188 protein-coding genes, 2 tRNA genes and 1 pseudogene (1 of these 191 only partly in view) are annotated in these 184,138 nt (G+C 69.7%); 96 read left to right on the top strand and 95 right to left on the bottom strand.

Features of this window, described 5'->3' with window-relative positions; genetic code table 11:
• The first annotated feature begins 557 nt into the window (after nt 1–557).
• The 3 genes from V3W47_RS07940 to V3W47_RS07930 are packed head-to-tail and all read left to right on the top strand — an operon-like array spanning nt 558 to nt 1,376.
• The gene (locus tag V3W47_RS07940) at nt 558–929 is read left to right on the top strand and encodes a DUF3208 domain-containing protein (RefSeq protein WP_331824660.1); all 372 of its coding nucleotides are present in this window, start codon (nt 558–560) and stop codon (nt 927–929) included.
• A gap of 16 nt (nt 930–945) precedes the next feature.
• Nucleotides 946–1,149: a hypothetical protein gene (locus tag V3W47_RS07935; protein ID WP_331824659.1), complete on the top strand. Its 204-nt coding sequence runs from the start codon at nt 946–948 to the stop codon at nt 1,147–1,149.
• Nucleotides 1,146–1,376, top strand: a complete 231-nt coding sequence (locus V3W47_RS07930) for a hypothetical protein (protein WP_331824658.1) — start codon at nt 1,146–1,148, stop codon at nt 1,374–1,376. Before V3W47_RS07935 ends, V3W47_RS07930 begins: the two co-directional genes overlap by 4 nt.
• A 13-nt stretch (nt 1,377–1,389) precedes the next feature.
• On the opposite strand, the gene V3W47_RS07925 is transcribed toward V3W47_RS07930, so the two are convergent.
• Complete coding sequence (locus V3W47_RS07925) at nt 1,390–2,184, bottom strand: metallophosphoesterase (RefSeq protein WP_331824657.1); 795 nt, start codon at nt 2,182–2,184, stop codon at nt 1,390–1,392.
• 104 nt (nt 2,185–2,288) lie between these two features.
• On the opposite strand from V3W47_RS07925, the gene hemB reads away from it, so the two are divergent.
• The 3 genes from hemB (at nt 2,289) to V3W47_RS07910 (ending at nt 4,736) form a co-directional block, all read left to right on the top strand.
• Nucleotides 2,289–3,272 (top strand): porphobilinogen synthase, encoded by a 984-nt coding sequence (hemB, locus tag V3W47_RS07920; protein WP_331824656.1) that lies wholly within the window; start codon nt 2,289–2,291, stop codon nt 3,270–3,272.
• A gap of 1 nt (nt 3,273) precedes the next feature.
• Nucleotides 3,274–3,816: a cyclin-dependent kinase inhibitor 3 family protein gene (locus V3W47_RS07915; protein WP_331824655.1), complete on the top strand. Its 543-nt coding sequence runs from the start codon at nt 3,274–3,276 to the stop codon at nt 3,814–3,816.
• Nucleotides 3,817–4,241: 425 nt separating this feature from the next.
• A complete protein-coding gene (locus tag V3W47_RS07910; protein WP_331824654.1) occupies nt 4,242–4,736 on the top strand; it encodes a hypothetical protein in 495 nt (164 codons plus the stop codon).
• A gap of 59 nt (nt 4,737–4,795) precedes the next feature.
• Here V3W47_RS07910 and V3W47_RS07905 read toward each other — a convergent pair whose 3' ends face one another.
• The 7 genes from V3W47_RS07905 to tsaB form a co-directional block, all read right to left on the bottom strand.
• Nucleotides 4,796–5,302 (bottom strand): DUF2243 domain-containing protein, encoded by a 507-nt coding sequence (locus tag V3W47_RS07905; protein WP_331824653.1) that lies wholly within the window; start codon nt 5,300–5,302, stop codon nt 4,796–4,798.
• 159 nt (nt 5,303–5,461) lie between these two features.
• Nucleotides 5,462–6,595, bottom strand: coding sequence for an LLM class flavin-dependent oxidoreductase (locus V3W47_RS07900; protein ID WP_331824652.1), 1,134 nt, complete (start codon nt 6,593–6,595; stop codon nt 5,462–5,464).
• 220 nt (nt 6,596–6,815) lie between these two features.
• Entirely contained in the window at nt 6,816–7,283 is a 468-nt protein-coding gene (locus V3W47_RS07895; protein WP_331824651.1) for a GNAT family N-acetyltransferase, read from the bottom strand.
• 87 nt (nt 7,284–7,370) lie between these two features.
• A complete protein-coding gene (locus tag V3W47_RS07890) occupies nt 7,371–8,216 on the bottom strand; it encodes a carbohydrate ABC transporter permease (protein ID WP_331824650.1) in 846 nt (281 codons plus the stop codon).
• A 1-nt stretch (nt 8,217) separates the two neighbouring features.
• Nucleotides 8,218–9,108 (bottom strand): carbohydrate ABC transporter permease, encoded by an 891-nt coding sequence (locus V3W47_RS07885; protein WP_331824649.1) that lies wholly within the window; start codon nt 9,106–9,108, stop codon nt 8,218–8,220.
• A 51-nt stretch (nt 9,109–9,159) separates the two neighbouring features.
• Nucleotides 9,160–10,392, bottom strand: a complete 1,233-nt coding sequence (locus V3W47_RS07880) for an ABC transporter substrate-binding protein (RefSeq protein WP_331824648.1) — start codon at nt 10,390–10,392, stop codon at nt 9,160–9,162.
• A gap of 389 nt (nt 10,393–10,781) precedes the next feature.
• A complete protein-coding gene (gene tsaB, locus V3W47_RS07875) occupies nt 10,782–11,348 on the bottom strand; it encodes a tRNA (adenosine(37)-N6)-threonylcarbamoyltransferase complex dimerization subunit type 1 TsaB (RefSeq protein WP_331824647.1) in 567 nt (188 codons plus the stop codon).
• A gap of 138 nt (nt 11,349–11,486) precedes the next feature.
• On the opposite strand from tsaB, the gene V3W47_RS07870 reads away from it, so the two are divergent.
• Complete coding sequence (locus tag V3W47_RS07870) at nt 11,487–12,644, top strand: citrate/2-methylcitrate synthase (RefSeq protein WP_331824646.1); 1,158 nt, start codon at nt 11,487–11,489, stop codon at nt 12,642–12,644.
• A gap of 90 nt (nt 12,645–12,734) precedes the next feature.
• Nucleotides 12,735–14,297, top strand: a complete 1,563-nt coding sequence (locus tag V3W47_RS07865; protein WP_331824645.1) for an acyl-CoA carboxylase subunit beta — start codon at nt 12,735–12,737, stop codon at nt 14,295–14,297.
• A 445-nt stretch (nt 14,298–14,742) separates the two neighbouring features.
• Here the strand turns inward: V3W47_RS07865 and V3W47_RS07860 are convergent, their stop codons facing one another.
• The 10 genes from V3W47_RS07860 to V3W47_RS07815 all read right to left on the bottom strand — a co-directional run bounded on the left by V3W47_RS07860 (nt 14,743) and on the right by V3W47_RS07815 (nt 22,880).
• On the bottom strand, nt 14,743–15,195 hold the full coding sequence (locus V3W47_RS07860; protein ID WP_331824644.1) for a MarR family winged helix-turn-helix transcriptional regulator: 453 nt from the start codon (nt 15,193–15,195) through the stop codon (nt 14,743–14,745).
• A 218-nt stretch (nt 15,196–15,413) separates the two neighbouring features.
• Nucleotides 15,414–16,217, bottom strand: a complete 804-nt coding sequence (locus tag V3W47_RS07855; protein ID WP_331824643.1) for a CAP domain-containing protein — start codon at nt 16,215–16,217, stop codon at nt 15,414–15,416.
• Between the two features lie 219 nt (nt 16,218–16,436).
• Nucleotides 16,437–17,618 carry an MFS transporter gene (locus tag V3W47_RS07850; protein WP_331824642.1) on the bottom strand — a complete coding sequence of 394 codons (1,182 nt, stop codon included), beginning with the start codon at nt 17,616–17,618 and terminating at the stop codon, nt 16,437–16,439.
• A gap of 123 nt (nt 17,619–17,741) precedes the next feature.
• Complete coding sequence (locus tag V3W47_RS07845) at nt 17,742–18,413, bottom strand: hypothetical protein (RefSeq protein ID WP_331824641.1); 672 nt, start codon at nt 18,411–18,413, stop codon at nt 17,742–17,744.
• Between the two features lie 62 nt (nt 18,414–18,475).
• Nucleotides 18,476–18,550: transfer RNA gene (locus tag V3W47_RS07840), tRNA-Glu, on the bottom strand.
• A 101-nt stretch (nt 18,551–18,651) separates the two neighbouring features.
• A complete protein-coding gene (locus V3W47_RS07835) occupies nt 18,652–18,993 on the bottom strand; it encodes a hydrogenase maturation nickel metallochaperone HypA/HybF (protein ID WP_331824640.1) in 342 nt (113 codons plus the stop codon).
• Nucleotides 18,994–19,051: 58 nt separating this feature from the next.
• Nucleotides 19,052–20,776 (bottom strand): urease subunit alpha, encoded by a 1,725-nt coding sequence (ureC, locus tag V3W47_RS07830; RefSeq protein ID WP_331824639.1) that lies wholly within the window; start codon nt 20,774–20,776, stop codon nt 19,052–19,054.
• Nucleotides 20,777–20,783: 7 nt separating this feature from the next.
• Entirely contained in the window at nt 20,784–21,170 is a 387-nt protein-coding gene (locus tag V3W47_RS07825; RefSeq protein ID WP_331824638.1) for an urease subunit beta, read from the bottom strand.
• A gap of 5 nt (nt 21,171–21,175) precedes the next feature.
• Complete coding sequence (locus V3W47_RS07820) at nt 21,176–21,478, bottom strand: urease subunit gamma (protein ID WP_331824637.1); 303 nt, start codon at nt 21,476–21,478, stop codon at nt 21,176–21,178.
• Between the two features lie 313 nt (nt 21,479–21,791).
• A complete protein-coding gene (locus tag V3W47_RS07815) occupies nt 21,792–22,880 on the bottom strand; it encodes an HD domain-containing phosphohydrolase (RefSeq protein ID WP_331824636.1) in 1,089 nt (362 codons plus the stop codon).
• Between the two features lie 295 nt (nt 22,881–23,175).
• On the opposite strand from V3W47_RS07815, the gene V3W47_RS07810 reads away from it, so the two are divergent.
• The 3 genes from V3W47_RS07810 to V3W47_RS07800 all read left to right on the top strand — a co-directional run bounded on the left by V3W47_RS07810 (nt 23,176) and on the right by V3W47_RS07800 (nt 25,803).
• A complete protein-coding gene (locus V3W47_RS07810) occupies nt 23,176–24,027 on the top strand; it encodes a VOC family protein (RefSeq protein ID WP_331824635.1) in 852 nt (283 codons plus the stop codon).
• A gap of 242 nt (nt 24,028–24,269) precedes the next feature.
• Complete coding sequence (locus V3W47_RS07805) at nt 24,270–25,052, top strand: transporter substrate-binding domain-containing protein (RefSeq protein WP_331824634.1); 783 nt, start codon at nt 24,270–24,272, stop codon at nt 25,050–25,052.
• 76 nt (nt 25,053–25,128) lie between these two features.
• Nucleotides 25,129–25,803: an amino acid ABC transporter permease gene (locus V3W47_RS07800; RefSeq protein ID WP_331824633.1), complete on the top strand. Its 675-nt coding sequence runs from the start codon at nt 25,129–25,131 to the stop codon at nt 25,801–25,803.
• 3 nt (nt 25,804–25,806) lie between these two features.
• On the opposite strand, the gene V3W47_RS07795 is transcribed toward V3W47_RS07800, so the two are convergent.
• The 4 genes from V3W47_RS07795 to V3W47_RS07780 all read right to left on the bottom strand — a co-directional run bounded on the left by V3W47_RS07795 (nt 25,807) and on the right by V3W47_RS07780 (nt 30,714).
• A complete protein-coding gene (locus tag V3W47_RS07795; RefSeq protein ID WP_331824632.1) occupies nt 25,807–26,748 on the bottom strand; it encodes a DUF8754 domain-containing protein in 942 nt (313 codons plus the stop codon).
• Nucleotides 26,749–26,872: 124 nt separating this feature from the next.
• Entirely contained in the window at nt 26,873–28,201 is a 1,329-nt protein-coding gene (locus V3W47_RS07790; protein ID WP_331824631.1) for a Glu/Leu/Phe/Val family dehydrogenase, read from the bottom strand.
• A gap of 100 nt (nt 28,202–28,301) precedes the next feature.
• Complete coding sequence (locus V3W47_RS07785; protein WP_331824630.1) at nt 28,302–29,549, bottom strand: Glu/Leu/Phe/Val family dehydrogenase; 1,248 nt, start codon at nt 29,547–29,549, stop codon at nt 28,302–28,304.
• A gap of 190 nt (nt 29,550–29,739) precedes the next feature.
• Entirely contained in the window at nt 29,740–30,714 is a 975-nt protein-coding gene (locus V3W47_RS07780) for a polyprenyl synthetase family protein (protein ID WP_331824629.1), read from the bottom strand.
• Nucleotides 30,715–31,305: 591 nt separating this feature from the next.
• Here V3W47_RS07780 and V3W47_RS07775 point away from each other — a divergent pair.
• Nucleotides 31,306–31,905, top strand: coding sequence for a hypothetical protein (locus tag V3W47_RS07775; RefSeq protein WP_331824628.1), 600 nt, complete (start codon nt 31,306–31,308; stop codon nt 31,903–31,905).
• A 41-nt stretch (nt 31,906–31,946) separates the two neighbouring features.
• On the opposite strand, the gene V3W47_RS07770 is transcribed toward V3W47_RS07775, so the two are convergent.
• From V3W47_RS07770 to V3W47_RS07760, 3 genes are read right to left on the bottom strand one after another with little or no spacing between them, the layout of a single operon-like run.
• Nucleotides 31,947–32,678 carry an aminotransferase class IV gene (locus V3W47_RS07770; protein WP_331824627.1) on the bottom strand — a complete coding sequence of 244 codons (732 nt, stop codon included), beginning with the start codon at nt 32,676–32,678 and terminating at the stop codon, nt 31,947–31,949.
• Entirely contained in the window at nt 32,675–34,648 is a 1,974-nt protein-coding gene (locus V3W47_RS07765) for a chorismate-binding protein (RefSeq protein WP_331824626.1), read from the bottom strand. The genes V3W47_RS07770 and V3W47_RS07765 overlap by 4 nt, the downstream gene beginning before the upstream one ends.
• Before the next feature lie 29 nt (nt 34,649–34,677).
• Nucleotides 34,678–35,484, bottom strand: coding sequence for an alpha/beta fold hydrolase (locus V3W47_RS07760; protein WP_331824625.1), 807 nt, complete (start codon nt 35,482–35,484; stop codon nt 34,678–34,680).
• A gap of 123 nt (nt 35,485–35,607) precedes the next feature.
• Between V3W47_RS07760 and V3W47_RS07755 the strand changes: the two genes are divergently transcribed.
• Entirely contained in the window at nt 35,608–36,069 is a 462-nt protein-coding gene (locus tag V3W47_RS07755; RefSeq protein ID WP_331824624.1) for an RrF2 family transcriptional regulator, read from the top strand.
• 158 nt (nt 36,070–36,227) lie between these two features.
• Nucleotides 36,228–37,316, top strand: coding sequence for a quinone-dependent dihydroorotate dehydrogenase (locus V3W47_RS07750; protein WP_331824623.1), 1,089 nt, complete (start codon nt 36,228–36,230; stop codon nt 37,314–37,316).
• Nucleotides 37,317–37,625: 309 nt separating this feature from the next.
• On the opposite strand, the gene V3W47_RS07745 is transcribed toward V3W47_RS07750, so the two are convergent.
• The 3 genes from V3W47_RS07745 to nirB form a co-directional block, all read right to left on the bottom strand.
• On the bottom strand, nt 37,626–38,459 hold the full coding sequence (locus V3W47_RS07745; RefSeq protein WP_331824622.1) for a uroporphyrinogen-III synthase: 834 nt from the start codon (nt 38,457–38,459) through the stop codon (nt 37,626–37,628).
• Nucleotides 38,438–38,794: a nitrite reductase small subunit NirD gene (nirD, locus tag V3W47_RS07740; protein WP_331824621.1), complete on the bottom strand. Its 357-nt coding sequence runs from the start codon at nt 38,792–38,794 to the stop codon at nt 38,438–38,440. Before nirD ends, V3W47_RS07745 begins: the two co-directional genes overlap by 22 nt.
• A gap of 115 nt (nt 38,795–38,909) precedes the next feature.
• A complete protein-coding gene (gene nirB / locus V3W47_RS07735; RefSeq protein WP_331824620.1) occupies nt 38,910–41,498 on the bottom strand; it encodes a nitrite reductase large subunit NirB in 2,589 nt (862 codons plus the stop codon).
• Nucleotides 41,499–41,711: 213 nt separating this feature from the next.
• Here nirB and V3W47_RS07730 point away from each other — a divergent pair, with 213 nt between their 5' ends.
• From V3W47_RS07730 to ftsZ, 10 genes are all read left to right on the top strand, one after another.
• Nucleotides 41,712–43,841 carry a molybdopterin oxidoreductase family protein gene (locus tag V3W47_RS07730; protein ID WP_331824619.1) on the top strand — a complete coding sequence of 710 codons (2,130 nt, stop codon included), beginning with the start codon at nt 41,712–41,714 and terminating at the stop codon, nt 43,839–43,841.
• A 68-nt stretch (nt 43,842–43,909) separates the two neighbouring features.
• Complete coding sequence (locus V3W47_RS07725; RefSeq protein WP_331824618.1) at nt 43,910–45,145, top strand: MFS transporter; 1,236 nt, start codon at nt 43,910–43,912, stop codon at nt 45,143–45,145.
• 210 nt (nt 45,146–45,355) lie between these two features.
• Nucleotides 45,356–46,102 carry a sulfite exporter TauE/SafE family protein gene (locus tag V3W47_RS07720; RefSeq protein WP_331824617.1) on the top strand — a complete coding sequence of 249 codons (747 nt, stop codon included), beginning with the start codon at nt 45,356–45,358 and terminating at the stop codon, nt 46,100–46,102.
• Nucleotides 46,103–46,148: 46 nt separating this feature from the next.
• Nucleotides 46,149–46,910 carry an AIM24 family protein gene (locus tag V3W47_RS07715; RefSeq protein ID WP_331824616.1) on the top strand — a complete coding sequence of 254 codons (762 nt, stop codon included), beginning with the start codon at nt 46,149–46,151 and terminating at the stop codon, nt 46,908–46,910.
• Between the two features lie 253 nt (nt 46,911–47,163).
• Nucleotides 47,164–48,249: an undecaprenyldiphospho-muramoylpentapeptide beta-N-acetylglucosaminyltransferase gene (murG, locus tag V3W47_RS07710; protein ID WP_331824615.1), complete on the top strand. Its 1,086-nt coding sequence runs from the start codon at nt 47,164–47,166 to the stop codon at nt 48,247–48,249.
• Nucleotides 48,250–48,299: 50 nt separating this feature from the next.
• On the top strand, nt 48,300–49,697 hold the full coding sequence (gene murC / locus V3W47_RS07705; RefSeq protein ID WP_331824614.1) for a UDP-N-acetylmuramate--L-alanine ligase: 1,398 nt from the start codon (nt 48,300–48,302) through the stop codon (nt 49,695–49,697).
• Nucleotides 49,694–50,575, top strand: a complete 882-nt coding sequence (locus V3W47_RS07700) for a UDP-N-acetylmuramate dehydrogenase (RefSeq protein WP_331824613.1) — start codon at nt 49,694–49,696, stop codon at nt 50,573–50,575. The genes murC and V3W47_RS07700 overlap by 4 nt, the downstream gene beginning before the upstream one ends.
• A gap of 58 nt (nt 50,576–50,633) precedes the next feature.
• Nucleotides 50,634–51,359, top strand: a complete 726-nt coding sequence (locus tag V3W47_RS07695; RefSeq protein ID WP_331824612.1) for a cell division protein FtsQ/DivIB — start codon at nt 50,634–50,636, stop codon at nt 51,357–51,359.
• A complete protein-coding gene (ftsA, locus tag V3W47_RS07690) occupies nt 51,356–52,729 on the top strand; it encodes a cell division protein FtsA (protein ID WP_331824611.1) in 1,374 nt (457 codons plus the stop codon). The genes V3W47_RS07695 and ftsA overlap by 4 nt, the downstream gene beginning before the upstream one ends.
• A 133-nt stretch (nt 52,730–52,862) precedes the next feature.
• The gene (gene ftsZ / locus V3W47_RS07685) at nt 52,863–53,942 is read left to right on the top strand and encodes a cell division protein FtsZ (protein WP_331824610.1); all 1,080 of its coding nucleotides are present in this window, start codon (nt 52,863–52,865) and stop codon (nt 53,940–53,942) included.
• A gap of 185 nt (nt 53,943–54,127) precedes the next feature.
• Here ftsZ and V3W47_RS07680 read toward each other — a convergent pair whose 3' ends face one another.
• Together V3W47_RS07680 and lepA are read right to left on the bottom strand one after the other, a co-directional pair.
• Nucleotides 54,128–55,090: an MBL fold metallo-hydrolase gene (locus V3W47_RS07680; RefSeq protein ID WP_331824609.1), complete on the bottom strand. Its 963-nt coding sequence runs from the start codon at nt 55,088–55,090 to the stop codon at nt 54,128–54,130.
• 382 nt (nt 55,091–55,472) lie between these two features.
• Complete coding sequence (gene lepA, locus V3W47_RS07675) at nt 55,473–57,260, bottom strand: translation elongation factor 4 (protein ID WP_331824608.1); 1,788 nt, start codon at nt 57,258–57,260, stop codon at nt 55,473–55,475.
• 370 nt (nt 57,261–57,630) lie between these two features.
• Here lepA and V3W47_RS07670 point away from each other — a divergent pair, with 370 nt between their 5' ends.
• Complete coding sequence (locus V3W47_RS07670) at nt 57,631–58,449, top strand: GNAT family N-acetyltransferase (RefSeq protein WP_331824607.1); 819 nt, start codon at nt 57,631–57,633, stop codon at nt 58,447–58,449.
• Here V3W47_RS07670 and V3W47_RS07665 read toward each other — a convergent pair.
• Nucleotides 58,433–58,648, bottom strand: coding sequence for a hypothetical protein (locus V3W47_RS07665; RefSeq protein WP_331824606.1), 216 nt, complete (start codon nt 58,646–58,648; stop codon nt 58,433–58,435). The genes V3W47_RS07670 and V3W47_RS07665 overlap by 17 nt on opposite strands.
• A gap of 180 nt (nt 58,649–58,828) precedes the next feature.
• Nucleotides 58,829–59,464: a ribonuclease HII gene (rnhB, locus tag V3W47_RS07660; RefSeq protein WP_331824605.1), complete on the bottom strand. Its 636-nt coding sequence runs from the start codon at nt 59,462–59,464 to the stop codon at nt 58,829–58,831.
• Nucleotides 59,465–60,009: 545 nt separating this feature from the next.
• Between rnhB and V3W47_RS07655 the strand changes: the two genes are divergently transcribed.
• The 3 genes from V3W47_RS07655 to V3W47_RS07645 all read left to right on the top strand — a co-directional run bounded on the left by V3W47_RS07655 (nt 60,010) and on the right by V3W47_RS07645 (nt 64,107).
• Nucleotides 60,010–61,233 (top strand): class I SAM-dependent methyltransferase, encoded by a 1,224-nt coding sequence (locus V3W47_RS07655; RefSeq protein ID WP_331824604.1) that lies wholly within the window; start codon nt 60,010–60,012, stop codon nt 61,231–61,233.
• Nucleotides 61,234–61,709: 476 nt separating this feature from the next.
• The gene (gene rpoD, locus V3W47_RS07650) at nt 61,710–63,305 is read left to right on the top strand and encodes an RNA polymerase sigma factor RpoD (protein WP_331824603.1); all 1,596 of its coding nucleotides are present in this window, start codon (nt 61,710–61,712) and stop codon (nt 63,303–63,305) included.
• A 184-nt stretch (nt 63,306–63,489) separates the two neighbouring features.
• Entirely contained in the window at nt 63,490–64,107 is a 618-nt protein-coding gene (locus V3W47_RS07645) for a hypothetical protein (protein ID WP_331824602.1), read from the top strand.
• 7 nt (nt 64,108–64,114) lie between these two features.
• On the opposite strand, the gene V3W47_RS07640 is transcribed toward V3W47_RS07645, so the two are convergent.
• From V3W47_RS07640 to V3W47_RS07630, 3 genes are read right to left on the bottom strand one after another with little or no spacing between them, the layout of a single operon-like run.
• Complete coding sequence (locus tag V3W47_RS07640; protein ID WP_331824601.1) at nt 64,115–64,993, bottom strand: complex I NDUFA9 subunit family protein; 879 nt, start codon at nt 64,991–64,993, stop codon at nt 64,115–64,117.
• Nucleotides 64,990–65,604 (bottom strand): Crp/Fnr family transcriptional regulator, encoded by a 615-nt coding sequence (locus tag V3W47_RS07635; protein ID WP_331824600.1) that lies wholly within the window; start codon nt 65,602–65,604, stop codon nt 64,990–64,992. Before V3W47_RS07635 ends, V3W47_RS07640 begins: the two co-directional genes overlap by 4 nt.
• Before the next feature lies 1 nt (nt 65,605).
• Entirely contained in the window at nt 65,606–66,541 is a 936-nt protein-coding gene (locus V3W47_RS07630; protein WP_331824599.1) for a MerR family transcriptional regulator, read from the bottom strand.
• 303 nt (nt 66,542–66,844) lie between these two features.
• On the opposite strand from V3W47_RS07630, the gene V3W47_RS07625 reads away from it, so the two are divergent.
• The gene (locus tag V3W47_RS07625; protein ID WP_331824664.1) at nt 66,845–67,723 is read left to right on the top strand and encodes a UbiA family prenyltransferase; all 879 of its coding nucleotides are present in this window, start codon (nt 66,845–66,847) and stop codon (nt 67,721–67,723) included.
• An 83-nt stretch (nt 67,724–67,806) separates the two neighbouring features.
• The gene (locus V3W47_RS07620; RefSeq protein ID WP_331824663.1) at nt 67,807–69,144 is read left to right on the top strand and encodes a phytoene desaturase family protein; all 1,338 of its coding nucleotides are present in this window, start codon (nt 67,807–67,809) and stop codon (nt 69,142–69,144) included.
• Nucleotides 69,145–69,420: 276 nt separating this feature from the next.
• Here the strand turns inward: V3W47_RS07620 and pruA are convergent, their stop codons facing one another.
• The 9 genes from pruA to V3W47_RS07575 all read right to left on the bottom strand — a co-directional run bounded on the left by pruA (nt 69,421) and on the right by V3W47_RS07575 (nt 76,097).
• Entirely contained in the window at nt 69,421–70,992 is a 1,572-nt protein-coding gene (gene pruA / locus V3W47_RS07615; RefSeq protein ID WP_331824598.1) for an L-glutamate gamma-semialdehyde dehydrogenase, read from the bottom strand.
• Between the two features lie 19 nt (nt 70,993–71,011).
• Complete coding sequence (locus tag V3W47_RS07610) at nt 71,012–71,434, bottom strand: hypothetical protein (protein WP_331824597.1); 423 nt, start codon at nt 71,432–71,434, stop codon at nt 71,012–71,014.
• Between the two features lie 9 nt (nt 71,435–71,443).
• Nucleotides 71,444–71,854, bottom strand: a complete 411-nt coding sequence (locus V3W47_RS07605; RefSeq protein ID WP_331824596.1) for a hypothetical protein — start codon at nt 71,852–71,854, stop codon at nt 71,444–71,446.
• Nucleotides 71,851–72,720: an SDR family oxidoreductase gene (locus V3W47_RS07600; protein ID WP_331824595.1), complete on the bottom strand. Its 870-nt coding sequence runs from the start codon at nt 72,718–72,720 to the stop codon at nt 71,851–71,853. The genes V3W47_RS07605 and V3W47_RS07600 overlap by 4 nt, the downstream gene beginning before the upstream one ends.
• A gap of 96 nt (nt 72,721–72,816) precedes the next feature.
• Nucleotides 72,817–73,029 carry a hypothetical protein gene (locus V3W47_RS07595; protein ID WP_331824594.1) on the bottom strand — a complete coding sequence of 71 codons (213 nt, stop codon included), beginning with the start codon at nt 73,027–73,029 and terminating at the stop codon, nt 72,817–72,819.
• Between the two features lie 6 nt (nt 73,030–73,035).
• Nucleotides 73,036–73,983, bottom strand: a complete 948-nt coding sequence (locus tag V3W47_RS07590) for a proline dehydrogenase family protein (protein WP_331824593.1) — start codon at nt 73,981–73,983, stop codon at nt 73,036–73,038.
• Entirely contained in the window at nt 73,980–74,633 is a 654-nt protein-coding gene (locus V3W47_RS07585; protein ID WP_331824592.1) for a GntR family transcriptional regulator, read from the bottom strand. The genes V3W47_RS07590 and V3W47_RS07585 overlap by 4 nt, the downstream gene beginning before the upstream one ends.
• Nucleotides 74,634–75,001: 368 nt before the next feature.
• A complete protein-coding gene (locus tag V3W47_RS07580) occupies nt 75,002–75,514 on the bottom strand; it encodes an MgtC/SapB family protein (protein WP_331824591.1) in 513 nt (170 codons plus the stop codon).
• A gap of 181 nt (nt 75,515–75,695) precedes the next feature.
• On the bottom strand, nt 75,696–76,097 hold the full coding sequence (locus tag V3W47_RS07575) for a hypothetical protein (protein ID WP_331824590.1): 402 nt from the start codon (nt 76,095–76,097) through the stop codon (nt 75,696–75,698).
• A gap of 348 nt (nt 76,098–76,445) precedes the next feature.
• Here V3W47_RS07575 and recO point away from each other — a divergent pair, with 348 nt between their 5' ends.
• Nucleotides 76,446–77,207, top strand: a complete 762-nt coding sequence (recO, locus tag V3W47_RS07570; RefSeq protein WP_331824589.1) for a DNA repair protein RecO — start codon at nt 76,446–76,448, stop codon at nt 77,205–77,207.
• Here recO and V3W47_RS07565 read toward each other — a convergent pair.
• Nucleotides 77,171–77,581, bottom strand: coding sequence for a hypothetical protein (locus V3W47_RS07565; protein WP_331824588.1), 411 nt, complete (start codon nt 77,579–77,581; stop codon nt 77,171–77,173). The genes recO and V3W47_RS07565 overlap by 37 nt on opposite strands.
• Nucleotides 77,582–77,664: 83 nt before the next feature.
• Entirely contained in the window at nt 77,665–78,552 is an 888-nt protein-coding gene (locus V3W47_RS07560) for an alpha/beta hydrolase (protein WP_331824587.1), read from the bottom strand.
• A 157-nt stretch (nt 78,553–78,709) separates the two neighbouring features.
• Here V3W47_RS07560 and V3W47_RS07555 point away from each other — a divergent pair, with 157 nt between their 5' ends.
• The 3 genes from V3W47_RS07555 to sdaAA all read left to right on the top strand — a co-directional run bounded on the left by V3W47_RS07555 (nt 78,710) and on the right by sdaAA (nt 82,247).
• Nucleotides 78,710–79,954, top strand: a complete 1,245-nt coding sequence (locus tag V3W47_RS07555) for a lycopene cyclase family protein (protein ID WP_331824586.1) — start codon at nt 78,710–78,712, stop codon at nt 79,952–79,954.
• A 628-nt stretch (nt 79,955–80,582) separates the two neighbouring features.
• Nucleotides 80,583–81,248 (top strand): L-serine ammonia-lyase, iron-sulfur-dependent subunit beta, encoded by a 666-nt coding sequence (gene sdaAB, locus V3W47_RS07550; RefSeq protein ID WP_331824585.1) that lies wholly within the window; start codon nt 80,583–80,585, stop codon nt 81,246–81,248.
• Between the two features lie 111 nt (nt 81,249–81,359).
• Nucleotides 81,360–82,247 (top strand): L-serine ammonia-lyase, iron-sulfur-dependent, subunit alpha, encoded by an 888-nt coding sequence (gene sdaAA / locus V3W47_RS07545; RefSeq protein WP_331824584.1) that lies wholly within the window; start codon nt 81,360–81,362, stop codon nt 82,245–82,247.
• A gap of 12 nt (nt 82,248–82,259) precedes the next feature.
• On the opposite strand, the gene V3W47_RS07540 is transcribed toward sdaAA, so the two are convergent.
• The 3 genes from V3W47_RS07540 to V3W47_RS07530 all read right to left on the bottom strand — a co-directional run bounded on the left by V3W47_RS07540 (nt 82,260) and on the right by V3W47_RS07530 (nt 83,915).
• A complete protein-coding gene (locus V3W47_RS07540) occupies nt 82,260–82,796 on the bottom strand; it encodes a Uma2 family endonuclease (RefSeq protein ID WP_331824583.1) in 537 nt (178 codons plus the stop codon).
• Between the two features lie 79 nt (nt 82,797–82,875).
• Nucleotides 82,876–83,562, bottom strand: coding sequence for an HAD family hydrolase (locus V3W47_RS07535; RefSeq protein WP_331824582.1), 687 nt, complete (start codon nt 83,560–83,562; stop codon nt 82,876–82,878).
• Nucleotides 83,559–83,915 (bottom strand): histidine triad nucleotide-binding protein, encoded by a 357-nt coding sequence (locus V3W47_RS07530; protein ID WP_331824581.1) that lies wholly within the window; start codon nt 83,913–83,915, stop codon nt 83,559–83,561. Before V3W47_RS07530 ends, V3W47_RS07535 begins: the two co-directional genes overlap by 4 nt.
• Before the next feature lie 48 nt (nt 83,916–83,963).
• On the opposite strand from V3W47_RS07530, the gene V3W47_RS07525 reads away from it, so the two are divergent.
• The gene (locus V3W47_RS07525; RefSeq protein WP_331824580.1) at nt 83,964–84,992 is read left to right on the top strand and encodes an SDR family NAD(P)-dependent oxidoreductase; all 1,029 of its coding nucleotides are present in this window, start codon (nt 83,964–83,966) and stop codon (nt 84,990–84,992) included.
• 244 nt (nt 84,993–85,236) lie between these two features.
• Here the strand turns inward: V3W47_RS07525 and nadE are convergent, their stop codons facing one another.
• The 3 genes from nadE to V3W47_RS07510 form a co-directional block, all read right to left on the bottom strand.
• Complete coding sequence (gene nadE / locus V3W47_RS07520; RefSeq protein ID WP_331824579.1) at nt 85,237–86,094, bottom strand: NAD(+) synthase; 858 nt, start codon at nt 86,092–86,094, stop codon at nt 85,237–85,239.
• A 235-nt stretch (nt 86,095–86,329) separates the two neighbouring features.
• Complete coding sequence (locus tag V3W47_RS07515) at nt 86,330–87,274, bottom strand: NADP-dependent oxidoreductase (RefSeq protein WP_331824578.1); 945 nt, start codon at nt 87,272–87,274, stop codon at nt 86,330–86,332.
• A gap of 45 nt (nt 87,275–87,319) precedes the next feature.
• Nucleotides 87,320–87,943 (bottom strand): NAD(P)-dependent oxidoreductase, encoded by a 624-nt coding sequence (locus V3W47_RS07510; RefSeq protein ID WP_331824577.1) that lies wholly within the window; start codon nt 87,941–87,943, stop codon nt 87,320–87,322.
• A gap of 140 nt (nt 87,944–88,083) precedes the next feature.
• On the opposite strand from V3W47_RS07510, the gene V3W47_RS07505 reads away from it, so the two are divergent.
• The 5 genes from V3W47_RS07505 (at nt 88,084) to V3W47_RS07485 (ending at nt 93,708) form a co-directional block, all read left to right on the top strand.
• Complete coding sequence (locus tag V3W47_RS07505) at nt 88,084–88,725, top strand: winged helix-turn-helix transcriptional regulator (RefSeq protein ID WP_331824576.1); 642 nt, start codon at nt 88,084–88,086, stop codon at nt 88,723–88,725.
• 292 nt (nt 88,726–89,017) lie between these two features.
• Entirely contained in the window at nt 89,018–90,361 is a 1,344-nt protein-coding gene (locus V3W47_RS07500; protein ID WP_331824575.1) for an MFS transporter, read from the top strand.
• Nucleotides 90,358–91,794 (top strand): nicotinate phosphoribosyltransferase, encoded by a 1,437-nt coding sequence (locus V3W47_RS07495; protein WP_331824574.1) that lies wholly within the window; start codon nt 90,358–90,360, stop codon nt 91,792–91,794. Before V3W47_RS07500 ends, V3W47_RS07495 begins: the two co-directional genes overlap by 4 nt.
• Complete coding sequence (locus V3W47_RS07490; protein ID WP_331824573.1) at nt 91,791–92,708, top strand: ADP-ribose pyrophosphatase; 918 nt, start codon at nt 91,791–91,793, stop codon at nt 92,706–92,708. Before V3W47_RS07495 ends, V3W47_RS07490 begins: the two co-directional genes overlap by 4 nt.
• Nucleotides 92,709–92,778: 70 nt before the next feature.
• Nucleotides 92,779–93,708: a ferritin-like domain-containing protein gene (locus tag V3W47_RS07485; protein ID WP_331824572.1), complete on the top strand. Its 930-nt coding sequence runs from the start codon at nt 92,779–92,781 to the stop codon at nt 93,706–93,708.
• A 56-nt stretch (nt 93,709–93,764) separates the two neighbouring features.
• Here V3W47_RS07485 and meaB read toward each other — a convergent pair whose 3' ends face one another.
• The 5 genes and pseudogenes from meaB to bamA all read right to left on the bottom strand — a co-directional run bounded on the left by meaB (nt 93,765) and on the right by bamA (nt 100,756).
• Nucleotides 93,765–94,724 carry a methylmalonyl Co-A mutase-associated GTPase MeaB gene (gene meaB / locus V3W47_RS07480; RefSeq protein WP_331824571.1) on the bottom strand — a complete coding sequence of 320 codons (960 nt, stop codon included), beginning with the start codon at nt 94,722–94,724 and terminating at the stop codon, nt 93,765–93,767.
• Between the two features lie 349 nt (nt 94,725–95,073).
• Nucleotides 95,074–95,435: pseudogene (panD, locus tag V3W47_RS07475) on the bottom strand (aspartate 1-decarboxylase).
• Nucleotides 95,436–95,494: 59 nt separating this feature from the next.
• On the bottom strand, nt 95,495–97,060 hold the full coding sequence (locus V3W47_RS07470) for an NFACT RNA binding domain-containing protein (protein WP_331824570.1): 1,566 nt from the start codon (nt 97,058–97,060) through the stop codon (nt 95,495–95,497).
• Nucleotides 97,061–97,235: 175 nt separating this feature from the next.
• Nucleotides 97,236–97,943 carry an SHOCT domain-containing protein gene (locus V3W47_RS07465; protein ID WP_331824569.1) on the bottom strand — a complete coding sequence of 236 codons (708 nt, stop codon included), beginning with the start codon at nt 97,941–97,943 and terminating at the stop codon, nt 97,236–97,238.
• A gap of 251 nt (nt 97,944–98,194) precedes the next feature.
• Nucleotides 98,195–100,756: an outer membrane protein assembly factor BamA gene (gene bamA, locus V3W47_RS07460; protein WP_331824568.1), complete on the bottom strand. Its 2,562-nt coding sequence runs from the start codon at nt 100,754–100,756 to the stop codon at nt 98,195–98,197.
• Between the two features lie 224 nt (nt 100,757–100,980).
• Between bamA and V3W47_RS07455 the strand changes: the two genes are divergently transcribed.
• The 5 genes from V3W47_RS07455 to V3W47_RS07435 all read left to right on the top strand — a co-directional run bounded on the left by V3W47_RS07455 (nt 100,981) and on the right by V3W47_RS07435 (nt 105,352).
• The gene (locus V3W47_RS07455) at nt 100,981–101,625 is read left to right on the top strand and encodes a YggS family pyridoxal phosphate enzyme (RefSeq protein ID WP_331824662.1); all 645 of its coding nucleotides are present in this window, start codon (nt 100,981–100,983) and stop codon (nt 101,623–101,625) included.
• A gap of 167 nt (nt 101,626–101,792) precedes the next feature.
• Entirely contained in the window at nt 101,793–102,845 is a 1,053-nt protein-coding gene (locus tag V3W47_RS07450) for a sensor histidine kinase (RefSeq protein ID WP_331824567.1), read from the top strand.
• A complete protein-coding gene (locus tag V3W47_RS07445) occupies nt 102,842–103,426 on the top strand; it encodes a response regulator transcription factor (protein ID WP_331824566.1) in 585 nt (194 codons plus the stop codon). The genes V3W47_RS07450 and V3W47_RS07445 overlap by 4 nt, the downstream gene beginning before the upstream one ends.
• A gap of 181 nt (nt 103,427–103,607) precedes the next feature.
• Nucleotides 103,608–104,123 (top strand): hypothetical protein, encoded by a 516-nt coding sequence (locus V3W47_RS07440; protein WP_331824565.1) that lies wholly within the window; start codon nt 103,608–103,610, stop codon nt 104,121–104,123.
• A gap of 44 nt (nt 104,124–104,167) precedes the next feature.
• On the top strand, nt 104,168–105,352 hold the full coding sequence (locus V3W47_RS07435) for a pyridoxal phosphate-dependent aminotransferase (protein ID WP_331824564.1): 1,185 nt from the start codon (nt 104,168–104,170) through the stop codon (nt 105,350–105,352).
• 2 nt (nt 105,353–105,354) lie between these two features.
• Here the strand turns inward: V3W47_RS07435 and V3W47_RS07430 are convergent, their stop codons facing one another.
• From V3W47_RS07430 to truD, 3 genes are read right to left on the bottom strand one after another with little or no spacing between them, the layout of a single operon-like run.
• Nucleotides 105,355–105,783: a DUF3293 domain-containing protein gene (locus V3W47_RS07430; protein ID WP_331824563.1), complete on the bottom strand. Its 429-nt coding sequence runs from the start codon at nt 105,781–105,783 to the stop codon at nt 105,355–105,357.
• A complete protein-coding gene (locus tag V3W47_RS07425; protein WP_331824562.1) occupies nt 105,780–106,157 on the bottom strand; it encodes a hypothetical protein in 378 nt (125 codons plus the stop codon). Before V3W47_RS07425 ends, V3W47_RS07430 begins: the two co-directional genes overlap by 4 nt.
• A complete protein-coding gene (truD, locus tag V3W47_RS07420) occupies nt 106,154–107,239 on the bottom strand; it encodes a tRNA pseudouridine(13) synthase TruD (protein ID WP_331824561.1) in 1,086 nt (361 codons plus the stop codon). The genes V3W47_RS07425 and truD overlap by 4 nt, the downstream gene beginning before the upstream one ends.
• Nucleotides 107,240–107,323: 84 nt before the next feature.
• Between truD and V3W47_RS07415 the strand changes: the two genes are divergently transcribed.
• Nucleotides 107,324–107,710, top strand: a complete 387-nt coding sequence (locus V3W47_RS07415) for a hypothetical protein (RefSeq protein ID WP_331824560.1) — start codon at nt 107,324–107,326, stop codon at nt 107,708–107,710.
• Between the two features lie 27 nt (nt 107,711–107,737).
• Here V3W47_RS07415 and V3W47_RS07410 read toward each other — a convergent pair whose 3' ends face one another.
• The gene (locus V3W47_RS07410; RefSeq protein ID WP_331824559.1) at nt 107,738–108,535 is read right to left on the bottom strand and encodes a hypothetical protein; all 798 of its coding nucleotides are present in this window, start codon (nt 108,533–108,535) and stop codon (nt 107,738–107,740) included.
• 3 nt (nt 108,536–108,538) lie between these two features.
• Nucleotides 108,539–109,114: a MogA/MoaB family molybdenum cofactor biosynthesis protein gene (locus V3W47_RS07405; protein WP_331824558.1), complete on the bottom strand. Its 576-nt coding sequence runs from the start codon at nt 109,112–109,114 to the stop codon at nt 108,539–108,541.
• Between the two features lie 735 nt (nt 109,115–109,849).
• On the opposite strand from V3W47_RS07405, the gene V3W47_RS07400 reads away from it, so the two are divergent.
• From V3W47_RS07400 to V3W47_RS07390, 3 genes are all read left to right on the top strand, one after another.
• A complete protein-coding gene (locus V3W47_RS07400; RefSeq protein ID WP_331824557.1) occupies nt 109,850–111,424 on the top strand; it encodes a hypothetical protein in 1,575 nt (524 codons plus the stop codon).
• Between the two features lie 113 nt (nt 111,425–111,537).
• Nucleotides 111,538–113,070: a glutamine-hydrolyzing GMP synthase gene (gene guaA, locus V3W47_RS07395; protein ID WP_331824556.1), complete on the top strand. Its 1,533-nt coding sequence runs from the start codon at nt 111,538–111,540 to the stop codon at nt 113,068–113,070.
• Nucleotides 113,071–113,072: 2 nt separating this feature from the next.
• Nucleotides 113,073–113,387: a hypothetical protein gene (locus tag V3W47_RS07390; RefSeq protein WP_331824555.1), complete on the top strand. Its 315-nt coding sequence runs from the start codon at nt 113,073–113,075 to the stop codon at nt 113,385–113,387.
• 34 nt (nt 113,388–113,421) lie between these two features.
• Here V3W47_RS07390 and V3W47_RS07385 read toward each other — a convergent pair whose 3' ends face one another.
• The 5 genes from V3W47_RS07385 to ilvC all read right to left on the bottom strand — a co-directional run bounded on the left by V3W47_RS07385 (nt 113,422) and on the right by ilvC (nt 117,917).
• The gene (locus V3W47_RS07385) at nt 113,422–113,715 is read right to left on the bottom strand and encodes an antibiotic biosynthesis monooxygenase family protein (RefSeq protein ID WP_331824554.1); all 294 of its coding nucleotides are present in this window, start codon (nt 113,713–113,715) and stop codon (nt 113,422–113,424) included.
• Between the two features lie 31 nt (nt 113,716–113,746).
• The gene (locus tag V3W47_RS07380; RefSeq protein WP_331824553.1) at nt 113,747–114,559 is read right to left on the bottom strand and encodes a class I SAM-dependent methyltransferase; all 813 of its coding nucleotides are present in this window, start codon (nt 114,557–114,559) and stop codon (nt 113,747–113,749) included.
• Nucleotides 114,560–114,713: 154 nt separating this feature from the next.
• Nucleotides 114,714–115,001, bottom strand: a complete 288-nt coding sequence (locus tag V3W47_RS07375; RefSeq protein ID WP_331824552.1) for a hypothetical protein — start codon at nt 114,999–115,001, stop codon at nt 114,714–114,716.
• 154 nt (nt 115,002–115,155) lie between these two features.
• Nucleotides 115,156–116,709: a 2-isopropylmalate synthase gene (locus tag V3W47_RS07370; protein WP_331824551.1), complete on the bottom strand. Its 1,554-nt coding sequence runs from the start codon at nt 116,707–116,709 to the stop codon at nt 115,156–115,158.
• 197 nt (nt 116,710–116,906) lie between these two features.
• A complete protein-coding gene (gene ilvC / locus V3W47_RS07365) occupies nt 116,907–117,917 on the bottom strand; it encodes a ketol-acid reductoisomerase (RefSeq protein ID WP_331824550.1) in 1,011 nt (336 codons plus the stop codon).
• 106 nt (nt 117,918–118,023) lie between these two features.
• On the opposite strand from ilvC, the gene V3W47_RS07360 reads away from it, so the two are divergent.
• Nucleotides 118,024–118,266 carry a hypothetical protein gene (locus V3W47_RS07360; protein ID WP_331824549.1) on the top strand — a complete coding sequence of 81 codons (243 nt, stop codon included), beginning with the start codon at nt 118,024–118,026 and terminating at the stop codon, nt 118,264–118,266.
• 99 nt (nt 118,267–118,365) lie between these two features.
• Here the strand turns inward: V3W47_RS07360 and ilvN are convergent, their stop codons facing one another.
• The 3 genes from ilvN to V3W47_RS07345 all read right to left on the bottom strand — a co-directional run bounded on the left by ilvN (nt 118,366) and on the right by V3W47_RS07345 (nt 122,925).
• A complete protein-coding gene (gene ilvN, locus V3W47_RS07355) occupies nt 118,366–118,983 on the bottom strand; it encodes an acetolactate synthase small subunit (RefSeq protein WP_331824548.1) in 618 nt (205 codons plus the stop codon).
• Nucleotides 118,980–120,701, bottom strand: coding sequence for a biosynthetic-type acetolactate synthase large subunit (gene ilvB, locus V3W47_RS07350; protein WP_331824547.1), 1,722 nt, complete (start codon nt 120,699–120,701; stop codon nt 118,980–118,982). The genes ilvN and ilvB overlap by 4 nt, the downstream gene beginning before the upstream one ends.
• Before the next feature lie 412 nt (nt 120,702–121,113).
• Nucleotides 121,114–122,925, bottom strand: a complete 1,812-nt coding sequence (locus tag V3W47_RS07345; protein ID WP_331824546.1) for a DEAD/DEAH box helicase — start codon at nt 122,923–122,925, stop codon at nt 121,114–121,116.
• 218 nt (nt 122,926–123,143) lie between these two features.
• On the opposite strand from V3W47_RS07345, the gene V3W47_RS07340 reads away from it, so the two are divergent.
• Nucleotides 123,144–123,542: a hypothetical protein gene (locus V3W47_RS07340; RefSeq protein ID WP_331824545.1), complete on the top strand. Its 399-nt coding sequence runs from the start codon at nt 123,144–123,146 to the stop codon at nt 123,540–123,542.
• Nucleotides 123,543–123,545: 3 nt separating this feature from the next.
• On the opposite strand, the gene V3W47_RS07335 is transcribed toward V3W47_RS07340, so the two are convergent.
• Nucleotides 123,546–124,526, bottom strand: coding sequence for an RluA family pseudouridine synthase (locus tag V3W47_RS07335; RefSeq protein WP_331824544.1), 981 nt, complete (start codon nt 124,524–124,526; stop codon nt 123,546–123,548).
• A gap of 171 nt (nt 124,527–124,697) precedes the next feature.
• Between V3W47_RS07335 and tatA (V3W47_RS07330) the strand changes: the two genes are divergently transcribed.
• From tatA (V3W47_RS07330) to gltX, 4 genes are all read left to right on the top strand, one after another.
• Nucleotides 124,698–124,934, top strand: a complete 237-nt coding sequence (gene tatA, locus V3W47_RS07330; protein WP_331824543.1) for a twin-arginine translocase TatA/TatE family subunit — start codon at nt 124,698–124,700, stop codon at nt 124,932–124,934.
• A 54-nt stretch (nt 124,935–124,988) separates the two neighbouring features.
• Nucleotides 124,989–125,585: an RNA polymerase sigma factor gene (locus tag V3W47_RS07325; RefSeq protein WP_331824542.1), complete on the top strand. Its 597-nt coding sequence runs from the start codon at nt 124,989–124,991 to the stop codon at nt 125,583–125,585.
• Entirely contained in the window at nt 125,582–126,241 is a 660-nt protein-coding gene (locus V3W47_RS07320) for an anti-sigma factor (RefSeq protein WP_331824541.1), read from the top strand. Before V3W47_RS07325 ends, V3W47_RS07320 begins: the two co-directional genes overlap by 4 nt.
• A 134-nt stretch (nt 126,242–126,375) precedes the next feature.
• Entirely contained in the window at nt 126,376–127,818 is a 1,443-nt protein-coding gene (gene gltX, locus V3W47_RS07315) for a glutamate--tRNA ligase (protein ID WP_331824540.1), read from the top strand.
• A gap of 7 nt (nt 127,819–127,825) precedes the next feature.
• Here the strand turns inward: gltX and V3W47_RS07310 are convergent, their stop codons facing one another.
• The gene (locus V3W47_RS07310) at nt 127,826–128,848 is read right to left on the bottom strand and encodes a WD40 repeat domain-containing protein (RefSeq protein WP_331824539.1); all 1,023 of its coding nucleotides are present in this window, start codon (nt 128,846–128,848) and stop codon (nt 127,826–127,828) included.
• A gap of 205 nt (nt 128,849–129,053) precedes the next feature.
• Between V3W47_RS07310 and V3W47_RS07305 the strand changes: the two genes are divergently transcribed.
• Nucleotides 129,054–129,473 carry a cobalamin B12-binding domain-containing protein gene (locus V3W47_RS07305; RefSeq protein WP_331824538.1) on the top strand — a complete coding sequence of 140 codons (420 nt, stop codon included), beginning with the start codon at nt 129,054–129,056 and terminating at the stop codon, nt 129,471–129,473.
• Between the two features lie 55 nt (nt 129,474–129,528).
• Nucleotides 129,529–130,710 (top strand): MFS transporter, encoded by a 1,182-nt coding sequence (locus tag V3W47_RS07300; protein WP_331824537.1) that lies wholly within the window; start codon nt 129,529–129,531, stop codon nt 130,708–130,710.
• Between the two features lie 59 nt (nt 130,711–130,769).
• Here the strand turns inward: V3W47_RS07300 and V3W47_RS07295 are convergent.
• A tRNA-Ser gene (locus V3W47_RS07295) sits at nt 130,770–130,859 on the bottom strand.
• A 184-nt stretch (nt 130,860–131,043) separates the two neighbouring features.
• On the opposite strand from V3W47_RS07295, the gene V3W47_RS07290 reads away from it, so the two are divergent.
• A complete protein-coding gene (locus V3W47_RS07290) occupies nt 131,044–131,319 on the top strand; it encodes a hypothetical protein (RefSeq protein ID WP_331824536.1) in 276 nt (91 codons plus the stop codon).
• A gap of 107 nt (nt 131,320–131,426) precedes the next feature.
• Here the strand turns inward: V3W47_RS07290 and V3W47_RS07285 are convergent, their stop codons facing one another.
• From V3W47_RS07285 to V3W47_RS07270, 4 genes are all read right to left on the bottom strand, one after another.
• The gene (locus V3W47_RS07285) at nt 131,427–132,251 is read right to left on the bottom strand and encodes a hypothetical protein (protein ID WP_331824535.1); all 825 of its coding nucleotides are present in this window, start codon (nt 132,249–132,251) and stop codon (nt 131,427–131,429) included.
• A 32-nt stretch (nt 132,252–132,283) separates the two neighbouring features.
• The gene (locus V3W47_RS07280; RefSeq protein WP_331824534.1) at nt 132,284–132,835 is read right to left on the bottom strand and encodes a DUF402 domain-containing protein; all 552 of its coding nucleotides are present in this window, start codon (nt 132,833–132,835) and stop codon (nt 132,284–132,286) included.
• Nucleotides 132,832–133,416: a phosphoribosylglycinamide formyltransferase gene (gene purN / locus V3W47_RS07275; protein ID WP_331824533.1), complete on the bottom strand. Its 585-nt coding sequence runs from the start codon at nt 133,414–133,416 to the stop codon at nt 132,832–132,834. Before purN ends, V3W47_RS07280 begins: the two co-directional genes overlap by 4 nt.
• Before the next feature lie 202 nt (nt 133,417–133,618).
• Nucleotides 133,619–135,028 carry a dipeptidase gene (locus V3W47_RS07270; RefSeq protein WP_331824532.1) on the bottom strand — a complete coding sequence of 470 codons (1,410 nt, stop codon included), beginning with the start codon at nt 135,026–135,028 and terminating at the stop codon, nt 133,619–133,621.
• 284 nt (nt 135,029–135,312) lie between these two features.
• Here V3W47_RS07270 and hspR point away from each other — a divergent pair, with 284 nt between their 5' ends.
• The 3 genes from hspR to V3W47_RS07255 are packed head-to-tail and all read left to right on the top strand — an operon-like array spanning nt 135,313 to nt 137,317.
• Nucleotides 135,313–136,056, top strand: a complete 744-nt coding sequence (hspR, locus tag V3W47_RS07265; protein WP_331824531.1) for a heat shock protein transcriptional repressor HspR, fused homodimer type — start codon at nt 135,313–135,315, stop codon at nt 136,054–136,056.
• Nucleotides 136,053–136,475, top strand: coding sequence for an NUDIX domain-containing protein (locus V3W47_RS07260; RefSeq protein ID WP_331824530.1), 423 nt, complete (start codon nt 136,053–136,055; stop codon nt 136,473–136,475). Before hspR ends, V3W47_RS07260 begins: the two co-directional genes overlap by 4 nt.
• The gene (locus V3W47_RS07255; RefSeq protein ID WP_331824529.1) at nt 136,472–137,317 is read left to right on the top strand and encodes a metallophosphoesterase; all 846 of its coding nucleotides are present in this window, start codon (nt 136,472–136,474) and stop codon (nt 137,315–137,317) included. The genes V3W47_RS07260 and V3W47_RS07255 overlap by 4 nt, the downstream gene beginning before the upstream one ends.
• A 123-nt stretch (nt 137,318–137,440) precedes the next feature.
• Here the strand turns inward: V3W47_RS07255 and V3W47_RS07250 are convergent, their stop codons facing one another.
• Nucleotides 137,441–137,932 carry a hypothetical protein gene (locus tag V3W47_RS07250; RefSeq protein ID WP_331824528.1) on the bottom strand — a complete coding sequence of 164 codons (492 nt, stop codon included), beginning with the start codon at nt 137,930–137,932 and terminating at the stop codon, nt 137,441–137,443.
• Nucleotides 137,933–138,109: 177 nt separating this feature from the next.
• Here V3W47_RS07250 and V3W47_RS07245 point away from each other — a divergent pair, with 177 nt between their 5' ends.
• The 4 genes from V3W47_RS07245 to V3W47_RS07230 all read left to right on the top strand — a co-directional run bounded on the left by V3W47_RS07245 (nt 138,110) and on the right by V3W47_RS07230 (nt 140,168).
• Nucleotides 138,110–138,640, top strand: coding sequence for a phosphoribosyltransferase family protein (locus tag V3W47_RS07245; RefSeq protein WP_331824527.1), 531 nt, complete (start codon nt 138,110–138,112; stop codon nt 138,638–138,640).
• Nucleotides 138,637–139,200 (top strand): GNAT family N-acetyltransferase, encoded by a 564-nt coding sequence (locus tag V3W47_RS07240; RefSeq protein WP_331824526.1) that lies wholly within the window; start codon nt 138,637–138,639, stop codon nt 139,198–139,200. Before V3W47_RS07245 ends, V3W47_RS07240 begins: the two co-directional genes overlap by 4 nt.
• A gap of 10 nt (nt 139,201–139,210) precedes the next feature.
• On the top strand, nt 139,211–139,756 hold the full coding sequence (locus V3W47_RS07235) for a phosphoribosyltransferase family protein (RefSeq protein WP_331824525.1): 546 nt from the start codon (nt 139,211–139,213) through the stop codon (nt 139,754–139,756).
• Between the two features lie 139 nt (nt 139,757–139,895).
• A complete protein-coding gene (locus tag V3W47_RS07230) occupies nt 139,896–140,168 on the top strand; it encodes an M-like protein (RefSeq protein WP_331824524.1) in 273 nt (90 codons plus the stop codon).
• Nucleotides 140,169–140,354: 186 nt separating this feature from the next.
• Here the strand turns inward: V3W47_RS07230 and mnmE are convergent, their stop codons facing one another.
• Nucleotides 140,355–141,674, bottom strand: a complete 1,320-nt coding sequence (gene mnmE / locus V3W47_RS07225; protein WP_331824523.1) for a tRNA uridine-5-carboxymethylaminomethyl(34) synthesis GTPase MnmE — start codon at nt 141,672–141,674, stop codon at nt 140,355–140,357.
• 71 nt (nt 141,675–141,745) lie between these two features.
• Between mnmE and V3W47_RS07220 the strand changes: the two genes are divergently transcribed.
• The gene (locus tag V3W47_RS07220; protein ID WP_331824522.1) at nt 141,746–142,246 is read left to right on the top strand and encodes an SMI1/KNR4 family protein; all 501 of its coding nucleotides are present in this window, start codon (nt 141,746–141,748) and stop codon (nt 142,244–142,246) included.
• Between the two features lies 1 nt (nt 142,247).
• On the opposite strand, the gene V3W47_RS07215 is transcribed toward V3W47_RS07220, so the two are convergent.
• Nucleotides 142,248–142,874, bottom strand: a complete 627-nt coding sequence (locus V3W47_RS07215; RefSeq protein WP_331824521.1) for a DUF4258 domain-containing protein — start codon at nt 142,872–142,874, stop codon at nt 142,248–142,250.
• Between the two features lie 279 nt (nt 142,875–143,153).
• Between V3W47_RS07215 and V3W47_RS07210 the strand changes: the two genes are divergently transcribed.
• Together V3W47_RS07210 and V3W47_RS07205 are read left to right on the top strand one after the other, a co-directional pair.
• On the top strand, nt 143,154–144,017 hold the full coding sequence (locus tag V3W47_RS07210; protein WP_331824520.1) for a GNAT family N-acetyltransferase: 864 nt from the start codon (nt 143,154–143,156) through the stop codon (nt 144,015–144,017).
• A gap of 54 nt (nt 144,018–144,071) precedes the next feature.
• Nucleotides 144,072–144,377 carry a hypothetical protein gene (locus V3W47_RS07205; protein WP_331824519.1) on the top strand — a complete coding sequence of 102 codons (306 nt, stop codon included), beginning with the start codon at nt 144,072–144,074 and terminating at the stop codon, nt 144,375–144,377.
• Between the two features lie 128 nt (nt 144,378–144,505).
• Here V3W47_RS07205 and V3W47_RS07200 read toward each other — a convergent pair whose 3' ends face one another.
• Nucleotides 144,506–145,117, bottom strand: coding sequence for a DUF305 domain-containing protein (locus V3W47_RS07200; RefSeq protein WP_331824518.1), 612 nt, complete (start codon nt 145,115–145,117; stop codon nt 144,506–144,508).
• A 91-nt stretch (nt 145,118–145,208) separates the two neighbouring features.
• On the opposite strand from V3W47_RS07200, the gene trmFO reads away from it, so the two are divergent.
• From trmFO to V3W47_RS07180, 4 genes are all read left to right on the top strand, one after another.
• Entirely contained in the window at nt 145,209–146,603 is a 1,395-nt protein-coding gene (gene trmFO, locus V3W47_RS07195; protein ID WP_331824517.1) for a methylenetetrahydrofolate--tRNA-(uracil(54)-C(5))-methyltransferase (FADH(2)-oxidizing) TrmFO, read from the top strand.
• A 214-nt stretch (nt 146,604–146,817) separates the two neighbouring features.
• Nucleotides 146,818–148,764 (top strand): protein kinase domain-containing protein, encoded by a 1,947-nt coding sequence (locus V3W47_RS07190; protein ID WP_331824516.1) that lies wholly within the window; start codon nt 146,818–146,820, stop codon nt 148,762–148,764.
• Nucleotides 148,765–148,917: 153 nt separating this feature from the next.
• Nucleotides 148,918–149,205 carry a twin-arginine translocase TatA/TatE family subunit gene (tatA, locus tag V3W47_RS07185; protein WP_331824515.1) on the top strand — a complete coding sequence of 96 codons (288 nt, stop codon included), beginning with the start codon at nt 148,918–148,920 and terminating at the stop codon, nt 149,203–149,205.
• 186 nt (nt 149,206–149,391) lie between these two features.
• Nucleotides 149,392–150,891: a YifB family Mg chelatase-like AAA ATPase gene (locus V3W47_RS07180; RefSeq protein ID WP_331824514.1), complete on the top strand. Its 1,500-nt coding sequence runs from the start codon at nt 149,392–149,394 to the stop codon at nt 150,889–150,891.
• An 11-nt stretch (nt 150,892–150,902) separates the two neighbouring features.
• Here V3W47_RS07180 and V3W47_RS07175 read toward each other — a convergent pair whose 3' ends face one another.
• Together V3W47_RS07175 and V3W47_RS07170 are read right to left on the bottom strand one after the other, a co-directional pair.
• Nucleotides 150,903–151,148 (bottom strand): hypothetical protein, encoded by a 246-nt coding sequence (locus V3W47_RS07175; protein WP_331824513.1) that lies wholly within the window; start codon nt 151,146–151,148, stop codon nt 150,903–150,905.
• Between the two features lie 64 nt (nt 151,149–151,212).
• Entirely contained in the window at nt 151,213–151,494 is a 282-nt protein-coding gene (locus V3W47_RS07170; protein ID WP_331824512.1) for a hypothetical protein, read from the bottom strand.
• Nucleotides 151,495–151,676: 182 nt separating this feature from the next.
• On the opposite strand from V3W47_RS07170, the gene V3W47_RS07165 reads away from it, so the two are divergent.
• The 3 genes from V3W47_RS07165 (at nt 151,677) to V3W47_RS07155 (ending at nt 155,856) form a co-directional block, all read left to right on the top strand.
• A complete protein-coding gene (locus V3W47_RS07165; protein WP_331824511.1) occupies nt 151,677–152,864 on the top strand; it encodes a hypothetical protein in 1,188 nt (395 codons plus the stop codon).
• Nucleotides 152,848–153,933: a [LysW]-lysine hydrolase gene (locus tag V3W47_RS07160; RefSeq protein WP_331824510.1), complete on the top strand. Its 1,086-nt coding sequence runs from the start codon at nt 152,848–152,850 to the stop codon at nt 153,931–153,933. Before V3W47_RS07165 ends, V3W47_RS07160 begins: the two co-directional genes overlap by 17 nt.
• A 180-nt stretch (nt 153,934–154,113) precedes the next feature.
• The gene (locus tag V3W47_RS07155; protein WP_331824509.1) at nt 154,114–155,856 is read left to right on the top strand and encodes an SLC13 family permease; all 1,743 of its coding nucleotides are present in this window, start codon (nt 154,114–154,116) and stop codon (nt 155,854–155,856) included.
• A gap of 75 nt (nt 155,857–155,931) precedes the next feature.
• Here the strand turns inward: V3W47_RS07155 and V3W47_RS07150 are convergent, their stop codons facing one another.
• Nucleotides 155,932–156,081, bottom strand: coding sequence for a hypothetical protein (locus V3W47_RS07150; RefSeq protein ID WP_331824508.1), 150 nt, complete (start codon nt 156,079–156,081; stop codon nt 155,932–155,934).
• Between the two features lie 170 nt (nt 156,082–156,251).
• Here V3W47_RS07150 and V3W47_RS07145 point away from each other — a divergent pair, with 170 nt between their 5' ends.
• Genes V3W47_RS07145 through V3W47_RS07125 form a run of 5 tightly spaced genes read left to right on the top strand, consistent with a single transcriptional unit; the run spans nt 156,252 to nt 158,826 of the window.
• On the top strand, nt 156,252–156,650 hold the full coding sequence (locus tag V3W47_RS07145; RefSeq protein ID WP_331824507.1) for a gluconokinase: 399 nt from the start codon (nt 156,252–156,254) through the stop codon (nt 156,648–156,650).
• On the top strand, nt 156,643–156,819 hold the full coding sequence (locus V3W47_RS07140; protein ID WP_331824506.1) for a DUF2256 domain-containing protein: 177 nt from the start codon (nt 156,643–156,645) through the stop codon (nt 156,817–156,819). Before V3W47_RS07145 ends, V3W47_RS07140 begins: the two co-directional genes overlap by 8 nt.
• Complete coding sequence (uvsE, locus tag V3W47_RS07135; RefSeq protein WP_331824505.1) at nt 156,816–157,811, top strand: UV DNA damage repair endonuclease UvsE; 996 nt, start codon at nt 156,816–156,818, stop codon at nt 157,809–157,811. The genes V3W47_RS07140 and uvsE overlap by 4 nt, the downstream gene beginning before the upstream one ends.
• A gap of 42 nt (nt 157,812–157,853) precedes the next feature.
• The gene (locus V3W47_RS07130; RefSeq protein ID WP_331824504.1) at nt 157,854–158,390 is read left to right on the top strand and encodes a 3'-5' exonuclease; all 537 of its coding nucleotides are present in this window, start codon (nt 157,854–157,856) and stop codon (nt 158,388–158,390) included.
• Nucleotides 158,391–158,403: 13 nt separating this feature from the next.
• Complete coding sequence (locus V3W47_RS07125) at nt 158,404–158,826, top strand: hypothetical protein (RefSeq protein WP_331824503.1); 423 nt, start codon at nt 158,404–158,406, stop codon at nt 158,824–158,826.
• 93 nt (nt 158,827–158,919) lie between these two features.
• Here the strand turns inward: V3W47_RS07125 and V3W47_RS07120 are convergent, their stop codons facing one another.
• Both V3W47_RS07120 and V3W47_RS07115 read right to left on the bottom strand, forming a co-directional pair.
• Nucleotides 158,920–160,155 carry a S8 family peptidase gene (locus V3W47_RS07120; protein ID WP_331824502.1) on the bottom strand — a complete coding sequence of 412 codons (1,236 nt, stop codon included), beginning with the start codon at nt 160,153–160,155 and terminating at the stop codon, nt 158,920–158,922.
• Nucleotides 160,156–160,273: 118 nt separating this feature from the next.
• Nucleotides 160,274–162,340, bottom strand: coding sequence for a phosphodiester glycosidase family protein (locus V3W47_RS07115; protein ID WP_331824501.1), 2,067 nt, complete (start codon nt 162,338–162,340; stop codon nt 160,274–160,276).
• Between the two features lie 626 nt (nt 162,341–162,966).
• Here V3W47_RS07115 and V3W47_RS07110 point away from each other — a divergent pair.
• From V3W47_RS07110 to V3W47_RS07095, 4 genes are all read left to right on the top strand, one after another.
• A complete protein-coding gene (locus V3W47_RS07110) occupies nt 162,967–163,701 on the top strand; it encodes a TVP38/TMEM64 family protein (protein ID WP_331824500.1) in 735 nt (244 codons plus the stop codon).
• Between the two features lie 243 nt (nt 163,702–163,944).
• Nucleotides 163,945–165,225 carry a PQQ-dependent sugar dehydrogenase gene (locus tag V3W47_RS07105; protein ID WP_331824499.1) on the top strand — a complete coding sequence of 427 codons (1,281 nt, stop codon included), beginning with the start codon at nt 163,945–163,947 and terminating at the stop codon, nt 165,223–165,225.
• Nucleotides 165,226–165,284: 59 nt separating this feature from the next.
• Nucleotides 165,285–166,628 carry a superoxide dismutase family protein gene (locus tag V3W47_RS07100; protein ID WP_442877210.1) on the top strand — a complete coding sequence of 448 codons (1,344 nt, stop codon included), beginning with the start codon at nt 165,285–165,287 and terminating at the stop codon, nt 166,626–166,628.
• A 119-nt stretch (nt 166,629–166,747) separates the two neighbouring features.
• Nucleotides 166,748–167,596 carry a DUF1963 domain-containing protein gene (locus V3W47_RS07095; RefSeq protein ID WP_331824497.1) on the top strand — a complete coding sequence of 283 codons (849 nt, stop codon included), beginning with the start codon at nt 166,748–166,750 and terminating at the stop codon, nt 167,594–167,596.
• 23 nt (nt 167,597–167,619) lie between these two features.
• On the opposite strand, the gene mglA is transcribed toward V3W47_RS07095, so the two are convergent.
• Entirely contained in the window at nt 167,620–168,210 is a 591-nt protein-coding gene (gene mglA / locus V3W47_RS07090; protein ID WP_331824496.1) for a GTPase MglA, read from the bottom strand.
• A gap of 31 nt (nt 168,211–168,241) precedes the next feature.
• On the bottom strand, nt 168,242–168,727 hold the full coding sequence (gene mglB, locus V3W47_RS07085; RefSeq protein ID WP_331824495.1) for a GTPase-activating protein MglB: 486 nt from the start codon (nt 168,725–168,727) through the stop codon (nt 168,242–168,244).
• A gap of 182 nt (nt 168,728–168,909) precedes the next feature.
• Here mglB and V3W47_RS07080 point away from each other — a divergent pair, with 182 nt between their 5' ends.
• Entirely contained in the window at nt 168,910–169,899 is a 990-nt protein-coding gene (locus V3W47_RS07080; RefSeq protein ID WP_331824494.1) for a polyprenyl synthetase family protein, read from the top strand.
• Between the two features lie 3 nt (nt 169,900–169,902).
• Nucleotides 169,903–170,400: an endonuclease V gene (locus tag V3W47_RS07075; protein WP_331824493.1), complete on the top strand. Its 498-nt coding sequence runs from the start codon at nt 169,903–169,905 to the stop codon at nt 170,398–170,400.
• 6 nt (nt 170,401–170,406) lie between these two features.
• Here the strand turns inward: V3W47_RS07075 and V3W47_RS07070 are convergent, their stop codons facing one another.
• On the bottom strand, nt 170,407–171,201 hold the full coding sequence (locus V3W47_RS07070; RefSeq protein WP_331824492.1) for an N-formylglutamate amidohydrolase: 795 nt from the start codon (nt 171,199–171,201) through the stop codon (nt 170,407–170,409).
• A gap of 96 nt (nt 171,202–171,297) precedes the next feature.
• Between V3W47_RS07070 and recF the strand changes: the two genes are divergently transcribed.
• Together recF and V3W47_RS07060 are read left to right on the top strand one after the other, a co-directional pair.
• Nucleotides 171,298–172,416, top strand: coding sequence for a DNA replication/repair protein RecF (recF, locus tag V3W47_RS07065; RefSeq protein ID WP_331824491.1), 1,119 nt, complete (start codon nt 171,298–171,300; stop codon nt 172,414–172,416).
• Entirely contained in the window at nt 172,413–173,282 is an 870-nt protein-coding gene (locus tag V3W47_RS07060; RefSeq protein WP_331824490.1) for a DciA family protein, read from the top strand. Before recF ends, V3W47_RS07060 begins: the two co-directional genes overlap by 4 nt.
• Before the next feature lie 488 nt (nt 173,283–173,770).
• Here the strand turns inward: V3W47_RS07060 and V3W47_RS07055 are convergent, their stop codons facing one another.
• The 3 genes from V3W47_RS07055 to hpf form a co-directional block, all read right to left on the bottom strand.
• The gene (locus tag V3W47_RS07055; RefSeq protein WP_331824489.1) at nt 173,771–174,145 is read right to left on the bottom strand and encodes a hypothetical protein; all 375 of its coding nucleotides are present in this window, start codon (nt 174,143–174,145) and stop codon (nt 173,771–173,773) included.
• Nucleotide 174,146: 1 nt separating this feature from the next.
• Nucleotides 174,147–175,235, bottom strand: a complete 1,089-nt coding sequence (locus V3W47_RS07050; RefSeq protein WP_331824488.1) for a butyrate kinase — start codon at nt 175,233–175,235, stop codon at nt 174,147–174,149.
• A gap of 113 nt (nt 175,236–175,348) precedes the next feature.
• The gene (gene hpf / locus V3W47_RS07045) at nt 175,349–175,909 is read right to left on the bottom strand and encodes a ribosome hibernation-promoting factor, HPF/YfiA family (RefSeq protein ID WP_331824487.1); all 561 of its coding nucleotides are present in this window, start codon (nt 175,907–175,909) and stop codon (nt 175,349–175,351) included.
• 275 nt (nt 175,910–176,184) lie between these two features.
• On the opposite strand from hpf, the gene V3W47_RS07040 reads away from it, so the two are divergent.
• The 4 genes from V3W47_RS07040 (at nt 176,185) to V3W47_RS07025 (ending at nt 179,843) form a co-directional block, all read left to right on the top strand.
• The gene (locus V3W47_RS07040; protein ID WP_331824486.1) at nt 176,185–176,856 is read left to right on the top strand and encodes a TetR/AcrR family transcriptional regulator; all 672 of its coding nucleotides are present in this window, start codon (nt 176,185–176,187) and stop codon (nt 176,854–176,856) included.
• 288 nt (nt 176,857–177,144) lie between these two features.
• Entirely contained in the window at nt 177,145–178,782 is a 1,638-nt protein-coding gene (gene pgi, locus V3W47_RS07035) for a glucose-6-phosphate isomerase (protein WP_331824485.1), read from the top strand.
• Nucleotides 178,783–178,849: 67 nt separating this feature from the next.
• On the top strand, nt 178,850–179,326 hold the full coding sequence (locus V3W47_RS07030) for a hypothetical protein (protein WP_331824484.1): 477 nt from the start codon (nt 178,850–178,852) through the stop codon (nt 179,324–179,326).
• 73 nt (nt 179,327–179,399) lie between these two features.
• Nucleotides 179,400–179,843, top strand: coding sequence for a DUF421 domain-containing protein (locus V3W47_RS07025; RefSeq protein WP_331824483.1), 444 nt, complete (start codon nt 179,400–179,402; stop codon nt 179,841–179,843).
• A gap of 29 nt (nt 179,844–179,872) precedes the next feature.
• On the opposite strand, the gene V3W47_RS07020 is transcribed toward V3W47_RS07025, so the two are convergent.
• Both V3W47_RS07020 and V3W47_RS07015 read right to left on the bottom strand, forming a co-directional pair.
• Nucleotides 179,873–180,277: a hypothetical protein gene (locus V3W47_RS07020; RefSeq protein ID WP_331824482.1), complete on the bottom strand. Its 405-nt coding sequence runs from the start codon at nt 180,275–180,277 to the stop codon at nt 179,873–179,875.
• Nucleotides 180,278–180,372: 95 nt separating this feature from the next.
• The gene (locus V3W47_RS07015; RefSeq protein WP_331824481.1) at nt 180,373–181,500 is read right to left on the bottom strand and encodes a GTP pyrophosphokinase; all 1,128 of its coding nucleotides are present in this window, start codon (nt 181,498–181,500) and stop codon (nt 180,373–180,375) included.
• Between the two features lie 234 nt (nt 181,501–181,734).
• Between V3W47_RS07015 and V3W47_RS07010 the strand changes: the two genes are divergently transcribed.
• From V3W47_RS07010 to V3W47_RS07000, 3 genes are all read left to right on the top strand, one after another.
• Nucleotides 181,735–182,055: a hypothetical protein gene (locus V3W47_RS07010; RefSeq protein WP_331824480.1), complete on the top strand. Its 321-nt coding sequence runs from the start codon at nt 181,735–181,737 to the stop codon at nt 182,053–182,055.
• Nucleotides 182,056–182,167: 112 nt separating this feature from the next.
• Nucleotides 182,168–182,542, top strand: coding sequence for a hypothetical protein (locus V3W47_RS07005; RefSeq protein WP_331824479.1), 375 nt, complete (start codon nt 182,168–182,170; stop codon nt 182,540–182,542).
• A gap of 5 nt (nt 182,543–182,547) precedes the next feature.
• The gene (locus V3W47_RS07000) at nt 182,548–183,009 is read left to right on the top strand and encodes a DinB family protein (RefSeq protein ID WP_331824478.1); all 462 of its coding nucleotides are present in this window, start codon (nt 182,548–182,550) and stop codon (nt 183,007–183,009) included.
• Between the two features lie 361 nt (nt 183,010–183,370).
• Here V3W47_RS07000 and rpsT read toward each other — a convergent pair whose 3' ends face one another.
• Nucleotides 183,371–183,652 (bottom strand): 30S ribosomal protein S20, encoded by a 282-nt coding sequence (gene rpsT / locus V3W47_RS06995; RefSeq protein ID WP_331824477.1) that lies wholly within the window; start codon nt 183,650–183,652, stop codon nt 183,371–183,373.
• Nucleotides 183,653–183,852: 200 nt separating this feature from the next.
• On the opposite strand from rpsT, the gene V3W47_RS06990 reads away from it, so the two are divergent.
• Nucleotides 183,853–184,138, top strand: partial view of a regulatory protein RecX gene (locus V3W47_RS06990; RefSeq protein WP_331824476.1) — the 5' portion only. 248 nt of this gene lie beyond the right edge of the window; the window shows 286 of its 534 coding nt (coding positions 1–286); it begins with the start codon at nt 183,853–183,855; its stop codon lies beyond the right edge, outside the window.

The following is a 184,138-nucleotide window of genomic DNA, read 5'->3' as shown; positions in this document are numbered from 1 at the left end:
GGTAAGCCTGACCCTGAGCCACTGAGCGGACGAAAACGCCCTCATACTGTACTACAAACAACGCTCGAAGTCGGCTGGCAGCTCGTTTTTCGTTCGCCCTCATAAAATCTGTCAGGCCGTCAGGGGTTGGCCGTCTCTATGCTGGGGACGCCAGGCCCGTTCACCCCCACCCGGCCTCCCCCCAGGGGACGCTTGATGTGAATCGCAGATTGGGGAGTTGAGACGTTTTCGCTGCCGGGCAGGAGGACGAGCGTTGCTCGTCACCCCCCTCCCCGACCCTCCCCCACAAGGAGGGAGGGAGAAAACAGCACAACTGACACGTTTATTTTTTATTGCACATCAAGCGTTCAAGGGGGAGGGGCAAGAACCGAGACCAGAGCGCGTCGTCTCCTCCTCTCTTTTCGACGAAGGAGAGAAACAGCCGCTCACCTTTCCCCGGACCCCTCTGGCGACTGGCGACTGGCGACTGGCGACTGGCGACTTCCCCCATCCCCCGCCCTTGACCCACCCCTCATCCCTCCTGCCCCAGCCGTGCCGAGCGGGTATGCTGCGGCGTGATGAGCCGTCCCTCCGCCCACGACGCCCAACCCAACGGTGGAGGCCGGGCCGCCGTGCGTCTGCTTCAGGGCTACCTCTGGCACCCGGCGGACGCCGACGTGGACCTCGAACATTACCTGACCCACGACCTCGACGAGGCGCACGTCCTCTGGGACCCGGTAACGCCGCCCTTCGCCTTTTTCGAGAACGGCCAGCCCACCGCCGGGCAGACCTTCTACCAGTTCACGGTCCTGCGCGTGTACGACGACAAACCTGGCGGCGACGCCCTGCACGCGGACGCCGAGACGGCGAGTCAGGCCCTGAACCCGTTGCTGGACGCCACGCCGGAGGGTGTGGGGTGGCAACTGTGGGAGGACTTGCGCGAGCTATGAGCTGTTCGGCTGGCCCGTGATCGAGTGGCTCGACCTGCGGGTGGAGGGCGACCCCCACCCCCGCCGCTTCGACGGCCCGGCCAGCCTGCGCGCCTACCTGACCCGCGTGGAGCGGCTGCCCGAGGAGGCCGTCCGGCTGCTTCTGGAGCGTGGCGAGGTTGGTCCACCCGACGCCCGGCGCGTGTACCGTGTCGCGCCCCTGCGGCCCCCCGCACCTTGATTCAGGAACACGTCACCCTGCAAGGTGCCCCCGATCCGGATACCCTCGCCGCTCTGCTCGCCACGCCCGGCGGCGCGGCCCTGAGCGCCCACACGGGCACTGACGCGGCGGGCCGCACCCGCACCGTCCTGACCCTCACCCACGAGGACGCGGAAGTCGTCGCCGACACCCGGCAGCGGCTCCTGCGGGCGTGCCGGGAGCGCGGGGTGCGGGCCTTCGTGGTGTGAATGTGGGACTGCTCTACCGCCCCTCGTCCAGTTCGTAGACGAAGCCCGGCCCGCCCAGATACAGCCCGTGGTCCACGTTGACGGCCCGGCCCCCGGCGTAGATGTGCGGCCCCGTCACGCTCCCCGGTGGCTGGCCGGTCACGCGGGCGACAGGGGTATGCCCGTGGATGAGCCGTTCCCCACCGAAGCGGCTCAGGAAGTGGTCGAGTTGGCGGCCCCCGTCCTCGCCCAGGAAGGCGTCGCGCTCCGAGAACTCGTCCAGCAGTCGGTCCCACGCCACAGGGTCCCGGCCCAGCAGCAGTTCGGAGAAGGCCGCGTTCACCTCCTCCACGTTCTCGCCGTAGCGGTGGTAGAGCACGGCGTCCGCGTGGGCGAGCAGAGTGTTCTGTAAGTGCAGCATCGCGGGTTGCCGCGAGAGCCAGTCGGCGTGCGTATCCGTCATCCGCTCCAGGTCACGCGCCTCCCCACCGTTGATCTTCCAGTCCGCGAGGAAGCTCCCGCCCGGCCCGGTCGTCGCCCGTTCCCCGAAGTGCCGCGCGGCGAGGATCAGAACGTCGTGGTTGCCGAGCAGGGTGAGGACGCGCCCGCCGTGTTCCGCCGCCCGCGTCTCCAGGCGCATCACGAGGTCCAGGGCGTCTATTCCCCCCGGCCCCCGGTCGAACAGATCGCCCATGAGGACGAGCGTCGCCTTACCCCCCGTCCACCGCCCCTCCTCATGGGTGAGGCGGGCAGCGACGAGCAGCGAGAGCAGCCGGTCGAGGTGGCCGTGAACGTCGCCGACAATGACCGTGCGGGCTGGGTCGGACATGCCCTCAGCGTAAGAGGTCTGGGCCTCACGGGAGATGGGCCAGATGGCCGAGCGCCCCCTCAACGTCCCTTTTCCCCCTCCCGCCCTGCGCTAGCCTGCCTGCCATGCTCGACCGCCCCCGCCGCCTGCGCCGCACCGCCGGTCTGCGCGCCATGACCCGCGAGGTCACGCTGACGCCGCAGCACTTCATCCACCCCATCTTTGTCCACGAGGAGGACACCGAGCAGCCCATCGCCACCATGCCCGGCGTGAGCCGCCACAGCGTCGGGGGGGCGGTGGAGCAGGCGAGGGAGGCCCAGGGCCTCGGCATCCCCGCCGTCATCCTCTTCGGCATCCCCGACCACAAGGACCCCCAGGGCAGCGGGGCCTACGCCGAGGGCGGCGTCATCCAGCGCGCGGCGGCGGCGATCAAGGCGGCGCTCCCCGGCATGACCGTCGTCACCGACACCTGCCTGTGCGAGTACACCGATCACGGCCACTGCGGGCCGCTGTGCCAGACGGGGGACGGTGAGTGGACCGTGGACAACGACGCGGCCCTCGCCCTGCTGGCGCAGACCGCTGTCTCGCAGGCGCGGGCGGGCGCGGACGTGGTGGCCCCCTCGGCCATGATGGACGGGCAGGTCTGCGCGATCCGGGCGGCGCTGGACGAGGCGGGCTTCTCCCACGTGCCCGTGATGGCCTACGCCGTGAAGTACGCCTCGGCCTACTACGGCCCCTTCCGCGACGCGGCGGGCAGCACCCCCAGCGTGGGCAACCGCGCGTCCTACCAGATGGACCCGGCGGGCGGCATGCGCGAGGCGTTGCGCGAGGCACGGCTGGACGTGGAGCAGGGGGCCGACTTCCTGATGGTCAAACCCGCGCTCGCCTACCTCGACATGGTGCGGCTGTTGCGCGACTCGTTCGACCTGCCGCTCGTCGCCTACAACGTGAGCGGTGAGTACGCGCTCATCAAGGCCGCCGCAGAGGCCGGGTACATGGACGAGCGCCGCACCGTGCTGGAGACCCTGACCGGGATGCGCCGTGCCGGGGCCGACACGATCATCACGTACCACGCGCTCGACGCCGCGCGCTGGCTGCGGGAGGGCTGAGGTGTCCACGAGCGAGACCCACCCCCTGCGGGTGGACTGGGTGGAGACGGGGCTGTGGCCGGGCCGCCTCGGCCTCACCTTCGCGCCGGGCAAGAAGGGCGCGAGCGTGCTTCAGGTGGGCGTCGTCCACGACCGCGACCTGAGCGCGGACCTTGCGCGGCTGGCAGGTGAGGGCGTGAACGTGCTCGCCCCCCTCATCGAACCCCACGAGTTCGAGCTGCTGGGCATCACCGATTACCACGCGCTCGTGGAGGAACACGGCCTGACCCTCCTCGCCTGCCCCATCCGTGACCGGGACGTGCCCGCCGACTTGCCCGAGTTCACGGCCTTCCTCGACGAACTCATGGACGCCCTGCTCGACGGTCGCCGTGTGGTCGTCCACTGCCGGGGCGGGCTGGGGCGCGCGGGGCTGACTGCCGCGTGCCTCCTCGTGCAGGCGGGGATGCCGCCGGAACAGGCCATCGCGCGGGTGCGGGAGGCCCGGCCCGGCACCATCGAGACCGAGGCGCAGGCGGAGTTCGTCCACGAGTTCGCGCGGGGCTGAGGCTTGGGGTCGCCAGTCGCCAGTCGCCAGTCGCCAGTCGCCAGAAAGGGCGCGGTAGGCCGCCCTGCTTTTCGTCGGACGTACGGGAACATCTCGCCCGGAAGACGGCCTCACCTGTTTTCCCTGACCGCCGAAAGCTGACGGCTGACCGCCCCTCTCCCTCAAGCCTCACTCCTCCGAGTCCTGACCTTCCGGGAAGCGCGTGCGGCGTTCGGGGCGTGGACGAACAGTGACGCCCTGACTGGCCCAAACGTGCCCGAAGTCCACGAGGTCGTTCAGAGCAGCGACCGACGCTGACGCCCATGCACTCGCATGTGTATTCCCGCACCCAACTCCCCCTCCAGCAGGCATGGAATGAGGTGAAAACTCGTCTGGGTGCATGTTTGGCTCACGGGGTCGTCAGGCTCGGGGCCTACACTGAGGGCATGATGAAAGCGACGCTGGCCTGCCTGAGCTTCGCCGCGCTTCTCGCCTCCTGCGCCCCGGCCCTGAACCCGCCCGTCACGGGCCGCATCGTCAACTCCACCACCGGGCAGGAGGGCACCGTCACCTTCCACCCCGGTGCCCTGCGCGGGCAGGCGGGCGACCCCTTCGGCGGCAACAACACGACCGTCGTGATCGGCGGCCTGACCTACGGGGGCCGCACCACCCTGATCAGCGCCTCCAACACGGTGACGGTCCGGCCCTCGCTGGGGGTGAGCCTCGGGTTCGGCACCGGCCCGTACGCCGACCCCTTCTTCGGCACGCGCGTGGGCACCACCACCCAGACGCGCAGTACCCTCCGCACGGGCAACCTCATCGCCAGGACCTCCGGCGCGAACGCCCGCACCCTGACCTGCACCCTTCAGGTGGACGACGCCAACCACGGCGTCGGCGACTGCACGGGCAGCGAGGGCGGACGGTACGCGGTGCAGTTTTGAGGAAGGGGTGAAGGGTTAGGCGTTAGGGAGAAGGGGAAAGAGGGTCTTGGCTGATTCGGTCAAGGCCCTCCCTCGTTGGTAGAAGTTCGCCGCATCAGCGCCCGGCCCACGAGAAGCATCGCGGCACCCCAGGCGAGGAAGCCGAGGTCGTAGGCGAGCTGATATGGACCGGGACGGACGTGGTGGACGCCGAGAATCTGGTGGTCGATCAGGCCCTCCACCACGTTGAACAAGCCCCAGCCGAAGAGCAGCGTGCCGACGAAGGCGGACGTGCGCCAGGTCGCGTGGCTGCCCCGCAGTCCACTCCAGAGCAGGAACGCTCCCAGCAACGTGAACACCCACGTCGCCGCGTGGAACAGGCCGTCGGCGAGGGTGTTGAGGCGCAAGTTCTCCAGCGTGTTCGGCGGGTGGACCTCGCTGACCATGTGGTGCCATTGCAGAAGCTGGTGAATCACGATTCCGTCGAAAAAGCCCCCCAACCCCAGTCCGAGCAGCACGCCACCCGTCACCCAGCGCCGCCGATCTGCCGACGACCCCACCTCTCGCCGCGCCTCCCGTGTGACCATCCTCGCTCCCCCTCCCCGCAAGGTAGGCGAGTGGGGAAGGCGAAGGGGTGCGGGCAGATTGAGGCCGAGTTAAGCCTCCACCTTCCAGCGGGAGAGGCGGTGGGCCGAAGCCCCCGCCCCTGTCCTTGCTGATCGCTGACGGCTGAAAGCTGACTGCTCCTACGCCACCGGGGCCACCGTCTCCGTGTGAATCCGCCGCGCTTCCCCATCCCCCTCTCCCTTGAGGAGCGGCATCACGAGTTCGCCGAAGCGCCGCGCCTCCTCCAGATGCGGGTAGCCGCTGAAGATGAAAGACGAGAAGCCCATGTCTTCGTACCGTCGAATCTTGGCCGCCACCTGCTCCGGGGTGCCGATCAGCGCGACGCCCACCCCACTCCGGGCCATGCCGACGCCCGCCCACAGGCCCGGTTCGACGAGGAGGTTGCCTTCCCCCAGCCCGCGCAACATCTCGATCTGGCGCAGTTGGCCCACGCCGTCCACATGCTTGTAGCTCTCCACAAAGGCCCGGCGCACCTCGGGGTCCACCCGCGAGATCAGGCGTTCGGCGGCCCGCCACGCCTCCTCCTCCGTCTCCCGGACGATGACGTGGGTTCGCAGGCCATAGCGCAACGGCCTTCCCGTCTCCGCCTCCAGCGCCCGCATCTGCGCTATGCGCTCGGCCAGCATGTCCTCCCGCTCGCCCCACATCAGGTACACGTCGGCGAGGTCGGCGGCGATGCGCTGCGCGACGGGCGACGCGCCCCCGAAGTAGATCGGGATGGGCTGCGCGGGCGGCGGGTCCAGCACCGCGTTCTCGAAGGCGAACAGCTCCGAGCGGTAGCTCACGGGCGGCGGCTGCGTCCAGAGTTGCCGCAGGATGGTCATGAACTCGCGCGTCCGTTCATACCTCTGCGCGTGCGGTTCGAAGTCGCCGTACATCGCGTTCTCGGCGGGGCTGCTCCCCGTCACGATGTTCACGCGCACCCGCCCCGGAAAGAGGTTTTGCAGCGTGGCGAGCATCTTCGCGTACATCGCCGGGTGGAACATGCCGGGCCGCACCGCGATCAGAAGGGCGGGGTCCGTCGCCGCCGTCCGCGCGAGGGCCGCCACCGCCGCCGTGTAGTTCTCGTGCTCGCTGTGGTAGTTCGTGGCCGTCAGCAGCCCCGTGAAGCCCGCCTCGCCCGCCGTCGTGATCAGGCTGGAGATGTAGGGCAGCGTGGGCCTGCGCGGCGGTTTCTCCCGCGTGCCGATGAACTCGCCGTCACGGGAGAGTTGGAGAAACCAGAGGAATTCGGAGGGGGAGGGTTGGGTCATGGGGGCCTCTGTGGATGAATACGACTTCGTGCTTTTCTCCCTCTCCCCTCGTGGGAGAGGGCCGGGGTGAGGGGGCGTGTGACTAGGTTGGTCGTTGTTGAGGGGCATTGACCTTTCCACTGGCTAGGGAAGCTCTGCCCGCTCACCCCCTCCCGGCCTCCCCCCTCAAGGGGGAGGAGCAAAAAATAACCGCACATTCCCTCTAGAGTTCTTTCTTCGCCTATTCCATTCTCAGCGGCAACTCGTAGCACAGGCTGTTCTCCATCCCCACGTAATACCCGTAGTTCGGGATGCGCCCAAAGCCTGCGGACTCGTAGAGGTGGATGGCTTCCGCCTGCAAATCCCCGGTCTCCAGCACCAGCCGCGCGTAGCCCTGCTCACGCCCCCGCTCGATGAGGGCGGCGAGGATTTGACGGCCCAGGCCACGCCCCCGCGCCTCCGGCACCGTGTACATGCGCTTGACCTCCGCCGCGTCCGGCTCGATGCGCTTCAAGGCACCGCAGGACAGCAACGCGCCGTCTTCCTCTACCGCCAAGAGCACGCAACCCTCCCCGGAAAGGATGGCCGGGTCGAACGGCTCCGTGCGCTCGTCGGTGTCCTGATAGATCGCCCGCAACTCGCGCTGCTGGGCATTCATCAGGTCAATGACGCGCTGATCGGTCGGCGGAACGTCGTGCAGGACGGGCATGAGGCACGGTAACACAGCCCTCCGGCCTCTTCCTGCCGTCTGTTCCTCATCACTCATCGCTCAACTCTCATCACTTCCCCGCCCTCCTCACGCCTTCACCCCGCCCGCCGTCAGCCCCGCCACGAACCGCTTCTGGAACACGGCGATCAGCACGACGATGGGCACGACCGCGATCACCACCGCCGCGCTGATGAGGGGCCACGGGAAGGCGAACTCGCCCTGGTACAGCGTCACGCCGACCGAGACCGTCCGCATGTTGAGCCGCGTGTTGAAGCTCAGCGCCAATAGGAACTCGTTCCACGAGTTGACGAAGACGAGCAGGGCCGCCGTCACCACGCCCGGCAGGCTCAGCGGCAGCACGATGCGGGTCATCGCGCCGACGCGGGTGGCCCCGTCCACCATCGCCGCCGACTCCAGATCACGCGGGATGGCGCTGAAAAAGGCGACGAGCGTGAGGATGGCGACGGGCAAACTCAGCGCCGCGTAGGGCAGGATCAGGGCGGGGTAGGAGTTGAGAAGCTGCGCGCTCCGCATCAGCCGGAAGAGCGGCACGAGCAGGCTGACGACGGGCAGCATGGAAAAGGCGACGACGAGCGTGAGCAGCAGCCCGCGCGCCCGAAGCTCCAGCCGCGCCAGCGCGTAGGCGGCGGGCACCGCGACCGCCACACACAGCAGGGTACTCAGCACGCTCACGACCAGCGAGTTCAGGAAGAACGTGCCGAATGGCTGCTCGGAGAACACCCGCGCGTAGTTGGCGAAGTCGGGCTGGGAGGGGAGGTACTGGACCGGAAACTTCTGGAGTTCGCCCTCCGTCTTCAGGCTCGTCAGCAGCATCCACACCAGGGGGAAGAAGCCGCCGAAGACGAGCAGGGCGAGGCCGAGGGCGCGCACCAGCCGCTCCCCTGTGTTGAGACGTGGGGCCACCTCGTCCATCTCAGCTCTCCCCGCCGCGCACGAAGCGCACATAGACGAGCGTGACGGCGAGGCTCACCCCGAAGAGCGCCACGCTCAGGGCCGCCGCGTACCCGAAGTCCAGAAACTCGATGCTCGTGCGGTAGATGTACACGCCGAGCGTTTCCAGAAACCCCTGCGCCGGGGCCTGCTGAATGAAGGTGTACGGGATGTCGAACACCTGCACGGCGCTGATCGCCCGGAAGATGAACGCGACGGCCAGACTCGGCGCGAGGAGGGGCAGGATCACCCGCCAGAAGGTCTGCACGCGCGTCGCCCCGTCCACGTCCGCCGCCTCGGTCAGCTCGCGCGGAATGCCCTGAAGGCCGCCCAGCACGATCAGCGCGACGAACGAACTCGTCTTCCAGACAATCGTGACGACCATCGCCAGAACGGCAAGGCCCGGCGTGGACAGCCAGCGCAGGGGTTCGTTCACCACGCCGCCGCGCACGAGCACGTCGTTCACCACCCCGTACTGCCCGTTGAACAGCCACGCGAAGATCAAGCCGGTGATGACGGGCGGCATCGCCCACGGCAGCAGCAGAGCCACCCGCGCCAGCCCCCGCACCCGGCTCGGTGTGTGGGCCAGCAGCGCCATCGGCACGCCGACGAGGAAGGAGCCGCCGACCGTCAGCACCCCGAAGAAGAGGGTGTTTCGCAGCGCCGCAAGGAAGCGGGGGTCCTGCACCATCTGCGCGTATTGCCCCAGCCCCACGAAGGGCGTGCCCGCCCACGGCTCGGTCAGCTTGTTCACGAACAGGCTGTCGCGGAAGGTCGTCAGCATGGGGAAGAGCAGCACCCCACATAGCAGCAACGCGGCGGGGGCGAGGAGGAGGGCGGCGAGGAGGCCATCACCCCCACGCCGACGCCTCACCCGTGGAACGGTGGGCCTGATGTTTCCGGCCTCAGTTCGCAACCGCCGCCCTCACTTCAACACGCCGTCGAGGTCGCGCTGCATGTCCCGCAGCGCCACATCCACCGTCTTGCTCCCCGCCACCGCCGCCGACACGTTGTTGCGGATGATCTCCGAGACGCGCGGGTAGGCGGGCGTGATGGGTCGGGGCCGTGCGCCCGTCACGATGCGGTACAGGTCCTTGAAGTGCGGGTTGGCGGCGAGCACGGCGCGGTCGTTGTACAGGCTGGCCCGCACGGGGAGGTACGCGCCCTTCACCGCCATCTCGCGTTGCACCTCGGCACTCGCCATGTATTGCAGCAATCTCGCGGCGGCGGCCTTGTTCTTGCTGTACGCGCTGACCGCCCACTGCCAGCCGCCCGTGCAGGTGGCGCTGGTGTTGCTCCCGAAGGCGGGCAGGCGGGCCACGCCCACGTCCCCCTTCACCCGCGTCGGCTGCGGGCTGTTGCCCTGGAAGTGCGCCCACGCGTAGCTCCAGTTCAGGCCGAACAGCACGCTCCCGGCCTGGAACTGCTGGCGCGAGTCGTCCGTCTTCATCTCGGCGCTCGCGGCGGGCGCGATCTTGCTCTTCACCGCGTTCACGAGGAAGCCCAGCCCCTGCCGCCCCGCCGGGCTGTCCACCGCCCCCACATTGCCGCCTGCGCCCCACAACGTCTCCAGGAAGTTGCACACGGTGCCCTCGATGGGCGCGCCCTGGAAGTTCAGGCCTTGCAGGTTCCCGCCCTCCGCCTTCTGGATGCGCGCGGCGGTCGCGGCGAGTTCGTCCCACGTGCGCGGCACCTTCGCCCCGTACTTGGCGAGGAGGTCCTTGCGGTAGTACAGGAATTGCGCGTCCGTGAAGGCGGGCATCGCGTACAGCTTGCCCCCCACCGTTGCCGCGCCTAACGGCCCCTTCAGGAAGGCGCGCAGGTAGGCGTCCCTGCTCGGCAGGTAGCCGTCGAGCGGCTCGGCCCACCCGGCGGCGGCGAAGGTCGCGGTCCTCACCACGTCGATCAGGAACACGTCGAGGCTCGCGTCCCGCGCAGCCAGAACGGTCGTCAGGTACTGATTCTGCGCCTCGCTCGTCGCACCACCCGTCTCGATCCTCACGGTGATATTCGGGTTCTGCCGCTCGAAACGGTCGAAGATGGGCTGGAAGATTTCGGGTCGCTGCTGACTCCCCATGAACACGGTCAGCGTGGTGGGCGCGGCGCTCGCGGCCCCGGTCAGGGCGAGCAGGGCGGACAGGGCAAGACGGCTACGCATGGCAAAACCTCCGTTGGAGTGGGGGTGGCGTAAAAAGACGACCGACTCTATCAACAATTGGCGGCGGGGACGGCGGCCTGTAGGGGGCTAAGACACTTGGGAGTGAGTGATGCCCTTCTAGAGTAGAGCTTTGGGGGAATGAATGACGCGTTTGCTGGGTTGCCAGGCCCGTTCACCCCCACCCGGCCTCCCCCCTCAAGGGGGAGGGGAAAAAGAGCAAGAGCCTCAGCTTCTCTTCTCCCTCCTTGCGGCAGAGGGCTGGGGAGGGAGTGACGAGCACCGTCCTCCTGCCAGACGACAAAAACGCGCGCCCTCCTGAACTCGTCATTCACATCAGGCGTTCGTGGGAGAGCCGGGGTGAGGGGGCGCGTGACCACCTCCACCACCCCCTACAGGTACGCCAACTCCCACGCCTCCCGCCCATGCTTTACCCCCGCCCGCAGCAGGGCGAGGCCGTCCGGCGACACGTCCCGGTGGTGGGGGAGACCGCCCGCCAACGCCCCGAACTCCTCCAACGGGCGTTTGGCCGGGGCGTGAACGACCTCCGCGACCACGCCGCCGCGCACCTCGTAGACCGCGCCGTACACCTGACCGCGCCGGGCGTCGAGCGAGACGGCGACCCGTCCCTCCGCCGCGCCCCCGACCAGCCCCTCCAGCGTGGACACGCCGAGGACGGGCACGCCCCACGCCCGCCCCAGCCCCAGCGCGTAGCTCGCGCCGACCCGCACCCCCGTGTACGACCCCGGCCCGGTCCCGACGACGATTCGGCCCGCCCGGAACGGCACCCCTGCCTCCGCGAACAGCGAGGCCACCGCGTCCGCGAGCCGTTCGGCGTGCGCGCGGCCCACCTCCTCGGAGAAGGTCCGCTCCCCCCCCGGCCACGTCACGGCCAGCGTCAGGAAGGGCGTGGCAGTGTCCAGCGCGAGGGTGACGGGCGGGGCGGCGGGGTCCGGCATCGCGGGCATTGTAGGTCGTCCCCGTCCCGCGCTGACGGCTGAGGGCTAACGGCTGACCGCCTCTCTGTCACCCCTCCAGGAACGTGAGCTTTCCGGCGATTCGGCCCGCCCCGGCCCGGTGGTATGGTATGTCACATCATGACGAATATCGCCAAGGGGCTGGAAGGCGTGCTGTTCACCGAGAGCAGGCTCACGTTCATCAACGGGACGGAGGGCATCCTCACGCACCTCGGCATTCCCATTCAGGAGTGGGCGGAGAAGAGCACCTTCGAGGAACTGTCCCTCGCGCTCCTCAACGGACGCCTGCCCAGCGCCGACGAACTCGCGGCCTTCGACGCCGAACTCAAGGCGAACCGCACCGTCTCCCAGCAGCTTCTGGACGTGATCGCGGCCATGCCGAAGGGCGTCCACCCCATGCAGGCGCTCCGCACCGCCGTCTCGTACCTCGGGCTGCTCGACCCGCAGGCGGAGGAGACGACCGAGGAGGCCCGGCGTGCCATCTCCATTCGCATGATCGCCCAGTTCCCCACGGTCATCGCGGCGATCCGGCGGGCGCAGGAGGGGCAGGAGGTGGTCGCGCCCAGGACGGACCTCACCCACGCGGGCAACTTCCTGTACATGCTGACGGGCAGGGAACCCAGCGCCGAGCAGGCCCGGCTGTTCGACATCGCGCTCGTGCTGCACGCCGACCACGGCATGAACGCCTCGACCTTCACGGCGATTGCCACGAGCAGCACCCTCAGCGACATGTACTCCTGCATCACGTCGGCCATCGGGGCGCTGAAGGGTCCCCTCCACGGCGGCGCGAACGAGGCTGTCATGGACATGCTCGACGAGATCGGCTCGCCCGAGGGGGCCGCCGACTACATCACGGGCAAGCTCGACCGCAAGGAAAAGATCATGGGCGTGGGCCACCGCGTCTACAAGTACTTCGACCCCCGCTCGCGCGTGCTGCGCGACTATGCCGAGCACGTCGCCAACAAGGAGGGCAAGAGCCGCTACTACCAGACGCTCGAAACCATCGAGAAGATCGTGGTGGACCGCATGGGCAGCAAGGGCATCTATCCCAACGTGGACTTTTACAGCGGGACCGTGTACTCCGACCTCGGCATCGGCAAGGAGGACTTCACCCCGATCTTCGCGCTCGCCCGCATCAGCGGCTGGTGCGCCTCCGTCATCGAGTACACCCGCGACAACCGCCTCCTGCGCCCCGACGCCGTGTACACGGGCGAAACGGACCGGCATTACGTGGGCATGGAGGAACGCGGGTCGGAGTTGCAGGCGGCGGAAGGGTAAAGGCGGAAGGCAGAAGGTGAAGGGCCGGGGTGGAACGCTCCGGCCCTGGCTTTTGGCCTCCTGGGCGGGCGGCGCGGGTAGCATGTCCGGGTGACACAACTCGGGCTGGAATTGCAGGAACTGATCGCCACGATGGAGGGCCGACGCGCGCGGGTGGAGGCGGGGGGCGGGCTGGAACGCCAGAAGAAGCAACGTGAGGGCGGAAAGCTCACGGCGCGCGAGCGCATCGAGAAACTCCTCGACCCCGGCTCCTTCCTCGAACTCTCCACCTTCGTGGAGCACGGCCATAACCGCCTGATGGCGGGTGTGGAAGCTCCCGGCGAGGGCGTGGTGACGGGACGCGGGACGATTGACGGGCGACAGGTCTTCGTCTTCAGCCAGGACTTCACCGTGCTGGGCGGCTCGCTCGGCAAGATGAACGCCAGCAAGGTGACGAAGGTGATGGACCTCGCCGCGCGGACGGGTTGCCCGGTCATCGGCCTGAACGACTCGGCGGGGGCGCGCATTCAGGAGGGCGTGGACTCCCTGAGCGGCTACGGCGAAATCTTCTACCGCAACGCGGTCTACTCGGGCAGCGTGCCGCAGATCAGCGCCATCCTCGGCCCCTGCGCGGGCGGCGCGGTGTACTCGCCCGCCCTGACTGACTTCATTGTGATGAGCCGGGGCACGTCGTACATGTTCATCACCGGGCCGGAGGTCATCAAATCCGTCACCCGCGAGGACGTGACCTTCGACCAGCTCGGCGGCGCGGACGTGCATACCCGCAAGTCCGGCGTCGCTCACCTCGAATACGACGGGGACGAGGCCGTGCTGGCGGGCATCCGCGACCTGCTCGGCTACCTTCCGCAGAACGCCCGCGAGCAGCCGCCCGTCCGGGAGTGCTCCGACCCCGTGGACCGCCGCAACGACCGTCTGCTGGAACTGGTCACGCCCGACCAGCGCCGCCCCTACGCGATGCACGACGTTATCCATGAACTCGTGGACGACGGCACTTTCCTCGAAATCCAGCCGGGTTGGGCCAGGAACATCCTCTGCGGCTTCGCGCGGCTGAATGGGCAGAGCGTGGGCATCGTCGCCAACAACCCGAAGGTCATGGCGGGCACGCTGAACATCGACGCCTCGGACAAGGCCGCGCGCTTTATCCGCACCTGCGACTGCTACAACGTCCCGATCCTGACGCTGGTGGACGTGACGGGCTTCCTGCCGGGGGTGGCGCAGGAGCACGCGGGCATCATCCGCCACGGCGCGAAGATGCTCTACGCCTACGCGGAGGCGACCGTCCCCAAAGTCACCCTCATCACCCGCAAGAGCTACGGCGGGGCGTACCTCGCCATGAACAGCCGCGATATGGGGGCCGACGTGGTGTACGCGTGGCCCACCGCCGCCGTCGCCGTCATGGGTGCGGAGGGGGCCGCCAACATCGTCTACCGCCGCGACATCCAGAATTCTGAGGACCCGGAGGCCACCCGTGCCGAGAAGATCAGGCAGTACAAGGAGACCTTCGACAACCCCTACGTCGCCGCCGCCAAAGGTTATATCGACGACGTGATCCCGATGGAAGGCACCCGCGCCCGCCTGATCCAGACCTTCGCCATGCTGCGCGACAAGGCGGAGACGAGGCCGTACAAGAAGCACGGGAACATACCGCTGTGAGGTGTAAATATGAAAATATATAACAATGACACGGTTCCTAGTACACTAGCAATTCTCAGGTCTGAGCAAGTAGTCAAATTTCTGCAACCGCATCTTAATAAGAGAGGTATTATAGCAGTCGAGGGATTATCGAAATGGACCCATGAATACCAATTTATTGTGCCGCTGGTGTTTGGTATAGACAAAGATGTTTCGGCAGAACCCGTACTTCAACGATATATAAACACTAGAAGTGTCACAACAAACGGCAATATTTGTATTGTTGTAAATAGAACAAAAAGAGTTTCTTATATAAATGGTGGTGGACAAGCAGACAACAGATTGACACAGATATTTATGAGGTCTTCGGTAAGCCGACTTCTCGGCTATCTGACTAATCAAGCAGGTCGACTCGAAGTTACGAAGTTAGTATCAAATCGTAGATAAGTTGTTGTATTCAATACGTTTACTTTTCATCCTCGTCCAGATTCCCGATCACTTCCCGCAATAACCCCACCAGTTCGCGCGCCCTCTCGTCGCTCAGGCCCACGCGCTCGCCGATGAGGCGGGGCACATCGGCGGCCTGTTCGCGCATAGCCCTGCCCTGTGGGGTGAGCGTGACCTCCAACTCGCGCTCGTCGGCGGCGCGGCGGTGACGCCTCAGGTGCCCGGCGGCCTCCAACCGCTTGAGCAGGGGCGAGAGGGTGCCCGAGTCGAGCCGCAGCGTCTCGCCCAGCGCCTTGACGGTCGGCGGATGCGGTGTAGTCCAGAGGGCCAGCATCACGAGGTACTGCGGGTACGTCAGCCCCAGCGGTTCGAGGAGGGGACGGTAGGCCATCACCACGCTGCGCGACGCCACGTACAGGTTGAAACACAGCATGGTGTCGAGGTCGGTGGGCAGGTCGGGAGTCTGCGTCATGGCGGTGTGTCCGGGGCTTTCGGTCTCCAGTATGCGGGCTGTGGAGTGTGGCAAGCCCGGACAGTGTAGAAGGGTGAATTCACCTTCCCAAGCCGCCGGGAAGGCGATGGAACCCAATGTCTATTGGGGCGACTGGAAGCTGGCGATTCCATGCGTGTCATGCCCCAACAAGGCGAGCGGCGGAAGGCCCTGTCCCCTCCACCGCCCGCGCTCGTCTCCTAACGCGATCCGAAGTTCTGGACCCAGTAATGCCCGTAGGAGCCGCCCGTCGCGTAGCCGACGCCGAGTTCCTTGTAGCTCGCGCTCATGATGTTGCGGCAGTGGCCCTCGCTCGTCAGCCACCCGGCCACGACCGACTCCGGGGTGGTCTGCCCGGCGGCGATGTTCTCGGCGATGGCCCGCCAGGCGTAGCCCGTGGCGGTGACGCGCTGGCTCAACGTGCGGCCATCCTGGCTGGTGTGGCTGAAGTAGTTCCTGGCGGCCATGTCCGAGGCGTGGCCCTGCGCCGCCTGCGCGAGCTGGGCGTTGGAGGTCAGCGCGGCCACGGCGGGGTAGCTCGCGGTGCCGCAGGTGCGGGCCTGCGCGCGGGCCGCGTTCGTGAGGTCGAGGACGCGCTGGGCGAAGGCACTTGGCGTCGTGGGCGTCGTGGGCGTCGTGGGCGTGGTCGCCGCCGTGACCGTCAGCGAGAAGTCGACGTACGAGCTGGGCCGGGCCGTCAGCGCGGCGCGGAGGGTGGCGCTCCCTGCCGCCCTTGCCGTCACGAGGCCCGTGGAGCTGACCGTCGCCACCGTGGTGTTGCTGCTCGTCCACGTGACCTGCCCGGCGCTCGGCGCTGCCCCATTCACCGTGACGCTGAGCTGCCGCGTCTGCCCGACCGTCAGCGTTCCGGCGCTGGCAAGAGAATCCAGCGTCTCTGTCGCCGCTAGAACGTCGTCGCTCGTCGCCGTCGTGGTCGGTGTGGAACCGCAGGCGGCGAGGGTCAGCAGGGCACCGAGGAGGAGGGAACGGCTCAGGAGAGGCATGGGGGCCATTAGGCCGGATAAAGATTCGTTGAGCGTGAGCTTTGGTTTCTCATATCTCACAAACCTGGTTTTAAGAGGTTCGGGTACGCTGAGCGGCCCTTTTCACCGTTTGGGGAGGCGAGGGCGCAAGGAAGGCCTCTCACGGGATTCATTCCTCACATAAGATCGTCGGCAGTTGCGGGCCGGAAAGCCGATTTTTCTTACACCCACGCCGGGTCCTCATGAGGACGGACGTGCCAGCGTGGCTGCCTCTGACCCGCGTTCGGCCCACCACAGGGCGGCACCCGCGAGGACGAGGAGCGTGGGGATGACGCTCTGGGCGAGGAGGAGGGAGGAGGCGTCGGCCAGGGCACCGAGGGCGAAGGGGGCGAGGAGCATGGCGAGGCCGGAGGCCAGCGCCGCCCGCGCGCTCGCCACGTCCTCACGGCCCGGTGCCGTGCTCACTGCGAGGGCGAGGAGGGCCGGGTAGAGGTTCGCCACCCCCAGGCCCGTGACGAACAGCCCCAGGAGGCGCGCAGGCAGGCTCCCGAACTGCCAGTAGGCCAGGAAGCCGACGAGCGCGACGGCCAGCGAGACGGCCACCACCCGCCCGGCGGGGAAGCGGGACAGGAGGAAGCCGCCCGACGCCCGGCCCAGCAGCATCGCCAGCAGGAAGGCGCTCACGGCGGTGACTGCCGTCGCCCGGTCCAGCCCCCCGGCGGTGGTGAGGAAGTCGGCGGCCCAGAACCCCACGCCGAACTCCACCGCCACCCCGAGCACCATCACGCCCCAGTAGCGCCAGTACCGGGACGGCAGCGCCCTGCCGGGGTCGGACTCCGGCCCGGTGCTGGGGTGGGCGGGGCGACCGAACCGCACCCGCGCGAAGCCGAGGGCGAGCAGCCCCGGCACCGCCGCCGCGACCCACAACACGACCGGCCAGCCCAGCCCGGCGGCCACGGCCCCGCCGAGGGCGAGGGGGGCGAGGACGCCGCATACGCTCGACACCGCGTTGGCCTCCGCGAACGCCCGCCCCCGCCCCTCGCCGTGTCGCCGGGCCAGGACCGCCGAAATCTGCACCAGCGCCAGCGAACCCAGCGTGCCCATCACCAGCGCCCCCAGCAGGCTCACCGGGAAGCTCGGCGCGGCGGCGAGCAGCACTCCGCCCGCCCCCATCCCGGCGACCCCGCCCCACAGCACGGCCCCGGCCCCGAAGCGCCGCCCCAGCCCGTCGGCGGTCACGCTGGCGACGAGCAGGCCCACCGCGAAGGCGCTGGTGTGCAGGCTGGCCTGTGCGTAGGTCAGCCCCAGGTCCCGGCGCAACAGGGGCAGCAGCGGCCCCAGGGCGTTCAGCACGAAGCCGTAGTACCCCAGCATCAGGTAGACGGTCCAGGTGGCCCGGTCGCGCACGAAGGGCGGATTCACACCCGCCGCCCCGCCCCGTGCGCCCGCCGCGTGAGGCCGGGTCGGGAGGAAAGGAGGGCAGGCACCGGGGTGGGTCCCGTCAGGAGGAGGGAGCAGGGCGAGGGTTTCGTCACCCCCGCAGGATCACGCCTGCCCGCCCCTCCCGTCCAGCAGGCCGAACGTCACCACCGTCTCGTCGTGGACGCTCAGGGGGCTGGAGTCCGGCAGGCTGGCCCGCAGGCCGCCGCCGAGGGCGTGGGCCGTGTTCAGGAGGGGAGCGTCGGCGGCGGGGTCGAGGGTGCCCCACAGGTGAGCGGTGCCCCCGCCGTCCGGCCCGGCCCGCCACAGCAGGGCACCGACCTCCTCTGACCCCGCATAGGCGAGCAGGAGCGCCGTGTCCCGGTCCCCCTCCAGCCGGGGGGCGAGGTGGCGCGAGAGCGGCCCGGCCCACTCCGGCGTCCCGTGCGCCTCCGCCAGCACCGCCGCCCATGTGGGCAGATGAAGACGGCTGACCTGCTCCACCCGCAACACGCCCGCGTCTGGGACAGGGTGGTAGGTGCCGACTCGCACCGCCGCGACCTCCTCCCCGGTGGGCACCTCCACGCTCGCCACGAGTGCGGGCATCTCCTGCGCGTGGTGCCAGGCGCGGACGAGGGGGAGGCGGTCCGGGTTCGCGTCCGGCAGGAACGTCGCGTTCAGGGCGAGGACGTTCACGCCCGGCGTGTGCAGCGTCACCGCGTCCCGGAAGTCGCGGCGAACGGTCGAGAGCGGCTCGAAGGAGGCGACGAGTTCGGCCAGGGCCGGTGGCAGGCTCATGGGGAGCAGCCTATCCGAGCGCACGAAAAACGCCGCCCCCTGTTACGGAAAGCGGCGGCTGGTGGTGACCCCAACGGGACTTGAACCCGTGTCTGCGCCTTGAGAGGGCGCTGTCCTGACCGCTAGACGATGGGGCCGTCCGGGGGTGCAGCCCGCCCGGTGGGGCGGTGTCAGGCGCGAGGAAGGAGTTTAGGCGAAGTGCCCGCAGAAGTCAAGATGGGAGCAAATAAGCCCGTCCTCACTCCACCTCCAGCGCGTCCAACTCCAGTTCGTCGCCCTGAAGCAGCGTCGGCGTCGGGGCACCGCAGAGGGGACAGCGCAGGCCGAGCGTGAGGTCGAGGTGGACCGGGCCGTGCTTGGGACATTCGCCCACGCCCGGCACGGGTTCGATGTGCAGCCGCGCCCCCGCTAACGGCGTCCCCGCGCTGCTCGCCGGGAAAGCCGCCTGCAATGCCTCCGGCACCACACTCGACCACTGCCCGACCCGTACGGTGAGGGATGAGGCCCGCGCTGCCCCATGCTCCCGCAGCACCTCGCAGGCCACGTCGATGAGGGCGAGGGCCACCGACATCTCGTGCATCAGCGCCCCGCTTCCGTCCGGTGGAAAGGCTGACGGCTGAGAGCTGACGGCTGACCGCTCAAAACAGGAAATACCGCTGCGCCAGCGGCAACTCGTCCAGCGGCTCGCAGGTCATGATCTCGCCGTTCACCCTCACTTCGTAGGTCTCCGGGTTCACGTCGATCTCGGGCGTCTCGGCGTTCAGCACCATGTCCGCCTTGCCGATGCTCCGTGTATTCCGCACGGCGGCGTAGCGGCGTCCGACGGTCGGGAGGTTGCCCTCCTCCAAGCTGACCGCCGACACGAAATGCAGGCAGGTGGAGGCGAGCGCCCGCCCATGCGCGGCGAACATCGGGCGCGGGTAGACGGGCTGGGGCGTGGGGATGCTCGCGTTCGCGTCCCCCATCTGCGCGGCGACGACGAGGCCGCCCTTGAGGACCATCGCCGGTTTTGCCCCGAAGAAGGCGGGCCGCCACAGCACGAGGTCTGCGAGCTTGCCAGGCTCCACGCTGCCGACCTCGTGGGCGATGCCGTGCGCGACCGCCGGGTTGAGCGTGTACTTGGCGACGAAGCGCCGGGCGCGCAGATTGTCGGCCCGCCCGTCCTCGCCCAGACTGGGGATGTTCAAAGCCCCCCGTTGCGCCTTCATCTTGTGGGCCGTCTGCCACGTGCGCGTGATGACCTCGCCCACCCGGCCCATCGCCTGCGAATCGCTGCTCATCATGGAGAAGACGCCCAGGTCGTGCAGCACGTCCTCGGCGGCGATGGTCTCGGGGCGGATGCGGCTTTCGGCGAAGGCCACGTCCTCGGGAATGCGCGGCGAGAGGTGGTGGCACACCATCAGCATGTCGAGGTGTTCGTGGAGAGTGTTCACCGTGAAGGGCATGGTGGGGTTGGTGGATGACGGCAGCACGTTCGGCAGCCCCGCCACCCGGATGATGTCCGGCGCGTGCCCGCCCCCCGCCCCCTCGGTGTGGAAGGTGTGAATCGTCCGCCCCGCGAAGGCCGCGATGGAATCTTCCACGAAGCCCGATTCGTTCAGCGTGTCCGTGTGGATGGCGACCTGCACGTCGTACTCGTCCGCCACGCCCAGCGCCGCGTCAATCGCACTCGGCGTCGTGCCCCAGTCCTCGTGGAGCTTGAGGCCCAGCGCCCCCGCGCGAATCTGCTCGGCCAGCGGCGGCCTCGTGCTCGCGTTCCCCTTGCCCAGCAGGCCGAAGTTGAGCGGCAGCCCGTCCAGCGCCTCCAGCATCCGGTGGATGTGCCACGCGCCCGGCGTGCAGGTCGTGGCGGAAGTGCCCGCCGTCGGCCCGGTGCCCCCGCCGATCATGGTGGTGACGCCCGACTCCAGCGCCGTCCAACATTGCTGCGGTGCGATGAAGTGGATGTGCGTGTCCACCCCGCCCGCCGTGAGGATGTGCCCCTCGCCCGCCACGATCTCGGTGCTCGCCCCGATGGTGAGGCCCGGCGTCACCCCGTCCTGCGTGCCCGGATTGCCCGCCTTGCCGATGGCGGTGATTCGCCCGTTCTTCACGCCCACGTCGGCCTTCACGACGCCCCAGTGGTCGAGGATGACTGCGTTCGTGATCACGAGGTCGGGCACGCCCTCGTCCCCCCGCGTGGCCGTGCTGCTCTGCCCCAGCCCGTCGCGGATGACCTTGCCGCCGCCGAACTTCACCTCCTCGCCGTAGGTCGTGTGGTCCCTCTCGATCTCAATCAGGAGGTTGGTATCGCCCAGCCGCACCCGGTCGCCCACCGTGGGGCCGTACAGGTCGGCGTACTGACGGCGCGAGACCCTCACCATACGGACCTCACGGCTGACCCTGCGACTCATCGTTCACGAATCCGCGCTCGCGGGCACGGTCCATCGCCGCCTCCCGCACTCCCTCCCCGTCCAGCGGCCCGTCCACCAGCCCGTTCATCCCGAAGACGACGCGCTCCCCGCCCAGCGGCACGAGCGTCACCTCTCGCTCCTCACCCGGCTCGAAGCGCACCGCTGTCCCCGCCGGAATGTCGAGGCGGCAGCCGTAGGCCCCCGCACGGTCGAAGCGCAGCGCCCGGTTGACCTCGAAGAAGTGGAAGTGACTCCCCACCTGGATGGGGCGGTCCGCCGCGTTCACCACCCGCACCGCTCGCGTGGGACGCCCCTCGTTCAGCATGATTTCGCCCTCCTCCACGATGACCTCGCCGGGAATCACGCCGCTCACCGGATGGGGTCGTGGATGGTCACGAGCTTTGTGCCGTCCGGGAAGGTGCCCTCGACCTGAATATCGTGGATCATCTCGGGCACGCCGTCCATCACGTCGCCCCGGCCCAGGATGGTCGCCCCATAACTCATCAGCGCCTCCACCCGCTGCCCGTCGCGGATGCCCTCCAGCACCTCGGCGGTGATGAGGGCCACGGCCTCCGGGTGGTTGAGCTTCAACCCGCGCGCCCGCCTGCGCCGCGCGACCTCGGCGGCGGTGAAGATCAGCAGCTTGTCACGCTCTCGCTCGGTCAGTTGCACGGGGAAAACCTCCTGAGTGGGGATGCTGATCGCCAGCGTAGGGCCGGGGGCGTTCGGGAGGACGGGACTCTCTAAACAAGTCGCGCGGAGGAGGGGGTCGGCGCTCGTCTTGCCTCCTCATCCTCGCGAGATGCCGAGAGAAACAGGGACAAAGCGTGAAAGGGCGTGGGCCTTGAGTTCGGTACAAGAACAGGATGATGCCCGGAGAGCCGCTGAGTCTCCGGGCGTCGCGTCTGGGTTGAGCATGCAGGGAGTTCGAGAAGGAGCTTGCCCTCGCCCAGTCCCCGATCACGTTGACCTGCCCGAAGGGTGCTTACTTCGCAACGACCTCCGCCGCCCCAGTCTCCGCCACCACCCGCGCGAGCAGGGCCACCAGCTCCGGGTCGAACTCCCGGCCCGCGCGGGCGCGCAACTCGGCGAGGGCCTCCTCCGGCTCCCAGGCCACGTCGCAGGGGCGCGGGTGAGTCAGGGCGTCGTAGGTGTCGCACAGGGCGAAGAGGCGGGCCTCCAGGCTGATCCCCGTCCCCGCCTTGCCCGAGGGGTAGCCGCCGCCGCCCCAGTGCTCGAAGCGGTCGGTGAGGACCGACCGGGCCGCCGGGGGCAGGAGGCCGAGGAGGTGGGCTAACCCGTCGCCCTCGCCGGGGCCTTCCAGCCGGGGCAACTCCGCGCCCAGCAGGGTGACTTTGCCGAGGTCGTGCAGGTACGCGCCCCAGCGCAGGGCCTGACGCCGGGCCGGGGGGAGGTCCAGTCGCTCGGCGAGGCGGGTGGCGAGGTGGGCGGCCCGGTCAGTGTGGCCGTGCGACTCGCCGTCCCAGGCCTCCAGCATCTGCCCCAGCGCCCTTAGCGCCGCCTCGCGGGCTGCCTGCGTCTGCTCCTCGGCGACGAGGCGGGCCGTCAGCGGCGCGAGCGTGCCCGACACCATGCTCAGGAGCGCGGCCTCCTCGGAGTCCCAGACGTGGGCCTCCCCGGTGTACATCACGAGCGCGCCGAGTAGCGGTCCGTCCCCCACCCGGACGGGCGTCGCCGCCAGACTGGTCACACCGAGGCCGGGCAGGACCTCTGCCCCCCCAGTGCCGTCGTAGAGGAGGGGTCGGGCGCTCTCCGCCAGGGCACGCAGGAGGGGCGTGTCGGCTCCCAGGCCCTGCGGGGCGCTCAGCCTCGGGGGCACCTCGCCCCACGCCGCGCGCACGCGGTAGCTGCCCTTCCCGTCCCATTCGAGGTAGGCGGCCCCCACCGCCGCCGTGGCCCCGACGAGGTGTTCGAGCGTCGGGCTGATGCCCGCGAGGAGGTCCGGCGCGGCCAGCGCGACGCGGGTGAGCGTCAGCACGGCCTGCGCGGCGGAGGTCCGCGCGTCCGGCCCAGGGGTGAGGTCCGTGATCCGGGGGGTGAAGGGCGCAGTCACCTCACTACAGTAGGCGGGCGGGTCTTACAGCCTTCGGACGGGGTTGCAAGGTCCCATCGGCGGACTTTTCTTAATGAAAGCCGCCTCTCGCGGTGGGGATCAAAGGCGGCCCTCCCCCTCGGGTGTGAACGGGTCAGGCGACCTTCCCACGGAACATCGTGAAACGCTCCTGGCGGCGAAATGCTCCCCGAATCAGCCTCGGGTCTCCCGTTCCCCAGCCGCCCCAACCCCCGCGCTCCTCACACCTTGGCCCTCGCTCAAGGCGTCCCCCGTCCCGCACCCCTTACCCTGCCCCATGCCCTCGCCCATCCTCGACCTCGCGGGCCTCACGTTGGAGGTCAACCACCTGCCCCGTGGCGTCCGCTTCTACTCGCAGGTGCTCGGCCTGACTCTCCTTCACCACGACGAGGAGGGCGGCGTCGCGGAGTTCGAGGTCAACGCCTCGCAGACCCTCACCCTCTGGAAACCGGTCACGCGGCGGGCGAACGACCCCGCCCTCGCCCCCCTGCGCGCACGCGGGGCCTCGCACCTGCACTACGCCTGGCAGGTCCGGCCCGAGGACCTTGAGCGGGGCAAGGCAGTTCTGGATGAACACGGCATAGGCTGGACCGAGATCGACCTCGGCACCCCGGAGCGGCCCGACCCCACCGTGTACTTCTTCGACCCCTTCGGGCACGGGCTGGAACTGCGGGGCACCGACCTCTCGGACGAGCGGCAGCCCCACTTCCCCCCGGCCCCGGTCGCCCGCCCGCCCCACGCCCTGCCCGTGATGGGCCTGCGCGAGGTGGCGCTCGCCTTCGGGGACTACGCGGCGATGAGAGAGCGGCTGCCCCGCGCCTACGGCCTCGCGTTCGCCAAAGAGCAGCCGGACCGTGACTTCGCCCAGTTCACCCTCGGCCCCGCTCCCGAACCCGACGGCAACGGCACTCCCCGGCGCTGGCTGTACGCCTGGGACCCCCAGGTCGGCCTCGCGGACATGTTCGGCGGCGACCATGCCCTCATCCGCCTCTACGCCGACGTGAACGCCGTCCTCGCCCTCGTCCGCGCCGAGGGGCTGCCCTTCGTGGAGACGGGGCGCGGGCTGGCCGTGCGCGACCCCGAGGGGCACGTCTTCGAGTTCGTGCCGCCGCCGGGTGGGGCCGGGTGACGGAGAGAGAAAAAGGCGTGCTGTTCTGCGATTAAGGATGAGTTGGGTTTTTCACAACTGTACGGAAGGGTGCGGACCGCACGGGGGGCGGGCCATACGGTGTGATGGGAGCCTCATGCAAGGGGAGGGGCGACGCCCCAGGCCTCCCAACCTCAAGGAAGTCTCTGCGCCCTTCCCGGCGTGAAGACGCTAGGGTCGCCCCCGCACCCCCACTTCCCACCCCTCACGACAGGAGCCTCACCATGACCCGATCCCGAATGCTGCCCCGCACCACCCTCCTCGCCGCCCTCGCCCTGTCCGCCGCGTCGGTGGCGCAGGCCGACCTCGCCGACATCAAGCAGCGCGGCGAACTGCGCGTCGTGATGAGCGGCGAGTACCCGCCCTTCTCGCAGCCCGCCCCCGACGGCTCGCTGACCGGCTTCGACGTGGACGTGGCCCGCGAGATCGGACGCCGCCTGGGCGTGCGCGTCAGCGTCATCAAGGCGGAGTTCCCCTCGATCATCGCCGGGCTGCAGGCCGGGCAGTTCGATATGGCGGTCGCCTCGCAGAGCAAGACCCCCGAGCGCGAGCGGGCCGTGGACTTCCTGAGCCGCCCCTACTACTACGACGGCTTCCAGCTCTTCGTGCCCGCGACCTCGGCGGCGACCAACCTGAACACCTTGCAGGGCGCGCCCGTGGCCGTTCCCCAGGGCACGGTGTTCGAGAAGTTCCTGCGCGACCGCAAGTATCCCAACGTCGTCACCTACAGCGGCGAGCCGGAGATTTTCCTCGCGCTCGGCACGGGCCGCGCCGGGGGCATGATCACCACGCGGACGGTGGGCAACGTCGCCATCAAGAACGGGCAGAAGCTCAAGGCGGCGGGTCCGGTCCTCCAGCAGGACAACCCCTACATCACCCTGGGCAAGAACCAGCCCCAGCTCAAGGCCGCCGTGGAGCGTGCCCTGAACGCGATGCGGGTGGACGGCACCCTGCGGACCATCAGCCTGAAGTACCTGGGGGCCGACGTGACCACGCCGGGCCGCTGAGCCAAGCTGTTCTCGCCGGGCCGCACGGGGAAGAAGGCCGTGTGGCCCGCGTCTTGTGTCGTGAGGAGGCCCCACCGTGTTCGATGTCTTCACCCCCGATGTCCTGCGTGCCCTGTGGCGCGGCACCCAGATCACCCTCGCGCTGACCCTGCTCGCCAGCGTGTTCGGCCTCGCGCTGGGCTTTCTCGGGGCGCTGGGCCGCATGTCGCGGCTGTGGCCGCTGCGGGCGCTCGCGGGCGTCTATATCGAGACCTTTCGCGGCACGCCCCTGCTCGTGCAGCTCTTCTTCCTCTTCTTCGCCCTGCCGCCGCTTATCCCGCAACTGCGCTTTCCCGCCTTCCAGACGGCAGTGATCGGCCTGAGTCTTTTTGCCGGGGCCTACGCCGCCGAGATCATCCGGGGGAGCCTGAACGCCGTGGACCGGGGCCAGACGGAGGCCGCCCGCGCCCTGGGCCTCAAGCCCCTTCAGGTATTGCGGCTCGTTCTCGTTCCGCAGGCCGCGCGCATCGCCGTGCCCGCGCTCGGCAACCAGTTCATCGGCCTCCTCAAGGATTCCAGCCTGGCGAGCGTGGTCACGGTCAGTGAACTTCTGCTCACCACACGCGGTCTGGTCTCCATCACCTTCCAGCCCTTTCCCCTCTACCTCGCGGTCGGCATCATCTACTTCCTCCTGTCGAACGTGGCCGCCCGCCTCTTCTCCCGGCTGGAACTGCGCCTCAACCGCCCCTACCACCTCGCCGCCCGGCGCTGAGATTCAGTCCCGCAACTCGCTGATCTCCGGCCTGAACCCGACCTCGCGGACGTAGCGCAGGTACTCGGCCTCCGTCAACGCCTCGCGCCGACCACTCAGGGCCACGAAGAACGCCTCCAGCACGTTGGTGGCGAAGTTGCGGCTGCCGATGCGGGGCGTGGTGGTGATGAGGCGGGCGACGCCGCGCTCACGCATCCACACGCGGTCGGCCTCGGTGATCGTCTGGGTGAGGATGGTCTTGCCCGAGAGGTCGCGCGGCGCGTAGCGTTTGGCGTAGTGGGTGTCGCCCGCCACGACATCGGCCCAGGCGTAGAGGCGGGTGCCCTGGCCCTCCACGCTGCTGTTCTGCCGCTCGCCCGTGGGGTAGAACCAGTCCTGCGGCAGCTTCGTGAGGGCGGGCAGGGCCAGCCGCGCCACCCGCCGCAGCGACGAGATGGACCGCAGCGGCAAGTTCACATTCAACCCGAACACGAGGTCGCCGTACACCACGTCCGCCCCGTGCTCCGCCAGCGCCTCCGCCATCCCGAAGCGGTCCACCGCCGAGACCATCAGCACCCGCCGCGTGCGCCAGCCCAGGAGGGGATCGAGTTGCGCGATGGCGTCGCGCTCCAGCGTGTTTTTCAGGCCGCTGCCGTCGAGGACGGGCGTGATCTTGGCGTGCGAGACGAGCTTGCGGACATTGGAGAAGGTGTAGCGCCTCCCGTCCGCGATCACGGAGAGGTCCGCCCCCCCCAGCCCGAAGGCGTCCACCCGCCCGTCGAGTTGCTGGAAGAGCGCCGCCGCCTTCCCCACGTCCCCGTCCGTGCCGAGGCGTTCGAGCACAAACGGCTGACCGAGCAGATTGACCTCCTCGCGGGCGTCCCGCTTGCTTCCCCCCAGCGACACGCTGACCACGTGCTTGAATCCCGCCGGGGCCGGACGCCAGGCGCTCAGAAGATCGGACATGGGGGGCATTGTAGGGGGAGTCGCCAGGTGCCAGTCGCCAGTCGCCAGCCAAAGATGAGAAGAAGCCCCGGCATCTGCTGAGGCCCCTGCTCTTTCTGGTGACTGGTCCCTGGTGACTGGCGACTTACGGGTACAGCCCCCGCAAAGCCCGCGCCTCCAGCACCCGCGTACACGCCACGATGTAGGCCGCCGTCCGCAGGGTGACGCCGTGGCGCTCCTTCACGTCCCACAGGCCCAGGAACGCCTCGCGCATGATGCGGTCGAGCCGGGCGTTGATCTCGTCTTCCGTCCAGAAGAACGACGAGAAGTCCTGCACCCACTCGAAGTACGAGACCGTCACGCCGCCCGCGTTGGCGAGCACGTCGGGCACGACGGTCACGCCGCGTTCCCCCAGGAGGTCGTCGGCGGCGGGGGTGGTCGGGCCGTTGGCACCCTCCACGATGAGCCGGGCCTTGATCCGGCCCGCGTTCTCCTCCGTGATCTGCTTTTCCAGCGCGGCGGGGATCAGAACGTCGCAGTCCACCCCCCAGAACTCCTCGCGCGTCAGCTCCTCGGTGTCCGGCAGGTCGGTGATCTTGCCCGTGCGCGACAGGTGGGCGGCGGCGGTGTACGGGTTGATTCCGCCCTCGCTGTACACCGTGCCCGTCACGTCCTGAATGGCGACGACCTTCGCTCCCGCGTCGTGGAAGATGCGTGCGGCGGCGTTGCCCACGTTGCCGAAGCCCTGCACGGCGATTCGGGCACCCTCCAGCGGCAGCCCCAGCTTGGCGAGGGCCTCCGCTCCTGTCACGAACACGCCGCGCCCGGTGGCGTCGCTACGCCCGAGCGAGCCGCCGAGGGACACGGGTTTGCCCGTCACCACGCCCGTCGCCGTGCGGCCCACGTTCATGGAGTAGGTGTCCATCATCCACGCCATCGTCTGCGGGTTGGTGTTCACGTCGGGCGCGGGGATGTCCTTGTCCGGCCCGATGACCAGCCCGATCTCGGTCGTGTAACGCCGGGTCAGCCGCTCCAGCTCGCCCGTCGAATACTTGCGCGGGTCGATGCGGATGCCGCCCTTGCCCCCGCCGTAGGGCAGGTTGACGGCGGCGTTCTTGATCGTCATCCACGCGGAGAGCGCCATCACCTCACTGAGCGTCACGTCCTGGTGAAAGCGCACGCCCCCCTTCGCCGGGCCGCGCGAGGTGTTGTGCTGGACCCGGTAGCCCTCGAAGTGAGCCACGGTCCCGTCGTCGAGGTGGATGGGCACGTCCACCACGAGAATACGCTTGGGCCGCTTGAGGGTCTCGACCCAGTAGGCGAGCTTGCCGAGGTACGGCGTGACCCGCTCCACCTGCTCCAGATAAATCTCGTAGGGGCCGATGTTGTTGGGATCGAGGTAACTCGGGATGGCGTGCCCGCCGAGCTTCGAGGGTGGGGTGGTTTGGGAGTGGGGGTCCTGGGTGGCGGTCATGGGGTCTCCAGTCAGGGGAAAGGGGTTAGGGGTTAGGCGTTAGGAAGACATAGAGGACGAGGGTTGGCCCTAACCCCTCACCCCTCATCCCTAACCCCTCTCACGGATACACCCCCCGCATCACGCTCGCCTCGTGCAGCCTTCCGAGGGCGAGGGCGTAGGCGGCGGTGCGGAGGTCGGTCACGCCGCGCGTGCGCCCGAAGGCGAGCACGGTGTCCACGGCGGCGTTCACGCGCAGGTCGATGGCTCGCTCGATCTCCTCCTCCGTCCAGAAGAAGTTCGAGGCGTCCTGCACCCATTCGAGGTAGTTCACGACGACCCCGCCGATGGAGGCGACGAGATCGGGGAGGATCGTCACGCCCTGCGCCTTGAGAAAGCGCTCAGCCTCGGGCAGCACGGCGCGGTTGGTCGCCTCCACCACGTAGCGGGCGCGGACGGCGTGGGCGTTGCCCGCGTTCACGGCCCCGTAGTCGTAGGCGAGCATCAGCACGTCCACGTCGAGTTCCACGACCTCCCCGGCGGAGATGTCGGTGGCGAAGCCCTGAACGGTGCCGCGCTCCTCCCGCCAGCGCGAGAGGGCCGCGAGGTCCAGCCCGCCGCTGGCGAAGGTGCCGCCCTGCTGGTCCGAGACGGCGACCACGAGCGCCCCCTGTTCGGCGAGGGTCTGCGCGGCCCGGCGGCCCACGTCCCCGAAGCCGTACACGGCGACCCGCGCCCGGTGCAGGCTCTCGCCCCGGCCCTCCAGAATGCGGGCGGTGACGAGGGCGGCGCTGCGGCCCCGCGCGTCCTTGCTGCCGTAGCTGCCGCCCAACGCGAGCGGTTTGCCCACCACGACGCCGCTGGAGGTCGTGCCCGTGTTCTCGCCGTAGGTGTCGAGCATCCACGCCATCGCCTGCGGGTCGCTGCCCACGTCCGGCGCGAGGATGTCCTCGGTCGGGCCGATCAGTTCCACGAGTTCGGAGGTGTAACGCCGGACCAGGCCCTCGCGCTCGTGGGCGCTCAGCAGCGTGGGGTCCACGTCCACCCCGCCCTTCGCGCCGCCCAGCGGCAGGTCGGCCACCGCCGCCTTGAGGGTCATGATTGCGGCCAGCACCTCGCACTCGTGGGCGCTGACGCCCGCCTTGAAGCGCACGCCGCCCATGCTCGGGCCACGGGCGGTCGAGTGAACGGCGCGGTAGCCCTTGAAGACGCGCACCGACCCGTCGTCCATCCGCACGGGCAGGTTCACCATGAGGGTCCGCTTGGGATACTTGATATAGGCGAGCGACTGGTCCGTCACCTCGCTGTACGGCAATGCCTCCTGAAGCTGTTCCATCAGGCCCTGCCAGTTGAGTCCAGATGCCCTCATCACGCTCTCCTCTGTAGTGATCTAGCCCTCAGAGGATACACGCATAGACAGGACCTCGCTGGGGAGGCGTGGATGTGTCAATGGGGGAGGGGGGAAACGTCCCTCTCACTTCTCAGGTGCAAAGAGGATGCGGACCACGCAGGACAGACGACAGGAAGACGCGCCAAGATGTCCGGTTCGTCAGGACGCCTCAGCGGGCGCGTTCGGTCTCGTGGCGGGCGAGGGCGGTCAGGGCGTCGCGGGCCTCGGAGGGGGGGAGGGGATGAAGGGCAGAGGCAGCGAGGCCCGTGCGGCGGCGAATCTCCTCCTGCGTGTGCGTGAAGGCCCCCTCCCTTGTGGCAAGGGCGCGGACGCGGGCCACATCGCCTGGCTCGGCGGCGCGGCGGCCCAGGATGTCGCGGACCTCTGAGGCGTGGGGGCCATTCAGGAGGCACAGGACGGGGAAGGTCGCCTTGCCCTCGCGCAGGTCGCCGCCGACGGGTTTGCCCAGCGCCTCCTCGTCGCCCGCGAGGTCGAGGAGGTCGTCGCGCATCTGAAAGGCCAGCCCGTACTCCCGCCCGAAGGTGGCGAGGGCCGCGCGGTGGGCCTCCGGAGCGCCCAGCAGCAGCGCGGGCGAGGACGCGGCGAGTTCCACGAGCGCCGCCGTCTTGCCGTGGATCACGTCGAGGTAGTTCGCGAGCGTGTAATCGGCGTAGGCGGCGACCTGAAATTGCAGCACCTCGCCCTCACACACGAGGCTGGCCGTCTCCCCGAAGGCGCGGATCAGGGCCGCCCCGCCCGGCAACCCCGCGAGCAGCACGAGCAGCCGCGAGAGCATGAAGTCGCCGCTCATCACGCTGACGACGTTGCCGAATCTTCGGAAGGCCGCCTGCTGACCGCGCCGGGTGTCGGCGTCGTCGATCAGGTCGTCGTGCAGGAGCGAGGCCGAGTGCAGCAGCTCCACGCACGCGGCGAGGTCGGTCACGTCCCGCCAGGCCGCGTGCTCGCCGTCCACGCCGAGGGCCTGCGCGGCGAGGTACGTCACGGTGGGCCGCGCCCGCTTGCCGCCCGCCATCACGAGGTCCTCGCCGATCAGCTCGATGAACTCCACACGCGAGCGCAGCACCTCGCGCAGCCGCGCCTCGAAAGCCGCGCCCGGCAGGATCAGCGACGCCACACCCGTCATGCAGGCAGTATAGGAAACCCCCGGTGGGCCGAACGTACCGGGTCTTGCCCACCCGCCGCTGGGTGAAGGCGGGTGTATGCGGCTCTCACGCGGGTGGGAAGGAGCTGGAGAAGGGCGGAGGCTCAACCTCTCCCTTGTGGTTTGGAATCTCTGCCAGCCGGAGAAGAGCCGGGCGAATCGTAGATTTAGTCTCTGGGGACGCCTAATGTAAATTGCAGATCGAGCAGTCGACACGTTTTCGTCGTCTGACAAGAGGACGAGCGGTGCTCGTCACCCCTCTCCCCAGCCCCCTGCTTCGCGGCTCTCCGAGTCACCCGTAAGGGGAGAGAGGAGAGAAAGCACGTCTCATACGCTGCCTTTCTCTTGCACATCAGGCGTTCAAGGGGGAGGCGCTAAAGGAGCGGGAGCTGTGGCGTTTTTCTTCCTCTGGCTGGTGGGAGACTTGAAAGGCGGCTTGCAGAGGGTCGGGGGGGGCAAGAAGAACTCCCCACGGGTCCCCGTGGTCAGCTCTTGAGAGCTTGCTGTCCTCCCCATCTTGCGCGTTCCTTTGTCCCTCGCCGCCATGCGAGGCCCCGTGCTAAAAATGAGGGGATGGAAAGCGTCGTTGCCCTCTTCCGCGAGCCGCAGCAGGCCCAGGGTGCGCTGGCCGCCCTTCAGGCACGCGGCTTCGACCGTGACCGACTTGGATTCGCCCTCATCGACGCCGTGGCCGAGGACACCATCGCCCAGGCGACCGGTATCAGCCCCGAGGCGGGCGCGCCGGGCGGCTCCGCGAGCGTCATTCGCGGCACGCTGCTGGGTGCCCTCGTGAGCCTCGTGCTCACCTTGCCCATCTGGGGCCTGCTCGCCCTGATTCCCGAGACGCGGGTGTATGCGGAGGGCGGGCTGCTCGTCGTGATCTACGGCTTGATCGGCGGCGCGGGCCTCGGGGGCATTTTCGGGGCGCTGACGGGCAGCGACCACGGCGACTACGTGAAGCTGCTGCGCCGCATGGGCGTGCCCGCCCCGCAGGCCGAGCGGTTTTACAACGGTCTCAAGTCCGGCCACATCCTCGTGATCGCCCGCGATCCCGACGGCGTGAAGACCAACGAGGCGCTGAACGTCATGCGGAGGCACGGTGCCGTCCGCCTGGAGGACGTGGAGGGCGGCGGTCGTCTCCAGAGCGAGCGCGAGGGGCAGGACGGGCACTGAGGTTCTGGGTTGCGGGAGGAAGGTGGGCGGCGGGGGAGACCTCAGCCGCCCTTCTTCTGTGTGGTGTCCATCCCTTCCGGCCAGACGAGCGCCGCGTCCGTCGTCTCCGGCCACTCGGCGGGAAGGGAAACGCACCAGCCCTCGCCCGCCACTTCGCGCACGGGAACGACTCCGACGCCGCTGCCACAAATCCATACCCGCGCGACCTCGCGCAGTTCCTCCGCCCGCACCGGCCTTTCCTCGTAGGACTGTCCATGTAGGAAGGCGGTGCGCGTCACGCCCGGTAGGCCGCCCGCCGGCACGACCAGCCGCCCGCCGAGTTCGAGGAGGGGCGAAGTTCGCCCACCGTCCACCACGTGTCCCGCGTGGTCCGTCAGCCACCCCTCGAAGGCACCCGCCGCCGCGTCCCGTCCGGCCAACAGGTAGGGCAGGTAATTCCCGGTCTTGTGTCCGGCGAGGTCGGGGTGGACTCTTCGGAGGGTAAGCACAACTCGCACGCCCCCCACCGGACGCGGGCCGGGATCGAGCGGGCGCTGGCTCCAGAACGTCCCGTCCGGCGTGACGGTCAGGCGCAGCAGGCCCCAGGGGAGGGGGGCGAGACGGGGGAACTCTGCCTCCGGCGCGGGCAGCCCCAGAAACGCGCAGGTGTTCGCCAATCGCGCCAGATGTGCCGCCCAGAGCAAAGGTTGCCCGTGGTGCGTGCGGACCGTCGTGAAGGCCGTCGCCCCATGCAGCCACGCGCCCGCGTCCACAGCGGGGGGGAGGGGCCTCATGTCCTGACCCGGACCCGCGCGCTCAGCCGCAGCCAGTTGCCGAGGAGCGTGCGCCCGGCGGGGCTGAGGACGCTCTCGGGGTGGAACTGCACGCCCCACGCGAGTCGCCCCGGCACCTCCAGCGCCATGACCTCGCCGCCCGCGCTGTGGGCCGTCACATACTCCTCCGGCAGCCCGCGCACGACGAGCGAGTGGTAGCGCCCGAACGCGGCCCCGTCCGGCACACCCGCGAACAAGCCCTGTCCGCCGTGTCGCACCGCCTCCGGGCGACCGTGGACGGGTTCGGCCCGCTCCACCCGGCCCCCCAGCACCTGCCCGAGCGCCTGATGACCCAGGCACACGCCGAGCAGCGGCACGCCCCCCGTCAGGCAGGCCCGCGTCAGCTCCAGCGTGCAGCCGCTCGTGTCCGGCGTCCCCGGTCCCGGCCCGACGAGCACGGCGTCCGGCTGAGACGCGAGCAGCATTTCTACCGTCTCGAGGGGCGAGCGCACGTCCACCCGCGCCCCCAGCGCGAGCAGGTCGTGGGCGAGGTTCATGGTGAAGGAGTCGTGGTTGTCGAGGAGCAGCACCCGCAGCCCCGGCGCGGGCGAGGCGGGCGGCGGCGACCACTCGCGACCGGGGACGGGCGGGGCGGGCGGCTGTGCAGCCCTTCCCGGCACCCCCGCGAGCACGTTCAGGAGCGCCTGCGCCTTGTGCACCGTCTCCCGCGCCTCCCGCGCCGGGTCCGCATCGATGACGGTGCCGCCGCCCGCGCGGACGGTGACGGTCCAGGGAGAGCTTCCAGTCGCCAGCCGCCAGCCGCCAGCCGGGGAAGCGTCGGCGTCAGCCTGTGTCCCTTGCTGGTCGCTGGCCGCTGGAAGCTGGCCGCTAAACTCCGCCGTCCGAATCAAGATATTCACGTCCACCCGTCCCCCGCTCACGATCCCGACGCCGCCCGTGTACCAGCCGCGCGGGCGGGGTTCGAGGTCGCGGATGACCCGCATGACCCGTTCCTTCGGAGCACCCGTGATCGTGCCGCCGGGAAAGGTGGCCGCCAGCACCTCGCGCACGGTCAGGCCCGCCCTGGCCCCGCCCGTCACCTCCGAGACGAGGTGCATGACGTGGCTGTAGCGTTCCACCAATCCGAGGTCCGGCACCCGCACCGTGCCCGCCGCCGAGACGCGCCCCAGGTCGTGCCGCACGAGGTCCACGAGCATGGTGTGTTCGGCGACCTCCTTCGGGCTGGCGCGCAACTCGGCCTCCAGCGCCGCGTCCTCCTCCGGCGTGTCGCCGCGCCGCCGGGTGCCTGCGATGGGCCGGGCCGACACCTGATCTCCCGCCCACAGCACCAGCCGCTCCGGGCTGCACGACACGACGACCTCCGCGCCCATGTCCGCGAAGGCCATGAAGGGACTGGGATTGACCTCCCGCAGCCGCAAGTACGCCGCGAGGGGATCGCCCGCCGCCGTCGCCCGCATCCCGCGCGAGAGATTGACCTGATAGACCTCGCCCGCGCGAATCAGCTCCTGCACCGCGCGCACGCCCGCCGGGTAGTCCACGTCGTCCGCGCCGAAGGGGCCGACCTCCAGCGTCGGGAGGGGGGCGGGGTCCAGCGCGAGCACCGCCGCCCAGTCCGCGTGCCCCACCTCGCCGACGACCTCCAGCGTGCCCGCCCCCCGGTCCCACACCAGCCCGCTGGGATACAGGCCCCACCAGCCCGGCTCGCCCTCCGGCTCATGCGTCACCAGCCCGAACGCCCGCGCCGCCTCGTACTTCAGGCCGCCCAGCCACGCGGGGAAGAGGCCGTCCCCGGCGGGCCGCTCCGGCACCTCGGACTGCACCCGCACCGGCCACGCGCTCAGGAACGAGAGGCGACCGTGGGGCACCACCGGGCCGAGCGATTCGAGGAGGACCACCCCCGGCGCATTTGCCGCCCGCAGCCGCAGCAGCACGTCCGCCGGGGAGAGGCCAGGAGCGAGAGGGACGGTCACGGGGCGGATTGTAGGGGAGGGAGGCGTGGTTAGAGCGTGGGCAGGAGCGGAAGGAGCAGTGTGTTGAACGCGCCAGGCTGCTCCAGGCTGGGGAGGTGGGCGGTGCCCTCCAGCACGAGGGACCGTGTGCCGGGCAGCACCTCGCCAAGACTCGCGCACCGTTCCTGAAGGTGTGGGAAGTCGAGGTCGCCGCAGATCGCCCATGCCGGGACGGTAATCTTCCCCAGACGCGGCCAGGCGGGGGGTGCGGGTTCCTCCTGCCCCACCTCCGCCCCCCGTAGGGCGATGCCGTTCATGTCGAGGAACAGCTCGCGCACCTCGCCGGACACGCGGCCCTCCTCACCCAGCACGCCGTCCAGCCACACCCGCGCCTCCATCCGGTTGAGGCGGTCGAGGTCGCCGGACGCCTCGGCGGCCTCCAGTTCCTCCAGCAGCGCCTCCACGGGCGCGGGGAAGGTCTCCGTCGCGGGCACTCCACCGATGGAGGGGGCGACGAGGACCAGCCCCTCCACGCGGTCCGAATGGGCCAGGGTGAAGTCGAGCGCGATCTTCCCGCCCTGCGAGCAGCCCACCAGGGTCGCCCGGTCCGCCCCAGCCGCGTCCAGCACCGCGAGCAGGTCCCGGACGTGCGAATAGTCCTCGTCCACGGGCCGCGTCTCCCCGAAGCCCCGGCGGTCGTAGGTCACGACCTGGCACCGCTCGGCCAGGGCCGACGCCTGCGCCCGCCACATCCGGCGGTCCGCGACGCCCGCGTGGAGAAAAACGACCGTCCGCCCCCGGCCTGTAACCTCACCCTTCAGATGTGCCTGACCGCTCCGAGCCTCCAGCGCCGTCATCTCTGCTCCCTCCTTGTCCCGATGTTCAGAGGATAAACGTGGGGGAAGTGCCCCCGTCCCGACCTTCACCAAATGCCAGCAATTCCCTACTCTTCGTCCGGGTTTGGGGGGTAGAATGTCCCCATGTGGGTCTCGACCAAAGCACAGTACGGCCTGCGCGCCCTGATCGAGATCGGGCGGCGTGGGGGAGAAGCCGTGCCGCTCAAGGACGTGTCCGAGCGCCAGGGCATCAGCCAGCACTACCTGGAGCAGATCGCCAGCAACCTGCGCCGGGCGGGCTTCATCAAGAGCGTGCGCGGTGCCCACGGTGGCTACCGCCTCGCCCGCCCCGCCGCCGCCATCAACGCCTACGACGTGGTGACGGCGATGGAGGGCAGCATCGCCCCCGTGTCCTGCGTGGAAGAAGACCACGTGTGCAGTAGCCAGAGCGTGTGCGGCACGGTGGACCTGTGGCACCGGGTGGACGCCGCCCTGCGCGACGTGCTGGGGGCCACCACCCTCGCCGACCTGATCGCCGACAGCGAGCGGCAGGAACACGCGCGGCTGGTGCAGTTGGAGCCGAGCTTCGTGGCACCGCGTCTTTGAGGGCCACACGTTCACTTCCCATCCCGCCCCACGGCGGGAGTTTTTTTGGAGCGGTCAGCTTTCAGCCATCAGCCGTCAGCAAAAGCTCTTCAAGGCTGACGGCTGAAAGCTGACCGCTGACGGCTTCCTTCCCCTCCACCCCCGTATCCTGAAGGGCGATGTACCGCCGAGTCCTCAAGCCCGCCCTCTTCCGCCTCGACGCGGAGGACGCCCACCACCTGACCCTGCGTGCCCTCGGCGCGGCGTCGCGGGTGCCCGCGTGGCCCGGTGCCGCCCGCCGCATCCTGGTGCCCGCCGACCCCCGGCTGACGCAGACGCTGTGGGGCCGCGCCTTCGCCTCCCCGGTGGGCCTCGCGGCGGGACTGGACAAGAACGGGGAGGCCGTGCCCGCCTTCGCGGCGCTGGGCTTCGGCTTCCTGGAGGTCGGGACGGTGACGCCCCTGGGGCAACCCGGCAACGACCGCCCGCGCCTCTTCCGCCTGCCCGACGACGGGGCGCTCATCAACCGCATGGGCTTCAACAATGGCGGCGCAGAGGCCCTGCGTGCCCGCCTCGCCGCGCTGCCCACGAGGACCGCGCCCGTCTGGGTGAACATCGGCAAGAACAAGGCGACGCCGAACGAGGCGGCGGTGGAGGATTACCGCGCCTGCGTCCGCACTCTGTACGAGGTCGCTGACGGTTTCGTGGTCAACGTCAGTTCCCCGAACACGCCGGGCCTGCGGGCACTTCAGGCGGCGGGCGACCTCGCCGACCTCGTGCGTGACGTAGGAGAAGAAGTGGAAGCAGGGCGCGTCCGCACCGCCCGCCGCGCTCCGCCCGTCCTCGTCAAGCTCGCCCCCGACCTGCATCCCGCCGACTTCGAGGCGAGCGTGGGCGCGGTGCTGGAGGCCGGGGCGGACGGCCTGATCGTCAGCAACACCACGCTGGGCCGCGCCGGTCTCACCCACCCCCACCGGGAACAGGCGGGTGGGCTGAGCGGGCGACCCCTCACCGAGCGGAGCACGGCCCTCGTCCGCGACGCCTACCGCCTCACTCGCGGGCGGGTGCCTATCGTCGGCGTCGGTGGCATCTTCACCCCCGAGGACGCCTACGCCAAGATTCGCGCCGGGGCGAGTCTCATCGAGGTCTACACGGCGCTGATCTACGAGGGGCCGCGCCTGCCCATGCGGCTCAACCGTGGACTGGCGGCCCTGCTGGAGCGCGACGGGCTGCGGAATGTGGCAGAGGCGGTGGGGGTGGAGGCGTAGGGCAAAGGTGGGAGGGCAGTTTGCTGTTGCGATGAGCTTGAACGTCATCCGCCGGTTCCCCTTCGCCCAGCCCGTTCACCCCCACCCGGCCTCCCCCCTCAAGGGGAAGGAGCTAAAAGAGCGAGAGCTTGAGGGTTGTTTCCCCTCCCTCCTTGTGGGGGACTCGAAGAGCTGCTTGCAGAGGGCCAGGGAGGGGGTGACAAGCACCGCTCGTCCTCCTGCCAGACGATAAAAACGCTTCGCCTGTCTCACAAGCGAAGAGGGACAGCCCCATCAGCCCGCCCCTCCTCACTCATCCCCCAACCCTCATCACCCCGTCTTCGCCAGCCGTCCCCGCAGCAGCCCCGGCCCATGCTCGGCGGCAGCCCGCACGAGGATGCCCATCTTGTGTGGGTTGGCCTCCAGGTCGATGCGGACGCCGAGTTCGGAGGCGCTCTCGCTGCACGCGGGGCCGATGCTGGCGACGACCATGCTGCCCAGGGCGGCGCGCACCTCGTCTTCCAGGCGCAACCTCCCGGCGAACTTCAGGAAGTGCAGGAGCTGGGTGCCGCTGGAGAGCAGCAGGAAGTCCTGCCCCCCCAGCGCCGTGTCGCGGACGGCCTGTGAGAGCGGCCCCGTGTCGTGCGGGAAGGCGCAGCGGTAGACCGGGATGCTCGTCACGCGCAGGCCCGCGCCGGTCAGCGTACGGAGCATCGCCGGGGGCGTCGGGTCGCCGTGTTCGAGGACGACGGCGTGCTGGCCCGGCTCCAGGGTCTCCAGCAGGTGGGCCTGAACCTCGTGCCAGGTGTGCGGGCGCGGCACGGTGGTCCCGCCCAGGCCGAAGGTCTTGAGCGCCTGCGTCGGCTTGTTGCCCCGTGCGACGAGGGGCACGTCCTTGAGGGTCTCCAGGTGCCGGGGGTCCCGCGCCGCGAGGTCGCGCAGGAACATCTTCGTCCCCACGCCCGTCATGCAGGCGACCGCGTGGATGTCGCGTGCGGCGAGGGCCGTCTCGAAGCGGGTCAGGTGCGCGCCCAGGTCGAGCTTCTGCTCGCGCATGCTCGGCGCGACCGTCACCTCCCCGTTGTACTTCTGAATCAGGGTCGCCATCTCGTCGGCGCGCCGGGACTCCAGGCTCAGGACCTTCAGCCCGCCGAACCAATCCACACGTCACCGCCTTCCACACGCGCCGGGTAGGTCGGGACGCTCACCGCCGGGTCGTCCAGGCTCACGCCCGTTTCCAGGTCGAAGGCGTGCTTGAGCAGTGGCGAGGCGACCTTCAGCGTGTCGCCCTTGCTGCCGGTCAGCCCGCGCGAGAGCACGTTCGCGCCCGTGAAGGGGTCGCGGTTCCCCAGCGCGAAGACGCGCCCGGCCACGTGGAACACGGCGATCTGCTCGCCGCCTACCAGCGCACATACGCCGGTCCCCGGCAGGATGTCGGGGAGGGCACACACGCGCGTCCAGGTCGATTCGGAGGAAGGGGGAGTTACGGTCAGGGTCATGGGTGCTCCTTCGGACTCGTAGAGCTGCTTGCAGAGAGGCTGGTCGCGTGTGGCCTGTGGCTTGTGGAGAGAACCTTTCCTACAGGCCACGCGCCACAAGCCACACGCCGTCTTCTCAATCGTCCCCGCCCGCCATCGGCAGCGGAGTCAATTCATGCTCGCTGTGCTCATGGGGAAAGGCCGGGCGAATCTGGCCGCGCTCGTCCACCCACTGGATCGCGTTGTCGCGGGCGTCGGAGTTGATGAAGGTGCGGAAGCGCGCGAGGCCCGCCGGGTCGGCGAGCGCGGCGGCCCACTCGTCGAAGTAGGTGTCCACGTGCCCCGCCATCGCCGCGTCGAGGTCGGCGCAGATGCCCAGCGAGTCGTCCATGATGACGGCCCGGAGGTAGTCCAGCCCGCCCTCCAGGTTCTCCAGCCAGGTGCTCGTCCGCTGGAGGCGGTCGGCGGTCCGCACGTAGAACATCAGGAAGCGGTCGAGGGTGCGGATCAGCGTCTCCTCGTCCAGATCGGAGGCGAGCAGGACCGCGTGCCTGGGCGTCACGCCGCCGTTGCCGCCGATGTAGAGATTCCAGCCCTTCTCGGTGGCGATGATGCCGAAATCTTTGCCGCGTGCCTCGGCGCATTCGCGGGTGCAGCCGGAGACGCCCGACTTGAGCTTGTGCGGGGAGCGCAGGCCCCGGTAACGCAGTTCGAGCTTGACGGCCAGGCTGGTGGAGTCCTGCACCCCGTAGCGGCACCACGTCGAGCCGACGCAGCTCTTCACCGTCCGCAGGCTCTTGCCGTAGGCGTGCCCGCTCTCGAAGCCCGCCGCGATGAGTTCGCCCCAGATCGCGGGGAGGTCGTCGCGCTGTGCGCCGAGGAGGTCGATGCGCTGCCCGCCCGTGATCTTGCAGTACAGGCCGTACTTCTTGGCGACCGCCCCCAGCGCGATGAGCCTGTCGGGTGTGATCTCGCCGCCCGCCACGCGCGGCATCACCGAGTAGGTGCCGTTCTTCTGGATGTTCGCCAGGAAGGCGTCGTTCGTGTCCTGAAGCTGCGCGTGTTCCGTCTTGAGCACATACTCGTTGTGCAGGCTCGCCAGGATGCTCGCCACGGCGGGCTTGCAGGTCTCGCAGCCCAGGCCCGTGCCGTGCGCCGCCAGCACCTCGTCCCAGGTGCGGTAGCCCCTGACCTTGATGATGTTGAACAGTTCCTGCCGTGAGTGCGGGAAATGCTCGCAGATGTGGTTGACGACCGTTTCCCCCAGCCGCCGCAACTCAAGCTGGAGAAGGCTGTGCATGCTCGGCACGCAGCCGCCGCAGCCCGTCCCCGCCCCGGTGCATTTCTTCAGGCCCGCCACGTCGCGGCAGCCGCCCTCGATGGCCTCCACCAGCGTGTTCGTGCGGACGTTCTCGCACGAGCAGACGAGGGCGTTCGCGCTGACGGGCAGGGCTGCACCACCGGGCAGGGGCGGCACGATCAAGGTCTCGGGCGGGACCGTGAGCGGCGTCCCCGACATGGCGAGGTCGAGCAGGTCGCCGTAGCGGGCGGTATCGCCCACGAGCAGGCCACCCAGCACCCGCGTTCCATCCGGGCTGAGGACGAGCCTGGAGTACGTGCCGCGCACGTTGTCGCTCAGGCTCACCGAGCGCGAGCCTTGCGTCTGCCCCTTCGCGTCCCCGAACGAGCCGACCTCCACGCCGAGGAGCTTGAGCTTGGTGCTGAGGTCCGCGCCGATGAATTTGGCGTCGCCGGACTCGCTCAATCCCAGGTCGGACAACAGGTTCGCCGCCGCCACCTTCGCCATCGCGTAGCCGGGGGCGACGAGGCCGTAGACCCGCCCGTTGTGGAGGGCGCACTCCCCGACCGCGTACACAGCGGGATCGCTCGTCACGCAGCGGTCGTCAACCTGAATGCCGCCGCGCTCCCCGACCGTGACACCACACGCGCGGGCGAGGTCGTCACGCGGTCGGATGCCCGCCGAGAAGACCACCAGATCGGTCTCCAGCCGCGAGCCGTCCGCGAAGGCAAGAGCAGTGACGCGCCCCGTCTCGTCCGTACTCACCTCGCTCGTCGCCTTCGAGGTGTGGACGCCGATGCCCATGTCCTCGATGATCCGTTTCAGCAGCGCCCCGCCCTCCACGTCGAGCTGAGCGGGCATCAGGTGGGGGGCGAACTCGACCACGTGCGTCTTCAGCCCCAGCTTGCGGAGTGCCCCGGCGGCCTCCAGCCCGAGCAGCCCGCCGCCGATCACGACACCAGTTTTTGCTCCCTGAGCGGCGGTACGGATCGCGTCCAAATCGTCCAGCGTGCGGTACACGAAGCAGCCCGTCGCGTCCTTGCCAGGAATGGGCGGCACGAAGGGGAAGGAGCCGGTGGCGAACACGAGGGCGTCGTAGGCGAGGGTCTGCTCCCCGGCCTTGCCCGTCACGGTGACGGTGCGCGAGTCGCGGTCCACGTTGCTGGCGCGGCCCCACGCAATGTTCACGCCCTGTCCCCCATACCCGGCCTCGGTGGCGAGGGAGAGATCGGGGCGGTCGTCGTCGAAGTGGGCGCTCAGGCGAACGCGGTCGTAGGCGAGGCGCGTCTCCTCGCTGACCACGGTGATCTTCAGAACGTCGGCATCGGCCCCGGCGCGCAGGAGGTCCACGAGGCGGTGGCCGACCATGCCGTTCCCGACGACGACGACGTGAGGGAGATGGGTCTGGGGGGTGGGTTGGCTCATCGGTTCCTCCGGGCGGGCGGAGAACTCACCCGCCTCAACGCCCCCATTGGGCGGGAAGGCGTGCATATTGTCAACACCGAATACGTTAGTTGACCATATATGGCCCAAAGTCACCCAGACGGTATCACTTCCACTCGCAATTTGTCTAAAATTTCTGGTACGTCTCGCAAATTTGGCCTTGACGAGCCTTTCCCCTGCTGCCAACGTGCCCCTATGTCAACGGCCCCCCCCGCTCCCCGCGACCCGGCCACGCGCGTGGTGCGGACGACCTGCCCGTACTGCGCGGTGCAGTGCAACTTCGACCTTCACCTCGAGAACAACCTGCCCGTCAAGATGGCCCCGACGAAGGAGTGCCCGGTCGCTCACGGCACCGTCTGCAAGAAGGGCCTGGCCGCCCTGAACGATGTGCGCCACCCCGAACGGCTGACCACGCCCCTGCTTCGCAAGAACGGCGAACTCGTGCCCGTGGGCTGGCCCGAGGCGCTGGCGTACGTGGCCGATGCCCTGAATCCCCTCCTCGCCACCCGGCCCGATGCGGTGGGCGTCTTCGGCAGTGGCAGCCTCACGAACGAGAAGACCTACCTCCTCGGCAAGTTCGCGCGGCTCGCGCTGCGAACGGCGAACATCGACTACAACGGGCGCTACTGCATGGCCTCGGCGGCGACGGCCCTCAACCGCACGGTGGGCTACGACCGGGGGCTGGGCTTTCCGCTGGGGGACATGGCGACGAGCGACCTGATCCTGCTGGTCGGCGCGAACATCGCCGAGACGCTGCCGCCGATCATGCAGTACCTCAAGGGGGCGCGGGACCGGGGCGCGGCGGTGTACTCCATCGACCCACGCGCGACCTCGACCGCGAAGGTGGCCGGGCGTCACCTCGCCGTCCGCCCCGGCTCGGACGGGGTGCTGGCGCTGGGCCTGCTCCACCTCATGAAGGAGTGGGGCCGCATCCGCCCGACCGCCCCCGCCCACGGCATGACCGAGGTGCTGTGGCAGGCCGACGACTACCCGCCCGCCCGCGTCGCGCACGAGTGCGGGATCACGGAAGAAGAGGTATTGACGCTCGCCCGCCTGTACGCCGACGCCCAGAAACCCCTGATCCTGACCGGGCGCGGCCCCGAGCAGCACGCGCACGGCACGGACACCGTCCACGCCTACCTCAACCTCGCCTTCCTGACCGGGCACTTCGGCAAGCCGGGGGGCGGCTACGGCACGCTGACCGGGCAGGGCAACGGCCAGGGCGGGCGCGAACACGGGCAGAAGGCCGACCAGCTCCCCGGTGCCCGCAGCCTGCGGAACCCCAAACACCGCGCCGAGATGGCCGCCCTGTGGGACTGTGAGCCGGAGGACCTGCCCCAGCCCGGCGTGAGCGCGCAGGAACTTCTGAACGCCTGCGGGCAGCCGGACGGGATCGAGGCCCTGATCGTCCTCGGCTCCAACCCGGTCGTCAGCGCGGCGGGGGCGGGGCAGGTGCGCGAGCGGCTGGAGGCGTTGCGCCACCTCATCGTCATCGACTTCCTGCCCAGCGAGACGGCGCAACTCGCCACGCTGGTCCTGCCCGGTGCCATGTGGTGCGAGGAGGAGGGGACGACGACCAACCTGGAGGGCCGCGTCCAGCGCCGCCGAAAGGCGATCACAGCCCCCGGCGCGGCGCGGGAGGACTGGCGCATCCTGTGTGACCTCGCAGAAGCCGTCGGGCGGCCCCACGGCTTCACCTACGCGACCTTCCGGGAGCTTCAGGACGAGTTCTTCCGGGCGACGCGGGGCGGCGTGGCCGACTACAGCGGCCTGAGCGCCGAGCGGCTGGACCGCGCGACCGCCCAGTGGCCCATTCCCAGCGCCGACGGCCCCGACACCCCCCATGCCTACGCCCCGACGTACCCGACGCCCGACGGCCTCGCGCGGCTGCACACGCCGAGCTTCCCGCCGCCGCCCGCGCCCCGGCAGCTTCTCCTCACGACCGGGCGGCTGGGCAACCAGTACCAGAGCGGCACCCAGACCCGCCGCAACCCGGCCCTGCGCGCCACGCTGGAACTTCAGGTCCACCCCGAGACCGCCCGTGAGCGCGGCCTTCAGGCCGGGGACACCGCCCGCCTCACCACCCGCCACGGCACCCTCGACCTGCCCGTGGCCCTCAACCCCGGCCTGCGCCCCGACACCCTCTTCGTGCCCTTCCACTGGGCGGAGAGTGCCAACCTCCTCACCAGCCCCGACAGCCTCGATCCGTATTCCCGGATGCCCGCCTTCAAGGCGACGCCCGTGAGTCTCTCGCCCGTGCCCGTCGCCGTTCCCGAACCTCGTTCCACCCGAACCGCCCCGCTGGAGGGGGGAGTGCCCGTCTGACCGATTCCCCTCCTCCTGTCTGTCCTCATCACTCAACCCTCATCACCCATCCCTTCCGAGGTTCCCCCATGACCCACCCCGCCAACCTCCCGCTCTCCGCGCCCGCCCTCTCCGCCGACGCCCGGCGCGTCGTGACGTGGAGCACCCTCGGCTTCACGCTGATGTTCGCCGTGTGGGTGATGTTCTCCATCGTGGGGCTGCCCATCCGCAAGGAACTCGGCCTGACGGACGCGCAGTTCACGCTGCTGACGGCCATCCCCGTGCTGACGGGTTCGCTGCTGCGGCTCCCGGCGGGACTGCTCGCCGACCGCCTCGGCGGCAAGAAGATGTTCCTGGCCGTGACGCTCGTCACCGCCGTGTTCTCGCTGGCGCTGGCGTTCGCCTCCGGCTACAACGTCCTGCTGGCCCTGGCGCTCGGGGTGGGGCTGGCGGGCGTGAGCTTCGCGGTGGGGAACGCGTGGATCGCCCAGTGGGTGCCCGCCTCCCGGCAGGGCCTCGCGCTGGGGACCTTCGGGGCGGGGAACGCGGGGGCGAGCATCACCAAGCTCGCCGCGCCCGCGCTCATCACGGTCATTCCCGCCGGACTCCTCATCCCTGGTGGCTGGCACTTCGTCCCCTTCGTGTTCGCGCTGATGCTCGTGGTGTGCGCGCTGCTCACCTCCCGCCTCACGCCCGCCGATGCCGCCGTCCGCCCCCAGCGCACCCTCGCCGACTGGCTGCGGCCCCTGGGAGGCGCTCAGGTGTGGCGTTTCGGGCTGTATTACGTGGTGTTCTTCGGCGCGTACGTGGCCCTGAGCCTCTTCCTGCCGAAGTACTACGTGGACCACTACGGCATCCCGCTCGCTCAGGCGGGCCTGCTGACCGCCCTGTTCATCTTCCCGGCGAGCCTGCTGCGGCCCCTGGGCGGCTATCTCAGCGACCGCTTCGGGCCGCGTGGCGTGACGGTCGCCTCCTTCGCGGTGATGCTTGTGGGCCTGCTGCCCCTCACCCGCGAGCTGCCGCTGACCACCTTCCTGCTGCTCACCACCGTCGTCGGCGTGGGCATGGGCGTGGGCAAGGCGAGCACCTACACCCTCGTCGCGCAGTGGTACCCCGGCCAGATGGGCGTCGTCGGCGGCCTCGTCGGGCTGCTCGGCGGGCTGGGCGGCTTCATCCTCCCGCTGGCCTTCGCGGCGCTGCGGCCCTCGCTGGGCGTGCAGGCGGCCTTCACCATCCTGCTCGCGGTGACGTTCGTGAGCGTCGTGGTCTTCGTGGCGAGCATGTTGCGCCTGCGGGCGCTCGGGCGTCGTCCCAGCTTCGCGTAAGTCGGACCTGTGGAGGGGCGGGGGCATGGTCCCTCGCCCACTTTTTGTTGGCTGGAGAAGGGCGAGCGTTGCTTGCCACCCCTCTCCCCGACCCTCTCCCGCAAGGGGAGAGGGAGCGAAAGGCCCGTTCGTCCGCTTTGAACGCCGTTCAAGCCCCTCCCTCATCCCTCCCCGACCCCGTGTTAGCCTCCTCCCCGTGATGCTGCCTTGATGCTCGCCGTCATCGCCGTCGGTCTGCTCGCCGGGGTGCTGGGCGCGATCCTCGGCCTCGGCGGCGGCGTGATCGTCGTGCCCGCGCTGGAGTTCGTGCTGCCGCTCTACGGGCGCGACATCACCATCTCGCAGGCGGTGGCGGTCTCGCAGATCGGGGTGCTGGCGGTGGGCCTCAGCGGCGCGGCGAGTTATCTCAGGCAGGGGCTGGTGCGGGCGAGGACGGGCTACCTGCTCTCGCCGTACACGATCCTGGGGGGCGCTCTGGGCAGTTTTCTGGGGCTGGTGCTGCCCGCGCGGGCGGTGGCGACGGTCTTCGCGGCCCTGCTGCTCTATTCCGCCTACAACCTCCTGCGTGGATTGAAACGGGTGGAGGTCGAGCGCCCGCCCAGCCGCCTCGTGCCTCCCGCGATGACCTTCGCCGGAGTGATGAGCGGCCTGCTCGGCATCGGCGGGGGGACGGTGCAGGTGCCGGTGCTCAATCTGCTCGCGGGGGTGCCGATCCGGCAGGCCATCGCCACCAGCACCTTCATCATGGGGTTGACCGCCGTGGGGAACGCCCTTGTGTACCAGGCGGGTGGGCTGCTCGACCTGCCCCTCGCGGCGGGGGTGGCGCTGGGCGTGCTGATCGGCGCGCGGGCGGGGGCCGGGCTGCAAAGCCGCATTCCCGCCGCACGGCTCAAGCTCTTTTTCAGCCTCCTCCTGATCTTCACGGCGGGGCAGCTCCTCTGGAAGTACTGGGCCTGACTGCGCTCCCGGAACCCTTCCGCCCCTCATCCCGTACCTTGAGGGCATGACGAATCCTTCCAACTCCGACGGCAGCTACAGCCTCCGCGACTTCCTGGCCCAGACCGCCGAGCGTGACAATCCCGGCGAGGTCTTCGAGCTGGAGAGCAGCAAGATGCTGGAGGTCAAGGTCCAGGGCCGCATCTGGAGCAAGCTCGGCGCGATGATCGCCTACAAGGGCAACCTCTCGTTCAAGCGCGAGGGCACGCTGGAGAGCGGGCTGATGAAGGCCCTCAAGCGCGCGGTGAGCCAGGAGATGAGTCCCCTCGCCAAGATCGAGGGCCGGGGCGTCGCCTACCTCGCCGACCAGGGGAAGGAAGTGACGATTCTGCGCCTCGCGGGTGACAGCCTGAACGTCAGCGGGAACGACCTCCTCGCCTTCGAGGACTCCGTGCAGTACGACATCACCATCCAGCGCCGGGCGGCGGGCATGGCAGCGGGCGGCCTGTTCAGCGTGCGACTCCAGGGCAACGGATTGGTCGCGATCCTCAGCCACGGCAAGCCGCTGACCCTGCGCGTGACGCAGGGCGAGCCGGTCTTCACCGACCCCAACGCGACGGTGGCGTGGAGCGGCAACCTCCAGCCCCAGTTGCGGATGGATGCCAGCCTGAAGAGCATGTTCGGGCGCGGCGGTGGAGAGACGTACCAGATGGTCTTTCAGGGCGACGGCTTCGTGGTCGTGCAGCCCTACGAGGAGTTCGAGCAGGGGCTGGGCGGCGAGAGCGGCGGCGGGAGCGTGGGGCGCTCGCTGGGGGACCTGTTCGACTGAGCCGTCAGCTTTCAGCCGTCAGCCGTCAGCGAGGTGCTGGCGGCTTTTTTTGGTACGGGTTGAAGGGGAGGCCGTCTGGACAGCATGACGGGAAGCCGAATGTCACGCTCTTTCGGTGGAGACCGGAGAGGTTCTCTGGCTCGACCGGATGAGCTTGGCAGACCACGATTTCGGCAAACTGTTCTCCCCCATCCTCGCCCTCTTCTAAAGCGCACCCCGCCTGTCCCCGTCTCAGGCTCTACACTCCCTCCCGATGAGTCTGGTCGTCATGGCAACGGGAGGCACGGGAGGCCACATCTACCCGGCGGTCGCCACCGCGCGCGAGCTGATGGCGCGGGGGCGTGAAACGCTGATCCTCGGGCAGCGGGGCGGGATGGAGGAGCGGGTGGCGCGTGAGCAGGGTCTCGCCTTCCAGGGCGTGGACGCCGGGAAGCTCGCCCGCAGCGGGCAGGGCCGCCCCGACCCGCGCGAACTCCTGCGCGCCGCGCGTGGGCTGGGGGAGGCCCGCGCGTTCCTGCGTGACGCCCGACCCGCCGCCGTCGTCGGCTTCGGCGGCTTCGCCAGCCTGCCCGGCGTGCTGGGAGCGCAGAGTCTCGGCCTGATCACCGTCTTGCACGAGCAGAACGCCCGACTCGGCCTCACCCAGCGGCTCGCGGCGGGGCGGGCGCGGGCGGTGGGCACGGCGTACCCGCGCGTGGTCGGGCTGCCGGAGCGCAAGGCCACGATGGTCGGGATGCCCGTGCGCGAGGAACGGTTGCCCCGCTCGGAGGCCCTCGCCCGGCTCGGCTTGCAGGAAGGACCGCTCACCATCCTCGTGATGGGTGGCTCGCAGGGGTCGCTGGCGCTGAACGGCGCGGTGCCCGACACGCTGCGGCATGTCCTCGGCATCGAGGGCCTACTTCCCGAGGGGGCCGCCGTGCAGGTCATCCACTCCACGGGGCCGCGCTGGCTCTCGGACGTGGTGCCGCGCGTGCGCGATCTGCCGTGGTATCACCCGGTCGGCTTCGTGGACGCGGTGGCGGCGTGGTCGGCGGCGGACCTGGCGATCACGCGGTCGGGCACGGGCACGCTCGCGGAGGCGGCCCTTCATGGCGTCCCGCTCGTGATGGTGCCCCTGCCCGAGTCGGCGGAGAACCACCAGCTTCACAACGCGCGGAGCGTGGAGGCGGCGGGAGCTGGACGGGTCGTGGAGCAGGCGAGGGTGGAGGAGGCGCTGGGCGGGGCGGTGTTAGAGTGTGCGTCGCCCGGCACACGCGCGGCGATGCGGGAGGCGGCGCTGGCCCGCACCCCGGCGGGCGCGGCGGCCAGGTTCGCGGACCTCGTGGAGCGGCACCTGTAGTTTGAGTGGTTTAGTACTTCCTGTCGTGACGCGCGCCCAACCCTTCAACCATGACTGACTCCCCCCCTGACCAACCCGGCGGCCCAACCCTCCTCCCGCCCCACTACCACCTGATGGGCATCGGCGGCATCGGCGTCAGCGCCTTCGCCCGGCTCCTCGCGGCGCGCGGGGTGCGGGTCAGCGGGTGCGACGCGGCCCCCTCCGAACTCACCGCCGAGCTGGAGCGCGAGGGCATCCCCGTGTCGGTGGGGCATGACCCGGCCCACGTGGCGGGCGTGGACGTGCTGATCGCGTCGGAGGCGGTGCCCAAGAGCCACCCCGAACTCGTCGCGGCGCGGGCGGCGGGGGTGGAGGTGCGGCCCCGGATGGCTCTGCTGGACGAGTTGTTACGCGCCGGTCCCTCGGTGGGCGTGGTCGGCACCCACGGCAAGACCACGACGACGAGCATGATCGCCGTGGCGATGGCGGGCGCGGGACTCGACCCGGCGGCCTTCGTGGGCGGCATCGTGCCCGAGTTCGGGAGCAACGCGCGGGTGGGGGCGGGTCCCTTCGTCGCCGAGGTGGACGAGTCCGACCGGGGCTTCGCGGCGCTGGTGTGCGAGACCGCCGTCTTCACGAACGCCGAGGACGACCACGTGGGCGGCAATCAGGCGACCTACTGGGAGACGGTGGAGGAGCAGCACGCCGCCTTCGCGCGCTTCGTGGGGCAGGCAGGGCGGGTCCTGCTGTGCGCCGACTGGCCGGGACTGGGGGAGCTGTGCGCCGGGGCACGCGAGCGGCTGACTTATGGGCGGGCGGACGGGGCCGACTACCGCGCCGTGAATCTGCGCCCGGACGCGGAGGGGACGACCTTCACCGTCGAGTATCAAGGTCAGAGATTGGGAGAGGCTCGCGTCGCCCTGCCCGGCACCCACAACGTCCTCAACGCGCTCGCGGCGCTGGCGGTCACGCACCTGTACGGGGGCGACTTCGGGCAGGCGGCGGCGGCACTGGCGGAGTTCCGGGGGCCGGGGCGGCGCTGGCAGCGGGTCGGGCAGCTCAACGGGGCGCTCGTGGTGGACGACTACGCGCACAACGCGACGAAGGTGGCGGCGGCGGTGCAGGCGGCGCGGCAGACCGGGCGACGGGTGCGGGTGGTCTTCCAGCCCCACCGCTACCTCCGCACCCAGCAGTCGTGGCCCCGCCTCGCCGACGCGCTGATGGACGCGGACGAGGTGCTGCTCCTCGACATCGCGGCGGCCTCGGAACCTCCCATCCCCGGCATCCACGCCACGCTCATCAGCGACCGGATGACGGAGCGCGGTCACGCGGGCGTCCGCTACCTCCCCGACCGGGCGGAGGTCGTGCGCCGCTTGCGTGAGACGGCCACGGGCGGCGACATCATCGTGACGATGGGGGCCGGGGACGTGTGGAAACTGTCGCGCGAGCTGGCGGGGGTGAGGGCGTGACCCTGACGCAGCCCAGCCGCACGGGTGCCCGCGTCGAGCGCCTGCCCCTCGCCCGCTTCACGACGTTGGGGGTGGGTGGTGAGGCCGAGGTGTGGTTCGTCTCCGGCCCGGAGCAACTTGCCGAGGCGATGGAGGCCCCCTACCGCATCCTCGGCGGCGGCAGCAATCTCGTCATCGCGGATGAAGGGCTGCCGGAGCGCATCATCCGTTTGGCTGGAGTGCTCGCGGAGGCCGACCTGACGCCCGACTCGGAGCTGAGCGATGGGGAAACCGTCGTCACAGGCTGGGTGGGCGGCGGCGTGCCCCTCCCCGGCCTCATCCGCAAGTTGCAGAAGCTCGGCCTCTCCAACCTGGAGGGCACGGTCGGCATCCCCGCGCAGGTCGGCGGGGCCGTGTGGATGAACGCGGGCACGCGCTACGGCGAGACCTTCGACGGACTGCACACGCTGGAGATCGTGACACCAGAGGGCACGAGACGGGTCACGCCGGATGATCTGGACTGGGGCTACCGCCAGAGCGGCATTCCGAGGAACCACGTCGTCTCACGGGTGCGTTTGAAGCTGCGCCGCTCCACACCCGAAGACGTGCTCGCCAAAATGGAGTTCGCCGATACCGCCCGCAAGGGTCAGCCCAAGATGAAGACGCCCGGCTGCGCCTTCAAGAATCCCGGTGGGGTGTCGGCGGGCAGGCTCATCGACGAGGCGGGACTGAAGGGCACGCGCGTCGGGAACGCGATGATCGCGCCCGAACACGCCAACTTCATCGTCAATCTGGGTGGGGCGAGCAGCGCCGACGTTCACGCGTTGCTGGGCCTCATCCGGGGGCGGGTCGGCGTGCCGCTGGAGCTGGAGTACGAGCTGTGGCCGGAGCAGGGGTGAGGTTGCCCCGTCCCCCTCGCCTCATCCCCCTGATCCCGGCGGTGGCAGGATAGGGGCCGTGATCGACACCGAACCGCGCCCCAAGAACTACCGGGTCTCACCCCCTCCCCCGCCGGAGCCGGAACCCGCCGCCGCTCCCGTCTCCGTCTTCGGCTCCCAGGAACAGGCGAAACGTCGCCGGAAGCTGTGGGCCGCGCTGGCCCTCCTGCTCGCCCTGGGTGCCCTCGTCGGCCTGTGGTTCGGTCTGCCCGTCCGCACGGTTACAGTGAGCGGCCAGTCGCGGTTGAGTGAGGCGCGGGTCCGTGAACTCGCGGGGCTGACGCCGGGCTTCTCGTGGGCGTATTACGGGCGGTGGCGGTCGCGGGGGCTGGAGGCTCATCCCTGGATTCAGTCGGCGCAGGTCACTCGCCGGTTCCCGGACACGGTGGAGGTCCGCCTCACCGAGCGCGTCCCGTACGCCCGCTGGCGCAAGCCGGACGGGGAGATCGTGGCGGTCGCGCCCGACGGGACGGTGCTGCCCGCCGCCGAGAACGTGGCGCGGCTGCCCCTGCTCGGCGGCTGGGGACCGGAGCGCCTCATGGACGCCCTGTTCGTCGCCCGCGCGATGGAGCGTTACAATGTGCAATCGGTTGCCTACACGCCGTCCGGCGTCACGGTGAAAACGGCGAGTGGCACGGTGTGGAGCGGCGACCCCAGGACCCTGCTGAACTATGCGGGGGCCGTCACGCAGTTTCCCGGCAAACGAATCCACATCTACCCCTGGGGGGTGAGCGTCCAGGAATGAAGGACAACCCGATCATCGTGGGGCTGGATATCGGCACCACCAAAATCACCACCGTTATCGGCGAGGTCGCGCCGAACGGGGCCGTGGACATCATCGGCATGGGGACCGTGGCGAGCGAGGGCATGAAGCGCGGTTCGGTCGTGAATCTGGAGCGGGCCACCCACGCCATCCGCCAGTCGGTGCAGGCCGCCGAGCGCATGAGCGGCGTGCGGGTGGCGAGCGTGTTCGTGTCGGTGCCCGGCAACCACGTCAAGGCGATCACGAGCCACGGCCTCGCCGCCATCCGCCGCAACCAGGAGATCGGCCAGCCCGATGTGGACCGCGCCATCGAGAACGCCCGCGCGGTGCCGCTCGATCCCAACCTCGAAATCCTGCACACGCTGCCGCAGGAGTACGTCGTGGACGGCCAGGAGGGCATCAAGAGTCCGGTCGGGATGCACGGCGTCCGGCTGGAGGTGGATGTCCACATCGTCGCCGGGACCGCCGGGCCGCTGATGAACCTGCGCCGCTGCGTGCAGGAGGCGGGGCTGCGGGTGGAGGGCTTCGCCTTGCAGGCGCTCGCCTCGGGCCTCGCCACGCTGGAGGCCGCCGAGCAGGCGCAGACGGTCATCGTGATTGATCTGGGCGGCGGCACCACCGACGTGAGCGTGTTCAAGCGGGGCAACCTCGCGCACTCGGCGTGTATTCCCATCGGCGGCGAGCATGTGACGGCGGACCTCGCGCAGATTCTCAAGCTGCCCACCGAGGAGGCCGAGAACGTCAAGCGCAAGTTCGGGGCCGCCATCCCCGACCTCGCCGACCCCGACCTGACGCTGGAGATCACCACCCCGTCGGGCAACCTCCTCACGGTGAGCGCCTTCGAGCTGTCGCGCATCATCAAGCCCCGCCTCGCCGAAATTTTCGGGCTGGTACGTGACGAGATCGACCACGCCCTCGGCCCGGTGGAGTTCGTGGCGCAGGGGGTGGTGCTGACGGGCGGCGCTTCCATGCTGCGCGGCACGGTCGAACTCGCCCGCGACCGCTTCAAGGTGCCTGTCCGGCAGGGGCGTCCGCGCGGCATCGGCCACCTCACCGAACTCGTGAGCGGCCCGGAGTACGCGGCGGGCGTGGGCCTCGTGCTGTACGGCATCGGGCAGGACGGCAAGGTGCCCACCGCCGTCTTGCAGGAGGAGGCCAAGCCCACGCCGCCCACCGCGCCCACCCCGCCGACCCCCGGCAACGGGGCGAAGGGCGGGGGCGGGGGTGCGGAGGCCGTCACCTCGACCGCCGTCACCCCGCCCCAGCCCCGCAAGGAACGGCCCAGGCCGAAGGAGGGGGAGGGAAGCGGGCTGATCGACCGCATCCGCAACGCCATCAAGGAATGGATGTAGGGGGAGACAGGGAGACGGTCCACGCCGTCCGGCCAGCTCTGCCGTGGGGGGGAGTCACGGCGGGGGTGGGGTACACTACCTCGCGTGAAGTCGGTCACACCCGTCAGTGGGGGGCCGTTCTTAAGGAGACAAGATGCAAGCGGCCAGAATACGGGTGATTGGCTTGGGCGGCGCGGGTAACAACGCCGTGAACCGCATGATCGAATCGGGACTCGAAGGGGTGGAATTCATCGCCGGAAACACCGACGCGCAGGTGCTCGCCAAGAGCCACGCCGAGGTCCGCATCCAGCTCGGCGACCGCCTGACGCGCGGGCTGGGGGCCGGGGCCGACCCCGAGGTGGGCGAGAAGGCCGCCATCGAGGACCGCGAGCGCATCAAGGAGTACCTCGACGGCACCGACATGCTGTTCATCACGGCGGGCATGGGCGGCGGCACGGGCACGGGCAGCGCCCCGGTGGTCGCCGAGATCGCCCGCGAGATGGGCGTCCTCACCGTCGCCATCGTGACCCGGCCCTTCAAATTTGAGGGACCCAAGCGGCTGCGCGTGGCGGAGGAGGGCATCAACAAGCTCACCGAGCGCGTGGACGGCATGATCGTGGTGAACAACGAGAAGCTGCTGACCGCCGTGGACAAGAAGGTGAGTTTCCGCGAGGCGTTCCTGATCGCCGACCGGGTGCTGTACTACGGGGTCAAGGGCATCAGCGACGTGATCAACGTCGAGGGGATGATCAACCTCGACTTCGCGGACGTGCGGAACCTGCTCGCCAACTCGGGCACGGTGCTGATGGGCATCGGCGCGGGCCGGGGCGAGAAGGTCTCCGACGAGGCCGCCATGAGCGCGATCCACTCGCCGCTGCTGGAGCGCGGCATCGAGGGGGCGCGGCGCATCCTCGTGAACGTGACGGGCGGCTACGACCTCTCGATGACGGACGCCAACGAGATCGTCGAGAAGATTCGCCAGGCGACCGGCTTCGAGGACCCCGACATCCTCTTCGGCATCACGCCCGACGAGGCCGCCGGGGACGAGGTGCGCGTCACCGTCATCGCCACTGGCTTCGGCGAGGCACCCTTCCAGACGGGCTTCGGCCTGGGCACCGGGCGCGGCACGAGCATCGATACCCTCGTCCGGCCACGCACGGGCCAGACCACGGGCCAGTACGACGCGAAGGACTACGAAATTCCCGCCTTCCTGCGCGTGGGCGGGCGCGACTGAGCGCAGGGCAGGGCAGGGGCAGGAGCAGGAGAGGGGGAGCCGGGGCCGGAATGCCTGCGGCTCCTCCCTCATCTTTGTCCCCGTCGTCTCAGGGCGAGGCTTACCAGGCCTGTCACCCTGAGCGCGGGCGTTGGGTCCCCACGAGGGGTGGGGCCTGCGCTGACGCTCGACTTTCGCGTCCCGCCTCAGCGCCGCCGCCCGCGCAGCAGGAGCACCAGCCCCGCCCCCGCGAGGGCGTACAGCACGAGCCTGCCGCGTGAGTCGGGGGCGCTCGTCGTCCCTCCCGGTTCACCCATCGGCACCGGATGGTCGAGATACCAGCCGCGCACGGGCCGCGCCGCCTCGTCGAAGTTGCGGGCGAGGCGGTGCAGCTCAATCGCCATTTCCGGGCAGAACATGGGGTGCCCGTGCCCGGTCGCGGCGAGGTCGGGGTCGAGGTTGGCGAGCGAGCGCACCGAGTCGCGCGCCGCGTCCCAGTTGGGCGTGTAGTACGCGGGCGGCCCGTGAACGATAGTCGGGCGCAAGGTGAGCGCCCCCGTCACCGTCTCCTGCCGCGTGGTCACGAAGGCGTCGCCCACGATCAGCGTCCGGTCCGAGTCCCGCCAGAGCGAGACGTGCCCCGCCGTGTGCCCCGGTGTGTGAAGCACCTGCCAACCGGGCAAGAAGGCCAGTTCGCCGCCTTCCGGCAGGGCGTGGACATGGGGCCGGAAGTCGAAGGGGCCGGGCAGGAAGGCCGGGGACAGGGTGCTCATCACGCCGCCCACCGTCGGGTCGGGGAAGGGATAGGGCCGCTCGCCCGTGAGGTGGGGCAGCTCCAGCGAGTGTGCGTAGACGGGCACCCGCCATTCCCGCAGCAGCTCGCGCAGCGCCCCGATGTGGTCGAGGTGCCCGTGGGTGAGGACGATGGCCTCCGGTGCCCGCCCCCGGTGGTGCCGCTCCGCCGCCGCGCGGATCAGTCCCGCCATGCCCGGCATCCCCGCGTCCACGAGGACCCACGGTTCCCCCGGATGGCCGAGCAGGTAGACGTTGACCATCGGCAGGCGCACGCGCACCACGTCCGGGCGTAGCACCTGGGTGCCCCCGAAGGTCGAGACGGGGGGAGCGGGGGGACGGATGGCGGCGAGGGCGGGGGAGGGAGAGTGGGTCATGGGGGCGCGTCCTTTCGTGGGAGGAGGGGGCCGCGTGGGCCGTTCGTCCACACGCTAGGCATTCGGCGGGACAGGAGGGGCCGGGCCGGACTCATGGAGGCTTAACGCCCGTGCGATGGGAGGAAGAGGCTCTCCCCACTGGCCTCTCTACGCCCGGCCTGTTCACCCCCTCTGCTTCGCAGCTCTACGAGTCCCAGCCTCCCCCCTCAAGGGGAGGAGTTAAAAACACAGCTCTGAACAGAGTCTTCTTATTCCAGTACCAATTACAGAACATCCCGGCTCTTCGGTGGAAGGCGACAAAAAACAGCCCCAGCACATGCTGGGACCGCCTGTTGTGGTGTTCGCAGGCTGCTGGAAGCTGGCCGCTGGCCGCTGGCCGCCCCTACTCCTCCGTGCTCAGCACCGCCAGGAACGCCTCCTGCGGCACCTCCACCGTCCCGATCTGCTTCATGCGGGCGCGGCCCTTCTTCTGCTTTTCGAGCAGCTTCTTCTTGCGGCTGATGTCGCCGCCGTAGCACTTCGCCAGCACGTCCTTGCGGTACGCCTTCACGGTCGCGCGGGCGATGATCTTGCCGCCGATGGTCGCCTGCACGGGCACCGGGAACATCTGCCGGGGAATGACCTCGGCCATCTTGTCCACGATCTTGCGGCCCAGTGAGTACGCCTTATCCTCGTGGACGATGACGGCGAGCGCGTCCACCACCTCGTTGTTCACGAGGATGTCCACCTTGCGGAGTTCGCCCTCCCGGTAGCCGATCTGCTCGTAGTCCATGCTGGCGTAGCCGCGCGAGATGGATTTCAGGCGGTCGTGGAAGTCGTACAGAATCTCGGCGAAGGGCACCTCGTAGATCAGCTCCACGCGCTTGCCGACGTAATTCATCGTGACCATCGAGCCGCGACGCTCCTGGAGAAGCTGCATCACGGTCCCGACGTATTCCTCCGGCTGCATCACCGAGAGCTTGATGTACGGCTCCTCCACCGTCGTGATGCGGTCGCGGGTGGGAAATTCGGCGGGATTCTGGGTCTCGAAGACCTCGCCGTTCGTCAGCGTCACCCGGTAAACCACGGCAGGCGCGGTGGCGATCAGGTCGAGGTCGTACTCGCGCTCCAGCCGCTCCTGAATGATCTCGGCGTGGAGGAGGCCCAGGAAGCCGCAGCGAAAGCCGAAGCCCAGCGCCTCGGACGTTTCGGGGTCGAAGGAGAAGGCCGCGTCGTTGAGCTTGAGTCTCTCCAGCGCCTCGCGCAGGCGGCGGTAGTCCTCGGTGTCGGTGGGGTAGAGGCCGGAGAAGACGACGGGCTGCGCGGGTTTGAAGCCGGGGAACGGCTCGGGGGTGGGGCGGTCCTTCTGGGTGATGGTGTCGCCCACCTGCGCGTCGTGGATGTCCTTGATGCCCGCCGCGACCCAGCCGACCGCGCCCGCCGGGAGGGAGTCGCCCACCACCAGCCCCGGCGTGAAGGTGCCCACCTTGTCCACGTCGAAGGTCTTGCCCGAGTTGAACAGCATGATGGGCAACTTGGGGGTCAGGGTTCCCTCCAGCACCCGCACGAACAGGATCACGCCCTGGTAGGCGTCGTAGAAGGAGTCGAAGATCAGCGCCTTGAGGGGAGCGTCGGGGTCGCCGGGCGGCGGCGGGATGTGCTCGACGATGGCTTCCAGCAGCTCGTCCACGCCCTGCCCGGTCTTGCCCGACGCGAACACGGCCCCCTCGGCGGGAATGCCGATCACGTCCTCCAGCTCCTGCGCGGCCCCTTCCGGGTCGGCGGCGGGGAGGTCGATCTTGTTGACGACCGGGATGATCTCCAGATTGTTGTCGATGGCGAGGTAGGCGTTCACGATGGTCTGTGCCTCCACCCCCTGCGAGGCGTCCACGAGGAGGAGGACGCCCTCGCACGCGGCCAGAGAACGTGAGACCTCGTAGTTGAAGTCCACGTGGCCCGGTGTGTCGATCAGGTTGAAGGTGTAGCTCTCGCCGTCCGCGCGGGTGTAGGTCAGGCGCACGGGCGTGGATTTGATGGTGATGCCGCGCTCGCGCTCCAGTTCCAGCGTGTCGAGGGTCTGGTCGCGCTTGTCGCGCTCGCCCATCGCGCCCAGCCGCTCCAGAATGCGGTCGGCGAGCGTGGACTTACCGTGGTCCACGTGGGCGATGATGGAGAAGTTTCGGACGTTCACAGCATGCAGTGTAGCGGTGGGTCACGGGGGGCAAATAGGACGCCACCCGGAGAGGGGGAAAGGTTTGGAAGGCGTGCGGGAGCCTGTGCGCGTCCTGTTTCACCTGAACGGGTACACGAAGCTGGTCTACGAACGGGGTGGAATGCTGGACAACCCGACGTTTGACCTTCCCACGCGCCTGATCCCGTGTCACGTTCGGGCCATAGGGTCACGGTTTCTCTACGAGTGGAAGCCTCCACCCCGTGGTCTGAGCTTGAGCGCCGACGAAGTGCGGGAGCATCACGCCCGCCATACGCGGTCTCTCGAACTCGCCGCCTCTGAGTCTGGGATGGAGTCGTGAGGGGACCGGGTGAGCGGCTAGAGTTCAATCATGCCCCGCACGCCCCGTTCCCTCGGCTACCAGACCGACCTCGCCCTCCTGCGGCTGGAGGGGTCGCAGACGGATGAGCGGGAGGGTTACACGGTCGTCCGCACGCCGGGCAACCCGACCTTCTGGTGGGGCAACTTCCTGCTGCTGCATGAGCCGCCGGAACCGGGCAGCCTGGAGACGTGGCTCGCCCAGTTTCGTGAGGCGCATCCGCAGGCCGCCCACCTCGCTCTCGGGGTGGACGCGCGAGATGGACGGTTGGAGGCCGGGAGCGAGTTCGAGGCGGCTGGCCTTCAACCCTTTCGCAACACCGTCCTGACCACCGAGCGGACCACGCCGATTCGGCCCCTTCCGCCCGAAATCACTCTCCGCCCCCTGGCTTCAGAGGCAGACTGGAAAGAGACCCTCGCCCTGCGTCTCGCCGTGAACGCCGCCGACCCGGAGAGGCACGAGGAGACGAGCTACCGGGCTTTTACCGGGCGCAAACTCGCCGCCCTGCGCGCCGCCGGGGAGGCCGGGCACGGGGCGTACTTCGGGGCCTTCGAGGGGAAGAAGATGCTCTCCGGCCTCGGCGTGTATAACGCGGGCGGGGGCGTCACGCGCTATCAGAACGTGGAGACGCACCCCGACGCGAGAGGCCGGGGGCTGGCTGGAAACCTCGTTCACCACGCGGGAGAGTGGGCGCGGGAGAACCTCTCCGCCCGCACCCTCGTCATCGTCGCCGACCCCGAGTATCACGCGCAGAGGCTCTACGAGCGGGTCGGCTTCCGGCCCACGGAGGTGCAGCTCGGGTTCGAGCGCCCGCCTACGCCTCGTCCTTGAGGGCCGCCGCGTTGTAGCGGTTGGCGAGGATGAAGAAGGTCGGTGCCCACAGGCCGACGAAGATGCCGAAGCGTTCGCCGTGCGAGCGTTCCTCGTCGGTGGTCGCGCGTCCGCCCTGGGTGAACCAGATGGTGATGGACCCCAGAATCGAGGCGAGTCCGGCGATGGTGAGCAGGTTGGCGAGGTTGCGGTTTTGCATGGGGCAACTCCTCTCCGGTCGCGTCCAGGTCTGGCTTCGAGGACCGGCCCGCGAAAGCCACCCTGCCCGGCGCGGGGCGGCCCTTCCGCGTTGATGAGGTTCACTGTGTGATGGGCCGTGCCCCAACTCTGCGGGATGTGAGACAAGTCACCGTCTACGCCCCGGAGGATAAAGACCCGCTCAAGCCTCCCCGCTCAGCAAGCGGGCGATGGGCGCGAAGGAGCGGCGGTGGAGGGGGGTCACGCCCAGCCGTTCCAGCGCCGCGCGGTGGGCAGGAGCGCCGTACCCCTTGTGCCCGGCGAAACCGTAGCCTGGATGCTGGCCCTCCAGTTCCGTCATCAGCGCGTCACGCTCCGTCTTGGCGAGGAGGCTGGCCGCCGCCACCGTGTAGCTCAGGGCGTCGGCGCGGGCGGGCCACAGCAGGGGGAGGGGCGTGTTCAGCCGCAGGTAGTCCGTGATGAGCGCCTGGGGGGCCGGGTCCAGCCGCGCGAGCGCCCGATGTGCGGCGGCGTGCGTGGCCCCGAGGATGTTCAGGCGGTCGATTTCCTCCGGCCAGGCGTGTTCGACTGCCCAGCTCAGCGCCACGCGCCGCACCTCGGCAGCCAGCCTCACCCGCTCGCCCGGCGGGAGCTGCTTGCTGTCGCGGAAGGGCCATTCCTCCGCCGTGCCCGGCAGGATCACCGCCGCCACCGTCACCGGCCCCGCCCACGCGCCGCGCCCCGCCTCGTCCACCCCGGCGACCCGGAAGAGGCCCCGCCGCCAGTGCTGCCGCTCGAAGCCCCAGTCGGGCGTGACGCTGGGGGCGGGGGCGGGCATGGGAGGGAGGGTAGCAGCCAAAGGGTCGAGGGGTCAGGGGGTCGAGGGGTCCTCCCACTTGAACGCCTGATGGGAATTGCGGGTTGGGAACAAGGAGCGTTCTCGTCGTCCAGCAAGAGGACGAGCGCCGCTCGTCACCCCTCTCCCCAGCCCTCTGCTTCGCAGCTCTACGAGTCACCCGCAAGGGGAGGGGGAGCAAGAAGCACTTCTGGCACGCTGGCTTTCTCTTGCATATCAGGCGTTCCCTGGGGGAAGCCGGGACTCCCGGAGCTGCGGAGCAGAGGCCAGAAACCAGACCGACAAATGCCTGAGCCGTCCACCAGGAGACAACGGCGCAACCTCTCGCCCTCCTCCTCTCAAGAACAAGCCCCGCCTTGTGAGCGGGGCGGAAAACCGACTTCACCCGGTCGGCTGGTGTTTTGGGACGCCCTCAAGGTACGCACTCGGCTTCCTTCCCACATGGGCATTTCGTCAGGACGCCTTCATTGAGGAGAATCGGGCTGGACAAGTGGGCACCCCGCCCCGGCTGTGATAGACGGTGGGGCGTGACCGGGGGCAGAGGACGGGGAAGCGGACGACAGAAGATCAGGCTGACACGCCCGGCGGGCAGCCGCTCGGCGGCGGCAGGGGAGACGAGTGCGGCAGAGGCAGGCACGTACTTCGATGCCCGGCCCGCTCTCCTCTCAGGGCGGCTGGAGGGGTTGCACGCCCTGACCAAGCCGGGGGTACGCGGCTTCCCGGAGGTGGACGAGGCCCAGGCCCTCCTCGCCGCGACGATGCGTAAGGACCGGGTGCGCGGTGACGTGCTCGACCTCACGGCGATGGGTGGCCTCCTCGCCTCCCTGCCGGACGTGACCCTGCGGGCGGTGGAGGGGTCGGCCCCGGCCCTGGCCGTCCTTGCGGCGGCGGGACTGGACGCGCTCGCGGCGGTTCCCGGCGACGACCTGCGGGAACGCTGGCCCGAGCGGGCGCGGACGGTGGCCCTCGTCCTCGCGGGCGACCGGGGCAATGCCTACGCGTTGGCGCAGGTCGCCTGGGCGCACGCCTGCACCCCGCCCGGTGGCACGCTCTACCTCGCCGGGGACCGCGACAAGGGCTATGACCGCTACGTGCGCGCGGCGGGCAACGCCTTCGGCACGGGGGAGACGATTGCCCGCGACGGCGGGATGCGTGTCGCCCGGATCGTGCGGCGGCCCGGCCCCACCCCCGCCCTCCCCGATCCCGAGGGCTACGAGGCCTTCGGCGTGCGCGTCGTCGGCCTGCCGGGGGTCTTCAGCGCGGGGCGGCCCGACAAGGCGACGACCCTTCTGCTCGGCACGTTGGAGGAGCTGAACCTCGCCGGGAAAAAGGTCCTCGACCTCGGCTGCGGCACGGGCCTGATCGGCGCGTGGGCGGCCTCGCGCGGAGCGGAGGTCACGCTCGTGGACGGCGACCTCCAGAGCGTCCGCAGTGCGGGGGCCACCCTGGCGGCGAACGGCCAGCGCGGGGAAATCTTTCACAGCGACGTGGACGCCGAATTGGGAGAGCGCACCTTCGACGCCATCCTCACCAACCCGCCCTTCCATGTCGGGCGCGGGGTCGTGCTGGATGTGGCGCGCGAATTCATCGCCGTCGCTGGCCGCCGCCTGAATCCGGGCGGGACCGTCTACCTCGTCGCCAACGAGCCGTTGCCCTACGAGACGGCGCTCCGGGCTGTGGGCGAGGTGCGCGAACTGCGGCGGGAGGGCGGATTCAAGGTGCTGGCGGCAACGCGGGCGGGGGAGAGCTGAGGGCCACCCCTCAGTCAGCTTCGCTGACAGCTCCCCTTAAGGGGAGCCTGTTGCCGTTCTGCCTCCCTTCAAACGCTTGATGTGAATTAGAAATTAAGCGTGCCAGATGTGCTTTTTTCTCCCTCTCCCCCTGCGGGTGACTCGGAGAGCTGCGAAGCAGAGGGCCGGGGAGAGGGGTGGCGAGCCACGCTCGCCCTTCTCCTGGACAGCGAAAACGCCCCTGCCGCCCAATCTGCAATTCACATCAGGCGTTTCAAGGGGAGGTGCCCCGCAGGGGCGGACTCGTAGAGCTGCGTAGCAGAGGGGTCGCCCGCCGCCCCACCAGTCCTCCCCTTCCCTCAGCGTCCCCGTCCCCCCGCGCGGGAACGTGATGCAGGTCCGAATTCCGGGGGGTCGTTTGCTAGACTGACGCGTTCCGGCCCCGGCCCCGTGCCGACGTACCCGACGCAGTTCGTCCTCACGCCACAGGAGCACGCATGGCAGAACCCACCCGCGCCCGCGCCCGCAGCAAGGTCCCCACGTCCACCTCCCCCGTGGGAGGTGCCCCCCTGCCGGAAGACGCGCCCGCCGAGAACGACGTGCAGTCCGCCGGAGCGACGCCGGACACGCCCGCCAGGACGAGCAAGGCAGCCCCCAAGCCTGCCCCCAAAGCGAAGGCCGCACAGAAAAAGGCCGTGCTGTCCCCCGTTCCCACCCCCGACGCGGAGGCCGCGCCCCCCGACTCGGTGCCTGACGACGACATCGCGGTGACGCCCGCCGTGCCCCATCCCACCACGAAGACCACGGCCACGAAAAAGGCCGCGTCCGGCAAGGCCGCCCTGCCCGCGAAGGCCCCCGCGAAGGGTGGAGTTGCCGAGAAGCCGTACTACGCGCACCCCAGCATTCAGGAACTCCTGAAGGCGGGCCGCGCGGCGGGCGTGCTCTCCAGCGAGGAAATAGCGGCGGCCCTGTCGCTGGCGCTGGAGGCGAACGGCCTCGACCCGGAGAGTGCCGAGGCGTTCGAGGACATGCAACTCTTCCTCGCCTCGCAGAACATCGAGGTGCAGGACCTCGACGAGGACGAGGAGGTGGAGGAGGAGGCGGAGGTCGCCGCTCCCGGAGTCGCCGCCGAGGCCGACGACGAGGAGAAGTACTTCGACGACATGCCGCGCGCCGTCTCCAACGACCCGGTGCGCCAGTACCTCCACGAGATCGGTCGCGTGCCCCTCCTGACGCTGGAGGAGGAGATCGCGCTGGCCCGCCGCATCGAGGAGGGCGAGGAGGCCCGCAAGTCGCTGGAGGAAGAGCACGACCTCGAGGACCGCGCCCGCCGCCGCCTGATGCGCCAGACCGAGGACGGGGCCGCCGCCCGCCAGGGCCTGATCGAGGCCAACCTCCGCCTCGTCGTCTCCATCGCCAAGAAGTACACCGGGCGCGGGCTGGGGTTCCTCGACCTGATTCAGGAGGGCAACCAGGGCCTGATCCGCGCGGTCGAGAAGTTCGAGTACCGCCGCCGCTACAAGTTCTCCACCTACGCGACGTGGTGGATCAGGCAGGCGATCAACCGCGCCATCGCCGACCAGGCCCGGACCATCCGCATCCCGGTCCACATGGTCGAGACGATCAACAAGCTCACCCGCACGGCCCGCCAGCTTCAGCAGGAACTCTCGCGCGAGGCCACCTACGAGGAGATCGCCGAGGCGATGGGTCCCGGCTGGGACGCCAACAAGGTCGAGGAAGTGCAGAAGGTCAGCCAGGAGCCGGTCTCGCTCGAAACGCCCATCGGCGACGAGAAGGACTCCTTCTACGGCGACTTCATCCCCGACGAGAACCTCGATTCCCCGGTGGACAACGCCGCCAAGACGCTGCTCTCGGAGGAGCTGGAAAAGGCCCTCTCCAAGCTCACCGAGCGCGAGGCCCTCGTCCTGAAGTTCCGCAAGGGCCTGGTGGACGGGCGCGAGCACACGCTGGAGGAGGTCGGCCAGCGCTTCAGCGTCACCCGCGAGCGCATCCGCCAGATCGAGAACAAGGCGCTTCGGAAGCTCAAGTACCACGAGAGCCGCACCCGCAAACTGCGCGACTTCCTGGATTGAGCTGAGGGAAGAGAAGGATGGCCCCCGCCTGTATGGTGGGGGTTTTTGCTGTACCGAAAGGAGGATGTGGGGGTGTGGGTGACCACGTTAGAGTTCGGCCAGAATGCCAGCGAAACGAGTTCTGCTCCTCGCGGTGTGCCTCTCTGCCCCCTCCGTCGCCGAGGCCGCACCCTCAACGCAAGTCGTGGTGCGCTTCGGCTCACTGCATTGGGTGGATGCGCGGAGTGGTGCGCCGTATATCAGAAAGGACGGACGGGTCATGGTGCCTGTGCTGCCCGCCTGCGACCTATTGGGCCTCCCCTGCAAGGTGAGAGGTCGGGATGTATCCATTGAGGGGGGGAGACTTATCCAACAGGAAGCGGGCTTCATCGAACTGCGCGAGTTGTTGGAGGGGCACGAGGGTTTTACGTTGACCTACGACCGAGAGGCGCATATGGCGGTAGTGGGCACCAACCCAGCAGTGAATATGGTGCTGACATCATGGATGCGTGTACACAACGACTGGGGCCGCCAACTCCGCCAGCCCTATCGTGGCCCCCTCTTCGCCCTCAAGACGAGGAGAGCGCCGGGCGTCCGCTACCGGCTTTCCACTACAGGCACGCCCCTCAACGGGGTGACGCTCATCACCGGTTTTTCGTCGCGCGTACCGGGCAGTACGCCGATCCTGATGGTTCGAGGCCCCCTCACACCCAGCCTGCCCGACAACCCGAACCGCGACCCCGGATGCGGCGCAAAACCCTTCTGCGTGCAAACGATAGACCGGGAAGGGCTGTGGATGTTGGCCGCAGTGGACGAGGGGTAGCCCCACCCTATGCCTTCCCCACGATCCTCGGCAACTCGTCCTGAAGCCGCAGCATGGGCAAGCCGAAGACCGTTCGCGCGGGTTCATTCGGGGCGGTGTTGCCCTCCTTGAGCATGGCGTACTGGTCGCGGGTGATCGGCGGCTTCGGCAGAATCTGCATCGCGGGCACGGCGAGGTTCATCAGCGCGAGAGGCACGGGCACGATGGGCTTCTTCTTGCCGAGCGCGGCGAGTTCCATCTCCAGCAGTTGCCGGAAGGTGAACTCCTCCGGTCCGGTGAGGTCGTAGGTCTGCCCGACCGCCTCCGGCAGCGAAAGCGCCCCCGCGAAGGCCCGCGCCACGTCCTCCACGCTGACTGGGCGGAAGGGGAACTGCCCGTCCCCGATCTGCGGGACGACCGGCCCCGTGCTCACGAGTTCGCGCAGCACCCGCCCGAAGAAGTCGTCACCGGGGCCGAAGATCAGGCTGGGGCGGAAGATGGTGGAACTCAACCCGCTCTCGCGCACGAGGCGTTCGGCGCGGCCCTTCGTGCTGGAGTAGCGGCTGCCGCTGTCCTCCCGCGCTCCGAGCGCACTCATCTGCACGTAGCGGGCCGTGCGCGGCGTGGCGGCGAGGACGTTGCGCGTGCCCTCGAAGTGGACCCGCTCGAAGGTCTGCTCGCCCGCCTCCTGAATGATGCCGACCAGGTGGACGACCGCCTCGGGGTTGGCTTCCCCGAAGACGCGCAGCACGGCGGCGGGATCGGTCACGTCGAGCTTCATGCCCTGCGCGCCCGCCACCGCCTCCCCGCGTCTGGAGGCGGCGAGGACCGTCTGCCCGCGCCCGATGAGTTCGGCCACGACGGCCCGACCGACGAATCCTGAAGCGCCCGTGACGAGGACTCTCATACGTTCTCCTCTCCGCCCGGCGCGGCGGCACGGGTGGCGATTTCCCGCAGCGCCAGCGGGCGCAGCAGCGTGATGTGACGGTAGCCCGTCTCGATCAGCCCCGCGTCGCGCAGCTCGGTGATGACCTTGCTCACGCTCTCGCGGGTGCTGCCCGTGCCCTCCGCGAGCAGTTCGTGGGTGGCCCGCACGTACAGGCGGTCCTCGGTGTCCTCCGACCCCAGCGGCGTGTCCACGAGGTCGAGCAGATACCGCACCACCCGCACCCGCAGGTCGCCGCTCTGGAGGTTGACCTCGTGCGTGATCGTGCGCTGAAGCTGTGCGCCGAGGTTGCGCGCCACGTCGAGGAGCGTGCGCTCGTCGAGTTCGGCGGGGTCGAAGGTCGTGATCGTCGCGTTCGTCAGCGCCTCGGCCCCGTGCGGGTGGGTCGGCCCGTTCAGGGTGTCCTCCCCAAAGTAGTCGCCGGGCAGGACGTGGCGCACCGTCAGCGTCCGCCCGCGCGGGGTGAGCTGCACCAGCCGCACGAGGCCCGTGTCGGCCCGGAAGAGGCCCCCGCCGCCCTCGCCCTGGCGGTAGACGAACTGCCCGCGCTGGTAGCGGAGTCTGTGCGCCATCTCAGCGCCTCCCGCCGTGGGCTGCCGCCCGCAGGTGCGCGGTGATGAGGTCGGCGGCCCGCACCACGTCCGGCCCCGCGTAGTGCCCGCCCAACTCGGCGGCGAGGTCGGGCCGCGCGTTCAGGAGCGCCCCACCATAGAAGATGGGCAGCCCCAGATCACCGAGGTCCCGCCGCTGGGCACGGGTCGGCCCCAGCGCCCACTCGCCGTTGAGCGCGAGGAGCACCGCGTCCGCCCCGCGCTGGCGGGTGTACACGGCGAGGTCGCCGAGCGGCATGTTCGCGCCCAGGTACTCGGTCCGCACGCCCCGCCGCCGCAGCACGAGCGAAATCATCAGCAGGCCGAGTTCGTGGAGTTCGCCGGGCGCGCACGCGGCGATCACGCGCGGGCCGAACTCCCCGCCGCCCACCGCGTCCTGCAACGCCTCCAGCCGGGAGCGCAGGTACGCGCTCGCCCGGTGCTCGTGCGCCGCCGTGATCTCACCGCGCTCCCACAGGCTGCCGATCTCGGTCAGCACGGGCGTCAGCACCCCGGTCAGCACGTCCTCCACGGTGAGCTGCGCGTGCGCCCGCGACAGCACCTTGCCCGCCTGCCCGAGTTCGCCGGAGACGAGCGCGTTCAGCAACTCGGGGACGAAGGGACTCTCGGAGCCGCCATGTTCACGTGGGACCTCATCCTCCCCCCCGGCCCCCTCCAGCGTGAGCTGCGCCGCGCGGCCCGCCGGGACCCCGGCCCGCAGGTGCGACTGCATCACCTCGATCTGGGCGAGGTCGTGCGGGGAGTAGAGGCGGTAGCCGCTGGCGCTGCGGGCGGGGGCGGGGAAGCCGTAGCGCCGCTCCCACTGGCGCAGGGTGGCGGCGGCCACGCCCACGCGCGACTCCACCTCCGACGCGGTGAACATCGCTGTGGTGTCCGTGCCCCGTCCGGGGCTGCCCATGCCTTCCATCCTGTTCCTATTTCGACACGCGGCAGGGCAAGAGACCGTAAGGATTGATAGCGGTTGTGCTTGTAGCCTGCAAAGAAGGGGACGCATAGCCCGGCGTGGGATGGGCCACCTCCCTAGAATGGCGGGGCGACGTGGGGTGGGTCGCTGGGGAAGAATTGGGCGGTGGAGATGGTCAGACGCCCCCTCACCCCGGCCCTCTGCTCAGCAGCTCTCCGAGTCACCCACGAGGGGAGAGGAAGAAAAACATTCGCGCCTCCGCTCACCCTCCTCCTCTTGCCCCCTGACTCCCTGCCCATGCGTACCCTTACCGTCCCCATTCGGCTGCCTCTGCGCCGCCTGCTCGCCGTGTCGCGTCCGGCGCTGTGGGTCAATACGGTCGGGCCGCTGGTGACGGGGGTGTGGCTCACCGGGCACCTGTACACGCTCGATTCCGGCGTGCTGGCGCTCCTCGCGTACCTGACGCTGCCCTTCAACCTCCTGATCTACGGGCTGAACGACCTCGCCGACCGGGAGGAGGACGCCGCCTCGCCGCGCAAGGGGGGCTGGCAGGGGGCACGGCTGGGGGTGGGGGAGGCCGGGCCGCTGCTCGTCGCCATTCTGACCTTGAACGTGCCGTATCTGGCCGCGCTCGCGCTGGTGTTGCCGCCCGCCGCCCTCGCGGTGCTGCTGACGGCGGTGGCCCTCTTCACGGCGTACAGCCTGCCGCCCGTCCGGTTGAAAGGTCGCCCCGGCCCCGACGGGCTGAGCAACGTCGCCTACGCGCTGCCGCTCGCGCTGCCTGCCCTGGTCCTCGGCGCATCTGTGCCGTGGCTGCCCCTCGCCGCGCTGATGGCCTACTCGGTGGGCAAGCACGCCTTCGACGCCGCGCAGGACGTGCCCGCCGACCGCCTCGCGGGAACGCGCACGGTCGCCACCGTCCTCGGCGTGTCCGGGACCGCCCGCTACGCGCTGGGGTGGTTCGTGGTCGCGGGGCTGCTCCTCTGGCCCGTCAGCCGTCTCACCGCCGCCGCGCTGTGGCTCGTCTGCGGGGGCATGGCGCTGGCCCTGCTGCGTGAGCCGACGCCCGAACGCGCCGCCCGCCTCTACCCGCTGAGCATCGTCACGCCCTGGATCGTGGGGACGGTGGCGGGGGTGGGGCTGGTGTACCTGCTGGCGCGGGGGCTGTGGCCTTGAGCGGTCAGCCGTCAGCCGTCAGCCGTCAGCAAAGACACCACCCTCCCTCTCACAACCCACAACCCACAGCCCACAGCCTCTCCATCGGCATCCTCGGCGGCGGTCTCGCGGGTCTCGCGCTCGCCGCACTCCTGGCTGAGCGGGGGCACGCTGTCCACGTCTACGAGCGGGACCGGGCGGGCGGCAAGCTGCGGCGGGTCACGGTGGGGGGGCTGGAGTTCGACACCGGGCCGAGCCTCTTCACCTTTCCGGGGGTGTGGCGGGCGTTCCTGGCGCGGCTGGGGGAGGGGGACCCGCTGGACCTCCGACCGCTGCCCGGTGGGTTGGGTGTCCACCACACGCCGTTCGGCCCGGTGCCGCTGCCCGTCCCGGCGGGACATGAGCTGGAGGGGGCCTGGGAGGCGTACCGGGCGTCCGTCCAGCCCGTCGCGTCCCATATGGAAACGCTCCTCACCACGCCGCCGCGCCTGATGGACCCGATATTTCGGCGGGCGAGTGCGGCCCTGTTTCGTGTTCTGGGGGGCCACCTCACTGCCGAGGCGTGGGTGAGGGCACGGCGGTTGCCACCCGCCCTGGCCCACGCCGTCCGCACGCACGCGCTGAACGCGGGGCTGCCGCCGCAGGACGCGCCTGCCCTGTATGCCCTGCTGCCCGCTTTGATTGCGGGGAATGTCGCCCGGCCCGCGCGGGGGATGGGCACCCTGCTGGACACGCTGCTGGAATTGGGGAAGGCGAGCGGCGTGCGGGTGGAGGAGGGGGCCGAGATCGTCCGCGTGGACGCAGGCACCGCGACGCTTACCCTCATTGGGGGAGAGGTCCGGCGTCACGATCTCCTTGTCAGTGCGTTGGACCCGGCCCGCCTCGCCACGCTGAGGGGTCGTCCGGTGCGCTCGCCCGTCTCTCGCCGCACGGTGAGCGGAGTGGCCCTGTACGCCGCCCTGCCAGAATCTGCGCCGCTGCCCGCCACCTCCGTTCTGCCGCCCGCCAGCTTCGCCACCTTCCGCGCCGCCGTGAGGTCCGGAGCCTTGCCACCCGATACCCTCGCCCTCGTCCACGCGGACGGGCCACGCCTCGCCGTGCTGCTCACTGCGCCCGCCACCGCTGCTCACCTCGGCCCCGACCACCCGTGGGTCCGCCTACAGGTGGAGCGGGTGGAGCACACCCTCGGCGTGCCGGGCCTGCTCGCCTCCGCGCGGGACGTGGTGGCGCTGCCGCCCGCCCACTACGCGGCAGGTGGGCACCCCGGCGGCGCGATGTATGGGTCGGCCCTTCCTGTGTGGCGCGGCGGCCCCCTCCACCCACAGCCGTATCGCCCCGCCCCCCGGCTGTGGCAGGTCGGAACGGGCGTGCATCCGGGCGGCGGGATTCCGGCGGTGCTGGGTGGGGCGCTCATCGTAGACACGCTGCTGGCAGGGAATTAAAAAGCCGCCCCCGGTGTGGGAAGCGACCGAGATCGAGTTGTTCCGGCTTTGCTTCGGCGTGAAGGACAAGCGTTGCTTGCCACCCCTCTCCCCAGCCCCCTCCTGCAAGGGGAGAGGGCGGAAAAAGCCCGTTTTACACGCTTGTTTCGTGGTGCAGGTGGAGTTTCTTGAAGGGAGCAGAAGCAAGGAAGTCCATGTCCCGCCGCCACTTGCAGCTCAACGCCCCCCGGCCCTGCTGACGGCTGAGAGCTGACCGCTGAGAGCTGACCGCTCCCCTCACCACCGCTCCGTCACCGTCTTGAGCTGGAGGAAGTTCGCCAGGTAGTCCGGCCCGCCCGCCTTCGAGTCGGTGCCGCTCATGTTGTAGCCGCCAAAAGGTTGCACGCCGACGATGGCCCCCGTGATCTTGCGGTTGAAGTACAGGTTGCCGACCTCGAACTCGCGCCGCGCCTGCTCCAGCCGCGCGCGGTCATTGCTGCACACGCCGCCCGTCAAACCGTACTGGGTGGAATTGGCGATTTCGAGCGCGTGGTTCCAGTCGCGGGCACGCAACACGCTCACGACCGGGCCGAAGATTTCCTCCTGGGCGAGCCGGGCCTCCGGCTTCACGTCCCCGAAGATGGTGGGTTGGACGTAGTACCCTTTCTTGCTGCCGTGCTCGCCGGGGGCCTCGCCCCCCAGCAGCACTTTGCCCTCCTGCTGGCCGATCTCCAGGTAGCTGCTCACCTTGTCGAAGCTCATCTGATTGACGACCGCCGTGACGTTCGCGTTCTCCTCGCCCGTGCCCACCTTCAGCGCGCGGGCACGCTCCACGAAGGCCCCCACCACCCGGTCGTACACCTCGTCCACCACGATCAGGCGGCTCATGGCCGAGCACTTCTGCCCGTTGAAGCCGAAGGCCCCCTGCACCGCCGCCGTCACGGCCACGTCGAGGTCGGCGGTCTCGTCCACGATCATCGCGTCCTTGCCACCGAGTTCGAGGATGACCTTCTTGATCCACCGCTGGCCGGGCTGCACCCGCGCGGCGACCTCGTTGATGTGCAGGCCCACCGCCCGCGACCCCGTGAAGGTGATGAAGCGCGTCCGCGCGTGCGTGGTGAGGTACTCGCCCACCTCCGCGCCCACGCCGGGCAGGAACTGAAGGACCCCGGCGGGCAGCCCGGCTTCCAGCAGGATGTTCACCATGAGACCGGCGATGAGGCCCGAGTCCTCGGCGGGCTTGGCAATGACGCAGTTGCCCGCCACGATGGGCGCGGCGAGCATCCCCAGGAAGATCGCGCACGGGAAGTTCCACGGCGAGATGGACACGCCCACGCCGAGCGGCAGGTACATCAGCCCGTTCTCCTCGCCCTCGTACCACGTCGTCTCGGCGGCCCCGAAGCCCGCGTACTTCATCGCGCTGCGGGCGTAATACTCTAGGAAGTCGATGGCCTCGGCCACCTCCACGTCCGCCTCGGCGTAGTTCTTGCCGACCTCCACGCTCATCAGCGCACACGCTTCCAGGCGGCGGCGTTTCAGGATCGCGGCGGCTTTCAGCAGGATTCGGGCGCGGGCGTCCATGTCCCACGTCTTCCACGTCTCGAAGGCCCGCCACGCGCCCTGGAGCGCACGCTCGGCGTCCTCGACCGTCGCCTTCGCCGTCGTCCCCACGACCTCGCAGGTGTCGCAGGGGTTGAGGGAGGTCAGCTTTTCCGCCGTATCCACCCGCTCACCGTCGATGACGAGGGGGTAGTGCTTGCCGAGCAGTTCGGCGCGAACCTTCTTCAACGCTGCCTGGTACGCCTCGACGTTCTCGGGCCGGGTGAAGTCGATGAAGGGCTGGGGGCGGTAGTCCTGAATCTTGAGCATGGGGTTATCCTTTCAAGCCTTAAAAGCGGCCATAGCGGTAGCGGTCGAGGAAGAGGGCATCTTCTCGGTCGTCGTGACGGAAGTACCCTTCATCGGAGTCGAGGTGCCAGGGTTCGCCGGGAAATAACATTCCCCAAAGGTCTGCAAACATCTCCTCAGGTGTATCGGTGATGTCGGGGAGTGCATCCTGCGTGTACCACTCCCACTCCTTCTTAGAGAAGAAATTGAGCGCGTATCTCAGAGTCTCCTTGACCATGCGTTGCTGTACGACGCTGAGATCATTGAGTTCTGGGATCAAGTAATTCTCGCAGAGAAGAGCGCGACTGGTGGCGTTCTCCATATTGAGTCGGTTGAGAGGATGATCGTCGGCGTCGATGTGCCACCCGGTCGCCCAAAGAAACTCTCTCAGCCAGTAAGCGTTGACTCGTACGGAGCTGTCCACTTCTCCACCTCACCCCGGCGGCACGAGGTCGAACAGCGAATCCTCGGGGCGGTCGACGCGCCGGGCGTGCGGGTCGTGGGCGGGCAGCCCTGCCGGGAAGAGGCGTCGGGCGACCTCCGTGAGAAAGACGCGCGGGTGCGGCGGCGCGAAGGGCAGGCTGCCGAGCAGGAACCACGCGAGGTCACGGTCGTCGAACTCGGCGAGGGCGTAGGCCCAGGTGCGGGCGAGGGCCGCCTCCTGCGCCTCCCCCAGCACGTCCAGATGCGGGATGAGCAGCGTGGCGATGGCGTCCAGACCGTCCGGAGTGCGCGGGTCCACGTACTCCAGCGGGTGATCGTGCCCGCCCACCGCCCAGCCGATCATGCCGAAAAACTGCCGCAGGTAGAAGCCGTTGACATGGCCGGGGTCGGGAAAGGTCACTCGTTCTCACCGAGAATGGTGGGCACGCTGTCCCGCGCGAACTCGTCCACGGTGCGGGGCGACCGCCCCAGCAACCCGGCCAGCTCGGGCGTCACTCGCCCCGCGAGGCCGAAGCGCGCGGTCGCGTAGATGCCCTCCATCACGACGATCTGCCCGGTCGCCACCCCGCGCGCCCGCATGTGGCGGAAGAAGGTGATCGGATTGGGATCGGTATAGCGAATTGGGTGCCCCGTCACTGCCGTGAGCCTGCGGGCGACCTCCTCGTAGGTCAGCGCCTCGCTCCCGGTCAGCTCGTAGGCGCGGTTCGCGTGCCCGTCCCCCGTTAGCACCACCGCCCCCGCCTCGCCCACGTCGCGCACGTCCACGAAGCTCGTGCGGCCCTTCCCGGCGGGCACGTAGATTTCACCCTTCCGCAGCTCCGGCAGGTGCGTCGTCGTCAGGTTCTGCATGAAGAAGGAGGGGCGCAGGAAGGTGGACTCGGCCCCGCTCTCCTTGAGATACTTTTCCAATTTCGCGTGCGGCACGAAGGTCAGGCGCTCGGCCCCTTGCAGCGAGAGCAGCACCATCCGCTCCACGCCCGCGCCGAGCGCCACGTCGAGGGCGGGCACCATGTCGCGCTCGACCTGACTCAGTTGGGGCGGGCGGGTAATGAACAGCCGCCTCACTCCCTGAAGGGCAGAGACGTAGGTGCGGCGGTTGCCGAACTCGAACCCCGCGTACTCCAGCCCCGGCGCGTCCCCGAACTCCTCGTGTGCCCGCTCCGGCCTCCGGGCCAGCACCCGCACCCGCGCTCCCCGCGCAAGCAGCGCCCGCACGAGCGGCGTGCCCACGTTGCCAGGTGCCCCCGTCACCCCGATGAGGTCCACGGCTCAGCCCCCGGCCTTCCGTGAAAATTGAGCCTGTGTTGGAACGTTCGTCATCTCGGCACTCCTGAACATAGGGGACAGTGTGGTGGTCTTCGTCTAGCGCCGGATGAGGGTAATGGAATTGACATTCCCCTCCAGACCGGAGTCGGCGTCGAAGCGGACCCGCCCGCCGCTGCTCTTGCCCTCGCGCAGAAACCACAGCATCTCGATCAGGTAGCCGATGGAACGGTCGCCCAGGGTCACGGTCAGTTCTCCCCCGTTGCCCAGGCGGACCTCGAAGGTGTCCCCGGTGGGGTCGGGCTCCGGCATCCCGGCTCAGCCCCTCAGCATCCCGCGCAGCACGAACATCACGTTGGCGGGGCGCTCGGCGATGCGGCGGGAGAAGTACGGATACCAGTCGTAGCCGTAGGGGATGTACGCCCGCACCCGGTAGCCCCGCGCGGCGAGGTCGCGCTGGAGGTCGCGCCGGATGCCGTACAGCATCTGGAACTCGAAGGCGTCGCGCGCAATGCCGTGCGCGAGCGCGAAATGCTCCACGTCCCCGATGATGCCCTCGTCGTGGGTGGCGACGTTGACATAGTTGCCCGCCTTCATATGCGCGAACACCAGCCGACGGTACGCCGCGTCCACGTCCGCCTTGTTCGGCATGGCGACCGTCTCGGGTTCGAGGTACGCGCCCTTCACGATGCGGAGGTTGGGCCGCAGGTCGTCCAGCCCGTCCCGGTCGGCCTCCGAGCGGTAGAGGTAGCTCTGGAGAACGGTGCCGACATGCTCGCGCCCGAACTCGCCCACCAGGGTGCGGAACTGCGCCAGCGTCACGTCCACGCGGGGGTGGTCCTCCATGTCCAGGCACACGAAGCCGCCGTACTCCCGCGCCCTCCCGACGATGCGCCGCGCGCTCGTGAGGCCGAGGTCCTGACCGTTCCCCTCACCACCCTGCACCGTCATCCCCTGCCCGACGCTGGAGAGCTTCACGCTGACGTAGGGCTTCTGCCCGGCGGCGTGCGCGGCGTCCAGCAGCCTCAGCACGTTCCCCGCGAACTCGTTCGCCGTCTCGGGCGACGTGACGAACTCGCCGAGGAGGTCGAGGTTGCCGAGGATGCCGTCACCTGCCAGCTCCCTGACGGCGGCGATGGCGCTGCCTACGTCCTCGCCCGCCACGAAGCGCCGCGCCAGGTTGGAGCCGCGCGAACGGACGAGGGCCTCCACGGGCTTCTGCCCCGAGACGGTAAGGACGGCCTTGCGGTACATCTGGTCGATCATGGTTGCTCTCCGAGGTCGTGCAGGACGAGGGCGGCGAAGGTACGGACGTGGACTCGGGCGGCTTCTCTGGCGGCCTCCGCGTCGCGGGCGAGGATGGCGGCGAGGATGGCGGCGTGCTGCGCCTCCGTCTGGGGGTGGGCATTGTATGTGCGCGTCTGGTGCTTGATGAGCGTGACCCGCAGCGCCAGCCCGCGCGCGAGGTCGGCGAGGGCGGCGTTGTGTGCGGCGAGCGTCACCCTCTGATGAAAGGCGAGGTCCAGCCGCGTCTGCTCGCGGTAGTCCTCCCCCCGCACCCCGTTCAGGGCCGAGAGCGCGGCGTTCAGGCGGGCGGCGTCGGCGGGCGTGTGCGACCCGGCGGCGAGGGCGGCGGCCAGGCCGTCCAACTCCTCGCGCACCACGTAGGTCTCCCGCGCCTCGGTGGCGGAAACGGTGCGGACGCGCACGCCCTTGTTCGCCTCCGCCACCAGCAGCCCGTCCTGCGTCAGCCGCATCAGCGCCTCGCGGATCGGCGTGCGGCTCACCCCCAGCCGCTCCCCGAGTTCGACCTCCCCCAGCCGCTCCCCCGGCGCGATCTCGCCGTCCAGCACGGCCTGTCTCAGGTGCCCATACACGCCGTCCCGCACGAGGGTGGGGCGCTCGAAGGAGGTCATAGTGGATACTGTATACAATCCTTGCCGGGGAGTCAAAGGGAGGAGCTTTCAGCCGTCAGCTTTTAGCGGTCAGCAGCAGGTGATAGAGCCGCTGCCTCCGATCTGCTTGCGGGAGAACACACCCTCTGGCCGCCCCCACCTCGTAACGCCTGATGTCAAGAGAAAGTGAGCGTTCCAGACGTGCCATTTGCTCCCTCCCTCCTTGTGGGGGACTCGGAGAGCTGCTTGCAGAGGGTCGGGGAGGGGGTGACGAGCAACGCTCGTCCTTCTGCCAGACGGCGAAAATATAGCCACTGCCCGATCTGTGGTTCAACTCAGGCGTTTGTGGGGAAAGCTGGGAAGTGGTAGTCAGCCTCTCCTGCCCAGGCTCAGTCCCCCGCCCGCTGCTCCTTCGCCTCCCGCTCGCCCGCGCGCTCCTCGTCCACCATTTTCTCCCCCTTCTCCCCGACGAGGGGGGCGAGCCAGCCCAGGGTGAAGAGGAAGAGGGCGGTCGACCCCGCCGCCAGCACGTAGAGATGCAGGCCACACGCCACCCCGACGCCCGCCGTGGCGAGGAGGCCCGCCGCCGTCGTGAGGCCCTTCGCCCCCTCGCCCCGACGGTCGGAGAAGATAGCTCCCGCGCCGAGGAAGCTCACGCCGCTGACGACCGCGCCGAGCACGCCCACGAGGTCGAAGCGGACCTGCGAGGAGTCGTCCGCGAAGCGCACGATCAGGGTGTCGGCGAGCACGACGAAGAGGGCCGCGCTCACGCCCACGAGGATGTGCGTCCGCAGGCCCGCGCTGCGGTTGCGCCGCTCGCGCTCCCAGCCGATGAGGCCACTGAGCACGAACGCGGCGACCAGGCCCTCCATCAGCCGCAGCTCCGCCCAGAAGCCTTCCACATGGGCAGCGTAGGCCGGACGGGACCAAAACGCTCTGGCCCGTTCCTTCAGCCGTTTGTCATGGGAGCGTCAGGGAGTCACTGAGGCCCGTCAACTGTTGCCCAGCCAGCGTCGGCGGCAGCGTAGGCACTTGCGTCACGACTTGCCACTCCCAGGAGGACCGGACCGCCGACCGCTCCCGTCACTCCGCGTAAACAGGCTCAATGGGGAAGATGCGGTCGGCCAGCGTCTCCAGGCTGCGATGTCCGGCACGCTTCTGACAGCTCTCGGTGCCCAGGCACAGCGTCACGTAGCGGGTGCGGCGGGCGGCGACGACCACGCGGTAGAGGGCGGCCTCGCTGCGCGAGCGGGTGTAGTGGCACAGGTCGCAGTGCAGGGCGTTGCGCCCCTTCGGCTCGATGGGCGTGAACTCGGCCAGTTGCTCACCGTGGACGAGCGCGAGGCGACCGTCCGCCACCGGGTACAGCCCCAGCGTGGGCGGCCCGCCCCCCGGCTCCTCGCCGAACAGCTCGCGGTACGACTCGGGAAACAGTTCCCGCAGCACGTCGCGGGCGCTGTGACGCTTGGGTGGAGGATCGCTCATGGGGGGCAGTGTAAGGGGACCGGGAAGGACGGAACGTGCCAGGGCTGACGCCGGGAAGAGAGCTTTGAAGATGATGGGCGGTTGCGACTGTGGGCGTCTGCAACGTCGCGCTGAACGACGGGACCGTTGAGACCGGGAGGGGTGGCAAGTCCTGCTTGCCCCATCGCGCGACGCCTCCCCGAACCCTGAGAACCGTGCCCCCCGCCCCGTCCGCCCTGAGTTGAAGCTCTAGAATCGGCGAGTGAGACGGGATGCGCTGAGATTCATTCCTTCCGGTCGGGTGCCGGAGGAGTCGTTACAGCGTGAGTCCCGCGTTTGCCTCCCCCACGCTCCGGCGCAGGAGGCCCCATGAGGTCGCGCAGCACGACCCGCAGCGGCATCGTGATCCGGCGGCGCGTGACGCCCGCTGGCGACATCATCGTCACGCTGCTCACGCCGCAGGGCAAGGTGAAGGCCATCGCGCGGGGCGGGGTGCGCGGGCCGCTCGCCAGCCGCCTGAACCTCTTCCACCACGTCGGCGCGCAGGTGTACCAGACGCCGCAGGCCGACCTCGCCACCGTGCAGCAGGCCGTACTGGAAGGGGCGCTGCCGAGGCTGGCCGAGCCGGAGCGGTACGCCTTCGCGCACCTGATGGCCGAACTCGCCGACGCGCTCTTTCAGGAGGGCGAGTTCAGCGAGCAGGCGTTCGACCTCTTCGCGGGGGCCTTGCGCGGCATCTCCCACCAGCCGGACCCGGAGTGGGTGGCCCTCGTGATGAGCCACAAGCTGCTGGGGCTGGCGGGGTTCGTCCTCCAGACCGCCCGCTGTGCCCGCTGCGGCGCGGCCCACCCCGAACACCCCGACCCCCTCGGCGGCCAACTCCTGTGCGGCGCGTGCGCGAGTCTGTCCGCCTACCCGCCCACGAGTCTGGACTTCCTGCGAAACGTCGTGCGCCGTCCCGTGCGCGCCAGCATGGAGGCCCCCGTCCCCGATGACGAGCGGCCCGCGCTGTGGCGGGCGCTGGAACGCTTCGTGACCGTGCAGGTGGGGAACGTGCAGAGCTGGCGGCAGTTGGTGCCCCATGCGTCGGTCGTTCAGGCCGGGGTGCCGTCCTCCGGGGTGCGCGGGTAACGTGACACGTCGAGGTTGATTCTGAACCGCCCCAGAGCGGCAAGCAATTCGTATGGGAATGAATCAACGTGGTGGGCCACATCCCGTTCCTCGATGCCGAAGTCGAGCGTTCGATCATCCACACCGGGAAACTCTGATAACACCAGCAACGCGGCCTCATGTCGTTGCATAAAGGCGAGAGCATCCATAATCTGCTGCTCGGCAGCCTGCATATCGGCCCCGCTGACCTCTGCGTTGAACGAGGAGAATTCGTGGGGGCGGCCAGAGAAGTTCAATTCGCCTCGCCGACGGATGAGGTAGGGCGAGAAGTCCAGTTGAGCAAGGAGACGGTCTATCTCAAAGTCCAGACCGGCGACGCGTAAGACGGCAGACACCTCCTCAGCGTAGGGCACCGAACGAAAGAGAAGAGACCGACTCCTGTGTGGCGGGTCGGTCTCAAGAACGGTCGAAGACTTCTCTATCGTGGCCGGTTCTTCTCGATAAAATCAATCATCTGTTGCCGCGTTCCCCCCAGGAATGTCAGGGGACGGGCGACCGCCGCGATGATGGTGACGTGGTTGAGGCGCGGGAGCACCGTGCGGGTGACGGGCACGCCCGCGCGCCTCAGCGCCGCTTCCAGACTCAACGCGTTCTGCGGGTAGACGGTGGTGTCGTTCGCGGCGACGAGGAGGAGGTGGGGCGGCGCGTCCCTCCTCACGTGGCGGTCGGGCATGACCTGATCGGGGGTGCTGCCCTCGGGGAACGCGACCCGGCTGTCGAACTGGCGGAAGTCGTAGGAGTACGGCCCGGCGATGCCGATGACGCCCCGCACAGCGCGGATGGGCACGCCCGCCTCACGCAGCCAGCGCTCGTTGTCCACCGCCTCCACCGCGTTGAAGGCTCCCGCCGAGTGCCCGGTCATGAACAGCACGTCGGGGTCGCCGCCGAACTTGCCGCCGTTGTCGCGCAGCCACCTCAACGCAGAGGCCGCGTCCTGCACGAAGGCGGGGTAGCGGTTCTGCGGCGCGAGGCGGTAGTTCATCACGCCCGTCACGTACCCGGCGCGGGCCAGGCTCTCGCCGACGAAGCGGTGGATGGCCTTGTCGCCCCCCTGCCACGAGCCGCCGTGGACGAACAGCACGATGGGCGCGTTCCGGGCGCTGGGCGGCGCGTATACGTCCAGCACATTGCGCGCGTCCGGGCCGTACCTCTGGTCGGTGGCGACGGTCAGGCCACGGGTGTTCACGGCGCGGTTCAGGGTGCCGGGCAGGTCGGCGGTGGCGGAACAGGCGGTCAGGGCGGCGGTCACGGTCACGGCCAGCACGCCGAGGGTCAGGGCGCGGGGGAGGCGGCGGGGGCGCGTCATGCCCGGCAGGCTAGCGGCTGGCCCGGCGGGGCGCGGGCGCAGGGGGCACACTCCGACTTGAGGATGGCTTGACGTTGGGCTTACCCGGCAGTCAGACCCGTGACCCGGCGTGCCTTCCCACACTCGCGCCCGCCACCGCCGCGTTAGGCTGCCCGTAATGGCGTCACGCACACACCTTACGGACGCGCTGGTGATCGGCGGCGGTCCCTCCGGGCTGGGGCTGGCCGCCGAACTCGCCGCGTGCGGGCTGAGCGTGCGCCTCGTCGCGCCCCACCCGCCGCGCCCCTTTCCCGCCACCTATGGCGCGTGGCTGGACGAGGTGCCCGCCCCCGTCCGCCCCTGCCTCGCCGACGTGTGGACCGACGTTCGGGCGTACACCGGGGAGGACCCCACGCCCCTCCTGCGGCCCTATGCCATGTTCGACAACGCCCGCCTGCTCGACACGCTGCTCACGCGGGCGGGGCCGCGCCTGACGTGGACCGTTGGCATGGTGCAGCACGCCGAGCAGGTGGGGGAGGGTTGGGAGGTCACGGGCGCGGGCGGTGAGCGGTGGCGCGCCCGGCTCGTCGTGGACGCGGGGGGGCACGGCGGCGGTGTGACGCGGCCCGTGCGCCCGCACGGCGCGGCCCTCCAGACGGCCTTCGGACTCGTGGCCCGCTTCGACCGCCCGCCCGGCCCACCCGGCGGCATGGTCTGGATGGACTACCGGGCCGGACACCTCCCGCCGGACGAGGTGCGCGCCGCGCCGACCTTCCTCTACACCATGCACCTCGGCGGCGACCGTTACCTCGTGGAAGAGACGAGCCTGATCGCCCGCCCCGGTCTGACGCGCGCCCTGCTGGAGCGCCGCCTCCACGCCCGTCTCGCCGCGCAGGGCACGCCCCCCCGCGAAATCGAGACGACCGAGTGGGTCGCCTTCCCCATGAATACCGCCGCGCCCGCGCCCGGCCCGGTCCTCGCCTTCGGGTCGGCGGCGGGCCTCGTCCACCCCATCAGCGGCTTTCAGATGGTCGGGGCGCTGGCGGACGCGCCGGGGGTCGCTTGCGCGGTGGCCGGGGCGCTGGACATGCACAGTCCAACCCAGGCTGTCCGGGCCGGGTGGGACGCCCTGTGGCCGCCCGAGCGCCGCGCCGCCCGCGAGATTTCGCTGCTGGACGCCGAGGCCCTGCTCGCCCTGCCGGGGGACATGCTGCCCGCGTTCTTCCGCGCCTTTTTCGCGCTGCCCGCCGCCGAGTGGCACGCCTTCCTCTCGCCGCGCACGGGGGCCGGGGCGATTGCCCGCACCATGCTCAAGGTCTTCGCCCACGCCCCGAACCGGGTGCGTGTACCCCTCGCCCGCGCCGCGCTGGGGCAGGCCGAGGTGAGTGGGCGGGCGCTGCGGGCGGCGGCGGGGGTGGGGTGAAGAGTAAAATCCTCAAGTTCCCTACAATTTGATGAACGGCTGACTACCACGATATTTCTTGCAGTTTTTCAGAAATTATCCTCTATTTCATTCAACCTCCAGTTTATATCGTTCATCATCTGAATCGCAAACTTCGGAACTGAAAGAAGAAGAATCCTAACCTGCGGAATGATCAGAAAAACAGTTAAGGTGAACAGAAAATTATTCGAATCGTAGCTATAGTTAAAAAACACCTCCCTTGCTTCAAATGTAAAGGTAATCCAAACAATGGCATAAAATGTGCCAACGACCAAATATAAGATCGGGTAAAACTTCCCCTCCTTGTAATAAAATTTCTTGAGAAGAATCCACAATATTCTAAAATATTTAGGAAAGCCGGTTATAGCGACACAGGTAAAAAGGTAGAGTACAAAGCTATATACAGCTACAACAAGAAAATGGGAGTTGAATATATACTCTATCACTTCAAAGGGTGGATGCTTTAGACGAATTTCGATGAGTTCATTTATTCCAGGTAGTAGTTCAAAGAGCCATGTCATAATGTACGTATGTACGCCTCAAAAAGGCTGAAGTTCCTCACGCTGCTTAATTGAATCTTCATTCAAGAAACATTCTCTATACTGTCCCTATGTCCCTGCTCGACATGATCGGCCCCGTGATGATCGGGCCGAGCAGCAGCCACACGGCGGGCGCGTGCCGTCTGGGGCTGGTTGCCCATCATCTCCTCGGGGAAGCGCCCCGGCGGGCGACCATCGGCCTGCACGCCTCCTTCGCCAAGACGGGGCGCGGCCACGGCACTCACCTCGCGCTCGTGGCGGGGCTGCTGGGGTACGCGCCCGACGACCCCCGCTTGCCGAAAGCCTTCGAGGAGGCCGAGGCGGCGGGATTGACGGTGGAGTTCCGCGACGTGGACCTCGGCGACGTTCACCCCAACACGGCCCACCTCGACCTGCACGGCGAGACGGCGGCGGTGACGGTGCAGGGCAGCTCCACGGGCGGCGGCGTCATCCGGGTGACGGAGGTGGGCGGCCTCGGCGTCAACTTCGGCGCAGCCAGCCCCACGCTGCTGCTGCGCTACCCCGACGCGGTGGGCATGATCGCCCGCGTGGCGAGCACGGTCGCCGCCGACGGCGTGAATATCGCCACCCTGACCTGCACCCGCGAGAACCGGGGCGGCCAGGCCCTTCTCGCCATCGAACTCGACCAGCCCCTCAGCCCCGAAGCCCTCGCCTTCCTGCGCCGCTGGCCGGACATGGGGTGGGTGCGGTTGCTGCCGAAGCTCATGGACGGCTAGCACCGTCCGTCGAGGAGTCGAGGAGTCGAGAAGTCGAGAAACCCCGGTGGCATCTCTCCCTCGACCTCTCGACTTCCAGACCCCTCGACCCACTTCAAAGGAGTTCCCCCCATGACCACCCTCCACGACCTCATGACCGCCCCCTCGCCCGCCTCCGCGTGGGTGCTCGCGCAGGACTGCGCCGAGACGGGGCTGGACCCGGCGGACATCCGCGCGGAGATGGCCCGCCGCATCGGGGAGATGCGGGCGTCGGTCGAGCGGGGCCTGCGAAGCGACGCGAAGAGCATCACGGGCATGGTGGGCTGGAACGCGAAGGGGTTGTGGGACGCGCCGGACGTGCTGGGGGCACCGCTGCTGAGGCGGGTGCAGGCCTACGCGATGGCCGTGAACGAGGAGAACGCCCGCATGGGCCGCATCGTCGCCGCGCCGACGGCGGGGAGCGCGGGCACGATTCCGGGGGCGCTGCTCGGCGTGGCCGACCACCTCGGCATCGGGGACGAGCGGCTGGTGGACCCCCTCATCCTCGCGGCGGGCGTGGGCAAGGCGATCAGCAAGCGCATGTTCATCTCGGGCGCGGCGGGCGGCTGTCAGGCCGAGATCGGGTCGAGCGCCGCGATGGCCGCCGCCGCCGTCACCGAACTGCTCGGCGGCAGCCCCCGCGCCTGCGTCCACGCCGCGTCCCTCGCCCTGATGAACACCATCGGCCTCGTGTGCGACCCGGTGGGCGGCTACGTGGAGGTGCCCTGCGTGAGCCGCAACGCCTTTTTCGCCGTTCATGCGGTCAGCGCGGCGCAACTCGCGCTCGCCCAGCTCGAATCCTTCATCCCGCCCGACGAGGTGGTGGGGGCGATGGCGCAGGTCGGGCGACTCATGCCCGCCGAACTCCGCGAGACGGCGGAGGGCGGGCTGGCCCAGACGCCGACGGGCCGCGCGGTGGCGGCGCGCATGGAGGGGCGCGAGGAGAGCGCGGGCGGGATGATCGAGTTGCCGATGGTGTGAGCGCGCGGGAACCTACAGCACGCCCCGGTACATCTCGTCGAGGGTCAGCGAACGGTTCAGGCAGGGAATCGCCGCCTGCCCCTCCCCGCGATGCTCGCGCATGGACCAGCCTTCCTCCCCGCGCTGGTACTCCACGACATACCGCTCGTCCTGCGCCACGATGAGGTAGGTCTGGAGGGTCGGGATCGCCGTGTAGACCGCGTGCTTGTGGCGGCGGTCGTTGTGCGCCGTGCTGCCGGAAAGGACTTCCACGAGCAGGCAGGGCGAAATCTCGTAGGAGCGGTCGGGCTGTTCGCCACCACACACCAGCATCACGTCGGGATAGAAATAGCTCGATGTAGCCCGGCTGTAGAGCTTCATGTCGGACTGGCAGAGGCGGCAGCCCTGGCGGTCGGCGTCGGGCAGGAGCGCCGCCATGACACGTCCGCTGATCCGCACATGCTCCCCGCTCGCCCCCGCCTGAGCGTGTAGAGGGTACGCGTTGCCCCCCACATATTCCCGCTTGTAGGGACTCTCGCGCTCGGAACGCAGGTACTCGGCCTCGCTCATGGCCCCCTCCGAGCCAGCAGGGGGGCGGCGTCCGTCATGGGGTCATCTTACGGCGATAGGCAGAGAACCTGCCTTCAATTCAGGTCGGCATATTCAGCCCCAACGCCTCCTGCAACTCCGCGTGGCTCCTGAGCACCCGCGCCGCGCCCACGTCCAGAAGAGCCTGAGTGTTGGCGGGGTGGGCGTGCCCGGTGGCGAGCATTCCCCACACGGTCGCGCCCGCCGCCACGCCCGCCGTCGCGCCCGTCAGGCTGTCCTCCACGACGACGCAGCGGACGGGGGGAACGCCGAGGGCCGCCGCCGCGTGGACGTAGATGTCGGGTTGGGGTTTTCCGCGCCCATGAACGGACCCGAGGTCATAGGCATGACCGCCAATGAGGTCGGCCAGCCCCGCCTTGACGAGCTTGGGGTGCAGCTTTCCCGGCTCGGTGTTGCTCGCCACCGCGAAGGGGATGCCCGCCGCGCGCAGGGCCGCTAGGGTCGCGTGGGCACCCTCGATGGGGAGAAGTTCCTCGAAGACGGCCTCGAATCGTCCGTCCAGGAAGGTCTGAAAGTCCTTGGGCGGGGTCCAACCGTGGTCGGTGCGGAGCCAGTCGTAGACGGCGGAATGGGTGCGGCCCACGACCGCCGCCGCGAAGTCCTCCACGGTGAAGGTCAGGCCGTGCTCGCCCAGCGCCTCGACCCAGGCGCGGCTGCCCAGGCCCTCGCTGTCCACGAGCACGCCGTCGAAGTCGAAGAGGATGGCGTCGAAGGGCAGCCCGCTCACTGCGTGTCCCCCTCCGGTCCGTTCTCCCACCCGGCGAGGATGTGGACGTGGGTGTGAAAGACCATCTGCCCTCCTCCGGGTCCGCAGTTCACGACGAGGCGGTAATCCTGGGCGTGCTGGCGGGCCACCCTCGTGGCGGTGAGGAACAACTCGCCCATCTCGGCGGCATCCTCGATCTCGTCCACGCGCGCCGTCACCCGTTTGGGGATGACGAGGAGGTGGATGGGGGCCTTCGGCGCGATGTCGCGGATGGCGATGAAGCGGTCGTCCTCGTATACCACGTCGCTGGGGAGTTCGCGGGCGATGATGCGCGTGAAGAGGGTGCGGGCGGGCAGAGGCTCGGCGTTGTCCATGCCTTCACTCTAAGGGGGCGGCGGGCGGGGGGGCTTCAGACTTTGGGCATGAGCCGAAGCCCCTTTCGTCCCCCCAAGCGTCTGCTGCTCGCCGCCGGGCTGGCCGCCCTCGTGGGCCGCCGCGCCCTCGTCGCCCCCTACCACCTGACGGGCCGGAGCGTCCTGATCACGGGCGGCTCGCGCGGGCTGGGGCTGGCGCTCGCCCGCGAGTTCGTCGCCCGTGGTGCCCGCGTGACCCTGCTCGCCCGCACCGCCGCCGACCTCGACCGCGCCGCCGCCGACCTGCGGGGCCGGGGAGGAACCGTCCACACGATCACGGGCGACGTGACGAACAAGGCCGACCTCGACCGCGCCGTGGAGGAGACCGCCCGCGTTCACGGTGGGCTGGACGTGCTCGTGAACAACGCGGGGCTGATTCAGGTCGGGCCGCTGGAGAACATGACGGAGGAGGACTTCCGCGAGATCATGGAGATCAACGCCTTCGCGCCGCTGCGGCTGACCCGTCTCGCCCTGCCGCTGCTGCGCGCGTCGAAGGGGCGGGTCCTGATCGTGTCGTCCATCGGGGGCAAGGTCGCCGTGCCGCACCTCACGCCGTATTCCTTCAGCAAGTTCGCCGTGACGGGGCTGGGTCAGGCCCTGCGCGCCGAACTCGCCCGCGACGGCGTGACCGTCACCACCGTCTGCCCGTGGCTGATGCAGACGGGCAGCCCCCGCCACGCGCGGGTCAAGGGGCAGGCCCAGAAGGAATACGCCCTCTTCGCCACCGCCGACAACCTCCCCCTGCTGTCGCTGGACACCGCCGAGGCCGCCCGCCGCTGCGTGGATGCCCTCGTGCGCGGCGACGCCGAGGCGATGATCGGCGGTCCCGCCCTGCTGCTGCGTTACGCCCAGGCCCTCGCCCCGCAACTCACCGCCGACTTCCTCGCGCTGGGCAACCGCTTCCTGCCCGGTCCCACGCCCAGCAACGAGGGCATGAGGGGAGCGGAGGCCGAGACGCCCCTCACGCGGAACAACCCGGTCAAGCGGGCGTCGGAGGCGGAGTACAACGAGGGGGGAGCTGAGAAGCCCGTTGGCTGAGTGGCTGGGCCTGTTCACCCCCTCACCTACGGAGCCGTGTCAGTCCCGGCCTCCCCCAGGGAACGGTTGATGTGAATCACGAACTGGAGAGAAGGAGTGTTTTCATCGTCTTGAAGAAGGACGAGCGTGGTTCGTCACCCCTCTCCCCGGCCCTCTCCCGCAAGGGGAGAGGGAGAACGACACAACGTCTGGCACGCCCGCTCTTGTACATCCGGCATTCAAGGGGCAAAAGCACAGACCTCCTCTACCGGGGCGGGCGCGGCAGCCCCTCGTTCCCCAGCACCTCGTCGAAGGGGGAGACGGGGACGGCGCGTTTGTGGCGGGTCGCTATGAACAGCGCCTCCAGCCGCTCGGCGACCTGCTCCGGCACCTCGCGGCCTTCCAGGTAATCGTCGATCTGCCCGTAAGTTACACCCAGGGCCACCTCGTCGGGGAGGCCGGGGCGGTCGTCCTCCAGGTCGGCGGTGGGGACCTTGCGCCAGGTGCTCTCGGGTGCGCCGAGGTGCTGAAGAACTCGCGCCCCCTGCCGTTTCGTCAGGCCCGTCAGCGGCGTGAGGTCCACCCCGCCGTCCCCGTACTTCGTGAAGAAGCCCGTCACCGCCTCCGCCGCGTGGTCGGTGCCCACGACGAGGAGGTTTTCCTGCCCAGCGACCGCGTACTGGGCGATCATCCGCTCGCGCGCCTTGATGTTGCCGCGCACGAAGTCCCGCAGCGGCGTGCCCAGCGCCTCGTGGGCGGCCTCGGCGCTCGCGTCGGCAGCCCCCTTGATGTTCACGGTCACGGTGCGGTCGGGCCGGATGAAGGCGAGTGAGGTCCGCGCGTCCACCTCGTCCGCCTGCACCCCGTAGGGCAGCCGCATGGCGAGGAAGGTCGCGTCCCCGCCCCCTTCGCGCACCCGCTCGGCGGCGAGCTGGCACAGCCGCCCGGCCAGCGTGCTGTCCTGCCCGCCGCTGATACCCAGCACGAAGCCGCGCGCCGGGGTCTGCCGCAGGTAGGCTGCCAGAAAGGCCGCCCGGCGCTCCACCTCGGCGGCGGGGTCTATCTCGGGACGGACGTGCAGCTCGCGGCGGATGTGCTCCCGGAGGGCAGGGTCGGAGGGCATGGCGGGAGTGTAGATCGGCAGTTCGGGGAAGGGGGAGAGAGTCAAGCTCCCGTGAACGGGACGAGCACGCGCGGCCTCGCCTTCCCTCCACTCATGGTGGGAGGGCTTCGAGAAGGGGTGCTTTTTCCCCTCCCCCTTGTGGGGGAGGTTGGGTGGGGGGTAGCAAGCAACGCCTGTCCAGGCTTTTCGACGGCGGAAGGACGGTGGAAGAAGGTCCCCGAACGCCCGCCCCGCCCTACTCCCCCACCATCGTCACGACGACCTTGCCGCGCACCTCCGGTCCCTCGGCGTACTCGTGGGCGGCGCGGATGTCCTCCAGCGGGAAGGTGCGGTCGAGCGGCACCCGCAGTTCCCCGGCGTCGATGAGGCGCGAGAGCAGGGCGAGGTCCAGCCCGCGTTCCGCCGTCCGCACGCCCGTGAAGCGCGGCCCCGTTTGGCTCAGGCTCGCCCACATCTCGGCGGGGTGCAGGGGAACGGGTTTGGTGCTCACGAGCCGCCCGCTCGGCGTCAGGGCCTCCCGCGCCCGCGTGAAGGGCAGGGCGGGCGGCGTGTCGAGGATGAGGTCCCACCGCTCCCCGCCGCTCAAGTTCAGCTCCCCGGTGGCGACGACCTCGTGGGCACCGAGACTCCGCACATAATCCAGCTTGGCGGCCCGTGCGACCCCCGTGACGTGGGCACCGAACAGCCGCGCCAGCGCCACCGCGAAGGCACCGATGCCGCCCGCAGCGCCGTACACGAGGACCCGCTCGCCCGCGCGCAGCCGCCCCACCCCGCGCAGGGCCTGGAGGGCGGTCAGCCCGGCGAGGGGCACCGCCGCCGCGTGCGTCAGGGGCAGCGTGGCCGGAGCGAGGGCTACCCGCGACTGGCGGGCCGTCACATACTCGGCGGCCCCGCCCCCCCCGTGGCCGAGCAGGGCGTACACCCGCTCGCCGGGCCGAAAGGCCGTCACCTCCGGGCCGCACCCGGCGACCTCGCCCGCCACGTCGAAGCCGGGGGTCAGCGGCAACTGGCCCGCCGCGAGGAAGCCCAGCCCACCCGCGCGCAGCCGCAGGTCGGTGCCGTTGACGCTGGAGGCGTGGACGCGGATCAGCACCTCGTCGCGCACGGGGAAGGGCCAAGCGACCTCCTCCACCCGCAGCACGCTCGGCGGGCCGAACGAGTGGAGGCGGGCGGCCCTCACGCCGGGACCCCCGTCCGGAAGTCTGGCAGTCGAGGCTTCCCAGTCTCAGTTGCTGATGGCGGGCGCTTGCCGGACATGCTCGCCCCCCTCCACCGCGTCCAGCATGAAGCGGGCCACGCTCGCGCGGGTGACGAGGGTGCTGATGTCGCCCACCAGCCCGACCTTGAGGGGCTTCATGGGGCCGTCGCCGAGCCGGGGCACCCGCACGACCGTCCAGTCGAGGTCGCTCTCGCGGATGAGGTCCACGTGCGCCAGCGAGTCGCGGATCACGTCGGGCTGGAGGAGGCGCAGCAGGGTGCGGAACACGAGGTCGGCGGGCTTCGGGTGGTCGCCGGGGTGGGGCACGCCCGCGCCCGTCAGGGTGACGAGGCGGCGAATCCCCTCTTCTGGCAGCACGTGAATGAGGTGCCGCGCCGTCAGCGTCATCACGTCAGGTGGGCCGCCCTTCACCGGGCCGAGGGCGCTGACCACCGCCTCCGTTCCCTCCACGAGCTGCCGCAACGCCTCCGGGTCGCGGGCGTCGCCGGGCACCACGGTCAGCAGATCGCCTTGCCGATGCACCGCCTCCGGACGCCGCGCGAGGACCCGCAGTTCGTGGCCCCGCACGAGCGCCTCGTCGATCAGGAGGTGGCCCGTCCGCCCGGTGCCGCCGAGGATGGCGAGCCTCATCGCCGGGTCCATTGGACGAGGCGAGCGCGGTCATATCGGACAGGGAGCGTCGTACACTTCATGGGTTGCCTCCGGGCTACACTCCAGAAAGTGGAGTGCGGGGTGCCCGGAGCATGACAGAACCTGGAGTGTCCTCCCGTGTGAAGTGTGACGGTGCCGAGCCTCCGGGGGCGGCGCGGGCGCTGGGGCTGCTTCAGGCAAGACATATGCTGGCCGCCCTGCGGGCGCTGCTGGACGGTCCCCACCGCTTCTGCGAGCTGTGGCGGCTGAGCGGTGCGCCGAGCGCGACCACGCTGAGCGTGCGGCTGCGCGAGTTGGAGGCGGAGGGGGTGGTCCGGGGGTGCGGCGGCGTCTACACCCTGACGGGCCGGGGCAGCGCGCTCGGTCCGCTGTTCGCCACGCTGGGGGGCTTCACCCGCCGCCATCCCGTGAGCGACCCGGAGGCGATGCTCGCCGCGCTGGGTGCCCGGTACGCCCTCGGCATCATGCGTGAACTCACCCGCCGGGAGCCGGACGGTGGGGAAGCGCCGCGCGAGGTGCGGTTCAACGAGCTTCAGCGTGCGCTCGGTGCCCCCAGCGCCACCACCCTCACCCGCCGTCTGGGCGAGTTGGAACGCCTCGGCCTGATTCGGCGGCGGGTGGTGTCCACCCGGCCCCCGCACACCCTCTACGCCTGCTCGGAGGCGGGCGAGGCGTTCGGCCCCGTCGTTGGCGAGATCGTGGCGTGGGGGGAGGCGAACCTGGGGGCGGGGGAAGAGGAAGTCGCGTCGGCGTCGGCGTAGGGGAGACGAGGGAGAGTGGACGTGTTCGTCCCCTTGAGGGCCATGCTCGGTTCACCTCCTCTGCTTCGCAGCTCGACGAGTCCGGGTCTCCCAGCTCAAGGAGGAGGCGTGTGACCCGCCTCGCTCATGAGGAAGGGCCTGACCGTCCTCGCATTCCTCCGGAACGCTCTGCCCGCTTCACTCCTGCGAACGCTCCACAAGTTCCGGCCCCTCTCGCCCGACCCCAGGTCCTCCTTTATCCTCCCGTGTGGGAAGGCGGGGCCAAATCGAGGCCGTACTACACTCCTCGGCGATGACCCAAGCGAGTTTGGCGGTGGACGACGCGATTGATCGGCTGGGCCTGGGCCGCTTCCAGTGGCGGCTGCTCGCCATCTGCGGCCTGACGTGGGCAGCGGACGCGATGGAGGTGCTCCTCATGGGCTTCGCGCTCCCCGGCATCAGCGCCGCCTTCGGGCTGGAGCGCGGCGCGGCGTCGGCCACGTTGCTCCTGACCGCCACCTTCGCGGGAATGCTCGTCGGGGCGGTGTTCTGGGGCTGGCTCGCGGACCGGATCGGGCGGCGGACCGTCTTCCTGACGACGGTGGCGCTCGGGGTGGTGTTCGGCCTGCTGGGGGCGTTCGCGCCGGGCGTGGAATGGCTCGTCGTCGCCCGCTTTCTGACGGGCTTCGCCATAGGGGGAACGCTCCCGGTGGACTACGCGATGATGGCGGAGTTCGTGCCGACGGCGTGGCGTGGCCGCTTCCTCGTGTACCTGGAGAGCTTCTGGGCGCTGGGGACGGTGGCGGTCGCCGCGCTCGCGTGGGGGCTGAGTACCGCCTTCCCGCCGGAGGAGGCGTGGCGCTGGCTGCTCGCCCTCGCCGCGCTGCCGGGCATCGTCGGCCTCGTCGCGCGGCTGGGCGTGCCCGACTCGCCCCGGTCGCTCCTCGCTCGGGGCAGGCAGGGGGAGGCGCGGGCGGCGCTGGAACGGGTCGCGCGGGCGAACGGTGCCGCGCTGCCCGACGTGCCCCTTGCCGTGCCGCCCCCCGCCCCGAGAGTCACCCCCGCCGCCCTTCTGCAAGGAGCCTTGCGACGCCGAACCGTCCTCCTCGCGCTGATCTGGTTCGGCCTGAGCCTGGGGTACTACGGCATCTTCTCGTGGCTGCCCTCCTATCTGCGGGCGCAGGGGCTGGACCTCGGCGCGGTGTACCGCACCAGCCTCCTCCTCGCCCTCGCGCAGGTGCCGGGCTACGTGTTGGCCGCGTACCTCGTGGAGAGGATCGGACGCCGCGCCACCCTCGTCGGCTACCTCGCGGCCTCGGCACTGGGGGCTTACCTCTTCCTCCTCGCGGGGACGCCGACCGCCGTGCTGCTGACCTCCGCCGGGCTGTCCTTCGCGCTGCTGGGGGCGTGGGGAGCGTTGTACGCCTACACGCCTGAACTCTTCCCCACGCCTCTGCGGACGACGGGCATGGGCTTTGTGAGCGGCATGGCCCGCCTTGCCAGCGTCCTGTCCCCCAGCGTGGGGGCGCTGCTGCTGACCGGGCAGCTCGCCGTCGCGCTGACCCTCTTCGCCGCGTGCTTCGCCGTCGCCGCCGTCTGCGGCTGGGCCATCGGGGTGGAGACGCGCGGGCAACGGCTCCCGGAGGTGGTGGGATGACGGCCTCCCCGCTGTTCACCGACCTCTACCAGCTCACGATGATGCAGGGCTACCACGCGCACGGCCTCCACGCGGCGGAGGCGGTCTTCGACCTGTATTTCCGCCGCGCACCCTTTCAGGGGCGGTACGCGGTGTGGGCCGGGCTGGAACCGGCGCTCGACCTGCTGGAAGGGCTGCACTTCGCGGAGGACGACCTCGCCTACCTCGACACGCTGGGCCTCTTCAAGCCCGCCTTTCTGGACGCGCTGCGCGGGTGGCGCTTCACGGGGCGCGTGACCGCCTTCCGCGAGGGCCGGGTGGTCTTTCCGCACGAGCCGCTCCTCACCGTCACCGCGCCGCTGTGGGAGGCACAACTCGTCGAGACGGCGCTCCTGAACACGCTGAACTTCCAGACCCTCGTGGCGACGAAGACGGCCCGCTGCGTGCTGGCGGCGGAGGCGAGTCCGCACGGCGGGCAGGTCGTGGAGTTCGGTGCCCGCCGCGCGCAGGGGCCGGACGGGGCGATCAGTGCCGCCCGCGCCGCGTTCGTGGGTGGGGCCGTCGGCACGAGCGACGTGGAGGCCGGACGGCGCTACGGGATGCCCGTCAGCGGCACCCACGCCCACGCCTGGGTCGAGAGCTTCGAGGACGAGCTGACGGCCTTCCGCGCCTACGCCGCGCTCTACCCGGACACGACCACGCTGCTTCTCGACACGGTGGACACGCTGCGGAGCGGCCTGCCCAACGCCCTGACCGTTGCCCGCGAACTGCGCGCCTCCGGCCACGAGTTGCGCGGTGTGCGCCTTGACAGCGGCGACCTCGCGTACCTGTCACGGCACATCCGGGCGGCGCTCGACGCGGCGGGCTTTCCCGAGGTCCGCATTCTGGCGAGCAACGACCTGTCCGAGTCGGTCATCGCCTCCGTGATCGCGGAGGGCGGGCGGGTGGACGTGTACGGGGTGGGCACCCAACTCGTCACGGCGGGCGGGGAGGGCGGCGGGGCACTCGGCGGCGTGTACAAGCTCGCGGCGTTGGGCGGCGTGCCCAAGATGAAGCTCACGGGCGACCCCGCCAAGTCCAGCCTGCCGGGGACCAAGCGGGTGTGGCGGGCGGCGGACACGGGGGGGGAGTTCGCGTTGGACGTGCTGACCCTGGGCGACGAGCCACGTGCGGGCGAGCGGGTCAGCGACCCCACCAATCCCCTGCGCTCCACCCTGCTCCCGGACGGCCTGACCTGGGCGGACGCCCGCGAGGTCGTGATGGAGGGTGGGCGGCGCACGGCTTCTCCAGAAACATTGACCGATGCACAGGCGCGGGCGCGTGAGGAACTGAACCGTCTCCCTGCAGGCACCCGCCGTCCCCTCAACCCCCACCTCTACCGGGTGAGCCTCGGCGCGGACGTGGCCGCCCTGCGTGACCGGGTGGCCGACTCGCTGCGCGCCCACGCGGGATGACCGGGGAGGGCCGCGCAGCGGTCTACGTGGGCCGCTTCCAGCCGCCGCACCGGGCACATGTGGGAACGGTGCTGGGCGCGTTGGACGCCTTCCCGCGCGTCCTCGTCCTCCTCGGCAGCGCAAATCTCGCCCGCTCCGTCCGCAATCCCTTCACGGCGGGGGAGCGGGCCGCGATGTTCCGCGCGGCACTTCGGGAAGCGGGTGTTCGGAGAAGTCGCGTCCTCTTCCGCCCCCTCGCCGACCGCTTCGACGCGGAGGCGTGGGCTGCTGACGTGCGGGAGGCGGCGCGGGAAGCCCTCGGCCCCACCCCTCCCGCCCTCGTCGGCTTCGAGAAGGACGCGAGCACGGCATACCTGCGCTGGTTTCCCGGCTGGGACCGCCTTCTTACCCCCTCCGTCCCCGGCCTGAATGCGACCGACCTCCGCGCGGCGTTCCTGACCGGGCGACCCCTTCCTGACGATGTGCCGGAGGCCGTGCGTGCCTTCCTCACCCGCTTCGCGCTGACGCCCGCTTTTTCGCGGTTGCAAGCCGAGTGGCAGGCGGTGGAGGCAGCCCGCGCGGCCCTCCCGCCCGGCACCCATCTCCACGAGGAACGCTGGCTCCACGTCCGGGCGGAGCAGGTCTGGCTCCACACGCGGACAGACCCCATCGGGCGTGGGCTGTGGGAACTGCCGGGCCGCGTCCTCTCACCCGGCGAGCTTTCCACCCTTCCCGCCGATGTGGTGATCGACCATCCCGCCCGCGCCCTCGTCGCGCCCACGACGGCCCACCTCTACCTGCGACCTGTGCCCGACACCCTGCCCGCGAGGCCCATTCCCCTCGCCCGCGCGCTCATCCAGCCGCGCCGCTTCCACGAGGACCACCATGTTCTCATCGGGCGTTGGCTCGGCGGTCATCTTCGGGGGGACGGGTAGTCCGAACCTCGACAGTCCGCATAGACCCCGGTGAAGCTGCCCGCAGAGGCGGCATTCATTGGAGAACCCCATGAACTACGACCACAGCACCGACCAGCCTGCCACCGATTCTTCCCTCAGCCGCCCCATCCTGAACCGCCGGGCCGCCCTGGGGACCCTCGGCAAGCTCGGCCTGGGGGCCGCCGCCCTCGGTCTGGGTGCGCCCGGCGCACTCGCCGCCCCCGCGAAGAACATCGACGTGGACGTGCTGAACTTCGCGTTGAACCTTGAATATCTGGAGGCCGCCTTCTACCTCGCCGCCGTGGGCCGCCTTCAGGAGTTGCGCCGCATCGGCGGCGGGGCCGAGATTCGTCTGCCCGCCGGACTCGATCCTATGATGGGGATGCAGTTCATAGACTCCAACACCCAGGCGTTCGTGCGCGACATCGCGGAGGACGAGCTTCAGCACGTGAAGTTCCTGTCCGGGGCGCTGGGCAAGGCCGCCGCGCCCCGGCCCGTCCTCGACCTCGCGGGGGCCTTCGACGCCGCCGGGCAGGCCGCGAGCGGCGGGGCGATCAAGGGCTTCAACCCCTACGCGAACGACCTGTTCTTCCTGCACGGGGCCTTCATCTTCGAGGACGTGGGCGTGACCGCCTACAACGGCGCGGCGACCCTGATCACCAACCCCGCGTACCTCCAGGCGGCGGCGGGCATTCTCGCCACCGAGGCGTACCACGCGGGGGCCATCCGATCCATGCTGTACCTGCGCCGCCAGGAACTCGCGGCGGCGGGGCTGTATGTCGGGCAGGTCGTGGGCGCGATCAGCAACCTGCGCGGCAAGGTCGGCGGCGGCAAGGACACGGGATTGAGCAACGCGAGGGGAGCCGTCATCGCCCCCACCGATGCGAACGGCGTCGCCTATGGCCGCAGCACGCGCGAAGTCCTGAATATCGTCTACCTCGCTCCGAATGCACGGAGGGGGGGCTTCTACCCCAACGGGCTGAACGGCACGATCAAGTAGGGCCGCAGGGGAAGAGGGGGCGTCCGCGTGAGTGTGGGCGTCCCCTCCCCTCTAGCTCAGCCCCCCATGAGCGCCGTCACGCCCTGCACGGGCGTCAGCGTTCCTGCCAGCACCTCTGCCCGCAGCGCCCGCAGCCGCTCGGGGTCCACGCCCGCCTGAAACGCGCGCCACGCCGCCTCCCTCAGCAATTCCTCGAACCACGCCCCCGTCTGCGTGCGGCGGCGGCGCTCCACCCGCCCCCCGTCCGAGCGGTAGTCCTCCACCGCCGCCCACACGTCGTCCAGCCCATCACCTGTGAGTGCGGAGGCTTGCAAAACACGTGGCTGCCACGGCGCACCGTGAGGAGTCAGCAACCTGAGCGCCGCCGTGAGTTCCTGCGCCGCGCGCCTCGCTGCCGCCGGGTCCACGTCCGCCTTGTTCACCACGCACAGGTCGGCGAGTTCCATGATGCCGCGCTTGATGCCCTGGAGTTCGTCGCCCGCGTTCGGCAGCGTGAGCAGCACGAAGAGGTCGGTCATCGCCGCGACCTGCGTCTCGCTCTGGCCGACGCCGACCGTCTCCACGAGCACCACGGTGGAGCCTGCCGCCTCGCAGAGTGTGATCGCCTCGCGCGTGCGCCGCGCCACCCCGCCGAGCGTGCCCCCGCTGGGGCTGGGCCGGATGAAGGCGTTCGGATGCACCGTCAGCAGCGGCATCCGCGTCTTGTCCCCGAGGATGGAGCCGCCCGTCCGCCCGCTGCTGGGGTCCACCGCCAGCACCGCGACCCGGTGCCCCGCGTCCGCCAGCCGCACCCCCAGCGCCTCGATGAAGGTGGACTTGCCCACCCCCGGCACGCCCGTCAGCCCCACCCGCACACTCCGTCCGGCATGGGGCAGCACCTCGCTCAAGAGGGCTTGTGCCTCCCGCTCGTGGTCGGGCCGGGTGGACTCCGCGAGGGTAATGGCTTTGGCGAGGGCGCGACGTTCCCCGGCGAGGAGGGGGGCGGCGAGGGGATGCGGCGGGTCTCCGGCGGGCATGGGGGGTAGTTTGGCGTGTTTAGGCGGCCAGCGGCCAGCTTCCAGCCGCCAGCACAACCCATGAAGGGCCGTATCAAGTTGCAAAGCCTGTTCTGTTCTCCCTCCCCCTCGAACGCCTGATGGAGATAGAAGGTGAGCGTCCTATCTGTGCTTCCTGCTCCCTCCTTGTGACGCCTGATGTGCAAGAGAAAGCCAGTGTGCCAGAAGTGCTTTTTGCTTCCTCTCCCCGTGCGGGAGAGGGCTGGGGAGAGGGGTGACGAGCAACGCTCGTCCTTCTACGAGACGCTGAATACGCCTCTCTTCCTCGCTCCGCCCTTCACATCAGGCCCCCGTCCTCAAGTGGCTTGATCTACGTGGGCTGAAGCTCCAGCATCCTATTCCTCGCGTCACCAGCACCACGCGCGGCTCCAGCGTGCGGGCCTCCTCCTCGCTGTAGTTGCCGGAGGCGGCGATGATCACGAGGTTGCCGGGCTGCACGAGGTGGGCGGCGGCCCCGTTGATCCCGATGACGCCGCTGCCACGCGGCCCGCTCAGGGCGTAGGTGCTCAGGCGGTGGCCGTTCGTGATGTTGTAGATGTCCACGCGCTCGTGAACGAGGATGTCCGCCGCGTCCAGCAGGTCCTGATCGGTGGTCACGCTGCCCACGTCGTCGAGGTCTGCCTGGGTGACGGTGGCGCGGTGAATCTTGGCCCTGAACAGGATGCGTTCCACGGGCGGGAACTGTACGCGCGCCGCTGCCGGGGCGTCGTGACCTGCGGGCGAACCACGTCCTACCCCGCCGCCCCGCCCTCCTCCGGCACCGTTCCGTCCACGAAGACCGTCTTCTGGTCGGTGTAATGCACCTGCCCGGCGGGCGCGCCCTTTGGTCGCCACACGAACTTGACGCGGGTGTAGTCCACCGGGACGTTGCTGCTGCCCCTCGCTTTGGAATGGGCGGCGGCGAGGCGGGCGGCGTACAGCAGGTCGGGCAGGGCGAGGTCCTTGCCCCCCGTGCGGACGAGGACGTGGCTGCCGGGATAGCCCTGCGCATGGAACCAGTAGTCCAGGCTGCGCCCGATGCGGTGCGTCAGGGTGGCGTTTTCCTTGTTGTTGCGGCCCACCAGCACCTCGAAACCGCCCGGCGTGGTGAAGCGGATGCCGTAGGGACTCCTCTCCGGGCGCTCGGCCTGCAATGTGGCGGAGAGCGCCTCCAGGTCCTCCAACCCCGCCGCGTCGAGGTGGGCCAGCCGCCCGCGCGCCTCCTCCAGCTCGGCGCGGAGGGCGGGTTCGCGCTCGGCCAGCCGCTCGTACACGTCCTCGCGGCGGCGGGCGCGGGTATAGCGTTTCTCGGCGTTCTGCACGGCGGAGAGCTGCGGATCGAGGGCGACGGGCACCTCGCCGCTCCCGTCGAAGGCGGGCAGGAGGACGGAGGCTGTGCCGGGTTCCACTGTATGCGCGTAAGCCATCAGGAGGTCGGCCTCGGTGCGGTCCTGCGCCGCCGTGTCCAGCCCGGCCTCGGCGCGGGCCACGTCCGCGAGCTGGTTCTGCACGAGGGTGAGACGTTTGTCCAGCGGCTCGCGCAGGGCCTTGCGAAGCTGGGCGGCCTTCTCCGTTCGCGCCGCCTCGCGTGCCCCCTCGCGCATGGTTCCCTCGCTGACGGTCGGATCGTCCGCGAGCGAGCGCAGGGCCGTCAGCGCCTCCGGCCAGCGGTCGCCCGGTGCCTCGTCCGACTTGAGGCCGCTGCGGCGCACGAGTTCGGCCCCCAGCAGCAGCCCCAGCCCGTCCACCCGCTCGCGCCACTTGCCAATGGGCAATTCAACCAGTGTCCGCGCGTCCTCCTCCGTCATCCGGCGCGGGTCGAGCTTCTCGTAGGGCGGCGGCGGCGTGTAGACCCCGCCCGTCCGCACCGTGCGGAAGCGGTTGCGGCTCCCGGTGATCTCGCGGGCGGCGAGGGTGATGCGCCCCTCGAATCCCTCGCCCGCCTCCAGCACGAGGAGGTTGGCGTTGCGCCCCGTGACCTCGAAGAGCAGGCGTGCGGGCGGCTGGTCCACGAAACCCGTCTCGCCCGCGAAGTGCAGCGCGAACACCCGGTCGAGCTTGAGTTGCTCGGCCTTGATGAGGTCGCCCCGCACCCGATTCGCCAGAAACCGCTGGAACCCGTTGTTCGGCTCGCCCCGTAACCGCTCCCGCGAGAGGAACACGACGGGCTGTGGCGGGCGGTACGCGAGGACGAGGTTGCCCACCCCGTCGAGCAGGAGCGCGGCAGTCGTCTCGTCGGGAAAGGCCCAGCCCAGGTTCCGCCCCGGCAGGTGCCCCGACAGGTCCCGCAGCACCCGCGCGAGCATCAGCCCCTCCATGCGCGGGCCTCATGGGTGGGTCGTCGGTCGTGGTTCATCCGGGCATCGTAGCGGGTGGGGGCTGCCTGCGGAGGTGGGAGTAACAAAGAACCCCCACGCTCGAACGGGCGGGCTGGGAGGAAGGGTAAGATGCCGAGGGACATAATTATCAGGGCGACTATAGGAGTCTTCCAACTTATTCCTGTAAAAGGCGTGCTTTGGCCACAGCGAACTCTGTATCAGTTATAGTACCTGTTGCATGAAGCTCTGCCAATTCTTTGAGAAGATCGACAAGTGTAGATTTAGATGCTGTATTGGAGTAAGCGTTGCCAGACCTTAATAGCGCAGTCCTTGCGTTTAAAGCAGCGACGATCTGCCTAGCCTTGTCAGTTTGTTCTGGTGTGAAGATGGTGACGTTTTCATAACGGACGGCATGTCCAGCAGAACCACCACGCGGGGCATCTTTCACACCCGGAATGCTAAGCTCAATACGACCATACATAGAGCTGATTGCAATTTCAACGCCATTAATAGCAGAGTAGGGATAGCTTTTAATTTTTGAAGATGTTGAGGAACTTGGTGAAGCTATAGAACCACCAGCCTGCCAACCACTTTTGTATATAATAACCCTGGTAGAGGTGAGGAAAATCGTTGCGTCCGAGTATTGGTGTTTCAGGTACTCTTGAATGAGTTCGCTTGGCTCCAAATTATCCAGAATCATTTGACGAAGACTATCGGGCAAATCGCTGGGCGCACGTCCTTCTCTAACAAGGAGGTCATACTTACTATTTAGTTCCTCCTTCGTCTTGTCAAGAATTGCCTGCTTGTTGAGTATTGCCGCTTCATATTTAACTCTGTCCCGTTCTATGGCCTCGTTCAAGCTCTGTTTCAACTTTTTAAACATATCAAAAATTATGCCGGATTTTTCCTTTCTGATATATTACAACGTATTCTCGTGAATGAGAGGGGCAGCGGTCACGGCTAGGGTTGGCCTTTGCGGCGGCGGCAGGTGAAAGCTGCCGCACGGCCTTGTAGCGGTGGTGAGCAGAAGGGGGGAACGTGAAAGGTCACTTCCCGCGTTTCTACACTCTTCTTCCCCTCAAAAAGAAGAGGCAGGCCCCGCAAGGCCCGCCCCTCCTCCCATTCCCCGCCCGTTTACCAGAAGTTGCCGATGCGGAAGTAGAACTTGCTGCTCGTGTTCTGGGGGCTGTAGCCGTAGTCGAAGCGCAGGGAGGGCAGGCGCGCGCCGCCGAAGCCAAGGTTGAGCTGCACGCCCGCGCCGAAGCCGTAGTTCAGGCTGAAGGACTCGTTGTCGCTCCAGGCGTCGCCCGCGTCGGCGAAGACCACCCCGTAGATGCCCTGCGTGAAGGAGTTGGTGAAGGCGAAGTCGTAGCGGTACTCGGCGCTGGCGGTGAAGTAGTTCGTGCCGAAGAGCTGGTTGTTGTCCAGGCCCCGGAGCTGCCGGGCCGCGACCGGGGTGGAGCCGCCGCCGATGTAGTAACCCGTGCCCGTGGGGGTCGAGCCGTTGATGGTGCCCGCATTGGCACGCACGGCGACTGTCTGCTGGCGGGTCTGGACGCCGAAGCCCTTGTCGAGGGTGCGGCCCAGCCCGAAGTAGGTGCTCGCGCCGCCCTCCAGGTCCACCCAGTTCACCGGGTTGGTGCCCGACACGCCGAAGTTGTACGACGCGTCGGTGTTCGCGCGCACGCCCCGGCTGGGGAACTCCGGGTTGTCGGTCGTGTCGTAGCCCAGCCCGGCGCGCACGCTCGTGGTGCGGGTGGTGGGGGTCAGCAGGGCGGTGGCCGCCGTGTTGCCCGTCTCGTCGTCGGGGTAGGTCGCGCTCGTCTCGTCGTCCTGGAGCGGTTCGAGGAAGTAGGTGCGGTAGCTCGTGCCCACGCCGAGCGACCCGACGAGGTTGCGCGTGATGTTGCGCCCCGCGCTCACCCCGAACGAGGTGGTCCGCACCGTGTACTGCCGCCCCGTGTCCACGTTCGTGCCCGAGGAGGAGTCGTACAGGGTGTTGTTGCCCGCGACCACGCTGCCCGTGGCGACCGTCAGGCTGGTGCGGTTCTCGCGGAAGTCGAGGAAGTTCAGGTCGAGCCAGGGAATCGTGTACGAGGCGCTGCCCACCGCGTTCTGCCCCGCGTCGTTTTGCTGCGCGCCCGCCGACACGCTGACGTTGTGCCCCAGCCCGAAGACGTTCGGGTTGCTGTAGGCCGCCTCGCCGCCGAAGCCCGTCAGGCTGTCGTAGGACAGGGCGAGGCTGACCGGAATGCCCTGGTTGCTCTCCGCCACGGTGAGCACGTAGGTCACGTTCTCGGGGTTCTGGGGGTCGCTGCGGACGTTCTCGCCGACGACCTGCACGTAGCCCAGCCGGGTCACGTCGGCGAGGCCCGCGCGCAGGTCGTTGAGGTTGAACAGGCCGCCCGGCGCGGGCAGCTCGCGCAGGATCACCCGGTCGCGGGTGCGGTGGTTGCCCTGCCATTGCAGCTCGTAGCCGACGAGCCTGACCTCGCGCACGTTGAAGGTCAGGGTGCCGTTCTCGAAGGTGATCGCGTCGCGGGTGCTGATCTCGTACCCGGCCTTGCGGTAGGCGTCGCGCACCGTGAGGAAGTCCTCCTGCGCGAGCTGGGGCGAGTACACGTCGCCCACCTTCGTCCGCACGGCGGCGGCGAGGGTCGCGCTGGGGACCCGCGTGTTCCCCCGGAAGGCGACCGTCCGCACCGGCCCGGTCGCCACCTGCGCCGCCCCGAAGTACACGGCGGCCTGCCCCGGATTCTGCGGGTCGGCCTGGAGCGCAAAGCCCACCGGCTTGCCCGTCGCGTTCGACAGCGCCCGCACGTCGGCCTGGATGCGCGCGGTGGACAGCGGCTGCCCCACCCGCGTTTGCAGGGTGGGCGTCACCGTCCCGGCGGGCAGCGCCAGCGCGTCGAGGTTCACGGCGGTCGCCCGGCCCTCGACCACGCGCACCCGCAGCACGCCCCCTTCCAGGCTGCTCGCCCGCGTGTTCACGCCGCTTTGCAGGTATCCGGCGGCGGTGTAGGCCTGCTCCAGCCCCTGCACGGCGGCGAAGTACGCGGCCACCGTGAAGCGTTTGCCGTCGTAGAGCGGGCGGAAGAGGTTCGTCACCGTCTCGCGCGGCAGGAGGGTCACGCCCTCGACCTCCACCCGCGTCACGGGGGCGGTCTCGTCCACGACGAAGTTGACGTTCACCGTGCCGTCCTGCGCCGTCCCGGTCGTCGCGCTGATGCTCGGGGTGAAGGGGAAGCCCTCCGCGCGGTAGTTCTGCGCCAGGGCCTCCTTCGCCTGATCGAGCCGCCCGGTGTTCAGGGTGGCTCCCGGCGCGATGTTCAGGAGTTCGGCGACGCTCGCCTTGAAGTCCTCGGCGCGCAGGAAGGTCAGCCCGGTCGCGTTCACCTGCCCGATGGTGGGGTTGGGCGTCACCGTGATCACGAGCGTGTCGCGCCCGGCGACGGTGCGGAGGTCGGCGGTCGCCGTCTTGAAGTAGCCCGTCGCCAGCACGTCCTGCTCGACGAGGCGCAGGTTCACCGAGGAGAGCGCCGCGCCCGGCTGCACACTGAGGGTGGCCTTCACGTAGTTGGACAGCAGGTCGCTCGTGCCGTTGACCACCACATCCTGCACGGTCGCGGCGGTCTGTGCCCCGGCGACCGGAGCGGCGAGGAAGAGGGTGAGGGCGAGGGTCTGGGAATGTCGCATGCTTCTCCTAGTCTGGCACGCGGCGGCGGCAAACCTCTGATGGAGGAGGGTCGCAAAGGCCGCCCACGCACGCGGAACTTTACCTTCCCCGCTCCCCCGCTGAGAAGGGTGAAGGTTTCTTGACGCGCCCTCCACCCACCGCGCGCCGGGGTGGGCTTGAGCGTGGCGGGGTGGCGGACGACAATACCGGGCGTGAGTCTCCCCGTCCGCCCGAGGTCCCCGTAATGCTGCCCGACGTGCTCGCCCGCCTGCGCGAGGCCGAGGCGGAGGCCGGACGCCCCCCCGGCAGCGTGCGCCTCGTCGCCGTGACGAAGGGGCAGGCGCTGGAGAGCATCCGCGAACACGTGCTCGCCCACGCCGCCCTCCAACCGGGGGGCTTCCCGCTCGGGGAGGGCCGCGCTCAGGAGTTGCGCGACAAGGCCGCCCTGCTGCCGGACGCCGAGTGGCACTACATCGGCCCGCTGCAACTGAACAAGGTCAAGTACATGCGCGTGGCCTCGCTCCTTCACGCGCTGGAGGACGTGCGGCAGGCTCAGGCCCTCGCGGACGCCGCCGCGAAGTGGGGCCGCGCGCCGGACGTGCTCCTCCAGCTCCACAACGGCGAGGAGCAGAAGCACGGCGTTCCCCCCGAACGTCTGCGCGCCGTGTATGACGAGGTGGCGGCGACCGGCCTCACCGTGCGCGGCCTGATGGTGATGGCCCCCGACACGGCGGACGAGGCCGCCGTCCTGCGCGTCTTCACCGACACGGCCCGGCGGGCGCACGATCTCGGCCTGCCCGAGCTGAGCATGGGCATGAGTGGCGAGTATCCCCTCGCCGTGCGGGCCGGGGCGACGCTGGTGCGGGTGGGGCGGAGCCTGTTCACTTAAGGGCCTCCCCCCGAAGCAGTTAGGGCTGTTTCCTCTCCCTCCCGGAAGGCCAGACCCGAAGCTGACTCCCCCCGTCAGGGGCGGGGGGCGGAGGGGGTTGACAGACGGCGTTCTTAGGCCTCCGGGCGTGAGGGTTCTGTCAGACCCTCCCTCCTACACTCCGGGACGTGAGCACAGGTGAGCTTTCGCCCCCGCTTCCCCAGGCCGCCACGCGGCGGTGGCAGGGCACCCTGCGCGCCCAGTTCACGCTGGTGATCTTCCTGCTGGCGTTCCTGCCGAACCTGGTGCTCACGCTCAGCGCGCGGCCCGACCTGCCGCCCGGCACGCTGCTGGGCTGGATGGGCCTCGCGGCGGCGACCTGCGGGCTGGTGGGCTACGTCCTGAGCGGTGCCCTCCTGCGCCCGCTGAGCCGTCTGGAGGCCGAGGTGCAGGGCGGCGACTTCGCCGAGCCGCACGACGACGACCCCGCCGAGATTCGGGCGCTGCGCGGTGCCTTCGGGGAGCTGCTGGCGCGGCTGGGCACCGAGCAGGGCCGCCGGGGAGCCTTCATGGCGACCCTCGTCCACGACCTCAAGACGCCCCTGATCGCCACCGGGCACCTCACCCGCACGCTGACTGAGGGGAAACTCCCCGACGCCGAGCGCCGCGAGGTGGGCGAGCAGATTCTCTCCGAGAACGCGCGGCTGCTCGCCCTCGTCGGGCAGATGGCCGACGCGCACCGCTACGAGCGCGAGGACGTGCGGGTTCAGACCCGGCCCACCGAGCTGCGCCCGCTCCTCGACGGGGTGGCCCGCCGCCTCACCTCACGGGCGGGGGCGCGCGACCTCACCCTCACCGTCACGGGCACGGGCACGGCCCTCGCCGACATGGGGGCGCTGGAACGCGCCGTGACCAACCTCGCCGACAACGCCCTGCGCTACGCCCGCACGCGGGTGGAACTCGCCGTCACCCCGGCGGGCGTGCAGGTCCGCGACGACGGCCCCGGCCTGGGTGCGCCGCTGGCCGAACTCGCGCAGCCCTTCAACGCGCAGCCCGTCACCATCGCCGGGCAGCAGTACACCGCCGGAACCGCCGGGCTGGGCCTGTTCATCGCCCGCCGGGTCGCTGAGGCCCACGGCGGCGGGCTGAGCTACGAACGCACTTCCCTTTCCCCAGAGAACGCCAACCCTGCCCCCCCCCACTCGATCCTCACCCTGCATCTGCCGGAGGTAACGCCATGAGACTCGTGATCGCCGATGACCACCCCCTCTTTCGTATGGGTCTGAAGTACGCGCTGCTGCACCAGGGCTTCGACGTGGTGGCCGAGGCCGCCGACGGCCTGCGCGCGCTGGAGGCCTGCCGCACCCATCAGCCCGACGCCGCCCTCCTCGACGTGAAGATGCCCGGCATGACCGGCATCGAGGTCTGCGACCGCCTGCGCCAGACCAACCCCGGCGTCGTCAGCGTCCTGATCACCACCTTCGCCGAACCCGCCATCGTGCAGGCCGCCCGCGCCGCCGGGGCACGCGGCTACGTGAGCAAGGAGTCCGACCCCGAAAGCCTCGCCCGCCAACTGCGCGACATCGTGGCCCACCCGGAGATCGACCGCCTCCCGCAGGTGGACGTGCCGCGCCTGACCCCCCGCGAGTCCGACGTGCTGCCGCTCCTCGCGCAGGGCTACAGCAACAAGGAGATCGCCAAGAACCTGCGCGTCAGCCCCGACACCATCAAGGACCACCTCGCCCGCCTGTACACCAAGCTCGAAGCCCGCGACCGCACCGAGGCCGTGAGCCGCGCCCGCAGCATCGGGCTGCTGCATTGAGCGCGCGGGAGGGAAACCGGGGAGGGGGTGGTGCTGGAGGCCGCCCCCTTCGCCGTTGGGGAGGGTCGCCAGTCGCCAGCTTCCAATCGCCAGGAAGGGCAGGGGCCGCTGGACTTCCGCTGTCGCTCCAGATGGCAAACCTGCTTGCCTTCCGCCGGGTGACTGACAAAATGAAGGTGTGATGAAGAAGCTTCGCGGCACCCTGCTCAGTCTCGCCGCCCTGACCTCCCTCGCCGCCGGGGCGCAGACGACCTTCTCGACCACAGTTCCTGAACGCGAGCGGGTCACGCTCTGGGCCGGATTGAGCACCGAATTCATCGTCCTGCCGGGCCTTCACCTCGGCCTGAGCGGTCCTATCGCGCAAGCGGGGGCAACGAGCGTCAGCCTGCGCGGAACGTTGGACACCATCGGAGTGCCGGGGCTGGACGCCTTCCTCCCCGTCGTGGGGGCGGACCTGCTGCTCAGCCGCCCGGTAGGTCCGGTCACAATTTACGGCGGGCCGGGAGTCGCCACGCTGCTGGGAGCCGTCTGGGGCGTCGGCGGCACGGTGGGCGTGCGCGACCGCTTCGGGGCCGGGCGGGTGGGCTGGTTCGGGGAGGCGCGGGCGCGGTACATCGTGGGCAGCGGGACTTCGGACCTGGCGAGCGGCATCGTCGTCTCGCCGGGGCTGCGGGCGGGGGTGACGTACCGCTTCTAGGCGTCCCTCTCCTCCCGCTCCGGACCGCTCTGTACCCTCACCCCATGACGACCTCCTCCCCCTTCCGCCTTTCCGCGCGTGCCCGGAGCCTCAAGCCCTCGTCCACGGTGGCGGTCACGTCCCGCGCGCTGGAGCTGCGGCGGGCGGGCGTGGACGTGATCTCGATGAGCGTGGGCGAGCCGGACTTCGACACGCCGCCCCACATCAAGGCCGCCGCCGTGCGGGCCATCGAGGCGGGGAAGACGAAATACACCGCCGTCAATGGATTGGCCGAACTCAGGGAGGCGATCAGCGCCAAGTTCGCGCGGGAGAATGGGCTGAGCTACGCGCCGGACGCCGTGACGGTCACGAGCGGCGGCAAGCAGGCCCTCTTCAACGCCTTTTTCGCGCTGCTGGACCCCGGCGACGAGGTGCTGATCCCCGCCCCGTACTGGGTGAGCTACCCAGAGATGGTGGCGCTGACCGGAGCGGTCCCCGTCGCCGTACCGACCACGCCGGAGTCGGGCTTCATGCTGGACCCGGACGAGGTGGCGGCGCGCATCACCCCGCGCACGCGCATGATCGTGCTGAACAGCCCCGGCAACCCGACCGGGGCCGTCTTCCCGCCCGAGGTGCTGGAGACGGTGGCCCGACTCGCGCAGAAACACGACCTCGTGATCGTGACCGACGAGATGTACGAGCATCTGGTGTACGACGCCACGCAGGTCAGCATCGGGCGATACGCGCCGGAGCACACGCTGACGATCAACGGGGCGAGCAAGGCCTACGCGATGACGGGCTGGCGCATCGGCTATGCGGGCGGGCCGAAGGGCGTGATCGGCGCGATGAACGCCCTCCAGTCGCAGAGCACGAGCAACGCGAGCAGCGTCTCCCAGTACGCCGCCCTCGCCGCGCTGCAAGAGCATGAGGAGACGGCCCGCTTCATCGACATGGCGCGCACCGCCTACCGCCAGCGCCGGGACCGCATCGTGGCCGGGTTGAAAGGTCTGGGCCTGCCGACGCCCACGCCGCAGGGGGCCTTCTACGTGATGGCCGACACCACTCGGATTCATGCCGACGAGTTGGAGGCCGCCCGCCTGCTGCTGGACGAGGCGCGGGTGGCGGTCGTGCCGGGCACCGACTTCGCCGCGCCGGGGCAGGTGCGCCTGAGCTACGCGACGGGCCTGGAGACCATCGAGGAGGTGTTGCGGCGGATTGGCGGGGTGGTGGGCGGGAAACGGTCGGGCTGACCTCACGCCCGCCGCGCCCAGAACCGCTCCATCCGCGTGACCCTTCCCCCCGTGTCCAGCCACACCAGCGCCACCCGCGCGCCCGTGCCCCACAGCACCGCCGCCTGCCCGAACGTGCCGCCCCACTCCGCCGCCTGCCGCAGCCACGCGCCGGGCACGATCAGCGCCTCCTCCTCCCACTCGCCCTCGCCGTTGAGGGCGGGAAGGGGAGAGAGGCCTGTTGCCCTGACCTGAGCCAGAAGCCCGACTCCGGCCTGAATATTCATCGCGTCCGGTGCCCGCGCCCCACCCGGATTCCAGGCGGTGACGACCGCCCAGCGCCCCCGCGCCCAGGAGGGGGCCGCGCTACGCTCCCCCGACAACCGGAACCGCTCCCACGCCGTGCCGTAGGTCGTGCCCAGGAAGGCGGCCCGCTGCTCCTGCCCACTCACGGGCGGGCGACGGTGGCGTTCACGTTCAGGAGGGGAGCGCCCCGGAATTGCAGGGTGAGCTGGACCCGCTGACCCGTGCGGAAGGTGCCGCCCAGGGCCACCCGGTAGGACGTGTCGCCGTTGACGAGCAGGCTGCCCTGAAGGGGGACGCTGGACACGACCACGCAGCGCGGCGCGCACCGCAGCAGCCGGGCGCGGCCCTGCGAACTCCACACGCCGGTCAGCGCGTCGGCCCCCGGCACCGTCATCCGGCCCTGGAGCAAGGCCCCGCCGAAGGAGGGACGGAGGCTCACCTCCGCCGTGGGGGACCGCTGCGCGAGCGTGCCGCCCAATGCCGCCAGCAAGGCGAGCGGGGCCGCGCGCCTCAGTCTCACGCTCCGTCCTCCCCTTCGCCCTCGTCGTCGTTCCCCTCGCCCGCCGCGTCCACATCGGTCTTCATGATCTCGCGCAGGACGCTCGTGGCGAAGCTGCCCCTCGGAAGGGTGAAGGCCACCGTGTAGCCGTCCTCCTCGGGCGTGACGCGGGCCTCCTCCGGAAAGACGCGCGTCAGGCGGCGGTCGCCCCGGCGAGACGCAAAGGCCTCCGGTGTCAGCCCGAAGGTGGCGAGGGCCTCACGTTCCAGCTCGCCCGCGTCCCCCGTGAGGGGCCGCGCCTTCTTGCCGAAAAGGGTGCCCGTGGCGCTCACCTCGCCCCGCCCGGCGCGGGGGGACTCCGCCCCGGCGTCCTTTACCAGAAAGACGCCGCCCGTGTCGTGTTTCTTCGCCATATCGCCCACCACCAGCCGGTCGAACAGGCCCCGCTCCAGCCGCAGGCTCAGGAAGCGGTTGAAGACCATGCTCTGCACGCTCGTCGTCAGGAAGCGGCGCACGCGGGGGTCACGCAGCCGGGACTCCCCGCGCAGGACCCGCAGCCCCTCTTCGGCGTTCAGCCCACGGAGGCCGAAGCGTTGCGGCCCGAAGTAATTCGGCACACCGCGCGCCACCAGCTCGGCCAGGGTCGCCGCCGCCGTGTCCGCCGTGCCCGCCGCGTCCCGCACCCGCACCACGAAGCGGTTGCCGCGCAGGTGTCCCAGCCCCAGCTTGTTGGTGTGCCGCCGCGTCTCCAGCACGCGCACGCCGTCCAGCGCGAAGGCGGCCACCCGGTCCCCGAACCTCGCGGGCACGCTGATCCACTGGGTCGTGACGGCGTGACGGTCCTTCAATCCGGCCACCCCCACGTCGCGGTCGCGCACGCCGAGCCGGGCGGACAGCTCGCGCAGCACGTGGGCGGTCGTGTGCCCGGTCTTCTCGATGTGCAGGTAGAGGTGGTCGCCCTCGCCGGACAGGGGGTAGGCGGGCACTTCCTCCACACGGAAGTCCTCCGGGGCCGAGCGCAGCCGTCCCCCGGTGCCGGGCGTATCCGTCAGCCCGGCCAGCGCCGCCCACTCGAACGCCAGATTCACGATGAGGTTCACCATACGCCGGGGCGCGGCGGGGGTCCAGCCTCGGGGGTCAGTTGGGGGGCGTGGCTCCTCCTCGGGGTGTGGCGGTAAAGTCCGGGGATGCGTGCCCTGTGGCTCGTCTTCCCGCTGCTCCTGCTGGTGGGCTGTGCGCCACGTTCAGGGGGTCCCGAGACGCCCGTCATCACCCTCCGCAACGACAGTCCGGTGACGCTCCGGCACATCGTCGTCCGCTTTCCGGGGAAGACCGTCCGGTACGGCGACCTCCGGCCCGGCGAGAGCAGCGCCGCTCAGCCCGTCCCGCAGGCGTACCGGTATGCCTGGATGGAGGCTGAGTCCAGAGGGGGGAAGTCCGCCTATCTTCCCTTCGATTACGTCGGGGAAGCGCCGTTACAACCCGGCTTTTACATCTACGTCCTCACCACGCCCGAGACTCCTGCCAGGTCCCGCCCCGTCCTTCCGCTGGAAATCACGCTGGAACGGCATTGAGGGACCGGAATCTCCCTGCCTCGCCCCTCAATTCAGCACCCGCGACTCCGCGTAGGCCGGGGGCGTCCAGTCCGCGCGGAAGAGGCGGGGTTCGGACGGCCTGCCGCGCCCTCCACCTCCCGGCACGTACCACACGCGCACGCCGCCCGCCCGCCCGTTCAGCGGCAGGAAGGCGCTCTGCCCGCTGCCAAGCACGTTGAGGGGAGCGCCGCCCTCGTCGCGCACGCGCAGCCAGGCGTTCACCCCGGAGGGCGACCAGCCCGCCAGTTGGACCGGGCCGCCCGACACGTTCACGAGCCGCGCGCCCTCCTCCGTCAGCGTCACGCTGAGGTCGGGCCACTCGGGCTGCCGCACCCGCGCGAAGCGCACCTCCAGCCCCGGCGAGCGGGCGGGCCGCTTCTCCCGGTGTAGCCCCACCGCCAGCAGCCCGCCCAGCCCCGCCAGCACGGCGGCGAGTCCCACGGTGACGGGAATGGCCCCGCCGCCCCCCGCCGCGACGAGGGCGAAGACGGCCAGCCCGCACAGGAGCGAGACGAGCGGCCACGCCGGGCCGGGCCGGGTGCGCGCGGGCCGGAAGGCCCCCGGCCAGAACTCCGCGAACAGCAGCCCCGCCGCCCCCAGCCCGAACAGCGCGGGCACGTCGGAAAGCGGCGTGAGCCACAGCAGCCCCAGCCCCGGCACCGCCCACCACGCCGCCGCCGGTCTCCAGCCCCGCCGCGCCTCACCCGCCACCCGCCACAGCCAGTAGAAGGCGATCAATCCCAGCGCCAGCGCGAAGGGCAGCGTCAGCCGCGAGATGGGCGCGAGGTCCAGCCAGCCGTCCACGCCTCAGCCCGCCCCGCCCGGCCCGGCGCTTCCAGGTTGGGGGATCATCGGCTGCCCGTGCCGCGCGACCTCGAAGGCGAGGTGGCCCAGTTCGTCCCGCAGCAGGCCCGTCCACGCCGTCTGGACCGCGTTCAGGCTGCCGGGCAGGGCGAAGAGGAGCGTTCCCCCGGCCAGCCCCCCCACCGCCCTTGAGAGCATCGCCGCGCCGCCGACCTCGCGGTAGGACAGCATCCGGAAGAGTTCGCCGAAGCCCGGCATCGGCTTGGTGAGCAGCGACTCCACGACCGGAATCGTCACGTCCCGCCCGGTGATGCCCGTCCCGCCGCTGGAGATCACCACCGCCGCGTCCCGCATCAGCGCCGTGAGGGCCGAGCGAATCTCCACGCCGTCGTCCCGGACGATCCGGTAGCCCGTGACCTCGTGGCCCCCGGCATGCAGCTCGGAGAGGAGGTAGGCCCCGCTCGTGTCGGTTTCCGGTGTGCGCGTGTCGCTCACGGTGAGCACCGCCACCCGCACGGAACGCGGCGCGGCCTGATGGTGCGCGGTACTGGACGAGCTGGGGCCGGTCGCCTCGGTCATGCCCGGCACGATACGCCCCAGGGAAGAGGTTCGGGAGGGATCAGGTCACGCTGCGGGAGATGGGGCGATTTGTCCGTTCCCTCCTCGAAGGCCCGTTGTGAATGACGAGTCAGGTGGGAGAAGAGCTTTTGCCGACTGGGAGATGAGCGGGCGTTGCTCGTCACCTCCACCCCAGCCCCCTGCTTAAGGGAGAAAAAAGCCAAAGCACTTGCTCTTCTGACCCCTCCTCTTGAGACGCTTGATGTGCAATAGAAAGCGAGCGTGTCAGCCGTGCTCTTTTCTCCCTCCCTCCTTGTGGGGGGAGGGTCGGGGAGGGGGGTGACGAGCGCAGCTCGTCCTGCTTCCAGACGATGAAATGCTCCTCTTGCCCAATTTGCAATTTTCATCAAGCGTTCAAGGAGGCCGGGATTGTCACAGCTCCGCAGGAGAGGGGGTGAACAGGTATCGCCGCCCAACCAACGAACACCCCGTCTCCCGTCTTCATCCGTCTTTGAACGCGGCGGAGAGAACGTAGGTCGGGGACGACCGGCAAGGCCACAGCGCAGGCCGAGCCGTGCCCGAACCTCCGTCTCACAGGCCCCGAACGAGCAGGTGTCAAGCCCAACTCCGGTGCGCTCCACCGTCTTCCTGGGGGAACCAGGACGCCGTGTGTGGCGCTCCTGAATCCCGGACACACGCCGCCGCCAGCCTCACGCCTGGCCGCCCGTGCGGGACACGGCGCTTATACTTGACCGCGTGAAGCCCATCGGCCCCTACGTCGCCGCCCGTGATCTGGCGGGCGACCCGTCCGGGAGCGGGGTGCGGACCCTGCGCGCGACCGACCGCCTGACCGGGATGCCGGTGCTGCTGCACGTGCTGGGGCGGGCGGTGGCCCCCCCGGCGCTGCCCCCCAGCCCGGCCCTGCTGCCCTTCACCGACAGCGGTGTGGACGGCGAGCTGGTCTACCTCGTCACCGAACTGCCCCTGCACGCCCAGCCCGCCGCCGACCCCGTGCTCGCGGCCCACGGGGCCTTGACCGGCCTCTCCGCCCTCCACGAGGCGGGCCTGACCCACGGCGGCGTCGCCCCCGCCCAACTGTGGAGCGTGGACGGCCACGTGGCCCTCGCCGGGGCCGGGCTGCCGTGGGAAGGGCACCGGGACGGCGCTGGGACGCCGCGTGACGACCTGCGCGCCCTCGCCGCCACCCTGAGGGAACTGGGAGGCGTGCCCCCCGCCCTGCGTGACGCGCCCGAAAGTCTCACCGCCCGCGAACTGCTGACCCGCCTGAGCCTCCCCGCCGCGCCCGAACAGGCCGGAAGCTCCACCGTCCACGACGGCACGCAGGTCGTGCTGGGGGAGGCCCCTCCTGTGGAGGCGCGGCCCACGGACAGGAAAGCGGCAAGTCGCAGGGACCGGGGAGACCGGGGGGCGTGGCGGATGCCGAATGTGGCCCGCGCCTCCGCTGGGACAAGCGCGCGGGAGCCGGAGGTCGGGCCTGCCCCGGTGCCGCCCCCAGAAGTCGCCGGGCCGGTCTCCCTTCCACCGTCCGTCCCACCCGCCGAAGCTCCTCGACAGAAGGTCATCCGCATCGGCGTCGAGGCCGGGCCGCCCACCGTGGAGGAGAAGGCGCGGGAGGAATCTGCCGCCCCCGTCCCAGTGGTGCCCCCGCCCACCCTCATCGACATGGACCTGCGGGCCGACGCGCTGGCCGACGGGGGGCAGGTGCCGTCCCCTGAGCGCGGTGAGACGCAGGTGGAGACCCCGGCAGGGCTGGAGCCGGAGCCGGACTCGCTCATCGCCGCCGCCGTGCGGAACCGTCCCGCCGAGCGTGCGCCGTCCACCGGGGGCGTCACCCCCCGCCGCGTGGTGGACAAAACCATCCGCATCGGATGGGAGGAGGACCACTCGTGGCGCGTGGTGAGGACCGGGCAGGCGCAGGCCACGCCCAGGCGGGACGCCCCGCGCTGGCTGTGGCCCGCCGTCGCGCTGGGGGCGCTGCTGCTGCTCACGCTGCTCGTGTGGGCCTTGCTCGCGGCGCGGGCGGACCGGGCCACGCTGCCCACCCCGCAGGCGCGGGTGGCGGGGTCCTGCTGCGAGGTGCGCTTCACGGTGCGCGGCTCGCCCGGCTCGCCCGTTCTCCTGAGCGTCGTCTCGGCTCCCGCGTCGGCGGCCCTCCCCGCCGGGGAGGAGGTCGGCACGGCCCCCGGCGCGGTTCGCCTGCCCGCACCCGGCACGTACACCCTGCGCGTGGTCGCCGACGGCTACGACCCCGGCACGGTCACGATCACGGCACCGACGGCTCAGCCCATCGTGATTGATCTGGAGCCTTGAGGCAGCCAGGGGCCAGCCTCCAGCCGCCAGCAAAAAGCAGAGCGTCCGCCGTCTCCTGACTTCTCGACCTCTCGACCCCTCCGACCCCTCCCTCCCGTGAGAGAATCGGCCCCGTGAGCGTCGTCATCCTCGACTTCGGCAGCCAGTTCACGCGCCTGATCGCCCGGCGCTTCCGGGAACTCGGCGCATACAGCGTGATTCTGCCGGGCACGGCCAGCCTGGAGCGCATCGGGCAGGAGAACCCCCAGGGCATCGTCCTCTCCGGCGGCCCCAGCAGCGTGTACGACGCGACCTCGCCGCGCCCGGCCCCCGGTGTCCTCGACCTGCCCGTGCCCATCCTCGGCGTGTGCTACGGGATGCAGTTCCTCGCGCACGAGGCGGGCGGCGACGTGAAGCGGGCGGGCAAGCGCGAGTACGGCAAGGCCGACCTCACCCGCTACGGCGGGCAACTCTTCGCCGGGATTCAGGGCGAGTTCGTCGCCTGGATGAGCCACAGTGACTCGGTGACGCAACTTCCGCAGGGTTACGAGGTCGTGGCCGAGACGGAGGATACGCCCGTCGCCGCCATCGAGAACCCGGTGACGCGGCGCTACGGCGTGCAGTTCCACCCCGAGGTCGTCCACACGCCGAAGGGCGGGCAACTGCTGGCGAACTTTCTGGAGATTTGCGGTGTGGCGCGCGACTGGAACGCCGAGCACATCATTGACGAACTCGTGGAGGGCGTGCGCGAGCAGGTCGGCGACGGGCGCGTTCTCCTCGCCATCAGCGGTGGGGTGGACTCCTCCACGCTGGGCCTGCTCCTCGCCCGGGCCATTGGCGAGCGCCTCACCGCCGTCTTCATCGACCACGGCCTCCTGCGCCTCGGCGAGCGGCAACAGGTGGAGGCGGCCCTGCGGCCCCTCGGCGTCAACCTGATTACCGTGGACGCGCGGGCGGAGTTCCTGGGGCACCTGGAGGGCGTCTCCGACCCCGAGCAGAAGCGCAAGATCATCGGGCGCGAGTTCATCCGGGCCTTCGAGCGCGAGGCGCGGGAGTACGGCCCCTTCGACTTCCTCGCGCAGGGCACCCTCTACCCGGACGTGATCGAGTCGGCGGGCGGTCTGGCGGCGGACAAGCACGGCGCGGCGAATATCAAGAGCCATCACAATGTCGGCGGATTGCCGGAAGACCTCGCTTTTCAGCTCGTCGAACCCTTCCGCACGCTGTTCAAGGACGAGGTGCGGGAGATCGCCAAATTGCTCGGCCTTCCCGACGCCATCCGCATGCGCCACCCCTTCCCCGGCCCCGGCCTCGCCATCCGCTGCCTCGGCGCGATCAGCGAGGAGAAATTGGACATCCTCAAGCGGGTGGACGACATCTTCATTTCCGGGCTACGCGAGTTCGGGCTGTACGACGGCTGCTCGCAGGCCCTCGCCATCCTGACCCCCATCCAGTCGGTCGGCGTGATGGGCGATGAGCGCACGTATTCCTACACCGCCGCCCTGCGCGCCGTGACCACCGACGACTTCATGACCGCCGAGTGGGCGCGCTTGCCCTACGACTTCCTGGCGACGATGAGTAACCGCATCGTCAATCAGGTCCACGAGATCAACCGTGTGGTGTACGACATCACCGGCAAGCCGCCCGCGACCATCGAGTGGGAGTGAGGGTGGAGGAGGTGTGGGACGGGCGGCGTTTGGTCAGCAAGGCTCGTGAAGGGGACGTGGGAGCCGAGACCATCCGGGCGTTGCTCAGGCAGGGGCCAGTTCGATTTGTGATTGATGATGTGGGCAAGCCGCTGGCGTGGATACCACTCTCCGACTGTCACGCCTTCTGGAAAGAGAAAGTCCACCCCCGGCTGATTGAGCCGTCCGCCGCCGAACAGGGGGTGAGCCTTGAGGAGTTGCCGGGTGAGTATGGGTACTCGGCTTCGCTGTGGCTGGCGGACACGCTCCCCGTCGTGCTGCTCAGGAAGTGGCATTGACGCGAGCTGTTCGGGTCAACGTCGCCCCACGTTCTCAAGGTAGGACACGCACGAAATGCTCCACCGTCGGGAACGGGTCGTAGAAATGGTGCAGGAGCGAGCGCCATTCCTGATAGTCGGGACTGCCCCGAAAGCCGACCGTGTGGTCCTCCAGCGTCTCCCACCACACGAGGAGGGCGTACCTGTGGTCGTTTTCCAGACACCGCTGAAGCTCGTGCCGGATATAGCCCTTCATCCCGGAGATGATGCGCTGAGCCTGCACGAAGGCGGCCTCGAACTCGGCGGTCTGGCCGGGGCGGATGTTCAGCATGGCGATTTCCAGAATCATCGGCCCTCCAGGGGATGAACGGCGTCCCCGCTCACCCACTCCACGTCTCTGTCTTGATCCCCCGCACGGCCCAGGCACGGGCGGTGAGGTGAATCGAGCCGTCGTCCTCCGTGGGGAGTCCGGCGCGGAGGCACTCCCGCAGGGCGGCCCGGTCATCTTCGCTCAGGGTCATGGCATAGGCCGGGGCCGCGCCCTGCCCCCCCAGGAACGGCAGCCAGTAGTCGTCGAAGTCCCGAAAGACGGTGGGAAGGTCGATGGGCCGGACGTTCACCTGCCCGAGTCCGGCCCCGGCGAACAGGTCAGCGAGCGGCCCCGGATGGCAGAGGGAGAAGCGGCGGCCCTCGTCGGGGGCAGCGGGGTTGAGGGCGACGGCGGCCTCCCAGAAGAGGCGCATGAACTCCATGCCCTCGGCGTAGTCCCACACGTACGCGGCGACGAGGCCGCCCGCCCGGACCACACGGGTCATCTCCGAGGCGGCCCGCCCCGGCTCGGGCACGAAGTTGAGGACCAGCCCCGAGACGGCGGCGTCCACACTCCCCGTCCCGAGGGGAAGATGCTGCGCGTCGGCGACCTCGATCCTCACGCGGGGGTCCGGGAGGTGCGCCCGCGCGTACTCGGCAAATCCGGGCGACAGGTCGGTGCCGACCACCGAGCGGGGGCTGGCGTGGTCGAGGATGGTCTGGACCAGCGCCCCCGTCCCGCATCCCACGTCCAGCCAGTCCTGCTCCGGCGGCACGCCCAATTCCGGGAGGAACATCCGGGCGACCCGCCGACTCCAGCGCCCGACGTACGGTTCGTAACGGTCGCCTGCCGCCCAGACCTCGTGCGGTCGGGATTCCTCCATACGGCCTCCCCGGACGCCCATAGCTGGGATGCTCGGAACGTCCTGCATTCAGCGTAAGCCTTCGCCCAACGGGTGAGGCCCTACCTGCCGGGCGGGGATATGGATGAAACCGGAAGTCTGGCTTGACTGGGATCAACGTTGTAGGAGGTAAATTTCAAGAATTGGAAGTTCTATTCCTGCTGCTCAGCGCTAATGCGAGGGCAATAACAATGATGAGGGTCGAGGACGGAATAGCCAGGGAGGTCATCAGCCGTAGCGCGTCCGTACTGTTGGTCAGCCCTCCCATCTTCAGTGCCTTGTATGGCCCTTCCAGACTGCTGAACGAAAGGCTATAGCCACCGCCCCACAGGAGGACCTGCTGCCAAAGGGGCTGTTGTGGGGTCTGCCGATTCAGGAGCTTGTAGCCCAGGAAGGTTGGGAAGATTGCGACGAGGGAGGTCACGAGGTACCACCCCGGCAAAGCCTCTACGCCTCCCACCAACGCGCTTCCGCACCAGACGAGGAAAGGGAGGGGCAAAAGGAGGATCACGACCTCAAGCCGGCGGAACACCTCCCAGTGTAGGGCCAAAGGTCAAACCTTCTCACCCCCTCCCCCCTCACACCGTCGTCTGGCTCACCTGCCGGCTCTTGCCCACGCCCGCGACGATCTGATTGATGACGCGCAGCCACGCCCGCGCCGACGCCTCCACCACGTCCGGCGCGACGCCCGTGCCGTGGACGCTCATCTCGCCGTAGCGGGTGTTGACGCTGACCTCGCCCAGCGCCTCGGCTCCCTTCGTGACGGCCTGCACGCGGTAGACCTCCAGCTCGGGCTTGATGCCGGTCACACCGTTCAGCGCGTTGAAGACGGCCTCCACCGCGCCGTCGCCGCTGGCCGTGCCCTCGCGCGGGCCGTCGGGCGTGGTCAGGCGCACGAAGGCGAGGGGCTGCATGTCGGTGCCGCTCGTGACCTGGAACTTCTCCAGCGTGAAGGTCTGTGGCACGTCGGTGCGGCTCTCCACCAGGGCGCGCAGGTCGTCGGCGTAAATCTGCCCCTTGCGGTCGGCGAGGTCCTTGAAGCGGGCGAAGAGGTCCTTCACCCGGTCCTCCGGCACGCTGTAGCCCAGGTCGGTCAGCGCCTTGCGGAAGGCGGCGCGGCCCGAGTGCTTGCCCATGACGAGGACGGCGGCCTCGCGCCCCACCAGCTCCGCGTTCATGATCTCGTAGGTCTCGCGCGCCTTGATCACCCCGTCCTGATGGATGCCCGACTCGTGCGCGAAGGCGTTGTCGCCCACGATGGCCTTGTTGGGCTGCACCGGCATTCCGCTCAGGCGGCTCACCATGCGGGAGGCGCGGTACAGCTCGCGGGTGCGGATGCCCGTCGCGTAGCCGTACACGTCCCCGCGCGTGTGGAAGGCCATCACGATCTCCTCCAGCGAGGCGTTCCCCGCCCGCTCGCCGATGCCGTTCACCGTGCATTCAATCTGCCGCGCCCCGCCCTCCGCCGCCGCGATGGAGTTCGCCACCGCCAGCCCCAGGTCGTCGTGGCAGTGGGCCGAGAGGATGACGTGACCCGGCAGTTCCGCCTTCAGGTACGCGAACAGCGCCCGCATCTCCTCGGGGGTCGTGTAGCCCACCGTGTCGGGCACGTTGATCGTCGTGGCACCCTCGGCCACCACCGCCTTGAAGATGCGGGCCAGGAACTCCGGCTCGCTTCGGGTGGCGTCCTCCGCGCTGAACTCCACGTCGTCCACGAAGGAGCGGGCCAGCCGCACGGCCTCCACCGCGCGCTCGACCACCGCCTCCGGCTCCAGATTCAGCTTCTTCGCCATGTGGATCGGGCTGGTGGCGATGAAGGTGTGGATGCGGGGCCGCTCGGCCAGTTCGACGCCCCTCGCCGCCGCCTCGATGTCCGCCCGGTTCGCCCGCGCCAGCCCCGCGATGATCGGCCCGCGTACCTCACGGGCGATGCGCGACACGCCCTCCAGGTCGCCGGGGGAGGCGATGGGAAAGCCCGCCTCGATCACGTCCACGCCCAGCCGCGCGAGCTGGTGCGCGATCTCCAGCTTCTGCGTGTGGTTCAGCGCCACACCGGGCGACTGCTCGCCGTCGCGCAGGGTGGTGTCGAAGATGCGGATGGGTTGAGGTTGGTGGGCTTCCTGCTGGGTCATGGTGGGGACTCCTGGGGGGTGAGAGGGCGACGGGCGGACAAAGAAAAGCCCCGGAGGGCGGTTCCTCCGGGGGCTTCGGGCAAGCGTCTCTCGCCGTTCACTCCACCAGAGGAACGCTAAGAAGAAGCAGGCCGAATGCTTTCATAGGGGGCATCGTAAGGGGGGACACGCTGCCTGGGTGGCGGGTGTCTAGACCCTTAGACCTCCAGCTCCTTCTTGCTGATGAAGGGCATCATGTCGCGCAGCTCCTTGCCCACCGTCTCCAGTTGGTGCCCACGCATCTTGCCGCGTTGCTCGTTCATGTACGGGAAGCCGCTCTCGGCGTCCTGAATGAACCGCTGGGCGAACTTGCCCTGCTGAATGTCCGAGAGCACGTCCTTCATCGTCGCCTTCGTCTCGTCGGTGATGACGCGCGGCCCGGTCACGTAGTCGCCGAACTCGGCGGTGTTGGAGATCGAGTGGCGCATCCCCTCGAAGCCCTTCTCGTAGATCAGGTCCACGATGAGCTTGACCTCGTGCAGCGTCTCGAAGTAGGCGATCTCCGGCTGGTAGCCCGCCTCCACCAGCGTCTCGAAGCCCGCCTGAATGAGGTGCGTCACCCCGCCGCACAGGACCGACTGCTCCCCGAAGAGGTCCGTTTCCGTCTCCTCCTTGAAGGTCGTCTCCAGCACGCCCGCCCGCGTGCAGCCGATGCCGCGTGCATAGGCCAGCGCGATGTCACGCGCCCCCCCGGTCGCGTCCTGCCCCACCGCAAAGATGCCCGGCATCCCCGCCCCGTCGGCGTAGACGCGGCGCAGCATGTGGCCCGGTCCCTTTGGCGCGACGAGGAACACGTCCACCCCCTGCGGCGGCTTGATCCGCCCGAAGTGGATGTTGAACCCGTGCCCGAACGCGAGCGCCTTGCCGTCCGTGAGGTTCGGCGCGACGGCCTCCTCGTACACCTTCGGCTGCGTCTCGTCGGGGATGAGGAGCATCACCACATCGCCCTCGCGGGTCGCGTCCTCGATGCTCGTGACGCGCAGGCCCGCCTGCTCCGCCTTCGCGCGGCTGCTGGACCCTTCCCGCAGGCCGACGACCACGTTCAGGCCGCTGTCCCGGAGGTTCTGCGCGTGCGCGTGCGCCTGAGAGCCGTAGCCGATGATGGCGATGAGCTTGTCCTCGATGGGGGAGAGGGACACGTCGCGGTCGTAGTACATTTTTGCGGCCATTGGGGGATTCTCCTACAGGGTGTGAGTTGGGGGGGGATGTGGGCTAGGGGAGGACTCCAGGGGTGCCCGGTGGGTCGCCTCAGAACCTCAGGAGTAGATTCTCCATGTGGAACGCGAAGGCGCAGCCGTCAGATTGCAGGTCATTCTGGAAGTGGACTCCTCAGCACAACGAAATGCTTTCGAAACCTGGGCAGAACAAGCGGGAGTGGACGTTGAGGCATTGGAGAACGAGGGCTGTGGATGCTGCGTGGACATCTACACGTTCTGTACTTCACCGGCCTCTGCGGCAGAGCTGGAGGTCCAGTTGAACGCGGTGGGGTCTAGACTCGACTCCCTTGCCGACACGTGAAACTCTTTTTGCCCCTCCCCCTTGAGGGGGGAGGCCGGGTGGGGGTGAGCGGGCCGGGCGTCCCAGGAACACAGACCTTCACACTCCCACGGCCCTCCATCAGAACAGATTCGGCACGCCCCCCGCCCGCGTCTCCCTCGGCTCCACCCCGTCCACCGCCGGGCGCAGCGCCTCCGTTTCGCCCGCGTGGTAGACGTGGCTGGGAATGTCCGCGTTCGAGCCGCGCGTCAGGGCCACCCGCCCGGTCCGCATCGTCTCCAGAATCCCGAAGGAGCGCATCTGCTCGATGAAGGCGGTGATCTTGCCCTCGTCGCCCGTGACCTCGAAGGTCAGCGCGTGGCGGCCCACGTCCACGATGCGGGCGCGGAAGTCCTCGGCGATCTGGCGCACCTCCACCCGGCTCTCCGGCGTGATGGCGACCTTGACGAGGACGAGTTCTCGGTCCACGAACTTTTCGAGGCTGTGATCGATGATCTTCACGACATCGTGGAGCTTCTCAAGCTGGCGCATGGCCTGTTCCACCACGCCCCGGTCTCCCGTCACCACGAAGGTCATGCGGCTGAGGCCGGGGTGTTCGGTCGAACCGACGCTGAGGCTCCTGATGTTGTAGCCGCGCCGCCCGAAGAGGGACGTGATGCGGGTCAGCACGCGCGGCTCGTCGCGCACGAGGGCGGAGACGAGGTGGTCCCGCTGCTCGGAGTCGAGGGGAGCGGTCATGGTTGCTTGGCCTCCTCGGCGGCGGCGTTGCGCTCGATGCCGGGGGTGGGGGCGCGCGGCGGCTCGGTCTCGATCATCTCGCTCAGGGCGGCCCCGGCGGGCACCATCGGGAAGACGCCGTGTTCGTTGGGCACCACGATCTCCAGCAGGGCACTCTTGGGGTCGGCGAGCCAGGCGTCGATGGCCTCGGGCAGCTCCTCGGCGCAGTCCGCGCGGTAGCCCGGCACGTCGTAGGCGTCGGCGAGCTTCAGGAAGTCGGGGTTGGAGTCGCCGAGGTAGACCTCGGAGTACCGCTTCTCGTGGAAGAGTTCCTGCCACTGGCGAACCATCCCGAGGTACGAGTTGTTGATGATGCAGATTTTGACGTTCCGCACGTCGTACTTCTTCAGCGTGGCGAGTTCCTGCGCCGTCATCTGGAAGCCGCCGTCCCCCGCGATGACGATGCTGGTCACGCCCGGCTCGGCCATGCCCGCCCCGATGGCCGCCGGGAAGCCGAAGCCCATCGTGCCCAGACCGCCCGAGTTGATCCAGCGCCGGGGCCGTTCGAAGCGGGCGAGCTGCGCGGCGAGCATCTGGTGTTGCCCCACGTCGCTGCTCAGGATGTCGTCGGGCCGCAGGCGGTCCACCACGGCCTTCACCGCGTAGCCCGCGCCCCAGTGGTCCGGCTCCACGGTGCGGCTCTTCCACTCATTGATCTGCGCCCGCCACTCGGGGAGGTCGAGTTTCCGCGCCCCCTCGGCGAGCAGGGCGGCGGCGGCCCGCGCATCGCCGCGCACCGGAACATGCGTCCGCACGATCTTGCCGATCTCGGCGGCGTCGAGGTCCACGTGGATGATCGCCGCGTTCGGCGCGAAGCCGCTGACCCGGCCCGTCACCCGGTCGTCGAAGCGCAGGCCGATGCCCAGCAGCACGTCCGCCTCACTGATCGCCCGGTTCGCCGCGACCGAGCCGTGCATTCCCGGCATGCCGAGCCACAGCGGGTCGGAGGAGGGGAAGGCCCCCAGCCCCATCAGCGTCGTGATGACGGGGATGTCCCACGCGCGGGCGAGGGCCGTGATTTCCGCCGCCGCGTCGAGCGAGCCGCCGCCCGCCATGATGACGGGTTTCTTCGCGGTCTGGAGAAGTTCGCGCGCCCGCTCTATGGCCTCGGGCCGGGGTGTGGGGATTTCGGGCCGAGCGTGAGGAACCGCGATCTCACCGTGGTACGCGGCGAGCTGAATGTCTTTGGGAATGTCCACCAGTACCGGGCCGGGCCGCCCACTCCGCGCGATGCGGATGGCCTCGGCGATGACGCGCGGCAGTTCCTCCACCTCACGCACGACATAGTTGTGCTTGGTGACGGGCAGGGTAATGCCGGTGATGTCGGCCTCCTGAAAAGCGTCCGTGCCCATCAGGTGCCGCGCCACGTTGCCCGTGATGGCAAGGAGCGGCACCGAATCGAGCATCGCGTCCGCCAGCCCCGTCACGAGGTTGGTCGCTCCGGGGCCGGAGGTGGCGAGGCATACGCCGATCTCGCCCGTGGCCTTGGCCCAGCCCTCCGCCGCGTGGATGGCCCCCTGCTCGTGCCGCGCGAGGACGTGCCGCACCTCCGGGTAGAAGGTCAGCGCGTCGTACACGGGCATGATCGCTCCGCCGGGGTAGCCGAACACGGTCGTGATGCCGTGCCCGGCGAGCGTGGCCCACAGCGCCTTCGCGCCCGTCAAGTCCGTCTGCGTCATGCGGTCCTCCTCGTGGGGGTGGTGCCCAAAAGCCGCGCGCCACGCTCACCGGGAGGCGGCGCGGCGCGGGGGGACGGCTCCGTGTGGGCCGCCTGCCGTTGCTGTTGTCGTTCGCTGCTGTTCATCCCCGGTCTCTCCTTTGTCCCCAGGTGCTCAGTGAAAAACCCCCGCCCGGAAGGTGGGCGGGGGTGGCACGCGCTCGCGCTCGGCAGCCGGTCAACCCCCGGTGCTAAGAAGTACCTCCACGAGAATGCGGCCCATGTCCCTACCCTACGGGCTGGTCGGGCGGGGGGTCAAGGCGCGTCTAGCTGGGAGTCTAGATGACGCGGACGAACGAACGTTTGGCCGGGAGGCGAGGAGAGAAAAAGTTGCGCCCCTGCCGAACGGTGGGGGCGCAACTCAACATCTGGTCTTAGCGTCCGCTCGGCACGAACTCGCGGTCGGCGAAGTCCTCGCGGCGACGCTCGCCGCCCTGGTTGCCGCCGTCGCGGTCGCGGCTCCAGCGGCCCTGACCACCACGGTTGCCCTGGGAGCCGCCCTGGCCGCCGTCGCGGCTGCCGGAGCCGCCGCGTCCGCCGCCCTGGTAGCCGCCGCCCTGGCGTCCGCCACGGTAGCCGCCCTCGTCGCGCCCACCACGTCCGCCGCCGTAGCTGCCGCCCTGACGGCCCTCGCGGGTCGGGGCCTCGAACAGCTCGGGCAGTTCCTGGGCGACTTCCACGCCGATCTCACCGTCGAGCGGGGAAGCGGCGAGGAGCTTCTCGACGTACTCGCTGGGCACGTCGGCCACCGCGCCGCCGCGCCACTGGCGCACCTTGCCGAGGCGGCGGGTGTCCACGTCGCCGCTGCGGGCGAGCAGGGCGACCGCACGGGCCACGCTCAGGCGCTCGCCGTGCAGGATCAGGGTCGTCAGGCCCTCCTCACCGCTCAGGAGGCTCGCGGCCTTCACCGGCTCAGTCACGCCGCTGATCTTGGCGAGGGCGCGGGTCAGCGCCTCCAGCCCGAGTTCGCTGAACAGCCGCTCGGCCTCGGCCTGGAAGCTGGCCGCCACGCCGGAGTCCACCCGGCGCACGAGGTCGGCGCTGGCCGTGGCGCTCGCCGCCTGCACTTCCTTGGGGGTGGGCAGGGGACGCTCGATGAACTGCACGCCCGCGCGGTATTCCAGGTTCCGCATCTCGCGGCTGTCGCGGTCGCCGTACATCACGATGGCGGTGCCGGTGCGGCCCGCGCGCCCGGTGCGGCCCGAGCGGTGGATATAGCTGTCATGGTCCTGCGGCAGGTGGTACTGCACCACGAGGTCCACCTCGGGGATGTCCAGCCCGCGCGCCGCCACGTCGGTGGCAACGAGCACGCCCACGCGGCCCGCGCGGAAGGCCCCGAGCGCCCGCTCCCGCTGGCTCTGCGCGAGGTCGCCGTGCAGAGCCTCGGACTCGATCCCCCGGTGGATCAGCTCGTTCGCCAGCTCGTCGGCCTCGCGCTTCGTGCGGGTGAAGACGATGGCCTTTTCGGGGTTGTAGACGGTCAGCAGGTCGGCCAGCACGCGGGTGCGGGTGCGGCCCACCTTCACCTTGAGGTGTTCGACGCTCTGGGCAGCCTGGCTCTTGCCCTCGCCCACCATGTCCACCACGACGGGTTCCTTGAGGTACTTGCGCGAGATGCGGCGGATGTCGTCGTTCAGCGTGGCGCTGAAGAGCATCGTCTGCCGGGCCTCGGGCGTCGCCTGGAGGATCGTCTCGATGGCGTCCGCGAAGCCCACGCTCAGCATCTCGTCGGCCTCGTCCAGCACGACGTATTCCACCGCGCCCAGGTTGATGTTGCCGCGCTCCAGGTGGTCGATGAGGCGACCGGGCGTCCCCACGATCACGTCCACGCCCCGGCGCAGCGCCCCTTCCTGCGGGCCGTACGCCGCGCCGCCATACACGGTCGCGGTCACGAGGTCGCCGCCGCTCTTGGAGAACTCCTCGGCGACCTGCTTGGCGAGTTCGCGGGTGGGCGCGAGCACCAGCGCACGCGGCGCGCGGCCCCGCTCGCGGCTGGGTTCGAGCTTCTGGATGATGGGCAGCGCGTAGGCGAGCGTCTTACCCGTCCCCGTGCGGGCGCGACCGATCAGGTCCTTCCCGGCGAGGGTCTGGGGCAGGCTCTCGACCTGAATGGGGGTGGCTTCGGTGATGCCGCGCTCGGCGAGACGCGCCGCGAGTTCGGGCGCGATCAGTTGATCAAAGTTCATTTGTGGTCCTTTCGGGAAAGCACGACCCCAGTGACCAGCAAACGCCTTGACTCGGCATCCAGCATGTCCTGAAAGTGGGGGCACCTTCCAGCCGCCGGGCACATCCCGAGCGGCGCACGAAGAGAAAGTGTACACGGTACGCTTGGATAATGCAAGGGGTGGGGGGCGCGTTTTTCGGCAGAAAATTGCGGTCAGGTCCCTGGTGCTGGCGTTGAAAGATGGCCGACAGCCTCAATCCCCGCCTGAGCCAAGCCGCCACTGATCTTGGCCTGCCCTATGACGGAAGTCATCAAGATTGGGGAATCGAGTCTGCCGACCCGGAGCGTCTGCCGGAGTTTGTCGCGTACTACCGGGACCATCAGGCGGAGTTTGACGAGTGGGCGCAGGAATATTACCTGGGGGAGTTGCTTTTGCAGTCGGCGAACGATGCGCTTCACGGGAGTAGCCAGCCCTACGCCTTGATCGAAACGGCGCTCTTCCTGGTGATCGCTCGCCGCGAACACGAAGCCACTCAATTCCTGCTCAACTACTGGGTCAGACTTGATCGCTCTCCCTTTGTCGAGGGAAAGACGGAGTTTCCTATTGCGGCTGTTCTTCGGCGGGCGTTCGGCTCGTAAAGCTCACGTCGGCGGCGTTTCCAACCCCGCAGGCACCGCGCCCCCCAACCCCACCCAGGCGTCCAGCATGTCGTCCGGTGCAGGCGCGTGGAGGTTTAGCGCCTCACCCGTCACAGGGTGGGGGAGAGTCAGGAAGTGGGCGTGGAGGGCGTGCCGTGAGATGGCCTGACTCTCCCGCCCGTACACCGGGTCGCCGAGAATCGGGCTGCCGAGGTGCGCGAGATGGACGCGAATCTGGTGGGTGCGGCCCGTGCGGGGCTGAGCGCGGACGAGGGCCAGCGTGCGCCCGTGCCCGTCCGGGTGCGTCTCCAGCGGGGTGAAGAGGGTCTGCGCCTCACGCGGATTCACGCCACCGACCGTCATGCGCTGCCGGGCGGTGGGATGGCGTCCAATAGGTGCGTCCACCCTCACCGTACCCTCCGCCCGCCACGTCCCGGCAGCGATGGCAAGGTACGTCTTGCGGGTGTCGCGGTCCTTGAAGGCGGCGGCGAGGCGCGCGTGGGCCTGCACGGTCTTGGCGACGACGATGACGCCGCTCGTGTCCCTGTCGAGGCGGTGGACGATGCCGGGGCGGTAGCCCTCGGGACCCAGGGAGCCGTCTTGCTCGGGGAGAGACATGCGCCCCAACAGCGCGTTGACGAGCGTGCCGGACGTGACGCCGGGGGCCGGGTGCGTGACCATGCCGGGCGGCTTGTTCACGGCGATGAGGTGGTCGTCCTCGTACAGCACGTCGAGGGGCACGTCCTCGGGGACCACGGTGGCGTCCGGTGTGGGGGGAGGCCGCACGGTCAGCACCTCGCCGCCCCTGAGTTTGAGGCTGGCCTTCTGGACGACCACACCGCCCACCGCGACATGTCCCCCCTCGATCCACCCGGCGACCTGCGAGCGGCTCTGGCCCGTCAGTTCGGCCACCACAGCGTCCAGACGGCCCGGCGTGGCGGTCAGGTGCAGGGCCGTTTGAGGGGAGGGCGGCGCGGCGGTCACGGCGGGCAGTGTAGCGCCGTCGCTTCGGCGTCCTCAGCGAACCTTGAGAGAGTGGGGAAATGGGGGGCATGGGTCATCCAAACCGGGACGGGCCGCATAAGGCCGGGTGAGCGTTCCCCACTCTCCCAGGAGGAACGCGCCACACTCCGCCTCTCACCCCCAGGAGAACCCATGCCCAACATCGGTGCGCCGGAACTGCTCCTCCTTCTGCTCGCCGCCCTGATCGTCTTCGGGCCACGCAAACTGCCGGAACTCGGCAAGAGTCTCGGCCAGGGCCTGCGCGAGTTCCGCCGGAGCACGAGTGCCGTGACGGACGAAGTGCGCCGGGGGCTGGACAGCGGGCCGGAGGTGGTCGCCCCCGTTCCCGTCCTGCCTCCCGAGGGGGCGGCGCATAGGCCCCGCGCCTGAGCCACCGTCCGGCTGACATACCCCGCCTTCCCCTGCTAGGCTGCGCTGGACTCCATGACGCCGCCTCCACCGCCCGACGACGGCACCCTCCCCGACGAGGCGCTGATTCAGGCGATGGCGGGCGGGCACGAGGACGCTCTGCGGGAACTCCATCGCCGCCACGCCCGGCTGCTCTACGCCCTCGGCCACCGGATGCTGCGTCAGCGCGACGACGTGGAAACGTGCGTGCAGGACGCCTTCATGAACGCGTGGCGGCACGCGGCCCGCTTCGATCCCTCCCGCGCGAGTGTCAAGACCTGGCTGGTGAGCATCGCCCACCACCGCTTCCTGCAAGAGTTGCGCGACCGCCCCGACACGGCCCTGGAACTGGAGGACTGGGACGCGCCCATCAGCGCCCCCGATCCGACCGACCGTGTGCTCGCCGCCCGCGCCGTGGCGGCACTCGATCCCGCCCAGCGCGAGCTGGTGGAACTCGCCTACTACCGGGGTCACTCCCACTCGGAGCTGGCGACCCTGACCGGGCTGCCCGTGGGCACCGTCAAGTCCCGCCTGCGCGCGGCCCTGGACCGGATGCGCGTGTCCCTGGGCGGGCGCAAGCAGAACGAGAACCCGACTGCACCGGACGCCCTGGAAGGAGGTGAGCGCCCGTGACCCAACCCGACCGCGACCAGCTCACCGCCTACGCCCTCGGCCTGCTGCCCCCCGAGGAGGAGGCCCGCGTCCACGCCGCGCTCGCCGCCGACCCCGCCCTGCGCGCCGGGGTAGACGCTGACCTGGAGGCGCTGACCGCCCTCGCCGAGACGCTGCCGCAGCCGCCCGTGCCCGACGGGGCCGAGGAGCGGTTGCTGGCCCGCCTGCGCGCGGAGGTGCCGAGACCCGCCGCGCCGGTTGCCCCACCCATCGAGCGGAGGCCGAGGCGTCTCTGGCTTCCCCTCGCCGCGCTGGGGCTGGCGGCGGCCCTCGCCCTCTTCTTCGTGCTGCGGCCAGAGGACGACCCACTCCGCCGCTACGCGGACACCCCCGGCGCAATCACCCAGCCCCTTCAGGCGGACGGAAACGACCTCGGCCAGCTCGTGCGCCTGCCGGATGGCCGGGCGTACGTATACCTCTCGCAGCCTGCGGAGACGGGCCGGGTCTATCAGGCGTGGCAGGTTCGGGACGGGGTGCCCGTCTCGCTCGGGCTGTTCGAGGGGCAGGGCTTCCTGTTCGCGGGCCTCCCGGCGGGCGCGACGGTGGCGGTGAGCGTGGAGCCGCCCGGTGGCAGCGAGCAGCCCACGACGACGCCCCTGCTGGTGCAGCGGCTTTGAGGCGGGCATCAGGCGCTGAGGTGTTCTACGCGGTAACGAGCTGAGCTGTGCTCTGAACGTTTGGGGGTAGTCCGCTTCCCACTGAGGCAGAAGCGGAACCGGCGGAACTCATTTCACCTCGTATCCTGTCCCCCATGCCCGTCGTCACCCGCATCGCCCCCAGCCCGACCGGCGACCCCCATGTGGGCACCGCGTACATCGGCCTGTTCAACCACACCCTCGCCCAGCAGGCCCGCGCGGCGGGCGAGGAAGGCAAGTTCATCCTCCGCATCGAGGACACCGACCGGGGCCGCTACGTTCCCGACAGTGAGAAACGCATCTTCCAGATGATGCAGTGGCTCGGCCTGACCCCCGACGAAAGCCCTCTGCAAGGTGGCCCGAACGGTCCCTACCGCCAGAGCGAGCGCAATGAGCTGTATGGCGAGTACGCGCGGAAGCTGGTCGAGTCCGGCCACGCCTACTTCGCGTTCGAGACGCCGGAGGAGTTGACCGCCCTGCGCGAGGAGGCGCAGCGGGAAGGCCGCGTGATCGCCGTCCCCAGCCGCGACCTCGACCCGGCGGAGGCGCAACGGAGGGTGGACGCGGGCGAGAGTGCCGTGGTCCGTCTCAAGGTTCCGCGTGAGGGCGAGACGGTGGTGAACGACGCCCTCCGCAGGCCCATCGCCTTCCAGAACCGCGAGATCGACGACAAGGTGCTGCTCAAGGCCGACGGCTACCCCACCTACCACCTCGCCAACGTGGTGGACGACCGCCTGATGGGCGTGACCCACGTCGTCCGCGCGGAGGAGTGGATCACGTCCACGCCCATTCACGTCCTGCTGTATGAGGCGTTCGGGTGGCCCCAGCCCGTCTGGGCGCACATGCCGCTCCTCCGCAACGCCGACAGGTCCAAGATCAGCAAGCGCAAGAATCCGACCTCGGTGGAGTGGTACATGGATCAGGGCTTCCTCCCCGAAGCTATGCTCAATTTCCTCGCCACGATGGGCTGGACGCACCCGGAAGGCCGCGAAATCTTCGACCTCGCCGAGTTCGGGCGCGTCTTCCGGCTGGAGGACGTGACGCTCGGCGGCCCTGTCTTCAGCCTCGACAAGCTGAAATGGATGAACGGCAAGTACCTGCGTGAAGTGCTGAGCGAGGAGGAGGTGGCGAAGCGCCTGCATGATTACCTCGCCGGGCAGAAGCACGACCTGCCCTTCGACGATTACTTCCGCGCCGTCGTCCGCATGATGATTCCGCGCATGGACGTGTTCTCGGAGTTTCTGGAGAAGACGCCCTACTTCTGGTCCGAGGACTACCCGGTGAACGAGAAGGCGCAAAAGCTTCTGGCTGAGGGCCGTGACCTCCTCCCCGACCTCGCCGCCCGCCTGAAGAACCTCCCCGCCTTCGACCAGGCGACGACCGAAGCCGCCCTGCGCGCCTTCGCGGAGGAGCGGGACCTCAAGCCCGGCAAGGTCATGCAGCCCCTGCGCGCCGCCGTCGCCGGAACGAGCGAAAGCCCCGGCATGTTCGAGATGCTGGAGGTGCTGGGGCAGGAGCGCGTGGTGGCGCGGGTGGAGCGTGCGGCGCGGGGGAGCTGACCCCGGCTCAGTTTCCCGGCAGGGCGTAGACGTTCAGCCGACCATCCGCCGACGCGACGGCCAGCCAGCCCCAGTCCCGGCTGACGGCCAGGCTGAGCCAGGCGTTCGGTCGGGTCTTCGTGAACGGCTCGTAGGTCGTCAAGAGGTTTCCCCGCCGCTCCAAGTCGTGCAGGGTCACGCGCCCGTCGCTGCAGGCCACGAAGAGAGTGTTGCCGGGTCCCACCGTCACATCCGTGACCTGAACCTCGGGGGCGGGCATGTCGATCTGAGCGACCCGCTGGCCGTTGCCTGTCTGCCAAATCGCCACGCCGGACTGATATTCGCCCGCTACCACGAACCGTCCGTCCGGGCTGAACGTCGGGGCGTCGGGCGCGTCGCGTTTGCCCTCGCGCTTCAGAATCCGCAGGCCCCCGGCGGCGACGTTCCAGACCCTGACCTCCCGTTCGCAGGAGTAGGCGAGCTTCGTGCTGTCGGCGCTCCAGCTCAGCTCACCCGGCCAGGGACCGCCTGAGCCACGCAGACAGTCGACGGGCTGCGTCGGCAGGCTCTTGAATCGGCGGGCGAGGTCGGCAGTCCAGATTTCCACCCGCCGTCCCTCCCCGACCGTCACCACCGAGCGCCCGTCCGGGCTGACGTTCAGGCTGAGGAACTTTCCCGAAACGTTTTCCAGTAGCCTTCCCGTTCGCGCGTCCCAACGGCGCAGACCCGTCTGGTCGGCAGACAGCAGGAAGCGGCCATCCGGTGTGAAGCTGATGTCGAAGATGAACTCGGTGTCCTGTCCACAGGCCAGGACCCGCGTGAGGGCACCCTCCAACGCCGTCACCTTCCGCCCCGCCGTCACGTCCCACACCACGACCTGACAGCGGTCAAAGTCGAGTTGCACGGCCAAGATGCGACCCTCCGGCGTGACGATTGGCGAGCGTAACTTGCTGTTGCCACGGAACTTCACCGCGCGGGGCGAACTCTGCCGGGGCACCAGCACGGCTGCTGCGCCGTCGTAGTCCACTGCCACCGCGCGCTGACGGTCCACGTAAAAGGCTGTCCGGGCGTTCGGATGACTTACGGTTTGGACTGGCGCGGGGGAAGGTGCGGCGGCGGCACTTACCAGAGTCAGACCCAGGAGCAGGAAGAAGCGCATCCTCCCAGTGTTCCGCTCCTGCCTGACGCGCGCCTGAGAGCTGACCGCCCCCTAACCCCGTACAATGCCCCCAAACGACCGTTAGGAGGCAGGACAGATGGAGGATCGCCGGATTCGGGTGCTGATCGCCAAACCGGGCATGGACGGCCACGACCGGGGCGCGAAGGTGGTCGCGCGGGCGCTGCGCGACGCGGGTATGGAGGTGGTGTACACGGGCCTGCGCCAGACCGCCGAGATGATCGTGAACGCGGCCATTCAGGAGGACGTGGACGCCATCGGCCTGAGCGTGCTGTCGGGCGCGCACATGCACTACTTCCGCGAGGTGGTGGGGCTGCTGCGTGAGCGCGGGGCGGGCGACATTCTCGTGTTCGGCGGGGGAATCATCCCCGATCAGGACCTGCCGAAGCTGGAGGAACTGGGCGTGGGGAAGGTCTTCACCCCCGGCGCGAGTACCGAGGACGCCGCCACCTACCTGAAGGCCGCCGTCGCCGAGCGGTGGGCGGCGCAGGGCGGATGAGGGAGGAGCGGCCAGCGGCCAGCTTCCAGCCGCCAGCAACCCACAGAGCGGCGGCATGAGCGACCGCGCCCACGTTCCTCCAGCATCTTCCACGGCCCTCCCGCTAGGACGGCTCGCTCCCCTGTATGTGGCGCAGGCGCTCGCCACGGGCGCGACGACCGTCAGCACCATCCTCGCCTCCCTCGTGATGAGCGGGCTGGGGCGCGAGAGTCTGACGGGGCTGCCGAGCACCCTGATCAGCGCGTCGGCGGCGCTCTCGGCGGGGCTGTTCGGGGCGCTGATGCTGCGGGCGGGGCGGCGGCTGGGGCTGGGGGTGGCCTTCGCGCTGGGGGCGGCGGGCGCGGTCGTCGGCTTCGCGGGAGCGCGGGCGAGTGTCACCCCCGTCTTCCTCCTCGGGGCGGTGCTGATGGGCGCGGCGCAGGGCGGCTACCAGCAGGCCCGCTACGCCGCCGCCGAGAGCGTGCCGGAATCGCGGCGCGGCACGGCCCTCGGCCTCCTGATGCTGATGAGTGTGTTCGGCGCGTTCGTGATGACGGGCTTCTCTGGCGTGGTGGAGACGCTGGGTTCCCGCCTCGGCACCTCCGCCGAGGTCGCCGGGTGGCTCGTCGGTGGGGGGCTGCTCGGGGTGGCGGCCCTCCTGATGCTGGCGTGGGTGCCCGTGCGGTCTCCCGCGCAACTCTCCACCCAGGCCCGGCTTTCCGTCCGCGCCGCCTTCGCCGTTCCCGGTGTCCGCTCCACCGCCCTCGCCCTCGCCACCGCGCAGGGGGTGATGGTCACGCTGATGAGCCTCACGCCGCTGCGGGCGCACCACGCGGGGGTGGACCATACGGGCGTCGCCGCGCTGATCTCCGGGCACATCGCGGGCATGTTCGCCTTCGGGTGGCTCACCGGGCCGCTGATCGACCGTCTGGGGCTGAGGTTCGGGTACATCGGCGGCGCGCTGCTCCTCGTCCTCGCCGCCCTCACCGCGCCGCTGCCGGGAACCGCGTGGCTGGGGGTCAGCATGTTCGTCCTCGGCCTCGGGTGGAACCTCGCCTTCGTCTCCGGCAGCAAGGCGCTGGCCCGCTATCCCGCCGCGCAGGGTGTGACCGATGGGCTGGGCTACGTCGTCGCCGGGGTGGGCACCCTCGTCGGCGGCCTCGTCATCGCCCGCGCGGGCTTTCCCGTCCTCGCCCACGCCTGCGCCGTGCTGGCGCTGCTGCCGCTGGTGAGCGCGTGGAGGGTGGGGAAGGGGTAGGGAAGGGGCAAAGGGTGAGGGCCGCGCTTCCGGGTGGGAAGGCGGCCCTCTCTCTATGCTGGCGGAACGGGAGAGATTCGAACTCTCGAACAGGTTGCCCCGTTACACACTTTCCAGGCGTGCTCCTTCAACCACTCGGACACCGTTCCAGCGCAGAGCAGAGTAGCGGAGGAAGGCGGGAAAATCAAACGGGGATGCCGGGAGTCTGGCAGAGACTGCCGCACGCGCGGGAATGCCGCGTGTTCAGGCCCTCCGAGCAGGAATCTTACGACGGGTCTTTCGCCAGCATTTAACCGGGAAAGGACGCGGCGGGCGGGTCCCTATAGTGGGCAGATGGAAGACCTTCAGAAGCAGGTCCAGCGCTGGAAGCTCGTCGCCCTCGTCGGCCTCGCCTTTGGCGGCGGGATGTTCGTGCAGCAGTACGGCAACGCCAGCGCCCAGCGAGGGGTTGCGGCTCAGGTCGTGCGGCTGGACACGAGCAACTGCACCTTCGGCATTGCGACGGGCAGCACGCCCCGCAACGTCCCCGACGGTGCCCTGCTCATGCAGGCCGTGCAGCAGGGGAGCGGCGCGGCGAATACGGCTTGGATTTACAACGCTTGCAGGTAGATCGCTGAGCATGAGGAGACGGTCGGGTGGTCACAATGACCATCCAACCGTCTTTCTATGTTTGCCCTATGTGCGGTTTACAGGAGTGTACTTCATACCACTCGGGCCTATTGTCCAGATAAAATCCGAGAACTCATCGGGAGAGACAAATCCTGACCGCTTGGAAGTTCTAAAGATACTTCTAAAAAATCTGAAACGGGCTTTTTTCCGGCTCCAAGTGCCCAGAGGAACAGCTCTGCACCGAGTAGTGATGGTTGCCAAACTACACCATGTCCCATTTCTGCTGTGTAGCCGTATGGTCCTGCATATGCAAGTAAAACTTCGGCGGGGTTCTGTGAATACCAACTGCCAATCAAACCTTCTCTCACAAGTCCTCCGTATAAATGGCTCGTTATTCCTTGCTCTACTTCCTCTGCGGTCAATCCCATAGCATCGTAGAATTCGAGAATCGGTATAAACGACCTAAATTTCAAAGTCTCTTGGTAATCTGCAAAATTTGAAGGCACTCCTCTGGCGTTCTGGTAAAGAGTTGCGTAAAAGACGTAGTGGGCGCGTATTTGATAGCTCGATAGTCTCCCCAATAGAGCAGTGAAAGTCGCCCCACGGTCGTCACGGGCATTTGAAGTATAAGAGGAAGCAAGAACACCACCAAAATATTCTGTTGAGAGCCGATCTTCTATAAAAGAACCATCATCAAGAATTCCCTTCAAGACTTTAGGGGATACAGCACCCTCTCCAGGATCGTCTCCTAGCTTGGTGCTGGCATTTTCAACTATTTTTGCAAAATTGCTCAATCTTCGCTCTGTCCAAGCCTGAAGCTCCTTGCCAACATAATCTGCGGTTGGCCCCAGCACTTTTTGGAGAATGGGGTTATCGCCTGCGAATTTTAGAGCTGCGACAATGCCTGCTAACGTGATGGCGTCTGGCGACATATGCGAATTCTACTTGGAAAAACTCAGCAGACTTACGTATACGGGTCCTCCAAATACCTCCTCACCACCTCCAACGGCCCATACCTCCTCTCCCTCAACTCCTGCTCCACCTTGCGGGCGTGTGCCCAGGCGGCCTCGGCCATTTCCGGCGTCACCTGCCCCGCCCGCACGGCCTCCTCCAGATCGTCGGCGTCGATGATATGGGTTTCGCTCACCCGCCAGCCGGGCTGCCAGTCGGCGATCACATCGAGGTAGAGGTCGTCGTGCCAGGGAAAGCCGTCTTCGCCCAGGCCCTCGCCCGCGTGGATGTCCACGTACAGTTGGGCGGGCTGCCCGGAGGCGTCCAGCATGACGGTGAGGGCGTCGCCCATCACACCCTCTCCAACACCTGTGGGGTGGACGCGCACCCAGCGGTAGCCGTCGGCCAGGATTCGCAGGGTACGCTCCCCAAAGGTCACGTCCTGCACCCGCGCGACCTCGTGGGCGATGAAGTCCACGATGACGAAGCCGGGAATGTGCGTGACCGTCTGGCTGTGCCGGGTGGCACGCGACCAGGGGCGGAGATCAAACGTCTTGCGTTTCAAGTTGAACCCACCGCCATCTTTTGCAGGGCGCTTAGCAGCAACTCGCCCTCGGTGGCCTGCACGCGCGCCCGCAGCGTCTCCACGGTGTCGCCGGGCCGCACCTCCACCCGCGACTGCGCCAGCACCGGCCCCTCGTCGATGCCCGCCGTGACGAGGTGGACGGTCGCGCCCGTCTCCGCCTCGCCCGCCGCGAGGACCGCCGCGTGTACCCGGTCCCCGTACATGCCCCGCCCGCCGTGCCGGGGCAGCAGGCTGGGGTGGACGTTGAGCAGCCGCCCCGCGTAGGCCCCCAGCACGCGCGGCCCCAGTTCCCGCATGTACCCGCTCAGCACCACCGTATCCGCCCCCGCCCCCCGCAGGACATCGAGAATCGCCCCGTCCAACGCCTCCGGGTCCGGGTGCGTGGCCGCGCTCAGGTGCGCCGTCGTCAGCCCCTCTTCACGCGCCCACGCGAGTGCCGCCGACCCGCTGTTGTTGCTGACGAGTGCGGCGGGCACGGCGTCGAGCCGCCCGTCCCGACACGCGGAGGCGAGAAACCGCGCCGCGCTGCCACCGTGGGAGGCGAGGAAGGCGAGGATCATGGGCGCTCCGCGCCGGATGTAGGACGTGGGTTGTGGGCTGTAGGAAAAGAGAACAGGAGGACGGGCCGTTTCTTCTGCCCCTCCCCCTTGAGGGGGGAGGCTGGGTGGGGGTGAGCGGGCGTGGCGTCCACAGGAAGGCGACCGTCAAACACCCGCGCTTTGCCACCGTAGCTACGCGCCGTTGCGACAGCCCCCATCTCCCTCACTTCCCCAGCTCCTGCAACCCCAATTCTTGAAGCAGGGCCGCGCTCGTCAACACCCCATTGTGATAGTCCTCCAGCGCGAAGCTCTCGTTGGGCGAATGGGGGGCGTCCTCGTTCAGGCCGAAGTCCACGAGGAGGACGGGGGCACCCAGAATGCGGCGGAAGTCCGCAACGATGGGGATGGAGCCGCCCGTGCGGCTAAAGGCGGCGGGCTTGCCGTACACCCGCGTCAGTGCCCGGTCGGCGGCCTTGATGAACGGCGAGTCGAGGTCCACCTTCACGGGCTGGCCGCCGTGCAAGGCCTTGACCTCCACCTTCACCCCCTGGGGCGCGATGGTGGGCACGTACTCCTGAATGAGGCGGGTGACGCGCTCTGGGTCCTGCCCGGGCACGAGGCGCATGGAGACCTTCGCCCCGGCCTTCGCGGCGATTACGGTCTTGCTGCCCTCGCCCTGGTAGCCGCCCCAGATGCCGTTCACGTCGAGGGTGGGCCGCGCCCACAGCCGCTCCAGCGTGGAGTACCCCTCCTCGCCGGGCAGGGCGGGCACGCCGATGGAGGCGGCGAACTCCTCGTCGGAGTGGGGCAGCCGCGCCCACATCTCGCGCTCCTCCGGGGTCAGTTCCTCCACGCCGTCGTAGAAGCCGGGGATGGTCACGCGTCCGTGGTCGTCCTTGAGCTTGGAGATGATCTCCGCGAGCGCGTTGATTGGGTTGGGTGCCGCCCCACCGTAGGAGCCGGAGTGGAGGTCGCGGTTGGCCCCCTGCACCAGAATCTCCACGTAGCTCAGCCCGCGCAGGCCATAGGTCACGGTGGGCACGTCGGGCGCGAAGCGCGAGCCGTCGGAAATCACGATCACGTCGGCCCCCAGCTCCTCCGCGTGGGCCTGAAGGTACGCGGCGAGGCTGGGGCTGCCGACCTCCTCCTCACCTTCCAGCAGGAACTTGACGTTGACGGGCAGCGGTGTTCCCTCGGTCTGGCCCTGCGAGAGCAGCAGCTCCACACCCCGGATGTGCGCGTAGGCCTGCCCCTTGTCGTCCGTGCTGCCCCGCGCGTAGATGCGCCCGTCCCGCACGGTCGGCTCGAAGGGGGGCGTGACCCACTCCGAGAGCGGTGCCTCCGGCTGAACGTCGTAGTGCCCGTAGATCAGCACCGTGGGCTTGCCCGGCGCTTCCAGCCGCTCGGCGTACACGACGGGATGCCCGGCCTTGCCGCTGTGCTCGGTCGCGTCCACCCGCGCCGCGAAGCCGAGGCTCTCCAGCTTGGCCCGCAGAAACTCGGCGGCGCGGCCCATGTCCTCCGTGTGCGTGGGATCGGCGCTCACCGAGGGAATTCGCAAGAGGTCGAACAGCTCCCGCTCGGCCTGCTGGCGGTCGTGGAGGGCGGCGAGGTCCGTCTGGGATGTGGTCATGGGGGGATGATAGAGGGTGAGTGGTCAGTGGGAAGTGGTGAGTGGAGAGGAGCTTGGACGCCTCTTCTCTTTTCGCTCCTCTCCCTCGAGGGGGGAGGCCGGGAGGGGGTGAAGCGGGCCTGGCATTCACGAAGCGTGGAGGGTCAAAGCCCCTTTTCGACGATGGAGCCGCTCACACGCCCCCTCACCCCGGCCCTCCTGCTGTTTTTCCCTCTTCCCCAATCCCTCACCCCTTACCTTTCCCTCCATTCAACATCCTTGCGGCGGGTATACTCAAGCAAGATATGGCCGCCGACTCCAAACACCGCCCCGTGTATGTGATCTCGGTTGCCGCCGAACTCGTGGACATGCACCCGCAAACCCTGCGGCTGTACGAACGCAAGGGCCTGATCCGTCCGGGGCGAAGCAGCGGCAAGACGCGGCTGTATTCCGAGCGCGACATCGAGCACCTGCGCGAAATCCGGCGGCTGACCCAGGAACTCGGCGTCAATCTCGCCGGGGTCGAGGAGGTCATGCGGCTCCAGCACGAGCTGGACGACCTTCAGGGCGAGTTCGAGGCCGAGATCGAGCGCATCGAGGACGAGTTGCGCGAGCGGGCCTCCAAGCCGCAGGCCCTTCCCGCGCCGGACGGCAAAACCGACCCCAGGGACCGCCCGGTGTACGTCATCTCCATCGCCGCCGAACTCGTGGACATGCACCCGCAAACCCTGCGGCTGTACGAGCGCAAACAGCTCATCCGTCCCGGTCGCTCCAGCGGCAAGACGCGGCTGTACTCCGAGCGCGACATCGAACATCTGCGCGAAATCCGGCGGCTGACCCAGGAACTCGGCGTCAACCTCGCCGGGGTCGAGGAGATCATGCGCCTGCGGCACCAGTTGGAGGGTGCCCGCTTCCAGATGGAGGGCAATGTGCGCCGCCTCCAGCAGGACATCACCGACCGGATGACGAGTTGGCGCACCCTGCCCGCCCCGGAGGAGCCGCAGGACGGGGAGAAACAGGACGGGAAGGACGCGGACGAGGGCGAATGAGCGGGGATGGCGTGCGCCAGCGGGTCGGCGCGGGCGTGGCGGTGCTGCGTGACGGGGAAGAGGTTCTGCTCGTGCGTCGTGGCGACAATGCACTCTGGGACTTCCCCGGCGGCGGCGTGAGCGTGGGCGAGGAGGTGGAGGCCGCCGCCCGCCGTGAGTTGCGCGAGGAGACGGGCGTGAGCGCCGGATCTCTCACTCTCCTCGGCGTCTTCGGCGGGGACGCGCACCGTCATACATACCCTGATGGGAACGTCGTCGCGTGGGTGACGGTGCTCTACACGGCCCGGCACACGGGCGAGGCACCCAGAGCCGGAGACGACGCCGCCGAGGTCGCGTGGTGGCCCCTCTCCGCCCTGCCCGACGACGTGGGGGAGGCGACCCGCGCCTACTTCCGCGCCCTCACTGTGGGGCCAGCATGAGCCGCCACGACCAGCCCCGCTTGTGGGTGGTCGGTGACGTTCACGGCGAGCTGAACAAACTGCGCGACCTGCTGCGGGGCGCGGGCCTGATGGACGCGGGGGACGCCTGGACGGGCGGGACGGCCCACCTCGTCTTTCTGGGGGACTACCTCGACCGGGGGCCGGACGGGGTGGGCGTCGTTCGGCTCGTGCGCGGGCTGGAGGCGCAGGCCCCGCAGTCGGGCGGGCGCGTCACGGCGCTGCTGGGCAACCACGAGGTCATGTTCCTCGCCGCCGACCGCTTCCGCGACCTCGGGGACGCCCACTTCGGGCTGCACGGCTACTGGCTGGCGAATGGGGGTCAGGCCCACGACGCCGCCCGCATGGGGGACGAGGACCGCGCCTGGCTCGCCGCCCGCCCCGCCCTCGCCCGCGCGGGCCGCTGGCTGCTGCTCCACGCCGACAGCCGCATGTACCTGCACCTCGGCCCCACCGTGGAGGCCGTGAACGCCCACGTCGCCGCCCTGCTGCACAGCCCCTCGCCCGAGGTCTGGGGCTATTTCGCCAACGCCTTCGTGGAACGGCTCGGCTTCATCGGGCCGCGTGGCGACCGCGCCGCTCAGGAGTTGCTGGACACCTACGGCGGCATCCGCCTCGCCCACGGCCACACGCCCGTCATCGTGCTGCTGGACGAGGGCGTGCCCGGCGACTCCCCCGACCTCCCCCTCACCTACGCGGGCGGTCGCTGCGTCGCCGTGGACAGCGGCATGGCCTACCACGCCGAGGGCGGCTTCATCGCCCGCCTGAGTGAGCGGGGCGTGGCGGAAGTCGTGACGCTGGGCGCGGGTGGGACCAAAAAATAGGGGCGGACCGCTGGTTGGGTCCACCCGGAGCGACGATCACACGACTTCTTCTTGTTCCCCTAACAGGAGAGAGTCGGGTGAGGGGGCCATGTCACGACTCCACCGCTCCCCACCCCTCTCAGCTCAGGTCCCGCCCTGCAAGTCGTCCTTGATGTTCTGCGCCGTCTTCTCCCCGGCGCGCTGCACCTCACCACCCGCCGCCTTCAGCGAGTCGCCCGGAGAGCGGCCCTGCATCACGTCCGAGACGGCGGACTTCGCGGCGTCGCCCGCGCGGGCCAGGTTGCCCTCCGTGTCGGGGCTGACGCGCTTGAGCAGGCCGTCCACCTGCTCGCGCACCGACGGGTTGGAGCGGTACAGGGCATATCCGCCGCCCACGAGGAGCACCAGGCCCCACGGGAAGCCGCCGCCCGAGGACTTGCGCTGCTTCTTGAGGGCCGTGCTCAATGTGGCGACCTCGCCTTGCAGCGTCACGAGGTCCTTCTGCTGCTTGACGAGCGCGGCGGCCATCTCGGCGTGCTGCTTGGTCACGGCCTTCGCCACCTGATGCTCCAGCTCATGACGGGCCTTGCGGGCGGCCCCCTTCACGTCGTCCATCGCGTGTTCGGCAGTTTTCATGGCGCTTCCTCCCCTGAATGGTCTGGACTGAGGGCTGCTGCCCCCGACGCCGTGAAGTCTGAGGCGCGTGCCTCCGCCTTGCTTGCGAGCCGGATGAAGAGTTTTCCACAAACGCCCGAACGTGAAGCCTCGGTCAAGACGAGGGGCGGGAAAGGGCGACAGGGTACACTCGGCCACGTGAAGACGCACAAGGTCGAGGTCGGGGACGTGACGCGCGAGCTGCCGATTGTTGAGGTGGGACCGGGGGTGAGCGTGGCCCTGTTCAACATGCTGGGCGACACGGAAGTGACCGAGGCCGCCGGACGTGCCCTCGCCGCGCGGCTGCCCGCCGACGTGGAGGTTCTGGTCACGCCCGAGGTCAAGGCGCTCTCGCTCGCGCACGTCCTCAGCCGGGAGAGCGGGCGGCCCTACGTCGTGATCCGCAAGACGCAAAAGCCCTACATGGTGGACCCCATCGCGCGCGAGGTCGTGAGCATCACCACGGGGAAGCCCCAACTCCTCGTGCTCGACGGCTTCGATGTGGAGAAAATCCGGGGCCGCCGGGTCGCCATCGTGGACGACGTGGTGTCCAGCGGCGGCACCCTGAACTCCCTGCGCCAGATCATCGAGGAGGTCGGCGGGGAGGTCGCGGCGGTCGTCGCCGTCTTCACCGAGGGGCAGGAGCGGCCCGAGGTGACGGCGCTGGGGCACTTGCCGCTCTTTTCGTGACGGAGCCGGACCCAGACCCCAATCCACCGCTCCTGACCCCGCGCCTGCGCCTCGAACCCCAACGCGCCGGGCACGCGCCGGACATGGCCGCCGTCCTCGCCGACCCACGGGTCCACGACTTCCTGCCTTCTTCTCCTCCGACACAAGCGGAGCTGAGAGCGCGCTTCGCCCGCCTGGAGTCGCGGCGCTCGCCGGACGGAACACAGGGCTGGCTGAACTGGGTCGTCTTCGCCCGCGCGGGCGGCTCGGCCCTGGGAACGGTGCAGGCCACCGTGCGCCCCGCCGAGGGGGAGGCCGACGTGGCCTACGTCTTTCACCCGTCGGCGTGGGGGCAGGGGTATGCCACGGAAGCGGTGCGGGTGATGCTGGACTTTCTCGCCTCCGGGCCGGGGGTGCGGGAGGCCGTGGCGCAGGTGGACACGCGCAACGCGGCCTCCCTTCGCCTGCTGACCCGGCTGGGATTCCGACGGACGGCCTTCACCCCTCACGCCGACGAGTTCCGGGGGGTGGTCAGCGACGAGTTCACCTACCGTCTGCCTCTTGCCCCGGCTTCGGGATAGCTTGGGCGGCATGACCCTACCCCACTCCCAGGCCCTGACCGTCACGGTCGGCGACGTGACCCGCGAGCTTCCCACCGTGCGCGTCGGGAGCGTGGGGCGGGTGCCCCTCGTGGAGTTCATCGGGGACAGCGAGTTCACCAAAGCCGTCGCGGAGGCGATGCTGCCCCTTATCCCGCCCGGCACCGAGGTCCTGCTGACCGTGGTGACGAACGCGTTGCCGCTCGCCCACGAACTCAGCGACCGCTCGGGCCTGCCCTACGTCTGCGTCCGCAAGAAACGCCGCACGTACATGCAAGACCCCCTCATTCAGGACGTGCCCAGCATGACCCTCGGCACGGCGGAGACGCTGTGGCTCGACGGCCCGCACGCCGCCCGATTGAGGGGCAGGCGCGTCGCCGTCGTGCAGGACGTGATCGCCAGCGGCGGCACGGCTCAGGCCCTCGCCCGGCTGGTGGGGCGCGCGGGCGGCACGCTCTCCGGCTACCTCGCCGCCTTCAAGCAGGGGGACACGTCGCTGCCCGTCGCCCACCTTCAGGAATTGCCGCAACACCTGTGAGGGTTTGGTCGCCAGTCGCCAGCGGCCAGTCGCCAGAAGGAGCAGGGGAGGTTCGCCGTCTTTCACGCGCAAGGGTAAAGGGACGCTCACGCCCTGCCCGGTGGGCCGCTGTTAGCGTGGGGGCACAGGAGGCAACCCCATGACCCAGAGTGACGACCGCCCGCAGAACGTTCCGTCCACCGACGCCACGGCGGAGAGCGAGATCAGCAACGTGGACCTTCAGTTCATGGGCCGCACGGACGAACACCGCGACGCCCTCGGGGACGCCGACGCGGAGGCCATGATCGCCGACGAGTACGCCGACCGGGGCCTGAACAAGCAGGACGTGGCCTCGGCGGGCAGCATGATCACCAGCGACCCGGCGAGCACCACCCCCGGAGACGAGACCTCGGACGACACGAGCAACGGCTAAAGCCAGTCTGTTGGGTGGGCCGGTGGGGGAGACCTCGCTGGCCTGCTTCTTTGTTGGAGCCTGATTGGGTTGGTGGGGTGCTCGCTCCGTCTCCCCCCCTCCCAGCCTCCCCCACGAGGGGGGAGGGGTAACAACGCTTCTGCTTTAACCCTTCTCTCTACATATGGGGGTCAGCACCGCTCGCCCTCACTTCCCCACGCAGAAGTTGCGGAACACGGCGTCCACCACGTCCTCGCCCACGTCGCGCCCGGTCAGGTCGGCCAGCGCTCGCAACGCCTCCTCCAACTCGTACCCGGCCAGCTCGTCGGGGAGGAGGCGGGCGGCGCGCACATGCGAGAGCGCCCGGCGGGCGGCGTCGGCCTGCCGCTCGGTGGTGAGCCACGCCTCGCCCCGCGCCGCGTCACCGATCAGGGCGGAGTGGATGGCGTCACGCAACTCGGCGAGACCCGCGCCCGTCACGGCGCTGACCGCTAGCATGCCCTCATCGCTCCACACGGCGGGCAGATCACTCTTCGTCCGCACTCGCAGCACCCGCGCCGCGTCCGGCAAATTGGCGGGCAACGCCTCGCGAGGCTGAGAACCATCCTCAAGAACGAGCACGAGGTCGGCGGCCCCGGCCAGAGTGACCGCCTGACGCACCCCGGCGGCCTCCACCTCGTCGCCCGTCTCGCGGATGCCCGCCGTGTCCACCAGGGTCACGGGCACGCCCGCCAGCGACATCTGCGCCTCCAGATAGTCGCGCGTCGTGCCCGGAATCGGCGTCACGATGGACCGCTCGTAGCCCAGCAGGGCGTTGAGGAGGCTGCTCTTGCCCGCATTTGGAAGACCGATTAGGGCCAGCCGTGCCCCCCGCGTGGCGACCTGCCCGGCGCGGGCCGTACCCACAAGCGCCCCCAGTTCGGCTTCGGCTGCCGCGAGGGGAGCCTCCCGGTCCTCCTCGGGCACGCCCTCCTCCGGGTAATCGAGCAGGGCCTGGATCGCCGCCAGCGTGCGCGTGATCTGCGTCGCCACCCGCTCTACCCGCTCGCCGAGCGCCCCGGCGAGGCCGAGGCTCGCCTGCCGCCGCGCCGTGTCCGTCCCCGCGTTCACGAGGCCCAGCACCGCCTCCGCCTGCGCGAGGTCGAGCCGTCCGGCGAGGTAGGCCCGCTGGGTGAACTCGCCGGGCCGGGCTGGGCGGGCACCGAGTTCCAGCACCCGCGCCAGCACCCGCCCCAGCACCGCCGGGCTGCCGTGCGTCTGGAGTTCGGCCACGTCCTCGCCCGTGTAGGAGCGCGGCCCCCGGAAGACCAGGCACAGGCCCTCGTCCAGCACCTCGCCGCCCTCGGCGGTCAGTTGCCCGAAGAGGAACTGTCCCCCGGCGGTCCTGCTCGGCTTCCGCCGCCCCCGGAATAAGCCGTCCGCCACGGTCAGCGCCCCCGGCCCGCTCACCCGCACGATGCCTACGCCCGCGCTGCCGGGAGCGGTGGCAATGGCGGCGATGGTGTCGGAGAGGCCGAGGCGGGTCACGGGGGGCAGGGTAGCAGGGGGAGAGAGTCAAATATGCTGGAGAGGAAAACAATTGCTGCTACGTTGGCCTCATGAATGAGATAGAAGAAGCTCTGTCTCCTTACAGAAGGGCATGGATGGCAAGGCAATCACCTCTGGGACCGTTGATTCACACCTTCTATGCGCCCGCCGAGTCATCCATCGTTGAAGAGGTTTTCGGCGATAATCTTCCGCCTAAGTCTGTTCTAGAGTTCTGGAAGAGAACGGCTGGCGGTCGTCTGTATGAAGACGTTACTTATGGTCAATGGGGCTTGATTCTTTTTGCGCCTGAGAAAGTTAAGACTCGTTCAGAAGAAGCCTACAAAAATTACCCAGAAAACTACCGTGCCAGTGATCTGGTTCTCGGTGAGTTCCTGGGTGATCAGGATGTTCTCTTTATCGTTGGAGAGGCGGCTAGACCTGATTTTGGCAGAGTTTACGTTGCTTCACCGCTCGACTCGCGTTCTGAGTGGTCTCTGGTTGGTGACGATCTAGCCGACTTCCTAAGAAAATTTGCTCAGGCGAACGGAGAGAAGTTCTGGGAGAGGTACTGACTCACCCTGACTTCTTCCACTTCCCCTTGCTCCGGTTCCCCGGCTTGTTCCCCACCGGGGCCGTCCTCATCCTGATCTTCTCGTCGTCGTAGCGCAGCATCACGGCGAGGCGGGCGCGGGAGATGATGTGGTGTGGGTGCCTCGGCACGAAGGCCGTCACCACGTCGAGGTGGCCGTCCGGCGCGTGCTCCACGACGACGTGAAGGGGCAGCGCCACCCCGCACGACTCGAAGAAGCCGCACACCAGCCAGCGGCGGTCCTCCGGGTACACGGCGCGCACTCGCCCGGCGACGAGGACCTGGATGATGTCGTGCTCCAGGAAGCCCTCGGCGCGGGCGTGGCCGATGGCGTGGGGGCAGAGGTGATAGCGCCCGTCGTACACGGCGTCACGCAGCCGGGCGTGGGCGCGGGTCAGCGTGTGGTCGGTCGTGTCCACGCCCGCGAGGTCGGCCTCACGCTGGGGCTTGACGGGCTTGGCGCGCAGGTGTTCGGGCCGCGCGGGCGGCGGGGTGGGCGCGCGGCGGGCCTCCTTCTCGGCGCGGGCGAGCTGGGCGCGCAGGGCGAGCAGGTCCGTTCCGGCTTTCACCGGGCGGCTCGGGGCAGAGCGGGTCGCAGGTGCTTTCGTCACGGCGGGCCTCCCGTCACTTCGCTCCCCTGCGGCCATTTCCCCTCGGGGGCGGGGGTCCTGTGGGTCAGGAGCCGCCTCCAAAAAGAAAACGCCCCTCAAACACGGCTTCGTGTTCGTGGGGAGGGAGGCGACGTACCCTGTTCAGGGCATGGCGGAAGGATAGCACATCTCCCGGTGTTGACGGCGTGACGAGGCGGGCAGACGGGGGGGGAGGGGGGTCATACGCTGACCGTGGTTCGCGCGTTCGTTCCCCCACCGCTTCCCAGGAGGTACCTGCCCATGATCCGCCCGATGCAAGCGACCGACGCCCCCGACGTGCTCGCCCTGCTTCACTGGATGGACGACGCGCCCGAACGCGAGGTCTTCGCCCCCGACGCGCGGGACGCTGCCGCCCTGCACGACGAGTGCGAGGACCGGGTGTGCCTCGTCTCCGAGGGGACCGACGGGATGGTACAGGCGTACTGCGCGCTCGCTCCCTTCCGCGACGGCCTCGCGCTGGAGGGGCCGCTGGGGAGCGGTGACCTCTCCGGGCTGCTGCGGCGGGCGGTGGCGCGGGCGGACGGCCTCCCCGTGTACGCCTTCAGCGCCCGCGACAATCTGGATGCGCGGGCGGCGCTGGAGGGGGCGGGCTTCACCGCCATGCACACCACCGACTTCTACACGGGCCGCGCCGCGCACCTCGCCCGCGCTGCCCGCGTGCCGGGGGAGTACACGGCGGAGGACGCCCTCCCGCCCGCCGACTACCGCGCCCTCTTCCGCGCCGCCGAGGACGGCTGGTCGGGACGGCTGGAGTGGACCGACGCCCAGTTGCGCGCCCACTTCGCGCGGGACGACGTGCGGCTGGTGGTGCTGCGGCGATCAGGGCGGCCCGTGGGCTTCGCCGAGCTGGAGCTGAACGCCGAGGCGGCCCGCGCCGACCTCACCTACGTCGCCGTGCATCCCGCCGAGCGTGGGCAGGGGCTGGGGCGGGTGCTGCTGGCCCTCGCCGCCGCCGAGGCCGCCGCCCACCCGGAAGTCCGCGACCTGCGCGCCCGCGCCCACGACCACGCCCGCGCCGCCCGCGCCCTCTACACCCACGCCGGGATGAGGCATTGCCGCTCCGTCGTGACGTACCTGCGCGACGACACGGACGGGGAGGTGTAGGCGGGGCGGAAAGCCGCACATTCCGCCCGTCTGAGCCGCGCTAGCCTCTCCCACATGGGGAAACGTGACCGCCAAGCCGTCCGCACCGCCTATGTGACGTTGCGCGATCTGCCCGGCTCGCGGGTGATGTTCTGGGTGGTGGACGAGTGCCCGTACTGTGGGGCGCGGCACTTCCACCCCGCCGGAAACCTCCGCACCGCCGACCCCGGCGAGCGGCTGGGCGAGCAACCCGCGATGTGCGACCCGTCCCTGACCTACGAGTTGATGCTGCCCCCGCGCCCCCGCAAGAAGACGGGCAAGCAGGAGCGGCGCAAGGAACGGCGGGAGGGCAAACGGGACGGGCTGGACGAGGACTTCTAGCGAGAAAAGAGAGGAGGCGGGCGCGGAGATTGAGCCGTACCCGCCTTCGATCTTTTCGCTCCTCCCCCCTTGTGTGGGAGGCCGGGTGGGGGGTGATGAGCAACGCTCGTCCTTCAAAGCCCTTTCCCCTAGTGTTCGTGCCCCCCCATCCCCTCCCGCTCCCCCGCCGGAGCCGGAAGCGGCTTAGCTCCCCGCTCGGTCAGTAGCCGCGTCATCAGCCGAATCTCGCCCGCCTGCGCCGCGTCGATCTGCCGGGCGAGGGCCTGCACTTCGGGCCGGACACGGGCGTTCAGCACGGGCCGCACCATCTCCAGCGCCCCCTGGTGGTGGCGGGTCATCAGTTGGAGGAAGGTCCGCTCGGCCTGCGCCACGGGCAGGGTGTCGAGGCGGTTCAACTCGGCGGGTGTCGCCATCCCCATCTGTCGGGCGTGGTTCGCCGTCATCCCCGCCCCGCCCCACGGTCTTCCCCAGAGGGTGAGCCAGCCGCGCATCTGCCCGATCTGCTCCTGTTGCGAGAGCATGATGTCGAGGGCGAGCGTGCGGAGGGTCGCGTCCTCGCTGCGGTCGCGGATGCGCGTCGCCATGTCCACCGCCTGCCCGTGGTGCTGCACCATCTCGCGCACAAAGCGCACTTCCGGGCTGGTCTCACGCGGGGAGGTGGGCCGCAGGACAAACACCACCGCCACCAGCGCGAGAACGGCGAGTGCGAGGAGGGCGAGGAAACGGGGGCGGCGCGTCATGGGGCGAGTATAGGAAGGGGGGTGGGGGCAGGGCGTCCCCACGTTCCACGCTCCACAATCCACCCGCCCCCGTCCTCTACACTGAACCGTTATGACTCTCCCGGAAATCACGGTCGTCGGCGCGGGGCTGGCGGGATCGCAAGCGGCGCTCGCGGCGGCCCGAACAGGGGTGCGGGTGCGCCTGCACGAGATGCGGCCACGCAAGATGACGCCCGCCCACCGTTCGGGGAACTTCGCCGAACTCGTCTGCTCGAACTCCCTCGGCGGCGAGGGCGAGATGCAGTCGAAGGGGCTGCTTCAGGCCGAACTTCGCAGCGTGGGCGGCGAGATCATCACCTCAGCGGATGCCTCCCGCCTGCCTGCCGGAAATGCACTCGCCGTGGAGCGCGACGAGTTCAGCGCCCGCGTGACCCGCGCCGTCCGCGACCACCCGCTCATCGAGGTCGTCGAGGGCGAGGTGGAGGCCGTGCCGGAGGGCATCGCCGTCATCGCGTCCGGGCCGCTGACCTCCGACGCGTTGGCGCAGGACCTCGCCCGCCTGACCGGAAGCGAGCGCCTGAGCTTCTACGACGCCGCCGCGCCCGTCATCGCCGCCGAGAGCATCAATCTGGACGTGGCGTGGCGGGCCGGGCGCTACGACCAGAGCGCGGATTACCTCAACTGCCCCTTCACGAAGGAGGAGTACCTCGCCTTCTTCGCGGCGCTGGAGCAGGCCCGCTCCCACACGCCGCACGACTGGGAGAAGCTGGAGTTCTTCGAGGGCTGCATGCCCATCGAGGAGATCGCCCGCCGTGGTGTGGACACCCCCCGCTTCGGCCCGATGTCGCCGAAGGGGCTGGACAATCCCCGCACCGGGCGCTGGCCCTACGCCGTCGCCCAACTGCGGCGGGAGGACCGCGAGGGGCGGCTGTGGTCCCTCGTCGGCTTCCAGACGGGCCTGAAGTGGGGCGATCAGAAGGCGGTCGTGCAACTCATTCCGGGGCTGGAGAACGCCGAGATCGTCCGCTACGGCGTGATGCACCGCAACACGTACCTCAACGCGCCGCAGGTCCTCGACTCCACCCTGCAACTCCGCGCGGACGGGCAGAAGTTCGTCGCGGGCGTGCTGGCGGGCACCGAGGGGTATCTGGAGTCGGCGGCGACCGGATGGCTGGCGGGCCTGAATGCCGCGCGGCTCGCCCTCGGTCTCTCTCCCCTCACCCCGCCCGCCGAGTCCATGCTGGGCGGCCTCGTGCGCTACCTCGCCTCCGCGAACCCGGTGAACTTCCAGCCCATGAACGTGAATTGGGCGCTCGTCCCCGAGCTTCCCGTCCCCGAAGGCCGCCGCAAGCTCGGCAAACGCGAGAAACGCCCGGTGATGTTCCGGCGCGGCCTGAGCGCCTTCATGACGTGGGCACGTGACGAGGCGGGCCTGACCGTCACGCCGCCCCCGGTGCCCGAACCCGCGCTGGAAGCGGAGGAGAAGGGCGTGCCGGTGCTGCGGTAGAGGGTTAAGTCGTCACGTCGTCCCCTCACCCCGGCCCTCTCCCACGGGGGAGAGGGAGAAAAAGAGCTGAGGCCTGAGCTGTTCTAGCTCCTCCCCCCTTGTGGGGAGGCCGGGTGTGGGGAAGCGAGCGAAGCTTGCCCAACTCCGGCAAAGGCACACCCACCCCAACTCCTTCACCGACCCACCCCTCAGCGCGGCGGTAGACTCACCCCCGATGGAGATCGGCGCTACCGTCACCGAGCGTTACGTGTTGCGCGCCCTGCTGGGCGAGGGCGGCAGCGCGAAGGTGTACCGCGCGCTCGACACGCACCTCGACCGCGAGGTGGCCGTCAAGGTGCTGCACCCGCACACGAACGACGCCGAACGCGCCCGCTTCCTGCGCGAGGTGCGGACGCTCGCGCGGCTGACCCACCCCGGCGTGGTGCCCGTGCTCGACCTCGGCGAGACGCGGGAGGCGAGCGGAGCGGAGCGGGTCTTCTTCACGATGCCGCTCCTCGCGGGCGGGCCGATCACGGCGCTGGGGCCGCTGGAGGACGCGCCGGGGCCGCTCGCGCACTTCCTGACCGCCGCCGCCTTCGCCTCGCGGGCGCTGGCGCACATCCACGGACACGGCATCATCCACCGCGACCTGACGCCGGGCAACATCCTCCTCGACGACGCCCGGCTGCCGCGCATCATGGACTTCGGGCTGGTGGCCCTTTCCGACCACACCCGGCACCTCACCCGAAGCGGGGTGACGCTGGGCACGCCCGCCTACATGGCCCCTGAGCAGGCGCGTGGGGTGGGCGTGGGGCCGCGCAGCGACCTGTACGGCCTCGGCGCGGTGCTGTTCCGGGTGGCCTGCGGCAGCCCGCCCTTCGTGGGGGACAGCGACCAGAGCGTCCTCTACCAACACGTCTACGAAGCCCCGCCTGACCCCCGCGACCTCAACCCTGCCATTCCCGACGCGGTGGCGCGGGTGCTGCTGGCCCTGCTCGCCAAGAAGCCGGAGGACCGCCCGGAGAGCGGCGAGGCGGCCACGCACCTGTGGGCGCTCGCGCGGCGGGACGTGTGGACCCGGCACGCGCGGGGCCAGTACCGGGGGGGCCGCGCCCGCACGGGCGAGCATCCCGACGGCCCGGCCCGCGTGGAACATCTCCGCGAGGTCTGGAGCGTTCCCCTCCCCGGCGAGGTGACGTGGCCCGCCGCCGTGGTGGGCGAGGACGACCTCGTGGCGGTGGGGACGCGGGGCGGGCAGCTCGTGCTGACCCACGCCTCCGGGCGGCCCTACGCGACCTACGCGGCACGCGACGAGGTGACGGCCCCGGCGACCTTCGCGGACGGGCACATCCTGTACGGGGCGTGGGACGGCACCCTGCGCCGCGTGCGCGTGGGCGACGGGGCCGAGGGCTGGTGCCATCAGGCGCGGGCGGAGTTCACGGGGGCACCGACCCTCTGGGGAGACCGGGTGCTCGCCACCAGCCGCGACGGGCATCTCCACGCCCTGCACGCGGGGAGTGGCGAACTCGCCTGGGCGTACCGGGCGGCGGGACCCGTGGCCGCCTCGCCCGTCGTGTGGGCGGGGGCCGCCCTCCTGTGCGACGAGGACGGCTGGCTGCACGCGCTCGACGCCCGCAGCGGGACGCCCCTGTGGAAGGTGGAGGTCGGCACCGTCCACGCCACGCCCGCCCTCGCGCCGGGGCAGGCCGGGGAGGCGACCCTGCTCGTCCCCACCTGGCCGGGTGAGGTCCACGCCCTGAGCCTGACGACCGCCTCGGGCCGCGCCCGCCTCGCCGCCCCCGAGCCGACCCTGTGGACCTACGACCTGGAGGACGAAATCTGGGCTGCCCCGGCAGTCACGGCGGGTCTCGCCCTCGTCGCGGGTTGGGGCGGCACGGTGCGCGCCCTGCGGCTCGCGGATGGGGAGGACGTATGGGCGCATACGCTGGAGGGCCGCGTCACCGCCTCCCCGGTCGTGAGCGCGGGCCTCGTCTTCCTCGCCTCCGAGGACGGCGAACTCGTCGCGCTCGACGCCCGCAGCGGGGCCGTGCGCTGGCAGCGCCGCGAACGTGAGGGAGTGCAGGCGACCCCCCTCGCCGCCGGGGGCACGCTGTACGTCGCCTTCATGAACGGGACCCTGCGCGCCTACCGGGATGGGGTGGGGGAGGGCGAGGGGAGGTGAGGCGGTCTTCGACTGTCGTGCTGGCGGCTGGAGCGGCCCGCACCGTTCCCCTCTCCCGTTAAGGAACGGCCCTGACGTTTGTCGCAGACGCCGGGCGTAAACTCTTGCCAGGACGCCGCCCCAAGCTCCGTCCCCGCTACGGAGGTAACAATCATGCCCAATATCGGCCCCGGTGAACTCCTCGTCATCCTGCTCATCGCCCTGCTCGTCTTCGGGCCGCGCAAGCTGCCGGAACTCGGCAAGAGCCTCGGCGCGGGCATCCGCGAGTTCCGTCGCGGCACCCAGGGCCTCAAGGAGGAGCTGGAAGGCAGCTTCCGCGAGACGCCCCCGACGCAGACCATCGTCGCCCGCGCCGCGCCGCCCGTGACTCCCCAGGCGGTGACCCCACAGGCCGTGACGCCGCAGACGGTCCAGCCCGCCGACGACACGCCGCGCGCCTGACCCTTCCTTCCCTACTCCTACTGCCGCCCCTGCCGACCGGGGGCGGTTCGTTCTTGACCACCCCCATCAGGGGGTAAAGAAATGCGGCTCCAGGCGAAGATTTGCGTGTCGGGCCTGCCTGAGTTCTCGCTAGACTGCCGCCGTGACTGTGGAAGAGAGAGCGGGCCGACTCCCGCAAGGCCGCTGATGCTCGCCCGTGCGCGGAGCGTCGCGTTGATCGGGGTGGACGCCGTACCCGTGGAGGTGGAGGTCGATGTCAGCCCCGGCCTGCCCGCCTTCACCGTGGTCGGACTTCCCGATCAGGCGGTGAGTGAGGCGCGAGAGCGTGTCAGGGCCGCCGTCCGCAATGCGGGGCTGCCCTTTCCGGCGGCGCGCATCACCGTGAACCTCGCGCCCGCCGACCTTCGCAAGGAGGGGCCGCTGTACGACCTGCCTATCGCGCTCGGGCTGCTGGCGGCTCAGGAACTGTTGTCCGCCTCCGCGCTCGCGGGCGTGGTGACGGCGGGGGAACTCGCGCTCGACGGGTCGCTGCGGCCCATCGCCGGGGCCGTGAACCTCGCGCTGCTGGCAGCCCAGGAACATCTGCCCGCCCTGCTCCCGCGCGGAAACGCCGCCGAGGCCGCCCTCATCGACGGCGTGTGCGTGTACGGCGCGGCCACCCTGCAAGATGCCGTGCGGCACCTGACCGGGCAGGCCCCACTCGCCGAGATGCCGCCGCCCGAGCCGGAGGCGGGGGAGGACACCCTCCTCGACCTCGCCGACCTCAAGGGGCAGACGGCGGCGAAGCGGGCGCTGGAGATCGCGGTCGCGGGCGGGCACAACCTCCTCCTCGTCGGCTCGCCGGGCAGCGGCAAGACGATGCTCGCCCGCCGCGCCCCCGGCCTGACCCCGCCCCTGACGCGCGCTGAGGCGCTGGAGGTGACGCGCATTCACTCCGCCGCCGGACTGCTCGCCGCGCGGGGGGGACTTGTCGGACAGGCACCGTACCGCAGTCCGCACCACACCGTCTCCGACGCTGGCCTGATCGGTGGGGGCAGTGTTCCCAAACCCGGTGAGGTCTCGCTGGCCCATAGAGGCGTCCTTTTCCTCGACGAATTTCCAGAGTTCTCCCGCAAGGCGCTCGAAACCCTGCGGCAACCGCTGGAGGACGGTCACGTGACGATCAGCCGCGCCCGCGCCACGGTGAGTTACCCGGCCCGCTTCCAGCTCATCGCCGCCATGAATCCGTGCCCCTGCGGGCATCATGGCGACCCCGAGAAGGCCTGTACCTGTACGCCCACGGAGCGGACCCGCTACGCCGCACGTTTGAGCGGACCGCTGCTGGACCGCATCGATCTAGTCGTCAAGGTCCCACGCCTCAGTGTGGATGAGCTTTCTCGCGTTCCAGAGGGGGAAAACACGTCCTCCGTCCGGGAGCGCGTCGCCCGTGCCCGCGAGACCATGCTCGCCCGGCAGGGGGGACGCAACAGCGACCTCGGCGGGCAGGCCTTGCGCCACCACACTCCCCTGCGGCCCGGCCCGGACGCCTTCATTCGCGCCGCCGCCCGGCAGCTCAATCTGACGGGGCGCGGCTACGACCGGGTATTACGTGTGGCGCGCACGGTGGCCGATCTCGCGGGGAGCGCCGACATCACGGAAGCGCACCTCGCGGAGGCCGTCACGTACCGCCCGCGCGAGGTGGCCTGAATCCCTTCCTCTCAGCCGGTGCTCTCCTCGCCCTCACGGGTGCCCGTCCCCTCGTTCTCCGGGTTGAGGGAAGGGTTGATCACGGCGGGAACGGCGCTCGCGTTGGCGTTGGCGATGGCGGGCAGGGCCACCTGATCGTTGTTCCAGAGTTCGCCGTCCGCCGCCGGGGGACTTTCCAGGTTGCCCCCCTCCTGCTCGACCTCCTCGACGCTCTTGCCGAGCGGGGTGTCACCGTAACGGTTGTCGCTGTCGGTCATGGTCAGTCCGCCTTTCGGGCCGGGACGAGGGGGTGGGGGACGGGTTACGAGGTCCTCCCTGGAGTCAGGCGCTTCCCTCGCTGCTGTCGCGGTTCTCTCGGGCGGTGCCGTCGTCCGCCCCGCCGCTCGTGTCCATAGTCCGGCCCGCGTCCGTGACGCCGGGAATCATGGCGGTGCCCGCCGGACCGCTCAGGACGGGCGGCATGGGTACCCCGCCGAGCATCTGGTCGTCGCGGACCTGCTCGCCGGGCATGGGGGAGTTCACCTGGTTGCCCGCGTCCCCCTCGACCTCCTCGGCACTGCGTCCCAGGGGGGCGTCGCCGTAGCGGTTTTCATTGTCGGTCATGGCTCAGTTTGGGGGCGGGCCGGGCGGGGCCGCGTGAGCGGGGCGTGTGGGGGTCTTCATGCCGGGATCGGGGCACATGGGGTCGCCCGTCGCCAGCGTCCAGCCGCCGGGAGGAGAGAGGAATGGGGCCGACCCGCCCCCTCACCCGCTATGCTTCCGGGCAAGGTGAGGAGAGCTGAGCCATGACTGACCGCGTACCGTCGGCCCTGAAGGCACTGGGCATCGGCGCGCCCCCCGTCGCGTCGCTGGAGCGCGAGGGCGCGTTCTTCGCGCTGCTGGAGGACACGCTGATCTATCAAGACGAGGGCGGCACCCGCCGCGTCACCCTGCGCGACCTGAACCGCATCCACAGCGACCAGGAGGGCATGCTCCGCGTGGAGACACCCGCCGGGACCGCCCTGACCGCCAGCCTCGTCGGCTACGACCCCGCCCGCGTGCAGGCCTTTTTCGCCGGGGTGCGCGACGCCACCGCCCGCGCCAAGCACCTCCCGTCCTCCCCCCTGCCGGGCGTGGGCGGTCAGAAGACCTTCGGCAGTTCCTCGCCCACCGGCGCGCCGCTGAAAAGGGAGCCGTCCGTTCCGCCAATCACATCCACACCTGTTCCCGCTGGGACCGGAAGTGAGTCTCCCCGTGCGGAGAAGGGGCCGGAGAAAGCGCCGGACAACATGCCGAACAGAGTGCCGGAGAAGGCCGTCCAGAAAGGCCCGGAGGCGAAGGAGCCGGAGAAACGGGCCGGACGCGACCGCCCCACGACGACCCAGTGGAAGCCCTCCACACCGGGCGACCTCGGCGGGGAGACCGTGCGGGTGATCGGCCCGGCCTCCAGTGTGGGGACCGTGACCCAGGCATCCACGCCCGCCGCTCCTGCTCCCGAACCCGCCCCCTCTGCTCCTCCCAGGCCCACGCCGTCCAGGTCCATCCCGTCCAAGTCCGCCCCGCCCCAGGCTGCGCCCGTGACGCCGACTCCCGTCACCGCCCGTCCCACACCCACACCCGCACCCGTTCCCGTAGACGTTCCCTCTCCTCCACCCCCGCTCACACCCGCCGTGAACCGCACCCGGCAGATGCTGGCGCGCGGCGGCCTCGCCGGGCTGGACACGCGGGCGGAGGGCGTGCTGGGGTGGGTCGGGCGGCTGCGCGTGCTGGCGGCGGTCCTCGGCGTCGCGGGGCTGGGGCTGGCGGCCCTCCAGTTCACGAACGGGGCGGGACTGACGGGGCTGTGGACCCTGATCGTCGGGGGGATCGGCGCGCTGGCTCTGCTCGCCTTCGCGGAGGTGACGGCCCTCGTCGTGGCCCTCGCGCGGGCCGTGGCGGTCGGGGTGGGCACCCCTGCCGGAACGGACGAGGCGGGCGTTGACCCGGACGCCTGACCCCACCGCCGACGCCCGCGCCCTCGTCGTGGGGGCGGTGGGGATTCCCTCGCTCTCCGGGCAGGAGGCGGAGGTCGCGCGCTTCCTCACGGGCTGGATGGCCGCCCACGGCTTCGCGGCCCACCTGGACGAGGCGGGCAACGCCGTGGGCGAGCGGGGGCACGGTCCCCTCACCGTCCTGCTGCTGGGGCATATCGATACGGTGCCGGGGGACATTTCCGTGCGGGTGGAGGGCGAAGTGCTGCATGGACGCGGCAGCGTGGACGCGAAGGGGAGCTTCTGCGCCTTCGTCGCGGCGGTGGCGGCCCTGCCGGACGAGGCGCTCGCCGGGGCGCGCTTCGTATGCGTCGGCGCGACCGAGGAGGAGGCCCCGAGCAGCCGGGGTGCCCGCCACGCGCTGAAGCAGTACCGTCCCGATCTCGTCCTCATCGGCGAGCCGAGCGGCTGGGCGGGCCTGACGCTGGGGTACAAGGGCCGGCTCGTCGCCCGCGTGCGGGTGCAGAAGGACAACTTCCACACGGCGGGCGAGGGCACGAGCGCCGCCGACGACCTCACCGAGGGGTGGTTCCGCGTCCGCGAGTGGGCCAGGGGCGCGGGAGGGGAGGGTATCTTCGACGCGGTACAGGCCACCATTCAGGACCTCTCCGCCCGCACGGACGGCCTCGCCCAGGTAGCGGAAGGAACCTTCGGGCTGCGGCTGCCGCCCCGCGTGTCTCCTGCCGAGGCCGAACATGCCGTCCGGGCCGCGTTGGAGAGGCTGCCCGACCCGGCGGGCGTGGAGGTCACGTTCACCGGCCACGAACACGCCGTCCGCCACCCCAGGGACAATGCCCTCACCCGCGCCCTGCGCGTCGCCATCCGGGCGCACGGCGGCACCCCCGTCTTCAAGGTCAAGACCGGGACGAGCGACATGAACGTGGTCGCGGAGGGGTGGCCCGTCCCCACCGTCGCCTACGGGCCGGGGGACAGCACGCTGGACCACACGCCGCACGAGCATCTGGACCTGCGCGAGTACGACCGCGCCGTGGCGGTGCTGCGGGGCGCGCTGACGCGGCTGGCGGTGGGGTGAGCCTGCCTCAAGAAACGGGCAGAGCCTTCACACGCAAGCCCTCCGTCCCGCAGGGATAGTCCTGACGGGAGCGATCAGACTTCTCCTCTCCCTCCGATCACCGCGCCCGGCTGGCCCCGCCGCCTCCGGGCGCGCGACGTGCTCCTCTGCCCCACTTCCCCTTCCCCCGTGCGGAGACCTATGGACCCCGTGACCATCCTGCTGATCCTGTTCGCCGTGGCGCTCGTGCTGTTCGCCACAGAATGGCTGCCCGTGGACGTGACGGCCCTGCTGCTGCTCGGTGCGCTCCTCGTGCTCGGGTTGCTGACGCCGCGTGAGGCGTTCGCGGGCTTCGGCAGCGACACGGTAATCACGCTCGCGGGCCTGTTCACCCTGACGCGCGTGCTGCTGCGGGCGGGCGTGATCGAGTGGGTGGGGGCCACGCTCGCCCGGCGCGCCCGGAACGCGGGCGGCATGATCCGGGGAATGCTGGGTGCCGTGGCGGGGGTGAGCGCCTTCACGAGCAACACCGCCACGACCGCCGTCTTCCTGCCCGTCGTGACGGGCCTGGCGCGGCGGGCGGGCATCGCCCCCAGTCGGGTGCTGATGCCGCTGGCCTACGCGAGCATCCTCGGCGGCACGATCACCGTGATCGGCACGAGCACCAACCTCGTGGTGTCGGGCGCGCTCCCCGCCACGGGCCAGAGGCCGCTGGGCTTCTTCGAGCTGGCGTGGGTGGGGGTGCCCGTCGCCGTCATCGGCCTGCTGTACCTCTTCTTCGTCGCGCCCCGGCTGCTGCCCGCGCAGGACGCCGCGCTGGAGGAGTCCCTGCGCGCCTACCTCGCCGACCTGACGGTGGCCCCCGGCAGCCCCCTCGCCGGGCAGACCCTGCGCGAGACGGGCCTGGGCCGCGACCACGGCCTGACGGTCGTCGCCGTGCGCCGGGGCGACCAGACCCACTACGCCCCCGGCCCGGACTTCCGGGTGGAGGAGGGCGACACCCTCGCCGTGGAGGGGCCGACCGAGCGCATCCTGACGGGCAAGGGGACGCTCGGCGTCTTCAGCAAGAGCGAGCAGAAACTTCAGGTGGAGGGCGCGCTCCCCGTGCGGCTCGTCGAGGCGGTGGTGATGCCGGGCAGCCCCCTCACCGGGCGCACCCTGCGCGAGTCGCGCTTCCGCGAACGCTACGGCCTGTCCGTCCTCGCGCTGCACCGCCGCGCCCGGACCACCGAACGCCTCGCCAACCTGCGCGTGGGGGTCGGGGATGTGCTGCTCATCCAGGGGCCGACGGAGCGGGTCGGGGCGCTGGGCGACCATCTCACGGTCCTCGGCGACCTCACCGAGGCGCAACGGGACCTACGCCGCGCCCCCCTCGCCCTGCTGCTGTTCGGCGGGGCGGTGCTCGGCGGCGGGCTGGGGGTGGTGCCCCTCAGCGTCGCCGTCGTCGTGGCAGTGGCCCTCGCCTTCGCGCTGCGCCTCGTCACGCCCGAGGAGGCGTACCGCGCGGTCGAGTGGCCCGTCATCGTCCTCGTGGCGTGCATGCTCGCCTTCGGCACCGCCTTCGAGGACACCGGGGCCGCCCGCGTGCTGACGGGGGCGCTCTCCGGCCTCCTCGAACCCCTCGGCCCCCTCGGGCTGCTCGCCGCCCTCTTCGTCGTCACGGTCGCCCTCACTCAGCCCATGAGCAACCAGGCCGCCGCCCTCGTCATGCTGCCCCTCGCCATCGGCACGGCGAACGCCCTCGGCCACGACCCCCGCCCCTTCATCATCGGCATCACCGTGGCCGCGAGCAACTCCTTCATCACGCCGCTCGAACCCTCCTGCATGCTCGTCTACGGTCCGGGCCGCTACCGCTTTCTGGACTTCGTGCGCGTCGGCCTCGGCCTGACCGTCGTCACCTTCGTGGTGGCGATGCTGGTGATTCCACGGGTGTGGCCGTTCTGAGGGAGCCGTCAGCCGTCAGCTCTCAGCTCTCAGCAACAGAGGTTCTGCTGACCGCTGAGGGCTGAAAGCTGACCGCTAGATAAACAGCGGTGCCTCCGGGTCGTCCGGCAGCGGGCGGTCCTTGCGGGCGAGCAGGGCGGCGGTCGTGCCGATGCCGATGGCGGCCCCGACGGCCATGATGACCAGCGCCCACGTCAAGACGAGTTGGTGTCGGTCCAGACTCATGCGTGCAGCATAACAGCCGGGTCCGGTCGCGGGTTCGGCAGTTTCGGGGGGAGGGGTGGTGCGCGATGAGGGAGAGATACACCTGGGGCTGACGGCTGAGAGCTGACGGCTGAACGCCGCTTCACCTTCCCCCACGTTCCCGCCTCGTCCCGTGCGGCAGACTGTCCCCCATGCGGTTGGTCGTGATGGGGGTGGAGGCGAGCGGCAAGAGCACCGTGGGCCGGGAGGTGGCGGCCCGTGCGGGCTGGCCGTTTCTCGACGGGGACGACTTCCACACCCCGGAGGCGCGGCGGAGGATGGGCGGGGGGCAGGCCCTGACGGACGCGGACCGGGCACCGTGGCTCGCGCGGCTGCGCTCGGAACTGGAGGCGCGGCCCGACGTGGTACTCGCCTGCTCCGGCCTGAAGCGGCCCTACCGGGACGCGCTGCGGGTGCCGGGGGTGCGCTTCCTGTTCCTGAACGTGCCCGAACCGCTGTTGCGTGAGCACGTGGCGGCCAGCGTCAGCCACGATGCGGGCATGGTCCTGCCGCCCTCGCACCTCGCCACGCTGGGAGTGGCCCATGCCTGAGCCTCGCAAAGCCTTCGGCGGGGGCCGCAAGCCCTCGGAACGCCTCAGCAAGATATGCGCCGCCTGCGGCCTGCCCTTCACGTGGCGCAGGAAGTGGGAGCGCGACTGGGAGAACGTCAAATACTGCTCCGACCGCTGCCGGGCGGCGGCGAAGCGGGGGGCGTCGTGACCCTTCCCGCCTCCATCCCCGCCTACGGGCTGGTGTGCATGACGGTCGGGCCGGAGGTGCGCTTCCGCACGGTCACGCTGACGAATTACCTCAAGCTCACGCCCTCGGAGCGCGAGGCCAAGCTTCTCGACCTGTACACCGACAACATCTCGCGCGTGCGGCGGGCCGCCGACTTCTGCGCGTCGCGTGGTATCCGGCTCTACCGCCTGAGTTCCAGCCTCTTCCCGATGTTCGACCTCGTGGACGACGACACCGGGCGCGCGGTCCTCGACCACCTCGCGCCGCAGATGGCGGAGGCGGGCCGGGCCTTCGTGGACGCCGGAATCCGCGTGCTGATGCATCCCGAGCAGTTCATCGTCCTCAACTCCGACCGCCCGGAGGTCCGCGCCTCCAGCGCCCGCACGCTCGCCGCGCACGCCGACACGCTCGACCGCTTCGGCTTTCCGCAAAGCACGTGGAACCTTCTCCTCCTGCACGGCGGCAAGGGGGGGCGCGGGGCCGAACTCGCCGCCCTCGTTCCCGACCTGCCCGACACGGTGCGGCTGCGCCTCGGCTTCGAGAACGACGAGCACGCCTACGGGGCCGCCGACCTCCTGCCGGTGTGCGAGGCGACCGGCACGCCCCTCGTGTTCGACGCCCACCACCACGTCGTCCACGAGAAGTTGGCGGACCAGGAGGACCCCAGCGTGCGCCAGTGGGTCCTCGCGGCCCGCGCCACGTGGCACCCGCCCGAGTGGCAGGTCGTCCACCTCTCCAACGGCATCGAGGGACCGCAGGACCGCCGCCACAGCCACCTCATCACCGACTTCCCCAGCGCCTACCTCGACGTGCCGTGGATCGAGGTGGAGGCGAAGGGCAAGGAGGAGGCGGTGGAGGCGCTGATGAAGGGGCTGCCGATGAAGGGGCTGGGGGCAAGGAGCGAGGAGTCAGGGAAAGACGAACGGGAAGCGAGTGCGCCGGGCGGGAGCGAGCTGATCCTCCCCAACCCCTGATTCCTGACGCCTAACCCCTTTCCACACGCTACCCTGCTTCCCGTGAACGTCGTCGTCTTCGACCTTGAGACCACCGGCCTGTCACCGGAGCGGGACGCCATCGTGGAGATCGGTGCCCTGCGCGTGCGCGACGGGCGGGTAGAGGAGGGCGAGCACTTCCAGACGCTCGTGCGCCCGCTGACGGCGACGGGCGAAGTCCTGCCGATCCCGTGGCGGGTCCAGCAGGTCCACGGCATCAGCAACGAGATGGTGCGCGCCGCCCCCCACCTCGCCGACGTGCTGCCCGACTTCCTCGCCTTCGTCGGCGACTCGCCCGTGGTCGCCCACAACATCGGCTTCGACGGCGGCTTCATGCGCGCCGCTGCCCGCCGTCACGGCCTCGTGTGGTCCCCGACTGCCGAACACTGCACCATGCGGCTCTCCCGCCAGGTCTTCCCGCGCGAGCGCACCCACAACCTCGACGTGCTCGCCCAGCGCCTCGACCTCGGCTTCACGCGCGGCGGACGCCACCGCTCCCTCGGCGACGCGCGGGTGACGGCGGAGGCGTTCGTGCGGTTGATGGAGCGGTTGAGGGGTTAGAGGTGATGGCGAAGTGTTTGAATCGGAAGAAGTAACTCTTTGGATTAGCGAGAACTTGAATAAAGTAAGTGGTTTTGCACACATAAGTAGACATTTTGCCGAGAACATGCCAAACAGTAGGACGTGCGTTGAAGAATGTGTTTCAATGTTCAACGTGTCGTCCAAATTCCTTGAGACCGAACGTCTACCCCTGCGGATGCTTGTTGTCATTCCCTTACAAACACACGAGGACGGTATCTCGCTTGAGGTGCCGAGGAGCTACGAAGACCTACTAACTCATTTGAACTATAAGGAGCCGCCGTCTCTTTACATCACTGATTCTGGCCTATCTAAATACCGTGACGTGGTTGAGGAATACATCTCACCCCTCCCCTTCATAATACCTAACGTTGACTATACTTCTGTTGCGGTATACTACCGTGAGTCCAGAGATTAAGTTTCTATTTCTAGGGATTGGGAATACTCCCGCAACATCTATTTGGAGTATTTCCCGGAACAATATCGTTGATAGGAGGTTGGCTTTAATGGGCTACCCCTCCGGTGCCCGTACCAGCCCCAGGCCCACGTCGGCGGGGTCGGTGCCTTGCGTGAGGGCCGTGCGGCTGGCCGAGCCGGGCACCCGCACGCTGAGGGTGAGGAGGCTGAGCTGGCCTTCTTTCGTCAGCTTCTCCACCCACAGGGCCGCGACCCCGGCCACATGCGGCGTCGCCATGCTCGTGCCGCTGTAGGCGACCAGCCCGCCGCCCGCCTGCGCCGAGGTGACGTTCACGCCCGGCGCGGCGACGTTCGCGTTCGTGTTGGAGAAGGGGGCGACCCGCAGCCCGCTCCCGCCCGCAGGCGGCTCCCCGAGGGCGGCGACGCTCAGGAAGCCCGTGCTGACGGCGGGCGGCGCGACGCTGATCTCCCAGTCGGGGTTCTCAGCGCGGCGGCTCTCGTTCCCGGCGGCGGCGACGAGGAGGACGGGCCGGGGTGCCCCGCCGAAATATTGTGCGGTGACGGCCAGCGCCTCGAACATCCGCACGTTGGCGCGGTAGCCCTCCAGCGCGAGGGAGGTGGCGAGTTCGGTCGGGTAGCCCCCATCGGTGAGCCGCCGCACGAGGCCGGGGAAGTCGATGCCCAGCGACATGCTGATGACGTGCGCGCCGTTCTCCACCGCCCAGATCATCGCGCTGGCGATGCCCTCGGAGCTGCCCCCCTGCTGGCCCAGCACCTTGCCGATCAGCGCCCGCGTCACGCCGCGCGCCACGCCGATGCGCTGGCCCTCCACGTCTCGCCCGAAGACCGTGCCCGCGCAGTGGGTGCCGTGGCCGTTGGAGTCGCCGTCGCCCTCGCCCGTGAAGTCGCGCTGCACGAGGTCCACACCCGCGAAGGCCGGGTGCGTGGCGTCGATGCCCGTATCCAGCACGGCGACCACCGCCCCCTGCCCCGTGAAGGGGCTGGTGTCCGCCCCGACCGCCCGCACGCCCCACGTCGGCCCGGTGGCGCTCGGGGCCGCCTCCCGGCTCACCGGCTCGATCAGCCGCAGTGGGATGGAGGGCGCGACGGCCCGCACGCCCGGCTCACTCGTCAGGGCGGGCAGGTCGCGGCGGTCCAGCGTCTCCACCGTCACGCGCGGGAGGCTGGGACGGGAGGGGAAGGAGAGGTCCCGGAATCCCCCGGCCAATGGCCCACGCCCCTCCCAGGGGGAACGGTCCAGTCCCCCGAATACGTCCCGCGTCGCGTCCGGCACGCTCGTCTCCCGCAGCACCACGAACTTCTCGCGCATGTCTCCCGCCCTCCTCGCTGGTAGAGCTTCCCTTCCCGATGGGAAGAGGTATCACCAGCTCTGCCATCAGGCTAGCCCGGCGCGAGTGACCGGGGCGTGACCTGGAGGTGACGGGGCCTCAACGCCGCGCGGTATTCGCCTTCGGCACGAAGACGATGGCGTTGGGCACCGGGCGGCTCCAGACCGTGTTGAGGTAGCCGCCGAGGTCCCCGTAGCCACCCGTGAGGAAGGCGGTCGCGCTGCTGCCGCTGTCCAGCCGCACGGCGTCGCGGACCCCGGCCCCGGCGAGGGCGGAGGCGAAGGCTTCCGGCGACCCGTGCTCCAGGTAGGCGATGGTGGGCTGCCCCGCCATCACCCCGAAGGCGACCTGCCGGGTGGGCCGCCACACGCCCGCCCGCGTGTCGAACTGCTCGCGCGCCGCGTTGAGGACCACCTGCCCCCCCCGCACGAGGAGCGGCCCGGCGCTCAGGGCGTCCTGCGCCGTCGGCCACGGGGCGTCCGTCGCCTGCCAGTTCAGGGTGGTGGTCAGCGCCTCGCCCACCCCGCGCGGAAGCTGGGGAAAGCGCGCCGGGTCGAAGGTGAGGGCGAGCGCCCCGGCGGGCGGCACGTTGCGCCCCGCGACGACGCGGGTGACGGTGGGCGTCCCCGGCGTGAGGTAGAGGGAGGTCAGCCCAGCCGCACCGACCGACGTGCGCCCGTCCCCCACGAAGGCCGTCAGCAGCTCGGGCCGCACCTTCGCCCCGACGCTGTTCACCGTGACCGACCCGAACGCGCCGCTCAGCACGTAGCGCGGGCGCGGGTAGCCGAAGAAGGTGCCCCCCTGCGCGGTGAAGCCCACCGTCGCCCGCCGCTCCAGGCTGGGAGCCGTCATGAGGCCGCCCACCGCCACGAGGTCCACGGGCAGACTGCTCGCCGGGTCGAAGTACCCGCCGTTCACGCCCGCCACGCCGCCCACCCCCTTCACGAGACTCGCCACGTCGCGCGCCGCACCCGCCGGGGCCGTCACTACGCGCGGCTGGAAGCGGGCCGGGTCGAAGCTCAGCAGGTGGAGGATGCCCCGCGCCCGGTACGTCACCCCCCCCGGCAACCCCTCCGGGTCGATGGGCGGCGGCACCCGCGTGTCGGTGTACGTCGTCGTGTCGATGACCACGCGGGGGGGGTCCTCCAGCGTGAAGACCTCGCTTCTGCCGCCGCCCGTCCGCAGCCGCACGGTGGTCTGCGCCCGGCGCGGCGAGACGCCCACCACGCCCGGCTCGACGCTGAGGGTGTCGCCGCTCTCCAGCCGTTGCGACGACCCGCTCGACGTGACGCCCGGCAGCAGCACGCTCAGGCCGCCGTTCTCGCGCGTGATCTGGTGCGGGGCCTCGCCGCTGAGTTCGAGCACCACCCGCTGCACCTCGACCGTGCGGTGGAGTGTCCGGCTGATTCGCACCGTGTCCAGATTGGCGACGGAGGCGAGGGGCGCGGGTGGTGGCGTGGGCGTAGGGACCGGGGGAGGGGAGACTACGGGCGGCGGCGGCGTCGGTGGGGTGGTCGGCGGGATGACAGGGGTGGACGGCACGGACGCGGGGGGCGTCACGGGCACGGGTGGGACGGGGTTCACGGGCGGCCTCGGCTCCACCGGCTCGGGCGGAGTGGGGGTCGCGGCGGGCCGGGCCGGGGTCGCCGGAACCGAGGCGGTGGGGGCCGTCGGTAGGGGCTGGGCCGCCTGGGGTTGAGTCGGCTGGATCACTTGCGGCTGCGGCGCGTCCGGCGACGGCGGCAGCGTGGCGACGGGCACCGCCGGGGGCGCGGCGAAGTCCAGCACGTCGGGCGCGTCGGCGATCACCCGCACGCCGAGCGCGCGCACCGCCGTCAGGGGCACGTACAGGCTTCCCCCGGCCAGTTGCGGCACCCCCAGCCGCACGTCCAGCGGCAGCGTGAAGCCCACCGCCCGCCAGCCGCGCTCAGGCGAGAAGCGCAACTCGCGTTCGCCGTACAGGAGCCGCAGGTCGCGGGCGTCGTTCCGCACCGCCACGCCCAGCCGGGGCAGCGTCCACACCGCCAGCGTCTCGCCGCCCGCCAGGACGCGCGTACTCACCGCCGCGCCCTGCACCACGCCGCCAATCGCCACGGGCCGCGCGCCCGCCGTGGCCGCCGCCAGCAGCGCCAGCACCGCTATCCCGAACCACCTTCCCCTGCTCACGGCGCGGAGTGTAGAGCATCCGCTGTGGGGAAGACGTGAAGAGGAGCGTCGCGGACGATGCTTTTGTTGGCCTCTTCGGCCTTGAGAGTCTGTCTGCTGGTGGAATGGGGGAGTTGAGGGGCGTGTTTTTTGGGAGGCCAGGCCCGTTCACCCCCTCTCCTGCGGAGCTTTGCAAGTCCCAACCTCCCCCCTCAAGGGGGAGGGGCTAAAAGAGCGAGGGCCGTAGCGTTTTTCCCCCTCTCCTTTGTGACGCTTGACGTGAATTAGGAAATAAGCGTACGGGTCGTGTCTTTTGCTTCCTCTCCCCTTGCGGGGGAGGGTCGGGGAGGGGGGTGACGAGCACCGCTCGTCCTCCTACTGGGCGACGAAAACACTCCTTTTGCCCAGTTCGCAACTCACATCAGGCGTTCAAGGGGGAGGGGCGGGAAGAGCGAGAGCTTGAACTGTTTTCTTTCCCCTCATGGGTGACTCGGAGAGCCGCGAAGCAGAGAACCGGGGTGACTTGCAAAGCTGCGGAGCAGAGGGGCGATTCAGCCACCCCCCCGCCCAACTCCCGCCCTTCCCGCCCCTCCCAGATCAACTTTCCCACGATGCCCTTCTCACCGCCGGTTCCCTAGACTGCGCCCGTGACCCCCACCCCGCGCCCTCCATCCCGCCTCGTGCGCTGGCTGGTGCCGGGGATGGTCCTCGTGCTGCTCGTCGCCCTGGCGCTGACGCCGAACGCGCGGGCCTTCCTGGGGCGGGGGTACGCGGCCCTTACGTCGAGCGACCCCGCCGTGACCCAGGCTTTCGTGGACGGGCTGGGGTGGGCGGGGCCGCTGGCGCTGATTGGCGGCTTCGTGCTTCAGGCGGTGGTGCCCGTGCTGCCCGCGCTCGTGATGACCGCCGTGACCGCCCGCGCCTACGGCCCCGTAGAGGGCTTTTTCATCGTGTACGCGGGCACGCTGCTGGGGGCCGCCGCCGGGTATGGGCTGGGGCGCGCGGTGGGCGACACCCTCGTGCGGACGCTGGCGGGCGAGCGGGCGAGAAATATCGCCCACGCCTTCGCCGAGCGCAACGGGGTGCAGGGCGTCGTGCTCGTGCGGCTGATGCCGATCCTGTCCGCCGACGTGATGAACCTCGTGGCGGGGGCGGCGCGGATGGGCTTCCGGCCCTTCATGCTCGCCACCGCCGCCGGGGCGCTGCCCGTCACGGTCCTCGTCGTGTGGCTCAGCGGCTCGGCCCGGCGCATGGCGTGGGGGCTGGGGCTGCTCTCCGCCGCCGTCGCTCTCGCGGCGGCCCTCCGCTGGTGGCTGGGTCGGAGGGCCGGGAGGGGTGAACCTCCGCAACCGGACAGCACCCCGTCCCCACAGGACGCATGACGAGCAAGACTGGGAGAACTCTGCCCACCGTACCAGACGCCCTCCAGTTCTTCCGCTCCCAGACAGGACAAACACTCCTCCTGCCCGCCTCGTTCCCCGCGTCGGGGGCGAGGGGCCTGGGCCGAACGTCGAGAGCGGACCCCCGACCACCTTAAGGCCATACTGAACGTCGTCTCAGAAGGTGTGCCTGGTTGAAATCCCCTACTGGGTCGGGGTGAAATGTTGAGCTTGGAGGCAACATCCATGAGAAAGACTATGCTCGCCGCCCTGACGGCGGCCCTCGCCGTGACGTCCCCGGCCCTCGCGCAGGGGTCGGCGTCCCCGACCGGCCCCGGTCCCCGGCAGACGACCGTGCCCACCCCACGCCCGGTGCCCGCCCCCGAGCCAGCCGCCACGGCGACCGTGACCCGACTCGAACCCATCGCGCTGGAGTTCACGCCCGACAAGCTCAAGCGGCTGAGGGTCCCGGCGGGCTTCGAGATCAAGGTGATGGCGAGCGGCCTCGGCAACGCGCGGATGCTCCACGTCATGCCCGACGGCGGGATGTACCTCTCCCGCCGCCAGCAGAACGACATCTACTACATGAAGGATGTCAACCGCGACGGCTTCTTCGACGCGGGCGAGCGCCGTCAAGTCGCGCAGAACCTCAAGCTCGTTCACGGCATGGACGTGAAGGACGGCAAGCTGTATGCCGTCGGCGAGAAGACGATCTGGGTGATGGACATGGCGCGCGATGGCACTCTGAGCGTGCCCCGCGTCTTCGCGGACGGCTTCCCCGACGCCGGGCAGCACCCCGCGCGCTCCCTGAAGTGGGGACCCGACGGCTACCTCTACGCCACTTTCGGCTCCACCAACAACGACTCCCCCACCCAGAACCCCGAGGAGGCGACCATGCTCCGCATCCGCCCCGACGGGCAGTGGCGCGAGGTCTACGCCCGTGGCCTGCGCCATACCATCGGCTTCGGGTGGCATCCCGTTACGGGGGTGCTGTACGGCATGGACATGAGTATGGACTGGCACGGCGACGACCAACCGCCCGAGGAGATGAACGTCATCGAGCGCGGCCAGAACTACGGCTGGCCCTTCTGCTACGCGGACCGTCGGCCCGACCCCTATACCAACTCCTCGCAGATTCCGGGCCGCATTACCAAGACCGACTACTGCAACCTGACCCAGGGCAGCCTGCTCACCTACACGGCGCACGCCTCGCCCATCGCCCTGAACTACTACACCGCCGGGCAATTTCCCGCCGAGTACCGCAATGACGCCTTCGTCGCGTACCGGGGGTCGTGGAACCGCTCGGTCCCGAGCGGCTACGAGATCGCCCGCGTAAACTTCGACGCGAACAACCGCCCCACCGCCATCACCCCCTTCGTGACGGGCTTCGTGTTCCAGGAGAACGGGCAGTGGAAGCAGTTCGGGCGCGTGGCGGGCGTCGCCACCTACACCGACGGCTCTCTGCTGTTCACCGACGACCAGAGCGGTGTGATCTACCGCGTGCGCTACGTGGGAGGCAACCAGTGAAGCATGTCACGATCCTGAGCGTGCTGACCCTCGGCCTCGTGGCGGCGGGCGGCGCGCAGATGATGAGCATGGCCCCGGCGAGCGCCCCCCTGACCGCCACGGCGACCCTGCGTGACCCGGCGGGGCAGGCGCTCGGCACGGCGACCTTCCGGCAGAGCGGGATGAACGTGCAGGTCAGCGTGGAGGCGCGCGGACTGACGCCCGGCAGACACGGGATGCACGTCCACGAGTACGGGCGCTGCACCCCCGGTGTGGACCCCGCGACGAACACGGTCGTGCCCTTCGGCGGGGCGGGCGGGCACTTCGACCCCGGCATGAGCCGCAACCACGACGATCCGCAGGCCGCCAACAAGTACGGCCACGGCGGCGACCTGCCCATGCTGGACGTGGGGGCCGACGGCACGGGCCGCGCGAGCTTCACCTCCGACAAGATCAGCCTGACGGGGATGGAGGGCATCCTGAACCGCACGCTGATCATCCACGCCCAGCCCGACGACTACAAGACCGACCCGGCGGGCCTGACGGGCGGACGCCAGCGGTGCGGCCCCATCACGCGCGGCAACGTGACCACCCGCGACTACACGATGCCCGGCGCGCAGGACTTCCCCGAGGGCGTCGCCTATGACGCGAACAAGGGCGTGCTCTACACCGGCAGCGCCGTGAACGGCACGATCTACGCCATCAACGCGGCGAGCGGAGCCGTGAGCAAGTTCAGCGAGGGTGGGGCGCTGGGTCGTCAGTCCGCGCTGGGGCTGAAGGTGGACCCCCAGGGCCGGGTGTGGATCGCGGGCGGCGCGCAGGGCACCGTCAGCATCCTCACGCCCGACGGCGTGACCCTGGAGGTGCTGGAGACGCCCGAGAGTCCCAACCCCTACATCAACGACCTCGCGCCCGCCCCCGACGGCAACGTGTACGTCACCGACTCCACGCGGCCCGTGATCTTCCGGGTGGACCGCAACCTGAACCTCACCCGCTGGCTGGACCTGAACGACACGCCCATCAAGTACGGCCCCGGCATCAACCTCAACGGCATCGTCGCCACGCCGGACGGGCGCTATCTGCTCACCGTCCAGCTCAACACGGGCGACCTGTGGCGCATCGACCTGCGGACGAAGGCTGTCAGGAAGGTCATGGGCGGCCTGATGGACGGGGACGGCCTCGTTCTCGACGGGCGCACCCTGTACGTGGCGCGCAACGCCATGCAGGCGGTGAGCAAGGTGACGCTGAGCGCCGACTACGGCAGCGGCCAGCTCGTCGCGGAGGAACCCCTGCGCGGCCTGCGCTTCCCCGCCACCCTCGTGGCCGTCGGCGGCGATCTCGTGGTGACGCAGAGCCAGCTCGACAAGTTGCAGGGCGGCACGCCGGAGACACCCTTCCGGCTGACGCGGTTCAGGAAGTTCTAGGGGAGCGGCCAGCCGCCAGCTTCCAGCCGTCAGCAAGAGAAAGGGGGAGGAGGGCCGGTGGGCTTTCCTCCTCTTCCTTTTGGTCGGCTGGACGGGGGGCCATGTCATGCTGAATGCACATGACCTCGCTGCAAACCCTGATTCGGCATCACGGCCTCACCGAGCAGGAGGACGCCATCCTGGGGGCCGTGCGCTCGGCGGTGCTGCTGTGCCTCGGCGAGCCGGACCCCACGCCCACGCCGGGCACGAGCCGCATCGGTGGCCTGCCCGACCTGCCGCCGTCGCTGGAGTGGCCGCTGAGCGCAGGGGGCGAGGCGCTGGTCTTCCTGCTGCAACTCGACCTGCGGGACGTGCCGCACTTTGCGGGGAATCCGCTGCCGCAGCGAGGAATGCTCTTCCTCTTCCTGGGCCTGGACGAACCCGCCTCGGACGTGGAACACCGCCTCCTGCTCTATACGGGCGCGGAGACGGTGGCCCCGCGCCCCAGGCCCGACGCCCTCACCATCAACGAGAACTACGACGGGTTGCCGTCACACCGCATCGAAATGCTCCTCGTGCCCGACCTCCCGCGCTGGTACTCGACCACGTACGAGGCGTTGACCGGGGAGCTGTCGCAGGAGGGGCAGGACCGCTACGAGGACCTGACGCGGGCGCTCCACGCGGGGCACGGGCAGGGGCGCACGGTCGTCGGCCAACTGTTCGGCCACGTCACGGGCATCGGGCACGACGCGGCGGAGGACGCCCACATCGTCCGGGACGTGAACCCGGCGTGGCTGTACGACTCCACCAAACGGGCCACAGTAGACATGACGCGGGCGAAGACGTGGCGCAATCTGCTCCGGGTCAACTCCGTGGACGAACTCGACCTGCTGTTCTGGGACGCGGGCTACCTCAACGTCCTGATCCGTGAGGCCGACCTGGAGGCGTTGAACCTCACGGAGACCTACGCGGCGGTGGAGACGAGCTGAGCGACCCCACTTCCCACTGACCCCTACTTGTTCTTCGACAGCCGGTCCAGCACCAGACGGCTCACCGTCTTCAGCGTCTCGAACACGCCGCCGCCGTTGTGGGCGGTCGCCTCGAAGAAGGTCAGTTCTTTCTTGGGGTCGATGACGGCGCGAATCATCTCGGTGGGGAGTGCGCCCTCGATGTCGCGCTTGTTGACCTGCAAGACGATGGGCACGTCGCGCACGTCGATGCCGTATTCGGCGAGGTTCTCGCGCAGGTTCCGCATGCTCTCGGCGTTGGCGCGCAGGCGGTTGGGCGCAGAGTCGGCGACGAAAACGATGCCGTCCACGCCGCGCAGGATCAGCTTGCGGCTGGCGTTGTAGAAGACCTGACCGGGCACCGTGTACAGGTGGAAGCGGGTCTTGAAGCCCTGCACGGAGCCGAGGTCGAGCGGCAGGAAGTCGAAGAAGAGGGTGCGCTCGTCCTCGGTGGCGAGGGAGACCATCTCGCCGCGCAACCCGGCAGGCACCTTCGAGAAGACGTGCTTGAGATTGGTGGTCTTGCCGGACATGCCGGGGCCGTAGTAGACGATCTTGCAGTTGATCTCACGCGCCGCAAAGTTGATGGTGCTCATGTGTGATTCCCCCTGGGGTAGGCTCGGCCCTTCAGCCGAACAGGTCGTCGAGCAGGGCCGTGGCCCCGGTGGAAAAGTCGTCGCCGAGCTGGACGGGCGGGGCGTCCTGCAACTCCTGAAGGATGTCGGCGAGCCGCGCGATGACCTTTTTGGTGTGGACCTTCACGCGCCCGAGCGGCACGCTGCCGTCGAAGATCAGGGTGAGCAGGGCCTCGGTGCCGACCGACTCGACGTAGAGGGTGCCGTTCTCGCCCTGGTGGGTCTGCTCGCTGAAGGTGCGCTCGCCGAGCATGTTCGCCAGCGCGGCGGTGGCGGCGGCGTTGGAGGCCACCAGGGTCGCCACGCTGTCGAGCGCCGGGGGCCGGGGTGCCCAGAGGGCTTCCTTGTGCGAGAGCACGAAGCCCTTGCGGTCCACCAGCAGGCAGTAACGCACGCCCGTTGCAGTGAGCAGCTCCTCCAGGTGCTGATCCACGCGCTCGAACGCGTCGCCGTAGAGAGCAAGGGTAGGTTCAATCATGTCGGGGAAAGTCTAGGAAAGCCATTCAAACGGGCTTCTGACAAAGCCTGCCGGGGGAGGTCGGCGGCAAAGTCGTCATGTCGCCCCCTCGCGCGGACGGGCCGCCCGAACCTCCCCCCGTCCTCCCCGGTCAAGCGTCCCGCCCCCTGCTTCCTGCCCCCCGCCCCGCTACACTGCCCCCGATGCGTCCCGACCTGCTCGCCCGCGTGCTGTCGCTGCTTCCCGCCCGGCGTGAGCGCCCCGAACTGCGGCAGTTGGACGACATGCTGCGCGACTACCCGGCGCGCGGCGGCAAGGGCATCCGCTCCGAACTGCTCCTCGCCTCCGCGCGAGCGCACGGCCTCACGCCGGACGGGGAGGGCTGGGAGGGGGCGCTGTGGCTCGCGGCGGCCCTCGAACTGTTCCAGAACTGGGTCCTGATCCACGACGACATCGAGGACGACTCGGAGGAACGGCGGGGGCGGCCCGCGCTCCACCGCCTGCACGGCGTCCCGCTGGCGATCAACGCGGGCGACGCGCTCCACGTCTACATGTGGGAGGCCGTGTGGCGCTCGGGCGTGCCGGGTGCGCTGGAGGAGTTCCTGGCGACCATCCACCGCACCGCCGAGGGGCAGCACCTCGACCTCTCCTGGGTGGAACACCGCGAGTGGAACCTGGGTGAGGCCGACTACCTGGAGATGGTGCGCCTCAAGACCGCCCACTATACGGTCGTCGCGCCGCTGCGGCTGGGGGCGCTTGCGGCGGGCGTTCCCCCGCAGGCCGCGTTCACCCCGGCTGGCCTCGCGCTGGGGGCCGCCTTCCAGATTCGGGACGACGTGCTCAACCTCGCGGGCGACCCCCTCAAGTACGGCAAGGAGATCGGCGGCGACCTGCTGGAGGGCAAGCGGACGCTGATCGTGCTCCACTGGCTCGCCGGGGCACCGGAGGAGCAGCGGGCCGCCTTCCTGGGGCAGATGCGCCGCGCCCGCCCAGACAAGGCCCCCGCCGCCATCGCCGACATTCACCGCTGGCTACTGGAGAGCGGGAGCGTGGAGTACGCCCAGCACTACGCCGACGCTCAGGCGCGCGAGGGGCTGGGGCTGCTGGAGGAGGCATTGACGAACGCCCCGAATCCGCAGGCCGCGCGGGAGCTGCTGGACGGGGTGCGGGAGCTGGCGACGCGGGAGGCGTGAAGCGTGATTCTGGCTGTCGACGTGTCCTATTCCGTAACGGGAGCGCGGGCGGCGGGCCTTCTGTTCGAGGACTGGACCAGCGATCAGGCGGTCGAAGTCCTCTCTGCCACTTTGGATAATTTGGAGGAGTACGTCCCCGGTCAGTTCTATCTGCGCGAGCTGCCCGCCCTGATGACGGTCATTCAACCCGTGCTGAGCAAGGTGCAGACCATCATGATCGACGGGTATGTGTCACTGGGAGCGGAGGGACGGCCTGGGCTGGGAATGCACCTCTGGCACGCGCTGGGAGGTGCGGTGCCGATCATCGGGGTCGCCAAGACGAGGTTCCACGGTACGCCGGAGGAGTGCGAGGTCTTCCGGGGGCAGAGCCGCAATCCGCTCTTCGTCACGTCCGTCGGTCTCCCGCTGGAGGAGGCGAAGGCACATATCCGGGACATGGCGGGTCCGCACCGTATCCCGACGCTGCTCAAGGAGGTCGACCGGCTCAGCCGCTCAGGTTGACCGCCCCTACACCAGCCCCAGCGCCGCGTCCGCGAATCGCCCGAAGGCCGCGTTTAACTCCTTCAGCGCCCCCTCGCGCACCACGCCCCACTCGCCGTAGTACAGCGCCACGTTGATCTCGATGCCGAAGGCGGGAATGCCCGTGCGCGCGTGGTGGCTGCGGCTCAAGGTGTCCGTCGTCCACGGGTCGCCCACCGCCACGCGGGTCAGGTCGCCCGTCAATACGGGGGCGAAAGCTTCCTCACAGGCGGCTTGCAGGGCGTCCCAGCGGTCACGGGGAAAGGTCGGCTCGGCATCCGTGCCCAGCATCAGCGTCAGCGCGGGGCGGGGCGTGCCCGTGTCGGGGCCAAGTACCGGGCCGTGTGAGGCCATCGAATGCCCCACGATCATCAGCCGCGCGCCCGCGAGTTCCGCGCTCACCCCCGCGTCGAAGGTGTCCCAGAAGCGGCGCAGCCGGGCCTCCCGCGCCTCCGAGGTCAGGGCAAAGCCCTCGGGGTACAGGGGGTGGCGGTCGAAGTCCATCATCTTCACGACGCCGTTGTCCACCACGTCGTCCCGGTCGCGGTTGAGGTCTACCACGAAGCGGCTCCACGGGGCTTGCAAGGAGCGCGCGCCCGGCACCGCGTAGATCAGGTCGGTGTAGGGGTCCCCCTCCAGGAAGACCCGCCGCAGGAAGGCGGCCCGCTTGTCCTCATCGAACACGTCCTCGCCCAGCATGTCGCGCAGCACGTCGGCGGGAATCGCCCCGGACGGGTGCGGCGTGAGGACGAGGAGCTGGTCGCGGTCGGGGGCGCGGGTCATGCGGCCAAGCATAGAACGCGGGCGGGGAGGAGCCGTCGTCCACGCACCTCATCAACTGCGTCCCCGTCACCCCTTCCCCCCGCCCCCCTCGCTAGAATGCCCGGTGTGCATCTCGCGTCCCTCTCCACCCTGAACTACCGGAACCTCGCGCCGGGCACGCTGAGTTTTCCGGCGGGCGTGACGGGCGTGTTCGGGGAGAACGGGGCGGGCAAGACGAATCTGCTGGAGGCCGCCTACCTCGCCCTGACCGGGTTGACGGACGTGACGCGGCTCGAGCAGCTCGTGCAGTCGGGGGAGAAGGAGGCCTACGTGCGCGCCGACGTGCAGCAGGGCGGCAGCCTGAGCATTCAGGAGGTCGGGCTGGGGCGCGGGCGGCGGCAGCTCAAGGTGGACGGGGTGCGGGTGCGGACGGGCGACCTGCCGCGCGGGAGTGCGGTGTGGATTCGCCCCGAGGACAGCGAACTCGTCTTCGGCCCGCCCGCTGGCCGCCGCGCCTACCTCGACGCGCTGCTCTCGCGCCTCAGCGCCCGCTATGCCGGGCAACTCGCCCGCTACGAGCGCACCGTTTCGCAACGCAACGCGGCGCTCAAGGCCGGGGAGGACTGGTCGCTGCACGTCTGGGACGATGTGCTGGTCAAGCTCGGCACCGAGATCATGCTCTTTCGCCGCCGCGCCCTGACCCGGCTCGACGAACTCGCGCGGGAGGCGAACGCGGGGCTGGGGAGCCGCAAGGCGCTGACCCTCACCCTGACCGAATCCACCACGCCCGAGACCTACGTGGGCGACCTCGCCGCGCGCCGGGCGGAGGAACTGGCACGCGGGGCCACCGTCACCGGGCCGCACCGCGACGACCTGACGCTGACGCTGGGGGAGTTCCCGGCCTCCGAGTACGCCAGCCGGGGTGAGGGCCGCACGGTCGCGCTCGCCCTGCGGCGGGCCGAACTCGAACTCCTGGCCGAACGCTTCGGGGAGAAGCCGGTGCTCCTGATCGACGACTTCACGGCGGAACTCGATCCGGGGCGGCGCTCGTTTCTCCTCGACCTCGCCGCGAGCGTGCCCCAGGCCCTCGTGACGGGCACCGAGCGCGTGCCCGGCGTGAGTCTGACGCTGTGGGCGCACGCGGGCCGCTTCACCCCGCAGGGGGAAGACGACGACCAGGAGGACGACCGGGCCGATGAGGACTGGGCCGCCGACCGTGTGGAGGCCGGGGCATGAGCATGAAGGGGAAGGGATCGCGCCGCACGGGGAACACCCGCAGCCTCGGCGACCTGATGGGCGCGACGCTGGGCACGGCCCGGCTGGCGCGGGGGGTGGGGCGGGCGCGGGCCATCATCCTGTGGCCTCAGGCGGTCGGCCCGGAAATAGCGCGGATGACCCGGCCCCGCTCCCAGCAGGGAGGCACCCTCTTCGTGGAGGTGCGGGACAGCGCCACCGCCCACCATCTCACGTTGCAACGCCACCACTTCCTGAAGAGCCTCAACGCCCTGCTGGGCGAGGGGGGCGTGAACGAGATTCGCTTCACGGTGGGCACGGTGCGCGCCCCGGCCCTGGCTCCCCGCGCCGCGCCCCTGCCTGCTCCCGACCGCGCCCGCGCACAGTCCCTCGTGCGGAACGTGGAGGGCGAGTTGAAAGAGGTCGCTCTCAGGGCCGCCGAGGCGATCACCCGCGCCCGCAAGTGGCGGGAGGAACAGGGCTGGCGTCCCTGCCCGGTGTGCGGCGAGGCGAGCCGCGAGCAGCCGTGCCGCGCCTGCGCGCTGACGCTGGAGGACCCCAACGTGAGGCGGGCCGCCCGCGCCCTGACGCGCGCGCCCGAACGTCTGCCCATGCTGCCTGCCATCCTGGGCGACAGCGGCACGAACGCCGCCCGTTTCCTCGCGCTGGAGACGCTGGAGGACCAGCTCGGCCTCCTCGCGCTGGAGTGCGTGCGCGGCGGGGGAGAGGGCAATTACCGCGAGTTCCTGGCCCAGCAGGCGGACATCTATCTTGCCCTCGCCCACCGCAAGCCCCGGAGTGTCTTGACGAAGGCGGACCGGACGCTCCTGCCGGAACGGGCGCGGCGGGTGCTGGAGGCGGGGCGCTGAGGGAGTCCGGGCACCCGTCATCACTCAAGAACAACAGGCGTCCCGGCGCATCTCCGGGCGCATGGGCGGAGAAGAACGCCGCTCTGGTCTGACCGCGTGCCCCGAAGGCTTGGAGGGCCTGTTCTCTTGCGCCTCCTCCCTGAACGCCTGATGTGCAAGAGAAAGCGAGCGTTCTGGATGTGCTTTTTGCTCCCTCCCTCCTTGTGGGGGACTCCGAGAGCTGCTTGCAGAGGGCCGGGGAGGGGGGTGACGACTACCGCTCGTCCTCCTGCTGGACAGCGAAAACGTCTCAACTCCCCGATTTGCGATGCACATCAGGCGTTCCCTGAAAATAGCCCGACAAACCGACTCCTCTTCTGCTGAAGCGACGGCTCTCCCATCTCCGCGAAGGTATGCGTCACGTCGCCTCCTGCCCACGCAAGAGTTGGAGAAGCCCCGAATCCCCTCCCCGACGACGCTGGCCGCTGGAAGCTGGCGGCTGGCCGCCCCTACCTCATCCGGTCCCGCACCTCGGCCAATGTGTCCTCGAAGGCGTCCTGAAAGTCGTCCTCCAATGTCCGGTCGCGGATGAGTTCGTCTTGCAGCGTCGTGGTCTGCTCGCGCGCCCAGCGGACGCGGGCCTGCCGGGCACCGCTCACGTTGCCCCGGCCCGCGACGAAGCGGGCGGCGTGGCGCATGGCCTCCGAGGGGTCCTCGGTGGGGGCGACCACGCTGAGGTTCCGCAGCCCGCCCCGGTCGTTCACGAGCGAGCAGATCACCTCTATGCGCTGGCCCCGGCGCGACAGGAAGACCTGATCCACCCGCCACATGCTCGTCGCCCGGATGGGTTCGGGGCTGGGGCGGGTCGGGCGACGGCGGGCCATGCTAGACGCTCCCGGCGGTAGGGACGGGCACGGGCGGCGTCCACTCGCGGGGTGCCTCAAGACCGAGCAGGACGCGGCCCGCTCCCTCCGCGAGGGCCTCCAGCTCCAGCTCGCCGGGGATGACGATCACGGGCGCGATCCACGCGATCCGGCGCTCGATGCGGTCCACGAGGGAGTCCCAGCGGGCGACGCCCCCGGTCAGGGCCAGCGCGTCGGGGCGGGCGGGCAGCGCCCCGCACTGCTCGCCGATGGCCTTGCACGCCTGATGCACGAAGGCGGCAGTTGCAGCCTGAACTGTGGGGTCGGTGGCCTCGCGTGCCTCCAGCTCGCGCAGGTTCGCCGTGCCCGTCAGCGCGAGAAAGCCGCTCTCGGCGGCGAGCAGACGGCGCACCTCGGCCTCCGGGAGGTCCCGCGCCAGCCGCAGCAGCGTCATGGCGGGGAGCGGTCCGGCCTGGAGCGCCCCCAGCGGCCCGCCGTCGGGACCCGTGCCCGTCGTGTCCACGGCCCGGCCTCCGTCGAAGGCCGTCACGCTCGTCGTGGCTCCCAGGTGGGCGACGACCACGCGGGCATCCTGAAGCCGCTTACCGACCTCGTGCGCGGCGCGGCGGGCCACCACACGGGCGTTCAGGGCGTGGAAGCGGGCCTCGCGCGTCACGCCCGCCAGCCCCGTCACGCGCGCCTCCGGCAGCAGGTCGTTCACACTCTGGGGGTCCACCACGAAGGCGGGCACCCCCCGCACCCCGGCCACCGCGAGGGCGAGCGCCCCCCCCAGCCCCGCCGCGTCGTGTCCGGCGGAGGCAGCGAACCTCGCCAGCTCCGGCGTCACCCGGTACGTGCCCGCCGGAACCTGCCCCAGCCACCCGCCACGCGCCACGAGCGCGTCGGGCGTGGGCCAGTCGGCGGTCGCGGCCAACACGGCTTCCGCCAGCGCTCCCACGTCCTCCTCGCCGGGCGGGCCGGAGAGCGGCACCTCCGCGCGGGTCAGGCTTACCCGGAGCTGGCCGGGCAGCGCGGGGTTGTCGCCCGGCAGAACGGTCGCGCACGCGAGCTTCACGCTGCTGGAACCGGGATTGACCACGTGCGCGATCATGAACGCCACAGCCTAGCAGATGCGGACTGCCTCACGTTTTCGGGGGTGAAGACAACATGAGAGGGGGAGGGACAAGCGGTCGTCCCTCCCCCCGGCGACCCCGCGCCCCGTCCCTAATTCGGCTCGATCAACCCGTAGTGCCCGTCCCGCCGCCGATACACGACCGCGCAGCCGTCCGTCGCCATATTCTTGAAAACGTAGAAGTCGTGCCCCAGGGCCTCCATCTGCGCCACGGCGTCCTCGGGACTCATCGGGCGCAGATCGACGCGCTTCTGGCGGACGATCTCGGCGGGCACGTCGTCTATATCGTCGTCCACCCCCACGTCCTGCTCGGCGAGGCCGGGTTCGGGTTCGGGGGCGGCGACCTGACGGTGACGCATGTACCGCGTCTTGAACTTGCGGAGCTGGCGCTCCAGCACGTCCGAGGCGCGGTCGATGGCGGCGTACATGTCGGCGTGGTGCTCCTCGGCGCGGACGATGCCGTGGGGAACGTTGAGCTGCACCTCGACGCGGTTGCGCCGGGCGGCGTCGCGCACGTCCCGCACGGTGAGGGTCACGCGCGCCTCGGTGATCTGGTCGCTGAAGCGGTCCAGGCGCGTGAGCTTTTCCTCGACGTAATCGCGCAGCGCGTCGGTCACGTCCATGTTCCGGCCTGAGAGCTGGTAGATATGCACGTCTTCCTCCCTGTGGTGTCCCGGAGGAATGTGGTGGCTCCGGGAATCCACTCTATGCGCCCCGTCTGCCCCGTGTCAGGCGAAAGGCGCACAGCGGGTCTTCATGAGGGGGTGTAGGGTGGGAAGATCAAGGATGAGGCCGCTGGAGGCCAACTTCCAGCCGGCGGCGGCGGAGAGCTGAGGCTCAGGCATCGGTGGGTGTCCCGCCGTCCGTCTGAGCGCAACCGTAAGCTTGGGGACTGGGACGTGGGGGGGCCGGGCATTACTCTGGGGCCATGAAGGTGGACCGGGCCGAACAGGACGACGCGCGGCGGGAACGTATCGCCCGCGCGGCGTTCGAGCTGTTCGCCCGCAGCGGGCTGGACGCCACGAGCGCGCAGGACATCGCCCGCGCCGCCTTCGTGAGCCGCACCAACCTCTACCGCTACTACCCCAGCAAGGTCCATATGCTCCTCGCGCACTTCGAGCGCACGGTGGGCGACACCCGCGACGAGGCGTTGAGCAGGCTCCAGGCGGGCGCGGCCCCGCAGGCCGTGTGGGCGCACGTCACCGGGCGGATGGCCGACCTCGGCGTGCGCTACCGCCACCTCGTCGGGGCGGTCGGGCACGCGGTCCTCGGGGCACGGCGGGCGGAGGAACCCGGCGAGGGCGTCCGCACCGCGCTGACGCTCGTGGCGCTCGTCGAACCCGTCCTCATCGCCATGCGCGAGCGGGGGGCGCTCCGCGACGGGGTGAACACGCACCTGCTCAGCGCCCTCCTCGTGGACGCCTGCCTCCTCGCCCTGCTGCACGGTGGGCACCGCGACCAGCGCGAGGTCTTGCGTGACTGGCAGGACCGCTTCAGCCTGCTCACTCACGGCGTTCTCGCTCCGGGGGTCAGTCCCGCCGAGGTGGGGGGAGGGGCGGCCAGCGGCCAGCCTCCAGCCGCCAGCGAGGGGAAGGGCTGAGGCTCGGGCTTTCTCGGTTTGCTCTTGGGCAGTTGTAAGGACGAGCGTTGCTCGTCACCCCCCTCCCCGACCCTCCCCCACAAGGAGGGAGGGAGAATAGGACACGTCTAGAGCGCTCACTTTCTCTTGCACATCAAGAGTCTTGAGTGGGAAGCCGGGTGAGGGTGAGTGGGGCGTTGCAAGTTGAGGAAGTGCCGTAGTCGTCCATCAGCCCACCGCGCATCCCTCGTCCCGCTGAGAGCTGAGAGCTGAGAGCTGAAGGCTCACCGCCATTGGTATGCTCGGCCCATGACTTCCCCCGCCGCCAGCTCCCTGACGCAACTCCCGGCCTGGAAGGCGCTTCAGGCCCACGCCGACCTGGTGCGCGGCCTGCACCTGCGCGAGTTGTTCGCCGCCGATGGGGGGCGGGGCGAGCGCCTCATGGCCGAGGGCGCGGGGTTGTATCTCGACTACTCCAAGAATCGGGTGACGGACGAGACGCTGGGCCTGCTCCTGAACCTCGCGCGGGAGACGGGCGTGGAGGCGCGGCGGGACGCCATGTTCGCGGGCGAGCGCATCAACGTGACCGAGAACCGGGCGGTCCTTCACACGGCCCTTCGCGCCCCGAGGGACACCGAGGTGCGGGTGGACGGCCAGAACGTCGTCCCCGACATTCACGAGGTTCTCGACCGCATGGCCGCCTTCGCCGACCGGGTGCGTGCGGGCGAGTGGCTGGGCTTCACGGGGCAGCCCATCCGCAACATCGTCAACATCGGCATCGGCGGCTCGGACCTCGGCCCGGTGATGGCCTACGAGGCGCTGCGGTTCTACTCGCGGCGTGACCTCACCCTGCGCTTCGTGTCCAACGTGGACGGCACCGACCTCTCCGAGAAGGTGCGCGACCTCGACCTGGCGGAAACCCTGTTCATCGTGTCCAGCAAGACCTTCACCACCCAGGAGACGATGGCGAACGCGACGAGTGCGCGGACGTGGCTCCTCGCGGCGCTGGGGGACGAGGCGGCGGTCGCGCGGCATTTCGTGGCGGTCAGCACGAACGCGGCGGGTGTGTCGGGGTTCGGCATCGACACCGAGAACATGTTCGGCTTCTGGGACTGGGTGGGGGGCCGCTACAGCGTGGGCAGCGCCATCGGCCTGAGCCTCATGCTCGCCATCGGGTCGGACGGGTTCCGCGAGTTCCTGGCCGGGCTGCACGAGATGGACGAGCACTTCCGCACCGCGCCGCTGGAGGGGAACCTGCCCGTTCTGCTCGGCCTGCTCGGCGTGTGGTATCGGGACTTTTTCGATGCACAGACGCATGCCGTCTTACCTTACGACCAGTACCTCCAGTATTTCCCGGCCTACCTCCAGCAGCTCGACATGGAGAGCAACGGCAAGCACGTCACGCTGGACGGGCGCGAGGTGGACTACCAGACGGGTCCCGTCGTGTGGGGCCAACCCGGCACGAACGGACAGCACGCTTTCTATCAGCTCATCCACCAGGGGACCAGCCTGATTCCCTGCGACTTCATCGGCTTCTGCCAGACGCTCAATCCCCTCCCGCCGCACCACGACCTGTTGATGGCGAACGTCTTCGCGCAGACGGAGGCGCTGGCCTTTGGCAAGACGCTGGAGGAGGTGCAGTCGGAGGGTGTCTCGCCGGACCTCGCGCCGCACCGCGTCTTCGAGGGCAACCGCCCCACGAACACGCTGCTCGCCGACCGCCTGACGCCGCGCATCCTCGGTGCCCTCATCGCCCTCTACGAGCACAAGGTCTTCGTGCAGGGCGCGATCTGGAACATCAATTCCTTCGATCAGTGGGGCGTCGAACTCGGCAAGGTCCTCGCCGGGAAGATCGTGCCTGAGCTTCAGGCGGATGGGGAGCCGGAGTTGGGGCACGACTCCAGCACGAACGCGCTGATTCGGCGGTACCGGACGCGGCGGGGCTAGGCGGGTCTAAACTCAAGCTTAGTCTCCCACCGCCCACCTTCCCCGTCCGTCTCCCTAGCTTGGGGGTGTGACCAAAGCGCGAATCGAGGGGGAGTTCGACTTCCAGCAGAGGGAGTGGCGGGCCGAGCGGGTCGGCTGGGGCGTGATCGGCCTGCTGCTCCTGCTCGCGCTCGCGGGGCTGTTCGGTGGGGGACCGCTCTCGCGGGCGGGCGTGTCGTCGGGCCGCCTGACGCTGGACGCCCCCCGCTTCGAACGCGCGACCCGGCCCTCCGACCTGACGGTGGGGCTGCCGCTGAGTGCCGAGGGCACCGGGCGACTGTGGATCGCCAACGACACCTTGCGGGCGGTGCGGGTGCAGGACATCGCCCCACCGCCCGACCAGATACGCAACGGCCCGGACCGGACGGAGTACCTGTTTCGCGGCCAGGGCGAGACGCTGGAGGTCCGGCTGGGCGTCGAATTTCAGGAGGCGGGATTGCTGCGTGGTCGGCTCGGGCAGGTGAACGGCCCGGCGCTGAGTTTCGGCACGTTCGTCTATCCGTAGGGAGCGGTCGGCCCTCAGCGATCAGCAGGTGGGAGGTTCACCGACTCATGAGCCTGCGCTCTAAGGAGGAACTATGGACGCCGTAATTCGCGGAGTCGTCATCTACCTCGTGCTCACCGTCATCTTCAGGATCGCGGGCAAGCGGGCGCTGTCGCAGATCACGACCTTCGACCTCGTGCTGCTGCTCATCATCTCGGAGACGACCCAGCAGGCGCTCATCGGCGAGGACTACTCCGTCACCGCCGCCCTCCTCCTGATCCTGACGCTGGTGGGGGTGGACATCGCCTTCGCCCTGTGGAAGCAGCGTTCGCCGTCGCTGGACCGGCTGATCGACAGCGTGCCCGTCCTCATCGTGGAGAACGGCCAGCCGCTCAAGGACCGCATGGACCGCGCGCAGGTGGACGAGAACGACGTGCTGAGCGCCGCGCGCATGTTGCAGGGGCTGGAACGCCTCGACCAGATCAAGTACGCCATTCTGGAGCGGGACGGCAACATCTCGATCATCCCGAAGGCGTGAGCACGCCCCTCAGTCGGCGGCGGGAGAGTTCAGGGGCAGGTCCGAACTCTCGGAACCACCCCGGAGGCCGTCTTCAAAACGGTGCCGTCCGCCCCCAGCATCTCGCACGAGACCGGGATGTTGACCCCCTGGGGCAAGTCCCGGCAGGAGTTCGACGTTTCCCAGAAGGAGACGGTTCCCAGCGGCTCCGCTCTGGCCGTTCCTTCCACCGTGGAGTCGCCCACGAGGAAGCGCGTGTGCTTGACCTGACTGACCAGGCTGCCCGGAACGTAGTCCGAGATGATCGCCACACCCCCGACGACGGTGATCTCGCCCATCGACGCGGCGGTTCTGAAATCGATGGTGCCGATGGAAATCCCCGGACTGGAGGGGAGAGAACACGAGTGGAGGAGAAAGACCGCACCTATCAGGGCCGGGACCCGGAACAACTTCATGTCACCTCCTGAGTGACGACCGTGAAGGAGGGTAATACCCGAGGGCCAGAGGGCCGCCCACACTTGCGACCACCCCCGCCGGGGGAACTACCCCTTCAGTCGGCGGCGGGGTGTTCGATCTCGCGGGCGTACACATCCCGCACCGTCTGGACCATGTGATCGGTGTTCCGCGCCCCGCCGAGGTCGAGCAGGCTGACGATCTCGTGGGGGTCGAGGGCCGGGTTGGCGCACGCGCGCAGCAGGGCGTAGTGGACGACGCTCGTGCCGGGGCGGGCACCCCCGGCGGGCGTCCATGCCTCGCGCAACCGGGGCAGGAGCGCCGTAGCGAAACGCCGCACCTCCGGGTCGTGCCGCCGCAGCTCCTTGAGCAGCAGGCCGACCGAATGCACCCCCACGTAATGCAGCAGGCTGGCGAGCCGCTGCGGGCGCTCGGGGTCGGACCAGCCTTCGAGCAGTGGCACGCGCAGGGCCGTCGCCACCGCGAGGTCGAGGTCGCGCACCGGGGACGTGCCGAGGAGGTGCGTCACGCTCTGCGCGTCGATATGCACGCCGTCGGGATTGGCCTCGATGCGCGCGGGCAGGGTGGCGGCGTAGTCCTGCGTGAGCCGGTGCAGCGCCATGAACTCCTCGTCGGCCATCTCCAGCAGCCCCGCGAGGCGGTAGAAGCGGCGGCGAACCTCACGCGGCACGGCGTCGCGGTTCTTGTAGCCCAGGTCGTGCTCGATCTCCGCCCAGGCGTGCTGGAGGATGGAGCGAATCTGCACCTCGAAGCGCGCCTCCGGCTGTGCCCCCGGCAGCGTCTGCGGCAGCGCCCCCAGCAGCGGGGCGAACTCGGGCACCTCCGGCCCCGCCGTCACCACGTAATGCACGCCCATGTACCCGAAGCGGTCGGGGTCGTGCATCTTGGACTTGTCGATGGAGTGGTCCCAGTCCACCGTGTGGTGGTCCTCGATCAGCCGGGCGACCGCGCCCACGTCGCTCTCGAAGTACGTGATCACCCGCACGGCCACGAGATCGGTCACGTCCGCGAGCGAGGCGTACCGCCCCGGCTTGCGCCGCAGCTTGTCGGCGAGGCTGGACGGACGTTTCACGCGGCCCGTGACGTGGTGGATGTTCAGGCCCGCCTCGGCGAGCAGCCGCGTCGTGTGATCCACCGCCGCGTCCCGCAACCGCTCGTACTCGGGCAGCGCGTCCCGGTACGCCCCCACCAGCGCCTCACTCATCTTGGAAGCATGATAGGGCACGGGCCGGAAGGACGGCGCTTTCGGGGATGGGCGCACCCCCAGACGGGGGAGAGTGTATTCGGGACAGGCCCCGCCCGGTGACGTGAACGGTTGAGGAAGTGGGAGCTGAGGGTGCGGAAGGTCGGGGGCAGTTGTTGTCGGGCTTCTGCTTTCTGCCTTCTGTCCTCCGCAATTCTCACAACGGCCCGCCCCGCCCGGGCGCATCCTCTGAGCATGACGACCTCCCCCACCGCCGCCGTCACCTTCCCCGCCCCGAGGCGCATCCCCTATCCCGGCGGCTGCGTCCTCGAACCCGGTCCCTACGCGCTCGACTACCTGCTGGGGTGGCGGGCCGACGTGACCGTACGTGGGAGGCTGCACCCCGAGACGCCCGTCTTCCCGCTCCTGCGCGCCCTGCTCGCCGACCCCGCCGCCCACGGCCTGACCCGCGAGGAGGCGGAGGCGGCGCGTGACCGCTTCCTCACCCTCGCCGGGCAGGCCCTCGCCGCCGAGGGGGGCGACCCGGCGTGGCTGGCGCGGGAGTTCGGGCGCTGACACTCCGTTCCGTCCCCGGAGACGCCACGTCGAAAAAGTCACCCCGTTACCCCCAGGAGGCGGGAGGGCCGAATAGGGCCGCGCTTGCCTTAAGGCAGGGTAAACTGCGGCGATGCGCTTCCTGTTCGTCGCCCTGGCGGTTGCCGTCGCGCTGCTGTATTTCACGGTCGGGCTGCGCTTCGGTTACGTGACTCTGACCCCCACGCACCTGCTCAACGCGCAGGGCGAGAACCGCTACGCCTTCGAGGTGTACGACGAGGGCAAGAGCGTGGGCGTCCGGGGCACCTGCTCGGTCCGCAGCGGCAAGGCGACCCTGCGCCTGCTCGACCCGCGCGGCACCCAGGTCGCCGGGCAGACCTGCCCGAAGGGCGAGTGGTCCCTGAGCCTGATGGGCGGCGGCCAGCCGGGCATCTACCGCCTGAGTGTGGAGTTCGACCGCTACTCCGGTACGATGGACCTCAAGGAAGTCCGGCGCGAGGGGCGGTAGCGCGGGTGACGGCCCTCACCCTCCTGACCCGCTCGCTGGAGCAGGTAGCGTGGGCCAATCGCCGCGTGCTGGACGCATTGCGAGGCCAGACAGACCCCCCGCCCCAGGCCCTGCGCCTGCTCGCCCATCTCCTCGCCGCCGAACACGTCTGGCTGCGGCGGCTGCGTGGCGAGGACGCGGGCACCCTGCCCATCTGGCCCGACTGGGACCTGAACACCTGCGAGGAACGTTTTATGGAGAGCGTGGAGGCGTACCGCGTCTTCCTGTCGGCGCTGTCCGACATGGGACTTGAAGAGGTCGTGACGTACCCGAACAGCACCGGGAAGGTCTTTCAAACCTCGGTGGGCGACATCCTCCAGCACGTGTTCTCACACGGCGCGTACCATCGGGGACAGATCGCCCTGTTGATGCGTCAGGCGGGGCGGGAGCCGGTGAACACGGACTTCATCACCTTCACGCGGGGGTAGTGGATCGCTACAGCGGGTTGACGGGCCGAGTTCTGGGGTGGCGATGCCCGCTGATCCCCTCCCAGCCTCCCCCCTCAAACGCTAGATGTGAATCAGGAGACAAGCGGGTGGGATGTGCTCCTTGCTCCCTCCCTCCTGGTGGGGGAGGGTCGGGGAGGGGGGTGACGCGCGGCGCTCGTCTTTCTGCCAGACGGCAAAAACACCTCAACTGCCCGATCTGCAATGCACATGAGGCGTTCAAGGAGGAGGGGCAAAAGACATAGCCTCGCGGGAACGAGTGTTGGGTGTTTGACCGCTTCCCCAACACGAAGAGGCCACCTCACGCGGAGATGGCCCCTGATTCGTTGTGCGCGCTTTCCGCTTACGCCTGCTGCTTGGCGGCGTTGGCCTTGTTGATGGCGCGGGCGAGGCGGCTCTTCTTGCGGGCGGCGGTGTTCTTGTGGAGGGTGCTGCCCTTCGCGGCCTTGTCGATCAGGCTCTCGGCCTTGCGCTGCATCTCGGCGGCGTCCTCGGTGCCCGTCTGCGCGGCAACGACGGCCTTCTTGGTGAAGGTCTTGATCGTGCTCTTGCGGCTGCGGTTGATCAGGCGACGCTTGAGGCTCTGGCGGTGACGCTTCTGGGCGGACTTGTGACGAAGGGCCATGTAAGTTCTCCTTGTTCTCCCACTCTTGCGGGGCGGTTCCCGCCGCTGAACGGGGGAACGCGACGGCACCCGGTCTCCTCAAGAGAGAGCCTCGGCGCGCCTCTCCAGTCTTTGACCGAAGAGGATCGCCCACCGGCGGTAGGCAACCTGAACATCTTAGCGGCTGCCGGGGACCGGGCGCAAGCGGCATACTGAGGGGCGTGACGGCGGGCCAGGACAGAAGCGCGCAGGAGCGGCAGAAGGCCCGCGAGGACCTGCTCGCCTACGCCTTCCGCGCCCTGGCGGGGCGGGCGCTGACGGAGACGGAGTTGCGGACCCGCCTCCTGAAACGCACCGACGACGAGGAACTGGCCGCCGAGGTCCTTGCCCGCGTGCAGGAGCTGGGCTACCAGAGCGACGAGGGCGTGGCCCGTGCCGAGGGCACCCGCCGGGGAGTGGGCGGCTTCCGCGTCCGCCAGACCCTCCAGCGCCGGGGGGTGGGTCAGG

This window comes from Deinococcus sp. YIM 134068 (assembly GCF_036543075.1).
GTDB lineage: Bacteria > Deinococcota > Deinococci > Deinococcales > Deinococcaceae > Deinococcus > Deinococcus lichenicola.
Note: the sequence above shows the minus strand (reverse complement) of the source record. Positions and strands in the feature narration are given on the sequence as shown.

Excerpts from the sequence above, each read along its gene's own strand:
- V3W47_RS07940 (WP_331824660.1), top strand. The coding sequence starts at position 558 with ATGAGCCGTCCCTCCGCCCACGACGCCCAACCCAACGGTGGAGGCCGG.
- V3W47_RS07925 (WP_331824657.1), bottom strand. The coding sequence starts at position 2,184 with ATGTCCGACCCAGCCCGCACGGTCATTGTCGGCGACGTTCACGGCCAC.
- hemB (WP_331824656.1), top strand. The coding sequence starts at position 2,289 with ATGCTCGACCGCCCCCGCCGCCTGCGCCGCACCGCCGGTCTGCGCGCC.
- V3W47_RS07910 (WP_331824654.1), top strand. The coding sequence starts at position 4,242 with ATGATGAAAGCGACGCTGGCCTGCCTGAGCTTCGCCGCGCTTCTCGCC.
- V3W47_RS07905 (WP_331824653.1), bottom strand. The coding sequence starts at position 5,302 with ATGGTCACACGGGAGGCGCGGCGAGAGGTGGGGTCGTCGGCAGATCGG.
- V3W47_RS07900 (WP_331824652.1), bottom strand. The coding sequence starts at position 6,595 with ATGACCCAACCCTCCCCCTCCGAATTCCTCTGGTTTCTCCAACTCTCC.
- V3W47_RS07895 (WP_331824651.1), bottom strand. The coding sequence starts at position 7,283 with ATGCCCGTCCTGCACGACGTTCCGCCGACCGATCAGCGCGTCATTGAC.
- V3W47_RS07890 (WP_331824650.1), bottom strand. The coding sequence starts at position 8,216 with ATGGACGAGGTGGCCCCACGTCTCAACACAGGGGAGCGGCTGGTGCGC.
- V3W47_RS07880 (WP_331824648.1), bottom strand. The coding sequence starts at position 10,392 with ATGCGTAGCCGTCTTGCCCTGTCCGCCCTGCTCGCCCTGACCGGGGCC.
- tsaB (WP_331824647.1), bottom strand. The coding sequence starts at position 11,348 with ATGCCGGACCCCGCCGCCCCGCCCGTCACCCTCGCGCTGGACACTGCC.
- V3W47_RS07870 (WP_331824646.1), top strand. The coding sequence starts at position 11,487 with ATGACGAATATCGCCAAGGGGCTGGAAGGCGTGCTGTTCACCGAGAGC.
- V3W47_RS07860 (WP_331824644.1), bottom strand. The coding sequence starts at position 15,195 with ATGACGCAGACTCCCGACCTGCCCACCGACCTCGACACCATGCTGTGT.
- V3W47_RS07855 (WP_331824643.1), bottom strand. The coding sequence starts at position 16,217 with ATGCCTCTCCTGAGCCGTTCCCTCCTCCTCGGTGCCCTGCTGACCCTC.
- V3W47_RS07845 (WP_331824641.1), bottom strand. The coding sequence starts at position 18,413 with ATGAGCCTGCCACCGGCCCTGGCCGAACTCGTCGCCTCCTTCGAGCCG.
- V3W47_RS07835 (WP_331824640.1), bottom strand. The coding sequence starts at position 18,993 with ATGCACGAGATGTCGGTGGCCCTCGCCCTCATCGACGTGGCCTGCGAG.
- ureC (WP_331824639.1), bottom strand. The coding sequence starts at position 20,776 with ATGGTGAGGGTCTCGCGCCGTCAGTACGCCGACCTGTACGGCCCCACG.
- V3W47_RS07810 (WP_331824635.1), top strand. The coding sequence starts at position 23,176 with ATGCCCTCGCCCATCCTCGACCTCGCGGGCCTCACGTTGGAGGTCAAC.
- V3W47_RS07805 (WP_331824634.1), top strand. The coding sequence starts at position 24,270 with ATGACCCGATCCCGAATGCTGCCCCGCACCACCCTCCTCGCCGCCCTC.
- V3W47_RS07795 (WP_331824632.1), bottom strand. The coding sequence starts at position 26,748 with ATGTCCGATCTTCTGAGCGCCTGGCGTCCGGCCCCGGCGGGATTCAAG.
- V3W47_RS07790 (WP_331824631.1), bottom strand. The coding sequence starts at position 28,201 with ATGACCGCCACCCAGGACCCCCACTCCCAAACCACCCCACCCTCGAAG.
- V3W47_RS07785 (WP_331824630.1), bottom strand. The coding sequence starts at position 29,549 with ATGAGGGCATCTGGACTCAACTGGCAGGGCCTGATGGAACAGCTTCAG.
- V3W47_RS07780 (WP_331824629.1), bottom strand. The coding sequence starts at position 30,714 with ATGACGGGTGTGGCGTCGCTGATCCTGCCGGGCGCGGCTTTCGAGGCG.
- V3W47_RS07775 (WP_331824628.1), top strand. The coding sequence starts at position 31,306 with ATGGAAAGCGTCGTTGCCCTCTTCCGCGAGCCGCAGCAGGCCCAGGGT.
- V3W47_RS07770 (WP_331824627.1), bottom strand. The coding sequence starts at position 32,678 with ATGAGGCCCCTCCCCCCCGCTGTGGACGCGGGCGCGTGGCTGCATGGG.
- V3W47_RS07760 (WP_331824625.1), bottom strand. The coding sequence starts at position 35,484 with ATGACGGCGCTGGAGGCTCGGAGCGGTCAGGCACATCTGAAGGGTGAG.
- V3W47_RS07755 (WP_331824624.1), top strand. The coding sequence starts at position 35,608 with ATGTGGGTCTCGACCAAAGCACAGTACGGCCTGCGCGCCCTGATCGAG.
- V3W47_RS07750 (WP_331824623.1), top strand. The coding sequence starts at position 36,228 with ATGTACCGCCGAGTCCTCAAGCCCGCCCTCTTCCGCCTCGACGCGGAG.
- nirD (WP_331824621.1), bottom strand. The coding sequence starts at position 38,794 with ATGACCCTGACCGTAACTCCCCCTTCCTCCGAATCGACCTGGACGCGC.
- nirB (WP_331824620.1), bottom strand. The coding sequence starts at position 41,498 with ATGAGCCAACCCACCCCCCAGACCCATCTCCCTCACGTCGTCGTCGTC.
- V3W47_RS07730 (WP_331824619.1), top strand. The coding sequence starts at position 41,712 with ATGTCAACGGCCCCCCCCGCTCCCCGCGACCCGGCCACGCGCGTGGTG.
- V3W47_RS07725 (WP_331824618.1), top strand. The coding sequence starts at position 43,910 with ATGACCCACCCCGCCAACCTCCCGCTCTCCGCGCCCGCCCTCTCCGCC.
- V3W47_RS07720 (WP_331824617.1), top strand. The coding sequence starts at position 45,356 with ATGCTCGCCGTCATCGCCGTCGGTCTGCTCGCCGGGGTGCTGGGCGCG.
- V3W47_RS07715 (WP_331824616.1), top strand. The coding sequence starts at position 46,149 with ATGACGAATCCTTCCAACTCCGACGGCAGCTACAGCCTCCGCGACTTC.
- murG (WP_331824615.1), top strand. The coding sequence starts at position 47,164 with ATGAGTCTGGTCGTCATGGCAACGGGAGGCACGGGAGGCCACATCTAC.
- murC (WP_331824614.1), top strand. The coding sequence starts at position 48,300 with ATGACTGACTCCCCCCCTGACCAACCCGGCGGCCCAACCCTCCTCCCG.
- ftsA (WP_331824611.1), top strand. The coding sequence starts at position 51,356 with ATGAAGGACAACCCGATCATCGTGGGGCTGGATATCGGCACCACCAAA.
- ftsZ (WP_331824610.1), top strand. The coding sequence starts at position 52,863 with ATGCAAGCGGCCAGAATACGGGTGATTGGCTTGGGCGGCGCGGGTAAC.
- V3W47_RS07680 (WP_331824609.1), bottom strand. The coding sequence starts at position 55,090 with ATGACCCACTCTCCCTCCCCCGCCCTCGCCGCCATCCGTCCCCCCGCT.
- V3W47_RS07670 (WP_331824607.1), top strand. The coding sequence starts at position 57,631 with ATGCCCCGCACGCCCCGTTCCCTCGGCTACCAGACCGACCTCGCCCTC.
- V3W47_RS07665 (WP_331824606.1), bottom strand. The coding sequence starts at position 58,648 with ATGCAAAACCGCAACCTCGCCAACCTGCTCACCATCGCCGGACTCGCC.
- rnhB (WP_331824605.1), bottom strand. The coding sequence starts at position 59,464 with ATGCCCGCCCCCGCCCCCAGCGTCACGCCCGACTGGGGCTTCGAGCGG.
- rpoD (WP_331824603.1), top strand. The coding sequence starts at position 61,710 with ATGGCAGAACCCACCCGCGCCCGCGCCCGCAGCAAGGTCCCCACGTCC.
- V3W47_RS07640 (WP_331824601.1), bottom strand. The coding sequence starts at position 64,993 with ATGAGAGTCCTCGTCACGGGCGCTTCAGGATTCGTCGGTCGGGCCGTC.
- V3W47_RS07635 (WP_331824600.1), bottom strand. The coding sequence starts at position 65,604 with ATGGCGCACAGACTCCGCTACCAGCGCGGGCAGTTCGTCTACCGCCAG.
- V3W47_RS07630 (WP_331824599.1), bottom strand. The coding sequence starts at position 66,541 with ATGGGCAGCCCCGGACGGGGCACGGACACCACAGCGATGTTCACCGCG.
- V3W47_RS07625 (WP_331824664.1), top strand. The coding sequence starts at position 66,845 with ATGCGTACCCTTACCGTCCCCATTCGGCTGCCTCTGCGCCGCCTGCTC.
- pruA (WP_331824598.1), bottom strand. The coding sequence starts at position 70,992 with ATGCTCAAGATTCAGGACTACCGCCCCCAGCCCTTCATCGACTTCACC.
- V3W47_RS07595 (WP_331824594.1), bottom strand. The coding sequence starts at position 73,029 with ATGCCGGAGCCCGACCCCACCGGGGACACCTTCGAGGTCCGCCTGGGC.
- V3W47_RS07590 (WP_331824593.1), bottom strand. The coding sequence starts at position 73,983 with ATGATCGACCAGATGTACCGCAAGGCCGTCCTTACCGTCTCGGGGCAG.
- V3W47_RS07585 (WP_331824592.1), bottom strand. The coding sequence starts at position 74,633 with ATGACCTCCTTCGAGCGCCCCACCCTCGTGCGGGACGGCGTGTATGGG.
- V3W47_RS07575 (WP_331824590.1), bottom strand. The coding sequence starts at position 76,097 with ATGAGCGATCCTCCACCCAAGCGTCACAGCGCCCGCGACGTGCTGCGG.
- recO (WP_331824589.1), top strand. The coding sequence starts at position 76,446 with ATGAGGTCGCGCAGCACGACCCGCAGCGGCATCGTGATCCGGCGGCGC.
- V3W47_RS07560 (WP_331824587.1), bottom strand. The coding sequence starts at position 78,552 with ATGACGCGCCCCCGCCGCCTCCCCCGCGCCCTGACCCTCGGCGTGCTG.
- V3W47_RS07555 (WP_331824586.1), top strand. The coding sequence starts at position 78,710 with ATGGCGTCACGCACACACCTTACGGACGCGCTGGTGATCGGCGGCGGT.
- sdaAB (WP_331824585.1), top strand. The coding sequence starts at position 80,583 with ATGTCCCTGCTCGACATGATCGGCCCCGTGATGATCGGGCCGAGCAGC.
- sdaAA (WP_331824584.1), top strand. The coding sequence starts at position 81,360 with ATGACCACCCTCCACGACCTCATGACCGCCCCCTCGCCCGCCTCCGCG.
- V3W47_RS07540 (WP_331824583.1), bottom strand. The coding sequence starts at position 82,796 with ATGAGCGAGGCCGAGTACCTGCGTTCCGAGCGCGAGAGTCCCTACAAG.
- V3W47_RS07530 (WP_331824581.1), bottom strand. The coding sequence starts at position 83,915 with ATGGACAACGCCGAGCCTCTGCCCGCCCGCACCCTCTTCACGCGCATC.
- V3W47_RS07525 (WP_331824580.1), top strand. The coding sequence starts at position 83,964 with ATGAGCCGAAGCCCCTTTCGTCCCCCCAAGCGTCTGCTGCTCGCCGCC.
- nadE (WP_331824579.1), bottom strand. The coding sequence starts at position 86,094 with ATGCCCTCCGACCCTGCCCTCCGGGAGCACATCCGCCGCGAGCTGCAC.
- V3W47_RS07510 (WP_331824577.1), bottom strand. The coding sequence starts at position 87,943 with ATGAGGCTCGCCATCCTCGGCGGCACCGGGCGGACGGGCCACCTCCTG.
- V3W47_RS07500 (WP_331824575.1), top strand. The coding sequence starts at position 89,018 with ATGACCCAAGCGAGTTTGGCGGTGGACGACGCGATTGATCGGCTGGGC.
- V3W47_RS07495 (WP_331824574.1), top strand. The coding sequence starts at position 90,358 with ATGACGGCCTCCCCGCTGTTCACCGACCTCTACCAGCTCACGATGATG.
- V3W47_RS07490 (WP_331824573.1), top strand. The coding sequence starts at position 91,791 with ATGACCGGGGAGGGCCGCGCAGCGGTCTACGTGGGCCGCTTCCAGCCG.
- V3W47_RS07485 (WP_331824572.1), top strand. The coding sequence starts at position 92,779 with ATGAACTACGACCACAGCACCGACCAGCCTGCCACCGATTCTTCCCTC.
- meaB (WP_331824571.1), bottom strand. The coding sequence starts at position 94,724 with ATGCCCGCCGGAGACCCGCCGCATCCCCTCGCCGCCCCCCTCCTCGCC.
- V3W47_RS07470 (WP_331824570.1), bottom strand. The coding sequence starts at position 97,060 with ATGGAGGGGCTGATGCTCGCGCGGGTGCTGCGGGACCTGTCGGGGCAC.
- V3W47_RS07465 (WP_331824569.1), bottom strand. The coding sequence starts at position 97,943 with ATGTTTAAAAAGTTGAAACAGAGCTTGAACGAGGCCATAGAACGGGAC.
- bamA (WP_331824568.1), bottom strand. The coding sequence starts at position 100,756 with ATGCGACATTCCCAGACCCTCGCCCTCACCCTCTTCCTCGCCGCTCCG.
- V3W47_RS07455 (WP_331824662.1), top strand. The coding sequence starts at position 100,981 with ATGCTGCCCGACGTGCTCGCCCGCCTGCGCGAGGCCGAGGCGGAGGCC.
- V3W47_RS07445 (WP_331824566.1), top strand. The coding sequence starts at position 102,842 with ATGAGACTCGTGATCGCCGATGACCACCCCCTCTTTCGTATGGGTCTG.
- V3W47_RS07440 (WP_331824565.1), top strand. The coding sequence starts at position 103,608 with ATGAAGAAGCTTCGCGGCACCCTGCTCAGTCTCGCCGCCCTGACCTCC.
- V3W47_RS07435 (WP_331824564.1), top strand. The coding sequence starts at position 104,168 with ATGACGACCTCCTCCCCCTTCCGCCTTTCCGCGCGTGCCCGGAGCCTC.
- truD (WP_331824561.1), bottom strand. The coding sequence starts at position 107,239 with ATGGTGAACCTCATCGTGAATCTGGCGTTCGAGTGGGCGGCGCTGGCC.
- V3W47_RS07415 (WP_331824560.1), top strand. The coding sequence starts at position 107,324 with ATGCGTGCCCTGTGGCTCGTCTTCCCGCTGCTCCTGCTGGTGGGCTGT.
- V3W47_RS07405 (WP_331824558.1), bottom strand. The coding sequence starts at position 109,114 with ATGACCGAGGCGACCGGCCCCAGCTCGTCCAGTACCGCGCACCATCAG.
- V3W47_RS07385 (WP_331824554.1), bottom strand. The coding sequence starts at position 113,715 with ATGATTCTGGAAATCGCCATGCTGAACATCCGCCCCGGCCAGACCGCC.
- V3W47_RS07380 (WP_331824553.1), bottom strand. The coding sequence starts at position 114,559 with ATGGAGGAATCCCGACCGCACGAGGTCTGGGCGGCAGGCGACCGTTAC.
- V3W47_RS07370 (WP_331824551.1), bottom strand. The coding sequence starts at position 116,709 with ATGACCCAGCAGGAAGCCCACCAACCTCAACCCATCCGCATCTTCGAC.
- ilvC (WP_331824550.1), bottom strand. The coding sequence starts at position 117,917 with ATGGCCGCAAAAATGTACTACGACCGCGACGTGTCCCTCTCCCCCATC.
- ilvN (WP_331824548.1), bottom strand. The coding sequence starts at position 118,983 with ATGACCGCTCCCCTCGACTCCGAGCAGCGGGACCACCTCGTCTCCGCC.
- ilvB (WP_331824547.1), bottom strand. The coding sequence starts at position 120,701 with ATGACGCAGACGGACTTGACGGGCGCGAAGGCGCTGTGGGCCACGCTC.
- V3W47_RS07345 (WP_331824546.1), bottom strand. The coding sequence starts at position 122,925 with ATGAACTTTGATCAACTGATCGCGCCCGAACTCGCGGCGCGTCTCGCC.
- V3W47_RS07340 (WP_331824545.1), top strand. The coding sequence starts at position 123,144 with ATGGCCGACAGCCTCAATCCCCGCCTGAGCCAAGCCGCCACTGATCTT.
- tatA (WP_331824543.1), top strand. The coding sequence starts at position 124,698 with ATGCCCAACATCGGTGCGCCGGAACTGCTCCTCCTTCTGCTCGCCGCC.
- V3W47_RS07325 (WP_331824542.1), top strand. The coding sequence starts at position 124,989 with ATGACGCCGCCTCCACCGCCCGACGACGGCACCCTCCCCGACGAGGCG.
- gltX (WP_331824540.1), top strand. The coding sequence starts at position 126,376 with ATGCCCGTCGTCACCCGCATCGCCCCCAGCCCGACCGGCGACCCCCAT.
- V3W47_RS07305 (WP_331824538.1), top strand. The coding sequence starts at position 129,054 with ATGGAGGATCGCCGGATTCGGGTGCTGATCGCCAAACCGGGCATGGAC.
- V3W47_RS07300 (WP_331824537.1), top strand. The coding sequence starts at position 129,529 with ATGAGCGACCGCGCCCACGTTCCTCCAGCATCTTCCACGGCCCTCCCG.
- V3W47_RS07290 (WP_331824536.1), top strand. The coding sequence starts at position 131,044 with ATGGAAGACCTTCAGAAGCAGGTCCAGCGCTGGAAGCTCGTCGCCCTC.
- V3W47_RS07285 (WP_331824535.1), bottom strand. The coding sequence starts at position 132,251 with ATGTCGCCAGACGCCATCACGTTAGCAGGCATTGTCGCAGCTCTAAAA.
- purN (WP_331824533.1), bottom strand. The coding sequence starts at position 133,416 with ATGATCCTCGCCTTCCTCGCCTCCCACGGTGGCAGCGCGGCGCGGTTT.
- V3W47_RS07270 (WP_331824532.1), bottom strand. The coding sequence starts at position 135,028 with ATGACCACATCCCAGACGGACCTCGCCGCCCTCCACGACCGCCAGCAG.
- hspR (WP_331824531.1), top strand. The coding sequence starts at position 135,313 with ATGGCCGCCGACTCCAAACACCGCCCCGTGTATGTGATCTCGGTTGCC.
- V3W47_RS07260 (WP_331824530.1), top strand. The coding sequence starts at position 136,053 with ATGAGCGGGGATGGCGTGCGCCAGCGGGTCGGCGCGGGCGTGGCGGTG.
- V3W47_RS07255 (WP_331824529.1), top strand. The coding sequence starts at position 136,472 with ATGAGCCGCCACGACCAGCCCCGCTTGTGGGTGGTCGGTGACGTTCAC.
- V3W47_RS07250 (WP_331824528.1), bottom strand. The coding sequence starts at position 137,932 with ATGAAAACTGCCGAACACGCGATGGACGACGTGAAGGGGGCCGCCCGC.
- V3W47_RS07235 (WP_331824525.1), top strand. The coding sequence starts at position 139,211 with ATGACCCTACCCCACTCCCAGGCCCTGACCGTCACGGTCGGCGACGTG.
- V3W47_RS07230 (WP_331824524.1), top strand. The coding sequence starts at position 139,896 with ATGACCCAGAGTGACGACCGCCCGCAGAACGTTCCGTCCACCGACGCC.
- V3W47_RS07220 (WP_331824522.1), top strand. The coding sequence starts at position 141,746 with ATGAATGAGATAGAAGAAGCTCTGTCTCCTTACAGAAGGGCATGGATG.
- V3W47_RS07210 (WP_331824520.1), top strand. The coding sequence starts at position 143,154 with ATGATCCGCCCGATGCAAGCGACCGACGCCCCCGACGTGCTCGCCCTG.
- V3W47_RS07205 (WP_331824519.1), top strand. The coding sequence starts at position 144,072 with ATGGGGAAACGTGACCGCCAAGCCGTCCGCACCGCCTATGTGACGTTG.
- V3W47_RS07200 (WP_331824518.1), bottom strand. The coding sequence starts at position 145,117 with ATGACGCGCCGCCCCCGTTTCCTCGCCCTCCTCGCACTCGCCGTTCTC.
- trmFO (WP_331824517.1), top strand. The coding sequence starts at position 145,209 with ATGACTCTCCCGGAAATCACGGTCGTCGGCGCGGGGCTGGCGGGATCG.
- V3W47_RS07190 (WP_331824516.1), top strand. The coding sequence starts at position 146,818 with ATGGAGATCGGCGCTACCGTCACCGAGCGTTACGTGTTGCGCGCCCTG.
- tatA (WP_331824515.1), top strand. The coding sequence starts at position 148,918 with ATGCCCAATATCGGCCCCGGTGAACTCCTCGTCATCCTGCTCATCGCC.
- V3W47_RS07180 (WP_331824514.1), top strand. The coding sequence starts at position 149,392 with ATGCTCGCCCGTGCGCGGAGCGTCGCGTTGATCGGGGTGGACGCCGTA.
- V3W47_RS07175 (WP_331824513.1), bottom strand. The coding sequence starts at position 151,148 with ATGACCGACAGCGACAACCGTTACGGTGACACCCCGCTCGGCAAGAGC.
- V3W47_RS07170 (WP_331824512.1), bottom strand. The coding sequence starts at position 151,494 with ATGACCGACAATGAAAACCGCTACGGCGACGCCCCCCTGGGACGCAGT.
- V3W47_RS07165 (WP_331824511.1), top strand. The coding sequence starts at position 151,677 with ATGACTGACCGCGTACCGTCGGCCCTGAAGGCACTGGGCATCGGCGCG.
- V3W47_RS07155 (WP_331824509.1), top strand. The coding sequence starts at position 154,114 with ATGGACCCCGTGACCATCCTGCTGATCCTGTTCGCCGTGGCGCTCGTG.
- V3W47_RS07150 (WP_331824508.1), bottom strand. The coding sequence starts at position 156,081 with ATGAGTCTGGACCGACACCAACTCGTCTTGACGTGGGCGCTGGTCATC.
- V3W47_RS07145 (WP_331824507.1), top strand. The coding sequence starts at position 156,252 with ATGCGGTTGGTCGTGATGGGGGTGGAGGCGAGCGGCAAGAGCACCGTG.
- V3W47_RS07140 (WP_331824506.1), top strand. The coding sequence starts at position 156,643 with ATGCCTGAGCCTCGCAAAGCCTTCGGCGGGGGCCGCAAGCCCTCGGAA.
- V3W47_RS07120 (WP_331824502.1), bottom strand. The coding sequence starts at position 160,155 with ATGCGCGAGAAGTTCGTGGTGCTGCGGGAGACGAGCGTGCCGGACGCG.
- V3W47_RS07105 (WP_331824499.1), top strand. The coding sequence starts at position 163,945 with ATGAGAAAGACTATGCTCGCCGCCCTGACGGCGGCCCTCGCCGTGACG.
- V3W47_RS07100 (WP_442877210.1), top strand. The coding sequence starts at position 165,285 with ATGATGAGCATGGCCCCGGCGAGCGCCCCCCTGACCGCCACGGCGACC.
- V3W47_RS07095 (WP_331824497.1), top strand. The coding sequence starts at position 166,748 with ATGACCTCGCTGCAAACCCTGATTCGGCATCACGGCCTCACCGAGCAG.
- mglA (WP_331824496.1), bottom strand. The coding sequence starts at position 168,210 with ATGAGCACCATCAACTTTGCGGCGCGTGAGATCAACTGCAAGATCGTC.
- mglB (WP_331824495.1), bottom strand. The coding sequence starts at position 168,727 with ATGATTGAACCTACCCTTGCTCTCTACGGCGACGCGTTCGAGCGCGTG.
- V3W47_RS07080 (WP_331824494.1), top strand. The coding sequence starts at position 168,910 with ATGCGTCCCGACCTGCTCGCCCGCGTGCTGTCGCTGCTTCCCGCCCGG.
- V3W47_RS07070 (WP_331824492.1), bottom strand. The coding sequence starts at position 171,201 with ATGACCCGCGCCCCCGACCGCGACCAGCTCCTCGTCCTCACGCCGCAC.
- recF (WP_331824491.1), top strand. The coding sequence starts at position 171,298 with ATGCCCGGTGTGCATCTCGCGTCCCTCTCCACCCTGAACTACCGGAAC.
- V3W47_RS07060 (WP_331824490.1), top strand. The coding sequence starts at position 172,413 with ATGAGCATGAAGGGGAAGGGATCGCGCCGCACGGGGAACACCCGCAGC.
- V3W47_RS07055 (WP_331824489.1), bottom strand. The coding sequence starts at position 174,145 with ATGGCCCGCCGTCGCCCGACCCGCCCCAGCCCCGAACCCATCCGGGCG.
- V3W47_RS07050 (WP_331824488.1), bottom strand. The coding sequence starts at position 175,235 with ATGATCGCGCACGTGGTCAATCCCGGTTCCAGCAGCGTGAAGCTCGCG.
- V3W47_RS07040 (WP_331824486.1), top strand. The coding sequence starts at position 176,185 with ATGAAGGTGGACCGGGCCGAACAGGACGACGCGCGGCGGGAACGTATC.
- pgi (WP_331824485.1), top strand. The coding sequence starts at position 177,145 with ATGACTTCCCCCGCCGCCAGCTCCCTGACGCAACTCCCGGCCTGGAAG.
- V3W47_RS07025 (WP_331824483.1), top strand. The coding sequence starts at position 179,400 with ATGGACGCCGTAATTCGCGGAGTCGTCATCTACCTCGTGCTCACCGTC.
- V3W47_RS07020 (WP_331824482.1), bottom strand. The coding sequence starts at position 180,277 with ATGAAGTTGTTCCGGGTCCCGGCCCTGATAGGTGCGGTCTTTCTCCTC.
- V3W47_RS07015 (WP_331824481.1), bottom strand. The coding sequence starts at position 181,500 with ATGAGTGAGGCGCTGGTGGGGGCGTACCGGGACGCGCTGCCCGAGTAC.
- V3W47_RS07010 (WP_331824480.1), top strand. The coding sequence starts at position 181,735 with ATGACGACCTCCCCCACCGCCGCCGTCACCTTCCCCGCCCCGAGGCGC.
- V3W47_RS07005 (WP_331824479.1), top strand. The coding sequence starts at position 182,168 with ATGCGCTTCCTGTTCGTCGCCCTGGCGGTTGCCGTCGCGCTGCTGTAT.
- rpsT (WP_331824477.1), bottom strand. The coding sequence starts at position 183,652 with ATGGCCCTTCGTCACAAGTCCGCCCAGAAGCGTCACCGCCAGAGCCTC.